This window comes from Streptomyces gottesmaniae (genome assembly GCF_031845845.1).
Lineage (GTDB): Bacteria > Actinomycetota > Actinomycetes > Streptomycetales > Streptomycetaceae > Streptomyces > Streptomyces akebiae.
This window is the reverse complement of the sequence record NZ_JAVRFJ010000003.1, coordinates 1-228,902: the sequence shown is the minus strand read 5'-3', so window position 1 is coordinate 228,902 and position 228,902 is coordinate 1. Positions and strand designations below refer to the sequence as shown.

Below are 228,902 nucleotides of genomic sequence, written 5' to 3'. Positions count from 1 at the left end.
TGCGGACGAAGTCGGCGATGACGGGGATGCCGAGGACGACCGAGACGAGGGCGAGGAGTCCCGCGACGACGGCGTGGACGAGCGAAGGCCGCTCGCGCCGGGCGAGATCGAGGATGACCCGCAGGATGCGCCAGCCGTCCCGGAAGGTGTGCAGCTTGCTCTCACTCCCGGCGGGCCTGACCCGGTAGTCCACCTCCACCTCGGCCGTGGGGAGCCGGAGGTGGAGCGCGTGGACGGTCATCTCGGTCTCGGTCTCGAACTGGCGGGCCAGTGCCGGGAAGGACTTGACGAAGCGGCGCGAGAAGACGCGGTAACCGCTCAGCATGTCGCTCACGTCGTTGCCGAACAGGAACCGCACCGCGCCCGTGAGCAGCCTGTTGCCGGTCGCGTGCCCCGCCCGGTAGGCGGCGCTGACCGTCTCGCGGCGGGCGCCGACCACCTGGTCGTACGGCCCTTCGAAGAGCAGGTTGACCAGGTCGCGCGCCCGGGACGCGTCGTAGGTGTCGTCACCGTCGATGAGGAGCAGGGCGTCGGCGTCGACGTCGGCGAAGGCACGCCGGATGACGTTGCCCTTTCCCTTGCGCGGTTCCTCCCGGACGATCGCGCCCGCCGCACGGGCGACCTCGACCGTGCGGTCGGTCGAGGCGTTGTCGTACACGTAGATGTCGGCCTCGGGCAGTGCCATCCTCAGGTCGCGCACCACCTTGCCGACGGCGGCCTCCTCGTTGTGGCACGGCACGACACACGCGATCGTCGGTTGCACGGCCGCTCCTTACCTGACCCGGCGTCGGATTACGATACGAAATAATGCGTTATGGGCGCGTCCGGGCGGTCGGGGCGCGCCGGGTCGTTACTCTCGCCGGGTGCTGGTCCTCGTATCCATGGCGCTGCGTGTGCGTGACGCCGTCCGGGGCGTCTGGCGCGAGGCCGCCAAGTTCGGAGTCGTCGGGGCGCTGGCCTTCGTGGTGGACAACGGCGGCTACAACCTGTTGGTGTTCGGTCTTCCCGGCGGCACGCAGGGCGGGGTGATGCGGTCCGCGCCCGTGCGGGCCTCCGTCGTCGCGACGGCTGCCGCGGCGCTCTTCAGTTGGGCGGGGAACCGCTACTGGACCTACCGCCACCAACATCGCGAGAACATGACGCGGGAACTGGCCCTGTTCCTGTCCGTGAACGTGGTCGGTGTCGCCATCACCGCGGGCACGGTCTTCGCCTCGCGCCATCTGCTCGGGCTGGAATCGATGGGCAGCGACAACGCCGCCCGCGTCCTCGGCTGGGCCCTCGCCACGCTGTTCCGCTTCTTCACCTACCGGCGCTACGTCTTCGTCGCGCCCTGATCCGTGCGGTCCGGTCGGCGCTGTTAGCATCCGCCACATGGGACAAAACACCCGCATTCCGGGCGAAAGGCGCTGGAACTGGTGGCTGGCCGCTGTCGCCGCGGCGTGTTGCGTGACCACGATCGTCGTCTTCGTCCCCGGGTACATGAGTCCCGACAGCATCGACCAGCTCCGGCAGGCCATGGGCAGGACACCCCTGACCGACTGGCATCCGCCCGTGCTGAGCCTGGTGTGGCGCGCGCTCATCGCCGTCACCGGCACGCCCGCGGCCATGGCCGCTCTCCAGTCCGTCGTCCTGTGGGGCGCGCTGTGGGTGCTCGCCCGGTGCGTCTGGGAGCTGACCACGAGCCGTGCCGGTTCGCTGGCCGTTCTCGGCCTCGGGCTGACTCCCCCCGTGCTGACGTTCGTCGGCGTGGTGTGGAAGGACGTCCACGCGGCCTGCGCGCTGCTGGCGGCCTGTGCGGTGGCGTTCGTCGGCCTGCGGCTGCGGGACCGCGGCCTCTCCGCCGGGGCGCGCCGGGGTCTGCTCTGGCTGGGGGTGCTCTTCCTCGCCTACGCGGTGCTCGTGCGCAAGAACGCCTTCCTCGCCGCGATCCCGATGTTCGTCCTGCTCGTCCTCGCGCTGTGGCGCTCCCCGGGACGCCGCACCTGGGCCGCGTGCACGGCGGCGCTCGTGGCCGCCGTCGTCCTGCCCACCGCCGGGATCTCGTTGATCGCACGGCCCGTACAGACGGACCAGGGCGCGCAGATCATGCTCGACGACCTCCTCCACGTCCTGACCGTGGAGGACCTGCGGTCGGCCGATGTCCGGCCGGACCTGCGGGACCGCCTGGTGGCCGCCGCCGAGGAATGCCGGCGCGTCGGCGCACTGTCGGACACCTACTGGGCCTGCTACCGACGTCCGGCGGACGGATTGACCGGGGACGCGGACGAGCTCACGTCGCTGTGGCTGCGCGAGATGCGCGGACACGCCTCCGGCTATCTCCAGTACCGGCTGCGGGTGTTCACCGCCCTGCTCTTCGAGACCGGCTACCCGTACCAGCCCGGGGTCTTCGCCAACGACCTCGGCATCGAGGTGGCCCGTCCCCGGCTGGAGGCCATCCTCGCCTCGTACGTCAACGGCGCGGCCACCGATCTGAAGCCGCTGTTCCGGGGATGGTTCTGGGTCGCCGTCGCGCTCGTGCTCGCCGTCCGTCCGGGCCGGGGGACGTTCTCCCTGCCGATCCGGGCCCTGGGCATCAGCTCGTTGGCCTATGTGCTCGGCTACCTGCCCATCGTGCCGGCGACGAACTACCGCTACGTCTACTGGCCCGCGCTCGCCTGCACGCTCGGTCTCGTCCTGCTCTGGCTGGACCGCGGCAGACCGGGCCGGGCCACCGCCGGCTCCGGCGTCCAGCGCGGCAGCGCCGCCGTCACCGTCCCCAGCGCCGTGACGGCACATCAGCCGACTCCCCCCGGGGACCGGCCTCCGGCGTGATGACCTCTCAACCGCGTGTGCGGGTGTCGACGCCGTCCGCACGGGCCTTCTCGCCGTGCTGTTCCGGTACCCGAGTCGGGCCCCGGTACCGGAACAGCACGGTCGGAGCAGGAGTGCGCGCCGCCCACCTCAGCCGGTGAACAACTGCGTCGCCTTCCGTACGAGTTCGTACAGGCCGTAGACGAGCGGTACGCCCACCCAGATCCACGCGAAGACGATCAGGGGGCGCCGGTCAGGCGGATTCGGACTGCTGTCGCTGGACGACATCGGCGGCCTCCCTCGGGGCGGGGATGTGGAAGCGGGGGTGGACGGGCCGGACCAGCTCGTTGGCGACGAAGCCGACGACGAGCAGCCCGATCATGATGAAGAAGGACATGCCGTAGAGGTCGGAGCCGGACTTGCCCGCCTCCTCCTGCCGGTCGGCGATCCAGTTGACGATCAGTGGTCCGAGGACACCGGCCGTGGACCAGGCGGTGAGCAGCCGGCCGTGGATGGCGCCGACCTGGTAGGTGCCGAAGAGGTCCTTCAGATAGGCGGGGATGGTGGCGAAGCCACCGCCGTAGAAGGACAGGATCACCAGGGCGCAGACGACGAACAGCGGCTTGGAGGTGTCGCCGAACTGAGCGATCATCAGATACATCAGAGCGCCGACGCCGAGGTAGACGCGGTAGATGTTCTTGCGTCCGATGAGGTCGGACGTCGAGGACCAGACGATACGGCCGGTCATGTTGGCCGCGGAGAGCAGCGCCACGAACCCGGCGGCCGCGGTGACGGTGACCGGGGTGGAGGAGTCGGCGAAGAAGTCCGTGATCATCGGGGCGGCCTTCTCCAGGATGCCGATGCCCGCGGACACGTTCATGCAGAGGATGACCCACAGGCACCAGAACTGCGGTGTGCGGATGGCGTTGCGGGCCGAGACCTGCGGGCCCGCGAGGGCGCTCGGTCCGCTGTCGACCGGCCTCTCCGTGCGCGGCACCCGGACCAGCAGCACACCGAGCAGCATGAACACGGCGTACGACAGGCCGTGCACCAGGAAGGCGAGGGCGATGCCGGAGGAGTCGGAGCCGAAGGACTCCAGCATCTGGGCGGACCAGGGCGAGGCGATCAGCGCGCCGCCGCCGAAGCCCATGATCGCGATGCCGGTGGCCATGCCGGGCCGGTCCGGGAACCATTTGATCAGGGTGGAGACGGGCGAGATGTAGCCGATGCCGAGGCCGATGCCGCCGACGAAGCCGTAGCCGAAGACGATCAGCCAGTACTGCTCGGTCGCCGCGCCGAGGGAGGCGAGCAGGAAGCCGGAGGAGAAGCAGATCAGCGCCACCGTCATCGCCCAGCGCGGCCCGTTGCGCTCGACGAGGGTGCCGCCGAACGCGGCGGACAGGCCCAGCATGACGATGCCCAGCTGGAAGGGCAGGGCGCTCTGGGTGCCGCTGAGGCCCAGCGCTGTTTCGAGCGGCGGCTTGAAGACGCTCCAGGCGTAGGCCTGCCCGATGGAGAGATGTACGGAGAGTGCGGCCGGGGGGACGAGCCAGCGGCTCCAGCCCGGAGGTGCGACGGGGGGACTCATGATCCCGGACGGTAGGCAGTGGCACGGGAGTTGAGAAGGCGGCACGTCGACCGTATGCGATGAACGGTATCCACCGCGCGCCGAACGGTCGCTTCCCGGCCGGGGTCGTCTTCGCGTACCGGCCACCTTCATGTCCGAGTAATGCCTTGCCCGGTCGTTGCGCGAAGTCTTGTCGACCCAACTTCCATACTGTAGACAATATTTCGTCGACAGAGTTCGAACAGAGTGTCATCTCCGCGGTATCCCTCGACCGAACGGAGCTCCCTCACCATGAAAGTCGCAGTTCTCGGCGCCGGTGCGATCGGCGCCTACGTCGGCGCCGCGCTCCACCGCGCCGGCGCGGACACGCATCTCGTCGCCCGTGGACCGCATCTCGCGGCCATGAGGCGGGACGGGGTGCGCGTGCTCAGCTCGCGCGGGGACTTCACCGCCCGCGCCCACGCCACCGACGACCCGGCCGAGATCGGTCCCGTCGACTTCGTGTTCCTGGGCCTCAAGGCCAACTCGTACGCGGCGTGCGGGCCGCTGATCGATCCCCTGCTGCACAGCACCACGGCGGTGATCGCCGCCCAGAACGGCATCCCCTGGTGGTACTTCCACCGGCACGGCGGCCCACACGACGGCCACCGCGTCGAGAGCGTGGACCCCGGCGGCGCGGTCAGTGCGGTGCTCGCGCCGGAACGGGCCATCGGCTGTGTCGTCTACGCGGCCACCGAACTCGAAGGACCGGGCGTCGTACGGCACCTGGAAGGCACCCGATTCTCCATCGGCGAACCCGACCGTACGGTCTCGGCGCGCTGTCGGGCGTTCAGCGAGGCCATGGTGGCGGGCGGCCTGAAGTGTCCGGTGGAGCCCGACATCCGGGGAGACGTCTGGATCAAGCTGCTCGGCAACATCTCGTTCAACCCGATCAGCGCCCTGGCCCGCGCGACCATGCGGCAGATGTGCCTGCACGGCGGCACCCGCAAGGTCATCGAGACGATGATGGCCGAGACGCTGGCCGTCGCCGAGGCCCTCGGCTGCGAGGTCGGGGTCTCCATCGAACGGCGGATGGCCGGCGCGGAGCGCGTCGGCGACCACCGCACCTCCACGCTCCAGGACCTGGAGCGCGGCAAACCGCTGGAACTCGACGTCCTGCTGGCCGCCGTCGTCGAACTGGCGGACATCACGGGTGTCGACGTGCCCACACTCCGCACCGTCCACGCCATCTCCGACCTGCTCGCGCTGAGGAGCGCCGCGTGAAGAACCGGCAGAACCGGCAACCGAGGACCTACACCCGGCTCACCCATCCCCTCGTCCGCGACTCCCGCGACGAGCCCTTCCGGCAGGCGAGTTGGGAGGAGGCACTGGACCGGGCCGCCCGCGGCATCGAGCGCAACCGCGGCGCGTTCGGCATGTTCTCCTGCGCCCGCGCCACCAACGAGATGAACTACGTGGCGCAGAAGTTCGCCCGCGTGGTCATGGGCACCAACAACGTCGACTCCTGCAACCGCACCTGTCACGCGCCGAGCGTGGCCGGCCTGTCGGCCGCCTTCGGCTCCGGCGGCGGCACGTCGTCCTACGAGGAGATCGAGCACACCGACGTCATCGTGATGTGGGGCTCCAACGCCCGCTTCGCCCACCCGATCTTCTTCCAGCACGTGCTGAAGGGCATCCGGGCCGGTGCCCGGATGTACGCCGTCGACCCCAGGCGCACGTCCACCGCCGAGTGGGCGGAGAGCTGGCTGGGCCTGAACGTCGGGACCGACATCCCGATGGCCCACGCGATCGGCCGCGAGATCATCCGCGCGGGCCTCGCCAACGAGGCGTTCATCGAGCGGGCCACCACCGGCTTCGAGGAGTACCGGGCGCTCGTCGAACCCTGGACGCTCTCCCTCGCGGAGAAGGTCACGGGCGTACCGGCCGCCGCGATACAGGAGTTGGCGCACGCCTACGCCCGCGCCGAGCGTGCCCAGCTGTGCTGGACGCTCGGCATCACCGAGCACCACAACGGCACGGACAACGTCCGCGCGCTGATCAACCTCTCGCTGCTGACCGGGCATGTGGGCCGCTACGCCTCCGGGTTGCAGCCCCTGCGCGGCCAGAACAACGTGCAGGGCGGCGGCGACATGGGCGCCATCCCCAACCGGCTGCCCGGCTTCCAGGACATCCTCGACACCGAGTCCCGACTGAAGTTCGAGTCGGCGTGGGACACCGTCATCCAGCCGCACTACGGGCTGAACCTGACGGAGATGTTCGAGGCCATGGAGGAGGGCTCGCTGAAGGCCGTGTACTGCATCGGGGAGAACCCTGCGCAGTCCGAGGCCGACAGCGAGCAGGCCGTACGGCGCCTGGGGGAGCTGGACTTCCTCGTCGTCCAGGACATCTTCCTCACGAGGACGGCCGAGCTGGCCGACGTCGTGCTGCCCGCGACCGCCGGGTGGGCGGAGACGGACGGCACGACCACCAACAGCGAACGCCGGGTCCAGCGGGTGCGCCGGGCGATCACCCCGCCCGGGGAGGCCCGGGAGGACATCGACATCATCTGCGACCTCGCCGCACGGCTGGGGCACGAGTGGAAGTACGCCGACGCGGAGGCCGTCTGGAACGAGCTGCGGTCGGTGTCGCCGGACCACTACGGCATGACGTACGAGCGGCTGGCGGAGCACCAGGGCATCCAGTGGCCCTGTCCGGACACCGACGGGCTCGAACGGAGCTATCTGCACGGGCGGTTGTGGGATCCGGACCCGGCGAAACGGGGCAGGCGCGCGCCGTTCGGGATCGTGCGGCACGATCCGCCCGTCGACCTGACGGATGACCGGTTCCCCATCCGGCTCACCACCGGGCGGCGACTCGACTCGTACAACACCGGAGTGCAGAGCGGCGGTTACGCCTCCCCGTTGCGGCGCGGCGAGTACATCGAGCTGTGCCCGGAGGACGCCGAGCGCTACGGGGTCGTGGTGGGCGAGGAGGTCCAGGTCACCTCGCGGCGCGGTTCGGTGGTGGCGCCGGTGTGGATCGACCTCGGGCTGCGGCCGGGCCTCGCCTTCATGACCATGCACTTTCCCGATGAGGTGGACACCAACCAGCTGACGATCGAGGCCAACTGCCCGATCGCGGGGACGGCGGAGTTCAAGGCGTCGGCGATCCGGATCGAGAAGCTGCCCGTCGCGACCATCGTGAGGTGACACAAGTGGACCTGCGCTTCGGTGACAGCAAGCCCACGGACGAGGAGAAGGCGGCGGTCGACGCGCTGCTCGGGCCGCCGGAGTCCTCCTGGGAGGGCGCGGCCCGCGACGAGATGCGAGCCGCCGACCTCCGGTGGGCCCGCGGCGGCCGGGAGGCCCGGGAGCGCCGTGACCTGCTGTTGCCGGGGCTGCACGCCGTCAACGACCGGATCGGCTGGATCAGCGGGGGCGCGCTGGACTACCTCTGCCGACGGCTGACCGTGCCACCCGCGGAGGCGTACGGCGTGGCCACGTTCTACGCGATGTTCTCGGTCGAGCCACGCCCGGCGACCGTGCTGCACGTCTGCACGGACCTGGCGTGCGCGGCGGCCGGGGCCGCGGAGCTGTGTGCCGGGGCCGAGGCCCGCCTCGGCCCCGGCAGCGGGGTGAGCGTGGAGCGGAGCCCGTGCCTCGGGCTGTGCGAGCGCGCGCCGGCCGCCCTCGCGATCAGGGCCGGGGACCCGGTGCGTACCGCCGTGGCGGCGCCGGCGACCGTCGAGGCGGCCGTCCTCGCGGCGAGCGCGCCCGACTCGGCGGACGAGGAGCCACCGGCGGCCATGGCGGTTCCCCAGGCCGGGGACCCGTCGTTGACCCTGCTGGGCCGGGTCGGCGTCGTCGACCCGTCCTCGCTCGACGACTACCGGGCCCACGGCGGCTACACGGCCCTGCGCCGGGCCTTCGAGCTCGGGCCCGCCGGGGTCATCCGCGAGGTCACCGACTCGGGCCTGGTCGGGCGGGGCGGCGCCGCCTTCCCCACCGGCCGGAAGTGGCAGGCCACGGCGTCGCAGCCCGACCGTCCGCACTACCTCGTCTGCAACGCGGACGAATCCGAGCCGGGCACCTTCAAGGACCGGGTGCTCATGGAGGGCGATCCCTTCTCCCTGATCGAGGCGATGACGATCGCGGGGTACGCGACGGGCGCGCACCGGGGCTACCTGTATCTGCGGGGCGAGTACCCCCGGGCCCTGCGCCGACTGGAGCACGCCCTCGCCCAGGCCCGCGCCCGGGGCCTGCTCGGCGACGACGTGCTCGGGCAGGGCTACGCCTTCGACATCGAGATCCGCCGGGGCGCGGGCGCCTACATCTGCGGCGAGGAGACGGCGCTGTTCAACTCCATCGAGGGGTACCGGGGCGAGCCGCGCTCCAAGCCGCCGTTCCCGGTGGAGAAGGGCCTGTTCGGCAAGCCGACGGTGGAGAACAACGTCGAGACCCTCGTCAACGTGCTGCCGATCCTTGACCTGGGCGCCCCGGCGTACGCGGCGATCGGCACCGGCCGCTCCACCGGGCCGAAGCTGTTCTGCGTCTCCGGCAGCGTGGACCGGCCCGGCATCTACGAACTGCCCTTCGGGGCCACCCTCGGCGACCTGCTGACGCTCGCCGGGGTACGGGACCGCCTCAGGGCCGTCCTCCTCGGCGGCGCGGCCGGTGGTTTCGTACGCCCCGACGAGCTGGACATCCCGCTCACCTTCGAGGGGACGCGGGAGGCGGGCACCACGCTCGGCTCGGGGGTGGTGATGGCCTTCGACGACACGGTCCCGCTGCCCCGGCTGCTGCTGCGGATCGCGGAGTTCTTCCGCGACGAGTCCTGCGGGCAGTGCGTGCCGTGCCGGGTCGGGACCGTACGACAGGAGGAGGCGCTGCACCGGATCGCCGAGCGGACCGGGGCGGCCGCGGCCGACGACATCGCCCTGCTCAGGGAGGTCGGCCGCGCCATGCGGGACGCCTCCATCTGCGGTCTCGGGCAGACCGCCTGGAACGCCGTGGAATCCGCCATCGACCGTCTGGGGGCCTACGAATGACCGTGATCCCGCTGGGAGTGCCGCGTCGGCTGTTGGAGTTCACCCTCGACGGGGAGCCGGTGCGGGCGCCCGAGGGCTCGACGATCCTGGACGCCTGCCGGGCCGCAGGCAAGGACGTGCCCACCCTGTGCGAGGGCGACACCCTCACACCGAAGAACGCCTGCCGGGTCTGTGTCGTCGAGGTCGAGGGCGCCAGGACCCTCGTCCCGGCCTGCTCCCGCAAGGCCGAGCCCGGCATGGAGGTGCGGACGGACACCGAACGTGCCCGGCACAGCCGCAAGATCGTGCTGGAACTCCTCGCGTCGTCGGTCGATCTCTCGACGACCCCGAAGGTCGCGGGATGGATCAAGGAGTACGAGGCGAAACCGGACCGCTTCGGCCCGGACGCGGCCCGGCTGAACGAGGAGCCGAAGGTCGACAACGAGCTGTACGTCCGGGACTACGACAAATGCATCCTGTGTTACAAGTGCGTGGACGCCTGTGGGGAGCAGTGGCAGAACACGTTCGCGATCTCCGTCGCGGGCCGGGGCTTCGACGCCCGGATCGCCGTGGAGCACGACGCCCCGCTCACCGACTCGGCCTGTGTGTACTGCGGCAACTGCATCGAGGTGTGCCCGACGGGCGCGCTGTCCTTCAAGTCGGAGTTCGACATGCGGGCGGCGGGCACCTGGGACGAGGCGGCGCAGACGGAGACGACCACGGTGTGCGCGTACTGCGGTGTGGGCTGCAACCTCACACTCCATGTGCAGGACAATGAGATCGTGAAGGTCACCTCGCCGCACGACAACCCGGTGACCCACGGCAACCTCTGCATCAAGGGCCGTTTCGGCTACCAGCACGTACAGAACCGGGACTGAGACACGACATGGGACGAGTCACGGAACGACGCAAGGTGATCCGCATCCGGGACGGCGCGGTCTCCACCCGCCCGGACACGCTCGTCGCCGAGGAACCGATGGAGATCCGGCTGAACGGCAAGCCGCTCGCGATCACCATGCGCACCCCGGGCGACGACTTCGCCCTGGCGGCGGGGTTCCTGGTCAGCGAGGGGGTGCTCGCCGAGCGGTCGGACCTCCAGAACATCGTGTACTGCGCGGGGGCGACGGCGGACGGGGCGAACACGTACAACGTGGTGGACGTGAGGACCGCGCCCGGGGTCGTCGTCCCCGACATCACCCTCGAACGCAACGTGTACACGACCTCGTCCTGCGGGCTGTGCGGCAAGGCGTCGCTGGACGCCGTCCGGACGACCGCCCGGTGGGCCGTCGACGACACCCACGGCGGCGACGCTCCCCCGGTCCGGCTCGACCCGGAACTCCTCGCGGGCCTCCCCGACCGGCTCCGCGCGGCGCAGCGGGTCTTCGACCGGACCGGGGGTCTGCACGCGGCGGCCCTGTTCAGCGAGGCCGGCGAGCTGCTCGACATACGGGAGGACGTCGGGCGGCACAACGCGGTGGACAAGCTGGTGGGGCGGGCCCTGCAGAGCGGTGAGCTGCCGTTGTCCCGGGCGGTGCTGCTGGTGTCGGGGCGGGCCTCGTTCGAGCTGGCGCAGAAGGCGGTGATGGCCGGGATCCCGGTGCTGGCCGCGGTGTCGGCGCCGTCGTCGCTCGCGGTGGACCTGGCGGTGGAGTCCGGGTTGACGCTGGTGGGCTTCCTGCGGGGCGCCTCCATGAACGTGTACGCGGGCGAGCACCGTATCGCTCTGCGGGCCGCGGCCGGGGCCGACCAGGGCTGAGCGGCGCTCCCGCTACACGGCGGCGGGGCCCCTTGCGGCGGGGAGCGCCCCCTGCGCCCTCGGGGCCCCGTCTTTCACCGCGCTTTCGGCAGCGTGGGGCGCCCCCAGGGCTGTTCAGGGGCGCGGGGAACTGCGCGAGAAGCCCCACCCCCACCCACCCGCACCCGTCGACGCATCCAACCCCCCATCCCCTCCAGCGAAAACACGCCCATCCCCCGCACGGTTCTTGTGAGCCCCAGCACCCCCACGTACGGTCGTGGCCGCACATCGGACGTGGGACGTCCGATGTCCCATCCCCCCAGACGGATGAAGGGCTGGCCGCACCGTGCCGTCGATTCTTCGCGCACGTCTCAGATCCCCGCTCAGATCACCTCTCCGCTCCCCCCGCGTCTCCCCCCGCATCTCCTCCCTCACCACGTCCCTCGCCTCGTCCCTCACGGCGTTGCTCACCACCACCGCCCTCCTCGCCCTCTCCCACCCCGCCGGGGCCGCGCCCCAACCCACCCCCGCCGCGCCCGAATTCGAGCAGCAGATCCTCTTCAAGGCCTCCCAGGACCCCGGCTACGCCTGCTTCCGCATCCCGGCGATCGTCCGGACGACCGCCGGAACCCTGCTCGCCTTCGCCGAGGGCCGCGTCCTGAACTGCGGGGACGCGGCGGACATCGACCTCGTCGTGAAGCGGTCCACCGACGGGGGCCGCACCTGGGGCCCGCTGCGGGTCGTCAACGAGGGCCGGGGCGACACCCACGGCAACCCCGCACCGGTGGTCGACCGCGAGACCGGCCGGATCGTGCTGGCGGAGACGTACAACACGGGCCGCCTGGACAGCGCCGGCTGCGACGTCCCGTGCGACCGCACACCGCATCTGCAGTACAGCGACGACGACGGGCTGACCTGGTCCGAGCCACGCGGTCTGAGCGACCAGATCCGCCCGGCCGACTGGAACTCCTGGTACGCCACCGGTCCCGTGCACGGCATCCAGCTCACCCGGGGGCGGCACGCGGGCCGGCTCGTGCTCGGCGTCAACGCCGAGACGTGGGCCGACGGCCGCGTCACCGCCAATCACGCGGCGCTCGTGACCAGCGACGACGGCGGGGAGAACTGGCGGATCGGTGCCACGGACAGCTGGCCGGTCGCGGACGACGGAACCTTCCGCCAGAAGCCGTCGGAGCTGACACTCACCGAGCGCGGCGACGGCTCGGTACTGGTCAGCGGACGCGAGCAGGACGGCACCGACCTCGGCCATCGCAGCCAGACGGTCAGCCGGGACGGCGGCACCACCTTCGCCGCCCCCTTCCGGGCGCTCCCGGACCTCTACACGCCCCAGGTGCAGGGTTCCCTGCTGCGCCTCGGCGACCGCATGCTGCTGGCCGGTCCGGCCGACCCCGACCGCCGCCGCACGATGGCGATCCGCTCCTCGTACGACGGCGGACGCACCTGGGAGAGCGTGGACCGGGGCACGGTCGTCACCACGGACTGGTCCGGCTACTCGGACCTGGTCCGCGTCGACGGCGGCCGGGCCGGCAACGATGTCGTCGGGCTGCTGTACGAGGGCGGCGCGGCCGACGCCCGGGACGAGATCCGCTTCGCCCGGTTCACGGAGGACTGGCTGAAGCCCCGCCGGGGCCCCGACCCGACGACGCCGGACACAGCGCCCGGCGGCAGACCGGCCGCCGTGCTCGGCGGCGCCCGGCCCACGGACGGTGTGGTCGGCGGCGCGCTCGAGTTCGACGGCGCCGACGACGCCGTACGGCTGCCGTACCGGTCGCGACTCCCGCTCGGAGACGGGGACTTCACCGCCTCGCTCTGGTTCCGGTACTCGGCGACCACCGGGGAACAGCCGATGCTGTGGATGGGCGGTGTGGGGACCACACAGCCCCAGGTGTGGCTGCGCGGCGAGCCGGCGTCCGGGCGGCTGACGGGGCTCATCACCGTGCGGGACGGGGCCTCGCCGCCCCGGACCGCCTCCGTGCGGTCCACGGGCGCGTACAACGACGGGGCGTGGCACCGGCTCGTGCTGCGGCGCGACGGAGGTACCTCCCGCGCGAGCGCAGCCGAGCGTGAGGGAGGGCAGCTCACCCTCTTCGTCGACGGCACCGCGTTCAGCACCGCCGACGTCCCCGGATCGGTCAGCCGGAACTCGCCGTTCGGGGTGCACATCGGACAACGGGTCGACAGCCGGGCCCACTTCACCGGCGCGATCGACGACGTGCGCCTGTACGGGCGGGCGTTGAGCGACACGGAAGTGGCCCGTCTCGCCCCGACGGATACCGCGACGCGCGGCGAGATCCTGCGACTGCCCATGGACCGGGTGGACGCGGGCAACTAACGTCCCTCCCGTGCCCGACGACGCGGCAGCACGACAGCGCACGGGGGCCGGACCGGTCCTGATCCTGGCCCTGGTCCTGGCCCTCGCCGCCGTGCTGCTCACCGCCCTCCCGGACGACGACCGGGAGGGCGGCATCGCCTGCACGGCCCGAACGGTCCGGGACTGGACCCCGGACACCGCCCTGACCGGCGAGTTCACCCGGTACGGCGACGACGCGACGCGCGCCGACGACTGGACCGGCGGCGACGGCACCCACTCCGTGCGGCTCCCGGACGGGCGGGTGCTGTGGCTGTTCTCGGACACCTATCTGGGCCAGGTCCACCCGCCGCCCAACCCGGCCGGCGAATCGGTCACCTGGCGGGACGTGTCGACGCCCCTGGTGCGCAACTCGGCCGTGGTGATGTCCCCTGCGGGCCGTCTCGAGGCGACGCTCCCGGCGCCCGTCTTCCCGGACCCGTCCCCGCAGCAGTGGCGCTGGCCGGTGGCCGCCCGGGTCGAGCCCCGCTCCCCCGGCTCGGACGAGAAGGTCGTCCGGGTGCTGTTGTGGACCCGTACGGCGGGACGGTCGCCGTGGATCTACGGGGTGCCGACCGCGACCGAGGTCGCCACCCTGTCGCTGCCCGGGCTGCGGCTGGAGGGGATCACGACGGTGCTGGACCAGGGGGCGGTCACCGACCCGGCCCGGCGGGTGCTGTTCGGGACGACGGCCGTGGACGCGGGCGACTGGACGTACGTCTTCGGCGGCACCGACGCCCAGGCCGCCTCCCGGCCGACCTCCCACGCGTACGTGGCGCGGGTGCCGCGCGGCAGGCTCGGGGAGCCGGGGGCGTGGGAGTACTGGGACGGCTCGCGGTGGGCGGTGCGGGGGCGGCCCGCCGCGGTGCTCGGGAACGGGGAGGACAAGGGGGTCGGCAGCGCCTTCACGGTCGTCCGGGACGGGCGCACCTATGTGCTGTTCACCATGGCTGCCGGGACGGCGGGGTTGACGACCGTGACCGCGTACTGGGCGTGCTCCCCCACCGGGCCCTGGCACGGGCCCACCGAGGGGTTCAGTCCCCCGCTGCCGAAGAGCGGTGTCGCGGCGTACAACCCGCAGGCGCACCGGGCGGTCGGCGACGACGGGCGGCTGGTGCTCAGCTACGACGTCAACTGGCTGGACGCCGACGCGGCGGCGGCGCAGCTGAACATCACCCGGAACGCGTCCCTGTACCGACCGAGGTTCGTATCGCTTCGTCTTGCTGCTCCGTGACCTCCTGCTCCTCCACCGGGTCGTGGGCGCGGCGCTTGGCGATGACCGCGCAGACCATGAGCTGCATCTGGTGGAAGAGCATCAGCGGCAGGACGGCGAGGGAGGCCTCCGGGCCGAACAGGACGCTCGCCATGGGCAGTCCGGAGGCGAGGGACTTCTTGGAGCCGGCGAACTGGATGGCGATCCGGTCCGCCCGGCCGAACCGCAGGGCCTTGGCGCCGTACCAGGTCAGCAGCAGCATCACCGCCAGCAGGACCGCCTCGACGACGAGGAGACCGGCGAGTCGCAGCGGGCTGACCTGGCTCCAGATTCCGCGCACCATGCCCTCGCTGAAGGCGACGTAGACGACGAGGAGGATGGAGCCCCGGTCGACGAGGCCGAGGATCCGCTTGTGCCGGGTGACGAAGCCGCCGATCCAGCGGCGGGCGAGCTGTCCCGCGACGAACGGCACCAGCAACTGGAGCACGATCTTCAGCAGCGAGTCGGCGGAGAAGCCTCCCGCGCTGCCGCCCAGCAGGCTCGCCGCGAGGAGCGGGGTGATGACGATGCCCGCGAGGGAGGAGAAGGAGCCCGCGCAGATCGCGGCGGGCACGTTGCCCCGGGCCATCGAGGTGAAGGCGATCGAGGACTGGATGGTCGACGGGACGAGGGTGAGGAAGAGCAGCCCGGTGGAGAGGGAGGGGCTCAGGAACACCGGTTCGAGGCCGCGGGCCGCCAGGCCCAGCAGGGGGAAGACGACGAACGTGCAGGCCAGGACGGTGAGGTGGAGCCGCCAGTGCTTGAGGCCGTCGAGCGCCTCGCGGGTGGAGAGCCGGGCGCCGTAGAGGAAGAAGAGAAAGGCGATCGCGGCCGTGGACGCCCCCGAGGCGACGTCGGCGGCCGTACCCCGCGCCGGGAGGAGCGCCGCGACGCCCACCGTCCCGAGCAACAGCAGGATGTACGGGTCGATCGGCATCCAACTCGGCCACTTCAGGCGTTTCACGGTGCTCCACGTGCTGTCGATGCGGGTGTATCGGGGGCCGGAAGGCCCCTCTCCATCGTCCTCTCCCGGCCCTTGATCGGGAATCCTTCATACCGCTCTGACTGTCATCGCGTTCTGCGATAAGCGGGTAGGGTGGCGGTCGTGTACGACCCCTCCCATCTGCGCACCTTCCTCGCCGTGGCCCAGACCCTGAGCTTCACCCAGGCCGCCCGGCGGCTGGGGCTGCGGCAGTCCACGGTCAGCCAGCACGTACGCCGGCTGGAGGACGCGGCCGGGCGGCAGTTGTTCTCCCGGGACACGCACTCCGTGGAGCTGACGGAGGACGGCGAGGCGATGCTCGGCTTCGCCCGGCGGCTGCTGGAGGTGCACGAGCAGGCGACGGCGTTCTTCACCGGGACCCGGCTGCGCGGACGGCTGCGTTTCGGCGCCTCGGAGGACTTCGTGCTGACCCGGCTCCCGGAGATCCTGGAGGCCTTCCGGCACGACCATCCCGAGGTGGACCTGGAACTGACCGTCGAGCTGTCGGGCACGCTGCACGAGCGGCTCACGGCGGGCAAGCTCGATCTGGTGCTGGCGAAGCGCCGCCCCGAGGACCCCCGCGGCGAACCCGTCTGGACGGACCGGCTCGTGTGGATCGGCGCGGAGCGGCTCCGCCTCGACGCCGACCGCCCGGTCCCGCTGATCGTCTATCCGCCGCCGGGCATCACCCGGGCCCTGGCCATGGAGGCGCTGGAGCGCGAGGGCCGCGCCTGGCGCGTCGCCTGCACCAGCGGCAGCCTCAACGGGCTCATCGCCGCCGCCCGCGCGGGCCTCGGCGTGATGGCGCATTCCCGTCGTCTGGTGCCTCCCGGTCTGGTCCGCGTTCCGGAGCGGGCCGGGCTGCCGGAACTCGGCGAGGTCGACTTCGTCCTCGTCCACGGCCGGCGTCCGGGAGCGGCGACGAGCGCGGCCGACGCCCTCGCGGCGGCCATCCTCGCCGGCGGCGACCGGCTCCACGGCCGCGCGCGGGCAGTGTGACGGGCGCGGCGACGGCCGACCTGGCGGACGCGGCGAACCTGAACGGTCCTCGCGTCTACCCAGGTCGAACCGTGTCCTCGTGGACACGCACCGTCATCGGAGCGTGCGGGTTCGGTGGAGATTACGGTACCGAAACTTACTGATGCGTCAGGAATTGCGCCGGAGACCTCCCCATCTGCGTGTGTATTCCGGTGCCGCCGCCTGTCGCACCTCCCAATGCGCCCCCTCCACAACCCTCCCGCCCGTTCCCCCGGTGAGGTAGCTTTCACGCGCTGTGCGGAGCGCCACGAGGAGCGGGTTTGCGCGAGTTCACCAACCCCCCGTTGGCGTCGGCGCCGCCGGTGGGCGGTCTGGCCGACGTCGTCTTCGAGTACGCCCAGGAGGACCCGACGTACATCGCGCTCGGCCGCAAGGACGAGCGGGGCGAGTGGCGCGACGTGACCTCCGCCGAGTTCCGCGACGAGGTCCTCGCACTGGCGAAGGGTCTGCTGGCGCAGGGCATCCGGTTCGGCGACCGGGTCGCCATCATGTGCCGTACGCGCTACGAGTGGACTCTCTTCGACTACGCGCTGTGGACCGTCGGCGCCCAGGTCGTCCCCGTCTACCCGACCTCCTCCGCCGAGCAGGTCTTCTGGATGCTCTACGACTCCCAGTGCACGGCGGCCATGGTCGAGCACGAGGACCACGCGATGACGATCGCCACGGTCATCGACCGGCTCCCGCAGCTGCGCAGGCTCTGGCAGCTGGACGTCGGCGCGGTCCAGGAACTGTACGAGTCGGGGGCGCACCTCGACGACGAGATGGTGCACCGGCACCGCCGCGCGGTGACACCCGAGTCCGTCGCGACGATCATCTACACCTCCGGCACGACGGGCCGCCCCAAGGGCTGTGTCATCTCGCACGCCAACTTCATGGTCGAGGCGGACACGGTCATCGAGCGGTGGGCGCCGCTGTTCAAGTCCCGCAAGGGTGACGAGGCGGCGACGCTGCTGTTCCTGCCGCTCGCGCACGTCTTCGGGCGGATGGTGCAGGTCGCGGGCATCCGGGGGAAGGTGAAGTTCGGTCATCAGCCGCAGCTCAACGCGGCCGTCCTGCTGCCCGACCTGGCCGCCTTCCGGCCGACGTTCTTCCTCGCGGTGCCGTACATCTTCGAGAAGGTCTTCAACGCGAGCCGGCGCAAGGCCGAACGCGAGGGCAGGGCCGGCCCGTTCGAGAAGGCCGTCGAGGTCGCCGTGAAGTACGCCGACGCGATGGAGGCACGGGCCTGGGGCATCGGCCCCGGCCCGTCGGCGGGGCTGCGGATGCAGCACCAGTTCTTCGACAAGGTCGTCTACGGCAAGATCCGTGAGGCCATGGGCGGCCGGATCAAGTACGCGATGTCCGGCGGTTCGGCGATGGACCGCCGGCTCGGCCTGTTCTTCGCGGGCGCGGGCGTCCACATCTTCGAGGGGTACGGCCTGACGGAGTGCACGGCCGCCGCCACCGCCAACCCGCCCGAGCGCACCCGGTACGGCACCGTGGGCCAGGCCATCCCCGGCATGACCGTGCACATCGCGGACGACGGCGAGATCTGGCTGCGCGGCCCCAACGTCTTCCAGGGCTACCTCAACAACCAGAAGGCCACCGACGAGACCCTGCACGACGGCTGGCTCGCCACCGGCGACCTGGGCTCCCTCGACGAGGACGGTTATCTCACCATCACCGGGCGCAAGAAGGAGATCCTGGTGACCTCGGGCGGCAAGAGCGTCTCCCCCGCGATCCTGGAGGAGCGGGTGCGCGACCATCCGCTGGTCGCCCAGTGCATCGTCGTCGGCAACGACCGCCCGTACATCGCCGCCCTGGTCACCCTGGACGGGGAGGCCGTCGAGCACTGGCTGCAGATGCACCACAAGGCGAAGCTGTCGCCGGCCGAGCTGGTGCGCGACCCGGAGCTGGAGACCGAGGTGCGGCGGGCGGTGGTCGCCGCCAACACCCTGGTCTCGCAGGCCGAGTCGATCCGTACGTTCCGGATCCTCGCCCACCAGTTCACCGAGGAGCACGGTCTGTTGACGCCTTCGCTGAAGCTGAAGCGGAAGGCGATCGAGAAGGCGTACGCGACCGAGGTCGAGGCGCTGTACCGGGCGTGATCCCGATCGCCCCCCCCGCGCCGCTCAGACCAGCTGGTAGCCCCGCATGTTCCGCAGCAGCAGGTGACAGTTCCGCAGTGAACCCGAACTGTCGCCCAGGGAGCGGTAGATGCCCCACTTGGGGCGCAGCCGGTCCGCCAGGAAGGTGTCGACGCCGGCGCGGGAGGCGTCGATGAGGGTGGTCGAGCCCTTCTTGAGCATCCAGCGCACCGAGCCGGCCGAGCCGTTGCCGACCTTGACCTGGAAGTCGACGTCGACCCAGGAGTCGTGCAGGGGCGCCAGATCGGTGCGGCCGACGAGGATGTCGTCGATCGGCAGTTTCAACTCGATGGTCTGCGCCCCGTTCACCCGTCGCAGGGACTGCACGACGAGCGGCGAGGTGCCGGCGCCGGGCTGTTTCATCTGCATGATGTGCGTGAAGCTGGTGGTCGCCTGCAGCGAGGCCGGGATGTACATCTGGTAGGTGACCCGCCAGGTCTGGCCCTCGGTCCAGCGCAGAAAGCCGCTGCCGGTCCGCAGCCCGGTGACCTCGTGGCGCTGGCGGTCGGTGGAGGTGTCCCGGTCGACGGTGTGCATGTCGAACCGCCAGGTGTCGCCGGTGGCGCGGATGTGCGGCGCGGCCGAGGTGTGGGAGTCGGCGCGGTCGTCCTCCAGGGTCTCGAAGGCGCGCAGCCCGTCGGCGCTCGCCGAGGCGGACCACTTCAACTGCCAGGAGGCGGCGTGCGCGGCGGGGGCCGGCAGCCCGACGGCGGCCGCCGCGGCACCGCCGAGCGCGGCGCCCAGAACGTTCCTTCGTGTGGGGGTCATGAGCCATCCATTCACGTACGTGATTGATATTCACCGACGTGCGTCGCGGCAAGGGACAGACTCCACGTGTGACCGTGTCCGGTCAATGGTCCAGACCGATACGCTGGAACCGCCGGATCCATTTCCGGCCATTCTGCGATTCGGCGTGCGAGCGAGCCGCTCAGGAATGCATCGCGCGCCGTGATCGTTGACGATGGGAAGTACCACCCGACGACTTAAAGGATCGAGAGCTCGTGAGCAGCAAGGTCCCCCCGATCATCCTGAACAACGGCGTCGAGATGCCCCAGCTGGGCTTCGGCGTGTGGCAGGTGCCGGACGACGAGGCCGAGCAGGCGGTCACCACCGCCCTGGAGGCCGGCTACCGGAGCATCGACACCGCCGCGATCTACGGCAACGAGGAGGGCACCGGCAAGGCCCTCGCCAAGGCCGGCGTCGCCCGCAAGGACCTCTTCGTCACCACCAAGCTCTGGAACAGCGACCAGGGCTACGACTCGACCCTGCGCGCCTTCGACGAGTCCCTGGACAAGCTCGGCCTGGAGTACGTGGATCTGTATCTGATCCACTGGCCGCTGCCGGCCCGGGGCACCTTCGTCGACACGTTCAAGGCGTTCGAGAAGCTCTACGCCGACGGCCGCGCGAAGGCCATCGGCGTCTCCAACTTCCTTCCGGAGCACCTGGAGACGCTGATCGAGGCCACGAACGTCATCCCGGCCGTCAACCAGATCGAGCTGCACCCGCACCTCCAGCAGCTCGCCGCCCGCGAGTACCACGCGGAGCAGGGCATCGCCACCGAGGCCTGGTCGCCGCTCGGCCAGGGCAAGGGGCTCCTGGAGGTCCCGGCGATCATCGCGATCGCGCAGAAGCACGGCCGCACCCCCGCCCAGGTGGTGCTGCGCTGGCACCTCCAGCTGGGCAACGTGGTCATCCCCAAGTCCGTGACCCCGTCCCGCATCAAGGAGAACATCGAGGTCTTCGACTTCTCCCTGGACACCGAGGACATCGCCGCGATCAGCGCGCTGAACGAGGACCGTCGCATCGGCCCGGACCCGGCCACGTTCAACCAGGCCTGATCCAGGGGCCGCCGGCCGGCACGCGCCGGCCGGCATCCCTCGGCCGACGCCCGCTCGCCGGGACGCCACGAGACCGCCCGTCGGAATCCGTCCGAGGGGCGGTCTCGTCCGTCCGGCGTGGTGGGCCGTGGCGGGGCGCGGCGCCCGCGCTCAGACCGGCTGGCCGATGGGCCGTACGACCACGGTGTTGATGTCGACCCCGGCCGGCTGGCGGATCGCCCAGACCACGGAGTCGGCGATCTGGTCGGCGGTGAGGAGATGCCCGGGCGGGAGAGCGCCGTAGCTGTCCCAGAACGGGGTCTCCACCCGGCCGGGCGCGATCAGCGTCACCCCCACCCCCCACTCGGTGACCTGACGCCGGGTGTTCTCGGCGAGCCCGGTGACGGCCCACTTCGTCGCCCCGTAGATGTTCCCCGGCCCGTGGATGAACCCGGCGACGCTGCCGACCAGCATGATCCGCCCCCGGGTCTCCTTGAGGGCGTCGATGGACGCCCGGACGAGCAGGGCGGGGCCGAGCACATTGGTCAGCACCATCTCCGGCCACCCGGCCGGATCACCCTCGGCGACCGTGTCGTGGGTGCCGAAGCCGGCGTTCGCGATGACCGTGTCGATCCGCCCGAACTCCTTCAGCGTGGCGTCCACCGCCGCCTGTACGTCCGCGTATTCGGCCGCGTGCCCCGGGACGGTCAACAGCCCCTCGGGCTCGCCGAGTTCGACGGCGAACGCCCGCAACCGCTCGGCCCTGCGCCCGGTGACGGCCACCCGGTGGCCGAGGTCGAGCAACTGCCGGGCGACGGCGGCCCCGATGCCGCTGGATCCGCCGGTGATGAGCGCCACTGGTGCGTCGGTCATGGAAATCCCCCTGTGGTTCCGGCCGACCGGGTGAGCCCCGGCCGACCTGCGGAGTCCATCACTTGGAGCACTCTCGAAGTCAAGTACCGCCGGAGCCCAGGGACTTCACGGGGCGAGCGGCTCGTCACCGCCGAGCGACATGGACCGTGTGGGCCGCGAGGACGAAGAGGTCCGTGCGGTGGTGCACGCCGGCCTTGTCGTCGGGGTCGAGGAGGCGGTCGACCGTGGAGAGGTCGTCGGCGTCGAGGAAGTCCGCGAGCGTTCCACGGGCGCGCTGGAACTGGCTCACGGCGTACGCGCGGGCGGCCTCGTCGACCGGGGCCGGCAGGTCCAGCAGGAAGGTGCGGGACGTGGCGTCGCGCAGACCCACGGCGGTGAGCAGCCCCGGCCAGTCCTCGGTCTCCGGGACGCTGCCGGGCACCGAGGCGCGCATCTCGGTGAACCACCGGTCCTCCGCCGCGTCGATCCGGGACTGCAGTCCGGGGCGGCCGATGCCGATGTCACGCGGCAGGAACCGGCTGGGCAGTCCGCCCTCGACGACGGCCAACGTGCCGCCGGGCGCGAGGCGTTCGGCGAAGGCGGCGAGGGCGGCGCGCTGGTCGCCGAGGTGGTGCAGACTGCGGCTGGCCCACATCAGGTCGGCCGGGTAGTCCAAGTCCTCCACGCCGCCCGGGAGTTGCACCTCAAGGGTGCCGAACCGGTCGGCGAGGCCCAGCTCCCGCGCACGAGTCCGCGCCCGTTCCAGCAGGGGCCCGGAGCCGTCCAGCGCGACGACCCGGGCACCGGGGAACGTCTCGGCCAGCAGACAGCTCATGACCCCCGGGCCGCTGCCGAGGTCGACGACCAGCCCCGGCTCGGGCTGCCGCGTGGCGACCCACGCGGCGGCCTGCCGGTTCAGCGGCGCGAACAGTTCCGCCTGCCCCACCAGATACTCGGCCAGCTCGGCCCAGTCGAGGTCGGTGTGGGCGGGGCCGTGCTCGTGGCCGTGGCCGTGGCCCTGCGCGCACTGGCGTGCGGGCCGGTGCGGATCCTGGCCGTGGTGATGCTGTCCCATGACGGTGAGCCTCTCTTCCGGGTGCCGTCAGCCTGCTCCGACACACCGGAGAAGCGCCAGCTCTCTTGCCGTATCGGCAATTCGCCTGTGCCGATCCAGCGCGGTCAGCCCTGCTCCGCCACCCGGTACACACAGACGTTCGCGCCCGTGCCGCTGGTGGTCGTGGAGACCAGTTCCAGGGTGTGCTTGGCGCCGTCACCGGGGAAGATCGTCTTTCCGCCGCCGAGGAGGACCGGCATGACGATCAGGACGAGCTCGTCGGCGAGCCCCTCCTGGAGCAGGGTGCGGGCGAGGGTCGGGCTGCCCATGACGAGCAGGTCGCCCCCCTCGGTCTCGCGCAGCCTGCGGATCTCGGCGACCGCCTCCGCGCCCGGGACGAGCGTGGTGTTCGCCCAGGTCAGTTCGGCGTCGGTGAGCGTCGAGGACACGACGTACTTGCGGATGGAGTTCATCCGGTCGGCGAAGGGGTCGCCCGCGCGGCCGGGCCACGCCCCGGCCATGGCCTGCCAGGTGCGACGGCCGTACAGCAGCGCGTCGGCCTTCTCCAGCGCGGCGTCCCAGGCACCGCCCACGACCTCCGGGTCGAAGAAGGGGTGGGTCCAGCCGCCATGGGTGAACCCGCCCTCGGTGTCCTCGTCGGGACCGCCGGGCGCCTGCACGACACCGTCCAGGCTCATGAACTCGCAGATCACGACGCGCATGGGGTTCTCTTTTCTCGTACCGTCACGGGCTTACGGCGATGCAGACCGCCGCGCCGCCCGGAACTCATCGCACCCGCCCACCTCCCTCATCGTGACGTGGCCCACACGGACATGCCACCGGTCCGCCAGGGGTGGGGGAAGCGTGACTGACCCCTGGCGGACCGGTTCATGCGAGTGGACTCAGAGCGCGGGGTACGCGTTCTGCATCAGCTGCTGGAACTGGGCGGAGAACCAGTGCCCGGAGAGCGGCGAGTTCGGCAGCGCGCCGGACAGGTTGTTGCCGTTGCGCGGGTTGCCCGTGTACGTCGGGTCGCACATGCGGTCGAAGCCCTTGCCCTCGTCGTTCGGGATGGCGGAGCTGGACCCGTCGGACTCACCCGGCGGCTTCATCCACACGTAGGCGTCGATACCCGGCTCGGGGGAGGCCTTCGGCCGCTCGCCGAGGCCGGCCCCGGACTGGTTGCACCAGTTGCCGATGTGGATGCGGCGGTCGTAGCGGCCGCCGTTGACGAAGGTGTCCACGTTGGTCGTGGCGCCGGGACCGCTGGGCCGTGCGCTGCCGCCCCAGCCGTTCCTGGAGGTGTCGATCAGCATGCCGATGTTCGAGTTGAACCCGACCGAGACCAGCTGGTTGCGGAAGGCCTGGGCGAAGGACAGCTCGTCGACGTAGCGGTTCCAGTCGACCCACTTCGACTCACGGACGGAGGTGCCGCCCACGGTCGAGTTGATGGTGAAGTTGTTCTCCTTCAGGGCGCTGTAGTTCGCCGTGTTGGTGATGAAGCCGTGGACGTCGTTGACCGTCGCGCCCTCGGCCGTGGCCGCCTCCTTGAAGGTGTTCGCGGAGGCGCCGAAGTTGTCGTCCCACCCGATCCAGCCGTGGTGGCCGGCGTCGACGTAGTTGTAGACGTTCGGCACGTCACCGAGCTTGTTGAGCGCGTAGCCGACGCCCTTGACGTAGTTGCCGTTGGCCTTCATGACATCGCACTGGGGGGTGGCCGTCGGGCGGCTGCCGGTGTTGGTGACCAGGTTCGGCAGCGAGTCGATCTCGACCGTGGTGACGATCCGCAGGCCGGCGTACTTCGAGTCGGCGAGGATGGCCGCGATCGGGTCGATGTACTGCGTCTTGTACTTGTCGATCTCCGTCGGGCCGAGCTCGCCGTTGGAGGCGAGGGCGGCGCAGTCACGGCCGGGCAGGTTGTAGATCACCAGCTGGATGGTCAGCTCGCCCGAGCCCTTCTGGCGCAGCGCCTCGTCGAGGTGGTCGCGCAGGCCCATGCCGCTGCCCACGCCCTCGATGGCGGCGATCCGGTCCAGCCACACACCGGTGGGCTGGTTGGAGATCCGGCTGCCGCCCGGCTCGGCGGCGGCCTTCGCGGACCACTCCGGGTTCACATACACCTTGGCGCCGGTGTACGGGTTGTCGACCTTCGCGCCCGGTGTGCCCGGGCCCGGGTCGGTGCCGCCTCCGCCGCCGTCGTCGACGTTGCAGGTCACGCCGTCGAGCGTGAAGGTCGTCGGGAGGGCGTTGGTGCCGCTGTAGGAGCCCTGGAAGCCGAAGCTGACCGAACCGCCGGTGGCCAGCGTGCCGTTGTAGGACTCGTTGGCCGCGGTCACGGAGGTGCCGCTCTGGGTGATCCGGGAGTTCCAGCCGCTGGTGACCTGCTGGTTGCCCGCGTACGACCACTTCACGGCCCACGAGGACTTGGCGGCGCTGTTGTTGGTGACCGTGACGGCGGCGGTGAAGCCGGTGGACCACTGGTTCTGCACCTTGTAGTCGACCGTGCAGGGGATCGCCTGGGCGCCGACGTCGTCGGGCACCGCGGCCACGGCGGTCCCGGCGGCGCCGGCGACCAGCGCCATCGCCGCGAGGAGTGCTGTTCTGATACGGCTCATGAGTGCGGGTTCCTCTTCCGTAGTGGGGTGTACGAGGAGGAGTCGTCGCGCTGTCGCCGAGGCGAGTAAAAGAACTGAACGCTGGGGGTGTGCGCGGAGCGTTCCTCGCAGCTCGGACACGCCTGGGACGAGCGCGTCGACTGATGGAACCGCTCCCACTGGTGCTGGTGAAGGTAGCGCCAAGTGACGGTAAAAGACAGAGGTGTTGCGTTATTGCGCTCGACGAATCTTTTCTGCGTGATCGAATCTTTTCGACTCTTCAAACACCTTGACCCCTAGGGCCCTCCTCCTCAATATGGGAGCGCTCCCACTGGTTCAAGGCTTGTTGTTGCTGCTCCGCCCCCACCTTCGCAAGAGCCGCACGGAAGGAACCAGAGCATGCACCCCAGACGGAGACGCCATGCCTCGCGGCGCCTGTGGACGGCCGTGGTCGCGGCCCTCACCCTCCCCTTGACGATGCTCGGTACGGGCTCGACTCCCGCCAGCGCGGCGGCAGTCGCCTGCAACGTCGACTACAAGACCAACGACTGGGGCTCCGGTTTCACCGCGGAGCTCACCCTCTCCAACCGTGGCACCGAGGCCATCAGCGGCTGGACCCTGACCTATGACTACACGGGCAACCAGACGCTCACCAGCGGCTGGAGCGGCACCTGGTCACAGTCCGGGAAGACGGTGACCGCGCGCAACGCCTCCTGGAACGGCACCATCGCCGTCGGGGCCGCGGTGACCACCGGCGCCCAGTTCACGTACAGCGGCACGAACGCGGCGCCGACCAACTTCGCGATCAACGGCACCACGTGCGTGGGCGCGCACCAGCCGCCGATCACGGTCCTGACCAGCCCGGCGCCGGGCGCGGTGTACTCGCAGGGCACGGCCGTCCCGATGGCGGCCACCGCCGCCGCCGCGGACAGCGCGACGATCACGAAGGTCGAGTTCTACGACGACACCACGCTGCTGGGCACCGACACGAGCTCGCCGTACACGTACTCCGCCACCGGGTTGGGCGTGGGCAGTCACTCGCTGGTGGCCAAGGCGTACGACAGCCTGGGCGCGTCGGCGAACTCCACGCCGGTCGGCATCACGGTCGCCTCGGGTCCCGCCGTGGTGGTCTCGCCGACCCAACTGGGCGTCCGCCAGGGCCAGTCGGGCACGTACGACGTGAAACTTTCGACCCAGCCGTCCGGCAACGTGACGGTGACGACCGCGCGGGCGTCCGGCAACACCGGACTGTCGGTGACGGGCGGCGGGTCGCTGACCTTCACGCCGTCGAACTGGAGCACCGCCCAGAAGGTGACGGTGACCGCGAACGCCTCGGGCACCGGCTCGGCCGTCTTCGACTCGACGGCCACCGGCCACGCCAAGGCCTCGGTGACCGTGACCCAGCTGGCCGCGTCGAGCGAGTACGACGAGCGGTTCCTGGAGCTCTACGGCAAGATCACCAACCCGGCCAACGGCTACTTCTCTCCCGAGGGCATCCCGTACCACTCGGTGGAGACGCTGATGGTCGAGGCGCCGGACCACGGTCATGAGACCACCTCGGAGGCGTACAGCTACCTCCTGTGGCTCCAGGCCATGTACGGCAAGGTGACGGGCGACTGGTCCAAGTTCAACGGGGCCTGGGAGATCATGGAGAAGTACATGATCCCGACCAAGCCCGACCAGCCCACCAACTCCTTCTACAACGCCTCCAAGCCGGCGACGTACGCCCCCGAACACGACACACCCAACGAGTATCCGGCGCAGCTCAACACCGGTGTCTCGGTCGGTCCGGACCCCATCGCCGCCGAGCTGAAGAGCGCGTACGGCACGGACGACGTGTACGGCATGCACTGGCTGCAGGACGTCGACAACGTCTACGGCTACGGCAACTCGCCCGGCAAGTGCGAGGCGGGGCCGACGGACACCGGCCCGTCGTACATCAACACCTTCCAGCGCGGGCCGCAGGAGTCGGTGTGGGAGACCGTCCCGCAGCCCACCTGCGACCAGTTCAAGTACGGCGGCCCGAACGGGTACCTGGACCTGTTCACCGGTGACGCGCAGTACGCCAAGCAGTGGAAGTTCACCAACGCGCCGGACGCCGACGCGCGGGCCGTGCAGGCCGCGTACTGGGCGGACATCTGGGCCAAGCAGCAGGGCAAGGGCGCGGACGTCTCCGCGACCATCGGCAAGGCCGCGAAGATGGGCGACTATCTGCGCTACTCGATGTACGACAAGTACTTCAAGAAGATCGGGAACTGTGTGGGGGCCACGTCCTGCCCGGCCGGCACCGGCAAGGACGCCTCGCACTACCTGATGTCCTGGTACTACGCGTGGGGCGGCGCCACCGACACGGCGGCCGGCTGGGCCTGGCGCATCGGCTCCAGCCACACGCACGGCGGCTACCAGAACCCGCTGGCCGCCCATGCCCTCGCCAACTACGCCCCGCTGAAGCCCAAGTCGTCGACCGGGCAGGCGGACTGGGCCAAGTCCCTCGACCGGCAGATCGAGTTCTACCGCTGGCTGCAGTCGAACGAGGGCGGCATCGCGGGCGGCGCCACCAACAGCTGGGCGGGGCGGTACGCCACTCCCCCGGCCGGGACGCCGACCTTCTACGGCATGTTCTACGACTCGAAGCCGGTGTACCACGACCCGCCGTCGAACCAGTGGTTCGGCTTCCAGGCGTGGTCCATGGAGCGGGTCGCCGAGTACTACCAGCAGACGGGGAACGCCGCCGCGAAGACGGTCCTGGACAAGTGGGTCGACTGGGCGCTCTCCAAGACGACGATCAATCCGGACGGTACCTACCGGATCCCGTCGACGCTGCAGTGGTCGGGCGCGCCGGACACCTGGAACGCGTCGAGTCCCGGTGCGAACGCGGGGCTCCACGTGACCGTGGCCGACTACACCGACGACGTGGGTGTGGCCGCCGCGTACGCCAAGACGCTCACGTACTACGCGGACCGCTCCGGTGACGCGGACGCGGCCCGGGTCGCCAAGGCGCTGCTCGACGGCATGTGGGACCACCACCAGGACGGGCTGGGGATCGCGGTCCCCGAGACCCGGGCGGACTACAACCGGTTCGACGACCGGGTGTACGTGCCGAGCGGGTGGACCGGGAAGATGCCGAACGGCGACACCATCGACTCGAACTCGACCTTCGCCTCCATCCGGTCGTTCTACGAGGACGATCCGGCCTGGTCGAAGATCGAGGCGTATCTGGCCGGTGGGGCCGCGCCCTCGTTCACGTATCACCGGTTCTGGGCCCAGGCGGACATCGCCCTGGCCATGGGTTCGTACGCGGAGCTTCTGGAGTAGCACCGCGGAGGACGTATGACAGCCGCGGACCGTTCGTGGCTGGTCGCGCAGTTCCCCGCGCCCCTTCGGGGGCGCGGGGATCTTTCCCCCCACAGTCAGGAGAGGACCCCCGCTGTGCGAAGAACCCGCATCCTCACCACCGTCCTGGCCCTCGCGGCCGGCCTTCTCGCCGGATCCCCACCCGCGTTGGCCGCCGACAGGGCCGAGAAGCCGGCGGCTCTCGCCGCCGACACCTATACCTGGAAGAACGCCCGGATCGACGGCGGCGGCTTCGTCCCCGGCATCGTCTTCAACCGCAAGGAACGCGACCTGGCGTACGCCCGCACCGACATCGGCGGCGCCTATCGCTGGGTGGAGTCGTCGAAGACCTGGACCCCGTTGCTCGACTCCGTCGGCTGGGACGACTGGGGGCACACCGGTGTCGTGAGCCTCGCCTCCGACCCGGTCGATCCGGACAAGGTGTACGTGGCGGCCGGGACGTACACCAACAGCTGGGACCCGGGGAACGGGGCGATCCTGCGGTCGTCGAACCGGGGAGCCAGCTGGCAGAAGACCGGCCTGCCGTTCAAGCTGGGCGGGAACATGCCGGGGCGGGGCATGGGCGAACGGCTGGCCGTGGACCCCCACCGCAACAGCGTGCTCTACCTGGGCGCGCCCAGCGGCAAGGGGCTGTGGCGGTCCACGGACTCGGGGGTCACCTGGTCGCAGGTGACCAACTTCCCGAACGTCGGCAACTACGTGGCCGATCCGTCCGACACCAGCGGCTACTCCAGCGACAACCAGGGCATCGTCTGGGTCACCTTCGACGAGTCGACGGGCACCGCCGGGAACGCCACGCGGACCCTCTACGTCGGGGTCGCCGACAAGGACAACGCGGTGTACCGGTCCACGGACGCGGGGGCCACCTGGTCGCGGTTGGCCGGACAGCCGACCGGCCATCTGGCCCACAAGGGCGTCCTCGACACCGTGAACGGCCATCTGTACCTGTCCTACAGCGACAAGGGCGGACCGTACGACGGCGGCAAGGGACAGCTGTGGCGGTACGCGACCGCCACGGGCACCTGGACGAACGTCAGCCCGGTGGCGGAGGCCGACACCTACTACGGCTTCAGCGGGCTGACCGTCGACCGGCAGGACCCGGGCACGGTCATGGCGACGGCGTACAGCTCCTGGTGGCCGGACACGCAGATCTTCCGCTCCACGGACAGCGGCGCCACCTGGACCAGGGCCTGGGACTACACGTCGTATCCCAACCGCTCGAACCGCTACACCATGGACGTGTCCTCGTCCCCGTGGCTGACCTGGGGCGCCAACCCGTCGCCGCCCGAGCAGTCACCCAAACTCGGCTGGATGACCGAGGCGCTGGAGATCGACCCGTTCGACTCCGACCGGATGATGTACGGGACCGGCGCGACGATCTACGGCACGGAGAACCTGGGGAACTGGGACGACGGCAGCCAGTTCACCATCAAGCCGATGGTGCGGGGGCTGGAGGAGACGGCCGTCCTCGATCTGGCCTCTCCCCCGTCCGGCGCGCCGCTGCTCAGCGCGCTCGGGGACATCGGTGGCTTCCGGCACACGGATCTGACGAAGGTCCCGTCGATGATGTTCACCCAGCCGAACTTCACGACGACGACCAGTCTGGACTACGCCGAGTCCAACCCGAACACGGTGGTGCGGGTGGGCAATCTGGACTCCGGCCCGCACATCGCGTTCTCCACGGACAACGGCGCCAACTGGTTCGCGGGGACCGATCCGTCGGGCGTGAGCGGCGGCGGCACGGTGGCCGCGGCCTCGGACGGCAGCCGGTTCGTGTGGAGTCCGGCGGGCACGGGTGTGCAGTACACGACCGGCTTCGGCACCGCGTGGTCGGCGTCGAGCGGCATCCCGGCCGACGCGATCGTGGAGTCCGACCGGGTGGACCCGAAGACCTTCTACGGCTTCAAGTCCGGGAAGTTCTACGTCAGTACGGACGGCGGGGCGACCTTCACCGCGTCGAACGCGACCAACCTGCCCAGCGGGGACAGCGTCCGGTTCAAGGCGCTGCCCGGGGTGAAGGGCGACGTCTGGCTGGCCGGTGGCGCGACGGACGGGGCCTACGGGCTGTGGCACTCGACGGACGCCGGCGCGACCTGGACGAAGCTCTCCGGTGTCGAGCAGGCCGACACGATCGGCTTCGGCAAGGCGGCGACGGGAGCCTCGTACCAGACCCTCTACACCAGCGCCAAGATCGGTGGCGTACGCGGCATCTTCCGGTCGACGGACAAGGGCGCGACCTGGACCCGCATCAACGACGACGCCCACCAGTGGGGTTGGACGGGTGCGGCGATCACGGGTGACCCGAGGGTGTACGGGCGGGTCTACATCGCGACGAACGGGCGCGGGGTCGTCTACGGCGACTCCTCCGACACGGGAGGCGGCGGGGGTGGGGGCGGCGGTACGGACCCGGACCCCGAGCCGACGGGCGCGTGTGCGGTGACGTACACGATCACCAACCAGTGGTCGGGCGGCTTCCAGGCGGACGTGCGGCTCGCCAACACGGGCGCGAGCGCCTGGTCCGGCTGGGCGCTCGGCTGGACCTTCCCCGACGGCCAGAGCGTCTCCCAGCTCTGGAACGCCACCCATACGCAGACGGGGTCGGCGGTCACGGCCCGGAACATCGGCTGGAACGGCACGGTGGCGGCGGGTTCGTCGGTGAGCTTCGGCTTCACCGGAAGCTGGTCGGGGACGAACGGCGAGCCGACCGCGTTCAAGCTCGGTGACCAGTCCTGCGCGGTGACCTGACACCCCGCACAGGACGAGGAGAGGGCGCGCGTCCGGGTCGGCGCGCGCCCTCTTCGTACCATGGGCACCCGGTATGTCGAACCGAGTACACCCTCCCCTATCGACATGTTCATGGCGGGCACAGAAGGGCATCCCAGAGTGTGTACGCACGGCTCGCCCGGAGACCTTCACAGAAGGAGCCCCTGTGCCGAACCACAGCCGCGTCACTCGCCGACTGGGCATGAAGACCGCCCTCGCCGCAGCGGTTCTGCTGCCGTTGTCCCGCACCACCCGACTGTCGGGCGAGCCCGCCGTCGCGGAGGAGAAGAAGGAGGAGGCCACCGCGGCCCCGCCTCTGGCGACCATGTCCTTCAACCTGCGCTACGCGAGCACGGTGCAGCCCAACAGCTGGGCGGTGCGCAGGCCGGTGATGCGGGCACTGCTGCGGCAGGAGGCACCTCATGTCATCGGCACCCAGGAAGGCCTCCACCAGCAACTTCTCGACATCGAGGCCGACCTCGGCACGGACTACCGCTGGATCGGCACGGGCCGCGCGGGCGGCAACCGCGACGAGTTCATGGCCGTCTTCTACGACACCCGCCGGCTCGCGCCCGTCGAGTACCGGCACTTCTGGCTCTCCGACACCCCGGAGGTGCCGGGGTCGAACACCTGGGGCGGCGGCTCCATCCGGATGGTCACCTGGGTGCGCTTCCGCGACCTGCAGGACGGTGGCAGACAGTTCTACGTCCTCAACACCCATCTCGACAACGTCAGCCAGTACGCCCGCGACCGCGCCGCGACCCTGATCACCCAGCGCATCGCCGGGCTCGACCGGTCGCTCCCCCTCGTCGTCACCGGCGACTTCAACGTGGCGGCCCACCGGAACACGGTGTACGACACGATGCTGGGCGCCGGGCTCGTCGACACCTGGGACGCGGCGCCCGAGCGCAACGACCTCTACGCGACGTTCCACGGCTACCGCCCGCTGACCCCGGGCGGCGACCGCATCGACTGGATCCTGACCACCCCGGGCATCACGGTGCACCGGGCGGCCATCAACACGTTCGCGTCCGGCGGCCAGTTCCCCAGCGACCATCTGCCCGTCCAGGCGTCCCTGACGCTGGGCTGAGGAGCTCGGCGGATTCCGTGGGCGGGCCGGTGCACCGGCCCGCCCACGGACCGTCACGCTACGGCGTGTACAGCCGTCGCCCTGGGCGCGGTGACGGCTCCGCTCCGGATGGCAGGCATGGCGCGCCCCCGCGACAGCTCCGCGCAGGACCAGACTACGACCTCACACCGAAACCTACATATCGGGCAAATCGCCTGAATGGTGACAGCGGGCGTGGGCACTCCAACCAGGGACCCCACAGAACGGAGCACACCATGGTCATCAAGAAACTGCACGACATGGGCATCCGCAGCGAACACGCCTACCTCGCCGCCTTCACCTCCATCGGCCTCTCCATCGCCACCTGGGCGACCAGCCTCAAAGCCGAACCCGTCGGCGGCCTCGCCCGCGCCGACCGCTGGGGCATCTTCGTCGGCGAATGGGCACCCACCTTCTTCGGCCTCGGCGTCGCCCTCTCCCACTACGAGCAGCAAGACGGCACCCTCACCGCCAGCGTTCACGAACTGCGCGAGCGGAAGGAACACCAAGCCGTCTGACAAGGCGCCACACGACTCCCGGGCCCCCACCCCTTGCCGGATGACCCCGGGAGTCGCCACGGATAGTCACAGAACAGTCACTACTGACCCACCCGGCGCACCAGGGCACTACCGTCATGCCACCCGAAACACCCCAGGGGGGACGACATGACCAGCCCGTACGCCACACCGCCCATGCCGCGGCCCGTCAGACCCGCACCCAGATGGGCCCGCAAGCGGTACGTGCTCCCCGCGCTCGGCTTCGCCTTCTTCCTCGGCATCGGCGCCGGCGCCGGCGACCCGCAGACAGCCGACGCGAAGAACACCGCCGCCAAGCCCGGCCCCACCACCACGGTCACAGCGACAACGACCGCGGAGGCCAAAGCGAAAGCCGCGCCGACCGTGACCGCCACCGAGACGGTGAAGGTGAAGGTGAAGGTCACCGAGACCGTGACCGCCCAGCCCGCCGCGGACGACGACTCCGGCAGCGACACCGGCGGCGGCAGCGCCTCGTACTCGAACTGCTCGGAGGCCCGCGCGGCCGGAGCCGCCCCCGTCCACCGCGGCGAACCCGGCTACGGCAGCCACCTCGACCGTGATGGTGACGGCGTCGGCTGCGACAGCTGACATGCGTGCGCCTGCCACGACGGGGGGCGAGCAGCAGTTCACGTGCCCCGTTCTGCGGGCTGCCGCAGGAGCGGGTCTTGACGTGGGAGCAGGACTGGGTGGTGCTGGAGGCGGGCGGGACGGTGGCCGCGCGTCTGGTGCCGGCAGAGCAGTGGTGGATCGAGCACAGACTGGCGTGCGTGGGGGGCTGCCGGACGCCGGATAGGCAACCGCACACGGGCATGGGCCCCGCACCGGACCAATCGGTGCGAGGCCCGTGCCGTTTCGGCCCAGGTAGTCCCTACGGCGTGTACACCGTCGGCCTGGGCGCCGTCGGCATGTTGGCGCCGATGAAGAAACTGGTGTGCGGGGGCTGGTTGTAGGCGGTGTTCTGCCAGGCCAGGCCGGTGCGGTACATCGGGTCGTGGAGCAGGGTCGTGATCTTCGTGCCGGTCTCGATCGGGGTCGAGTAGATCCGCAGCGCCGTGTTGCCGCTGGTGCGCCAGACGACCTCCTCGCGCCAGTCGCCGAGGATGTCGCCGGAGAGGGCCGGAGTGGCCTTCGTCCCGTTGTTCGAGGAGACCCCGGATCCGGTCAGCAACCGGGTCTCGCCGGAGGTGCCGTACTTGTCGATCCGGGTGCCGTCGAGGAGTTCACGGACCGGGTCGCCGTCCCACCAGGAGAGGAAGTTGACGGACGAGGGCTCGCGGCCCTTCGTCGCGCCGGCCTCGTCACGGATGGAGGTGTCGGAGGCCGACCACATCTCGGGACCGTCGTTGCCGGCGTAGATGTCCCCGGCGACGCCCCGGCCGTTGTCGCAGCAGGCGGCGAGCTGCCAGCGGACCGCGCCGTTCGCGGGGTTGATGTACAGCTCGGCGGGCTGCGAGGTGGACTCGGAGACCTTGAAGTACTCCAGGCCCGAGGTGGACGCGTCGAGGTCGCCCAGGTGCTGGGCGTCGCCGTGGCCCGTCCGCGTGGTCCACAGAGCGCTCCCGTTGTCGTCCACGGCCATCGCGCCGTACACGATCTCGTCCCGGCCGTCGTTGTCGACGTCCCCGACGGAGAGGCTGTGCGAGCCCTGGCCGTCGTAGCCCCGGCCGGCGTTGGAGGAGGAGTTGGTGTCGAAGGTCCAGCGGCGGGTGAAGGAGCCGTTCCGCCAGTCCCAGGCCGCGATCACCGAACGGGTGTAGTAGCCGCGCGCCATGATCAGGGAGGGGCGCGCGCCGTCCAGGTACGCCGTGCCCGCGAGGAAGCGGTCCGCCCGGTTGCCGTACGAGTCGCCCCACGACGAGACCGTGCCCCGGGCCGGGACGTAGTCCACCGTCTGCATCGCCCTGCCGGTCTGCCCGTTGAACATGGTCAGGTACTCGGGCCCGGAGAGGATGTAGCCGCTGGAGTTGCGGTGGTCGGCGGAGGAGCTGCCGATCACCGTCCCCGCCCCGTCGACCGTGCCGTCCGCCGTCTTGGCGGCGATCTCCGCCTTGCCGTCGCCGTCGTAGTCGTACACCTGGAACTGGGTGTAGTGCGCGCCCGAGCGGATGTTGCGGCCCAGGTCGATGCGCCACAGCCGGGTACCGTCGAGCTTGACGCCGTCGATGATCGTGTTGCCGGTGTAGCCGGACTGGGAGTTGTCCTTGGCGTTCGTCGGCTGCCACTTCAGGACGAACTCCAGGGCCCCGTCGCCGTCGAGGTCGCCCACGGAGGCGTCGTTGGACTCGTAGGTGTAGGCGACGCCGTCCGGGGTGGTGCCGCCGGCGGGCGCGCTGATCGGCACGTCCTTGTAACCGGTGCGCAGTTGGACGGCGTGCACCGAGTCGCCCTGCTCCACACCGTTCACGATCGCGCGGACCGTGTAGTCGGCCTGGGCGGGGGCGCCGGAGTGGAAGTAGTTCGTCGAGCCGGTGATCGGTGTCGCGTTGACCTTCGTTCCGGCCCGGTAGACGTTGAACGACACGTCGTTCGGGTCGGTGCCCAGCCAGCGCCAGCTGACCAGGTTGCCGCTGTCGACGTGCACGCTGACCACGCCCCGGTCGAGGCGCTCGACCTGGCGGGCGGTCGCGGCCTCGGCGGGCGTGCCGGTGAACGTGGTGAGTCCGGCGGCGACCAGGGCCGCTGTCACCAGCGAGCGCAGGGCTCGGCGTCTGTGGTGCCTGTGCGGGTGCTGCACGTGACGAACCTCCAGAAAGGACGGACGGGTTCCGCTCCTTCAGTCGCCGCCGTTCCCGGCCACGTTGCCGTACCTTTCGGCCAGTTCGGCCACGGTCCGGGCGATGCTCCGGCGCAGTTCGGCCGGCTCCAGCACCTCGATGTCCGTGCCCAGCCGCAGGAACTCGCCGTGCGCGTGCTCGACCGACTCGACGGCCACCCTCGCCGTGGTCCAGCCGTCCTCCCCCGGGCTCCGGCCGACCGGCACGGCCCTGGGCAGGGTCACGCCCGGCGCCAGCCGGACCAGCGCCTCCACCTGGTGCAGCCGGGCGTGGAAGTCGCGCTGGTACGCGGTCCAGTACGCGGCCAGGTCGAAGCCGTCCGGCCGGGTGAACTCCTCGCCGAGGGAGCCAGGGGAGCCGGGGGCGTCCGAGGTATCGGAGGTAGCAGAGATATCAGAGGTTTCGGCCGCGTCGGGTTCGAGGACGTCGAGGATCTGGTCCACCCGGAAGGTACGGGGTCCCGGGCCCGCGACGACGTACCAGCGGCCCGCCTTGAGGACCAGGCCGTACGGTTCGAGGCGGCGCCGTACGTCCGTCGGCTCGGCCCAGCGGCGGTACAGGACGTGCAGCACCCGGCCGCTCCAGACCGCGTCGGCGACGGCGGGCAGGAACGGGGTGGCGTCGGCCTCCGCGTACCAGCCGGGGGCGTCCAGGTGGAAGCGGCCGGCGACCCGGTCGGCGTGGGCCCGCAGCTCGGCGGGGAGGGCCGCGCGGACCTTCAGCTGTGCGGCGGCCAGCACCGCGCCCAGGCCCAGGTCGTCGACGGCGGGGCCGGGGACGCCCGCGAGGAACAGGGCCTCGGCCTCGCCCCTTGTCAGCCCGGTGAGGCGGGTGCGGTAGCCGTCCAGGAGGCGGTAGCCCCCTGCGTGGCCCGCGTCGCCGTAGAGCGGGACCCCGGCCGCGCCCAGCGCCTCCACGTCCCGGTAGACCGTGCGGACGGAGACCTCCAGCTCCTCGGCGAGCTCGGCGGCGGTCATCCGTCCCCGGGTCTGGAGCAGCAGGAGGATCGAGACGAGTCGGCTGGACTTCACTGACACAGGATGTCAGTGAAGCGGTCCTAACGTGCCGCCATGCCCTTCACCGAGAAACTGCTGACCGTGCCGCCGCCCGTCGAGGCGGCCGGTCGGCGGATCAAGCGCTACCACGTCACCGCCGATCCGGCCGGCCTCGCGCCCGACGTCGCGGAGGCGGCGTACGCGCTCCTCCCGGACCTGCTGCCGGAGCCGGACGGGACCACCCCGCCCGCGAGCTTCGTCGTGCTGCACCGGGGCGGCGACACCGGCGCCTACCTCAACGTCTACAGCTGGGTGTGGGACAACGTCCTGCACTTCGCCGGCGCGGCGGCGGGCCAGCCGGTGCTCGGCTGCCCGGACACCGACCCCACCCACTTCACCGTCACCAACCGCCCCTGGATCGGCTGCGTCTGGGAGCTGCCTCCGATCCAGCATGAACGCGACGCCTGGGTACGGCACGTCCTCGCGCCCGAACTCCCCGACCTCGACGCCTACTTGGCCGACTCTCTGCCCGAGGGGACGACTGGGACCGCCGGCACCACCGAACCCACCGAACCCACCGAAACCGCCGGAACGGCCGCGATCACCGGAGAGCGCTCATGAGCAGCCCGCACGACTTCGACTTCCTCCACGGCGACTGGGAGGTCCACCACCGCCGCCGGACCGACTTCCTCGCCCCGGACAGCGGTTGGGAGGAGTTCCCGTCCACGACCCGGTGCTTCCCGCTGTTCGACGGGGCAGCGAACGTCGACGAGATCGACATGCCGCACCTCGGCTCGAAGGGGCTGACCCTGCGGCTGTTCGACACCGAGGCCCGGACCTGGTCGCTGAACTGGTCCTCCAGCCGCAGCGGCCGCCTGTTCCCGCCGGTCGTGGGTCAGTTCACCGGCGGCCGGGGCGAGTTCCACGGCGACGACGTCCACGACGGCGAGGATGTACGGGTGCGTTTCGTGTGGTCGGACACCACGGCGACCTCGGCCCGCTGGGAGCAGGCGTTCTCACTGGACGACGGGGCGAGCTGGCTGACCAACTGGGTCATGGAGTTCAGCCGGCCGCAGGGCCCGGCGGCTTCCGGAACGCCCGCAGGCTGAACGTCGGCTCCGGGCGGTCGCGGTCCTGGTCGGGCAGGGCCGCCAGATGGACGGCGAACCGCTCGGTGAGCGGGTCGCCGGGCGGCAGGGTGACGAACCAGCCGCGCCGCAGGTCGGTGAGCGCGCGCCGGGGGCTGCGTCCCTGTCCCCGGCCCGTGAAGGTCGCCCGGCCGGCCGGTTCGAGACCGTGCCCGTCGGCGTACGTCTCGATGTCGGCCGGGGCGTCGGTCGCCGGGCGCCTCGGGCGCGCGGCGAGCACCGCGTCGATGTCGCTGCCGACGTTGTGGGAGGCTCCCTTGTCGACGGTGGTGACATAGACACCGCCGGGGCGGAGCACCCGGGCGCACTCCCCGACGACGGCCCGTACGTCCTCGGGGCCGCCCAGCAGATGCAGCAGCCACACACTGGTGACGGCGTCGAACTGCCCGTCACGGAACGGGAGTCGGCGCCCGTCGCCGATCACGACGGAGCCGGGCAGCCGGGCGGCGGCCCGGCTCGCCATGGCGTGGGTGAGGTCGACCCCCGAGACCTGGGTCCCGGGCCGGGCGGCCGCGATCCGCCGGGTCACGATCCCGGTGCCGCAGGCGAGGTCGAGCAGGCGGCGAGCACCCTCGGGGACGAGGCCGAGCACGGCGCGGGCGGCGGCCTCGGCGCGGGGTTCGCCGCCCCGCAGGGCGTCGTAGTCGCCGGCCTCCCTGTCGTAGTCCAGCACCCGCCTCAGCTCGCCCCGTGACCGGGGGCGAGCGCCTCCACCCTGCGGGCCAGCTCGAAGTCCTTCTCGGTGACGGCGCCGCCCGCGCTGTGGGTGTGGATGGTCAGCGACACCGTGTCGTAGCCGAGCGTGAGGTCGGAGTGGTGGTCGAGCTCCTCCTGGGTCTGGGCGATGTGCACGACCATCGCGGTCGCCGCGAAGTGCGAGGCCAGCCGGTAGGAGCGGGCGATCCGGTCCCCGTCCAGCGACCAGCCGGGCAGCTCCGCCAGCCGGTCCTCGATCTCCTTCTGCGACAAGGGTTCGACGGGCATGGCCCACTCCTTCCGGGACGTCCCCTCCGTGACGTGCGGTCCCTTCCAGCGTGCCACAGACGGACCGCCGAGTCCCTGGTCAGGAGCCCGGACGCGCCATACCTCGATCGGCTCGGCTACGTTCTCCGCATGACCAGTGTCCCGACCGGTGCCCCGGGCCGTCCCACCGCACCCGCCGACCAGGGCGTGGGCCCGCTGCTGCGGGCCTGGAGAGAACAACGACGGGTCAGTCAGCTGGAGTTGGCACTGCGTGCGGGTTCCTCGGCGCGGCACATCAGCTTCGTCGAGACGGGCCGCTCCCGCCCGAGCGAGGAGATGGTGCTGCGGCTCGCCGAGCACCTGGACGTACCCGTACGGGAGCGCAACGCGCTGCTGCTCGCGGCCGGTTACGCCCCGCGTTACCCGGAGACCCCGCTCGACGATCCGTCGATGGGCGCGCTGCGGGAGGGCATGGAACGGCTGATCCAGGGCTACGAGCCGTATCCGGCGCTGGTGATGAACGCGACGTACGACGTCCTGGCCGCCAACCGGGGCATCGTCATGCTCCTCGACGGGATCCCCGAGTCGCTGCTCGTCCCTCCGCTCAACGCGATGCGGTTGACGCTGCATCCCGAGGGCATGGCGCCGCGCATCCGGAATCTGCGAGCCTGGCGCGGGCACCTGCTGGAGCAGATGGAGCGGCAGATGGCGCTGCACCGTTCGGAGCCGCTGCGGGCGCTGTACGAGGAGGTGGCGGCGTATCCGCTGCCGCCGGGCACCGCCGAGGCCGATACCGGCGAGGACGCGGGGGCGGGGCCCGGCGCGGAACGGAGTGCCTACTTCGCGCTGCCGATGCGGATCGAGCACGAGGGCCGGGTGCTGTCCTTCGTCTCCTCGGTGTCCACCTTCAACACCCCCATGGACGTGACCGTGGCCGAGCTGGCCATCGAGACGTTCCTCCCGGCCGACCCGGCGACGGTCAAGTACCTGCACGAGCTGATGTCCTGACGCTCAGCCGGCGTCCCTCCGGTCGCGGGCCGCGCGGAGGGCGAGGTGCTGGACCGCCGCGAACCCGGCCACGGTGACCGCCTGGAGCAGCGTCCACACCGCGCCGGCCGTGCTCGGCGTCAGCCACAGCACCAGGGCGACGAGGCTGAGGGCCGCCCAGGCGAGGTTGGCCTCGATCACGACCCGTACGGGCGGCGTCGGCGGACGCTCACGCGTGGCCAGCAGGGCGACACCCGCCGCGTACACCGAGAGGAACGCGCCGAGCCCGACGAGCAGCCCGGGGTCGACGCCGAGGAAGCGGCCGAGGGGGGCGGAGGCCAGGAGGTAGGCGAGCCCGTTCGCTCCGGTCACCGCCGCGTCGGTGGCCAGGAAGCGGCGCAGCATGGTGCGGGGATCGGCGGTCCGGGCGAGGACGGCGAGCCGGTCCGTCGGGATGGTCATGGACATGGCACATCACGCTCCGTCGAAGTGGTGGGCGGGAAACGGAAGGGTCCGGAAGGCCCGGGACCCCGAGGGGTACCCGGTGGGCCCCGGTGCCCTCACCTTGCCGCGCGGGGCGTACGGCGGTCGATTACCTCCGAGGTCATGGCTCCCCGTATCCTGCGGCGGCGCCGGGACCGGAGGCCGGCGGAGCATCGGGTTCCGGCTGCCTCTGTGAGATGTCCACCTGGTCATGACAGACTGGTCAGGGATCTCGGCGCGTGGGGAGGCGTGGCGTGAGTGAGCGGCGGCCCGCGCCCACCGTGGGTCAGGTGGTGCTCGGAAGACGGCTCCAGGAACTGCGGGAGTCCGCCGGGCTGAAGCGCGAGGAGGCGGCACGCGTCCTCCGGGTCGCCCCGGCGACCGTACGGCGCATGGAGACCGCCGATGTCGCGCTCAAGATCCCGTACGTCCAGGTGCTGCTGACGACGTACGGTGTCGCCGAGCACGAGGTCGCCGCCTTCGTGACGCTGGCCGAGGAGGCGAACAAGCCGGGGTGGTGGCAGCGGTTCCACGATGTGCTGCCCGACTGGTTCAGCGTGTACGTCAGCCTGGAGGGCGCGGCACACCTGATCCGGCAGTACGAGCCGCACTTCGTGCCGGGGATGCTGCAGACGGAGGAGTACGCGCGGGCCGTGATGGAGGCCGGGACGGTCGGGCAGACCGGTCCCGAGGCGATCGAACGGCATGTGTCGCTACGGATGGCGAGACAGAAGCTCCTCACGCAGGAGAAGCCGCCGCACCTGTGGGTGATCATGGACGAGACGGCCCTCGCGCGTCCGGTGAGCATCCGCTCCCAGGTCATGCGCGACCAGCTCGACCGTCTCCTCGAAGTCACCGAGAGGGACCATGTGATCCTCCAGGTCTGCGAGTTCGCCAGCGGCCCCCACCCGGGCACCTACGCCCCCTTCTCCCTCTTCCGCTTCGCCGAACCCGAACTCCCCGACATGGTCTACACCGAGTACCTCACGGGCGCCCTCTACCTCGACTCCCGCACCGAGGTCGCCCTGCACCTCGAAGTCCTCGACCACATGGCCGCGCACGCGGCCTCCGCCGAGACGACGAGACAGATCCTCAAGCGGTACCGCGACAGGTACTGAGCGGCTCGCCCACGGCCCGCGCGCGGCCGGCCCGGCCCGGTCCGGTCCCCGCGGAAGGCTCACGCCGCCCCTCCCTTCGGCCCCCTCTCCTCGTCCACGATCTCCGCGTCGACCACGGTCTCGTCCTCGCTGGGGTCCGGTGGCGGTGGGTCGGCCTGGGCGCGGGAGGAGGCCGCGTACATGGACTGGCCCATGCGCTGGCTGACGGTGGACAGGTGGTCGACGGCGGTGCGCAGGGGCGCGGTGTCCTCGGGGTGCTCCAGGAGCCGTTTCACCTCCGCCACCGCGGCCTCCATCTCGGCCCTGCTGTCGGCGGGGACCCGTTCCTCGTTGTCGCGGAGGAACTTCTCCGTCTGGTAGGTGAGTTGCTCGGCGTGGTTGCGTGTCTCGGCCGCCTCACGGCGCCGGCGGTCGTCGTCGGCGTACTGCTCGGCCTCCCGCATCATGCGGTCGATGTCGTCCTTGGGGAGCGCGGAGCCGCCGGTCACCGTCATCTTCTGTTCGCGGCCGGTGGCGAGATCCTTCGCCGAGACATGCATGATGCCGTTCGCGTCGATGTCGAAGGCCACCTCGATCTGCGGGACGCCACGCGGCGCGGGCGGCAGCCCGGTGAGGTCGAAGACACCCAGCTTCTTGTTGTACGCGGCGATCTCCCGCTCACCCTGGTACACCTGGATGCCGACCGAGGGCTGGTTGTCCGCCGCCGTCGTGAAGATCTCCGAACGGCGCGTGGGAATCGTCGTGTTGCGCTCGATGAGCTTGGTCATGATGCCGCCCTTGGTCTCGATGCCCAGGGACAACGGGGTGACGTCGAGCAGCAGCACGTCCTTCACGTCACCGCGGATGACGCCCGCCTGCAGCGCGGCGCCGACCGCCACCACCTCGTCGGGGTTCACCCCCTTGTGCGGGTCCTTGCCGGTGAGTTCCCGCACCAGGTCGCTCACGGCGGGCATCCGTGTCGAACCGCCCACGAGGATGACGTGGTCGATCGCGGCGAGCTTCACCCCCGCGTCCTTGACGGCCTGGTGGAAGGGCGTCCTGCACCGGTCGAGCAGATCCGCGGTCAGCTCCTGGAACTGGGCGCGCGTCAGCCCCTCCTCCAAGTGGAGGGGTCCCTCGGCGGAGGCGGTGATGTACGGGAGGTTGATGGACGTCTCGGAGGAGCTGGACAGCTCGATCTTGGCCCGCTCCGCCCCCTCGCGCAGCCGCTGCAACGCCATCTTGTCGCGGCCGAGATCGACGCCGTACTGCCCCTGGAAGCGTTTGACGAGATGTTCGACCACCCGCTGGTCCCAGTCGTCGCCCCCGAGCCGGGTGTCGCCGTTGGTGGCCTCCACCTCGATGACCCCCTCACCGATCTCCAGGAGGGAGACGTCGAAGGTGCCGCCGCCGAGGTCGAAGACGAGGACGGTCTGCTCCTCGCCCCGGTCCAGGCCGTACGCGAGGGCCGCGGCCGTGGGCTCGTTGATGATCCGCAGGACCTTCAGGCCCGCGATCTCCCCCGCCTCCTTGGTCGCCTGCCGCTGCGCGTCGTCGAAGTACGCGGGCACGGTGATGACGGCGTCGGTGACGTCCTCGCCGAGATACGACTCCGCGTCCCGCTTCAGCTTCTGCAGGACGCGCGCGGACAGTTCCTGGGCCCGGTAGCGGGTACCGTCCACGGAGCCCTGCGCGGGGAAGCGCCAACTCGCGTCCCCCATGTGGCGTTTGACGGAGCGCGCGGTGCGCTCCACGTTCGTCACGGCCTGCCGCTTGGCGACCTCGCCGACGAGCACCTCGCCGTTCTTGGCGAAGGCCACCACCGACGGTGTGGTCCGCTGCCCCTCCGCGTTGACGACGACGGTCGGCTCGCCGCCCTCCAGGACCGCCACCACCGAGTTCGTCGTACCGAGATCGATCCCGACCGCACGCCCCATCGCCGTCCCCTTCCAGCGGAGTTCCGCAAGGATCCGCAAGGTCCGCCAAGTGTTCCCACCACCAGCACAAAACTTGAGTGGGTTCTTGTCAACGGGGCGGAGACGGGGCGCACGAAGCAGGCGGTCAGACCAGTTCGGCCGTGAGCGTGATCGTCGTGCCGGTCAGGGCCTGGCTGACCGGGCAGTTCTTCTTTGCGCCCTCGGCCGCCTCCTGGAAGCCGGCCGCGTCCAGGCCGGGGACCTCGCCGCGGACGGTGAGGTGGATACCGGTGATGCCCTCACCGGGCTGGAAGGTCACGTCGGCCTTGGTCTCCAGGCGGGTGGGCGGGTTGCCCGCGCCGGTGAGGCCGTGGGAGAGCGCCATGGAGAAGCAGCTGGAGTGGGCGGCCGCGATCAGCTCCTCGGGGCTGGTCTTGCCGTTCGCCTGCTCCGCGCGCGACGGCCACGACACCGGCTGCGAGCCGATGCCGGAGGAGTCGAAGGTGACGGTGCCGGTGCCCTTGAGCAGCTCGCCTTCCCAGACGGTGTGTGCGGTGCGCGTGGTGGCCACGATGAGTCCTTTCTATGGGTCACGATGCCGGAGCCCCGCGTAGTGGGGGTCCCGTTGCGGAAGTTCCGTCGCGGGGATCCCGTTGCCGGGGTTCCGTGCCCCCATCCGATCACACTCCGGCGGATGGGAGGCTCATCTCACCCTGAACACCGGCCCCTGCGCGGTGAACGGCAGGCGAGCACCCTGGGGAATCAGATAGGCGTGCTCCCGCCGCACCCGCAGCACGTCGCACCAGCCGTCCGTGATGACGAGGACGGGCGCGCCCGGCGGGAAGTCGTCGGCGCGGTGCAGCAGATCGACGCCCGGCTGCAACTCCGTACCGCCGCGCCCGCGCACCCGCACCCGCCCCGCGATCTCGGTGACCGGCAGGAATCCCGCGTCGTGCGGGGCCGCGTCGCAGAAGACGACCCGGGCGGCCGGTACGTCACGGGCCGCGGCGTACGAGGCGATCGCGCCCAGTGCCTTGCCGAGCAGCGTCCGGTCCATGGAGCCGGAGGTGTCGAGGACGACGCCGAAGGTGCAGCGGGCGATCTCCTCGGGTGGGAAGTACCGCCCGGCGCGCGGGATGTCGGGGGTGGCGGACTGCCGACGCGAGGGGCGCGCGTAGGTCCGTACGGCCCGGGGGCTGGGCACGAACTCGTCGAACCAGCGCGCCAGTCGCGCGTCCCAGGGCAGGGGCGGATGGCTGAGGGCACGGATCTCCTCGACCAGGCCGGCCGGCAGGAGGCCGCGTTCCTGCCGCTCGTGCAGATCGAAGCCCCGGGCGAGGCCCCGGCGGTAGAACTCGTCGAGGTCCACGTAGTCGCGCGGCGCGCCGAGCGGACCGCCGAGGATGTCGCCGACGCCCTTGCCGCGCGGGGTGGCGAGCCGGCGCATCCGGCGCAGGTCGCCGGCGATCCGGTCGTAGACCTCCTCGGCCGACAGTCCGGCCAGCCCGGGGTCGTACAGCAGTCCGTCGGGCATGGTGCCGACCTGCATCTCGCGCAACCAGTCGTTGATGACGTAGTCGGCGGCGACGTTGAACAGATACGGGTCGCGGGTGCCGCAGCGGTCGCCGTGGCGCAGGGCGGCGTGCAGCATCTCGTGGGCGAGGACGAACCGCCACTCCTCGTCGTCGAACTGGCGGAGCGGGTTGATGTAGATCTCACCCGCCTCCGCGTCGACGGCCGCGACGGAGATGCCGTGGGCGTGGGCGAGTTCGACGTCGGCGACGATCCGGATGCCGGCCGCGATGCCGCCGAGCAGCGGGTAGGAGGAGATGAACCAGCTCAGCGCCTTCTCCCAGGGCCGCATGCGGACCGGCTCGTCGTCCAGGGTCGCGCGGCGGCCGCCGGCCATGTCCATCGCGGCGGACATCGTGCGGGTCAGGGCGTGCGCGAAGGCGAGCTGCCAGTCCGTGGGCGTGCCGCGCCACTTGGGCCAGGTCAGCAGCAGCTGGTCGGGCTCGTCACCGGCCGTACCGCAGTGCGCGTACACCGCCGGGAGCCCGTCCTGGCGCCAGCGGGCGGCCAGGCGCTCCTCGTCGCCGTCCGGGTAGCGGTCGGGCAGGTTCTCGGGTGTCAGGCCGACGGGGAAGGTGAGCAGGAACCGGTTGACGGCGACGCAGCGGGCGGCGAGGTCGAAGCGGTCTGGCTGGGCACGCACGCCCTGCGCCGCCGGGACGTGCCCGAAGCCCAGGTGGATGGCGGCGTGGGCGATGGCCCAGGCCCAGGCCTCGGGGGCGGCGAGCCGGTCGGGGTGCGCGTGCAGCACGCCTTCGGAGTCGACCCGGACGAGACCTCGGCGGGGCGCGAGATCGCACTTCTCCTTGCGGCAGACGGTGAACCCGACCGCCCGCAGCGCGGAGTTGCTCCGCGCCGCCTCCAGCCCCGCCTCGAACGCCTCACCGGCGAGGTCGCGCTTCGTCTTCCGTTTGCCCTGCCCCTTGCCGCCGGCCGTGCTCACCGGCGTGCCTCCACCAGCCGGGGCATGTCACGGGCCGCCTCGACCAGGAACCAGGCAGGCAGCACGGGATTGCCGTCGGCGTCGTCGGCGATGACGGTCTGGGCGACCTCGACGGAGATCTCCGCGAGCCGCACCAGCAGGGACTTGGCGCGGTACGCGGTCTGCCGTCCGTTCGCCGACATGTGCTGCTTGCTGACCGGCAGTTCCTTGATCAGCCGGCCGCGGAAGGAGTCGGCGAGGTAGTACAGCAGGTCGCGGTCCTCCAGGCGGTGGGGCCAGCCGGCCTCGCCCTTGAGGATCGCCTCGATGCCGAACCGGCTGCGCACGATCTTGACGTAACCGCAGAAGGCCACCGCGTGCGCGGGCGTCAGCGTGCCGTGCGCGAGGACCTTCAGGGTCTCCTCGTCGAGGTCGCGCCCGAAGGAGTGCAGCGCGTCGGAGAGCATGTGCCACGAGCGGGGTGTCGAGAACGGCTCCTCGGTCTTCGGCGGCTTGGACCACAGGTGGTCCGGGCGGTCGGTGAGGTGGTCCAGGATCCAGGGGTGGATGCCGTTGCCCTCGGCCCAGACCAGCCAGTCCTTCGCCGAGGCCTGGAGGTGGACGTGGGTGAGGCGGTTGACCAGGGCGGAGGCGATGGGGCGGGCCAGGGCGTTGTCGGTGGCGCGGTTGCCGGCGCCGATGACGATCGAGCCCTTCGGCAGCTCGTAGTTTCCGATACGGCGGTCCAGGATCAACGAGTAGAAGGCCTTCTGCACATCCGGGGTGGCCGCGTTCAGCTCGTCCAGGAACAGACAGTAGGGCTCGTCCCGGGCGATCGCCTCCGGCGGGCAGAACACGGAGCGGCCGTCGCGGATCTGCGGGACGCCCATCAGGTCCTCCGGCGCGAGCTGCGTACCGAGGAGGCTCACGCACTCCAGGCCCAGCGACTCGGCGAAGTCCCGCACCAGGGAGGACTTGCCGATGCCGGGGGCGCCCCAGACGAAGACGGGCCGCACGGTGGCGAGGCCGAGCAGCAGTTCGGGGATACGGGAGGGGGTGACGGTCACGGCTGCCTGCAAGGCGTGTGCTCCAGGGATCGGTCCTGCGGACGTTGCGGACAGTCTGGGTGACCGCTTCGCGGGAGCGCAGCCGAATTTTTGCCGCGCTCCGGCTCTCGTCCGGCTCGGCCCCCGTCAGTGCGAGGCACACGTAGTGGGCCCGCCAGGCCGGGGGGTCGAGGGCGTCCGTACGGGCGAGCTCGGCAAGCGGGCCGAGCCGCAACTCCGGCACTCCCCCCGGCCCCTCACCTCCTCGGTGGCGCTCGGCGAGAGCGGCCTCCAGTCACCCGTACGCGGTCGGATACAGCGCGGGGTCACGCCCGACGTCGGCACGCGTGGCCCGGACCAGGTCGTTGGCGCCGCGCAGGGCGTCGAGTTGCCCGGCCGGCTCACCTGGGCCGGGTGCCTATGCGTCTGCCGGGTTCGATCGGGGGGCGGGTGCGGGTTCGCCGCGGCCGGTCGCGCAGTTCCCCGCGCCCCTGACGGGCGCGCTGCCGTGGGCCAGGGGGATCTGGGGGCCGTCCGCCTCCCGGAGCCATCGTCGCAGGACCCGGTGGACGTGCTCCGCGCCGACCAGGTCCTCGCCTTCCTCCACGGGCTCGGAGAGGACCAGCGGGGACATCAGGAAAGGGCGGGACTGACAGCCGCCCAGACCGCCGTGGGAGCCGATCTGTTCCTCGAAGGCGAGGACTTCGCCGTCGGTCGGCTCGTACCAGGAGTTGACCATGATGTCGGCGGTGTGGGGGAAGCCGTGCGTGCGGCGTACGGCGTCGGCGGCCCCGGGACCGAAGTCGGCCAGCGGGCCCGGGTGTTCGTCGCTCAGTTCGTCGATCGGGATCTCCGCGCCGTGCGCCCCGAGGACGACGCCGCCGTGTTCCTCGCTGCGGACGAGGACGAAGCCGATGCCGGGGTGGTTGGCGAGGGTGGAGAGCAGGGCGGGGTGGCGGGCGTCGATCTCCTCGCGGCTCATCCGGTGGGAGACGTCGGGGAAGGAGACGAGGCCGAGGTTGCCCGAGGCCAGGGTGATCGGCTCGGAGCGGCGGGTGGGGCGGTACTCCTCGACACCCTCCTCGACCGGGATGCGCAGCGCGGCCCGTACGGCGGCGCGTGCCTCGGCGCCGCTGTGGGTGCGCTGGGCGCGGCGTGGGACGGGCAGGCCGCAGCCGGCGCGGACCAGGTCGCCGAGGGTGAGGCCGTAACGGGCGAGGAAGGTCTCGCCGGGGCTCTGGCCGTGGTCGGAGAGGAGGACGATCCGGTAGGCGCGCGGGGCGTGTTCGGCGACCTGGGCGATCAGCGCGAGGGAACGGTCCAGGCGCTGGAGGATCTTCGCGGCGTCCCGGCTGTGCGGGCCGGAGTGGTGCGCGACCTCGTCGTAGGCCACCAGGTCCGCGTAGATCGCCGCGCGGCCCGCGAACATGTCCCCGATCACCGCGGCGACGACGACGTCGCGCTCGACGACGGTCGCGAAGGCCCTGATGAACGGGTAGAGCCCGCCACGCTTGACGCGGGGGCGCTGCTCGGTGAACCGGGCCCGGCTGGACTGGCCGATCTCCCGCAGGACGTCGGCGACGAAGGACATGGCGGTGCGGACGGCGTTGGCGGGGTCGGAGAAGTACGCGAAATAGCCGGCGCGGGAGCGGTTCCGCCTCCCCCGGCGGGCGGCGATCGACAGCACCAGCGCGAGCTGCTCGGCGCCGCCGCTGAAGAGATTGCCGCGGCTGGCGCCGTCGACGGTCAGCAGACCGCCGTCGCCGGTGCGGTCGACGGCCCGGCGCTGGAGCTCCGCGGCGCTGGAGGGCCGGTTGCAGACCATCACCTCCCGGGTGTCCTTCTCGTACCAGCGGAAGGCCGGCACGTCGTGGTTGGTGCCGTGCAGGATGCCGAGCTGGCTGGCGCCGGTCTGGCTGGACCAGTCGGTGCGCCACGGGGTGAGCCGGTGCGTGGGCCGGGGGCGGACGGCGCCGGCCGACGCGGGCGGCGCGAGGCCCAGCCACTCGGCCACGGTCGGCATCAGCCCGTCCCGCGTCGCCGACTCCAGCACGTCGTGGCCGACACCGTCGAGTTGGAGGAAGACGGTGCCGGGTCCGGCGGGCCCCGGACGGCCTGCCGCGTGTCTGCGGCGGCGGTCGGCCAGGCGGTAGAGGCGGCGCCGGTAGGCGTCGTCGTCCCGTACGGCGAGGGCGCCGCCGGTGGCGGAGGCGACGGCGGACATCACCGCGGCGACGACCACGGCGGTCTCGGGCGCGGCCGCCCCCTGGCCGGAGGGGTTGAGCCAGAGGGCGAGGAGGAGCAGGGAGCCGTTGAGGAAGAAGACGAGCAGGCCGAGGACGAGCGCCGGTACCAGCAGCATGGCCCGCACCAGCAGCGGCCACACCAGCGAGGACAGCAGACCGAACGCGCCGGCGCCGAACGCCGCGGTCACGGCGATCTGGGTGGCGCTCTCACCGCTCTCGGCCTGGAGCCGGAAGTCGGGCAGCGCGCCCGCGAGCACGAGCATGGTCAGCGTGGACACCGCCCATACGGCGAGCATCCGCCAGATCCCGCTCAGCACCCTCCGCCAACGACCACCGCCCACGTTCGGCCATCCTCACGTCCTGTTTCGTGGGCCCAGACTGTCATACGGGGTGGGGGCGCCGGGGTGGCGTTCCGGGGTGGCACGGGGGCACGGTCCGGGCAGGGGGCAGGCAGGGGTCGGGCAGGGGTCCTGACCTCCGGCCGTACGTCGCGGGCCGTGGGACGTGACGGCCGGTGGCGCGGTCCCCCGCGCCCTCGAAGAGCTTCCCGGCACCGGAAGTGGCGCCCCGTTCCGCCTCAGCGGCCGTCGTAACCCGCCGTCGGCATCGACAGGCGGCGGTGGACGCGGGCCTTCATCTGGGCGTCGTAGGCGGGTTCGGCGTGGCCGACGGTCTCGACGCGGATGCCGCGTCGGGCGCACTCGGCGGTGAAGTCGTCGACGGAGGCCAGGGCGCGTTCCAGCACGCGGTGGCTGGGGGCGACGAAGAGATCGACCAGGCCGGCGTCGACGTCGGTCCAGAGGGCGCCGTGATCGGGGCGCAGACCGCGTACGAGCAGCTCGCGCGTCACCACATAGCCGCGCTCGGCCGCCCAGCGGGCGCACATGGCGTGCTGGCTGCGGGAGTCGACCAGGAAGGGATCCGCCTCCAGTTCCTCCAGCGGCGTCAGGCTCGCTATGGCCGCGACGCGCACCACGGGGCCACGTCCGGCGGTGCCGCGGCCGGCGGTGCCCCGTCCGGCCGTGCCGCGTCCGTGAGCCGCGTCCTGGCACGCCACGCCGCAGACGCCGCTCCTGTCTCCTTTGTCTCCCATGCTGTTCCCCCTCCCCAGGGGCCGGGCCCCCGTCCCGCGGAGCGAACCGCGGACGCCGGAACCGGCATGCCCGCCCACGGCATGATCCGCCGGACGGGCTCAGGCCGCAGACCCTACTCCAGCCCGTAGGCTCGGGGGAGTAGCGCGAAGGAGGCGAACGGAGTGCCGGTGCAGATCACCTGGTGGGGTCACGCGACCTGCACCGTGGAGGACTCGGGAACGAGGGTGCTGACCGACCCCCTGTTCACGCGCCGGCTCGCGCATCTGCGCAGGCGCCGGGGCGCGCTCCCGCCGCCGGAGGCCGCGGTCGCGGACGTGGCGCTGGTGTCGCATCTCCACGCCGATCATCTGCACGTTCCTTCCCTGGCCCGGCTCGCCCCGGGGACCCGGCTGGTGGTGCCGAGGGGCGCGCCTCGCCAGGTGCCGGGGCTGCGCAGGCTGGCGCATCTGCGGCTCTGTGAAGCGGCGCCCGGGGACGAGGTCAGGGTCGGTGACCTGGTCGTACGCGCTGTTTCCGCGCGGCACGACGGGCGGCGGCTGCCGGTCGGGCCGCATCGTTCGCCCGCGCTCGGCTTCGTCGTGGAGGGCGAGGCGCGCACCTATTTCGCCGGCGACACCGGGCTGTTCGAGACCATGTCCAAGGAAGTCGGGCCGGTCGACGTGGCGTTGCTGCCGGTCGGTGGATGGGGCCCGTACCTCGGTGAGGGCCATCTGGACGCGGGGCGCGCGGCGGAGGCGCTTGCGCTGCTCGCGCCCCGGAGCGCGGTTCCGGTGCACTACGGCACGTACTGGCCGATCGGCATGGACGCCGTGCGCCCCCATGAATTCCACGCCCCCGGCGAGGAGTTCGTACGCCTCGCCGCCGTACGCGCTCCCGAGGTGGCCGTGCACCGGCTGGGGCACGGAGAGAGCGTACGGCCGGGGGTGGCGCGATGAGACGCCCGCCGACAGCGGTCACAGAGGTCGTGGAGGAGGCTCGGTGATCGTCCTGGCCGCGGTGAGCACTCCCGTGCCGTACGCGTCCACCCAGCAGGCGCTCGGCTATCCCACGCTGTTCCTGCTGGTGCTGATCGGAGCGCTGGTACCGGTGGTGCCGACCGGGGCGCTGGTCAGTTCGGCGGCCGTGGTGGCGTTCCATCAGACGGCGCCGCTCTCCCTGCTGATGGTGTTCGTGGTGGCGTCGGTCGCCGCGTTCCTCGGAGACATCGCCCTGTACTGGCTGGGCCGGCGCGGAATGGGGTCCAAGAACGGCTCGCGCTGGCTGGAGGCGATCCGCCGCAGGGCCCCGGAGGACCGGCTGGCCCAGGCGCAGGCGAAGCTCGACGACCACGGCGTGACCGTGCTGGTGCTGTCCCGGCTGATGCCGGCCGGGCGTCTGCCGGTGATGCTGGCCTGTCTGCTGTCGAAGATGCCGTTGCGGCGGTTCGCCCGGGGGAATCTGCCGGCGTGCCTCGCGTGGGCCGTGACGTACCAGTTGATCGGCATCCTGGGCGGGTCCTTGTTCAAGGAGCCGTGGGAAGGGGTGTTGGCGGCGGTCGTGTTGACGTTGCTGATCAGTGTGGTGCCGAGTGTGTGGCGGCGGGTCGTCCGCTGAGCGCCTGTCGTGGTGGTCGGCGCTGTTCCCCGCGCCCCTGAGGGACGGGCGGCGCCCCCTTCAGCGACACGGGTGCGCTCCGTCGGTCAGTCCAGCACGCGGGAGCCGCCGATCGGCAGGTCCCACAGGTTCTCGCGCGACAGTCCGGCCGCCTGCCATGCCGTCCTCACCCGCCGCAGGGGTTCCAGGACCGGTTCGGCCGACAGGACGAAGGTGGCCCAGTGCATGGGGGCCATGTGGCGGGCGCCGAGGTCCAGGAAGGCGCGGACCGCTTCCTCCGGGTCGCAGTGCACGTCGCTCAGCCACCAGCGGGGGTCGTAGGCGCCGATGGGCAGGAGCGCGACGTCGATGCCGGGGTGACGGCGGCCGATCAGGGAGAACCAGTGGCCGTAGCCGGTGTCACCCGCGAAGTAGAGGCGCTTGCCGTCGGGAGCCGTGAGAACCCAACCGCCCCACAGGGAGCGGCAGGTGTCGGTGAGGGTGCGCTTGGACCAGTGGTGGGCCGGTACGAAGTCGAAGCGGACACCGTCGAGTTCCGCCGCCTCCCACCAGTCGAGCTCGGTGACCCGCTCGAACCGGCGCCGCCGGAACCAGCGGCCGAGGCCGGCGGGCACGAACACCGGGGTGGAGCGCGGGAGTCTGGCCAAGGTGGGGGCGTCGAGGTGGTCGTAGTGGTTGTGGCTGATGACGACCGCGTCCACCCGGGGCAGCGCGTCCCAGTCGATGCCCACGGGGGTGATCCGTGCCGGCGTGCCCAGGATGCGGCGGGACCAGACGGGGTCGGTGAGGACGGTCAGCCCGCCGATCCGCACCACCCAACTCGCGTGTCCCGCCCAGGAGACGGCGACGGTACGGGCGTCCGCCCTCGGCAACGGGCCGGGCTCGTACGGCAGTCGCGGGATGTCGACGAGCCCGTCGGCGCCGGGCCGTACCGCGCCCTCGCGGGCGAACCGGGCGAAGGCCTTCAGCCCGGGGAGCGGCGCGGTGAGCCGGTCGGCGAAGGACCTCGGCCAGCGGCGCGGCTCACCGAGCGGCCGGGGCTCGGCGAGCGGTGGGAGGAGGGGTGTCCCGGGCGCCGGATCGCCGGTGTGCCCGGTTGCCGACGTGGAGGACGGAGTCGCCGAGGTGGTCGGCACGGGTGTGGTCGGCGTGGGGGCGGTCGCCCCTGGCGGGGTCGTCGTGGAGGTGGTCGACTCGGACTGCTGCGTCATCGAGGAGGCTCCCGTCGCTGAGAGTCGTCACGAAGGATCGTCGTCGCTGAAGGCCGCTGAAGGTCGCCGGGAGCCGCCGGCGTCGGTCACCGGGGTCTCCCGGATCGCCGAGGAGCGTCATCGCAGGTCCTCGAAGGCCGTCCCGAGAAGCGCCAACGCCCGTTCCACATGGGGTAGTTCCAGGGGATCGGGCACGGTGAGGACCTGGGCGCGCTCCGCGTCGGTGGTGCCGAGGAACGCGTCGGTGGACAGCCGGACGCGCAGGGCGGCGAGGTCGTCCCCGAACCGGTGACCGCCGGGCGCGGGCATCCCGAGCCGGTCGGTGAGGAAGTCCTCCAGCTCCTGGGCGTCACCGACGCCGTACCCGGCGAGGGCCGGGCGCAGCGGGTCGAGGTCGGCGTACAGATGCCGTCCGGCGCGCGGCGGCAGGGCGAGCGCCCCGGCGGCGACCACGGCCCGGTGCGCGGTGTCGGCGAGGCGCGCGTGCAGGCGTACGGCGGCGGCGAGCCGTTCGGTCACGGGCTCCGGCTCGTCGAGCGCGAGGGCGGCGGCCGCGGCGACGGGGGTGGCGACCCGGGCGCCCAGCGCGGTCAGCACGTCCAGGACCCGGTCGCGCAGCCCCGCCCCGTCCTCGTTCGCCGGGAAGCGGGCGACGGCGGCCGGCCAGCCGGCCGGCAGGAAGGCGCCGGCGAGGTCGCTGACGACGGTGACCCGGTCGGGCAGCATCTCGGCGGGGCTGAGCAGCACGGTGTCGTGCGGGTCGTGGACGGTGTCGCGCCAGGTCTCGTCGCTGACCAGGTGCAGCCCCTCTCCCAGGGCCGCCTCCATGGTCTCGTGCACCAGTTCGGGCGGGGCCACGGTCGCGGTCGGGTCGTCGGCGACGCACAGCACGAGCAGCCGGGGATCACCCCCCTCGGCGCGGATCCTGCGGACGGTCTCCAGCAGCGCGTACGGGTCCGGAACGCCCCCGCACTCGGCGGGCGTGGCCACGTGGAAGACGGATCTCCCCAAGGCACGTGCCTGTGGCTCCCACCAGGCGGCGCACGGCCGAGGGAGCAGTACGTCGCCCCCGATCGCGGCGGTCAGGGCGAGGAGCAGGGAGGGGGCGCCGGGAGCGGCCAGTGCCCGGTCCCTGGTGGTGGCCAGTCCGCGCCGCTCCCAGTAGCCGCAGGCGGCGTCCAGGAGGGCGGGATCACCGCCGAGCGGGACGGGGTGGGGGCGGCCCGCCGCGGCGGAGAGCACGGCGGCCAGTTCGGGCAGGACGGGCAGTCCCTGGGCGGGAAGGGGCGGGCCGTAGCGGACCGGACCGTGCCCTTCCGGATCCGTCCGCCGCATGTGTGCCTCCGCCCGCTCTGGTGCGTTGCCCGGCGCTCACCCCCGCGGGATCGCTCCGGGACGTCGATAGGTGCTCCGTCGTGCGTACGGGGTGCGTCGGCGTGCCGTGTGCGAACCCGGCAGGCGTCGCGCGCGCCCTCGGCCTGTCAGTACCCAGGCTCACGCGCCTCATGGGCCCCGCTGCGGGTTGCGCCGGTCACACCCCCGCTCATGGCGTCCACCGGTCCCGGCGGCGCAGCCGGTGCACGGCCGCGCCGAGCGCTCCCGCGATCAGGAGGCCACCGGCGACCATGGCCGGGACCGAGTCGGTGAAGGCACCGCCTTCGCCCGCGTGGACGCCGCGCTGGACCGGGGCCGGCTGGTGGGTGGACTGGTGGGAAGGCTGGTGCGTGGAGTGGTGGGAGGGCTGGTGCGTGGGCTGTCGGGTCGGTTGGTGCGTCGGCTCGTCGGTGGGCCCGTACTGATCGCCCTGATCGCCGCCGAGGGAGACGTCGAAGGCGGCGCTCCACTCTTTGCCCTCACCGCCGGGGGTCCCGGGGCACGTGCCGTCGACGCCCCACTCGGTGGCCGGGTCCGCCTCGTCGACGGCGGCCTCGAAGTCCGCGGCGGGCGCGATCTTCGCCGTGCCCTGGTACGACGGGCCGGCGGCGGAGTCGCCGTCGCCGGGCAGGCGTTGCAGCGTGACCGTGCCCTGTTCGAACGCCTCTGAGCTGGCGTCGATGGTCTCGGGGGCGGTGCCGTCGGTCGGGTCGCAGGCGACGGAGAACGTGAGTGTGCCGCCCGGTTCGACGGACTGCGGGTTCACCTCGGCCGCGGGATCCGCGTACGAGGGTGGGGCGGCGCCGCCCAGGACGACGCCGATCAGGGCGGTGGCGGACAGGACACGGGCTCTGCGGCGCATGGGCGGACGCGTGGGCGGGGACATGGAGGGGACTCCTTCGGGCGGCTCCGGCGGGCGGGGGGCACGACCGCCGTGCCCCGCGTCCATCAGAGCGCCGTGCCCGGCGGGGCGCGCGCCGCCGGGCACCATTCGCGGGACGCGAAGGGCCGACCGGGTGACGGTCGGGGCGGTCGGGGCGCTCCGGCTCGGCTCAGCCGGAGAGCGAGACCAGTTCCCGCTCCAGGCCCCTGCCCCTCTTGTCCACCACGGCCGACGCGACGTCCGACAGCTTGCGGTTGGTGCCCTGGGAGATGCGGCGCAGCACGTCGAACGCGGCGTCCGCGTCGCAGCCGAGGACGTGCATGACCATCCCGCAGGCCTGGTCGACGACGGGCCGGGAGCGCAGGGCGGCGCCGAGCTGGTCGAGTTCGGTGAGGGCGGCCCGGTAGGAGCGGTCGCGGACGATACAGGTCGCGGCGAGGTCGCCGAGGGCACGGGCGGCGCCGTGCGGGGCGTCCTCCAGGGTGTGGGGGCGGAAGCTGTAGAGGCTGAGTGTCACGGTGAGACCGGAGCGCCTGAAGGGGAGCGTGACGCTGGACCGGACGCCCGCGTCGAGGGCCGCCGCCCGGAACTCCGGCCAGCGTTCCTCTCGCAGCAGATCGGCGGAGTCCACGGGCTCACCGCGCTCCAGCGCGGCCGGCAAGGGTCCGTCGCCCGAGCGCAGTTGGACGGCGACGAGTCCGGCGAGGTCGGGGTGGGTGACCGCGGCGGGCCGCTCGGTGCCGCTGTCGGACACCATGCCGCTGGCACCGCAGCAGTCGTTGGTGCAGCGGGCGGCCTGTTCGACGAGTTCGGAGAGCCTTCTGCCCGGATGTGCGGATTCCGCCGATTCCCGCCCCACGCGGTCGAGTTGTTCGCTTTCCGGCATGATGCACGCCTCCTCCTCCGATCGCCTTCCCGCGCACCTGCACGGAAAACGAACCTTCGGCTTTCGTTGCGGCCGTGCCCCCGCGCCCCTCCAGGCGCTACGTTCGTCGCATGGCCCAGACGGACGAATTCGGTGAGGAACTCGCGGATTTCGTCCGCCGTGTCGCGGAGCTCAAGGCGGCCCGCTCGGTCCCGTCGGGAGATCTCCCGACGGTCCTGGACGCGGCCATCTTCGAACTCGACCACGCCGCCGACCGGTTGTGGCCGTGGTACGAGCGGCTGACCGCCTCGGGTCCGGTCGGTGGCACCTCGTCCGCCGCGCAGGAACACCAGTTGTTGAAGACCGTGTTCCAGACCCTGCCGCTGCCGGTGGTGCTGGTGGACCGCGAGACGGTGGTGCGGCGCCTCAACCAGGCCGCGACCGCCTTCACCGGCGTACGGTCCGGTTATGCCACGGGCCGTCCGCTCAGCGGTTTCCTCACTCATGCCGACCGGGGCGCGTTCCGTTCCCAGGCGGCCGCCGTGGCCCGTGGCGAGGGCGACCGCAGCCTCAACGTCCATCTGCAGCAGCGCCCGTCGTTCCCGGTCCGCGCCACGCTCACACAGCTGCGCCCCGGCAGCGGCGAGCCGCGCAACACCGTCCTGGTCGTCCTCCAGCCGGCCGGGCACCGGATGCCGACCGTCGAGCCGCTGCGTCCGTTGCCCAACCTCACCGAGACCACACGTCACGCGGCCCTGATGGACCTCGTCGACACGATGGCCACGGCCCTGCTGACGGCCCCCGCCGGCGCGGCCCTCGACCGCGCGGCCCGTGTGTTGCACGGCCGCTTCGCGGATTGGGTGATCGCCGACACGACGACCCCCGGCCTCGCGCGCTCGACGGTGCTCGCCCCCTCGGAGGAGGAGGCGAAGCTGCTGGCGGCACAGGACCCCGCCGGCTGCCCCCTCGTCGTCACCGCCGCCCGGGGCGGCACCCCCGCCCTCCAGATCCGTCCCGCCGACCCGGCCGCCTTCGGCCACGACGGCTCCGGAGCCCCGGTCCTCGTGAAGGCCGACGTGACCTCCCTGCTGACGGTGCCCCTGGCACCCCCGGAAGGCCCGGTCAAAGGCGTCCTGACCCTCTTCCGCTCAGGCGCCCGTCTGGCCTTCTCGATGGCCGAGGCCCAGGCGATGGACATGATGTCCCGCCACATGGCCCTGGCCATGGAACGCGCCGGGTAGGGCAGCTGCCCCGAGGGCGCCCCGGCTCGCCCTCGGCCTCACCCGGCTGAGCTATACCGCATCCTTCATCACCTGGTCCCGCAGCCGGTCACAGCACCGGCTGATCAAGCGCGACACGTGCATCTGGGAGATCCCCAACTGCTCGGCGATCCGGCTCTGCGTCATGTCGCCGAAGAACCGCATGTACAGGATCGCCCGCTCCCGCTCCGGCAACGCGGCCAGGCGGGGCTTCACGGCCTCCCTGTCCACCACCGTGTCCAGCGCGGGATCCAGCGCCCCGAGGGCGTCGCTCAGCGAGTACCCGTCCTCGCTCCCCGGCAGCTCCGCGTCCAGCGACAGCGCCGTGAAACTCTCCAGGGCCTCCAGCCCGACCTGGACGTCCTCCTCGCTCATGTTCGCGTGCTCCGCGATCTCCGCGACGGTGGGGCGCCGCCCGGAGATCGTCTGGGACAGGTCCTGACTGGCGAACCGCACGCGGTTGCGCAGGTCCTGGACCCGGCGCGGCACGTGCAGGGTCCACATGTGGTCCCGGAAGTGCCGCTTGATCTCGCCGGTGACGGTGGGTACGGCGTAGCTCTCGAAGGCGTTGCCCCGCTCGGGGTCGTAGCGGTCGACGGCCTTGACGAGGCCGAGGTACGCGACCTGGCGCAGGTCCTCGTAGCTCTCGCCACGGCTGCGGAACCTGCCCGCGAGCCGTTCGGCCATGGGGAGCCACGCTTCGATGATCTGGTCACGCAGGGTGTCCCGCTGCTGACCTGGGGGAAGCGCGGCCAGTTGACGGAAGGCCTCCGCGGTGTCGGGGGCGTCGTCGTGCGGGTGGTGCTTGGCCTGAGTACGCATGGTGCGTCGCAACTCCCTGGATGGCGCTCTGGGATGGACGGTCACCGTGGGGGCGTGGACGTGCGCACGAAACAGCACATCCGGGATGGAATGATCGCCTCTTCCACGGACGTGCCTCCTGTCCGAAGCACTGTTATGCGCCTGCCCCGGATCATGCACGGCAAACACATTCGAAGTTTTCCATTCCGCCCGCGGGTGACTCGCTCGGGAGATCACACCCCGGGAGGTCCAGTATGAGCACCACCGTCGCCGATCACATCTTGCGGAGGCTGCGCACATGGGAAGTCGAACAGGTATTCGGCTATCCGGGGGACGGCATCAACGGGCTGCTGGCGGCCTGGGGCCGGGCCGAGGACCAGCCACGGTTCATCCAGTCCCGGCACGAGGAGATGTCCGCGTTCCAGGCGGTCGGGTACGCCAAGTTCTCCGGTCGGCTGGGGGTGTGCGCGGCGACGTCGGGTCCGGGCGCGATCCATCTGCTCAACGGCCTGTACGACGCAAAGCTGGACCATGTGCCGGTGCTGGCGATCGTCGGCCAGACGCACCGCAGCGCGATGGGCGGCTCCTACCAGCAGGAGGTCGACCTGCACACCCTGTTCAAGGACGTGGCCTCGGACTTCGTCGAGACGGTGACCGTGCCCGAGCAGCTGCCGAACGTCCTCGACCGGGCGATCCGCACCGCCTACGCCCGCCGCGCGCCGACGGCCGTCATCGTCCCCGGTGACGTGCAGGAACTGGAGTACTCGGCGCCGACCCACGAGTTCAAGATGGTCCCCTCCAGCCTGGGCGGCGGCGCCTGGACGACGGTGCCGTCCACCGAGTCGGTGGAGCGGGCCGCCGAGATCCTGAACGCCGGGGACAAGGTCGCGATCCTCATCGGGCAGGGCGCCGCCGGGGCCCGTGCCGAGGTGACCCGGATCGCCGAGCTGCTCGGTGCGGGGGTCGCCAAGGCGCTCCTCGGCAAGGACGCGCTGAGCGACGAACTGCCCTACGTCACCGGCTCGATCGGGCTGCTGGGCACGCGCCCCTCGTACGAGCTGATGCGGGACTGCGACACGCTGCTGACGATCGGCTCGTCCTTCCCGTACTCGCAGTTCCTGCCGGACTTCGGCAAGGCACGGGCCGTGCAGATCGACATCGACCCGCACATGGTCGGGATGCGCTACCCGTACGAGGTGAACCTCGTCGGGGACGCCAAGGCGACGCTGGAGCGGCTGATCCCGCTGATCGATCCGGAGCGGGGCCGCGAGTGGTACGACGAGGTGTGCGCGGGGGTGGCGCGCTGGCGCGAGGTGACGGCCCGCCGCGCGCAGCTGTCGGCCGATCCGATCAACCCGGAGCTGGTGGCCCACGCCCTCGATCCGCTGCTGCCGGACGACGCGATCATCTCCTCGGACTCCGGTTCCGCGGCGAACTGGTACGCCCGGCACATCACCATGCGCGGACGTATGCGCGGTTCGCTGTCGGGCACGCTGGCGACGATGGGCTGCGGGGTGCCGTACGCGATCGGCGCGAAGTTCGCGCACCCGGACCGTCCGGCGATCGCCCTGGTCGGGGACGGGGCGATGCAGATGAACGGCATGGCGGAGCTGATCACGGCGGCCAAGTACCAGGACCGCTGGGAGGATCCGCGGCTGGTGGTTGCCGTCTGGAACAACCACGACCTCAACCAGGTGACGTGGGAGCTGCGGGCGATGGGCGGCGAGCCCTCCTTCCTGCCCTCGCAGGAGCTGCCGGACGTCCAGTACGCCGCCTTCGCGCGCTCGCTCGGGCTGACCGGGATCCGCGTGGAGAAGCCCGAGGACGTCGAGGCGGGCTGGCGCGCGGCCCTCGCGGCGGACGGTCCGGCGGTGGTGGAGTTCCTCACCGACCCGGCGGTGCCCCCGATCCCGCCGCACGCGACCTGGGAGCAGATGGAGTCCACGGCCGCCTCGATCCTCAAGGGCGACGCCGACCGGGCGTCCATGGTCAAGCAGGGCTTCAAGGCGAAGCTGCAGGAGTTCCTGCCGGGCACGAGGTCGAAGGGCGACGACGCGTCGTGAGCCGCCGCCCGGCCCCCGATCCCTGGCCAGGCCTCCGTGTCGGTGCCGGGGGTTCGGGTACGCGGGGGGCCACCAACCCATCTGGAGGGGAGTCATGCAGCGAGGCAGCGACCGGCTGAGCGCCCACCGCGACGACGAGATGAAGCACGAACTGCAGGGGTTGCTCCGTTCGGGGCATCCCACCCGGACGGAGGAGTGGAACGACCCCGAGCCCTACGCCGAGGACGACCCGGAGGTGGCGTACGGGCCGGTGACGCCGAGCCGGGCGCCCGCCCGGGTGGAGGCGCTGCGGCTCGACCTGGCCCGGATCCTGGGCCGTACCTCGTTCCCGGCGGGCCCCGCCGAGCTGATCCGGACCCTGCGGGGCCGGCACGCCCCGGACGGGCTCGTGGCGCCCCTGGAGCGGCTGCCGCGGAAGGCGCGCTACGACTCGGCCCACCAGCTCGCGGAGGCCGTGGTCCAGGTCCAGGACGAGAGCGGTGCGTCCGGGGAGACCGGGGGCGGTGCCGCGCGGCCTCCGGCGGACGCCACGGAATCCGCACACGACGGGGACACATAGGCCCCCACCTCGCGGGTACTGCGGGCAAGGTCACGCCGATGCGGGCGTGCCCCCCGGCCGGGGCGGAGCGACGAAAGGCCCGGAGACCATGGCCGAGTTCGTGAGGGAAGTCATGACCCCAGGAGCGGTGGCGGTCCGCCCGGACGCCTCGCTCGTGGAGGCGGCCCAGCTGATGCGCGCCCAGAACATCGGGGATGTGCTCGTGGCGGCCGACGGGCAGGTGATCGGGGTCCTGACCGACCGCGACATCACCCTGCGGGCCGTCGCCGACGGCGCGGACCCGTTGACGGTGAGCGCCCAGGCCGTCTGCACCCCGAACCCGGTCGTGGTCGGCCCGGACGACGCGGTGGCCGCCGCGGTCGAGCTGATGCGCGACCACGCGATACGCCGGCTGCCCGTCGTGGAGGACGGGCACCCGGTGGGCATGGTCAGCCTCGGCGACCTGGCCGTCGCCCAGGACCCCGGCTCGGCGCTCGCCCACATCAGCCGGGCGGAACCGGAGCCCTGGCCGGGGACGGACCCGGCCTCCGGGAACGGTCCCGGGACCGGCCGGCGGGCGGCCCCGGGACCGGGAGTCGGCCGCGGAGCGGATCCGGCCCCCGGAATCGGCCCGGGTCCGGTCCCGGCCTGACCGAGCGGCCCGGCCCCGGTCCGACGGACCGGGGCCGGGCTCCGCCCCCCTCCCGCCGCACCGGCTCGCGGCCGCCCGGCCGCCGCCCACGGCACGCCCCGACCACCGCCGCCCCCGACGGCACCACCCGCTCGGACAGCGACCCCCGACCCCGGCACCACCCGCTCGGACAGCGACCGGCACGGAGACCATGGACCACGACAGCGTGAGCACCGATCAGCGGCCCGACCACTCCCGTACCCCCGTCCTGGAGGCCCTGGAGCGCTACCGGCGCACCGGCCGTCGGCCCTTCTCGCCGCCCGGCCACAAGGGCGGTACGGGTGTGGACGCCCGGGTCGCCCTGACGCTCGGCCCCGATGTGTTCGCCTCGGACGTACTCGCCCTCAACGGGCTCGACGACCGGCGGATGTCGGGCCGGATCCTGGAGCGGGCCGAGGAGCTGATGGCGGACGCGGTGGACGCGGACCGGGCCTACTTCTCGACCTGCGGCAGTTCCCTGTCGGTGAAGGCGTCGATGCTGGCGGTCGCCGGGCCGGGCGAGAAGCTGCTGGTCGCGCGCAACGCCCACAAATCGGTGATCGCGGGCGTGATCCTGGCCGGCATCGAACCGGTGTGGGTGCGCCCGCGCTGGGACGCAGAGCACCGGCTGTCGCATCCGCCGGGCCCCGAGGAGGTCGCCGAGGCCTTCGAGCGGGCGCCCGACGCGAAGGGCATGCTGCTGGTCACGCCCACGGCGTACGGCACCTGCGCGGACATCGCCGCGATCGCGGAGGTCTGTCACACGCGGGGCAGGCCGTTGATCGTCGACGAGGCGTGGGGCGCCCATCTGCCGTTCCACGAGTCCCTGCCGAGCTGGGCGATGGACGCGGGTGCCGACCTGTGTGTGACATCGGTGCACAAGATGGGGGCGGGCCTGGAGCAGGGCTCGGTGTTCCATCTGCGGGGCGATCTGGTCGATCCGGCCGTGCTCAGGCTCCGGGGCGATCTGCTCAACACCACCAGTCCGTCGGTCCTGATGTGGGCGGCGCTGGACGGCTGGCGGCGGCAGATGGTGGAGCGCGGCCATGAACTCCTCGACCGCGCGATGCGGTTGGCGGCCCACCTGCGTACGGAGGTGGCCGCGCTGCCGGGACTCCTCCCGCTCGCCGACGCCGAACTCGCCGGGCCCGGGCGGGCGTTCGCGTACGACCCGTTGATGGTCGTGATCGACGTCTCCGGCCTCGGCACGAGCGGCTACGCGGCCGTCGAGTGGCTGCGCGAGCACCACCAGGTCGATCTCGGGCTCGGCGACCACCGGCGCGTCGTCGCCCAACTCACCCACGCCGACACCGAGGAGAGTGGCGCGGCACTGCTGGACGCCCTGACGGACCTCGTCAAGCGGCGCGAGTCGCTGCCGCCGCGGCCGGCCGTGCGGCTGCCCGAGCCGGAGGAACTGGAGCTGCAGAGCGTGATGCTCCCCCGCGACGCCTTCTTCGGACCGGTGGAGCAGGTGCCGCTGGAGGAGGCCGTGGGCCGGGTGGCCGCGGAACCCGCCAGCCCCTATCCGCCCGGAGTGCCGGTGATCTGTCCGGGCGAACGGATCAACCGGGCGGTCGTGGAGTACCTCGGATCCGGGGTGGAGCACGGCATGTACGTACCCGATCCGTCGGACCCGGAGCTGCGCACCCTGCGCGTGGTGGCCCGGTGAGCGACGGCCCAGCCAGTCACGGAACAAGGCACGGAACAAGGCAAGGAGAGGAGACCGAGCAGCCATGCGTATCGCATTCCTGACAGCACCCGAGGGTGTCGAGCAGATCGAGCTGACCGAGCCCTGGCAGGCGGCGGAGAACGCCGGTCACGAACCCGTACTGGTGTCGACGAAGTCCGGGCGGATCCAGGCCTTCGACCATCTCGACAAGGCGGACACGTTCCCCGTGGACGCCGTGGTGGGCGAGGCTCAGGCCGAGTCGTTCGACGCCCTGGTCCTGCCCGGCGGGGTGGCCAACCCGGACTTCCTGCGCATGGACGACCAGGCCGTGTCGTTCGTCCGCTCCTTCTTCGAGCGGGGCCGTCCCGTCGCGGCGATCTGTCACGCGCCGTGGACGCTGGTGGAGGCGGACGTGGTGCGCGGCCGGGTCCTGACGTCGTGGCCGAGTCTGCGCACGGACATCCGCAACGCGGGCGGCACCTGGGTGGACGAGCAGGTGAAGATCTGCGACCACGGCTCGAACAAGCTGGTCACCAGCCGCAAGCCGGACGACCTCAAGGCGTTCTGTGAGGCGTTCCTCGACGTGTTCTCCCAGGAGGCCGCCTGATGAGCTCACCCATGGACCGCAAGCAGGAGCAGCGCGAGGCGGCCCACCCGGTCGACCCGGCCTCGGGCCCCCTCACCACCGACCAGGGCGTGGCCGTCGACCACACCGACGACTCACTGACCGTCGGTGAGCGCGGGCCGACCCTGATGGAGGACTTCCACTTCCGGGAGAAGCTCACCCACTTCGACCACGAGCGGATCCCGGAGCGGGTGGTCCACGCCCGGGGCGCGGGCGCCTACGGGTACTTCGAACCGTACGAGTCCTGCGCGGAGTTCACCCGCGCCGCGTTCCTCCAGGACCCCTCGGTGCGCACCCCGGTCTTCGTACGGTTCTCGACCGTGCAGGGCCCGCGCGGCTCGGCGGACACCGTGCGGGACGTACGCGGCTTCGCGACCAAGTTCTATACGTCGGAGGGCAATTACGACCTGGTCGGGAACAACTTCCCGGTCTTCTTCATCCAGGACGGGATCAAGTTCCCCGACTTCGTGCACGCGGTGAAGCCGGAGCCGCACAACGACATACCGACGGGCGCGTCCGCGCACGACACGCTCTGGGACTTCGTGTCCCTCCAGCCTGAGACGCTGCACGCGATCATGTGGCTGATGTCCGACCGGGCGATCCCGCGCAGCTACCGCATGATGCAGGGCTTCGGCGTGCACACCTTCCGCTTCGTGACCGCCGACGGGCGGGGTACGTTCGTGAAGTTCCACTGGAAGCCGAAGCTGGGCACGCATTCGCTGGTGTGGGACGAGGCGCAGGAGTGCCAGGGCCGGGACCCGGACTTCAACCGCCGGGACCTGTGGGACGCCATCGAGGCCGGCGAGTTCCCCGAGTGGGAGCTGGGCGTCCAACTGGTGCCGGAGGAGGACGAGTTCGCCTTCGACTTCGATCTGCTCGACCCGACGAAGATCATCCCGGAGGAGCAGGTGCCGGTGCGGCCGATCGGCCGCATGGTGCTGGACCGCAACCCCGAGAACTTCTTCGCGGAGACGGAACAGGTCGCCTTCCACACCGCGAACGTCGTCCCGGGCATCGACTTCACCAATGACCCGCTGCTCCAGGCTCGCAACTTCTCCTACCTGGACACCCAGTTGATCCGCCTCGGCGGCCCCAACTTCAGCCAGCTGCCGGTGAACCGCCCCGTGGCCCCCGTGCGCACCAACCACCGCGACGGCTATCACCAGTCGGCGATCCACCGCGGCACGAACTACTTCCCGAACTCCCTCGGAGGGGGCTGCCCGGCCCACGCGGGCGTCGACCCGCACGCCTACACGCACCTCGCCGAGCGCGTCGACGGGGCCAAGATCCGCCGCCGCAGCGAGAGTTTCAAGGATCACCACAGCCAGCCCGCCATGTTCTGGAACAGCATGGCCCCCTGGGAGAAGCAGCACATCGTGGCCGCCTTCCGTTTCGAACTGGGCAAGGTCGGCGCCCTCTCCGTCCGCGCCCGCACGGTGGAGCAACTGGCCAAGGTGGACCCGGAGTTGGCGGCCGAAGTGGCGAAGGGCATCGGTGTACCCGTCCCGTCGGACGCCGAGCCGGTGGCGTACAAGCTCACCTCCCCGGCCCTCAGCCTGGAGGCGCAGCGCGGCCCCGGTTCCATCCGCACCCGGCAGATCGCCGTGCTGGTCGCCGACGGTGTGGACGCCGACCAGGTGACCGGAGTGCGGGAGGCGCTGGCGGCCGAGGGGGCGATCGTGGAGGCGCTGGCCGCCCAGGACGGCACCGTGCGCGGTGCGGACGGCGCGGAGTACACCGTGGACCGGGCCCTGCCGACGGTGGCGTCCGTCCTGTACGACGCCGTACTCCTCCCCGGTGGTCCCGTCGGCACCCCGCCCCAGTCGACCGACCCCGACGCCATGCGCTTCGTCCGCGACGCCTACCGGCACGGCAAGCCGATCGGCGCCCTGGGCTCCGGCGTCGGTCTCGTCGCCGCCCTCCGGCCCGAGGGGGTCCGGCTCTCCTCCGAGTTCCACCATGTGGTGGTGGACCGGGGCGTGGTGACGGACACGGCCCAGGGCACCGCGAGCGAGGAATTCACCAGGGAGTTCGTGTCGGCGATCGCGGCCCACCGCCACTGGGACCGCCCACCGACCCGCTGCTGACGGCGACGACACGCACCTGGGGCGCTCCTCGAAGAGGGGCGCCCCGGTGCTTCCGTCTTTCAGGGGCGCGGGGAACCGCGCGAGCGACCACGACGCACCCGAGCCCCGCGACGCACGATCGGCCCACCCCCTGGATCGGCTCTAAGGCCTCCGCCCGAGCAGACACAGCAACCTGGTCTGCGCATCGGCTCCCGCGGGCGGCGTCACCGGCGCCCCGAACAGTCCGCTCTTCTCCAGGTCACCGGCGTACGGGGCGATCTCGTCCACCGAGAACCGCACCAACTCCCCCGGCAGCCGCTCGTCCGCCCCGATCGCCCGTGACAGGTCCCACGCGTGCACGACGAGGTCGGCGACCATCTGCGCGCAGTACGCGGTCGCCGGGGTGTCGCCGTAGGACAGGTGGACCGTGCGGTCGAGCGCACCGGGCGCCGTGAACGCCTCGCGCGCGGAGTGTGCGGCGGTGTCCCAGGAGGCCGCGGGGTCGGGCCCCAGCAGATCCCCGTCGAACGTGTCGCCGACCTCTTCGATCATGCAGCCGTCCCGTACCAACGAGGGCACCCACAGCTGCTCGGAGACGAGGTGGTTGACGAGGTCACGGACCGACCACTCGGCGCAGGGCGTGTCCGCCCCCCACTGGTCGTCCCGGACGGCGTGGACCCGCGCGCCGAAGAGGTCCTGCGCCTCGGCGTGCCGGTCGAGCAGAGCACGCGTCCCCGCATTCGCCCCGGGTCTCATGTCGCCGCCGGCCCTCGATCCCGCGCGCCGTCGCGGGTACGGCCCGGGACGACCGGCCGGCGCGGATGGCGGCGCAGATACTCGCCCTCCAGTTGGGCCATCCGTTCGTTGTGGGTGCGCAACGCCTCGCTCGACCCGTGCAGCAGCGTGTCGTGCCGCGTGCGGTGGATCGACTCCAGTTCCTTCATCAACTGCTGATCGTCCAGTTGGTCCGGGTGCACTCCGGTCATGGTGGTACCCCGATCTCGGTGGTCCTCCATCCACTGTACGAAGATCCTGGGTCCCGGGCTCCCGCGCGGGAGCCCGGGACCCAGGGCCTAGCGGGCGCGCTCCACGCGTCGCTCGTCCCAGACCGGCTCCGGGGTCTCCCGGACCCGGCCGTCGGAGCCGAAGACCAGATAGCGGTCGAACGAACGAGCGAACCAGCGGTCGTGGGTGACGGCGAGGACCGTCCCGTCGAAGGCCTCCAGGCCCTCCTGGAGCGCCTCGGCCGACTCCAGGTCGAGGTTGTCCGTGGGTTCGTCGAGCAGCAGTGCGGTGACGCCCTGGAGCTCCAGGAGCAGGATCTGGAAGCGGGCCTGCTGGCCCCCGGAGAGCCGGTCGAAGGGCTGCTCGGCCTGTCTGGTGAGCTCGTAGCGGCGCAGCCGGGACATGGCGGCACCCCGGTCCTGCGCGTGCTCCTTCCACAGGATGTCGAGCAGTGTCCGCCCCTCCAGCTCGGGATGGGCGTGCGTCTGCGCGAAGTGCCCGGGAACGACCCTGGCGCCGAGCCTCCACACCCCCGTGTGGGCCACGTCGTCACCGGCGAGCAGCCGCAGGAAGTGGGACTTGCCCGAGCCGTTGGAGCCGAGGACGGCGACCCGTTCGCCGTAGAAGACCTCCAAGTCGAAGGGTTTCATCAGGCCCTTCAGCTCCAGCCCCTCGCAGGTCACGGCCCGCACGCCCGTACGGCCACCCTTGAGCCGCATGGTGATGTCCTGCTCGCGCGGCGGCTCCGGCGGCGGCCCGGCCTCCTCGAACTTGCGCAGTCTGGTCTGGGCGGCGGCGTACCGCGAGGCCATCTCATGGCTGACCGCCGCCGCTTGACGGAGTGTCAGCACCAGTTTCTTCAGCTGGGCGTGCTTCTCGTCCCAGCGGCGCCGCAGTTCCTCGAAGCGCTCGAAGCGCTGCCGCCGGGCCTCGTGGTAGGTGTCGAACCCGCCGCCGTGCACCCACGCGTCCGCGCCCGCCGGACCCGGCTCCACGCTGACGATCTTCTCGGCGGCGCGGGAGAGCAGTTCCCGGTCGTGGGAGACGAAGAGCACGGTCTTGCGGGTCTCCTTCAGCCGCTCCTCCAGCCAGCGCTTGCCGGGGACGTCGAGGTAGTTGTCGGGCTCGTCGAGGAGGAGCACCTGGTCGGTGCCGCGCAGCAGCGCCTCCAGGACGAGCCGCTTCTGCTCACCGCCGGAGAGTGTCCGCACCTGCCGAAACTGCGCCTTCTCGTACGGCACGCCGAGCGCGGCCATGGTGCAGATGTCCCACAGGGTCTCGGCCTCGTAGCCGCGCACCTCGGCCCAGTCGGAGAGTGCCTGCGCGTACGCCAGCTGGGCCGCCTCGTCGTCCACGGTCATGATCCCGTGCTCGGCGGCGTCGACCGCCTTCGCGGCTTCCCTGATCCCCGGCTGCGCGACCGACACCAGCAGGTCCCGCACGGTCGTCTCGTCCCGCACGGACCCCACGAACTGCCGCATCACCCCGAGGCCCCCGCTGACGGTGACCGATCCGCCGTGCGGCTTCAGCTCCCCGGAGATCAGCCGCAGCAACGTCGTCTTCCCGGCCCCGTTGGGCCCGACGAGCGCGACGACCGCCCCCTCCCCCACCCGGAAGGACACGTCCCCGAGCAGCGCCCTCCCGTCCGGCAGGTAGTACTCCAGATGAGCGGCTTCGAGATGTCCCATGGGGCGCATTGTCCGAGGCGGACCGACGCCCGGGCAAATCCGTTTTCCCACCTCGGCGCCCCGCCGGACCCGCCCGCCGTCGCCGCGGGTCGCCCGGGCGGGAGAACAGCGGCTCAGGGGCTGTTCCGCGGTGGTCGGCGGCCGCCCCTGAGCTAGTTGCTAGTCCCGGGTGAGCAGATAGGCGCGGTCCGGATCGAAGGTGACGTCGACGTTGGTGCCCTCGGTCAGGGCGTGACGGGGGTCGACGCCCGCCTCGGTGACCGTGACGGTGCCGCCGGTCGTCTCCACCTCGTAGTCGATCGTCGCGCCGTGGAAGGTGGAACGCAGGACAGCGCCGATGCCGGTGCCGCCGTCGGTGACGGCGGACAGCCGTGCCGTCTCCGGCCGCACCATCAGGTAGGCGCCGTCCACCTTGGCGGACACCTTGGGGTGCGCGGCGACGGTGAGCCGTCGGCCGAGGACGGTCACGGTGCCCCGTCCGTCGACGACCCGCTCGGGCACCGCCTCCAGGAAGTTCGCCCGGCCGATGAAGTCGGCGACGAACACGCTGGCCGGCCGGGCGTAGATCTCGCCCGGCGTGGCGGCCTGCTCCACCCGGCCCTTGTTCATGACCACGATCCGGTCGGACATGCTCATCGCCTCGTCCTGGTCGTGGGTGACATAGAGGCTGGTGATGCCGAACATCTTCTGGATGCGCCGGATCTCGGCCCGCATCGCGTCCCGCAGCTTGGCGTCCAGGTTGGACAGCGGTTCGTCGAAGAGCAGCACCTTCGGCTGGACGACCAGGGCGCGGGCGAGCGCGACCCGCTGCTGCTGGCCGCCGGACAGCTCGTGCGGACTGCGGTCCTCCAGGCCGACCAGGTTCATGCTGGTGAGGGCCATCCGCATGCTGGTGTCGATGTCGTCGCGGGTACGCCGCTGAAGGCGCATGCCGTAGGCGATGTTCTCCGAGACCGTCATGTGCGGGAAGAGGGCGTAGCTCTGGAACACCATCGCCATGGGCCGGCGCTGCGGCGGCATCGCGTCGATGGCCCGGCCGTCCAGGAGGATGCTGCCGCTGGAGGCGTCCTCGAAGCCGGCGGCCATGCGCAGGGTGGTGGTCTTGCCGCAGCCGGAGGGGCCGAGCAGGGTGATGAACTCGCCGGGTCGGATGTCGAGCGTGACGCTGTCGACGGCCGTGACGGTGCCGGAGCGGCCGGTGAACCGCTTGGTCAGGGCGTCGAACCGCAGATGCCCGCTGTCGGTCTCGCGCGTCGGCGCGACGGTGATCTCAGGCGCGGCGGCGGTCATGACTTCTGCCTTTCGGAGGTGGCGGTGCGCTGAAGGGCGGCGCCCGTGCCGACGAGGAGACGGATGAGGGCGAAGCCCGCCAGTACCAGCACGGTCAGCACGGTGCAGTAGGCGAAGGCGACGCCGTAGCGGCCGGTGCCCGCGGCGCTGAGGATTTGGGAGGTGATGATCTTCGTCTGGGGGGTGACCAGCAGGACGATCGTCGAGACGGACGTCATGCTGCGGGCGAAGCTGTAGCTCAGCCCCGTGAGCAGTGCCGGGCGGATGAGGGGGAGGGTCACCCGGCGGAACGTCTGGAGAGGGCTGGCGCCCAGGTCCGTGGACGCCTGCTCGATATAGGGGTGCAGCTGGGTGAGCGAGCCGACGGCGGTGCGCTGGCCCGCGGGGATGCTGCGCACGACGTAGGCCAGGACGATGGCGACCGCGCCTCCGGCGACGGCGCTGCCGCCGACCAGACTGGGCAGGGCGTGGACGGGGCCGATCCAGCGGTCGGGCCGGTAGGCGAGGACGAAGCCGATGCCGAGCACGGTGCCGGGGACGGCGACGCCCAGGGTGCCGCCGAGGTCGAGCAGCCAGGCCGTGCGGTCCAGGTGCCGTACCACCAGCCAGGCGATGACCAGGCCGACGAGGCCGGCGACGGGGGTGGCGATGGCGGCGAACCGGAGGGTGTCCAGTACGGCTTCCACGCCCACTCCGGCGACGACCTCCTCGAGGTAGTCGAGGGTGAAGGTGTTGTCGACGCCGAAGACCCGGGTCACCGAGCCGACGACGACGGTTCCGTAGAGGCTGAGGATCACCGCGACGGCCAGCAGGGCCAGCGAGTAGAAGGGCCAGCGTGCCCAGCCGGTGATCAGATGGACGCTGCCGGAGGGGCGGCCGGTGATGGTCGTGCGGACCTTGCGGCTCATCCAGTGCCGCTGCCCGAAGTACATCACCAGCGACGGCACCAGCAGGATCACGCAGTAGACGGCGGCGCCGGTGATGTCGTACTCGCCGGTCACCGCGAGGTAGGCGCGGCTCGCGAGGACCGTGTAGTCGCCGCCGAGCACCAGGGGGTTGGCGAGGTCGGCGATGGCCTCCACGAACAGCAGCAGGAACGGCGCGACCAACCCCGGCGCCACCAGCGGCAGGATCAGCGTCCGCAGGATCCGCCACCGCGAGGCGCCCATGTTCATGGCGGCCTCCTCCAGTGCCGGGTCCAGCCCGCGCAGCATGCCGAGCAGACCCAGGTACGCCACCGGGAAGAGGGACAGCGACAGGACGAACACGAGCCCGTCCAGACCGTAGACGTCGTACTCCATCCCGAAGACGCCGTTGCTGATCACACCGCGCCGGCCGTACAGCACGACCGTGGCGGTGGCGATCGCGAAGGGCGGGCTGACGATCGGCATCAGGGCGATGACGTGCAGGATCTTCTTGCCGGGCACATCGAGCCGGGTCTGCACGAAGGCGAACAGGAAGCCGAGTGCCGTACCGCAGAGGCCGACGAGGGCGCCGAGGACGAGGGTGTTGCGCAGGACGACGAGGTTGACCCGGGAGGTGAAGAACTCGGCGTAGCGGGGCAGCGCGTCGGGGGCGAAGGCGGTGGCGAGCACCGCGGCCAGCGGCACCACCGCGCCGACCACCACGAGCAGGGCGACCACAGCGATCAGGGCCCGGACGCCCAGGTCGGCCCGGCGGCGCCGGCGCGGAGCCGCCACCCGCGCGGGGGTGGTCGGCTCACGGTCGAAGAGGATCGCGGTCATGACTTGGGCGCCTGCGCGACTTCTTCGTCGAACCACTTGGTCAGCGCCGACTTCCGCGCCCCGGCCTCGGCGGCGTCGTAGTCCACGACCTTGATGCTCGCCAGGTCGACGACCTTGTCCGACACCTTGGCGTCGGGGTTGGTCGGGAACTGGTACGCCTTGACGCTCGGGCCGATCTCCTGGGCCTCGGGCGTCAGCGCCCAGTCGACGAACTTCTTCGCGCTGTCGGGGTTCTTCGCGCCCTCGACCAGCGCGACCCCGCCGGTCTCGTAGCCGGTGCCCTCGGACGGGAAGGTCACTTCGAGGTCGGGGAAGCCGGCCTCCTGGGTGGCTATGCAGTCGTGGGAGAAGATCACCCCGATGGCGACCTCGCCGCGGGCCGTCATCTGCGCGGGGGCCGCGCCGGACTTGGTGTACTGGAGCACGTTGGGGTGCAGGTCGCGCATGTAGTCGAGCGCCTTGGGCTCGTCGCCGCCGGCCAGCCGCACCTGCGTCCACAGGGCCGTGTACGCGGTGCCCGACGTGGAGGGGTGCGCGATGCCGATGTCCTTCTTGAGCTTCGGGTCGAGGAGGTCGGCCCAGGACCGCGGGGCGTCGAGACCCTTCTCCCTCAGCAGTTCCTTGTTGCTGCAGAAGCCGAGCGCGCCGACGTAGACGCCGGTCCACAGCCCGGAGACGTCCTTGTACTTCGCGGGGATGGCCGCGGCGTTCTCCGACACATAGGGCTCCAGCAGGCCTTGGTCGCCGGCTGCCGCGTATCCGTCGGCGGGGCCGCCGTACCAGACGTCGAACTCGGCGTTGCCCTTGCCGGCCTGGATGCGGGCGAGGGCCTCGCCGCTGGAGAGCCGGACGAAGTCGGCCTGCACACCCGTGGTCTCGGCGAACCGCTCCGTGGTGGCGGCGCACCACTCCTCGGTCGCGCCACAGGCCACGTGCACGACGCCGCCGTCCTGTCCGGAGCCGGCCTGGACGGTGTCGCGGGCGCAGCCGCTCGCGACGGCGACGGCCAGGGCCGTGAGGGCCGTCGTCCATGCCGCGCCACGGCGCGCGCGTCTTCCCTTGGTCACGAGTGTCACGGCGTTGACCTCCGCATTCTCAGGCCTGGTACGGCTCGGCCGGGTGATGTTTCGGCCAGATTAGGAGCGGGTGAACGGGGCCCCGGTGACGGCGGAGTGAGCCCCGGTGACAGCGCCGTCACCGAGCACGTCATGTGCGCCGTCGCGGACGGTCACCCCGCGGGCGGCCCGTCGGGTGCGGCGGTGGGGACGCCCTCCGCGTCCGTGTCGTCCGCGGGCAGATCCGGCATCAGATAGCCGACCCCGCGCAGCGTGCGGATGTACGCCGAGCCGCCCGGCACCCCGGCCAGCCGCGAGCGCAGCCGGTACACCGTGGACTTGACCACGTCCCGGCCGCCCAGCAGGTCCGAGGTGCCCCACACCTCCCGGAGCAGTTCCTGCCAGGACTGCGGCGCGCCCCGCCGGGACGCGAGATGGGTCAGCAGTTTGAACTCCGTGAACGGCAGGTCGAGCCGGTGGTGGCCGAGGCTCGCCGACTGCGCCACCGGGTCGATCACCAGCCGGCCCACGCGCAGCGCGGCGCCGCTGCCCCGGCGGTGCCGTCGTACCAGGGCCTCGGCGCGCAGGGCCACCTCACGCGGGTGGAACGGCTTGGTCACGTAGTCGTCCGCGCCGTGCTCCAGACCGGCGATCACGTCCTCGTGGCGGGACAGCGCGGTGAGCAGCATGACCGGTGCGTCCGAGCGGGCCCGGATCCGCCCGCACAGGGTGAGCCCGTCCATCGCCGGCATCATCACGTCCAGGACGACCAGGTCGACGGCGCGGGTGCGCAACAGATTGAGGGCGGTCGCCCCGTCGTGCGCGGTGAGCACCGTGAAGCCCTGCGTCTGCAGGGCGAACTCGATGATGATCGTCATCTGCGGCTCGTCGTCGACCACCAGCACGGTGGGCCCCGCCGCCGTCCTCGTCTCCACCGTCATGACGCGTCCGGCAGGGTCAGCAGGAACGTCGTCCCCCGGGACGACGCGGTGTGCACCATGATCTCGCCTCCGTGCAGTTCCACCACCGTCTTCGTGATCACGAGGCCGAGGCCGGTCCCGTCGGCGAGGGGGCGCCCGGTCGCGAAGCGGTGGAACAGCCGGTGCCGTTCGTCCCGTGTCATCCCGGCGCCGTCGTCGGTGACGTACACGGCGACACCGGTGTCGATCAGCGCGACCCGGACGTCGATGCTGCCGCCCGTGGTGGTGAACCGGCTGGCGTTCGACAGCAGGTTCGTCAGCGCCTGTGTCAGGAGCATCGGGTCCGCCGGGATCCTCGGCATCACCTGCGGCACGTCCAGACCGACCCGCTGCCCGCGCTGGGCGCACAGCGGTCGCATCGCGGTCACGACGTCGCGCACCACCACCGACACGTCCACCTTCTCCATCCGCGGGGTGAAGAGACCGGCCTCGATCTTCGCCTGGATCAGCAGGCTCTCGCACAGGCTGATGACCTGCGTGGACTGGTGGTCGGCGACCTGCAACAGCCGCTCCTGCGCCGCCGTCAGCGGGCCCGGCGTCCTCTCGCGCAGCAGGTCCACCGAGCCCTTGATCATGCTGAGCGGTGTGCGCAGCTCATGGCTGAGCGCGGTCACCTGTTCCGCCCGTCGCTCCACGAGCCGCTCCAGCTGTCGCAGTTCCGCGATCCGGGCCGCGGCGGCCCCTCTCATCCGCAGGAACGTCGACAGGGCGGCCGCGGCCGCGCCACCGAGCGCGGCCACCGACAACCACCAGACGGCGACCATGGCCCGTCCTCCTCGAAACCGCCCTCACGCGCGGGGCGAGGGCGGTCCCGTGCATTCTGCACGGCCACCACCGGTACGACAATCAGTTCCCTACCCGACATATCAGGGACGGCTCCCACCCCGCCCGACACGCTTGCGACGTCATGGGGTACCCGTGGACACATGACCCCAGACGTCGACCTCACCGTCCGCCCCCCGGGCCACCACATCCTCCGCGACCGTTTCCTCGCCGCCGACAGCCGTCTCTTCAACGCGGTGGCGACGCGCGACTGGCCGGGTGCCCATCCCCTCCTGCCGAAGCTGAGCCGCGCCGCGAACCACGGGGTGCTGTGGTTCGCCACGGCGGCGGCGATCGCGGCGACCCGGAGCCCGAGGGCCCGCAAGGCGGCCGTCCGGGGCGTCGCCTCGCTCGCACTCGCCTCGGCGACCATCAACACCCTCGGCAAGCGTTCGATCCGCCGCCCCCGTCCGGTCCTGGACAATGTGCCGCTGACCCGTCAGCTGAAGCGGCAGCCGATCACCACGTCGTTCCCGTCGGGCCACTCCGCCTCCGCCGCCGCCTTCGCCGCCGGGGTCGCCCTGGAGTCGCGCGGCTGGGGCGCCGCGGTCGCCCCGCTGGCCGCCGCCGTGGCGCTGTCCCGGGTGTACACGGGCGTGCACTTCCCGAGCGACGTCCTGGTGGGCGCCGCCCTGGGTGTGGGCGCCGCCTACGCCGTACGGGGCATCGTGCCGACCCGCGACCAACTGCCACCGCCCGGCCGCCCCTACGTGGACGCGCCCGCGCTGCCGGACGGCGACGGGCTGGTCGTGGTCGCCAACCGGGCCTCCGGCACGTCGGACCGGGTGCGCGCCCTGCGGGACGTACTGCCCGGGGCCGAGACAGTGGAGTGCGAGCCGGAGGACATGCGCGCCGAACTGGAGAAGGCCGCCGCCCATGCCCGGGTGCTCGGCGTGTGCGGCGGCGACGGCACGGTGAACGCCGCCGCCGAGGTGGCCCTGCGTCACGGTCTTCCCCTCGCCGTACTCCCCGGCGGCACGCTCAACCACTTCGCGTACGACCTCGGTGTGGAGGACGTACGCGACCTGGGCCGCGCGGTGCGCCAGGGCGAGGCCGTCCGGGTGGACCTCGGGCACTTCAGCACCGGCGACACCGAGGGCCACTTCCTCAACACGTTCAGCCTCGGCGTCTACCCCGAGCTGGTCCGGGAGCGCGAGCGCTGGGAGAAGATGGTCGGCGGCTGGCCGGCGGGTGTCTTCGCGGCCCTGCGGGTCCTGCGTTCCGACCGGCATCCGCTCCAGGCCACCTTCGAGGGCCGGCCCCGGCCGATCTGGCTGCTCTTCGCGGGCAACGGCACCTATCACCGGCTGGGCTTCGCCCCCGCCCGGCGCTTCGACCTGGCCGACGGGCTGCTGGACGTCCGTGTCGTGCACGGCGGCCGCCGCCCGGCCCTACGGCTGCTGGCCGCGGCCGCCGCGGGCCCGCTGACCAGGACCCCGGTCCACGCGGCGGTCCGTGTGCGGCGGCTCCGGGTGGACGGCATCGCACCGGGCACCCTCCTCGCGTACGACGGCGAAGTCACCGAGGTGCAGGGCGATCTGACGCTCCGGAAGATCCCGGAGGCGCTGACGGTGTACCGGCCCGTGCCGATGCGCTGACCCAACCCGCCGCCCCACGCGGCTGCGTCCACAATTCAAGACGGCGGTCTCATCATTCGACATGGTCGCGTACGGTTCGAGGACGAACCCGCGGTTGTCGCGGTCCTCGTGGAAGGGGAACGGCCATGCCGAAGGCACAGGAGACCGCCGTCTACACGCACGGGCACCACGAGTCGGTGCTGCGCTCGCACACCTGGCGCACCGCCGCCAACTCGGCGGCCTACCTCCTCGGTTCACTGAAGCCCCCCATGAAAGTCCTGGACATCGGCTGCGGGCCGGGCACCATCACCGCCGACCTGGCCGCCCTCGTCCCGGACGGCCACGTCACCGGCGTCGACCACGCGCCCGGCATCCTGGACCAGGCACGGGCCACGGCCGCCGAACGCGGCCTGGAGAACGTGGACTTCGCCGTCGCGGACGTCCACGCCCTGGACTTCCCGGACGCCACCTTCGACGTGGTCCACGCGCACCAGGTGCTCCAGCACGTCGGCGACCCGGTGCAGGCGCTGCGCGAGATGCGCCGGGTGACCAGGCCCGGCGGGATCGTCGCCGCCCGTGACTCCGACTACGCCGCGATGACCTGGTTCCCGGAGTCGGCGGGCCTGGACGACTGGCTCGACCTGTACCGCCGGGTGGCCCGCGCCAACGGCGGTGAGCCCGACGCGGGACGCCGGCTGAAGTCCTGGGCGCTGCGTGCCGGGCTCACCGACATCACGGCCACCTCCGCCACCTGGACCTACGCCACAGCCCAGGAGCGGGCCTGGTGGAGCGGCCTGTGGGCGGACCGGACGGTCGCCTCCTCCTACGCCGAGCGGGCCACCGAGGGTGGTCACGCCACGGCCGGGCACCTGCGGGCGATCGCGGAGTCCTGGCGGGAATGGGGACGGCAGGAGGACGGCTGGTTCGCCGTACTGCACGGAGAAATTCTGTGCCGCAAGGCGGCCTGAACGCGGGAATTCTGGAAACACGGACCATCAGGAGGTTCGCATAATGGTTCCCATCCTTTTGGTCCTGCTTCTGGTGCTGATTCTCTTCGGCGCCGGATTCGCGGTCAAGGTTCTCTGGTACATCGCATTGGCCGTCCTGGTGCTGTGGCTCCTCGGCTTCCTGGTGCGCGGCACGTCCGCCTCCGGAGGAAGGAGCCGCTGGTACAGGTGGTGACGTCACTCCCGCGGTAGCAACGGTCCGAGCGGCCCGAGGTCCAGATTCAGGTCCTCGGGCCGCAGGCCGTAGCGCTCACGCAGCTCGGTCATGCGGTCGTCCAGCAGCATCAGCGTGAGCCCGATGCGCTCCTCCTGGTCCTCCGAGAGCTCTCCGGTGTCGAAGCGGCGCAGCGCCTGCCGCTCCATGAGCTGACGGAGCAGCTCGACCACGGTCAGGACCAGTTTGACCAGGTCCCTCTCGACCGTGTCGGGCTCCAGTTCGAGACGGTTCCGGCCGGTCACTCGATACCTCCCCAAGGTGACGGGACCTGTGCGTTCACGGAGCTGATCAGCGCGTTCAGATCGATACGGACGAGGTCGACGTCCGCGATGCGCAGGGTGAGGTCCCCGGTGATGACGACCCCGCCGGCCAGCAGCCGGTCGAGGAGATCGACGAGGGCGACCTCACGACGTTCGATCACGGTCACCGGCCGTCCACCCCGCCCTCTGCGGCGCCTGTCGCGGCACCCCCGCTTTCTCCGTCCTCTCCGCCTTCCCCGATTCCTCCGCCTTCTCCGCCTTCTCCACTGAAGGAATAGGCGGCCCACGGTCCGGTGAGTTCCACTCGCAATCCCGGTTCCTCGCCCTTGGTGCGGTCCACCAGTTCCACGAATTCCTCGGAATGGGCGCGCGGCACCAGATAGGCCGCGTTGAGCACATTGCGTCCGGGAACGCCGGAGAGGGCGGAATTCTGCGGCGCGTGCAGCCGGGTGTCCTCGGCGAATTCCGCGAGGGTCTCGTGCAACCGGCGGGCGAACCGGTCGGCGTTCTCCCACATCTCCTCGTGGGCCCTGTGGCTGCGCCTGCGCTGCCGCAGATAGTCACGCCCGCTGGAGACCTTCGCGGGCGCCTGCGACGGCTCCCGCTCCTCGGACTCGGCGTAGATCTTGACGCCCCACTCCACCCGGCCCGCGAGCCGGTCCAGGGTGCGCCGGAAGCCCTCCTCGCGGGCCTCCAGCATGACCCGCACGCCGCTGTCGTCGCGGAAGACGGTGCCGAGTCGCAGCGGCAGCGGCGTGGTGACGACGGTGAGGGCGTCGATCACGCTCTGGTGGGCCCGGGCCGTCTCGGTCAGCCAGTCCAGGTCCTCCAGGTGGGCACGGAGCGGTTGCTCCGCGAAGTCGCGCTCCGGCACCTCGCTGACCACGGCGATCAGGTCGTGGTGGCGCAGTTGCCGGGGCGGCGCCCCCGCGACGCCCTTGAGCTGGGACTGGAGCGCGGCGTCGAAGGGGCGACAGACGGCGTACACGTACCGCAGTCCGGTCATGAGGGCTCCTCTCTGGCGCGGCCGCGTTCGATGGCGGGCTCCGGCTCCCGCCGGAGCCCGCCGTCGTCCAGCTCCGCGAGCCGGGCGCGCAACTCGGCATTCTCACGGGAGAGTTCGTCACGGCGTGCGTTGGACGACAACGCCGGGTCGGTCTCCCACCAGTCGATCCCCATCTCCTTGGCCTTGTCGACGGAGGCGACGATCAGGCGCAACTTGATGGTGAGCAGTTCGATGTCGAGCAGGTTGATGCGGATGTCACCCGCGATCACCAGGCCCTTGTCGAGGACACGCTCCAGGATGTCGGCCAGGTTGGCACTCCCGTTCTGCCCGTACGGCTCGGGGACTCGGCTCGGGAACGTCATCGGCGACTCCCGCCGGCGGCGGCCCGCTCCTCTTCCTCATCCTCGTACGGTTCCTCGTCGATGTCCTCCCCGGCATCGCCCTGGGCCTCGGGAGCGTCCTCGTACTCGCCCTCCGGTACCTCGTCCGGGTCCTCCAGGTCGCCTTCCTCGTCCTCGTCGACGTACCCTTCGGCCTCTTCGTCCTCGTCGGAGTCCTCGGCCTCGTCCGCCTCGTCGGCGTCACGCGGCTCCTCGTCCGACTCGGCCTCGTCGGCGTCCTCGTCCTCCTCGTACTCGCCCTCGGCCTCGCCGTCCTCCGACGCCTCACCCTCGGGCAGCTCCTCCTGTTCCTCGTCCTCCCGCTCCTCCTCGGCGACGGCGTCCTCGTGGCTGACGGCGACCTCGCCGTCGCGGATCTCGCCGCGCCAGCCGTCCTCGGCCTCGCCCTTGAGGGTGATGAAGCGGGCGAAGTTCTTGAGGTCGAGCCGGGCCCGGCGGCCCTGGGCGCGCCAGATGTTGCCGGTCTTCTCGAAGAGGCCCTGCGGGTAGTACTCGATGACCAGCAGGACCCGGGTGAGGTCGTCGGCGAGGGAGTGGAAGGTGACCGCGCCCTTCGTGGTGCCCTTGGCGCCCTCCGACGTCCAGGCGATCCGCTGGTCGGGCACCTGTTCGGTGGTCTGCGCCTTCCAGCCGCGGCTGGACCAGAAGATCTTCATCTGCCAGTCGGAGTGGGTGTCGTCGGCCCGGTTGGCGCTCTTCACCCCCTTGGCGAAGGTGCTGAAGCTCTGGTACTGGGTCCACTGGTCGTACGCGGTCCGCACCGGCACCCCGACGTCGATGGACTCGATGATCACCGTGGGCTTGTTGCCCGAGCTTCCCTTGCGTTTGCCCTTGCCGCCGCCGAGCTTCTTGAACGCGCCGACCACGTTGTCCTTGGCACGGCCGGCGCCCACCTCCAGGGCGGTGCGCAGCGGCCCCTTGCCCTCGGCGAGCTTGCGGCCGCCGTCGAGGGCCAGCTTGGCGAAGCCGGGGCTGTTGCCGTCGGCGATGTCGTTGAGCTTGCCGGTCGTCTCGCCGAGTTTGCGGCCGGCGCCGACAAGCAGCCGCTGGGCCTGCGCGGCCACGTATTCCCGGGCCTCGGCCTTGAGATGGTCGACGGCCTCGCTGTGGGCGACGTCGGAGAGCGGATTGCTCTTCGTCGCGTCCTTCGCCCGGTCCGTCACCTCGCCGGTCGCGCGGCCGGTCGCTGTTCCAAGGGTCTCAGTCATCACCGCCGCCTCCCCTCGTCGTCCGTGACCGCGTGGCCTTGCGAGCAGCCTTCTTGGCCGGTGCGGTCCTCTTCGTCTGAGCCGCCTTCTTCGCCGGGGCGGTCTTCCTGGCGGCCGTCTTCTTGGCGGCGGCCTTCTTGGGCGGGGGCTTCTTCGCCGCCTGCCCGCGCGAGGACCGTCGCGACTCCTCGGGCCCGTCGTGGCCGGGCTCCGGCTCCTCCTCGTCCTCGTCGCGTCCGGACACGTCGGGCGTCACCCCGGCGAGTTGGTCGCGCACCTGCGAGGTACGCCCGTGCAGCCGGTCGGCGAGCCCTTCGATCTGCCGCTCGACCAGCGCCCCGGTGGCCGCCTTGCCCGCGCCGCGCAGGTCCTCGCGGAGCTGGTCCCCGAGCTCCTTGAACTGCGGGTTGTTCTGCAGCTGCTGTGACACCAGGTCCGCGAGCGCCCGTGGGCTGAGCTGCATCCGCTTGCCGGCCACCATGGTGCCGACGGCGAACGCGAGTTTCATCTTCTTGGTACGTCCGAGGACGTATCCGGCCCCTATCGCGAGGCCCAGTCCGATTCGATTCATTGTGTCGTCCCGTCGCCGGTTCCTGTGCTCCTCCGTGCGCTGATCTCCAGCCGCTCCAGGAGCTCGTCCTCCAGGCGGTCGAACTCGTCCTCATCGATCTCGCCCGCTTCGAGCCGCTGCTCGAGGCGGGCGAGATCGGCGCGGACGGCCGCCGGGTCGTAGTACTGGCGCTCGGCCTCGGTGACCACCTGTCTCACCGCCCAGAGGCTGCCGCGCACCGGTGCGAACGGCAGCAGCAGCACCTCGGTGATCAGTCCCATCACGTGCCTCCTCGGCCGTCACGCGCTGTCAGTGCGTCGTCTCGGCGGGCTGCGCGGGCCCTGGTTCGACGAAGCTGTACGGCGGCAGCGGCCCGTTCACCCGCACCTCGATGTGCGGATGGCTCTTGCGGACCTCCTCCACGGCGTCGAGGAAGACCGCGGCCGACTGCCGGTCCACGAGGAACGACAGATTGGCCAGCCAGCCGGTCGACTCGGGGCCCGCGCTGACGGCCTCGGCGGCGGGCTCCAGCGCCCGCTGCAACTCCGCCGCGTCGTCGGCCTCCCGGGCCTGCACGGCGGCGACGACCATCTCGCCGAGCCGCAGCCGGTCCTCGTAGGTACCGCCACCCGCCTGCCGGTTTGCCTCCGTCATGGCCCGCAGCTCGGGGTTCTCCCCCATCACGCGATGCAGCACGGCCTCTTCGTCGTGGCTGGCCTTCACGTTGTACTCGACCTTGCCGTCGAGGGCGCCGAGCCGTTCCGTGTAGTGCTCCGCGCGTTCGGCGAGCACCCCGGTGACGGACGCGTCGTCCGGAGCGACACTGCCGAAGCGCATGGGCAGCAGGGGGCCGCCCGCGCCCGCCTCGCTCAGGACGTTCTGGTGGGCGAGCAGATCCTTGCGCTTGGGGCGCAGCCCCTCGGGGGCCTCGCTGACGATCGCCGCCAGCTGCCCCTCCTTGAGGATGCGCACCGGGCGGGCCGGATCTCCCACACCGCCCATGCCCTCGGGGAGAGCGGGGTGCGAGCTCGCGGTGATGCCGTAGACGTACGTGCTCACTCCTGTTCCTCCCTCTTGCGCGAGCTCGTGGTCTTGCGGGCCCGCGGCCGCGACTCGGACTGACCCTCCTCGCGGGCCTGCTTGAAGGCGTCGGAGATCGTCTCGGCGGCGCCGGACAGCGCCCCCTTGGACTTGCCGCGCGCGCCGGACTCGGTGATCTCACCGACGAGGTCCGGCAGGCCGGGGTTCTTGCGCGGCCCGGCCTCCAGGTCGAGCCGGTTGCACGCCTCGGCGAAGCGCAGATAGGTGTCGACGCTGGCCACGACGACCCGGACGTCGATCTTCAGGATCTCGATGCCGACCAGGGAGACTCGCACGAAGGCGTCGATGACGAGCCCCCTGTCGAGAATGAGTTCCAGGACGTCGTACAGGCCGCTGCTGCCGCCTCCGCCGCCGGACTGCTGTGCCGGGACTACGGTCATGCCGGCTGATCCTCCTTGTCTGTGGGTGCTGGAGCGGGACGCGGCCTATCGGCCACCGGGGCGATGTGGGTCAGCCCTCCCGCGCTCGTAACGGCGGACGCGCCGGTAGCCGGTGAGCTCGCCCTCGGGGTCGAGTTCCACCCGGTAGCTCCCGAGCAGGCTCATCGTGTCGGGGACCCTGGCGATCTCCAGGACCTCGACCTCCAAGATCCAGCCGTCCTCGGTCTGTTCGAACGACGACACGGACTCGGGCGCCATGCCGGTCAGCTCCGCGAGCTGGGTCCGCGCATGACGCAGCACCTGCATGGGGCTGGGGCGCTCGTCCGTCGATGCCTGTGCCTCTTCGCTTTCGTCCGACTCGTCCGACTTGTGCGCCGTACGTGAATTCTGTGTTTTTGATGTATTCGATGTGTTCGACATGGCCACCTCGAACACCGAGTGGCCCCCCGGCCGTTGGCCAAACCTGTCGGTGTCAGCCGCGCCGCGCCGCGAGCCTGCGCCGCGCCGGGCCCAGCGCCCGGCCCCGGCGCATCGCCCCGGCCCAGGGATCGGTGCGGGCCTGGTCGACGGCGTCCGCCAGGGTCCAGCGGCGGGCGTCGACGGCCGGATCGTCGAGCTGGTCCCAGGTCAGGGGCGTGGCCACGGGCGCGCCGGGCCGGGCGCGCACGGTGTAGGGGGCGACGGCGGTCTGGGCGTAGGCGTTGCGCTGGATGTCGAGGTAGAGCCGGTCGCCCCGGTCCTTCTTTCGGGGCTCGACGGTGAGCCGTTCGGGATGGGCGCGGACGAGTTCCTCGGCGATCTCCCGGGCGAAACCGCGCACGGTGTCGAAGTCGTCGTGCCCGTTCAGCGGCACGACGACATGGACGCCCCGGGAACCGGTGGTCATCGGCACGGACGGCAGTTTCAGCTCGTCGAGCAGTTCCCGTACGTCCCGGGCCGCCTCCCGGACCTGCGCGAAGTCGTCCACGGCGGGATCGAGGTCGAGGACCAGCCGGTCGGGCCGGTCGACGTCGCCGGTCCGGGAGAGCCAGCGGTGCAGGGTGAGACAGGCCTGGTCGGCGAGGTAGACGAGGGTGGCCGCGTCGTCACAGACCGGGTGGACGACCGTGCCGCCCTCCTTGGGCACCTCGACGCGTTCGATCCACTCCGGGTAGTGCTCGGGGGTGTTCTTCTGCATGAACATGGGCCCGTCGAGCCCGTCGGGGTGCCGTTCCAGCATCAGCGGGCGTCCGCGCAGGTGGGGCAGCATGAAGGGGGCGACGGCACGGTGGTAGGCGACGAGATCGCCCTTGGTGTACTCCTTGCCGCCGCCCTCGCCGTCGGCGGGGAACAGCACCTTGTCCGGCCGGTGGATCTCGACGGTACGGCGGCCGACGCGCATCGTGTGCGTGTCCCCCATCGCCTGCTCCTTCCGGATCGCGATCGTTCAGAACGTTCAGGGCGTGATCGCGTGCTCCACCAGCAGCCGTCCGGCCACCGTGATCGCCTCCGCGTCGATGCCCGCTTCGCGCAGCTGCTCCTCGGGGGAGGCCGAGCCCGGCATCGTACGGACGGCGAGGCGCACCAGGCGGGGCACCGGGCGGCCGTCGAGGAAGGCGTCGAGGACCGCGTCGCCGAGGCCGCCCTCCTCGTGGTGGTCCTCGACGGTGAGGATGCAGCCGGTGCGTTCGGCGGCCTCGCGCAGGGTGCGGCGGTCGACGGGCTTGACCGAGTAGAGGTCGATCACCCGGACCTGGATGCCCTCGCGGTCCAGCGCGTCGGCGGCCTTGAGGGCCTCGTGGACGGTGACCCCGGCCGCGACGACCGTCAGCCGGTCGGTGTCCGAGGCCCGCAGCACCTTGCTGCCACCGACCGGGAACTCCTCGGTCGGGCTGTAGAGGACGGGCGACCCGCCCCTGGACGTCCGGAGGTAGCGGACGCCTTCGAGGCCGGCCATGGTGCCGACGAGCTTGGCGGTCTGGTTGGCGTCGCAGGGGTAGAGCACGGTGGAGCCGTGCACCGAGCGCATCATCGCCAGGTCCTCCAGGCCCATCTGCGAGGGCCCGTCCTGGCCGATGGCGACACCCGCGTGGGAGCCGACGAGATTGATGCCGGACCCGCTGATCGACGCCATGCGGATGAAGTCGTGGGCGCGGGTGAGGAACGCCGCGAACGTGGCGGCGTACGGCACCCAGCCGCGTGCCGCGAGGCCGACCGAGGCGGCGACGAGCTGCTGTTCGGCGATGTAGCACTCGAAGTAGCGGTCGGGATGCTCCTTGGCGAAGTACTCGGAGCGGGTGGAGTCGCCGACCTCGCCGTCGAGGGCGACGACGTCGCCGCGCGCGGAGCCGAGCGCGGCGAGGGCCTGCCCGTAGGCGTCCCGGGTGGCGGTCTGCTCACCGAGCTCGTAGCGCGGCAGTTCCAGGTGCCCGGTGCGTACGGCGTGCAGCATCCTGGCGGCGGGCGGCTGCCGGACCTCGACACGGAGGTCGCGCACGCCGCCGAGTTCCGCGATCGACTCGTCGGCGTCCTTGAGCGGCTTGCCGTGCAGGCCCTCGCGGTCCTGGACGGCCTCGACACCCTTGCCCTTGAGGGTGCGGGCGAGGATCACGGTGGGCTGGCCCTTGGTGGACTCGGCCTCGCCGTAGGCGCGGTCGACGGCGTCCACGTCGTGTCCGTCGATCTCGATCGTGTGCCAGCCGAAGGCGGCGAAGCGGCGGGCGTAGGCGTCCAGGTCGTGTCCGTGCCGGGTGGGCCCGCGCTGGCCGAGCCGGTTGACGTCGACGATCGCCGTCAGATTGTCCAGATGCTCGTAGGCGGCGTGCTCGGCGGCCTCCCACACCGAGCCCTCGGCGAGCTCGCTGTCGCCGCACAGCACCCACACCCGGTAGCCGGTGCGGTCCAGCCGCTTCCCGGCCAGTGCGATGCCGACGCCGACGGGCAGTCCCTGGCCGAGCGACCCGGTGGCCGTCTCCACCCACGGCAGCCGCCGCGGCGTGGGGTGCCCCTCGAGCCGGCTGCCCAGCTTCCGGAACGTCATCAGCTCGGTCTCGCTGATCGCGCCCACCGCCTTGTACGCGGAGTACATCAGGGGGGAGGCGTGTCCCTTGGACAGCACGAAGCGGTCGTTGCCGGGGTGCTGGGGGCGTTCGAAGTCGTACCGCAGATGTCCCGCGAGCAGCACCGCCATCAGCTCGGCGGCGGACATGGACGACGTCGGATGCCCGGACCCGGCGGCGTCCGACGCGCGCACGCTGTCGACCCGCAACTGCTGGGCCAGCTCGGTCAGTTGACGGCTGTTCATGACTCTCCTCCCGAACCCTCGACGGGCTCGTGCGGGTCTTCGGACGGGCCGCGCTCCCGGCCCGGTGACGTGGTCGGCGACTTCTCCGCGTCCGCCTTCGTCTTCGCCTTCTCCTTCACCTTCTCCGGCGCGCCCGGCATCCGGGCCAGCTCCGGTGACGCCGTGTCCAGGGGGACCGACCAGGACCGTACGAGGCCCAACTGGACGCCCTGGCGGGGAAGTACGGCGTCGAGGAGCCAGTCGGCGGCGACCCGGACGCGGTTGCCGGGCATGGCGGCCAGGTGGTAGCCGCGCGTGACGGCTCCGGCGACCGGCCCGGACAGCGGTACGCCGAGCGGGTTGGCGGCGGCCTTGACTCCGCCGAGGTCCACGACGAAGCCGAGGTCGCTGTGGCGGTAGGGCTCGGGCGCGCCCCGGCCGAGGGAGGCGGCGACGTTGTACGCGGCCACCTTGCCCTGCCGCCAGGCGTGTTGGGCGGTCATCGGGGTGTACTGGCCGGGCTTGGTGAGATCGGGTACGGCGGCCGCGTCGCCGCAGGCGAACACGTCGGGCCGGCCCGGCACCTGGAGCGTGGGCTCGACGAGGAGCCGGCCGCGTTCCATCGGCAGCCCCAGCGACTCGGCGAGCGGATCGGGCCGTACGCCCACGCACCACACCAGGGTGCGGGTGTCGACGAACTCCCCGTCGCTCAGCAGTACTCCGTTCGGTGTGGCCTCCTTCACCGAGGTCCCCATCCGCACGTCGACACCGCGCTGGCGCAGCACCTTGTCGGCGGTCCGCGACAGCCGCTCGTCCATCTCGGGCAGCACCCGTTCCGCGATGTCGAGCAGTATCCAGCGCGGCCGCATGCCCTCCCGCAGCGGTTGTTTCCGTACCAGCGCGTCCGTGAACAGCTGCCCGTGGGCGGCGACCTCGGTCCCGGTGTATCCGGCGCCGACCACGACGAACGTGCACCGCGCGTCGCAGCTCTTGGGGTCCTCGCTGCCGGCGGCCAGCTCGACCTGCCGGGTCACGTGGTCCCTGAGGTACAGCGCCTCGGGCAGCCCCCTGAAGCCGTGGGCGTGCTCGGCGACGCCCGGGATGGGCAGCAGCTTGTTGACGCTGCCGGCGGCGAGCACCAGCCGGTCGTAGGTGAGGGTGCCGACGCCGCCCTCGGGGTCCGCGTAGCGCACGGTGCGCGCGTCGAGGTCGATGTCGTCGGCCTCCCCCAGCACCAACCGCACATGGGGCAGGGTGCCGGTGAGGGAGACGGTGACCCGGCGTGGTTCCAGGATGCCGGCGGCGACCTGGGGCAGCAGGGGGAGATACAGGAAGTAGTCGGTCGGGTTCAGCAGGGTGATGTCGGCCTTGTTGCGGGTCAGCCGCGCGAGTGTGCGGGCCGTCCGGTAGCCGGCGAAGCCGGCACCGACGATCACGATGCGGGGTCGACTCACGGTTCGCCTCCGGCGGGGTCGCGTGCGTACGAACCTTCCGCGTCCCCCTGGCCGACGTGCCCAAACCGGCGGGCCATCCGACGGTGAGCGGGTTTCCGCCGTGATCGGCGGGTACTCGGACCGCGTTCCGGCCCCGCCCCGTTCGCACCCGTCGCGGAGGTAACCCCCCATGCCCGAGTACGGATACTTCCTGGCGACCGAGGAGTTCGGTCCCGCCGAGCTGATCGAGCAGGCGAGGATGGCCGAGCAGGCCGGATTCGACTGTCTGTGGATCTCGGACCACTTCCACCCGTGGAACGACGCCCAGGGCCAGAGCCCGTTCGTGTGGTCGGTGATCGGCGCGCTCTCCGAGGCCGTGTCGTTGCCGATCGAGACGGCAGTGACCTGTCCGACCGTCCGGATCCACCCGGCGGTGGTCGCCCAGGCCGCGGCGACGAGTTCGGTGATGACCGGCGGTCGTTTCCGGCTCGGCATCGGCTCGGGCGAGGCGCTCAACGAGCATGTCCTCGGCACCCGTTGGCCTCCGGCGGACGTCCGTCTGGAGATGCTGGAGGAGTCGGTCCAGGTGATGCGGCGCCTGTTCACGGGCGAGGAGGTCACCCACCGCGGCACGCACTACACGGTGGAGAACGCCCGCCTCTACACGCTTCCCGAAGCGCCGGTCCCCATCGACATCTCCGGCTTCGGTCCCAAGGCCACCTCCCTCGCGGCCCGCGTCGGCGACGGTTTCATCACCATGAGCCCCGACGAGGAACTGGTGACCCAGTACCGCAAGGGCGGCGGGGGCACGAACCCCGTCAGCGGCGGTACGAAGGTGTGCTGGGGCCCCGACCGGGACGCCGCCGTCCGGCTCGTCCGCCATCTGTGGTCGAGCCAGCTGCTGCCCGGCGAGATGGGGCAGATCCTGCCCACGCCCCGCCACTTCGAGCAGTTGGAGCCGCTGGTCACCGAGCAGATGGTCGGCGAGAACACGGTCTGCGGCGACGACGTCGACGAGCACGTCGCGGAGCTGACCGCCTTCGCCGACGCGGGCTTCGACCGCGTCTACGTCAGCCAGATCGGCCCCGACCAGCGCGGCTTCTTCGACTTCTACCGCACGAAGGTGCTGCCGCAGCTCCAGCAGGGTCCCCGCTGACCCGCACCGCCCCCGAGTTCTCGGCCCAGATGGTGTTTCCCTCTCCCCATCGTCTGGGCCGAGTGCACGTGCCCCGCCCGGACCACCGAGCGCGGGCACACCGGAGCGGGGCCCGGACGTCCTTGCCGTCCGGGCCCCGCTCCCTCTGCGCTTCCTCTGCCTCTTCTCCGTCCTGCTCTGCCTCTTCTCTGTTTCTCTGTCCTGCGTCCTCTGTCTCCGTCGTCTGCTGCGCTCGGCCCGTCATCGGCCCCGCTGGTGCGGGTCCTCGGGGTCGACGCCGGCCGGGGGCGGGGCACCGGTCGCGCCGCCGGGTGCGACGGGCGGCACCGGCGGATATCCGGCCGGCCCCGTGCCACCCGGGGGCATCCCGGGTGCCGTGCCGCCGACGACCCGGTCACGGCCCGCGGGGAGTTCGCCCTCGTGCTCGGCCGTCGGCCGCGACGCCGAGGGACGCGCCGCGCTCCTCAGCACATACGCCGCCACACCGAGCACCACGGCCGTGATGAGCGCGGCGGCCCAGTCCGGCAGGCCCAACGACAGAGCCAGCCCGAGGGCCAGCGCGAGCGCGGCACCCGCGTACAGGGCGAGCGCCCCGGACGCGGCGTACAGCGCGGCCTTGCGGCGCTGCTTGCGGGTCTGCTGCCGCAGCTCGTCGCGGATGGTCTCGCGGGCCACCAGCGCCAGCTCGTCGACCAGGTGCTTGTCCAGATGTTCGAGATGATCCAAGCGGTCCATTGCGCCCGAGTACCCGTGCACCGTGTCCCCGTAACGCGGCATGCGCCGGGGGCACGTCCCCAACTAGGCTCTTCCCCATGGAGATTCTCGGCACCACGCTCCGCATCTGCGTCGACGACCTGGAAGCCGCGGTCCCGTTCTACGAGAGACTCTCGGGCGGACCGGCGATGCGCTTCGAACGCGGTGGCGTCCAAGTGGCCGCCGTCGGCTGCTTCCTGTTGATGAGCGGACCGGAGTCGGAACTGGAGGTCCTGCGGAAGGTCGCCGCGACCATCGCCGTCGAGGACGTCGACGAGGCGAACCGCGTCCTCACCGACTCCGGCGCCCACGTGCTGGCCGGCCCCATCCCCACCCCCGTCGGCCGCAACCTGATCGCGGTCCACCCCGACGGCTCGGTCTACGAGTACGCGGACCGCCGGACGACCGCGTGAGGTTCAGGGGACGAACGCGTCCACGACGAGGTCCGTGAGCAGCGCGCCCGCCGTGCCGTCGGGGTCCAGATCCGGGTCGTAGATGGTGACGTTGAGGCCCACGCAGTGCGGTGAGCGGACCAACGGGCGCAGCAGTGCGAGCAGTTCGTCGGGGAGGAGCCCGTCGGGGTCGGGGCTGTCGACGGCGGGCATGACGGACGGGTCGAGGACATCGGCGTCCAGGTGGACCCAGAAACCGGCCAGTTCGGGCGTCTCGAAGCTCAGCGCGGTGACCTGGGCGAGATCGTCCGCGCCCCAGGTGCGCAGCTCGCCGACGGTGACGACGGGGATCTTCAGGGCGGCCAGCTCGGCGCGCTCGTCCTCGAACTGGTCCCGGATGCCGAAGAGGCGTATGTCCTCGTCCCGCAGGTAGGGCCGCAGCCCCTCCAGATCGGTCAGGTCCCGCTGTCCCCGCCCGGTGGCGAGCGCCAGTTCCTCGCCGCCGGCCGCCCCGACCCGGTCGGAGTTCCCCGGATGGCGGAAGTCGGCGGAGGCGTCGACGGCGACCAGCCCGTACCGCCCGATCCGCCGCAGCGCGAGCGAGGCGCCGAGCTGGATCGAACAGTCCCCGCCCAGGACGACGGGCAGCTCACCGGCCCGGACGTGCCGCTCGATCCGGTCGGCGAGCCTGCGGGTGTACGAGGCGATCGCGCCGGCGTTGAAGACGCCGTCGCCCTCCTGCCAGTCGCCCCGGTCGTAGCGCGGCGGCACCACCACCCCGCCCTCCAGCGCGCCGAGCCGCCGGACGATGCCCTGTTCCCGCAGGGCGCCGGCGAGCTTGTGGCAGCCGGGCACGGTCCCCGGGGCGGGCGGCCGCAGGCCGAGGTTGGAGGGGGCGTCCACGACGACGATGTTCCGCATGGGTCCCATCCTGCGCGACGGGGCTGCACGCCGGGACGGGAACGGATCATTCCGGCAGACGGCTCCCGCCCGGGACCGGGCGCTTCATCTCCGTGGTGAGCGCCCACCGCTGATGGTCCCGCCAGGCCCCGTCGATGAACAGGAAGTCCGGCGAGAACCCCTCCAGCCGGAACCCGCACCGCCGGGCGAGCGCGATGGAGGCGGCGTTGCCGGGCTGCACGTTGATCTCCAGGCGGTGCAGCCCCATGAAGGTGAACGCATATTCGACGACCAGTGCGAGCCCCTCCCCCATCAGACCGCGCCCGGCGGCATGGGCGAAGGCCCCGTAGCCGAGGGCGCCGCTCTGGAAGCCGCCCTCCACGATGTTGTTGATGTTGATGAAGCCGGCGATGCCTCCGCCGTCCTTCTCGCACACCAGGAACCCGGCCTTGGTCGGATCCTCGATGAGCCGTCCCGCGTACGCGGCATAGGCCGCGGGTGTGGCCGGGGGGAACAGCCACGGCCGGTGCAGCTCCCGGCTCTCCCGCACCCGGGCGACGAACTCGGGCCCGTCCTCGGGGGTGAACCGCCGGACCGCGACGCGGGGGCCTTCGATGAGGTGATGAACGTTCTCGGACACCCCGCCACGGTACGTCGGAGCGGGTGTCACCTGCGCCGTCTCATGAAGAACGCCCCGCACACCGCTCCGACCAGCCCCGTCCCGAGGAGCGCCAGCCACAGGGGCATGGAGACCTCGGAGACCAGCAGCTGGATGTCGGTGCTCTGGGTGTTCTGGAAGACGAAGACGAGCGCGAGGACGGCGAGCAGGCCCACGACGACCCTGCCGGGAGTCAGTGTGTGGCTCCATCGCTTCCGCCCGTGCGTCCCGACTCGTTCCGATGTCTTCGGGCTCATGCCTCCAGGATGACGCGAGCGACCGGGACGCGCCTGGTGGGAGGCGTCCCGGAAAGCCGGGCGGTCGGCCCGCGGGCCGCTGGTGGCTCGGGGAGGGGCCGTCAGATCAGCGCCGGCTCGTCCAGCGTCAGCGTCCCCGCCCGGGCGTCCAGCTCCGCCGTCACCCCGAAGGGGATCGTCAGCGCTCCTTCCCCGTGCCCGAATCCGAACTCCTCCACCACCGGCACCCCGAGCCCGCCGACCCGGTCGACGAGCAGCGCCCGCACCTTCTCGTACGGGTCGCACTCCGCCCAGGAGCCGAGGACGATGCCGGCGACCCCGTCCAGCCAGCCCGCGCGCAGGAGCTGGGTGAGGTAGCGGTCGAGGCGGTAGGTCTCCTCGCCCACGTCCTCCAGGCAGAGCAGGGCGCCCCGGGCGGAGGGCCGGGCGTGGGGGTTGCCCAGCTCGGCGGCGAGCAGACAGAGGCAACCACCGAGCAGAACCCCCCGCGCGCGACCCGGTACGAGGGCGGTGCTTCCCTCGGCGGCCCGGATCGTGCGTACCGTCTCGGGGGAGAACAGCGTGGCGCGCAGATGCTCCTGGGCCCGGACATTCTTGAGGAAGTCGACGCCCGCGGCCATGGGCCCGTGCAGGGTGACCAGTCCGGCCCGGGTGGCGAACGCCTCGTGCAGGGCGGTGATGTCACTGAACCCGACCAGTGTCTTGGGGCCCGCCGCCCGTATCGCGTCCCAGTCGAGCAGGTCGACCATCCGCTGGACGCCGTAGCCGCCGCGGGCGCACAGCACGGCGGACACGGAGGGGTCGCACCAGGCGCTCTGGAAGTCGGCGGCACGGTCGGCGTCCGTGCCCGCGAGATAGGGGAACTCGGAGTGCCGGTCCAGCGTGTGGGGTGCGACGACGGGATCGAGGTCCCAGCCGCGCAGCAGGTCCAGTCCGGCGCTGAGCCGTTCCTCGGCCACCGGTCCGCTGGGCGCGACGACGGCCACCCGGGCGCCGGGGACGAGGCGAGCGGGTCTGGTCAGTTGGGTCACGGGTGTCACTGGTGTCACTTGGCGAGCTCCAGAGTAGGGATACCCGGAGGATTCAACCCGAAGACCCGCGCGTACAGCGACAGCTCCGCCTCCAGGACCCGCACCATCGTCTCCGCCCGCCGGAAACCGTGTCCCTCCCCCTCGAAGGCGATGTAGGCGTGCGGCACCCGCCGCCCGTCGATCCGGGCCAGGAACCGCTCGCACTGCGCGGGCGGACAGATCACGTCGTCGAGGCCCTGAAGCAGCAGGAACGGCGCCGTGATCCGGTCCGCGTGCTCGGCGGGCGACCGCTCCGCGTACCGCATCGGCTCCTCGGCCAGGGGCCCGACCAGGCTCTCCAGGTACTGGGACTCGAAGTCGTGCGTGTCCCCCGACCCCCAGTTCGCGAGGTCGAGGACGGGGTACAGGATCGTTCCGCAGGCGTACACGTCGGTCGCGGTCAGGGACACGGCGGCGGTCCAGCCGCCCGCGCTGCCACCCCTGATGGCGAGCCGGGTCCGGTCGGCGGTGCCCTCGTCGGCCAGGGCGAGCGCGACGGCCGCGCAGTCCTCGACGTCGACGACGCCCCACTGCTCGCGCAGCCGGTTGCGGTACTCCCGTCCGTATCCGGTGGACCCGCCGTAGTTGACCTCGGCGACGCCGATGCCGCGTGAGGTGAAGTAGGCGATCGCGAGGTCCAGGACCAGCGGCGCGCGGCTGGTGGGCCCGCCGTGCGCCCAGACGACGTAGGGCGGCAGCTCGGTGCTGAAGGCGACGACGCCGGGGTTGTGGGGCGGGTAGACGTGTGCGTGGATCTCGCGCCCGGCGGGGCCGAAGAAACTGCGGATCTGGGGTTCGGGGTAGTAGGAGGGGTCCACCGGGTCGTCGTGCGCGGCACCGATCACCCGGGCGTCGCCGGTGACGGAGTCCAGCTCGACCACCTCGTACGCGCTGCGGGGGCTGGCCCCGATGCCGAGGACCCGGCCGCCGTGCACGGCGAGCGAGGGGGCGAACTCGGTCCATGGCCCGGCCGCGTCCACGACCTGGCCGGTCTCCAGGTCGAGGACACCGAGCGCGGTGGCGCCCCGCCCGTGGATCACGGCGACGAGCCCGTCGTCCAGCAGCGCGAACCAGCGCCAGCCGACCTTCCACAGCGGGCCGCCGAACTCCTCCTCACGGGCGCACAGGGCCGTGCGGTCGCCTCCGTCGGGGTCGAGGCGGTAGAGGTTCCAGTAGCCGGTGGTGTCGCTGGAGTACACGAGGGTGCCGTCGGCGGCCCAGTCGACCTGGGCGACCGACTCCTCCGGGCCGCCCGCGACGGACCGGGGCGCGCCGAGCCGGCCGTCCTCGGTCACCTCGGCGACCAGCAGCGACGTGCCGTCCCACGGCATCCGGGGGTGGTCCCAGGCGAGCCAGGCGGCACGACGGCCGTCCGGTGAGAGACGGGGGCAGGTGACGAACCGCCTGCTGTCGTCGGTCAGCTCCCGTACGGCGCCGCGGTCCTGCGCCGCCGAGCCGTCCAGCGGTACCGCGGCGACGACCCGCCGTACGTCGGTGGGTCCCTCCCCGGTGAACTCCTCCAGGACGCACCACACCTCGTCCCGCTCCGGGTGCGGGCGTGGGTCCACCCAGCGCAGTCCGCCGCCGACCGGCGACACGGGGGTGAGCGGGCGGGGCTCGCCGCCCGGCTCGAATGCGTAGAGACGCTGATCGGCGAAGTTCGCGAAGACCACGAGGGGGCCGGTGTCCCGCGGGACCCCGGTCCAGGGCTGCCCGCCGTACTCCATGACCCGGCTGCGCACGTTCCACGGGGCCGGCAGGACCGACTCCTCCGTGCCGTCGGCCGTGCGCCGCACCAGGGTGCGTCTGCCGCCCTCGGTGGGCCGGGGCTCCGTCCACCAGGCCTCGTCGCCGACGAAGCCGACGAACTCGGGATGCCCGTCGTGCGCGGCGGCGAGCGCCGCGTCGATCGGCGAAGGCCACGAACCGTACGCCAGGGTCTGCACCTTGTCCCCCATGTCCTCAGTCCTTCAATCCTTCAGTCCCTCAGTCCCTCGGTCCGTGGTCCCGCATGCTCCCGCGTCCCGTCGGTCAGGCCGTGCGCAGGAAGCGGTCGAGCACACGGACGCCGAAGTGGAGCGCCTCCACCGGGACACGCTCGTCGACACCGTGGAACAGCGCCGCGTAGTCGAAGCCCTCGGGGAGCTTCAGCGGCGAGAAGCCGTAGCCGGTGATGCCGAGCCGCGAGAACTGTTTGGCGTCCGTGCCGCCCGGCATGCAGTACGGCACCACGTGCCCCTCGGGCGCGAACTCCTCGACGGCGGCCCGCATCCGCGCGTACGTCGCCGAGTCCACCGGCGACTGCAGTGCCACCTCCCTGTGCTCGTACTCCCACTCCACATCGGGTCCGGTGAGCCGGTCGAGGGTCTCCCGGAACTCGTCCTCGCCGCCGGGCAGATACCGTCCGTCCACGTGGGCGACGGCCTCCCCCGGGATCACGTTGATCTTGTAACCGGCGTCCAGCATGGTCGGGTTGGCGCTGTTGCGGACGGTCGCCTCGACCAGGGCCGCGGCCGTGCCGAGCTTGTCGAGCAGCCGGTCGACGCCGCCGGGGTCGTCGAGGTCCGCCTCGACGCCGTACAGCGCGGCGAGTTCGGTGAGGGCCGCGCGGACGGTCGGGGTGAGCCGCAGGGGCCACTCGTGCGCGCCGATCCGGGCGACGGCCGCCGCCAGCCGGGTCACCGCGTTGGCCCGGTTCACCTTGGAGCCGTGGCCGGCCCGGCCGCGCGCGGTGAGCTTCAGCCAGCCGGTGCCGCGCTCGCCCGCGGCGATCGGATAGATCTGCCGGCCGCCGCCGTCGTGGAAGGTGAAGGCCCCCGATTCGCTGATGCCCTCGGTGCAGCCCTCGAAGAGACCGGCGTGCCGGTCGGCGAGGAACCCGGAGCCGTCCTCGGCGCTCGCCTCCTCGTCGGCGGTGAACGCGATCACGAGGTCCCGGCGGGGGCGTACGCCGGTGCGCGCCCACTGCCGTACGACGGCGAGGATCATCGCGTCCATGTTCTTCATGTCGACCGCGCCCCGGCCCCAGACCACGCCGTCGCGGATCTCCCCGGAGAAGGGGTGCACGGTCCAGTCGGCGGCCTGGGCGGGCACGACGTCCAGATGACCGTGGACGAGCAGGGCGTCCGCCGAGGGGTCGGTGCCCTCGATCCGCGCCACCACGTTGGTCCGGCCCGCGGTCCGCTCCAGCAGTGTGGGCTCCAGGCCCGCCTCGGCCAGCAGCGCGGCGGCGTACTCGGCGGCCGGCCGCTCACGGCAGTCCCCGCCGCCGCGGTTGGTGGTGTCGACGCGGATGAGGTCGGAGGTGAACCGGACGACCTCGTCCAGCGCCCGCTGGTCCACGGGTGCCGTCTGCTCAGCCATATGTCTCCTCCACCGCGGCCGAGACGATCGTGGTGACCGCCTTGAAGGTGCGGATTCCCTCGTACATGGTCGGGCTGGTGTACGCGACCTTGCGTTCACCGGTACGGGCCACCCCGGGCACCACGGTCGCGGCCATCGCCAGGTGCTCGGCGTCGAACTCCAGCGCCACGGTGAACGGGCCGCCCCTGACCGGTGCGTGCCGTACCGCGAGCGCCGCGGCCTCCTTCGCCGCCGCGCGGATGTCGGCGGCCGTCCTCGCCGGGGTCCGGCACACCGCCGCGTACCGCGACACATGGTCCTTGACCGCCACTTTGAGCGCCTCGGGCGCATAGCCCAGGGCGTCCTCGCACGCCACGTCGTCGCCGGTCACCAGCACCACCGGTACCCCGTACTCGGCCACCACATGCGAGTTGAGCAGCCCCTCGCTGGCCCGCTCGTCGTTCACCCACACCCCCGTGATGGAGTTCGCCAGGTAGGTGTGGGCGAGGACGCCCTCCATCCCGGCGCCCGCGTGGTAGCCGACGAACGCGATCCCGTCCACGTCGCCGTGCTGCACGCCCTCCACCATGGACAGCGCCTTGTGCCGGCCGGTGAGCATCTGCGCGCGCTCGTCCAGCTCCTCCAGCAGGAGATTGCGCATCGTCCAGTGCGCCTCGTTGATCAGCACCTCGTCGGCCCCGCCGTCGAGAAAGCCGAGCACGGCGGCGTTCACGTCCGAGGTGAACATCGAACGGCACCGCTCCCACTGCGGTGTCCCCGGCAGCACGTCGGCCGGCCAGGTGACACCGGTGGCGCCCTCCATGTCGGCGCTGATGAGGATCTTCATGGCTCGAACCGTACGCGTTCACGACGATCCGTGGCAGACCTGTGGATAACTCTCACCGGCCCGGCCCACCGTGGTGGGACCCGACAGTGCCTAGGCCCTGCGCCCCGCCACGTACCACCTCGACGGCAGTTCGATCCGGGTCCCCTCGGCCGTGTGTTCCGTGGTGACCAGGGGAAGTTCGCCGCTGGTGACCACGGTGAGGCCGGCGGCGCCCAGGTACTCCGGGATCGCCGCGTCGCTGACGTCGCCGGGGGCGATGCCGTGCCGGAAGACCGGGGCGAGCTTGGCCGGTGGGCCGGCCGGATCGGCCGCGAGGCCCATGAGGACGCCCTTCGCGGCCTCGGCGAGTTCGACGAGACAGACCCGGCCGCGTTCGCCCAGCAGCGTGGCGACGGTGTCGACGAGGCGCTGGCGGTCGTCGGGCTCGCACTGGTGGAGGACGCCGCGCACATAGACGTTGGCGTCGCCGAGCTCGGCGTGGAGGGCTTCGGCGTCCGTCTTGTCGACCGCGTCGAGCACACGGTAGGCGGCCCGGCCGTCCGGGTCGGCTCGGCGGGCCAGGTCGACGGCGGCGGTGGAGAGGTCGGCGCCGAGCACGCGGGGGAAGCGGTCGGCCAGGAAGCGGGTCTGGGTGCCGTTGCCGCAGCCGAGGTCGACGAGCGGGAGGTCGGCGGAGGTCAGATACGGCTCGAAGAGCGCCAGATGGACGGCCGCGGTCCGTTCGGGTCCGGCGTCCCAGAAGACGGCGCCCGGTTCGTCGGACGCCTCCCGCCAGAACCCCTCCCAGGCCTCCCGGTACCGACTCGTCACGCTCATGCCCCACACCCCCGGATCAGCGACGCGGCCGCCGCTCCGGCGGCCCAGATCGGTCTACCGTGCTCGGCGGCCGCAGACAAGCACCGTGCGCGTCCCTGCACCCCTCGTCCGGATCACACGCTCCCCCGAGCGCCCCGCACGCCCCCTGGACCCAGCCGGTGCGTGCACGCCCCCGTCGGTGTCTCAGCGCCGCCGCGGCAGGGTCAGTTCGAACCACACGGTCTTGCCCGCGCCCGTCCGGCTGGTCCCCCACTCGCGGGCCAGGGTGGTCAGGACGCGCAGTCCACGGCCGGACTCGTCCGTCGGCGCCGCGCTGAGCAGGTTCGGCAGGGTGGGGTCGTCGTCGTAGACCTCGCACAGCAGGGTGTCGCCACGGACCAGACGCAGTTCGACGCGGCTCCCGCGCGCGTGCCGTACGGCGTTGGTGACGAGTTCGCCGACCAGGAGTTCGGTGGTGTCCGTGAGGGTGTCGAGGCCCCAGACGCAGAGTTGTTCGCGGACGGCGGCGCGGGCGCGCGCCGCCTCGATCGGGTCGCGGGCGAGACGCCACTCGGCGACGTCCTCGGGCTCGATGCCATTGAGCCGGGCCATCAGCAGGGCCACGTCGTCCTTGCGGCCGCCGCGTGTGTTGAGGGCGCGGATGATGGTGTCGCAGGCGTCGTCCATGGAGGCGGCCGGGTGGGCGGCGGACTCGCAGAGCGTCGCGAGCCCCACTCCGATGTCCTCGCCACGCATCTCGACCAGCCCGTCGGTGCACATCACGAGTCGGTCGCCCGGCTCCACGCGCACGCGTACGGCCTCGAACGCCACTCCGCCGACGCCGATCGGCGCACCCGTGGGCAGGTCGAGGAGTTCGCTGCGGCCGTCCACCGCGCGGACCAGCACCGGCGGGATGTGCCCGGCGTTGGCGAGGTGGAGTTCGCCGGCGATGGGGTCGTAGACGGCGTAGAGGCAGGTCGCGAGATAGTGCTCGCCGAGCCGCTGGGCGAGGTCGTCGAGGTTGCGCAGGAGTTGTGCGGGCGGCAGGTCGAGGGCGGCCATGGTCTGCACGGCCGTGCGCAACTGGCCCATCATCGCGGCGGAGTTGAGGCCGTGCCCCATGACGTCGCCGACGACCAGGGCGGTGCGGGCGCCCGGCAGCTTCACCGAGTCGAACCAGTCGCCGCCGACCCGTCCGAGCAGGGTGCCCGGGAGATAGCGGGTGGCGATGTCGCAGCCCGCCATGTGGGCCTCGATCTGCGGGAGCATGCTGTCCTGGAGCGTCTCGGCGACGTTCTCCTGGTAGGTGTACATGCGGGCGTTGTCGAGGACGAGGCCCGCCCGGGCGGCGAGTTCGGCGCCGGTGACGCGGTCCATGTCGTCGAAGACCTCGCGCTCCGGGTGGCGCAGCAGGATCATGAAGCCGAGCACGACGTTGCGGGCCTTCAGGGGCACGACCAGCATGGAGCGGCCCGTGATCAGTGGCCGGATGTCGCGCTTCTCGAACTGCGCGGCGATCGCGTGCCCCATCTGCTCGCTGATGCGCGGCACGAGGACGGGCTCGCCGGTGGTCATGCACTGGAAGAACGGGGTGTGCGCCGGGAACGGCATGGCCTCGCCGACGGGTACGACGTCGTCCCAGCGGCCCGGCTCGTCCGTGTGCTCCACGGCCACCCGGTGCCACATGGTCGTCGTGTCGGGCACCCCGTCCGGGAACCCCTCACCGGCGACGACCTGTTCGCGCAGGTACGTGCCGGCGACGTCGGTGAAGCGGGGCACGACCGCCCTGCTGACCTCGACGATGGTCCGGGAGAGGTCGAGGGAGGTGCCGATGCGCCCACTGACCTCGTTGAGGAACTCCAGGCGCTCGCGTACGGCTGCGTGTTCGAGGTCCTCGCCCTCGTCCGGCGCGTCCTGCGGTACCGGCAGCCCCTCCGCGACGGCGCGCGCGGCCCGTTCACGGCGGGCCTGTCGCTCCGCACGCCGGGGCACGCCCCAGTCGGGTGTCACGGGCACCCGGTCGTTCTGGCTGAACTCCAGGACCGGATAGCCCAGTTCGAGGACCTGGGCGACGATGCGGGCACCCTCGCCGACGCTCATGCTGGGCAGGATCTCGGGGAGCCTGCGGGCGAGCTCCTCGGCACCGGGGAAGTCGGTGTGCAGGGCGAAGCCGGGGGCGATGCGTTCGACGGCGACGTCCGCCCCGTCGTCCCGCCGCAGTGTCCCGGCGTCGGCGGCCAGCACCAGGAGGCGTTCCCTGCCGGGGCCGACCAGGGGGTACGCCCACCACAGCACGTCGATCCGGTCACGGCCGGGCACGGTGAGACGGGCGCGGCCGGCCGCCGGGTAGGACAGCTGTCCGTCGAGCGAGGTCTCCAGGTCGTGGCCGAGGGCGTCGTACGCGCCGTAGGCCGCGTGCGGCGGGGGGTCGTCCTCGTCCGGGAGGGCGCCGGAGACGGGCAGCAGGTCCAGGGCGGGGTGGCCCACCGCGTCGTCCTTGGTCGTGCCGAAGAGGCGGCGTGCGCCGGAGCTCCAGTGCGACACGAGCCCGGCGCGGTCGACGACGACCACGGCCAGGGGGATGCGGCCGGCCGCGGCGTGCTCCGGCGTCTCGTCACCGGCTCCGGGGCCGGTAGTCGCGCCCGTGTCGGTGCCACGGTCCATGGCCAAGGCCCTTTCTCCCCACGGCTCGCAAGATCTGCGCCGCCCTCACTACCGTACGGCTGCGTAGCGTCGCGATGTGTGGCAATACGCGAATTCCCCCATAGGAGCCTCCGGCGCACGCGCAGGACACACGGGCGGCGCACGATCACTCGCACGCCCCCTAGGGACTGTGCCGAGTTGAGAGCTTCATGTGAGGCTGCGGAGCCAGATGACCGCGCCGCGTAGGTGGCGTCCGGCGAGGTAGCTGGTCGGGGTACCGTCCCAGCCCGGTCCGGACAGCGAAACAGCCAAACCCGTGATCTCGACTCGGCACAGTCCCTAACGCACCAGAGGCAGGCCGGCCGCAGTGGCCGCCACCATGCGCTTCAGTGTCGGGCGGAACGGCGGGAACGCCCCCGCGATTTCCGGCTCGCGCGCGTACAGTTCACGCAGCGCCTCAGGCGGGCGGGTGATGGGAAACAGCTTCGCCACGAAAGCACTGGCTGTCATCACCAGGGCAGCACCATCGGCAGGGGTCAGCTCCGGGCAGGCGACGGAGATGCGCTGGCCGATCGCCCAGTAGGTGTCGATGGCCCACCTCTTGAAGACCTTCAGCACCTCCACGGACACATTGTGCTCGAGCATCGTCTCCGCGTGCGTGGTCAAATCACAGTAGAGCGGCCGGTCCACGAAGGCATCCGCGAGAACGCCCGCCGTCGCCTCCGTCCCACTCACCTCCTGCAACCGGGCACTTACCGCGCTCGCCCACTCAGCTCCCGCGCTCATCAGCAGATGCAGGTAGATCTCCTCACGCGTACCGAAGTAGCGCAACACGTTGGACTTGGCGAGTCCGACCGCGGTGGCGATGTCCTGCAGGCTGACCCTGGCCACGCCGGAACGCTCGGCGAGCTCCCGAGCAACGGTGAGGATGGCCTCACGGCGCTGGTCCTTCTGATCAGGGCGTCGAGCCCGCTGGAATGGCGCTGACATGACCGTTCATCCTAGTTCAGAGCTAACGGAACACCCGTCTCTTGTTAACGGATGGGCGTTCTGTTAACGTCCCGACATCCGCCAACCCCATCGCGCTCCAGGAGTGAAAGACATCTCCGCCACCCCGACCGACCTCAGCCAGACCATTGACGACTTCGTTGCCGCCTTCAACGAGCCGAGCCCCGATCTCGACAAGGTCATGTCCTTCTTCACCGACGACGCCGTGTACCTGCCCGGCCACCTCCCGGAGCGACGTGGCATCGCGGCGATCCGCAAAGAATTCGAACCGCACTTCGCGGGACGCTACGGCGCCATGCACTTCGCCGTGTACGACAAGATCATCGACGAGCCGAACCGCCGCGCCACGATCCGCTGGGCCTGCCGGCTCGACATGAGCGGAGAGTCCGGCCGTCATGTGCCGTTGCCACTGCGCCTGTTCGCCCGTGCACGCTACGGCGGCCGTATGCAATGGCACGGCGTGGACGTGTTCCACTTCGACACCGCAGGACGTATCAGCGGCAAGTTCACCTACGCCATGTTCCGGTTGCCACTGTGGGAGCGAGGCTGACATCGCTCCCCGACGGCCCGAACACCCGAGACACCCCACGCGACGGTGCCCGTCGCACCTCCCCACGGGGAAAGCTCGGGCCCGCCCGCAAGCCGTCCCGTGGAGCATGTCCACGGTGGCCAAACTGCTGATCGGAGTCACCCTGGCCGGCACAACCCTCGGCCTCGCTCTGCTCGCCGTGATCGCACGCTGGTCGCGCAGGCGCGGTGGCTTCGGTCCCCGCGCGAGCGTCTGGGTACGGACCGTGACCGTCGTCCCGCTCGGTCTTGGCGGATGGCTGCTGGGGGTTCTGCTGATCTGGACGGTAGGTCCCGATGACTTCGTGGCCAGCGCGAGCGTGATCGTGCCCGGACGGGCCTGATGGTAGGCCTCGGCGCCTACCTGGCCTGGACCCGTGACGAGCGCTCATCCCGGATCCGGCGCGCTGGGTTGGTCGCCGCGGTCTGCGGGGCGTTCCTCGGGGCATGGCTCGGCTGTTACGCGCTTTCCGGCCTTCTGGCGCCTGCCGCAGCCATAGCCGGTGCAGGCGCGGCAGCGAATCTTGGGCTGCTGTGCGTCGAGCACTTCCGTAGGTGGCCGGACCGCGCTTGGCGCACACCGGCGACCCGTAAGAGCTCTTGAGTCCGCAGGAGAACACCATGGGGCGGGCGGGCGCCGCAGGGACCTGCGACGTCAGGCCCGCCAAGTCGTTTTCTGCCGATCGGCTCTTTGTACTCGCTACGTCGTCGCCGGCATCCGGGGTGCCGCTCGACAAACCAGCCGCACCCTTCGCGTGATCGTCCAGCCTCGATCTTTCGTGACGGTCCGCCGACGGAGTCGGTGGACCGTTCTCGTGCCGTGGGCTGGGGGTGGGGCGGGCTGAGGGCCCGAGTGTCGTCTCGGGGTGGCGCCGGGTTCCACTGCTCCGGTGTCGGGCTGTTGTCGTAGGGACGGGAAAGCTGCTGGTCATCTGAGGCCGGCGTCGGCCTCAGCCCCGCTGAAGTTCGCCCTGCCCCCTCTCAGGGTCGGGGCACGGGGGGCGGTCGGTCAGGCGGCGTCGCAAACGATGGACAGCTTCGGCCTCGCGTCAGGCCGGCGGCTACCGCCCCGTGTGTGTCGGCGTGGTCCTTCAGAAGGTGGCTGTACGTTCGCCGAAGCTCCTCGACTGCCGGGGTGTGGCGATCGGCGTGCGTCGCGGGACGTGCGACGACGCGCCGCCTATTCGGTGAATGCGGTGAAGGAGAGTGCCTTGTCGAACCGACCGGCGCTGAGGTCGTCATGGCGGATCAGGAAACGCGCGTGGTAGACCTCGTCCCCCGGCTCGAACTGAACAAGCGGCACCCACTCGCGCATCACCCGAAGAGCCTCCTCCTCCAGGCGCAGATGCCACTCGTCCGGCGGGACGACTAGTTCGCCGGCCTTTTCGCGTGCCTCAAGGATGTTCTCCGCCATCCTGGTCTCCGGAGTGGTGTACATGTTGTCGGTGGCAAGCTCGCCGATGCCCATGGAGTACCCGCCGAGACAGACATCGGCACCGTTTCCTTCTGGCCAGAGGTCTCTGACCAGAGCGCAGAGTTCCTTTCTGTGGGCCAGGTTGCGAGCCAGGTGCTCCTGGCCGTCGGACTGCGAAGCCTCATCGTCGTCCTCGAACCAGCTGGGCAGTTCCGCGTTGACCGTGGCGAAGAGGTCGTACTCCCGCCCGACGAAGTCGAGCGTCAAATTGCAGAACATCTCCTCGTCGTGGTCGGGCTCCTCCGCTGTTGCGGTGTCGGTGCCGGCCGGCACATACACAATCCGCGCGAACTTCTGCTCATCGGCGATGGAACAGGTGTCGTAGGCCCACTCGTGGTGCAAGAAGAGGAGCAGCGAGCCGTCCGCCGGCAGGGCGAGGCCGTCCACTCTCGGAAGCGCCGCACAGTCTAAGGAGGCGACGAACGGCAGCGGCCCGTACTCGGAGGACGGCCACCCCATGCCCACCGGCAGCCGAGGCAACCCGCCGCTTCGCCCGACCGGAACGCCGTTGGCGCGCCCACTTGCCCAGATCGCGAATCGCAGGAACTCGGCGAACTTGCTGACCTCATCCCCCGGGATGCCCCGTTCGATCGCCGCGCGACGGAAGTGCTGGTGATAGTCCATGGCGGGGCATGGTACTTACCCGCAGGTGGCATACACCGCCAGCCCGCACAGGCTCGGCCACTCACGCCTCCAGCGGTCGGAACGGACGTCACCGCACATCCAACCGCCACGACCACCAACCCGGCGAACCAATACGGTCAGAGCCCTAGTACTCCAGCCCCCTCAGTCCGCGTAGCCCAGTTGGAGGTCCTGTTCCGTCCTGGAGCCGGAGGGGACCTGGAGCACCGTCGCGACGGGCGGATACCCGGTGGCGATGACCGTGTACTCGCCTGCGGCGAGGTCGACGAACCGGAAGGTCCCGTCGATGCCGGTGGTGATCGTGTCGACGACGTTCCCGGCGGCGTCGAGGAGTGTCACGCGCGCGTCCTCCACCGGTCGGCCTCCCCCGGCGCGGACCGTGCCCCGCAGGACGGCGCCCCCGGCGAGCTCGATGTCCTGGCGCGTCTCGCGGGCGGCCCGCACGGTGACGGGCAGCGCGGCGGGCCGGAAGGAGTGGGCGCCGGCGGCGAGGGTGTACTCCCCGGCGACCAACTCGGTGATCAGGTACTCGCCCTCCTCCCCGCTGCGGGTGGTCACGACGACCTCGCCGTGCACGTCGGTGAGCGTGACGGTCGCGTCGCTCACCGCCCGACCGTCCGCCGTCCGTACCACCCCGGCCAGGCGTCCCGCGCCGCCGAGCACGATGTCGACCTCGACGGGCCGGTCCCCGACGGTCACGCTCACGGCCTGCGGCTGGTGGCCGCCGGCGGTGGCGATCAGCACGTACGCCCCCGGCCCGGGCGTGGACAGCGCGAACCGCCCGTCGTCGCCGCTCCCGCCGCGCCCGGTCTGCCGGCCCCCGGCGTCGATGAGGGTGAGCGCGGCCCGGCACACGACGGTGCCGTCGGGGTGCTGGACCGTGCCGCGGACGGGGACGCCGGGGACGTACGGCGAACGCGCCTGCGGGATCTGGACGGAAGGCGTGGCCGAGGGCGCGGGCTCGGGCGTGGGGTCGGCGGCAACCTCGTCGAGGGGCACCGGTGTCCTCTCCTTGAGGAAGCAGGCGATGAGGAGCCCGAGGACGAGCACCGGCGTGAGGTACAGGAAGATCCTCGGCATGGCCTCCGCGTAGGCCTGGGCGTAGGCGTCGCGCAGCGGGTGCGGCAGGGTGTGGACGAGGTCCGGGGTGAGGGAGCCGGGGTCGGGGAGGACGGCGTCGGCGCGCTGCGGGAGGCGGTCGGTCAGCCGGGCCGCCAGGAGCGCGCCGAAGGCGGCCGTGCCCACGCTGCCGCCGATCTGCCGGAGGTAGTTGCCGGCCGCGGTGGCGGGCCCGACGTCGGCGGGGCGCACGGAGTTCTGCACGGCGAGGATCAGGACCGGCATCACCATGCCGATGCCGGCGCCGAGGACGGCGGTCCAGACGCCGAACTGGAGCCGGGGCGTGTCCGTCTCCAGCCGGGACAGCAGCCACACGCCGAGTGCGGTCAGGGCGCTGCCGAGGACCGGGTACGTCCGGTAGTGCCCGGTGCCGCCGATGAGCCGGCCGGAGATCACGGACGCGCCGACGATGCCGGCCATCATCGGCAGCATGAGCAGCCCGGACTCGGTGGCGGAGATCCCCCCGGTCATCCGCAACTGGGTCGGCAGGTAACTGGCCGTGCAGAAGAGGGCGGTGCCGATGGCGATCCCGACCAGGCCGGTGACGACGAAGACGGGGTCCTTGAACAGCCGCAGCGGGACGAGGGGGTGGGGCGCGAACCGCTCGGCGACGAGGAAGACGATGGTCGCGACGACCGTGCCGGCGGCGAGGCCGAGGACGGGCCGCGAGGTCCAGGCGTACGTGGTGCCGCCCCAACTCGCCAGCAGGACCACGCAGGTCGAGGCGGTGGCGAGCAGCAGGGCCCCCAGGACGTCGAGGCGCCCCTCGGTCGTCGGCCTCGGCAGGCGCAGCGCGAAGGTGACGACGGCCAGCGCGAGAAGCCCGGCGGGGACGTTGAGGTGGAAGCACCACCGCCAGCTGAGGTGGTCCGTGAGCAGGCCGCCCAGGAGCGGGCCCGCGACGGAGGCGAGGCCGAACGTGGCGCCGACCAGGCCCAGATAGCGGCCTCGGTTCCTGGTCGGCAGGATGTCGGCCATGATCGCCTGAACACCGATCATGAGGCCGCCCGCGCCGACGCCCTGGAGCGCGCGGAACGCGATGAGCTGGTCCATGTTCCGGGAGAACCCGGCGAGAGCGGAGCCGGTCACGAAGACCGTGAGGGCGAACTGCAGGACGCCCTTGCGGCCGTGGAGCTCGCCGAGTCTGCCGTAGACGGGAAGGGTGACGGTGGCGGTGAGCAGATAGGCCGTGATCGGCCAGGACATGCGGTCCGCGCCGTGCAGCTCACCGACGATCTCGGGGAGCGCGGTGGCGACGACCATCTGCTCCAGCGCGGCGAGGAGCAGGACGAGCAGGAGTGCGGAGAAGACCAGCAGGGCCCGGTGCGGGCCGAGTCGGGGAGGTCCGTCCGCCGGTGGCGGTGGGGCGGGTGTGGTGGTCGGCTCGTTCTTCACCAGTGTGGTCGCGCCCATGCCTACCGCTCCCCTCGTCGCACTTACCGCACAATTCCCGCGTTAAGCGGCAACTGTCGGCAAGTGCGGCGAGTTACGGCATTCCGGGGAGCGTCACGGAGATCCACTCGATCCGGTGAGGACGGCAACGCGCCCCGGATGATCGCCCGTTGGACCGGGCACCCTTCTCGCTCCGGGTTACTTCTCGACCTCGGCGGCCAGGTTGGCGAGCAGGGCGTCGTAGATGCGGGCGAGGCCCTTGGGGGCGAAGGTCTTCTCGAAGAAGCCGCCGATGCCGCCGGCCCCCTGCCAGGTGGTGGTGACGACGACGCGGGAGCTGCCCTCGCCCGCCGGGGTGACCCGCCAGACGGTGACCATGGTGGAGTTGCGGTCCTTCTCGACGAGTTCGCCGTCGGAGGGCTCGGTGACCTCCAGGAGGCAGTCACGGACGCGCTTGCTGGTTGCCTGGAGCTTCCAGTGGACGAGGGTGCCCTCGCCGTCGCCGCCCTCGCGCACCTCGTACTCGCTGAAGTGCTGCGGCATCAGCTTCTCGCGCGCGCCGCTGTACTCGGCCAGAGTGTCGAACACCGTCTCCGCGTCCGCCGCGACGACTCGTTCAGTCGTGGCCTCGACCTGCGCCATTGCACTTCCTCCAGCACTTGGTAACTCGGGGATGTGCGGAAAGCCAACCACCCCCCGCCCGGAGGGCCCAAATCGGGGTGCCCCAAGGGCCCGGAGCGGACGGCCCCGAGGACCCCCGACAAGACCTCCACACGATGCTCGAAACCCCGTTCGCACGATCAAGGGAACATGTGTTCTATTCTGGGGCCGAGAGCAACCGAGGAGGCGTCCATGCGCTGGGACCATCTGGCCGAGAACCCCGCCACGGCCCGGGACGCCGCGCTGTTCGGCGCGGACGTGGTGACGACCCGCACCTTCGACACCCCCGAGTTCCGCGGCATGACCTTCCACGAGGTCCGGGCGAAAACGATCGTGAACCGGGTGCCGGGAGCCTCCCGGATGCCGTTCGAATGGACGGTGAACCCCTACCGGGGCTGCTCGCACGCGTGCGTCTACTGCTTCGCCCGCAGGACCCACAGCTATCTGGACCTCGACACGGGCCTGGACTTCGACTCACAGATCGTGGTGAAGATCAACGCACCCGACCTGCTGCGCCGACAGCTCGCCTCACCGCGCTGGCACGGCGAGCACATCGCCATGGGCACCAACGTGGACTGCTATCAGCGCGCCGAGGGACGCTACCGCCTGATGCCGGGCATCATCGCTGCCCTGCGCGATCACGCGAACCCCTTCTCGATCCTGACCAAGGGCACCTTGATCCTGCGCGACCTGGACCTGATCCGGCAGGCCGCGGAGGTCACCGAGGTCGGCATCTCGGTCTCCGTCGGCTTCACCGACCCCGAGCTGTGGCGCACCGTCGAGCCGGGCACGCCCGCCCCGGAGCGCCGGCTCGACGTGGTGCGGGCCTTCACCGACCTCGGTATCGGCTGCGGAGTGCTGATGGCGCCCGTGCTGCCCTTCCTCAGCGACCACCCCGACCGACTGCGCGCCACCGTGCGGGCGATCGCCGCCTCCGGCGCCACCTCGGTGACCCCGCTGGTCCTGCATCTGCGGCCCGGCGCCCGCGAGTGGTACATGGCCTGGCTGGAACGCCACCATCCCCATCTCGTACGGCGTTACGAGCTGCTGTACGCGGAGGGCGCCTACGCGCCCAAGTGGTACCAGCGGCAGATCACCCGTCAGGTGCACGAGCTGGCCCAGGAGTACGGCATGGGCCCCCGGCGCGCGGAGCTGCCGCGGCGGACACCGGCACGCGAGCCGGTCGCGCCGGAGCCGGTCCGGGACACGACGCCGACGCAGCTGACGCTGCTCTGACCTCCCTCGGGGCATCCGGGCGCTTCTCGCGCCCCCGATTGGGTCAACTCTCGCTGGAACGAGTTCCTTCGCGGGCCTGCTCCGGGACGATGCGACGAAGGCCGTGATGTGCACGGCCCGAAATCCTCCGTCCTGGGAGGCCTGACGAATGAAGAAACGCGCAGCTGCTCTGTGCGGTGCCGTGGCCGTGTTGGCCGGAATGGTCACGGCGGTCCCGGCCGGCGCGAGCGGCGCTCTCGCCGCCGCGCCGGCGGCGAAGCTCGCCTGGAAGAAGTGCGCCACCGGCGACTACCCGACGCTCCAGTGCACCACCCTGAAAGTGCCGTTGAACCACGACGAGCCGGACGGCAGGAAGATCACGCTCGCCCTGTCCCGCGTCCCGCACACCGCGAAGAAGTACCAGGGCCCCCTGGTGGTCAATCCGGGCGGGCCCGGCGGCAGCGGCCGAACCCTGGCCGGGTTCGTCGCGTCCTCGCTGCCGAAGAAGGTGGCGGCGCAGTACGACGTCATCGGCTTCGACCCACGCGGCGTCGGCGCCAGCAAGCCCGCGCTCACCTGCCGGCCCGGCCATTTCTCGCCGGTGCGCCCCGACTCCCTGCCGGTCGACGCGCGGGCCGAACGGGCCAATCTCAAGCGCGCCGAGGCCTTCGCCGCCGCCTGCGCGAAGAAGTACGCGGACGTGCTGCCGTTCATCGACACGATCAGCTCCGTCAGGGACATGGACGCCATCCGCGCGGCCCTCGGCGCCAAGAAGATCAACTACTTCGGCTACTCGTACGGCACGTACCTGGGCGCCGTGTACGCCAAGCTCTTCCCCCACCGGGTACGCCGCGCGGTGCTGGACTCCGTCGTCGACCCCTCGGGCGTCTGGTACGACGACAACCTCCAGCAGGACCTGGCGTTCAACGACCGCCACCGGGCGCTGATGGCCTGGATCGCCAAGAACCACAGGACGTACCGGCTCGGCACCGATCCGGAGAAGATCGAGGCCAAGTGGTACGCGATGCGGGCGGCGCTGGCCCGGAAGCCCGCGGACGGCAAGGTGGGCCCCTCCGAGCTGGAGGACACCTTCCTGCCCGGCGGCTACTACGACGGCTACTGGCCCCATCTCGCCGAGGCGTTCGCCGCCTACGCGAACAAGAAGAACGACGACCCGCTGGTCGAGGCCTACGAGAACTTCGGTGCCGTGGACGCCGCCGGTGACAACGGCTACAGCGTCTACACCTCGGTGCAGTGTCGCGACGCCCGCTGGCCGCGCGACTGGGCCGAGTGGCGCGACGACAACTGGACGGTGTACGCGAAGGCACCCTTCATGACCTGGAACAACGCCTGGTACAACGCGCCCTGCGCGTTCTGGCCGACCGAGGCACTGAACCCGGTGGACGTCTCGAACACCGCGCTGCCGCCGGTCCTGATCCTCCAGGCGACGGACGACGCGGCCACCCCGTACGAGGGCGGAGTCGTCACGCACCAGCTGCTGCGGGGCTCCAGTCTGGTGGTCGAGCAGGGCGGTGGGAACCACGGCATCTCGCTGAGCGGCAACGCCTGCCTGGACAAGCACCTGGTGGCGTACCTGACCGACGGCAGCGTGCCGCGCGGCACGGGCGAGGCCGACGCCGTCTGTGCCAAGCTCCCCGACCCGAAGCCCCTGAGCACCAAGGCCGCCTCCGCCTCGTCCCGGGGCTCGACGCTGCACGGCCTGCTCGGCTTCCGCCGCTGAGACCCGGCCGTGGGGCCCGCCGAAAATCGCGGGACTCCCACGGCCGCCCCGCCTAGGGTGCCGTCATGGACGACTCCCCCCATGAGCTCCGCATCCGCGAGATGACGCCGACCGACTGCCGTCCCGTGGCGGAGATCCGGGTGGCGGGCTGGCAGACCGCCTACGCCGGGCTCCTCCCTCAGTCCTACCTCGACGCGATGCGGGTGACCGAGGACGCGGAGCGGCGGCGCGAACTGCTGTCGAAGCCCGGCAACCCGGTGGTGAACCTGGTCGCCGAGCGGGCCGGCGAGATCATCGGCTGGGCGGCCTACGGGCCGTACCGCGACGGCGAAGTCCGCACCGAGGACGCCGAGTTGTACGCGCTCTACGTGCGGCCGGGACACTGGGGCGGCGGGGTCGGCGAAGCGCTTCTACGCACCTCCACCGCACGCTGCGAGGCCGCCGGCCACGGCCGCGTGCTCCTGTGGGTGCTGAAGGAGAACGCCAGGGCCCGTCGCTTCTACGAACGTCACGGCTTCACCCCTGACGGCGCCGTGGAACCGTTCGAGGTCGACGGAGTCGAGGTCCCCGAGGTTCGTTACGCACGACAGCGCTGAGGGGCGCGGGGAACCCCGCGACCGGCCCCCACCGGCCCGCGACCGGAGAACGGCCCCGCGAGCGGAGCGCTATCTCTGCCGGGGGATCCGCGTCAGCGCCCGCACCGCCGCCTCCGCGAGGCTCGGATGGGCAAGGGCGTCGTTCAGCACGGGCTCGGCCCTGGTGTCACCCAGCACCCCCAGCCCCTCCACACAGGCGAGCGCCACCCGGCGGTAGGGGTCGTGCGGCCGCAGTCGGCGCTGGAGCGTGGTGATCAGCGCGGGCACGGCCTCGGGCGCCCGGAGTTCGACGAGCAACCGCACGGGGTGCAGGGCGTAGGCGACGCGCAGTTCGTTCGTGGCGAGGGCGGCGGCCGCCCGGGCGGTGCGCGGGTCACCGAGCCGGGCCAGCGCGTACGCGGCGGAGGCGCAGCGCGGCGGGTCCCGGTGGTTGAGGAGCAGGACCAGCGACTCGAAGGCCCGGCGGTCCCCCGCCAACCCCAGCCGGAACGCCGCCAACTCCCGTGCCCACAGAGGCTGCCCCGGCTCGGTGAGCACCGCCGCCAACTCGTCCGTGGACTCGGTCGTGACGAGCCGCTCGTATCCCGCCGCGCCCCCCGACTCGCTCCGCACACGCTCCGTGAGTGATCGCAACTCCTCGTCCATGCCACCGAGCGTACGGGCGTGAACGCGATTGAGGGACGTACCTCACAAAGACGAGGGCTGGCGCGCTCGTTACCCACCGGTTAAGCTCAGACGAGCGAGTTACCCACTCGTGTTCGCTCCCGACGGTTTGGTGACGCAGCCGTCGTGAGCACAGTCGGTTCGGTACCTGGAGTACCAGTACGGCTCGGCCTCGGGACAGGGCCGGTCGGTTCAGCCGTTCCCCTGGGCGTGTGCACGCCCCGCGGCGACGGCACCGGGCGTGTGCGTTCATCAGCCCGGCACCACCCACACCCGCGCCCCACGCGCCGCTCGCGCGCTCTTCGCGCATCCGCGGCGCTTCCCTCAGTCGTCACCCTCATTCCTGGAGTCCCGCGATGGCCACTCCCCTTTCCGACTCGTCGCTGTCCCCGCAGTCCCCGTTCAAGACGATCGCCGTGGTCGGTCTCGGCACCATGGGCACCGGTATCGCCGAGGTCCTGGCCCGGGCCGGCCGTGAGGTCGTTGGCATCGACATCAGCGAGGCCGCCGGCGCGCGTGCCGTCGCCGCGCTGGAGGCCGCGACCGAGCGCGCCGTGACCCGTGGGCGGATCACCGAGCAGGAGCGTGGTGACGCCCTCGCCCGCTTCCGCACCTTCACCGACCTCCAGGCCGCGGCCGACGCCGACCTGGTGATCGAGGTGGTCCCGGAGTCGTACGAGATCAAGCAGCAGGTCTTCCGTGAACTCGACGCGGTCGTGCGGCCGGAGGCCGTTCTCGCCACCGGCACCAACGCCCTGTCGGTGACGCGGCTGGCGGCGGAGTCGGCGCGTCCGGAGCGGGTCCTCGGTCTGCACTTCTTCAACCCGGCGCCCGCGATGAAGCTGGTCGAGGTCGTCTCCTCGGTGCTGACCGCGCCCCAGGCCGTCGCGGCCGTCACGGATCTCGCCCTCGACCTGGGCAAGGAACCCGTCGCGGTCGGCGACCGGCCCGGTTTCGTCGCCGACGGGCTGCTGTTCGGCTACCTCAACCAGGCCGCCGCGATGTACGAGGCCAAGTACGCCTCCCGCGAGGACATCGACGCGGCCATGCGGCTCGGCTGCGGCCTGCCGATGGGCCCGCTGGCCCTGTTGGACCTCATCGGCGTCGACACCGCCCGCACGGTCCTGGAGGCCATGTACGCGGCCTCGCACGACCGGCTGCACGCGCCGGCGCCCATCCTCCGCCAGCTCAGCGAGGCGGGCCTGACCGGACGCAAGTCGGGGCGCGGCTTCTACTCCTACGAGGCGCCCGGCTCCGCCATCGTCGTGCGGGACGCGCTGACGCCGCTGGACGGGGCCGCCACGGTTCCCGGGCGCACCGTCCGGTCCGTGGGTGTCGCGGGCTCCGGGACCATGGCGTCCGGGATCGCCGAGGTGTTCGCGAAGGCCGGTTTCGAGGTCGTGCTGGCCGCACGCAGCGAGGAGAAGGCCCAGGCCGCGAAGGCCCGGATCGGCAAGTCGCTCTCCCGCTCCGTCGACAAGGGGCGGATGACCGTGGAGGCCGCCGCCGAGACGCTGGACCGGATCACTCCGGCGGGCACGTACGACGCCTTCGCCGACGTCGATCTGGCGTTGGAGGCCGTGGCCGAGGACCTGGAGGTCAAGCGGCAGCTGTTCGCGACCTTCGACAAGGTCTGCAAACCGGGCGCGATCCTCGCCACCACCACCTCCTCGCTGCCCGTCGTCGCCTGCGCCCGCGCCACCTCGCGCCCGCAGGACGTGATCGGGATGCACTTCTTCAACCCGGCGCCGGCGATGAAGCTGGTCGAGGTGGTCCGCACGGTGCTGACCGCCGACGACGTCCACGCCACGGTCCGCGAGCTGTGCGCGAAGGTCCGCAAGCACCCGGTGGACTGCGGCGACCGGGCCGGGTTCATCGTGAACGCGCTGCTGTTCCCGTATCTGAACAACGCGATCAAGATGGTGCAGGAGCACTACGCGACGCTGGACGACATCGACGCGGCCATGAAGCTGGGCGGCGGCTACCCGATGGGCCCGTTCGAGCTGTTGGACGTGGTCGGACTCGATGTCTCGCTGGCCATCGAGAAGGTGCTGCACCGCGAGTTCCGCGACCCGGGGCTGGCCCCGGCGCCGCTGCTGGAGCACCTGGTCGCCGCGGGGTGCCTCGGCCGCAAGACGGGCCGTGGCTTCCGCGAATATGCCAAGCGCTGAGCGGACGGGCCGGGCGTCCCCATCGGCGCCCGGCGACCCGCCGGACGGGCCGACGGCGCGGACCGGCCCGGCGCACCGCCCGGTCGAGCCCCAGCCGGCGGACCGGCCGGCGGACCGCCCGGCGGTCGGCGGGGGCCGTCCCGGCGGGCCGGCGGCCGACGCGGGCTGGGGCGGTCTGCTCGGCCCGGACAGCCGCCCCTCGCCGGCCCGTTCCGCCGTCTCCGCGCCCGGCGGGTCCCCTGCCGACCCGACCCCCGACCCGGCCGCCGACCCGGTCCGGCCCCTGTCCCGGCGGGGCGGGGAGAGGGCCGGACACGCGCACTCTCCTGCACGGATGCAGTACGTTCGGGGCATGTCCCAGCCCGCCAAGTCCTCACGTACACCAGCTGCGCCCGACGCTCCGGAGAGCGCCGCGGGAAGTCGTGCCGCCGCCCAACGCCTCAAGATGCGCCGGGAACTGGCGGCCGCGGCCATGGAGCTGTTCTCGACCAAGGGGTACGAGGCGACCACCGTCGACGAGATCGCGGCGGCGGCCGGGGTCGCCCGCCGCACCTTCTTCCGCCACTTCCGTTCCAAGGAAGAGGCGATCTTCCCGGACCACGACGACACCCTGATCCGCGCCGAGGCGGTGCTCAACGCGGCGCCCCCGCACGAGCATCCGCTCGACACGGTGTGCCGTGGGATCAAGGAGGTCATGAAGATGTACGCGGCCCGCCCCGAGATCTCGGTCGCCCGCTACAAACTGACCCGTGAGGTCCCCACCCTCCGCGAGGCGGAGATCGCCTCCGTGGCCCGCTACGAGCGCCTCTTCACCCGTTATCTGCTGGGCCACTTCGACGAGCACGCCCACCACGACGCCGGCAACGACGACCCGCTGCTCGCCGAGGTGGCCGCGTCCGCGGTGGTCACCGCGCACAACCACGTGCTGCGGCGGTGGCTCAGATCCGGCGGGCAGGGCGACGTCGAGACCCAGCTCGACCACGCCTTCGCCATCGTCCGCAAGACGTTCGGCACGGGCATCGGCGCGGGTCGCACCCTGGCACCCGAGCCGGCCGCCGCGACGGCCTCCACGCACGGCGAGGTCCTGGTGACCGTCGCCCGCACCGACGCCCCCCTCGACGAGGTCATGCGGACCATCGAAGAGGCGCTCCGCGACCGCTGACACCCCTCGAAACCCCGATCTACTCAACGGTAACTGTGAGAACGGCCACCCCACCGGGTGGCCGTTTTGGCACGTCAGGGGCCCTTTTTCACCCCCGTCTGATCGATCATCGCTCAGGTGTTACGTAAAGATTTCACCTGAGCGAACTTTCTGGCACTCGGTGCCTTGCGGGGTGACACGGCGTGCCATACGTTGAAGGAGTCCGGGCGGCCGGCGTGCAGCGAACTCTCGTACGCCGGCTGTCCCCGCAGACCACGGTCCGCGCGCCCGGACGCCTGCGTCACAGGCAACCCTCCGCGCCACACACAGCGCCGCCGAAGCACCACCTCCGCCGAACCGACGGCATCAGCACCCAGCTCTGCAGCACCCGACGTAACCCTCAACAGCGTCTTCCCGCGAGGACGCTCGTCGCCGGAGGCACCACCGTGAAGGACATCCTGGACGCCATCCAGTCGCCGGACTCCACGTCCGCCGACTTCGCCGCTCTGCCGCTCCCCGAGTCGTACCGCGCGATCACCGTGCACAAGGACGAGACGGAGATGTTCGCGGGCATGGCGACCCGCGAGAAGGACCCGCGCAAGTCGATCCACCTGGACGAGGTCCCGCTGCCCGAGCTCGGCCCGGGCGAGGCCCTGGTGGCCGTCATGGCCTCCTCGGTCAACTACAACTCGGTGTGGACCTCGATCTTCGAGCCGCTGTCCACCTTCGGATTCCTGGAGCGCTACGGCCGCACCAGCGAGCTGGCCAAGCGCCACGACCTGCCGTACCACATCATCGGCTCCGACCTCGCGGGCGTCGTCCTGCGCACCGGCCCCGGCGTCAACGCCTGGAAGCCCGGTGACGAGGTCGTCGCGCACTGCCTCTCCGTCGAGCTGGAGTCGTCCGACGGCCACAACGACACGATGCTCGACCCCGAGCAGCGGATCTGGGGCTTCGAGACCAACTTCGGCGGGCTCGCCGAGGTCGCGCTCGTCAAGTCCAACCAGCTGATGCCGAAGCCGGACCACCTCAGCTGGGAGGAGGCCGCCGCGCCGGGTCTGGTGAACTCCACCGCGTACCGGCAGCTGGTCTCGCGCAACGGCGCCGCCATGAAGCAGGGCGACAACGTGCTGATCTGGGGCGCCAGCGGCGGACTCGGCTCGTACGCAACGCAGTTCGCGCTGGCCGGTGGCGCCAACCCGATCTGTGTGGTCTCCAGCGAGCAGAAGGCCGACATCTGCCGGGCCATGGGCGCCGACGCGATCATCGACCGCAACGCCGAGGGCTACAAGTTCTGGAAGGACGAGAACACCCAGGACCCCAAGGAGTGGAAGCGCTTCGGCAAGCGCATCCGCGAGCTCACCGGCGGCGAGGACATCGACATCGTCTTCGAGCACCCGGGCCGCGAGACCTTCGGCGCGAGCGTCTTCGTCACCCGCAAGGGCGGCACCATCACCACCTGCGCCTCGACCTCGGGCTACATGCACGAGTACGACAACCGCTACCTGTGGATGTCGCTGAAGCGGATCATCGGCTCGCACTTCGCGAACTACCGCGAGGCCTGGGAGGCGAACCGCCTCATCGCCAAGGGCAAGATCCACCCGACGCTGTCGAAGGTCTACTCGCTGGAGGAGACCGGGCAGGCCGCGTACGACGTGCACCGCAACCTCCACCAGGGCAAGGTCGGCGTCCTCGCGCTGGCCCCCGAGGAGGGCCTCGGCGTCCGCGACCACGACAAGCGCGCCCAGCACATCGACGCCATCAACCGCTTCCGGAACATCTGAGGTCCACGATGAGCGAGCGTCAGCCCGCCGAGGGCAGGCAAGCCAAGGACCGGCCGTGGCTCATGCGCACGTACGCCGGTCACTCCACGGCCGAGGCGTCCAACGAGCTGTACCGGCGCAACCTCGCCAAGGGGCAGACGGGTCTGTCGGTCGCCTTCGACCTGCCGACCCAGACCGGCTACGACTCCGACCACATCCTCGCCCGCGGCGAGGTCGGCCGGGTCGGCGTCCCGGTGGCCCATCTCGGTGACATGCGCAGGCTGTTCCAGGACATCCCCCTGGAGCAGATGAACACCTCGATGACCATCAACGCCACCGCCATGTGGCTGCTGGCGCTCTATCAGGTCGTCGCCGAGGAGCAGGGTGCGGACATCACCCGGCTCCAGGGCACGACCCAGAACGACATCGTCAAGGAGTACCTGTCGCGGGGCACCCATGTGTTCCCGCCGGGGCCCTCGCTCCGGCTGACGACGGACATGATCGCGTACACGGTCTCCCACCTGCCGAAGTGGAACCCGATCAACATCTGCAGCTACCACCTGCAGGAGGCCGGGGCCACGCCGGTGCAGGAGATCGCGTACGCGATGTCCACGGCGATCGCGGTCCTCGACGCCGTGCGCGACTCCGGCCAGGTGCCGCAGGAGCGCATGGGCGATGTCGTCGCCCGGATCTCGTTCTTCGTGAACGCGGGCGTCCGCTTCGTCGAGGAGATGTGCAAGATGCGGGCGTTCGGCCGCATCTGGGACCGCATCACCCGCGAGCGGTACGGCATCGAGAACCCCAAGCAGCGGCGCTTCCGGTACGGCGTCCAGGTCAACTCCCTCGGGCTGACCGAGGCGCAGCCGGAGAACAACGTCCAGCGGATCGTCCTGGAGATGCTGGCCGTGACGCTCTCCAAGGACGCGCGGGCCAGGGCGGTGCAGCTGCCGGCCTGGAACGAGGCCCTGGGCCTGCCCCGGCCGTGGGACCAGCAGTGGTCGCTGCGGATCCAGCAGGTGCTGGCGCACGAGAGCGACCTGCTGGAGTACGAGGACATCTTCGAGGGCTCGCACGTCATCGAGGCGAAGGTGAGCGAACTGGTCGAGGCGTCCTTCGCCGAGATCGAGCGGATCCAGGAGATGGGCGGCGCGATGGCGGCCGTCGAGTCCGGCTACCTCAAGTCGCAGCTGGTCTCCTCGCACGCCGAGCGCCGGGCCCGGATCGAGTCCGGCGAGGAGAAGATCGTCGGCGTCAACATCTACGAGTCGACCGAGCCGAACCCGCTGACCGCCGACCTGGACGCGGCGATCCAGACCGTCGACCCGGCGGTCGAGGCCCGGGTGATCAAGTCGCTCCAGCACTGGCGCGACACCCGTTACCAGCCGCCCTTCAACCACCCGCGCCCGTGCAAGGCGCTGGAGCGGCTGAAGGAGGCGGCGAAGGGCACGGACAACCTCATGGAGGCCACCCTGGAGTGCGCCCGCGCCGGGGTCACGACCGGCGAGTGGGCCGGGGCCCTGCGTGAGGTGTTCGGCGAGTTCCGGGCACCGACCGGTGTCTCGTCGGCGCCGGTGGCCGTCTCCGCCGAGGAGGGCTCGGCCATGGCGGAGGTCCGCCGCAAGGTGGACCTGACGGCGCGGGACCTGGGCGTCGGCAAGCTCCGCTTCCTGGTCGGCAAGCCGGGCCTGGACGGGCACTCCAACGGGGCCGAGCAGATCGCCGTGCGGGCCCGTGACGCCGGCTTCGAGGTGGTCTACCAGGGCATCCGGCTCACCCCGGAGCAGATCGTGGACGCCGCCCTCGCCGAGGACGTGCACGCGGTCGGGCTCTCCATCCTCTCCGGCTCGCACGCCCAGCTCGTCCCGGACGTGCTGGAGCGGCTGCGCGAGGCGGGCGCCGGCGACATCCCGGTGATCGCCGGCGGGATCATCCCGAACGCGGACGCCGACCGGCTCAGGGCCGCCGGAGTGGCCGCCGTGTTCACCCCGAAGGACTTCGACATCACCGGGATCATCGGCCGTATCGTCGACGAGATCCGCAAGGCCAACAAGCTCAGCCCCCTCATCAGCACGGAGGTCCCCGCATGACCAGCCCTGTTCCTCAGGTGAACCGCCTTCGCCCGCGGCGCTCCTGCCTCGCGGTGCCGGGGAGCAACCCCCGCTTCCTGGAGAAGGCCCAGGGCCTCCCGGCGGACCAGGTCTTCCTCGACCTGGAGGACGCCTGCGCCCCGCTTGCCAAGCCCGAGGCGCGGCACACCATCGTGAAGTTCCTCAACGAGGGCGACTGGACCGGCAAGACGCGGGTCGTGCGCGTCAACGACTGGACGACGGAGTGGACGTACCGCGATGTCGTGACCGTCGTCGAGGGCGCCGGCCAGAACCTCGACTGCATCATGCTGCCGAAGGTGCAGACGGCTCAGCAGGTCGTCGCCCTCGATCTCCTCCTCACCCAGATCGAGAAGACGATGGGCTTCGAGGTCGGCAAGATCGGCATCGAGGCGCAGATCGAGAACGCGCAGGGCCTGAACAACGTCAACGAGATCGCGACGGCCTCCCAGCGCGTCGAGACGATCATCTTCGGCCCGGCCGACTTCATGGCCTCCATCAACATGAAGTCGCTGGTCGTGGGCGAGCAGCCGCCCGGCTACCCGGCGGACGCCTACCACTACATCCTGATGAAGATCCTGATGGCCGCCCGCGCCAACAACCTCCAGGCGATCGACGGCCCCTACCTGCAGATCCGCAACATCGACGGCTACCGCGAGGTCGCCCGGCGCGCCGCCGCGCTCGGCTTCGACGGCAAGTGGGTGCTGCACCCCGGCCAGGTCGAGGCGTCCAACGAGATCTTCTCGCCCTCGCAGGAGGACTACGACCACGCCGAGCTGATCCTGGACGCGTACGACTACTACACCTCCGAGGCGGGCGGCAAGAAGGGCTCGGCGATGCTCGGCGACGAGATGATCGACGAAGCCAGCCGCAAGATGGCCCTGGTCATCTCCGGCAAGGGGCGGGCGGCGGGGATGTCCCGTACGTCGAAGTTCGAGATCCCCGAGAGCTGAGGAGCCTGAGCGCGATGCAGTTCGGACGCACCTACGAGGAGTTCGAGGTCGGGGCGGTCTACAAGCACTGGCCCGGCAAGACGGTCACGGAGTACGACGACCACCTCTTCTGTCTCCTCACCATGAACCACCACCCGCTCCACATGGACGTCAACTACGCCGAGAAGACGACGGACTTCGGCAAGAACGTCGTGGTCGGGAACTACATCTACTCGCTGCTGCTCGGCATGTCCGTGCCGGACGTCTCGGGCAAGGCGATCGCCAACCTGGAGATCGAGTCGCTGCGGCACGTGGCGCCGACCTTCCACGGCGACACGATCTACGGCCAGACGACCGTGCTCGACAAGTGGCCATCGAAGTCGAAGAACGACCGCGGCATCGTGTACGTGGAGACCAAGGGCTACAAGCAGGACGGCACGCTGGTGTGCGTGTTCCGCCGCAAGGTCATGGTGCCCACCGAGACCTACATCAAGGAGCGCGGCGGCGAGCAGCCGGGCCGCCCCGAGCTCAGGGAGCAGGAGAAGTAGCCATGGCACGACTCGCCCAGACCCACGGTCTCACGGACGTCCAGCAGGAGATCCTGTCCACCGTCCGTGACTTCGTGGACAAGGAGATCATCCCGGTCGCGACCGAGCTGGAGCACCGCGACGAGTACCCGCAAGCGATCGTCGACGGGCTCAAGGAGCTGGGCCTGTTCGGTCTGATGATCCCCGAGGAGTACGGCGGTCTGGGCGAGTCCCTCCTCACGTACGCGCTGTGCGTGGAGGAGATCGCCCGGGGCTGGATGTCCGTGTCCGGGATCATCAACACGCACTTCATCGTGGCGTACATGCTGAAGCAGCACGGCACGCAGGAACAGAAGGACCACTTCCTGCCGCGGATGGCGGCCGGGGACGTCCGGGGCGCCTTCTCGATGTCGGAGCCGGGGCTCGGCTCGGATGTGTCGGCGATCACATCGAAGGCGGTCAAGGACGGCGACGAGTACGTCCTGAACGGTCAGAAGATGTGGCTGACGAACGGCGGAACGTCAACGCTCGTCGCCGTTCTCGTCCGAAGTGACGAAGGACACCCCGAGGGCACGGCGCCCCACAAGTCGATGACGACCTTCTTGATCGAGAAGGAGCCCGGCTTCGGAGAGGTCCTCCCCGGCCTCACCATTCCGGGGAAGATCGACAAGATGGGCTACAAGGGCGTCGACACGACCGAGCTCATCATGGACGACCTGCGCATTCCGGCCAATCGTGTACTCGGCGGCACGACGGGTCGAGGGTTTTACCAAATGATGGACGGCGTCGAGGTCGGCCGGGTGAATGTGGCCGCCCGTGGTTGCGGCGTCGCTCAGCGTGCGTTCGAGCTCGGTGTCCGGTACGCCCAGCAGCGTCACACTTTCGGCAAGCAGATCGCTCAGCACCAGGCGATCCAGTTCAAGCTGGCCGAGATGGCTACCAAGGTCGAGGCCGCGCATGCGATGATGGTCAACGCGGCTCGCAAAAAGGACTCGGGCGAACGAAACGACCTCGAAGCAGGGATGGCGAAGTACCTCGCCTCTGAATACTGCAAAGAGGTCGTCGAGGACGCTTTCCGGATCCACGGCGGTTACGGCTTCTCCAAGGAGTACGAGATCGAGCGCCTCTACCGTGAGGCGCCGATGCTGCTGATCGGTGAAGGTACCGCCGAAATCCAGAAAATGATCATCGGTCGCCGGCTGCTCGAAGAGTATCGATTCCAGGGCTAGTACGCGGTTGGTCCAGGGACGGATGTCTGGTTCGGGGTGTTTTCTTCGAGAAGAAGATCACACCCCGTCAGAACTCTTCGGCCGTCGACTCGGCTTCCTGGCTTGCCCAGTTGCGGTCCGCGACCGGTACGATCCCGGAAAGCCGCCGTCCCCAGTCACCGCGCGGCATCATCCGCTACGAAGGTCATCCATGCCCCACAGCCAAACCTCTGCACCACGCGACAGCCTGGCCGGCGTACGGCTCGCGCGCGGAGCATCGCCGTGGCTTCTCCCGACCGTCGCCACCGCAGCACTCAGCCTCGCCCGTTCGCGCCGCTCCGGCGCCGCCCGGGCCGTGGCCGTACCCGCCACCGCGCTGGCGGCGGGCATGCTGTGGTTCTTCCGCGACCCCGAGCGTGAGATCGCCCAGGGCCGGGTCATCTCGCCCGCCGACGGAGTGGTGCAGAGCATCATGCCGTGGAAGGACGGCCGCACCCGCGTCGCGATCTTCATGAGCCCGCTCAACGTCCACGTCAACCGCGCGCCGCTCTCCGGCACCGTGACGTCCGTGGAGCACATCCCGGGTGGGTTCGTACCGGCGTTCAACAAGGAGAGCGAGCACAACGAGCGCGTCGTCTGGCACTTCGACACCGAACTCGGTGACATCGAGATGATCCAGATCGCCGGCGCCGTGGCTCGCCGCATCGTTCCGTACATCCCCGAGGGCACCAAGGTCGAGCAGGGTGACCGGATCGGGCTGATCCGCTTCGGCTCTCGCGTCGACATCTACCTGCCCGAGGGTGTGGAGATCGACGTCGAGGTGGGCCAGAAGACCGTGGCTGGGGTGACTCGCATTGACCGTGACTGATCCGGAGACCCAACCCGGCCAGACCGGGGCGGGCTGGGTGCCCGACGTGGACGAGGTGGAGGACGACGCGGAGGAGATGCCGCTGTCGCTCCGCCTGTCGATAGCGGACACGCTCACCCTGGGCAACGCCACGTGCGGCTTCATGGCCGTGTACTTCACCACCACGGGCATCCTGATCCCGCACCTCACCGGCAGCCAGGAGTCGGGCATGGCCCGGCACAGCGCGGCCACCGCGGTGATCCTGATGCTGTGCGCGGCGATCTTCGACCTGTTCGACGGGCTGGTGGCGCGCAAGCTCCGCTCCTCGCCGATGGGCGCGGAGCTGGACAACCTCTCCGACCTGATCAGCTTCGGCCTCGCGCCGGCGTACTTCGTCCTCGTCTACGGCATGGTCGCGGACGACGCCCACCAGCGGGTGGCGGCGGTGGGGGCGATCGTCGTGCTGCTGGCCGTGGTGCTGAGGCTCGCGAGATTCTCCTGCGTGACGGTGAAGGACGGCACCTTCCAGGGCATGCCGTCGCCGTTCGGGGCGCTGACGGTCATCTCGATCGTGCTTCTCGAGCTGCCCTTCGTGGCGACGCTGCTGGCCATCGTCGGCGTCGCGTGGCTGATGGTGAGCCGTGTCGAGTACCCGAAGCCGCGGGGTCCCCTCGCGGGCGCGGTGCTCACCTGGATCGTCCTCGCGATGGGTCTCCTGGCGGCCTGGGCCTTCGACGCCCCCGGCGGTCAGCTCCTGCTCCAGACCGGTTGCGCCCTGCAGCTCGTCATGGGCGCGGTCATCCCGCTCTTCGCCACGGCACGCCGCGTGAACAACTTCCGCGACAACCGGCGCGAGGCGCGGGCGGCGCAGCTGCCCTGACGCTCCGCTCCAGCACTGACGGGTGTGGCCCGAGCCGATTCGGCTCGGGCCACACCCGTTTCGCGTTCAAGGGCGTCGCTGTTTGCCCTTGAGGGGTCAACTACCTCGTGTGGGGCTCCAGTTGCTGGGGGTGAGGAAGAGGTGGACGGTGGAAAGGGGTGGATTTCACATCAGTTGATCCCTTTCGACCGTCAGGAGAAGAGCATGACCTCGTACACACTCAAAGAACACAAGGTGAAGCACGTTTCTCAGGTCCCGGCGAACGAGGGCATCGAGGTGGAGCTGCCCGTCCGGGAGTACAACGGCACCCAAGGCGACGACCGCCAGCCGGTGCTGATGCTGCACGGCAGAAGCGTGCCGGCGCTCCCGGGCTTCGACCTCGCACCGGTGCCCGGCGAGAACCCGACCCGGTACAGCTGGGCACAGGAACTGGCGAAGGCCGGCTTCGACGTCTTCATCATGGACCTTCAGGGCTCCGGACGGTCACCCCGCCCGATGATGGACGTGCCGTGCAACGCCAACCCCGCCCAGCAGGCGCCGGTGCTCGTCCCCAACCCTCTGCCGGAACCGTGCACTCCCCCGCCCCCGTACCCCTACCAGCTGGGCAACTCACAGAGCGAGTGGGCAGAGGTGAAGTCGGTCGTCAAGCACATCAGGAGCCTTGCCGACGCGAACAAGCCGATCCACTTCGTGGGCTGGTCCGCGGCCGCGTTCGTGATGGGCCCCTACGCACTCCAGCACCCCGAGGACGTCAGGAGCCTTTTCCTCCTCGCCCCGATGTTCCCGCCGAAGGGGCGGTGGTCGGAGAAGCCCGACGATCCCTTCGGGCTTCCGGAGGAAGCGGTCGACAATCTGCCCCTGCCCGGTTTCCCGATGCATGTCTCCAGCAAGACAGGGTTCCAGGCCGCGCTCACCGGCCCCGCCGCCCTGTGGGAGCCCGGCATCGCCGAGCTGGCGTGGGAGGCCTGCATGCAGAACGACCACGAGGGCAGCAAGTGGGGCCCCAGGGTGAACGGAGGCGAGCCCGAAGGGGTCCTGCGCTACCGGAACACCTACTGGTGGGGCTGGAACAACCACACCGTGCCGCTCATGCGCGAGAACAAGTACGTGCTCGGTGGCCGCGTTCCCGTGCTCATCCTCTACGGGCAGAACGACCGGACCGCCAACACCACGACGCCGATGCCCGACAACCTCAACTTCTCCGTACCGGCCCTCTACAAGGCCATCGCGGGATCGAAGAAACTGATGTTCTGCTTCGAGGAGTCGGGCCACTCCCTCGTCTGGGAGACCGTCGCCGAGGCCATCCACCACTTCTCGAAGCACTGGCTCAAGAACGGCAAGGTGGAAGGCCTCGGCAGCGGTAGCTACTTCAGGGAACTGGACGGCAATCTGATCCACCTGCCGTAGAGGTCAGGTGAGGAAGTCCCTGGCGATCCCCTCGGCCACCCGCTCCAGGATCGGCCCCGGGTCGGCGAGGCAGCGTGCCACGTCCGGTTCGGCATCCGTCAGGGGGTACGCCCGACGGATGCCGGCCCGGCCCAGGGCCTTCGGCGGCAGGGCCAGACGGCCGCAGACGGCCACGACCTCCTTGCCGGCGGCGCGGGCGGCCGCGGCGACCCCGGCCGGGGCCTTGCCGTGCAGGGTCTGCTCGTCGAGGGAGCCCTCGCCGGTGATCACCAGCGTGGCCTTCTCCAGCGCCGGCGCGAAGCCGAGGACGTCGAGCATGACCTCGATGCCGGGGCGGAAACGGGCTCCGAGGACGAGGGCGCCGTAGCCGATACCGCCCGCGGCGCCCGCGCCGGGGGCGAGGGCGTGCTCGGCGGCGCGCGGCCCGGCCGTCTTCTCCAGGACGGCCGCGAAGTGCGTCAGGGCCGCGTCCAGCGTCGCCACGTCCGCGGGGCTCGCGCCCTTCTGCGGGCCGTACACGGCCGGAGCGCCCTTCGGACCCGTCAGCGGGTTGTCGACGTCGCTCGCCAGCACGAGGTCGACCGCCGTGAGCCTCTCGTCGAGGCCCGACAGGTCCGCCGTCACCAGGTCGCGCAGGCCTCCGCCGCCGGGCCCGACGGGCTCCCCCGCCGCGTCCAGGAAGCGCGCGCCGAGCGCGGCGAGCATGCCCGCGCCGCCGTCCGTCGTGGCGCTGCCGCCGACGCCGAACACGATCGTGCGGGCGCCCGCGTCGAGCGCGGCGCGCAACAGCTCTCCGGAGCCGTACGTGGAGGCCGTGAGCGGTGCGAAGACCCCGGCGGGCAGTCGCTGCAGCCCGCTCGCCTCGGCCATCTCCACGACGGCCGTGTCACCGCGCAGCGCGTAGGCGGCGGTGACGGGCTCACCGAGCGGGCCGGCGACCCGCACCTCGCGCCGTTCGAAACCGGCCGCGACCGCCGCGGCCACCGTGCCGTCACCACCGTCGGCGACCGGCAGCGCCTCGACCTCCAGGTCGGGCAGGACCCGGCGCAGGCCCGCCGTGACCCGCTCGGCGACCTGGACGGCCGTCAACGTGCCCTTGAACTTGTCCGCGGCGATCAGCACCCGCGGCTCGGCCGTGTCCGTGTCGATCCCGTCCACTGCGGCGTTCGCCACCTTGCGTTCCCCTCGCTCATCGGGCCTTGCGCACGTCAAGGCAGTCGCGCCGCTGCGACCCTAACCGCCCCGGCCCCGGTACGTCATGCCCCGTCCCGCCCAGCGAACACCCCCCACCGGACAGCAGGCACGGGACACCCGACGGTCCTAGTGCCGCGACAGACAACGTTCACCCCGTCGCGACGCCCGGCACGCCCTCTCGCCGCACCGGCCGAAAGCCCGAGTACGTCCAGTACGAGGGCTTCCGGCCGGCACACCGAGAGCACGCACCGGACGCCGCTCCTTGACGGGCGAACGTTGCCCGCCGCGGCACTAACCGGGCGACCGTGCGCGGAATCGGGCGGAATCAGGTAGACCTTCGGACATGACGCCCACGACCACGACCCCCCTCGCGCCACCGGTCGGTGCCGAGCTCGCCGACCGGGTGCTCGGGGGCTGGCTGGGCCGGATCGCGGGGAACATGCTCGGCAAGCCGGTCGAGCATGGGCTGGTGTGGTCGCGGGAGCGGATCGACCGCTATCTGCGGCAGGCGGGGGCTCTGCCGCTCACCGACTACCTCCCGGAGCCGGCCACCGAGAGCGACGGGCTCGCGCTGCGGCCGGAGTGGCGCGCCTGCGTACGCGGCCGGATCCACGGCAGCTGCCGCGACGACGACGTGGACTACGCGATCCTCGGGCTGCACCTGCTGGAGACGCACGGCTTCGCGTTCAGTACCGAGCAGGTCGGTGACCTGTGGCTGCTGCGGCTGCCGTACCTCCAGACCTTCACGGCGGAGCGGGCGGCGTACCGCAACCTCGCGAGCGGGCTGAAGCCGCCGCTGACGGCCACCTACGACAACCCCTACCAGGAGTGGATCGGCGCCCTGATCCGTGCCGATGTCTTCGGCTGGACCTCCCCGGGCCTGCCCCGGCGCGCGGCCTCGCTGGCCCGGCGCGACGCGGTGCTGTCGCACACCGGCAACGGTGTGTACGGGGCGATGTGGGCGGCGGCACTGATTTCGGCGGCGTTCACCGCACCGGGGGCGAGGGCGGCCCTGGACGAGGCGCTGGCGGTGGTCCCGGCGAGCAGCCGGCTGGCCCGGACCGTGCGGCGGGTCGTGTCGCTGTACGACGCGGGACTCCCCTGGGAGGAGACGCTCACGACGGTGGACGAGGAGACGGCCGGGCTCGGCTGGATCCACGTCGTGCCGAACGCGGCCGTGCTCACGGCCGGGCTGTTGTACGGCGAGGGCGACTTCACCCGCACCCTCGCGCTGACCGTCCGGGGCGGCCTGGACACCGACTCGAACGGTGCCACCGCCGGTTCGGTGGCGGGTGTGCTGTGCGGGGCGGCGGCGATCCCGGACCGGTGGAAGGACCCGTTGGAGGACACCGTGCGCAGCGCCGTCTTCGGTTTCGACGGGGTGCGCATCAGCGAACTCGCGGAGCGCACGGTGCGGTTGGCGGAGGACTTCGGCTCCTGAGCGCCGGTCCTTCCGCTCCCCGAGCGCCGATCTCCCGCCTTCGCGGGCCGTCTACGCTGGGCGGATGACGACTCCGGACTACGCCGCATACATCGCGAGCCTGCCCCGTGTCCTCTCCGGCGCCGCCGCGATCTTCCGGGACGCCGAGGGCCGTGTGCTCCTCGTCGAGCCCAACTACCGTGCGGGATGGGCCCTTCCGGGCGGGACGATCGAGTCGGACGACGGCGAGACCCCGAGGCAGGGGGCCCGGCGCGAGACGCTGGAGGAGATCGGGCTGGACGTCGAGCCGGGTCGGCTGCTCGCCGTGGACTGGGTGCAGGGCGTGGGGCGGCCGCCGCTGGTGGCGTACGTGTACGACGGCGGGGTGCTCGACGAGGAGGATCTGAAGCGGATCCGGCTGCAGGAGGAGGAGTTGCTGTCGTGGCGGCTCGTCCCGCGCGCCGAACTCTCCGGGTATCTCCTCGGACCGCTCGGCTCCCGGGTCCTCGCCGCCCTCGACGCGCTGGCGGAGGGCACGGGGCCGGTCGAATTGGAGAACGGCGAGCGGGTCGTCTGAACGGGCGAGGACCGGCCACCGCGGTGCCGTCCGGCTGCGGCCCGCCGTTGACAGGAGTCAGCTGACCTCTCGTCAACTGGCCCTGCACAGAACGTTAAATGAATGAACCTTCCACTTAATGGAAGTTTAAAGCGGTGGCTGAAAACGCTGCCCGTTCGTCACTTCAGCATCTAGGCTGACGTCACCCCCGTCCGAGCGATCGCGCCCCGTTGCCTCGCTCGGGAACCGGGGCAGCACTTGGGACACCCGTGACCGGCGGCCCGGGGGCGGGCCGTGGCACCGGGAGATCCGGAGCCCCAGGGGGAACGGTCACCGGGAGCCGCCCGGAGCAGTCGGTCTCTCCCCCCCACCTGCGGGCCGTTTCCCGCCCGTCATCACCGAACAGGCAGCTGAGGTCATGGAACCACTGGGCTCAGACGATCCCGAGGAGCTAGGTCCCTACCGTCTCGTGGCGCGGCTCGGCGCAGGAGGGATGGGACGGGTCTATCTGGCGCGCTCTCCGCAGGGGCGGACCCTCGCGGTCAAGGCCATCCGTCCCGAGCTGATGGGGGACAAGAACTTCCGCGTCCGCTTCCGCCGTGAGGTGGAGGCCGCCGGGGCGGTCGGCGGCAGGTACACCGCGCCCGTCGTCGACGCCGACCCCGAGGCCCCCATCCCCTGGCTGGCCACCGACTACATCGCCGGCCCCACCGTGGCCGAGGCGGTCGCCGCGCACGGCCCGCTGCCGGTGGAGTCGGTGCTCGTGCTGGGCGCCGGCGTCGCCGAGGCGCTCATCTCGGTGCAGGCGGCCGGGCTGGTGCACCGCGACCTGAAGCCCTCCAACGTGCTGCTCGCCGCCGACGGCCCGCGCGTCATCGACTTCGGCATCGTCCGGGCGAGCGACGGCTACGATCTCACCCGCTCCGGCGCGCTCTTCGGCTCCTTCGAGTACATGTGTCCCGAGCAGGCCACGGGCGAGCCGCTGGGCCCCGAGGGGGACATCTTCTCGCTGGGCTCGGTGCTCACCTTCGCCGCGTCCGGGCACGCTCCGTTCAGCGGCAGCGCGGCGGCCACGCTCCTGTACCAGGTGGTGCACAGCACGCCCGACCTGACAGGTGTGCCCGAACCGCTCGACAAGATCATCAACCTCTGTCTCACCAAGGACCCCCGGCTGCGGATCACTCCGGACAAGCTGGCCGCCGCCTGCGCGCCCGGCGGTGTGGAGCACCTGACGGCGGACGGCTGGCTGCCCCCGTCGGTGGCCTCCTCGGTCGCCCTCCGCGCGGCGGCGGTCAAGAGCCTCGACACCGGGCCGGACGGCCCGGTCGTCCTCCGCTCCACCGAGGCCGACCGGGAGCGGGAGGCGTACGACTTCCAGCAGGAACGTCTCGCCTACGCGCCCCGGCCGGACCGGGCCGCGTACGACGCGCCGGGGGGCCGAGCCGCCTACGACTTCGAACGGACGGGGGCGCCCCGCGTCACGGACAGTCCGTCGGCGAGCGACTCCGGCGGCCCGTACGACGTCCCGTACAACGTCCCGTACGAAAGCCCCTACGACGGCTCGGGCCGGACCGGCGGCGATTCGTCGGCCGGAGCGGCGCCCTCCGCGGGCGCCGAGCCCCGTCCCGCTCCCGAGGAGCCGGAGCCGTACCGCGCCTCCGGGCACCGTCGTGCCGTACCGCGGCCCGGTCCGTCGCGGCGTACGGTCCTCACCGTGTCGGCGGGTTCCGCCGCGGCCGCGGTCGGTGCCGGCCTGGTGCTCAGCCGCCGGAAGAAGCCGGCCGTGCGTTCCACCGAGCCCGCGGGCCCGGCTCCGAAGCCGCTGTGGACCTATCGCGGCGGTCCGCTGCTCCAGGCGCCCGCCGTCTTCAACGACGGCACGGCCCTGGTGAAGACCCGCCCGGGTGACCTGGTCTGTCTCGACCTCAAGGACGGTACCCGGCCCAGATGGGTCTACGAGGGCATCAGCCAGTCGCCCACCCCGGCCGTGCTGGCCTTCGACGCGGCGATCGCGCTCGGCGAGGGGTCGACGGTGATCGGGGTCGATCCGATCGACGGAACGGAACGTTTCACCATCGACTTCGGGCCGGACTTCCGCTTCATCACCCTGCTCGGCGGTGTCGACGACCGGGCCATCTCCGTCATCGGTGTCCGGCTCCGGCGCGAGTCCGAGGAGCAGGGCGTGGCGACGTCCACGGACACGGTGTTCGGCGTCGACCTCGCGGCCCGCCGCGCCGAGGTCATCCCCATCAGCCCGGAGGACGTGGGCGTCAAGCTGGCGCCGGTCATCATCCCCGGCTACTTCGTCTACGCCGACGGACTGCGCAACGTCACGGTCCGGGACACCACCAGCTCCGGCGTCCTGTGGAAGCACCCGGTCGGCTACGACCTGCGGCCGGGGCTCGCCGTCGTCAACCGCTCGGTGTTCGCCATCGGCCAGGAGCTCAAGGCCCTGGACCTCACCACCGGCGAGGTCCGCTGGCGGGTGAAGCCCGAGCGCGGCATGTTCGCCTCCCTCGGCGGTTACGGCAACACCGTCTACGTCACCGGAACCGACCCCGCCGGCGTGTACGCGTTCAACGCCGGCACCGGCGCCCGCCGCTGGTTCTGCCCCACCCCGCGCCTCAACATCGACCAGCCGATCACGGCGGGGCCCGAGGCGGTCTACGTCCCCGCCTACAAGAACAAGGACGGCTTCTACGCGATCGGCGCCGCCAAGGGCAGACTCCTGTGGAACTTCACCGACGGCCTGGAGACCGGCTTCAACGACTGGCAGCTCGCCTGCGACCACAGCGGCGTCCTGGTCGCCCAGCACTACGACCGCACGTACGGCCTGCCCGCCTCCTGACCGCGCCACTCCGTTATCCGCTCGCCCCGGCCGGACAGCCGACCTACCCTCGCCCCATGAACAAGCCCCTCGTCGCCCTCCTCAGTGGCGCAGGCATCTCCACCGACTCCGGCATCCCCGACTACCGGGGCCCGAACGGCCTGTGGCGGCGGGATCCGGAGGCCGAGAAGCTGGTGACGTACGAGTACTACATGGGTGATCCGGAGATCCGCCGACGCTCCTGGCAGATGCGGCGGCAGAACCGGACGCTGCAAGCCGAGCCGAACGTGGCGCACCGGGCGGTGGCCGAGCTGGAGCGGTCCGGGGTGCCGGTGCGGGTGATCACGCAGAACGTGGACGGGCTGCACCAGCTGGCCGGGATGCCGGCCCGCAAGGTTCTGGAGCTGCACGGCTCGGCCCGGTCCGTGGTGTGCGTCGGGTGCCACGCCCGGATGCCGATGGAGGACGCGCTCGCCCGGGTCGAGGCCGGTGAGGCGGACCCGCCCTGTCTGGAGTGCGGGGGCGTGCTGAAGTCGGCCACCGTCATGTTCGGCGAGCGCCTCGACCCGGTGGTCCTCGGCGAGGCCGTGGCGATCACCAAGGCCTGCCAGATCTTCATCGCCGTCGGCAGCAGCCTCCAGGTGCAGCCCGCCGCCGGGCTCGCCGGCGTCGCCGCCGACCACGGGGCCCGCCTGATCATCGTCAACGCCGAGCCGACCCCGTACGACGAGCGGGCGGACGAGGTCGTACGGGAGCCGATCGGAACGGCGTTGCCCGAGGTGCTGCGGGGGATCCGCGCGGCGAGCGACTGAGAGACCCGCGGGCCGGGCCGCTCAGAAGAGTGCCGTGCCCCGCTCGAAGTCCAGCAGGCGCTGCTTGCGCTCCGTGCCGCCGCCGTATCCGGTGAGGCTGCCGTCGGAGCCGACCACGCGGTGGCAGGGGACGATGATGCCGACGGGGTTCCTGCCGTTGGCCATGCCGACCGCGCGGGACGCCTTGGGGTTGCCCAGGGCGCCCGCGAGTTCGCCGTACGAGCGGGTTTCGCCGTAGGGGATCCGGACGAGTTGTTCCCAGACCTGACGCTGGAACGGGGTGCCCCGCAGCCTCAGTTCGAGGGTGAACACCCGCAACTCGCCCGTGAAGTAGGCGTCCAGCTGTTCGCGGGGCTCGGCGAAGGCGGAGTCGTCGCGTACGCCGAAGTTCTCCTCCGGCGGGCGGTGGCGCTGCTCGGTCATGTAGAGGCCGCACAGGACACCGTCGTCGGCGACGAGGGTGAGGGGGCCGTAGGGGCTGTCGACGACGGTGTGCCGCTTCTGCTGGTTCATGGGGTGGTCCTCGCAAGGTCGGTCGGCCGGCGCCTCCGGCGGACGGGCCGACACGGCAACTGGCTCATACGGGAAGAAAGTTGATGGGGTGGCTGTCCGTCGCCCAGAGGTACTGGACCGCGTACGCCCGCCACGGCCGCCAGGCCTCGGCCCGAGCCGCGAGGGCGGCCGGGGTGGCGGGCAGGCCCAACTCCCGTGCCGCACGCCGGATCCCGAGGTCTCCGGCGAGGAAGGCGTCCGGATCACCGAGGGCGCGCATGGCGATGACGTCGACGGTCCAGGGGCCGAACCCGGGCAGGGCGAGGAGCCGGGCACGAGTTTCGGCCCAGTCGCTGTCGACGCCCAGGTGCAGCGTCCCTTCGGCGAGTTGTCCTACCAAGGTCGTGAACGTGGTCCGGCGGGTGCGTGGCATCGCGAGGGTTTCGGGATCGACGTCCGCCAGCTGCCCGGGGGACGGGAAGAGATGGGTGAGCCCCCCTTCCGGATCGTCGACCGGTTCGCCGTGCGCGACGACCAGCCGGGCCGCGTGGGTCCGGGCGGCGGCCGTGGAGACCTGCTGGCCGAGCACCGCCCGTACGGCGAACTCGGCCTCGTCGACGGTCCGCGGCACCCGGCGCCCCGGCGCCTTGTCCACCAACGGAGCGAGCACGGGGTCGGTGCGCAGTTGCTCGTCGACGGCGACCGGGTCGGCGTCCAGATCGAGCATGCGGCGGCAGCGGCTGATGGCGACGGGCAGGTCACGCAGATCGCCGAGGGTGAGCCGACAGGCGATGTGGTCGGTCTCCGGCGTGAGGGCGACGATGCCGTGACCGTACGGCAACCGGAGCGTGCGCCGGTACGCGCCGTCGCGCCACTCCTCCACCCCGGGTACGGCGGTCGCGGCGAGGTGACCGAAGAGGTTGTCGGGGTTGAGCGGGGCCCGGAACGGCAGCCGGAGGCTCAACACCCCTGATGTGCCCGGGGATTCGGTCCGACGGCGGGCCGACCGTGCGGCCCGCTCGCGCAGTGCGCTGGGCGACAGCGCGAAGACCTCCCGCACGGTGTCGTTGAACGTCCGGATCGACCCGAACCCGGCGGCGAACGCGATCTCCGCCATCGGCAGCGCGGTGGTCTCGATCAGCAGCCGCGCGGTCTGCGCCCGCTGCGCCCGGGCGAGTGCCAGGGGGCCGGCGCCCAGCTCGGCCAGCAGTTGCCGCTCGACCTGCCGGGCGCTGTAGCCGAGCCGCCTGGCCAGCCCCGGCACGCCCTCCCGGTCCACGACCCCGTCCCCCACCAGCCGCATCGCCCGCGCCACGAGGTCGGCCCGCTGGTCCCACTCCGGTGACCCCGGACTCGTGTCCGGCCGGCACCGCTTGCAGGCCCGGAAACCGGCCTGCTGGCAGGCGGCCGCACTCGGGTAGAACGTCATGTTCTCCGCCTTGGGCGGCACCACCGGGCAGCTGGGCCGACAGTAGATCCGTGTGGTCAGCACGGCCGTGAAGAACCACCCGTCGAACCGCGCGTCCTTCGACCGCACGGCCCGCACACACCGTTCCGTGTCCGCGTACATCCCGTTCCGCATGACTCAAGCATCGGGGAGGGGAGGAGAGAGGGCTGGCGGAAATCCGACATCAGCATGGAGGTGACCTGCGCCTGCGCCCCTGGAAGGGGCCTCAGGCGCCCAAGGCCCCCTCAGGCACGCGCGGCCCTCCGCCAGGCGGCCTCCCGCAACAACCGCAGCCCGTTCAACCCGACCACGACCGTCGACCCCTCGTGCCCCGCCACCCCGAGAGGCAGCGGCAGGTGCCCCGCCAGGTCCCACACCACCAGTACCGCGATGCACACCCCCGCGATCACCAGGTTCTGCACCACCAACCGCCGGGCCGCCCGCGACAGCCGCACCACCGCCGGAATCGCGCGCAGCTCGTCGCGCACCACCACCGCGTCCGCGGTCTCCAACGCGAGATCGGAGCCGGCCCGGCCCATGGCCACCCCGGCGTGCGCGGCGGCGAGGGCGGGCGCGTCGTTGACCCCGTCCCCGACGAACAGGACCTTCGCGCCCCCGTTCTGCAGCTCCCGCACCGCCTCCACCTTGCCCTCCGGCAAGAGCTCGGCCCGCACGTCGTCGATGCCGGTGTCGGCCGCCACCCGGGCGGCGGCTCGCGCGTTGTCCCCGGTCAGCAGGACCGGCGACGCACCGGTCAGGGCGGTGAGGGCGGCCACCGCGGCGGGCGCGTCATGACGCGTCCGGTCGGCCAGGGCGAGCGTCCCGACGGCGACCCCGTCCCGCTCGACGAGAACGGTCGTCCCTTCGGCGACCGCCCCGGGGCCGGCAGCCTCGTCACCGATGCCGTCGTGCTGCCCCACCCGCCCCACAGCCACCACGTGCCCCTCGACCGTCGCCCGCACCCCTCGGCCCGGCATGGCCACGAAGTCCTCGGCGACGGCCGGCCGCAATCCCCGCGCCCCGGCGGCGGCCACCACCGCCCGGGCCAGCGGATGTTCGCTCGGGTACTCGGCGGCCGCCGCCAGCGCCAGCAGCCCGTCCTCGTCGAGCCCGGAGCCCGGCAGCGGTCGTACGGCGACGACCTCGGGCGTGCCCTCGGTGAGTGTGCCGGTCTTGTCGAGCGCGGCGGCGTCGATCTCGCCCAGCCGCTCCATCGCGACGGCCGACTTCACGAGGACACCGTGGCGGCCGGCGTTGGCGATGGCGGAGAGCAGCGGCGGCATGGTGGCGAGGACCACCGCGCAGGGTGAGGCGACGATCATGAAGGTCATGGCGCGGAGCAGCGCGGACGTGAGGTCCTCGCCGAAGGCCAGGGGGACGCCGAAGACGGCGAGGGTGGCGACGACGACACCGACGGCGTACCGCTGTTCGACCTTCTCGATGAAGAGCTGGGTCGGCGCCTTGGTGCGGGAGGCCTCCTCGACGAGGCTCACGATGCGGGCGATCACGGAGTCGGCCGGGTCCCGTGCGACACGGACGCGCAGCGCTCCCGTGCCGTTGAGGGTGCCCGCGAAGACCTCGTCGCCCGGGGCCTTGGGGACGGGCAGCGGTTCGCCGGTGATGGTGGCCTGGTCGGCCTCGCTCCGCCCCTCCAGGACTCGGCCGTCGGCGCCGATGCGCTCGCCGGGGCGGACCAGCACCACGTCACCGACGGCGAGCCGGTCGGTCGGCACGGTCTCCTCCGCCGTGCCGTCCGGCGACAACCGGGTGGCCGTGGTGGGAGCGAGGTCGAGCAGACCCCGTACGGAGTCCGCGGTGCGGGCGGTGGCGAGGGCCTCCAGGGCGCCGGAGGTGGCGAAGATGACGATCAGCAGGGCGCCGTCGAGGACCTGGCCGATCGCGGCCGCGCCCAGCGCCGCGACGATCATCAGCAGGTCGACGTCGAGGCTCTTCTCGCGCAGGGCCCGCAGCCCTTCGAGGGCGGGCTCCCAGCCGCCTGCCGCGTAGGCGAGCACGTAGAGCGGGCCGTAGAGCCAGGCGGAGGCTCCGGCCAGGTCCAGGGGGAAGGCGAGCAGGAAGGCGAGGGTGGACGTCAGCGCCCAGCGGGCCTCGGGGAGGGCCAGGACGCGGGTGCGGCGGCGGGGGGCCGTGGGCGCGGACGTACGGCGGGCCGGGGTGGGGGTGAGGGTGACAGACACGCGGGCCACCATACAGGAACACATGAAGACTCATTCATGCCTTCATATGCGATGAGTAAGATACTCGCCATGGGTCATGGAGCCGTCACCTCAGCGCAGGACGCCGCCCCACGTGTGCGTCTGGACGCGGCCAACGTCGCCAAGGTGGCCACCACCCTCCAGGCTCTCTCCACCCCGTCCCGCCTGCTGATCCTGGCCAGGCTGCGCGAAGGGCCGCTCCCGGCGACCGAGTTGGCCGCCGAGGTCGGGATGGAACAGTCCGCCTGCTCCCACCAGCTGCGCCTGCTGCGCAACCTCGGCCTGGTCGTGGGCGAGCGCCGGGGCCGTTCGGTGGTGTACGCGCTGCACGACCACCATGTCGCCGAGCTGCTGGACCAGGCCGTCTATCACGTCGAGCACCTGCGACTGGGGCTCAGCGACGCGCCGGACGGGGACTGAGGCACCGGGTGGACAGCACAGCGCCCCGGCCGATGGCCGGGGCGGGTGCCTGATGCGGAGGTCCGGGGCAGGTCTCCCGGTGTGCGGTCCGCCGGGGTGGGGTCACGCCGCGGGAACCGCCGGCAGCGTCGAGGGGGTCAGGCCGCCGAGCAGTCCTCCGAGCAGACCGGTGACCAGGCCGAGCACCGGCTGCAGGAGGCCGGTGACGACACCGAGGACCGGGGCGAGCAGACCGGTCACCGCGCCCAGGACCGCACCCAGGTCGAGCGAGGTCAGCGCCTTCAGCAGCGCGTCGACCGCGGCCTGGAGCGCGGCCAGCAGATCCGTGACCGGGTCGGCCGCCGCCGCGGCGCGGTCGGAGCCGGCCGGGGCCGCCGCGTCGAGCTTCTGCAACCGCTGCTGAACGGTGGCGTTGGCGGTCCGCAGGGCCGCGATGTGCCGGGCCGCCTCGGCGGTGTCCAGCTCGTCGGCGTCCAGCTTGGCGATGGTGGTCATCTCGTCCAGCAGCGGGGCGAGCACGTCGTTCCGGTCCATGCGGTCGAGCATGTCCAGCTGGCCGAGCAGCTCGTCCACGTCGGTGCCGACGGCGTCGGTCCCCGTGGCCGTGCCGGTCGCCGTCTCCGCGGCCGTGCCGGTCGCCGTCTCTGCGGCCGCGTCGGTGTCGGCGTCGAGGCCCGCCAGCAGCGCGTCCATGTCGCTTTCGAGCTGCGCGAAGAGCGCCTCCATGTCGGCGATCTCCTTGTCGACGATGGCGTCCGCCTCCGCCTCCTCGTTCGCCACGAGCGCGTCGATCTCCTTCTCCAACGAGTCGAAGAAGGCGTCCAGATCGGGTTCGGGCACCGCGGCGGCCCGGGTCGCGGCACGGTCGGCGGCGGTCCGGCCCGCGTCGACCGCCGCGGTGGCGGTACCGACCGGTCCGAGGACCAGTGCCCCGCAGACCAGAGGTGACAGGAGAAGAGCACGGGAGACGAGGGCGCGCATGCACGTTCCTTTCGAAGCAGCTGTCCTTGCGCTCACGGTGGGAGGCGTCACGACGCGCCGCAACACGAGCGCGGCGCCCCGGGCAGGCACGCCGCCCCACGACATCGCCGACCCTGACCAGCGTGTTTCCCGCGGCGGGCAGCTCCGTACGCCTCCGTTCGACTCGCTCTCGTCGTTCGCCCGTCAGAGTGCGGGAGGGCGGCACCGGGCCGCGTCCCGCCCTCGGTGCCGGTGTCAGCCCGCCTGTTCGGCGAACGCCTGGTACGCCTCGTCGTCGAAGAGGACGAACCTGACCTCCTCGACCGAGGTCTCGGTGGAGCGGACCGTCTCCACGGCGATACGGGCGGCGTCCGCCATGGGCCAGCCGTAGACACCGGCGGAGACGGCCGGGAAGGCGACCGTCCGGGCTCCCAACTCGTCGGCGACACGGAGGGATTCGCGGTAGCAGGAGGCGAGGAGCGCGGAGCGGTCGAGGCTCTGGCTGTGGACGGGTCCGACCGTGTGGATGACCCAGCGCGCGTCCAGGTCCCCCGCCGTCGTGGCCACGGCCTGGCCGGTGGGCAGGCCCTTGCCGTAGTACGAGGCGCGGAGTTTGCGGCAGTCGGCCAGGATGGCGGGGCCGCCGCGCCGGTGAATGGCGCCGTCCACTCCTCCCCCGCCCAGGAGGGAGGAGTTGGCCGCGTTGACGATGGCGTCGACGGACTGTTGGGTGATGTCGCCCCGGACGAGGGTGATGGTGACCATGCCCGCCTCTATACCAGCCGACGGGACGGGCGAGCCTCCGATTTCGACCGGCTCCGTGAACGGGCGCGACGGGCGACGGTGACCGTGCGGAGCCGCCCTCGGCGGCGGTCGGGACCGGCCCGCGCGACAGGCCTCGCAGCGCCCGCGGGCGGGGGCCGATCCCGTACGGCCTACCAGCCCACCGGCAGCGACCGCACCCCGTGGACCGTGGTCATCGTCAGCGTGAAGTCCTCCGGCGGTACGGTCAGACGCAGTCCCGGCAGGCGGTCGAAGAGGGCGGGCAGGCCGACCTGGAGTTCCGCGCGGGCGAGGGACTGGCCGATGCACTGGTGCAGTCCGTGGCCGAAGGCCAGGTGGCCGGCGGCGTCGCGGCGGACGTCCAGGGTGTCGGGGTCGGTGAAGGCGGACGGGTCACGGTTGGCCGCCTGGAGGGCGACGAGGACGCCCTCGCCCGCGCGGACACGGACGCCCGCCACCTCCACGTCCTCGGTGGCGATCCGGCGCAGTCCCGAGTGCGCGACGGTCAGATGACGCAGGAGTTCCTCGACGGCACCGGGCCACAGACCGGGCTCCGCGCGCAGGGCGGCCAGTTGCGCCGGGTGGCGCAGCAGGGCCACGACCGCCAGCGGAAACATGTTCGCGGTCGTCTCGTGTCCTGCCACCAGCAACAGCGAGGCGATGCCGACGGCCTCGGGCACGCTCACCTCGCCGGTCGCCACCCGGTCCCGCGCGAGACGGGAGAGGAGATCGTCGGCGGGCTCCCGGGCGCGCCGGTCGAGCAGTTCCCCCAGGTAGGTGTGGAGGGCCTTGCGGGCGGCCATCATCTCCTTCGGCCCCGACGAGAGACTGCTGAACGCGTTCGCCTGCCGCTGGAAGAAGTCGTGGTCCTCGTACGGCACGCCGAGCAGCTCGCAGATGGCGAGCGAGGGCAGCGGCAGGGCGTACGCCTTCACCAGGTCGGCGGTCGTGGCGCCGTCCGCCGTCATCGCGCCGAGCAGTTCGCCGCAGATCCGGGCGAGCGCCGGCCTCAGCTGTTCGATGCGGCGGAAGGTGAAGTCGGGGATCAGGACGCGGCGCAGGCGGGTGTGGTCGGGCGGGTCCATCATGAAGAACTGCCCCGGCGCGCGGGGCGGCGACTGCGGGCGGAAGCCGGGGAAGCCGTCGTGGGTCGCGTCGGCGCTGAAGCGGGGGTCGGCGAGGACCGCGCGGGCGTCCTCGTGCCGGGTGATCAGCCACGGGCTGTTGTCACCCCAGATCGTCACCCGCCGGATCGGCTCCTCGGAGCGCCACTTGGCGTACTCCGGCGACGGGTCGAGCAGCGGGCGCAGGGTGGGAAGAGGAGGGTGGGGAGGGTGGGTGGTCATGCGTGCGGCTCCTCTCGCGTCAGCCCCGCGAGGCCCAGCAGCAGGGACTTGATCTCGGTGGCGGCGTACGCCTCGCGGGCCGGCTCGCTCGTGGAGCACAGCAGGACGGGACCGTCGTCGGGGTCGGCGGGGAGGCGGCCGTGGCTGCCGCGGACGCCGGCGGGGTTGAGCGGGACCGTGCTGATGCGGTAGCGGAAGCCGAGCTTCTTGCGGGCGACCTGGCCGATGGCGCGCAGCTTCACCGCGGGGACGGTCTCGTCGTAGAGCAGCTCGGCGGGGTCGTAGCCGGGCTTGCGGTGGATCTCGACCTGGCGGGCGAAGTCGGGGGCACGCTCGTCGTCGAGCCAGTAGTAGTAGGTGAACCAGGCGTCGGGGTCGGCGACGGCGACGAGTTCGCCGGAGCGTTCGTGGTCCAGGCCGTGCGCGGCCTTGCCCTCGGCGTCCAACACCTCGTCCACGCCGTCGAGTTCGGCCAGGAGCTTGGCGACCTCCGCCGTGTCGGCCGGGTCCCGTACGTACACGTGGGCCACTTGGTGGTCGGCGACCGCGAAGGCCCGTGAGGTCCAGGGGTCGAGGTACTCCATGCCGTCCTGGGTGTGCACCTGGAGCAGTCCGGCCCGGCGCAGGGCCCGGTTGATGTCGACGGGGCGGGACACGGGCGTGATGCCGTACTCGCTGAGGGCGACCACCGTGGCGCCCTCGCGCCGGAAGTGGTCGAGCAACGGGCGCAGCGCGTCGTCGAGTTGGCGGGCGGCACGGATCGTGGCGGGTGAGTCCGGGCCGGATCGCTGCGGCTCGTAGTCGAGTTGGGGGAGGTAGACGAGGGTGAGGTCCGGGTCGTGCTCGTCGAAGACCTGGCGGGCGGCGCCCAGGATCCACTGGGTGGAGGGCATGCCGGCGTTGGGGCCCCAGTAGGTGAACAGAGGGAACGGGCCCAGGCGATCGGTGAGTTCGTCGTGCAGGCTCGGCGGCCAGGTGTAGCAGTCGGGTTCCTTGCGGCCGTCGGAGTAGTACACCGGACGCGGGGTGACCGTGAGGTCGACGTCCGCGCCCATCGCGTACCACCAGCAGATGTTGGCGACCTTGTACCCGGGATCGGTCCTGCGGGCCGTCTCCCAGATCTTCTCGCCGCCCACGAGCGCGTTGTGCTGGCGCCACAGCAGCACCTCGCCGAGGTCCCGGAAGTACCAGCCGTTGCCGACCGCGCCGTGCCCGGCGGGCGGTTCGCCGGTGAGGAACGTCGACTGGACCGTGCAGGTCACGGCGGGCAGGACGGGGTCGAGCCGCGCCTGGAAGCCACGCTCGCCGAGGGCGGCCACGGCGGGCATGTGCGCCAGCAGTTTCGGGGTGAGTCCGACGATGTCGAGAACGACGAGCCGGCGGGGTCGGGTGCTCATCGCCGGTGCTCCTCGGTGCTGGGCCAAAGACTCATCGATGGTTCTCCTTGGGGGTGGGCCGGGAGCCCGGTCAGGGGCTTCCCCGCGGGACGGTGTCGCGGACTCATCGCTGGTCGTCCTTGAGGCCGAGGCCGGTCAACCGGTCGCGGGTCCAGGCGAGTTCGGCGGCGATGCCGCCGGGCAGGTCGGTGGGCGGTTCGGGCAGGACGGACCAGGTGTAGGTCTCGACCTCGATGTGGTCGCAGTCGGCCGAGGGCCCACCGAGGAGTCCGGCCAGGACCTGCCCCAACTGGTCGGCGGTGGTGCGCAGCGGCGGTTCGGGGTCGGCGTGCAGCGGGGCGTGGAAGTGGACGCGCCAGGGGCCGGTGTCCGTGGGCAGGCCCCCGTCCAGCGCGTCCGGCAGATCGTCGACGCCCCGCACCTGCGGATCCCCCCGCTCGGCCGGCGTGTGCTTCTCCGGGTCCGTCCACCGTGCCGCCGTGCGCTGCTCCCGGCCCGTCCGCCTGGCCATCGTGCGCGTCTGGTGCAGGAAGCGTGGTTCCGCGAGGCGCCGCAGGGCCGCGCGGGCGGCGGGGTCGGCCGGGTCGGCGGCCTCCACCGCGCAGGACGCCTGGAGCTTGACGACCGGCAGCCCGGCCTCGGCCAGGCGGCGCAGGGCCTCGCCGGGTTCCTCGAACTGCACGGCGAGGTGGCAGGCGTCGAGGCAGACACCGAGCCGTTCCGGGTCGAGGCCGCGCAGTTCCCGTACGGCCTGGGCGGTGGTCTCCACGACGCAGCCGGGCTCGGGTTCGAAGCCGACGCGGACGCGGCGGCCGGTGTCCGACTCGATCGTGGCGAGCCCGGCGGCGAGGCGGTCCAGAGCGCGGCGGGCGGTGTCGGCGCGGTCCGGCGGCCAGGGTGTGCGCCAGGCCAGCGGCAGGGTCGAGACGCTGCCGCGCTCCGCGTCGTCGGGCAGCAGCGCGGCGAGGACACGGGCGCAGTCGAGGGTGTGGCTCAGGCGGGCCTCGTCCGCCCAGTCGGGGAGGTAGACGTCCTTCTTGACCACTTCGCGGTGGAACCCGGCGTAGGGGAAGGCGTTCAGGGTGACGGTCTCCAGGCCCCGGGCCCGGAGTTCGTCCTTGAGTCGCCGCAACTCGCCCGGTTCCGAGATCAGTCGGGCGACCACGTCACGGGCGAGCCAGAGGCCGATGCCCAGCCGGTCGACGCCCAGCCGCTCCCGCACCGGTTCCGCGTGGTCGGCGAGTTGCGCGAGGACGCCGTCGACGTCCTCCGCCTGATGGACGTTGCTGCAATAGGCGAGGTGGACGGCGGTGTCGTCGGGATGCCGGAAGCGCATGGGGGTCCCCTCACTCCCCGCCGCGCCGGACGGAGTTGCCCCGGAAGCTCGACTCCTCGTCCGGCTTGGGCTCGTCGAGGTCCAGCCGTCCGCTCTGGCCGTAGAAGGCGACCGGGTTGCGCCACAGCACCCGGTCCACGGTGTCGTCGTCGAACCCGGCGGCGAGCATGGCGTCCGCGGTCCTCCGGGTCTTGAGCGGATCCGAACGGCCCCAGTCGGCGGCCGAGTTGACGAGGACGCGCTCGGTGCCGTGCTCCTGGAGGATGGTCACCATGCGGTCCTCGCTCATCTTGGTCCTGGGGTAGATCGAGAATCCGGCCCAGCAGCCGCTGTCGAGGACCATGCCCACGGTCAGCTCATTGAGGTGGTCCAGGACGACGAGTTCGGGGGCGATGCCCGACTCCCGTACGACGTCCAGGGTCCGACGGGTCCCGGTGGCCTTGTCGCGGTGCGGGGTGTGCACGAGGGCGGGCAGTTCGTGCTCGATCGCGAACTGGAGCTGGAGCGCCAGGGCCTCGTCCTCCTCCGGCGTCATGGAGTCGTAGCCGATCTCGCCGACCGCGACCACCCGGTCCTTGGCGAGGTAGCGGGGCAGTTCGTCCAGGACGGGCCGGCACCGCGGATCGTTGGCCTCCTTGGGGTTGAGGGCGATCGTGCAGAAGTGCTGGATGCCGAACTGGGCGGCCCGGTAGGGCTCCCAGCCGAGCAGCGCGTCGAAGTAGTCGTAGAAGCTCTCGGGCGAGGTGCGGGGCTGGCCCAGCCAGAACGCCGGCTCGACGACGGCGCGCACTCCGGCCGCGTGCATCGCCTCGTAGTCGTCGGTGGTGCGGGAGGTCATGTGGATGTGGGGGTCGAAGATGCGCACGGGCAGGCCTTTTCCTCGGGTGATCCGGTGAACCGCGCCGGCGGTGGCCGCGGCGGTGACGACGTGGGGAGGTGGCCGGACGGACACGGTGACCATGCGGAGGCCGTGGCCGTGCGGGAGCGGTGGCTGCGGTGTGGCGGTGGCTGCGGTTGCGGTTGCGGTTGGGGCGGTTGCTGCGGTTGCAGTTGCTGCGTTGGGGTTGCTGCGGTTGCGGTTGCTGCGGCAAGGCACTGACTACGGGAGGCCGTGGCCACGAGGAGGCAGTCGCAAGGGAAAGAGGCGAGGTCCGGGGAAGGCCGTGGCTAGGGGAAGGCCGTGGCTAGGGGAAGGCCGTGGCTAGGGGAAGGCCGTGGCTAGGGGAAGGCCGTGGCTAGGGGAAGGCCGTGGCCCGGTGGAGTGCCTCCAGGGCGTGCTCGGCGGCCTCTCGGCGCTCGGGCGCGGCGGCCCGTGTCTCGACGGTGAGTCGGTCGGTGAGCCGGTCGGCCGCGGGGAAGGGCCGGACGACGGGCCAGATGTCCGCCGGTACGGCGCGCCCGGCGGCGACCCGCTCGTGCGCGAAGTCGGCCAGCATCCGGGCGAGTTCGGCGTCGGCACGGGCGGGAAGCCCGTCGATCCGGTCCAGGGGGATCTCCTGGAACACGCACTTCAGCACGGCCTGCCGGTATTCGGCGTCAGGCAGCCGGGCCGCGCCGTACGGGCCGAGGGCGGCCTCGATGATGCCGCTGTCGTTGCCCCGCAGGGCTTCACGGACGAGCGGCAGGGCGAGGTCGCCGAGGGGCTCCCGGGCCGCGTCGCCTCCGTCCGGGGCGGCGAGCAGCGGCAGGGTCCGCAGGACCGCCCGCTGTTCGGCCGGGTCGCCGTGGCGGTGCAGGCCGGCCAGTTCGTCGGCCAGCGGCCGTCCGCCCAGCGGCAACGCGGTCAGCAGGACGGCGCGGGCCGCCTCGTCGACGGTCCAGCGCGCGTCCAGCCGGGCACGCCCGCAACGTCTTCGGACGGCGGGGAACAGGGTGCGTACGGCGGCGGGGCGTGCGGTGACACGGGCCACGGACTCGTCGAGCCAGGCGCGGGCTGCCGGGTCCAGCGGGTGGTGGGCGAGGAGGGGTCGGGGATCGGAGTGTTCGGCCGTCTCGGAGGGCGGCATTCGGGTGGATACCATGACGGAACAACCTCCTGTGGGGGTGGAGGACCCGGAGTGCGGGGGAAGGGGGGCACCACGTGACGGGTGCCGGGTGAGGTCGTCGGGCAGGGCCGGGTCAGGTCGTCGCCGCGCGCAGGAAGTCGAGGGAGCGGCGGGCGACTTCGGGGGCGTCGAGGGAACCGCCCTGGATCTCCACGGAGACCAGTCCGCGGTGGTCGAGGTCCTGGAGGGCGGCGAGCACGGGTGGGAAGTCGATCTCGCCGGTGCCGAGTTCGAGATGCCGGTGGACACCCCTGCGCATGTCCTCGATCTGCACGTTCAGCAGTCGCGGCGCGGCGAGGCGGACGCACTCCAGCACGGTCAGGTCCTCCACGCAGTGCGCGTGCCCGACGTCGAGGGTGATGCCGAACAGCTCGTGCCCACCGACCAGGTCGGCGAGTTCGAGGCACCGCTCCACGGTGTCGACGAACATGTACGGCTCGGGTTCGAAGGCCAGCGAGACGCCGAACTCCTCCGCCGTCTCCAGGACGCTCTCGACGCCCGCCGCGAGCCGTTTCCACGCGTCCCGCTCCGGCAGCCCGTCGTCGGGCGCCGGGCCGCTGCACAGGTGGACGGTGGGCGAGCCGAGGTCGGCGGCGATGCGTACGGCCCGTCGCAGCAGGTCGATCCTGCGCTCGGCCCCGTCCACCATGAGGGTCGGGTGGTGCTTGCCCCAGGGGTCGAGGAGGTAGCGCGCGCCGGTCTCCACGGTGACGTCCAGTCCGTGCCGGGCCAGGTCCCGGGCGATCGCGGCCACCCGCCGGGGCAGATCGTCCGCGTACGGGTCGAGGTGGCCGTGGTCGAGGGTGAGGGCGACACCGTCGTAGCCGAGGTCGGCGAGGACCGCGAGGACGTCGCCCAGCCGGTGGTTGGTGAAGCCGTTGGTGCCGTAGCCGAATCTGAGGGGGGTGGGGGGCGGGGTCATTCCGGCTTTCCTCCTGCGGAGGTCCGTGCTGTTCAGGTGGGGGAGATGCGCCGGGCGAGCCGCCGCGCGAGGGGGTGTAGGACGCCGAGTGCCGCCGCCGCTGCCGTGGCTCCGCTCCGTGCGGTCAACGCCGCCTGCAGGGGCATCAGCCCGAGGATCCCGGCCCCGACGGCCCGTCGTACGTTCTCGCCCGACGGTGCCCCCACGGCACGGGCCTGAGCCGTGCCGTAGCTGCCGAGGTAGGCGAGGGCGCCCGCGGTCACCACGACGGCCCGGGCGGCCGCGGTGGTGCCGGCGCGCCCCTGAAGTCGCCCGGCACGCCAGGCCGCGGCCGTGCGTGCGGCCGGGAGTGCCGTGGCGAGGGCGGTGGTCGTGGAGGCGGCGAGGGTCGCGGCCGGCAGCCGGGCGGGGGCGCCCGAGATCTCGTGGCGGCTGAGGGCGGTCAGGGTGTAGGTGTGGGCGCCGACCAGCGCGGCGGGGACGGTGCCGCGCAGCAGGGCGGCACCGGTTCCGGCGGTGCGGTGCGGTCCGCGCCCGGCGGCCAACGCACCCGCGAGCACGTCGAGGGCGCGCGCGGAGGCCATGGCGGCCGGGCCGGCCGGGGTGGACTTGAGTTTCAGGTCGTAGGCCCACACGGCGGCTGCCAGCGGAAGCGCTCCCATGAGGCTCCGGCGGCCCCCCGAGGCGGCGGCGAGGGCGAGGCCTCCGGCGGTCAGGGTGCCCGCGACGGCGAGGGCGGTGCGGCGCGGGACACGGCCGGACGGGACGGGGCGTTCGGGGCGCTCGACCGCGTCGATCGTGGCGTCGGCGTAGTCGTTGAGGGCCATGCCGGCCCAGTAGAGGCAGACGGACGACCCCATCACGCCGACCGTCCGCAGGCCCAGCGGGTGCCCCGCGGCGGCGGCGCCCGCGAGCACGTCGCCCGGGACGCTCAACGCGGCGGGGGCGCGGACGAGTTGTGCGAGGTCGGCGAGGCCCGGTCGGGGCCGTGAGCCGGAGCCCGGTACCGCTCTCCGATCTTTCATGGCGGCAACTTACCCACGCCACTTGAGCATTCGCATGGAGAAAGTGTGAAGACCTTTGTCTGTTCGTTATGTTGTCCGAGATGTTGCTGGGCATGTTGTCCGAGATGTTGCTCGGCGCACGGGTGAACTCAGGGTTCCTGCCGCAGCCTGCGCCACACCGCCTTGGCCGCGTTGTGGCCCGACATCCCGTGCACCCCGGGTCCCGGCGGGGTCGCGGAGGAGCAGATGAAGACGGCCGGGTGCGGGGTGGCGTACGGGCGGAGCGAAAGCTTGGGGCGGAGCAGCAGTTGGAGGCCGGAGGCGGCGCCGCAGGCGATGTCGCCGCCCACGTAGTTCGCGTTGTGCGCGGCGAGCTCGGGCGGGCCGGCGGTGGCTCGGGCCAGGACACGGTCGCGGAACCCCGGGGCGAACCGCTCCAGTTGGCGCTCGACGGCGTCCGTCAGGTCGCCCGTCCAGCCGTTCGGGACGTGGCCGTACGCCCAGAAGACGTGCTTGCCCTCGGGGGCTCTGCCGGGGTCCACCAGGGTGGGCTGCACGGTGATCAGGAACGGCGGGTCGGGCGCGCGGCCCTGTCGGGAGGCCGCGTCGAGTGCCGCGCCGATCTCGGCCCTGCTCGCGCCGACCTGGACGGTGCCGGCGCGGCGCGCCTGCTCGGCGGTCCACGGCACGGGGCCGTCCAGCGCGTAGTCGAGCTTGAAGACGCTCGCGCCGTAGCGATAGGCGTCGTAGTGGCCGCCGAAGCCCGCGATCCGGGCCAGCGCGGTGGGTGAGGTGTCGAAGACGTAGGCGCGGGCCGGCGGCAGGTCGTCGAGGCGCTTGACCTCGTAGTCGGTGTGGACGGTGCCGCCGAGGTCCTTCAGATAGGCGGCGAGCGCGTCGGAGATGGCCTGCGAGCCTCCCCTGGCGACCGGCCAGCCCGCGGCGTGCGCGGCCAGGGCGAAGACCAGACCGACGGCGCCGGTGGCGAGGCCGCCGAGCGGGGCGATGACATGGGCGACGAGTCCGGCGAACAGTGCCTTGGCCCGCTCGTCCTTGAAGCGGCGCATCAGCCAGGTCGAGGGCGGCAGTCCGACGAGGCCGAAGCGGGCGAGGGTGACCGGATCACGGGGCAGGGCGGACAGCGGCAGCGACATGAAGTCCCGCACCAGCGTGTCCCACCGGGGCAAGAAGGGCTCGACCAGCCTGCGGTACGCGCCCGCGTCACGCGGCCCGAACGAGGCGGCCGTCTCCCCCACCGAGCGCGACAGCACGGCCGCCGACCCGTCGAGGAAGGGGTGCGCCATCGGGAGGTCCGCGTGCAGCCATTCCAGGCCGTAGCGGTGGAGCGGCATCGCCTTGAACGCGGGCGAGTTGACGCCGAGCGGGTGGGCCGCCGAGCAGGGGTCGTGGTGGAAGCCGGGCAGGGTCAGCTCCGCGGTGCGGGCGCCCCCTCCCACGGTGTCCTTCGCCTCGAACACGGCCACGGAGAACCCGCGGCGGGCCAGCTCCACGGCGGCCGTCAGGCCGTTCGGCCCCGCCCCCACCACCACCGCGTCGAGCATCGACGGCACGTCCGGACCCCTTCGTCGTCGTCAGCCGATGACCACCAGGCCTCGCCACCGGGCTCCCGCCGTGGGCGAGACCTGCGCTCAGGATATGCCGCGGCGCCGACAGCGCCCGTCACGGGTGGCCCGCGCCGGAGGTCTCGCGCCCTGGGCCGCGCGCGCCGGTGCGTGCCGTCGCTCGCGTCGCCGTCCGTGCACGCCGCGCCGCGTTCCTTCTCCGCTCAGGCCCTGCCCGCCAGCAGCTCCACCACCCGGCGGGCCGTGGCCGCGTCCCGGGACGCGGTGAAGGGCAGGGCGTTGCCGCCCGTGATGCGGAAGGGCTCGCCGGACAGGGTGAGGTGGGCGCCGCCCGCCTCCTCGACCAGGAGGAGGCCGGCCGCGTGGTCCCAGGCCGCTTCCCAACTGAAGGCGACCGCGTCCAGGTTGCCCTCGGCGATGGCGAGATACTCCAGCCCGGCCGAGCCGCAGGCGCGCGGGGACACCCCGTCGGTCCACAGGCCGAGCAGGGCCCGCTTCTGCTCCTCCGTGGTGTAGTCCGGGTGGGAGGTGGCTATGACGAGGTCGCGGCCGGGGTCGGGCGACCCGGCACGCAGCGGCTCGCCGTCGAGCGTGGCCCCCTGACCGCGGATCGCCACGGCGAGCCGGTCGAGGGCGGGCGCGTACGTCCAGGAGACGAGCAGGACGCCGCCCCGGGCGAGGGTGACGAGGGTGCAGAAGCCCGGCTCGCCGCGCACGAACGGCCGGGTGCCGTCCACCGGGTCGACGATCCAGACCGGCGCCTCCTCCTGGAGCGCCTCGTACGACGCGGGAGCGGCGTGCACCGCCTCCTCGCCGACCACGACCGAGCCGGGCAGCAGCGCGGGGAGCACCTCGGTCAGATACAGCTCGGCCTTGCGGTCGGCGTCGGTCACCAGGTCGTGCGGGCCGCTCTTCTGGTCGATCTCGTGCGCGGCGAGCTGCCGGAAGCGCGGCATGATCTCCGTGGCGGCGGCCTTGCGGATCGCTTCCTCGACGTCCGAGGCGTGGCGGGCGAGAAACTCGTCGATGGTTTCGTTGTCTTCGATCATGCCTCCATGACAGCACGCGGCACTGACAATCCCCACCCGTTCGGTGTATTCGGGAGGGAATCGCCGTGAACACCGGGCTCCGAGAGGCTGCCCGCGCTCAGCGCCCGACCGCGTACCCCTGCATGCCGCGCGGATTCGCCGCCGCCGACAGCACGCCGGTCTCCGGGTCGCGTGCGACCGCGCACAGCCGGCCCTCGGACCAGGCCTCGCCGACTACGACGTCATGGCCGCGTCGGCGCAGTTCCTCGACGACCCGCGGGGGCATCCGGGACTCGACGGTGAGGCTGCCGGGACGCATGCCGCGCGGGTAGAACGAGCCGGGGAAGCTGTCGTTGTGCCAGTTGGGGGCGTCGATCGCCCCTTGGAGGTCGAGGCCGCCGCGCACCCTCGGACGGAGGGCGACGGCGAGGAAGAAGTGCAGCTGCCACTGGTCCTGCTGGTCGCCGCCGGGCGTGCCGAAGGCCATGACGGGCACACCGTCGCGCAGCGCCAGCGACGGGGTGAGCGTGGTGCGCGGGCGGCGGCCCGGGGTGAGGGAGTTGGGCAGACCCTCGTCCAGCCAGGCCATCTGCAGCCGGGTGCCGAGCGGGAAGCCCAGCTCGGGCACCACCGGGTTGGACTGCAGCCAGCCGCCGCTGGGCGTGGCCGCGACCATGTTGCCCCAGCGGTCGACGACGTCGAGGTGGCAGGTGTCGCCCCGGGTGGCACCGTCCGCCGCGACCTCCGGCTCCCCCGGCACCGGCGACCGGGGGCTCTTCGCCACGGTGGGCTCGCCGACTCCCCCGAGGCCCTTGGCGACCGTGGGCTCGCCGACGCCCAGCGCGCTGGAGCCCGGTTCGTCGGTGGCCACCACGCGCGCGTACGAGCTCAGTCGCGGGGTACGGCCGCCCGGGGCCCCCGGCAGCAGTTCGCGGGAGGCCGTGTCGCCGACGAGGGCCCGCCGCGCGGCGTTGTACTCGTCGGACAGCAGTTCGGCGAGCGGCACCGGCGCCGCGTCCCCGTACCAGGCCTCCCGGTCCGCCATGGCGAGCTTGCAGCCCTCGACGAGGAGGTGCACGTACGCGGCGGACCCGTACGGGGGCGGCTCGGCCGGCAGCAGGGCCAGTTGCTGGAGCAGGACCGGGCCCTGGCTCCAGGGGCCCGCCTTGCACACGGTCCAGCCGTTCCAGTCGTACGTCGCCGGTGCCTCGTACGTCGCGGACCAGGCGGCCAGGTCGGCCATGGTGAGGGTGCCGGTGTGGCGTTCGCCGCTGGTGTCCAGGGTGGGCCGGCCGGCCTGCCGGACGAGGGCCTCGGCGACGAAGCCGGAGCGCCACACCGCGCGCGCCGCCTCGATCCGGGCCTCCCGGTCCCCGGCCCCCTCGACCTCGGCGAGCAGCCGCCGCCAGGTGGCGGCCAGGGCCGGGTTGCGGAACAGCTCGCCGGGTCGGGGCGCGTGCCCGTCCGGCAGGTACACCTCCGCCGACGACAGCCACTCCTTCTCGAAGAGGTCCCGCACGGACTCGACGGTCGCCCCCACGTTCTCCACGGGCGCGTGTCCGTCCTCCGCGTACCCGATCGCGTACTTCAGGACGTCGGCCAGGTCCTTGGTGCCGTGATCGCGCAGGAGGAGCATCCACGCGTCGAACGCGCCCGGCACGGCGGCGGCCAACGGGCCCGTGCCGGGGACGAGTCGGAGACCCAGCCCGCGGTAGTGCGCGGCGGACGCCCCGGCGGGTGCCACGCCCTGTCCGCACAGCACCCGGACCTCGCCACCGGCCGGGGCGAGGATGATGGGCACCTCGCCCGCCGGGCCGTTGAGGTGCGGTTCGACGACGTGCAGGACGAAGCCGGCCGCCACGGCCGCGTCGAAGGCGTTGCCGCCGTCCTCCAGGACCGCCATCGCCGACTGCGAGGCGAGCCAGTGCGTGGAGGACACCATGCCGAAGGTCCCCTGGAGCGTCGGTCGAGTGGTGAACACGGGCGGACTCCTCACTGCGCGACGGGCGTTCCGTGATCGTACGCAGCGCGCGGCTGACCACGGCTCAGCCGAGGCGGCCCTCCAACTCCTCTCCCGGCCTCCGCCCCACCGTCAGCACATGTCCGCTCGCCCCGAGCAGCGTGGGCTCCGACTCGATACGTCGGGTCGCCGCCAGCACGGCCTCCCGGCGCTCCGGGTCGTCCAGCCACTCCTCCACCCCGCCCATCAGCCAGGCGACGCCCTCGACGCCGTACTGCCCGTCGGGCGCGAGCCCGGCCTCGGCGAACTCGCCCGGTACGTCGGCCGGATCGGCGAAGTAGGCGGTGGTGAAGTGCGGGTCCGCCGACGAGTACCGGTGCCTGCCGTGGGCCGACACGGCGTCGGTGCGCTCGCGGCGCTCCGGGATGAAGTAGTTCCCCTGCATGAGGGTGTCGTTGAGCCCCGCGAAGCGGTTGATCGTGGCCGCGACGACCACGCCACCCGGCCGCACCGCCCGCCGGGCCTCCGCCAACGCCCGTATCCGGTCCGCGCGTTCGGGCAGATGGTAAAGCGGTCCGAGGACAAGCACGACGTCGTATGCGGCGGTGTCGGCGGGCAGTGCACGGGCGTCGCCGAGCCGGGCGGTGACCCCGGGCAGCCGCCCGGACCGCTCCACGTGCAGCGGAACGGGATCGACGACCTCGACCTCGTACCCGTCCTCGGCCAGCCATTCGGCGTGGATCCCGGTGCCGCCACCGACGTCCAGCACCCGCGCGGGCGCCTCGGGCAGCAGTCGGCGAAGGAGGTCCTGGGTGCGCCAGAACTCCAGCCGACCGGCGCCCTGCCTGAGGCGGGTGAGCTCCCCTCCGCGCTCGTAGTAGGCGAGTATCTCCTCGGGCAGGGAGGGGAGTTGGGGCCCGGTGTCGTACGGTGACCGGCTCATGGATCCAGGGTGCTGATCACCACGACGGACCCGCAACCGGTTAAGAGCGCGGGCGGGTCAGAAATCCGGGGCCGGCTTCGTCCATGCCGTCGTGCCGAGGCGGCCCGTGTTGCCGAGGTCGAGGCCGCCGTCGGGGGTGAGGACCTCGGCGGGGCGGCCGGGGAGCGGGGCGATGCGCAGGCCGGGGGCGTTGACGGCCGGTACGTCGACCTCGGTGACCGTGTTGCGCCAGACCAGCGAGGTCGCCGCGGACTCGCCGGGTTTCAGGGTGACTTGGTGCGGACCGAGGTCGGGCACGCCCGTGGTGATGTCCTGGGGGCCCTGGAGGACGCGTACGTCGTCGTAGGCCTCGCCGTCCGCGTCGAGCAGTTGGATCGAGGGGTAGCCCTTGACGGTGTACGTCTTCTCGCCGCAGTTGGTGAGGGTCACGCTCATCGCCCGCAGGCCCATCGCCGCCTCCACGAGGCCGGGCAGCATGCGCACTCCGGAGGTCGGACAGGCGGCCGTGGCGTCGGGTGAGGCGGCCTCGGCGGGCCCCGCGCCGGGTTCCGTCTCCGGGGCCACGGGCGGTTCCGAGACCCGCAGCCCCTCCGGCACGTGCGGGGGCGTCGGCGAGGCCGATCGCGGCGGTGCCGCGCGGTCGGGATCGAGTTCGCGGTCCACTTCGTCCGAGAGTCCGCAGGCACCGACGGCCAGGGTCAGCGCCGCCCCCAGGAGCGCGCGGAAGGCCGTACGGCCGCGTATCGGGATCATGGGCCGATCCTCACACGAACGCTGCGCGGACGCCCTGCTTCCGCCCGGGACGCCACCACTTCGCACGTGGGAGACCCAGTCACCGTGTATGCACGGAGCGAGTTCGCACTTTCGTCCCACAGGCAGTCGTGTGACACTGGCGTACCCCACCGCCCGGCGGTACCGCCGCCTCGACCCCGAGAAGTGCGCTGTGCGTGATCTCCCTCTGCCGCTCGCCCTCACCGCGCGACTGATGCCGGTCGCCGTACTCGCCGTCGCGGGCTGGGCGTTGTCGTCCGGTCCGCTGTCCGCGAGCCCGGCCGGGGAGGACTCCGCGCAGGACACGGCGTCGGGACCCGTCTCGACCGACACGTCCGCGCCGTCGACGACGACCGTGACCAAGACGTACGAGAAGGCGCCCTCGCCCTGCTCCGGCGTCACGAAGAAAACGGTCACCTCACTTGTTCCCGGCGCGAAGACGGCCGGCAAGGAGATCGCGTCGACCAACGAGTCCGTCCGCCGCACCTGCTCGTGGAACGCGCTCAAGGGCTTCGACTACCGCTGGCTCGACGTCTCGTACGAGATCCAGCAGTCGGACGACAAGGCCGCGAGCGCCTACAAGACGCGCACCACGGAGAAGAGCGGCGGCGGCGCCGTGCCCGGTCTCGGTGACGAGGCCTATTCCGTCGTGAACCTCACCACGGAGGACAAGCAGCAGACCCGTGAGGGCGTGGTGTACGTCCGGATGTCCAACGCCCTGGTGGTCGTCACCTACAACGGCAGCGACTTCGAGTCACAGAAGGCGCCCGGCACGGACGAGATCAACAAGGGCGCCATCAAGGCCGCGAAGGAAGCGGCGGCCGTGCTGGAGAACACCGCGTAGGGGCGTCTTCCAGCACGGCCGCCGCCGCGCTCACGGGCCCGTCAGACGGTCACCCGCTCCTTCTCGGTCCGGATCTTCGCCCGTTCGCCGGCCATCAGCACCACGTACAGCAGCATCGACGCGCCCAGGCCCACCGCCCAGCCGTAGTCGGCGAGCGGCTTGAGGAAGGGGATCAGGCCGTCGTGCGGGAACGGTCCCGACGACACACCGTCCTCGGAGACGGTCGAGTACGAACCGCCGACCGCGAGCAGACCGCCGACCACGAAGGCCGCGATCGCCCGCCAGTTCCAGCCGGAGGCGTACCAGTAGCGCCCGCCGGGCGTGTAGAGGTCCGCCAGGTGCAGGACGGTACGGCGGACGATCCAGTAGTCGGCGATGAGGATGCCGGCCACGGTGCCGAGCAGACCGCCGACGACGCCGAGCCAGGTGAAGATGTAGAACTCGGGCGTGGAGATCAGCTTCCACGGGAAGATCAGGATGCCGACGACACCCGTGATGAGCGCGCCCGTACGGAAGTTGATGAGCTTCGGGGCGAGGTTCGCCAGGTCGTAGGCCGGTGAGACCACGTTCGCCGCGATGTTCACGGAGATGGTGGCGACCAGCACGGTGATCAGGGCGAAGAGGAGTCCGAAGACGTTGTCGGCCTTGGCGGCCAGCGTGACCGGGTCCCAGATGGCCTCGCCGTAGACGACCTCGGAGCCGGAGGTGACCAGCACGGCGAGGATCGCGAAGAGCGTCATCGTGGTGGGCAGACCGAGGGACTGACCCCAGGTCTGCGCCTTCTGGCTGGCGCCGAAGCGGGTGAAGTCAGGGATGTTCAGGGACAAAGTGGCCCAGAAGCCGATCATTCCCATCAATGACGGGAAGAACACCGGCCAGAAGTCGGCGCCCCAGCCGAGCTTGGACGGCTGGTCGAGCAGTGCGCCGAAGCCGTCGGCCTCGACCGCGATCCAGACCAGCAGCACGAGCGCGCCGACGATCACGAACGGCGCGGCCCAGTTCTCGAAGTGCCGCAGGAAGTCCATGCCGCGGTAGATGATCGCTATCTGCAACGCCCAGAAGAGGATGAAGCAGAGCCACAGCGGCCAGGGGTTGCCCGCGATCTTCCCCGCGCTCTCCCACTCACCTCCGGTGAGCTTGGAGCCGAGCGCGAATATGCCGGAGCCGCCGATCCAGGTCTGGATGCCGAACCAGCCGCAGGCCACGGCCGCCCGGATCATCGCCGGTATGTTGGCGCCCCGCAGACCGAAGGAGGCGCGGGCCAGCACCGGGAAGGGGATGCCGTACTTGGGTCCGGCGTGCCCGGTGGCCAGCATCGGCAGCAGCACGATGACGTTGGCCAGGGCGATGGTGAAGACGGCCTGCTTCCAGTCCATGCCGAGGGCGACCAGGCCGGAGGCGAGGGTCCAGCTGGGGATGCAGTGGGCCATGGAGATCCACAGCGCCGCGAAGTTGTACGTCGTCCACTTGCGCTCGGAGACGGGTACGGGGCGCAGGTCCTCGTTGGCGAAGGGGCTGTCGGCGGGGAAGGCCCCGGGGGCGAGCTCGATCCGGCCGGAGGGGTCGGCGGACTGGGCTGTCGGCGCCCCCGGGGGAGCTATGTCGGTCATGGGCAGGCCAATCAGGGGAGGCGGGACGGGAAGAAAGGCCGTGCGGAGGCCTTGGGCCCTTCCCCTCCGGGACGGCGGAGGGGAAGGAGACAAGGTGTGGGGGGTCTTGAGGGGTCTTGAGGACCGGTTCGCAGCGGTTGGTTCCGGTTCGGGGTGGCCGGATTGTCGCAGCCGCGGAGCCGTTCGGGGAAGCCCGGTCAGCCGTTGAGCGCCGGGATGACCGTCGAGCCGTACGCGTCGATCACCCTCTCCTGGGCGTCGTGCATGTCGTAGACGGCGAACTGGTCCACGCCGAGAGCCCGCAGCGCGTTCAGCTTCTCGATGTGCGCCTCCGGGGTACCGATGACGCAGAACCGGTCGACGATCTCGTCGGGCACGAACTGGGTGTCGGGGTTGTCGGCCCGCCCGTGGTGGGAGTAGTCGTACCCCTCGCGCGCCTTGATGTAGTCCGTCAGCTCCTCCGGTACGGCCGCCGAGTGCTCCCCGTACTTGGACACCAGATCGGCGACGTGGTTGCCGACCATCCCGCCGAACCAGCGGCACTGCTCGCGCGCGTGGGCCAGCGCCTCGGGCGAGTCGTCCTCGGTGACGTACGCGGGGGCGGCCACGCAGATCTTCACCTCGGACGGGTCGCGCCCGGCGGCCACGGCCGCGTCCTTGACCGCCTTGACCATGTACTCGGTGAGGTAGAGGTCGGAAAGCTGGAGGATGAAGCCGTCGGCCTCCTCACCGGTCATCTTCAGGGCCTTGGGGCCGTACGCGGCCATCCAGACCGGGAGTTCGGCGCCCTCCTTGATCCAGGGGAACCGGATGACCGTGCCGCCGAGGTCGGCCTCTCCCCCGCTGCCCAGCGAGCGGATGACCTTCATCGCCTCGCTGATCCGGGCCAGCGTGTTGGGCTTGCGGCCGGCGACCCGCATCGCCGAGTCACCGCGGCCGATGCCGCAGACCGTGCGGTTGCCGAACATGTCGTTGAGCGTGGCGAAGGTCGAGGCGGTGACCTCCCAGGTGCGGGTGCCCGGGTTGGTGACCATCGGGCCGACCGTCAGTCTCGTCGTGCTGGAGAGGATCTGGCTGTAGATGACGAACGGCTCCTGCCAGAGCACGGCGGAGTCGAAGGTCCAGCCGTACGTGAAGCCGTTGTCCTCGGCGCGTTTCATCAGCTCGATGACACGCGAGGCCGGCGGGTCGGTCTGCAGGACGAGTCCGAAGTCCATGTGCTCCACTCCTAGTTGAGGTACTGACAGGTGGAGCGGGGCGTGTAGGCACCGTGCCCGGCGTGCCCGGTGTACTCCCGCTCGGTGATGACGAGTTCGCCGCGCGAGAGGACCGTCTCGACCCGGCCGGTGGTGCGCTTGCCCTCGTACGCCGAGTAGTCGACGTTCATGTGGTGCGTCCGGGCGGACATGACCTGCTCGGCGTGCGGGTCGTAGATCACGATGTCGGCGTCCGCGCCCGGCGCGATCGTGCCCTTCTTCGGGTACATGCCGAACATCCGGGCCGGGGTCGCGCAGGCGATCTCGATCCAGCGGCGGCGCGAGATGTGCCCGTCCACGACCGCCTGGTGCAGGAGGTCCATCCGGTTCTCGACGCCCGGGAGACCGTTGGGGATCTTGGAGAAGTCCCCGCGGCCGAGTTCCTTCTGCCCGACGAAGCAGAAGGGGCAGTGGTCGGTGGAGACCACCTGGAGGTCGTTGGTGCGCAGACCCTGCCACAGCTTGGCCTGGTGTTCGCGCGGCCTCAGAGGCGTGCTGCACACGTACTTGGAGCCCTCGAAGTCCGGCTCGGCGAGGTTGTCCGTGGAGAGGAACAGATACTGCGGGCAGGTCTCGCCGAAGACGTTGAGCCCCTCGTCGCGGGCCCGTGCCAGCTCGGCGACTGCCTCCATCGCCGAGACGTGCACGACGTACAGGGGGGCGCCCGCGACCTGGGCGAGCTTGATGGCGCGGTGGGTGGCCTCGGCTTCGAGCAGGGCCTTGCGGACCTCGCCGTGGTAGCGGGGGTCGGTCTCGCCGCGCGCCAGGGCCTGTTCGACCAGGACGTCGATCGCGATGCCGTTCTCCGCGTGCATCATGATCAGCCCGCCGTTGTCGGCGGAGCGCTGCATGGCCCGCAGGATCTGGCCGTCGTCGCTGTAGAAGACGCCCGGGTAGGCCATGAACTGCTTGAAGGAGGTCACGCCCTCCTGCACCAGCAGGTCCATCTCCTTGAGCGTGTCCTGGTTGACGTCCGACACGATCATGTGGAAGCCGTAGTCGATCGCGCAGTTGCCCTCCGCCTTGGCGTGCCAGGCGTCGAGCCCCTCGCGGAGGCTGTGGCCGACGCTCTGCACGGCGAAGTCGACGATCGTCGTCGTACCGCCCCAGGCGGCGGCGCGGGTGCCGGTCTCGAAGGTGTCGGAGGCGAAGGTGCCGCCGAAGGGGAGCTCCATGTGGGTGTGGGCGTCGACGCCGCCCGGGATGACGTACTTGCCGGTGGCGTCGAGGACGCGGTCGGCGGTCCAGGCGTCGGCGGTGGTGGTGCCGCCGGCGGCGAGGGCGACTACACGGCCGTCCTCGATCAGGACATCGGCGTGGATCTCATCCGAGGCTGTGATGACGAGACCGCCGCGGATGACTGTACGGCCGCTCATTCGGTCACGCTCCGTTCGGTTGTCGGGACAGTGCCGGTCGTCTGTGGCTGGTCGCGCAGTTCCCCGCGCCCCTTGAAGGCCCCTGCGGGACCCCAAGGGCGCGGGGGGGCGTTGCTACGGCGCCGTCAGCGGGCCGTACGCGTCCGGGCGGCGGTCGCGGAAGAACTGCCAGCGGTCGCGGACCTCGCGGAGCTTGGCCAGGTCCAGGTCGCGGACGACGAGTTCGGTCTCCTTGTCGCTGGCCACCTCGCCGACGAACTGGGCCTCGGGGTCCACGAAGTAGGAGGTGCCGTAGAAGTCGTTGTCGCCGAGTTCCTCGACGCCGACCCGGTTGATGGCGCCGATGAAGTACTCGTTGGCGACGGCCGACGCCGGCTGCTCCAGCTGCCAGAGGTAGCGGGACAGGCCGCGCGAGGTGGCCGACGGGTTGAACACGATCTCGGCGCCGCCGAGGCCCAGTGCCCGCCAGCCCTCCGGGAAGTGCCGGTCGTAGCAGATGTAGACGCCGATCCTCCCCACCGCCGTGTCGAAGACGGGCCAGCCCGCGTTGCCGGGGCGGAAGTAGAACTTCTCCCAGAATCCGGGGACTTGGGGAATGTGGTGCTTGCGGTACTTGCCGAGGTACTTGCCGTCCGCGTCGAGCACGGCGGCGGTGTTGTAGAGGACGCCCGGCTGCTCCTCCTCGTACATCGGCAGCACGAGGACGAGGCCGAGTTCCTTGGCGAGCGCCTGGAAGCGCTTGACGATGGGGCCGTCGGGGATCGCTTCCGCGTACTCGTAGAACGCCTTGTCCTGGACCTGGCAGAAGTAGGGCCCGTAGAACAGCTCCTGGAAGCACAGCACTTGAGCACCCTGGGCGGCCGCGTCGCGGGCCGCCTGCTCGTGGACCTGGATCATCGACTCCTTGTCGCCGGTCCAGGCCGTCTGGAAGATGGCTGCGCGGATGACTCTGCTCATCGGGACCTCCGGTCACTCGGTGTGCAGCGAGAGTAGGAAGTCCGGGAAGCCGGTTTGAGTTGCACGGTGTCACGTCTGCGGGCCTTCTCCGTTCCACCGTGTCACCCCTTCCTGGGCGCATGTTTCACCGCCGTTTTCGCAGGTCCCGGCATGTTTCAGGCCTGTTGCGCGTCGTGGGCGAGGAGGGCGATGTGGACGGAGGCGGCCTGTTCGAAGTCGTCGAGGTCCACCCCCAGGCGGGCCTCTATGGCCTCCAGCCGGCGGTACAGCGCGGGCCGGCTCACATGGTGCAGCTGAGCGGTGTGCGACTTGTTGCGGCCGGTCGCCAGATAGGTCCGCAGGACGGGCAGCAGATCCTGCTCGGTGTGTCCGTCGCCGCACAGCAGCCCGTCCAACTCCCGCTCGGCGAAGGCCTGGACGTGCGGGTCGTCGCGCAACAGCCGGATCAGACCGCGCAGATGGACATCACGGAGGCGTACGACGACGGGGAGGTCCAGCCCGGTCGTGGCGGACTGGGCGACCGCGTCCGCCACATGACGCGCCTCCCGCAGCCCGCCCGGCACGTCCTCCCAGGTGGTCCGCGCCTCGGCGGCGGCCACGACCGTCCGGCCCACCCCCGACTCGGACCGCAGCCGCGTCGCGAAGTGCGCGGTGAGCGCCGGCGCGTCCTGGTCCCGGGCGAGACTGAGGAGTACGGCGGTGGCCCCCTCCGCCAGTTCGGCGACGAGGCCCGGAAGGCCCAACATCCGCAAGACGCGGTCGAGTTGGGCGGGATCGCCGTCGCGTACGACGAGGGGCACGAAGGTGCGGCGGTTGACCGGCAGCCCCGCCGCCCGCGCCCTGGGCAGCAGTTGCCGGGCCGGGACGACCCCGGAGACGAGGTCCGTCAGCAGGCTCTGGGCGGACTGTTCCTCCCAGGAGTGCGCCGCGCCGCCGAGCATGCGGTGCAGGACGAGCGCCTCGGCGGCCCGGTCGGCGAGCAGCCGCCCGGTGGCGGTGTCGCCCCGGTAGCCGCACAGCACGATCTGCCCCCAGCGCTCCCCGCGTCCGCCCAGCTCGGCCCGGATCCAGCCGTCGCCCTGGGTGCCGCCCGCCTGGCGGGAGATGCGTTCCCAGTCGCGCAGCACGTCGTCGACCGCCGACCGCTCCCCCGCCGTGGCGAGCACACGGTGGGCGAGGTTGGTGACGACGAGCGGACAGCCCGCGTGCTGGGCGATCTCGTCGAGCAGCCGTTGCAGCGGGGCACCCGCGGTGATCAGCCCGGTCAGGGCCGTGCGGACGGCCTCGGACAGGCTCACGGCCGCGAACTTCCGCCGTACGAGCCGGGACTGCACCTCCTCGGTCAGTTCGGCGAAGGGGAACGGCCGGTGCAGCACCACCATGGGCAGACCGCACCGCTCCGCCGCCCGTCGCATCACGTCGGGCGGCGTCGGGAAGGCCCGGCCGAGGCCGAGGACGACCGCCGCGGCCTCGGCCCGGTACAGCGAGCGGATGTACTCGGCCTGTGCCTCCTCGTCGCCGGCGAGCAGGACCCCGGTGGTGAGGACCATCTCGCCGCCGCTGAGCATCACGCCGACGTCGGGCGCCTCGGCCACGTGCACCCAGCGCACGGGCCGGTCGAGCTGACCGGCCCCGGCCACCACCTCGGGCTCCCCGGCGAGGACCCGGTCCAGGGCGAGGACCTGGCGTACCGACAGGGCGGGTTCCAAGGCGGTGGTCATGGCGCGGGGTTCCTTACATCTGTCGCATCACATCTGCTGCGTCCGGCGTTACTGGATGCTCCTCAGAGCGCGTTCGAGGGCGTCGGCGCCCTCCTCCGCCTCGGCGACGGTCAGCGACAGCGGGGGCGCGATACGCAGCGCGCTGGTGTTGTGACCACCGCCCTTGCCGATCAGCAGGCCCTCCCGGCGGGCGGCTTCGAGGACGGCTGACGCGGCCTCGGGGTTGGCCTCGTCGGTACCGGGCTTCACCAGCTCGATGCCGATCATGAGTCCCCGGCCGCGCACTTCCTTGACCGCGGGGATCTGCGCGGTGATCGCCCGCAGCCGCTCGATGAGCAGCCCGCCGACGCGCCGCGCGTTGCCCTGGAGGTCGTGCTCGACCAGGTAGTTCAGGTTGGCGAGTCCCGCGGCCATGGTGATCTGGGTGCCGCCGAAGGTCGAGATCGAGTTGCTGTCCAGGCAGTTCATGACCTCGGAACGGGCGACGACACCGCCGATGGACATGCCGTTGCCGATGCCCTTGGCGAAGGTGAGGATGTCCGGCGGCCCGTTCTGCCCGTGCGCCTGCCAGCCCCAGAAGTTGTCGCCGGTGCGGCCCCAGCCGGTCTGCACCTCGTCGGCGATCCACAGCACGCCGTGCCGCTGCAGCACCTCACGGAAAGCCGCGTACAGCCCGTCGGGCGGTGAGGTGAAGCCGCCGACGCCCTGGATCGGTTCGGCGATCAGCGCGGCCGGTGGGCGGCCGTGGCCGAGCAGGTCCTCCAGGTCGGCGACACAGGCGGTGATGAAGTCGGCGTCGTCGAGGTCCGCGTACGGGCCTCGGGTGCGGACACCGCCGTGCACGTACAGCGTCTGGAGGGGGGACAGCGAGGTCGGGGACCACCCCTTGTTTCCGGTGATGCCGACCGCGCTGAAGGAGCGGCCGTGGTAGCTGTTGCGCATCGCCAGGATCTGGTTGCTGCGCCGGTACGTCGTGGCCAGCATCAGCGCGGTGTCGTTGGCCTCGGTGCCGGAGGTGGTGAAGAAGACGCGGGCGTCCGGGATGCCGGACATCTGCGCGACGCGCTCGGCGAGCTCGACCATCGGCCGGTTGAGGTAGAGCGTCGAGGAGTGGACGATCCGCCCGGCCTGCTCGCTCACCGCCTTGGTGACCTCGGGGAGCGCGTGCGCCGTCATCGTGGTGAGGATGCCGCCGAAGAAGTCGAGGTACTTCTCGCCGGCGGCGTCCCAGACATGACGGCCCTCGCCGTGGGTGATCTCCAGCGGGTCCGCGTAGTAGAGCGCGAGCCAGTCGGGCAGTACGGCCTTGTGGCGCCCGAGCAGTTCGTCGGTCACGGCTGCACCACTCCTTTCACTGCGGTACGAATTCTGCGTGGGTCACGGCTGTACGTGCCCACGTCAGGGCTGTACGAGTCCTTCGTACGCGTCGGGCCGGCGGTCCCGGTAGAACGCCCACTGCTGTCGTACGTCCTCGATGAGGTCGAAGTCGAGGTCCCGGACGACGAGTTCCTCGCCCTGGTCGCTCGCGACCTCGCCCACGAACTTGCCGCGCGGGTCCACGAAGTAGGAGGTGCCGTAGAAGTCGTTGTCCCCGTACTCCTCGCGCCCGACCCGGTTGATCGCGGCGACGAAGTACTCGTTGGCCACGGCCGCCGCCGGCTGCTCCAGCTGCCAGAGGTGCGCGGAGAGACCGCGGTGGGTGGCGGACGGGTTGTAGACGAGCTGGGCGCCGTTCAGCCCGAGCTGGCGCCAGCCCTCCGGGAAGTGGCGGTCATAGCAGATGTAGACGCCGACCTTGCCGACGGCCGTCTCGAAGACCGGCCAGCCGAGGTTCCCGGGCTTGAAGTAGTACTTCTCCCAGAACCCCTTGACCTGGGGGATGTGGTGTTTGCGGTACTTGCCGAGGTAGGTGCCGTCGGCGTCGATGACCGCCGCGGTGTTGTAGTAGAACCCGGACTGCTCGACCTCGAAGACCGGGACGACGATCACCATGCCGGTCTCGCGGGCGACCTCCCGCATGCGCGTGACGGTGGGGCCGTCGGGCACGGGTTCCGCCCAGGCGTAGTGCTCCGGTTCCTGGACCTGGCAGAAGTAGGGCGCGTTGAAGACTTCCTGGAAGCCGATCACCTTCGCGCCCTGCCTGGCCGCCTCGCGGGCGTGCTCGATGTGCTTGTCGACCATGGACGCGGTGTCACCGGTCCAGGTCGCCTGGACCAGGGCGGCGCGTACGACGTTGGCCATGTCAGCTGCTCCTTCGACAGGGACGTCAGAGAGCCTCTACGCCCGTAGACGCAGGCCGTAGAGGCTTGAAACTAAGCCCCGTCGACGGGCTGGGCAAGACCATCGTCGTCAACCGGCCGAGTCGATCACGTTTCGCACTCCAGTGGGCGATTACGCCTGCGTTTCGCTCATCGAACCGGTCGTACCGCCGACCGCACGGCCGGGCTGCCTCCGGGCGGGGCGGGTGGGGCCGGGGGTGCCGGGCGGAGTCAGGTGATGCCCTGGACGCGCAGGGCGTGTGCCACGTCTCGGTGGCGTTCCTCCGAGACACCGCGCGCCGTCGCCAGGACCAGGGGCGCGAGCCGCCGGGGATCGGCCTCCGCGCTGCGTGCCGCCTCCTCCGGCGTACGTACGCGCACATAGACGTCGAGCAGCGCACGCGCCTCCCGTTCACGCCCCTCCGCGACCAGCCCGAGCACCGCCTCGCCGATCTCCTCGGCGGGCCGCGTGACTCCCTGCCGCAGCATCTGCTCCCCGTCCGCGGCGCGACCGACCGCGTTCAGGGCGTCCGCGACCGCGACCAGCCGGTCGGCGGGCAACGAGCCGGCCTCCCACAGCAGGGTCGCCCAGTCGGCGCCCAGCCCGGCGCGGTGCAACTCGGCCGCGAGCAACGGGAAACGAGCGGCGGGCCAGTGCGCGACCTCCACGAGGAGGGCGTGCGCCTCCCCACTGCGGCTCTCCTGGCGCAGCCGCACCAGCCGTTCCACGGCCCCGGCGATCTCCCGCCGCGCCTCGTCGTCCAGCGCCTGCCGCGCCTGCGGCTGCTTCGGCGCCACCGCCTCGGCCGGCTCCGCGACCCCGGCGTACCGGGCGCCCCGGGGAGCACGCCCCTTGCGGCCCCCACTCGGCACGGCCTTGGGCACGGCCACGGAGGGAGCCTCCTCGGTCTGCGCCGCCCCGGCGAAACGGGCACCGCCTCGGGGGCGGCGCTTGCCGCGCTGTTTGGTCGGTGCGGGGGCGGGGGCGGCGGTCTCCGGGGCCTGGTCCCGGGCGTCGGCTTCGAGGGTGGGCGTGGGAGCGGAGGTTGAGGTCGAGGTGGATGGCGCTGCGGGGCGACGGTCGTCGACTCCCCCACCGGTGGTGCCGGGATGGCCGTCCCAGGTCGGCGCGGGCGCGACGGGGGCTCGCTCGGGTTCGCCGGGTGCCGGGAAGGCGCCCGCGGAGCTGTCGCGCCGGGCGTCGCGCGGGGACGTCCTCTCGGGTCCACGGCCCTCCGAGGCACGGCCGTCGGGAGCGCTGCCGTCGGAGGTCCAGGCGTCCGGGATCCGGCCGTCGTTCATCCGGCCGTCGTTCATCCGGCCGTCGACGGCGGTGTTCCCCGCGACGCGCGACGCGCCCCGCACGGGGTCGTGCGGGGCGCGTCGGTCGGCGTCCTCGATGCGGGTGCGCAGTTCCGTGCAGCGGGCGGTGGCGCGTTCGTGGTCGTCGTGGGCCCAGGCCAGGTCCAGACGGAGGGAGTCGGCCTCTTCCCGGGTGCCGGCGGCCTGGAGCCTGCGGGTCAGTTCGGCGGTGCGGTCGGCGGCGTAGCGTTGTTCGCGGAGCATGACGTCGAGCCGGTCGCCGAGGGCCTCGCGGCCACCGGGCCGGGAGTCGTACGCGGCGAGCGAGGCGCGGTGCAGTGCGCGGGCCCGCTCGGTCTCCTGGGCCGCGGCGGCGGGTCCGTACGCGGTGTCGAGGTCGTGCATGAGCGCTTCCACGACGTCCCAGGGCGGCACCTCCAGACCGTCCAGGCAGGCGCGCATGCCCTCGGGATCACGCTGCCAGAAGACGGCGCACCAACCGGCGCCCTGGTCGAGCTTGGACATCAGCTTGTTCAGGTATCCCGCGAACTCCCGAACCTGACCCGGGAGTTGATCCACAGCCATCGCATACTCCCCGGCAGACTGGAGTGGTCCGGTCCGAAAGAAAACACCAGTTGTGTTACGGAAGGGCTACGTGAAGTTTTCAGAGCGGACGCAGTGTGCTGTGTGCGCCGACCCGGCGGCTGTGCGTGAGCGGTTCGAGCCAGGGCGGCGAACGACTTCGGCCAGGGCGGCGGCCCGCCTCACGCCACCGCCGCCGTCGGCACCACGACGGCCGGTCCGCACCGCGTCACGAGGTCGTCCATCGACAGGCCCAGCGTGCGGGCGAGGGCGGCGACCGTGAAGAAGGCGGGGGTGGGGGCCCGGCCGGTCTCGATCTTCCGGAGGGTCTCCGCGGAGATGCCCGCGCCGGCGGCGATCTCCGCCATACTGCGGCCGCCACGGGCGTCACGCAGCAACCGGCCGAGCCGCTCGCCGCGTTCGCGCTCTTCGGGGGTCAGAGGGGTGCGCACCATGGCCCCATTCTAATACCGATCCTCGCCGATGGACCGGTATTAGAATTGGACGTCCAGCGGTATAGTAATTGGCATGGTGGAACTGAAGACGGATGAGTCGATCGACGCGATGTACGAGGCCGGGCAGGTCGTGGGCCAGGCGCTCACGGCCGTGCGGGACGCCGCCGACGTGGGGGTCTCGCTGCTCGAACTGGACGAGCTGGCCCACGAGGTGCTCCGGAAGGCCGGTGCCACCTCACCCTTCCTGGGCTACCACCCCTCGTTCGCGCCCACGCCCTTCCCCGCGGTGCTCTGCGCCTCCGTGAACGACGCGATCGTGCACGGCATCCCCACGTCGTACCGGCTGCGCGACGGGGACCTCGTGTCCCTCGACTTCGGCGCACAGCTGGGCGGCTGGGCCGGGGACTCGGCGATCAGCTTCGTGGTGGGAGCGCCGCGCGCGGCCGACCTCCGGCTCGTCGAGACAGCCGAACGCGCCCTCGCGGCGGGCATCGAGGCGGCCGTCGTGGGCAACCGCATCGGCGACATCGCACACGCGATCGGCACCGTGTGCCGGGCCGCCGGATACGGCATCCCCGACGGGTTCGGCGGGCACGGCATCGGGCGCAAGATGCACGAGGACCCGGGGGTCCCGAACGAGGGGCGCCCCGGGCGAGGGATGAAGCTGCGGCACGGGATGGTCCTGGCGATCGAACCGATGCTGATCGGCGGGGGCACGGACGGGTACCACGCGGCTCCGGACGGCTGGACGCTGTGCACGAACGACGGGTCCCGGGCGGCGCACGTGGAGCACACGGTGGCCATCACGGAGGCGGGGCCGCGTGTGCTGACCGCGCGGTGAGGGTGCCCTTCGAACACCGCTGAGCTGCCGTCGGTTGTCCGGCCGCGGGTGGGTGGGGGTTGCTCGCGCAGGTCCCCGCGCCCCTGAGAAGCACGGGGCCCGATGCCTGAGGACGCGAACCGAAACCCCCACCGACCCCCGGTGTAGCCCCCCGACACACGGGAACCCGGGGGCGAATGAACAGCGGATTCCCGGGGCCGGAGGGCTACGGTCCGGACCCCTTCACTGAGTTCTTCGCCCGATTCTTCGGCGGCCCGCGCCCGCAGCGGATCGAGATCGGCCGGCTGATGAGCGGCCAGGCCCGCCAGTTGGTGGCCGACGCGGCGGCGTACGCGGCACGGCACGGCAGCACCGACCTGGACACCCAGCATCTGCTGCGCGCCGCGCTGACCGCCGAGCCGACCCGGAGTCTGGTGGCCCGCGCGGGCGCCGATCCCGACGCGCTGGCCGGCGCGATCGACGAGCGGTCGGGTCCGGAGCGGCACAAACCCGGCCAGGGCCCGGCGCCCGCGTCGCTCGCGCTGACCCCGGCGGTCAAGCGTGCGCTGTTGGACGCGCACGAGCTGGCCCGGGTCACCGGCTCCGGCCACATCGGCCCCGAACACGTCCTCAGCGCCCTCGCCGCCAACCCGGACTCGGCCGCCGGACACATCCTCGGCGCCGCGCGCCTGTCGGCCGGCGCGCTGCCCCCGGACGCGGCGGACCCGTCGGCACCGACCCCGCCCGTGGGGATCCCCCTGTCCGGGTTCCCGCGCTCCGACCTGCCGCGCCGCTCCGCCACCGCCACCCCGACGCTCGACAAGTACGGCCGCGACCTGACCGACCTCGCCCTCCAGGGCCGTATCGACCCGGTCATCGGGCGGGAGGCCGAGATCGAGCAGACCGTCGAGGTGCTGTCCCGGCGCGGCAAGAACAACCCGGTGCTGATCGGTGAGGCGGGCGTCGGCAAGACCGCGATCGTGGAGGGCCTGGCCCAGCGCGTCGCCGAGGGGGACGTGCCCGATGTGCTGGCCGGGCGCCGGGTGGTCGCCCTGGATCTGTCCGGCGTGGTCGCCGGGACCCGTTACCGGGGCGACTTCGAGGAGCGGCTCACCAACATCGTCGACGAGATCCGCGCGCACTCCGCCGAACTGGTCGTCTTCATCGACGAGTTGCACACCGTCGTGGGCGCCGGCTCGGGCGAGGGCAGCACGATGGACGCCGGCAACATCCTCAAGCCGGCCCTGGCGCGCGGCGAGCTGAACATCGTCGGGGCCACGACGCTGGAGGAGTACCGGCGGATCGAGAGGGACGCGGCGCTGGCCCGCCGGTTCCAGCCGGTGCTGGTCCCCGAACCGGACAGCGACGACGCCCTGGAGATCCTGCGCGGGCTGCGCGACCGCTACGAGGCCCACCACCAGGTCCGCTACACGGACGAGGCACTGGCGGCCGCCGTGGAGCTGTCCAACCGCTATCTCACCGACCGCCGGTTGCCCGACAAGGCCATCGACCTGATGGACCAGGCCGGGGCCCGGGTCCGGCTGCGGGCCCGGACGAAGGGCACGGACGTACGGGCGTTGGAGCGGGAGATCGAGCAGTTGACCCGGGACAAGGACCAGGCGGTCACGGGTGAGCGGTACGAGCAGGCGACGCGGCTGCGGGACCGCATCGGGGAGTTGCGGGAGCGGATCGACGCGGGGCGCGATCGGGCGCGGGCCGACGACGGGCAGAGCCTGGAGATCGGTCCCGAGGACATCGCCGAGGTCGTCTCCCGCCAGACCGGCATCCCTGTCAGCAGCCTCACCCAGGAGGAACGGGAACGGCTGCTGGGGCTCGCGGAGCGGCTGCGTGGGCGGGTCGTCGGGCAGGACGAGGCGGTGAACGTGGTGGCGGACGCCGTGCTGCGTTCACGCGCCGGGCTCGCCAGTCCCGAACGGCCGATCGGGAGCTTCCTGTTCCTGGGCCCGACCGGCGTCGGCAAGACCGAGCTGGCCCGGGCTCTGGCGGAGGCCCTCTTCGGCAGCGAGGACCGTATGGTGCGGCTCGACATGAGCGAGTACCAGGAACGGCACACGGTCAGCCGGCTGGTCGGGGCCCCGCCCGGTTACGTCGGCCACGAGGAGGCCGGCCAGCTGACCGAGACCGTACGACGCCATCCGTACTCGCTGTTGTTGCTGGACGAGGTGGAGAAGGCCCACCCGGACGTCTTCAACCTGCTGCTCCAGGTCCTCGACGACGGCCGGCTCACCGACGCCCAGGGCCGCACGGTCGACTTCACCAACGCCGTGATCGTCATGACGAGCAACCTGGGCTCGGAGGCCATCGGCCGGGGTGGGTCGGGGCTGGGCTTCTCGGCGGGCGGCGCGGAGGCGGACGAGGAGGACCGCCGGGAGCGGATCCTGCGGCCGCTCAGGGAGCACTTCCGGCCCGAGTTCCTCAACCGCATCGACGAGATCGTCGTCTTCCGCCGGCTCGACGACGACCAACTGCGCCGGATCACCGACCTGTTGCTGGAGGGGACGCGGCTGCGGCTGCACGCGCGGGGCATCCGGATCGAGTTCGACGAGGAGGCCGTCGACCATCTCGCCCGTCACGGCCACCAACCCGAGTACGGCGCCCGGCCGTTGCGCCGCACGATCCAGCGGGAGGTCGACAACCCCCTGTCCCGGCTGCTGCTCGACGGGCGACTGCCGTCCGGCAGCCGGGTGGCGGCGGAGGTGGAGGACGGGCGGCTGGCGTTCCGTACGACGCCACCGCCCGCCTCCGAGGGCACTACCTGACGGGGTGCACGACCATCGCCGCGCCGCCCCCGCGTCGTACGGTCTCCGCGGCGGCCAGCCACGTGCCGTTCGACAGACGCTGGACGGCCGTGGCCGCGCCGATCTCCGGGTTCTGCCGGAAGCCGTGTCCGATGGCTTCGAGTTGGGCCTTCAACGGGCTGTTCCACAGGCCCGGTTCGAGTTCGGTGGTGGTCTGATTGCGCTGACTGGCGCGCGGCGCGGCGATCGCGTCGACCAGCGGCATACCCCGGTCGAGGAAGCCGGTCAGGGTCTGCAGCACGGTCGTGATGATGGTCGCGCCGCCGGGTGAGCCGAGCGCCACCACGGGCTTGCCGTGCTTGTCGAGCACGATCGTCGGCGACATCGACGAGCGCGGCCGCTTGCCCGGCCCCGGCAGGTTGGGGTCGTGCACGGCCGGGTTGGCCGGGGTGAAGGAGAAGTCCGTCAGCTCGTTGTTGAGCAGGAAGCCCCGGCCCGGCACGGTGATGCCGCTGCCACCGGTCTGCTCGATGGTGAGGGTGTAGGAGACGACGTTGCCCCACCTGTCCGCGACGGTGAGATGGGTCGTGCTGTCACCCTCGTACGTCGTCGGCGCGGCCGTACCGCCGGTCGCGCAGGGCGTCGGGTTGCGCGGATCGCCCGGTGCGACGGGGCTGGTGAGGACCGCGTCGTCCTTGATCAGGCACTCACGGGAGTCGGCGAACCGCTGCGAGAGCAGTTCCTTGGTCGGTACGTCCTCGAAGGCGGGGTCACCGACCCAGCGGCCCCGGTCGGCGAACGCGATCCGGCTGGCCTCGATGTAGCGGTGCAGGTACTGGACGTCGCTCGCCCGGGAGAGGTCGGTCCGCTCCAGGATGTTGAGCGCCTCGGCGACCGTGGTGCCGCCGGAGGAGGAGGGCGCCATCCCGTAGACGCCGAGACCGCGGTACGACGTCCTGGTGGGAGCCTGGCGCTTGGCGCGGTACTGGGCGAGGTCGGCCGTCGTCAGGTCGCCGGGGCGGGCGTTGTAGCCCGAACTCGGGTCCACCGGCGGCTTGTTGACCGTGTCGACGATATCTTGGGCGAGGTCGCCCCGGTAGAGGGCGCCGACGCCCTTGCGGCCCAACTCCGCGTAGGTGCGCGCCAGGTCGGGGTTCTTGAGGGTCGAGCCGACCACCGGGAGCCGGCCGCCGGGGAGGTACAGGTCGACCGTGGCGGGGAAGTTGCGGAACCGGGCCTCGTTGGCGGCGGTCTGGGAGCGGAAGGTCGCGTCGACGGTGAAGCCGTCGCGGGCGAGCTTCTCGGCGGGCTTCAGCAGGGTGCCGAGCGGCCTGCTGCCCCAACTCCGCAGTGCCGTCTGCCAGGTCGCCGGGGTGCCGGGCGTGCCGACGCTCAGCCCGCTGGTGACGGCCTCCGCGAACGGGATCGGCTGCCCGTTCTCCAGGAAGAGGTCCTCGTCGGCGCTCAGGGGCGCCGTCTCGCGGCCGTCGATGGTGTGCACGGACCGGGACCCGGCGTCGTAGTAGACGAAGTAGCCGCCACCGCCGATGCCCGCCGAGTAGGGCTCGGTGACACCGAGCGCGGCGGCCGTGGCGACCGCCGCGTCCACCGCGTTGCCGCCCTTGCGGAGCACCTCGATCCCGGCGGCGGAGGCGTCCGGGTCGACACTGGACACGGCGCCTCCGTAGCCGACGGCGACCGGGACCTTCGGGACGGTGTCCGTCGCGGCGGAGGTCGGCGGGGCCGCCCCCACCGTCACCACGGCGGACGTCGCCGCCAGTACAGCCAGTTTCCGCGCGACAGGGCGACGCAGACGCATCCGTACCTCCAGTCAAGGACCGTCCGCGCAGACTAACGCGGTTGCCATGGTCCCGTCAGGAGGCGCTCCGGAGCCCCGAACCGGACATGGATTCGAGCAGTGTTCGACGACGCCCGCTACCATGCGCGGCCATGAATGACGACGTGCGCAATATCGTCCTCGGCGTGATCGCGGCGGGGCTCAGTGCCTCGCTGGGGTGGTTCGTCCGGACGTATCTGTGGAGGCGGAAGCTCCGACGCAAGCAGGCGTTCTTCGGGCTGCCGGACAACTCCGAGTCCCTGCTGGTGGTCAGCCGTGATCCGTCGAGCGCGAATCTGGCGGTGCACCGCTTCGACGTGTTCGCGCTACTGGAGCTCTCCGCGTTGATCAAGGACTGTGGAGCGCACGCCCAGATCATCACCCAGGACGCCGCCCAGCAGGGGTTCGGCGAGCGGACAGAGTTCTGCGTGGGCGGGCCCGGCTCCAACCGGCGCATGGCCGCTCATATCACGGCGATGCTGCCGGGCATCCATTTCAACCTCGACCCTGAACCCGGCCCCGACCGGGCGGCCCTGCACATCGGCAGCGAGCGCTACCGCCTGGACCCCGGCGTCACCGAGCACGTGATCCTGGCCCGCCTCACCACCGGCCAGCCGGACCAGGCCAGGCCCGTCTTTCTCTTCTGCGGGCAGCGGGCGATCACCAACCAGGCCGCCACGCGCTATCTGGCCCGCAACCACGAGCGCCTGCACCGCAAGTACGGCACCGGTTCGTTCGTCCTCCTGCTGAAGGTCGTCAACTCCCAGGCATACGGCCCCGATGTGGTCGAGCTCGTGTCGGATGTCACCCGAGCGGCCCAGACTCCGGCACCGACCGCCCCCGCCCAGATCTCGCACCGCGCCTCATAGTTCACCGCCGAACGTTACCGTCACGTAACTTACCGAGGAGTTACTTCCGGTAAGGGTGTCCGGTTACCGTCGGGTCACTTTGCACTTACACGAGTGAGGAGCGACCCGTGAGACACCCGCACGTCACCACATCGCGTACGACCAGGGCTCTGCGGACGAGCGCCGTGGGCGCCGTCTCGGCCACCCTGGTCGCCGGCACGGCCCTCGGCCTCGCCCCCGCCGCCCAGGCGGCGTCCAGCTCCGCAGCGGCTCCCACCACCCGTTTCGTCGACATCGAGGGCGAGGGCGGGACCGTCCTCAAGGCCAATGTCGTCGCACCCGCCGACACCTCGCGCGCCTACCCGCTCCTCGTCCTGCCCACGAGCTGGGGCCTGCCTCAGATCGAGTATCTGGCCCAGGCCCGGAAGCTGGCCGACTCGGGCTACGTCGTGGTCAGTTACAACGTGCGCGGCTTCTGGGAATCCGGTGGATACATAGAGGTCGCGGGGCCACCCGACACCGCCGACGCCTCCAAGGTGATCGACTGGGCGCTCGCCAACACCCCGGCCGACGCCGCGCACATCGGCATGGCGGGGCTGTCGTACGGGGCGGGCATCAGTCTGCTCACCGCCGCGCAGGACAAGCGCGTCAAGGCGGTCGCCGCGCTGAGCGGCTGGGCGGACCTGATCGACTCCATCTACGGCGGACGCACCCAGCACCTCCAGGCGGCCGCCCTGCTGGACGGCGCGGGGCGGGTCACCGGCCGCCAGGGACCCGAGATCCAGCAGATCTTCAAGAACTTCTACGCCTCCGACCTGACGAAGGAGGAAGAGATGATCGCCTGGGGGAAGAAACGTTCCCCCGAGACGTACCTGGACCAGCTCAACACGCACGGCACGGCCGTCATGCTCGCCAACGCCTGGGGCGACTCGATCTTCCCGCCCAACCAGTACGCCGACTTCTACGAGAAGCTCACCGGCCCCAAGCGGCTGGAGCTGCGCCCCGGCGACCACGCCACCACGGAACTCACCGGCCTGTTCGGCCTCCCCAACGACGTGTGGACGGACACCCGACGCTGGTTCGACCGCTACCTGAAGGGCACCGCCAACGGCATCGACCGTGAGCAGCCCGTCCAGCTCAAGTCCCGTACGGGCGGCGCCTTCGAGGGCTACCCGGACTGGAAGTCGGTCACCGCCACCCGGAAGAAGATCGCCCTGGCGAGCGGCACCACGATCCGCGCGAACGTCGACTCGGGCGCGAACGGCGGGGTCGTCTTCCTCTCCAGCATCCTGGACCAGGTGGCCCAACTCCCGCCCGTGGCCTCGATACCGCTGCTGCCGCGTCGCTGGGCGGCCGTGTGGCAGTCGGAGAAGTACCCGACGCCGCAGGCCGTGCGCGGCACCGCGAAGCTGCACACCACGGTGACGGCCACCAAGGAGAGCGGCACCCTCGTCGCGTACCTGTACGACGTGGGTCCGCTCGGCCTCGGCAAGCTGGTCAGCCACGCGCCGTACACCTTCCACGGCGAGACACCCGGCCGTCCGTTCGGCGTGGACCTGGAGTTGCTCTCCACGGCCTACGACGTTCCGGCGGGCCACCGTCTCGCCCTGGTCGTCGACACGGTCGACCCGCTCTACATCGAGCACAACCCGACCGGCGCGCAGCTGACCTTCTCCTCGCCGCCGGACGACCCGTCGTACGTGTCGATCCCGCTGCGCGAGCAGTGATCTCCGGCTGCCGCCGGGCGGGCCTGGCCCCTGGCCGCTGCGCGCCCGGCAGCAGCGTCCCTCTTTCGGCCGGGGTGGCGTCCACGGCCTCGCTCACCCCAAGTGGATGAACCGCTCATCGTAGTCGAGGCCCGCGGCCGGTCCGGCGCCGGTGGTCAGTGCTTGAGGATCTTGGAGAGAAAGTCCTTGGCACGGTCGCTCTCCGGGCTGGTGAAGAAGCCGTCCGGAGTGCGGTCCTCGACGATGCGGCCGTCCGCCATGAAGACGACGCGATTGGCGGCCGAGCGGGCGAATCCCATCTCGTGGGTGACGACGACCATGGTCATGCCCTCGCGCGCCAACTGCTGCATGACTTCGAGGACTTCGTTGATCATCTCGGGGTCCAGGGCCGATGTCGGCTCGTCGAACAGCATGACCTTGGGGTCCATGGCGAGGGCGCGGGCGATGGCCACCCGCTGCTGCTGGCCGCCGGAGAGCTGGGCCGGGTACTTCGACGCCTGGTCGGCGAGACCGACCCGGTCCAGGAGTTCGCGCGAGCGCCGGTCGGCCGCCTCCTTCTTCCGTTTGCGGACCTTGACCTGACCGAGCGACACGTTCTGCAGGACCGTCTTGTGCGCGAAGAGGTTGAAGGACTGGAAGACCATGCCGACGTCCGCGCGGAGCGCCGCGAGGGCCTTGCCCTCGCTCGGCAGCGGCTGCCCGTCGATCCGGATCGTGCCGGAGCGGATGGGCTCCAGCCGGTTGATCGCCCGGCACAGTGTCGATTTCCCCGACCCCGACGGGCCGATGACGACGACCACCTCCCCCTTGGCGACGGTGAGGTCGATGTCCTGGAGGACATGCAGCTCGCCGAAGTACTTGTTCACGTCCTGCATCTCGATCAGCGGATCGACCGCCATGCCCAGCCCGCCCTACTCGCCCTCGACCGTGTGGTGTCGCAGGTGCCGCAAACTATCCGGACGGAGGGGGCCTCCGTCCGCGACACGCACTCGCGGGGATTAGCCGTATTGTCGGGAATCGGCCGCGTCAGGGAGCGCGCACGGGGCCTTCAATGCTCGGCGACCTCGGCGTAGAGCTGGGAGAGTTCCGGCGCACCGCTGGCGGCCCACGCCTGGCCGGCCTCGACCACGTCGATCTCACGGCCGGAGTCCAGCCGCACCACGGGCTGGCCGTTGGGCCAGATCTCCCAGCGGGCGCCCGGCACGGTCCGCACGACGACCGTGCCCAGGTAGAGCCCCGCGTCGTTCCCGAGCCAGGCCACGGTCTCCTCGTCGTCGCGCCAGCGCGGGACCAACTGGTCGATCGCCTCCAACGAGGCGGCGGAGTCGTCGAGTTCGACGCCGGACCGCGCGGCCTGCGCGCGCAGCAGTTCGCATTCGGAGAGGAGTTCGGCGAGTCCCTCGTGACCGTCGTCGTCACCGTCGCCGCCGGTGAACACCGCGACCCCGAAGGCGGGGTCACGCCTCTTGCGCCAGTTGCCCAGGAAAGAGATGTTCATGCGCTCAGCGTGTCATCCGCCTCACCCTTCGCACCACAGGCGCGCGGAAACCGCTTGTTCGCCGGGAGTTCGGCCGTGGTTCCCGCCGGCCTCATTGACGGGCCTCCGACACCTCTTTAGCTTCATGGCGCATCCGTCGTCATGACACCTCTGGCGTCATGACACATCTGTCGTCTCGTCGTTGTAGCGGTGTCGCACCCGTCGGCATCGTCGCCCTCGTGGTGTTCAGCGAGCAGAAGGGACCGCGCGTGCGCCGACGCGTCTGGAGAACGGCCGTCGTCCTGGCATTTCTGGCGGCGGTCGCACCCGTCGCCACCGCCCGAGCCGCCGGCCCCACGGCCGAGCCGGCGCCATTGGAACACCTCTTCGACAACAGAGCCGTCAGCGACGACGCGCGGCCCACCGAGGCCGACTTCGACGGTTCCGGCGGCTCCCTCTCCGCCGCCGACCTGACCGCCGCCGGATGGACTCCCGGGCGCACGCTGACCGTTCAGGGCGCCCGCCTGACCTGGCCGCGCCGCGCGGCGGGCGAGCCCGACAACGTACGCGCCGCCGGCCAGTCCGTGCGCGTACGGGGCCGGGGTGACGCCCTCGCCTTCCTCGTCGCCGCCACGGGCGGCACCGACGCCGCGGGCACCGGGGTGATCCACTACCGGGGAGGCTCCCGCTCCCCCTACGAGCTGACCGCCCCGGACTGGCGCACCGGCCCGCTCGCCACCAAGGCCGTGGCCCTCCCCCACGTCAACACCCCCGACGGCCAACTCACCGAGAAGGCGCGGCTCTACGTCGTCACCGTGCCGCTCGTCCGGGGCCGAGAGGTCACCTCGGTGACCCTGCCGCGCGACCCGGACCTCCATGTGTTCGCCCTGTCGGTGCGCCCGGACTCGGCGGCGTGGACCGGCAGTTGGGCCGCCTCCACCTCCGGCTACTCGGCCCTCGGCCCCTGGACGGACCGGACCCTGCGGCTCGTCGTGCACACCTCGGCCGGCGGGCCCCGGGTGCGGATCCGGCTCGACAACACCTTCGCCTCGGCGCCGGTACGGGTGGGGAGCGCGACGGTGGCGCTGCGGGCGACCGGGGCGACCGCCAGGAGCACGCCGGTGCCCCTGTCCTTCCGGGGCGCGGCCGGGACAGACATCCCGGCCGGCGCGCAGGCGTTCAGTGATCCGCTGGGCTTCGAGGTGCCGCCCGACACGGATCTGCTGGTGAGCTTCCACCTGCCCGGCACGGTGACGGCCGCCCCCGTGCACCGGCTGGCCCGGCAGACGTCGTACGTCAGTGAGCCGGGGGACCACGCGAGGGACGGCTCGGCCACGGCGTACACCTCCACGATCTCGTCCTGGCCGCTGCTGACCGGCGTGGACGTGGGCGGCGGGCCGGGCTCCGTCGTGCTCCTCGGGGACTCGATCACCGACGGGGAGGCGACGACGGTCGGCGCGAACCGGCGGTGGCCGGACGCGCTGGCCCGGCGGCTGCTGAGCCAGGACGAGGTCCCGCGCTACGGGGTCCTCAATCAGGGGATCTCGGCCAACCGGGTGGTCACCGACCGCTACCCCGGTGACGGTGTCTCCACCGACACCGGCGGCGTGAGCGCCCTGCACCGCCTCGACCGGGACGTCCTCGCCCAGACCTCCGCCCGTACCGTGGTCGTCTTCCAGGGCGTCAACGACGTCCGCTGGGGTGCCACGGCGGGCGAGGTCGTCGCCGGGCTGCGGGAGATCGCGGCGCGGGCACACGCACGGGGGCTGCGCGTGCTCGTGGCGACCGTGGCGCCCTGCGAGGGCGAGGCACGCTGCACGGCGGCCGTCGACGCCCAGCGGGTCGCGGTGAACGAGTGGATCCGGGGCGGCGAGGCGTTCGACGCGGTCCTCGACTTCGACGAGGTGCTGCGCGACCCGGACCACCCGGCGCGGCTGCTCCCCGCCTACGACACCGGGGACCATCTGCACCCGAACGAGGCGGGGCTCGCGGCACTCGCCGATTCGGTGGAACTCGGCCTGCTGTGACGGCTCACGGAGCCCAGGGGTGCGAGGGCGGCGCAGTGGCGGCGGCGGTGGTTCGACAGCCCTGTGCGGGGCTGTCGAACCATCGCCCCTAGACCTCCAGGTCCACCACGACGGGCGCGTGGTCCGAGGCGCCCTTGCCCTTGCGCTCCTCCCGGTCCACGTACGAGTCGGTGACCGCCTTGGCGAACGCCTCGTTGCCGTAGACGAGGTCGATGCGCATGCCCCGGTTCTTCGGGAAGCAGAGCTGGCGGTAGTCCCAGTACGTGAACGGGTGCTCGTACTTGAGGGGCCGGGGGACGACGTCGGAGAGGCCCGCCTCGCGCAGCGAGGCCAGGGCGGCGCGCTCGGCGGGGGTGACATGGGTGAGGCCCTCGAAGGCGGCGACGTCGTACACGTCGTCGTCCGTCGGTGCCACGTTGTAGTCGCCCATGACGGCGAAGGGACGGCTGCCCGCCGCGTCACCGGCGACGGCGGCCTTGAGGGCCTCGAACCACTGGAGCTTGTACGCGTAGTGCGGGTGGTCGACCTCGCGGCCGTTCGGCACGTACACCGACCAGACGCGGACCGGGCCGCAGGTCGCGGAGATCGCGCGGGGCTCCACGGAGCCGTCGTAGCCGGGATCGCCGGGCAGTCCCTTGACGACGTCCTCGATGCCGACGCGGGAGATCACCGCCACGCCGTTCCACCGCCCCGTCGCGTGCACGGCGGCCTCGTAGCCCGCCTCGCGCAGGGCGTCGAACGGGAAGCCCGCCTCGGCGATCTTGGCCTCCTGGAGGCAGAGCACGTCCGTGCCGCTGCTCTCCAGCCAGGCGAGGAGCCTCGGGAGGCGGGCGGTGATCGAGTTCACGTTCCAGGTGGCGATGCGCATGCCCCACAACCTACCGGGCGGGTCTGACAACGCCGGTCCCGCCCGGGGAGCGGCCGTTCTCAGACGTCCGCCGAGGTGCCGGGGGCCAGGCGCAGGTGTTCCGCGCCGCCCAGGGCGCCGATCTGGCGGTCGTAGATGGGGCGGGCGAGGTCGGTGAGGAGGGCGTCGTGGATGTCGTACGCCCGCTGCGGCCCGACCTCGCGGACGTAGTCGATGACCTCGGAGATCTTGCTCCAGGGGGCCATGACGGGGAGCATCAGCGTCTCGACGGGGTGGTCGGGGACGGTGAGGGCGTCGCCGGGGTGGAAGACGCGGCCGCCGTCGACGAGGTAGCCGACGTTGGTGATGCGCGGGATGTCCGGGTGGATCACGGCGTGCAGTTCGCCGTGGACCTGCACGTCGAAGCCGGCGGCGGTGAAGGTGTCGCCGTGGCCGACCGTGTGCACCCGGCCCGGGAAGGCGGCGGAGATCTTCTCGGCGACCGAGCGCAGGGTCCAGATCTCGGCACCCGGATTGCCGTCCAGGGCCGCCCGCAGCCGTCCCTCGTCGAAGTGGTCGGGGTGCTCGTGGGTGACCAGCACGGCGTCCGCGCCGATCGCGGCGTCCTCCTCGCTGAATCCGCCCGGGTCGATGACGAGCGTGCGCCCGTCCTTCTCCAGCCGGACGCAGGCGTGCGACTTCTTGGTGAGCTTCATGGTCATGATTCCATCCTGCCCCGGGCGGGCGGCCGGCGGTGGCTCACTCCTCGGGGGTGGTCTCCTCGCGGATGACCTGCTGGGCCACGCGGAACGCGCTGTTCGCGGACGGTACCCCGCAGTAGACGGCCGCCTGGAGGAGGACTTCCTTGATCTCGTTCGGGGTGAGCCCGTTGCGCAGGGCGGCGCGGGTGTGGAAGGCGAGCTCGTCCAGGTGCCCGCCGGCGACGAGCGCGGTCAGGGTGACACAGCTGCGGGAGCGGCGGTCGAGGCCGGGCCGGTCCCAGATCTCGCCCCAGGCGTAGCGGGTGATGAACTCCTGGAAGTCGCCGGAGAAGTCGTCCGCCGACGCCAGCGCCCGGTCCACGTGCGCGTCGCCGAGCACCTCACGGCGGACCTTCAGCCCGGCGTCGTACGGGTCGGGTCTGCCCGTCGCCTCCGGCTGCACGGCGGCCGGGGCGATCTCGGCGACCGGACCGGTCTGCGGCTGGACGGCGGCGAGGGCCGGCTTGACCGGGGCCGCCGGGATGGCGACCTGGCCGGTGGCCGAGTCGTAGGCGGGCTGCCAGGCGGTGGAGAAGTGGCGGACGAGCAGGTCGGTGACGGCGGCGGGCTGTTCGACCGGGACGAGGTGGGAGGCGCCGGGGACGACCGCGAGCCGGGCGTCCGGGATGCCCGCGACGAGCGTACGGGCCTCGGCGGGGCCGGTGACCTGGTCGTCGGAGCCGACGAGGACGAGCGTGGGGACGCCGATCCGACCGAGTTCGGCGCGTACGTCGAACGAGGCGAGCGCCTCGCAGGCGGCGATGTAGCAGCCGGGGTCGGTGGTGCGGACCATCTGCACGGCCCACTCGGTGATCGCGGGCTGCGCCGCCGCGAACCCCGCGGTGAACCAGCGGTCCGGGGACGTCCGGGCGATGGGGTCGAGGCCGTTGGTCCGCACGATGACACCGCGCTGGCGGAACTCGTCGGCCGTGCCGAACCGGGGCGAGGCGGCGATCAGCGCGAGCGAGGCGAGGCGTTCGGGGTGGCGCAGCGCGAGTTCGGCCCCGATGGCGCCGCCGAACGCGCAGCCGGCGTAGCCGAAGCGCTGCACCCCGACGGCGTCGAGCGTGGCCAGCAGGCGGGCGGCCAGTTCGGTGACCGAGCCGCCGGGGTACGCCGGCGCGCCGCCGTGGCCCGGCAGGTCGAAGCGGAAGATCCGCCACTGCTTGGTCAGTTCCGGGATCTGACGGTCCCACATGTGCCAGGTGGTGCCCAGGGAGGGAGCCAGGATCAGGACGGGAGCCTCTTCCGGCCCGTCAAAGCGATATTGCAGGGTGTTCGACGGTGTCTCACTCACGCCTCAGACCCTCTCACGTATCACGCGAGCCCCTATAACGGGGGCTTGCGGGACGGTGGGCGGCGTGACGGCACGAGAGCCGGACCTTCCTGTTCACGTCAGGTCCGGGGCTCACGTCGTGTTCAGGGCGGCACTCTCAGGCGTGGCAGGTCGGGAGTCCGTCGTGGTACTCGACCATCTCGCGGAAGACGCCGACGACGTCCAGGGGACGAGCGAGTTCGGTGTCGTCCAGTTCCAGCCAGGCGCGGTGCAGGTTGCCGACGAGCCGTTCGGTGTCGAGCAGCCCGGCGTACGGTCCGAGGTCGCACTCCCTGGCCGTCTGCAACGGGGTGAGGCCCGCCTCGGCCCCGTCGGCGGCCAGCCGCTGGAGCCAGCGCAGATAGGCCTCCGTGGCGTCGAAGGCCTCCGGACCGGCGACCGGTCCGTGCCCGCCGACCACCGTGGCGGCTCCCAGTGCGCGCAGCCGTTCCAGGGTGGCCAGTGACCCCTCGACCGTCCCCATCAGCACGAACGGTGTGCATCCGGGCATCACGATGTCGCCGGTGAACAGGACCTTCTCCTGCGGGAGCCACACCACTGTGTCGCTGCGAGTGTGTGCGGGGCCGAAGTGGAGCAGTTCCACACGCCGGCCGCCCGCGTGCAGGGTCATGGCGCCGGAGTACGTGACGTCGGGGAGGACGACCCGTACGTCCCCCCACTCCACGTCAGGCCACAGCGCGGTGAGCCCCAGTCCGGTCTCCGCCATCTCGGTGCGGGTGCCGGCATGACTCACCACGGTGGCGGTGGGTCCGAAGACGGCGTTGCCGAAGGTGTGGTCCCCGTGGAAGTGGGTGTTGACCACGGTTCTCACGGGTCCGGCGGCGAGGGAGTCGACGGCCTCCTTCAGCCGCAGCGCCCGCCGCTCGGTGGCCGCCGTGTCGACCACGACCACCGAGTCTCCCGCTCGAATCACGCCCGCGTTGTTCAGGCACCATCCGCCGTCGGGCTGCACGTACGCGTACACCCCGTCGCCGACCTCCTCCAGCCGCGGTGTTCCCGGCCCGTGTGCGACGCCCACGGCAGGTTCACCCACGGTCGGTCGCCTTGACGACCACGGCGGAGTTGAAGCCCCAGCGGCCCCGCGCGAGCACCAGGGCGGCACGCGCCGTCGTCTCCCGCGGTACCGCGCGCACCAGGTCGAGGCCGTACGCCGCGGGAGTCTCCCCGGTGTAGGGGACGGCCGGGATGAGGCCGTCCCGCAGGGCGAGCAGCGCCGACACGACGTCCAGGGGCCCACCACCCGCCAACAGGCGGCCGGTCAGCGCCTTGGGGGCCGAGACCGGCACCCCGTGCGGCCCGAAGATCTGGGTGAGGGCCGCTGCCTCCGCGCGGTCCAGTTCCGGCGTTCCGGCGGCGTCCGCGAAGACGACTCCGATGTCCGACGGGGCGAGACCCGCGTCCGCCAGCGCCAGTTCGGCGGCACGGCGCAGCGCCGGGGGGCGGCCCGAACCGGGCGGTGGATCGAAGGTCGCGGCGTACCCGGCGAGTTCGCCGTAGGCGGTGCTCTCTCCCCGGCGCAGGTACGCCTGCTCGTCCTCGATGACGAGGAACGCGCCGCCCTCGCCCGGCACATGGCCCCGGGCCTCGCCGTCGAAGGGCAGGTACGCCCGCTCCGGGTCGTCGCTGTCGCTGGTCAGACCACTGGACAGGTGTGCCGCCCAGCCCCAGGGGTCGAAGGCCGAGTCGACTCCGCCGGCCACCACCAGGGGGGTGCCGAGGCGGACGGTCCGGCGGGCGTGCCCGAGCGCGTCCAGGCCACCGGCCTGCTCCGCCACCAGCGCCGCGCCCGGTCCCCGCAGCTTGTGCCGGATCGACACCTGGCCGGTACCGACCGCGTAGAACCAGGCGAAGGACTCGTAGACACTGACGAATTCCGGCCCCTTGGACCAGAGGTTCGCGAACTCCCGGTGGGTGAAGTCGAAACCGCCCGCGGCATTGGAGGTGATCACGCCGATGTCGTAGTCGACCATGCCGGCCGGGTCCACCCCGCCGTCGGTCAGGGCCCAGTCGGCCGCCGCCAGCGCCAGCCTGGTGGAGACGTCGGTCTGCGGGAGCAGCCTGTTGGGCAGATGCTCCGCCGGGTCGAAGTCCAGGATCTGACCGGCCAGGTTCGACGGGTAGCGGGAGGAGTCGAACCTGGTGAGCGGCGCGATACCGCCGCGGCCCTCCAGGGTGGAGTTCCAGTACTCCTTCACACCCAGCCCGTTGGGGGCCGCCACGCCGATGCCGGTGACCAGCACTCTGCGGCTCATACCGCTGCCTCCTGGGGTCGTCGAAGCACCATGGCGCTCTGGAACCCTCCGAAACCGCTCCCCACGGTCAGCACGTTGCGCAGCCGCGCCTCGCGGGCGGTCAGCGGTACGTAGTCCAGATCGCATTCGGGGTCCGTGGTGTGCAGATTCGCCGTGGGCGGGATCACCTGGTGCTTGAGTGCCAGGACGCTCGCGGCTATCTCGATCGAGCCGATGGCGCCGAGCGAGTGACCCACCATGGACTTGATGGAGCTGACGGGCACGTCGTACGCGTGATCGCCGAGGCTGCGCTTGAACGCCGCCGTCTCGTGGCGGTCGTTCTGTCTGGTGCCCGAGCCGTGGGCGTTCACGTAGTCGACGTCCTTCGGGTCGATTCGGGAATCGTCCAGTGCGACCCGGATCGCCTCGGCCATCTCCCTGCCGTCGGTCTTGAGTCCGGTCATGTGGTAGGCGTTCAGGCGGGTGGCGTAGCCGGTCACCTCGGCGTAGATCGGCGCGCCTCGGCGGACGGCGCTCTCGTACTCCTCCAGGACGAACATGGCCGCCCCCTCGGCGAGGACGAATCCGTTACGGGTGAGGTCGAAGGGGCGGGAGGCGTGCGCGGCGTCGTCGTTGCGGGGTGTGGTCGCCTTGATGGCGTCGAAGCAGGCCGCGACGATCGGCGTCAGGGGCGTGTCCGTGGCGCCGGTCAGCATGACGTCGACGGTGCCCTCCTGGATCAGCCGGCAGGCGTAGCCGACGGAGTCCAGCCCGGAGGTGCAGCCGTCGGAGATCAACGACACCGGTCCTTCGGCACCGACGGTCCAGGCGACTTCCGCCGCCAGGACGCTGGGCACCATGTGGTCGAACATATGAGGGCTCAGATAGGACGGGTCGACCTCCCACTCGCGTCCCCGGTCGGAGAGGACCAGGTACTCGTTCTCCAGGGATGTCGCCGCCGCGACGGCGCTGCCGACGCTGACGCCCACGCGTTCGGGACGCAGGTTCTCGATGGACAGCCCGCTGTCCGCCACCGCGTCGCGCGCGCAGACCACGGCGAACTGGGCGGCCCGGTCCATACGGCGGATCTCGCGGGGCGTCAGTCCCTCGGCCACGGGATCGAAGTCGATCTCGCCGGCCACCTGTGACCGGTAGGCCGAGGCGTCGAAGAAGGTGATGTTGCGGGTGGCGGTGCGGCCGGAGCTGAGCAGGTCCCAGAGCGCGTCCGTTCCCGAGCCGCCCGGTGCCCGCACCCCCAGCCCTGTGATCGCTACACGGCGGGTCATCGCGGCCCTCCCTCCGTGTGCGCGGACGGGGCGCGGCCCGGGGAGGCGACCGACATGCGGTGGATGCACGGCATGGAGTGCGTTTCCTTCCTCGTACTTCGTACGGACTCGTTCACGGGGCGTCGATGACACGCGACTCACGGACCAGCGCGGTCGCGCCGGAAGGGAACTGGAGGCCGCTGTGGCCCGCTCCGGCGTTGACGTCCCGCCAGAAGCGCTGGAGGTCCTCGGAGTCGGACTGCCCCCGGCTTCCGGAGGAGCGCAGCAGCCGGTCGACGGCGCCGGCGAGCGTCTCCGCGGCCAGCGCGCAGTCCCTGCCGTTGCGGGCGGTCAGCAACGGGTCCACCGGTCCCCGGTCGACGACGGCGGCCACCCGCTCCAGAAGGAGTGCCGCCGTGTCGATCTCCCCGTCCGAGCGGGCGAGCGTCAGTTCGTACGGTGTCCGGTCGGCCGTGCCGGTGATGGCGGCGCCGGGGCCCTGGAGCTTCGCACGGACCAGGGCGGACCAGTGGCGCAGGGCACCCCGTGCGGCGCCGAGGAGGGGGGCCGCGAGGGTCAGTCCGTTGGCCGCCTTCATCGGTACGCGGTGACAGGCCGCCTCCGCCTCGGGGGCCTCACCGCCGAGGAGGTCCGCCAAGGCGACGGAGTGGGTGTCGGGCACGGTGGTCTCGTCGAGTGTGAGGGTGTTGCTGCCGGTGGCGCGCAGGCCGACGTTGAACCAGGAGTCCGTCACGCCGTACGCCTCGCGCGGCACGGCGAAGAAGCGCGGGTGCTGCCGGTCGCCGTCCGTCGCGCGGGCGCAGACCAGCGCCCAGGTGGAGGAGCCGACTCCGCTGACGTACGGCCACTGTCCGCGGACCCGCCAGCCCCCGGGCACGCGTTCGGCGGAGCCGGACGCCGCGAGGGCCCCCACGATCAGGGTGTCGGGGCCGTCCCGCCAGATGTCGCGCTGTCCTTCCGGTGGCAGATAGGCGGCGAGGCGGCCGACACCGGCGGCGAGCGAGGCGAACCAGGCCGTTGAGGCGCAGCTCTCGCCCAGCAGCGCCACCGAAGGGAGCAGCGTGCCGAACGTGCCCGCGGTGCCGCCCCATCGAGCCGGTACGAAGTGCCGGGCGAATCCGGCCGCCACGACCAGGTCGACGACGTCCGGCGACAGCCGTCGGTCGGCCTCGGCCTCGGCGGCGTGCTTGGCGGCCGAGGCGACGGCCTCGCGCACGGCGTCCGAGGGCGAGGGTGTCAGGTGGGGGGTCGGTGACATCGGGGCTCCTGGGATGCTGGTGGCGGATGGCGGCCGGTCAGTAGTTGCCGAGGCCTCCGCAGACGTTGAGGGCCTGGGCGGTGACCGCCGCGGCCCCGTCGCCGAGGAGGTACTCGACCATGGCCGCGACCTCGGAGGGCTCGACATAGCGGCCGATCGGCACGCGGGCGGTCACCCGCTCGAACGCCTCCTCTTCCGTGGTGCCCCAGATGCCCGCGTAGTGGGCCCGGACCTTCTCCGCCATGGGTGTCTCGACGAATCCGGGGCAGACGGCGTTGACGGTGATGCCGGTCTTCGCCAGCTCCAGGCCCCATGCCTTGGTGAGGCCGACGACGCCGTGCTTGGAGGCGGAGTAGGGGGCGCCGTGCAGCACTCCCTGCTTCCCGCCGGTGGAGGCGATGTTGATGATGCGTCCGCGCTTCTTCTCCCGCATGCCACCGGTGGTGAGGACGGCCTTGGTCATCCGGAAGACGCTGGTGAGGTTGGTGTTGACGACGTCGAGCCAGAGCTCGTCGGTGACCTCGGCGGTGATGCCGCCGCCGCTGCGCCCCGCGTTGTTGACCAGGATGTCGACCGGCCCGTAGCGAGCGACGGCGGCGGACACGAAGGCGGTGATCTGATCGGGGTCGGAGACGTCGCAGGTGCTGCCGTCGACGTCCAGGCCACGGTCCTGAAGCTCCTTCACCGTCTCCGCGAGGCCCTCCGCTGAGCGGGCACAGAGGTAGACACGGTGGCCGGTCTCCGCGAGACGGCCGGCGATCTCCCGTCCGATGCCGCTCGTCGCGCCGGTGACCACGGCCACGCGGCCGGTCGCCTCAGTCATGGAGCCTCCAGGGGTGTGATCTCTGCTCGGACTCGGCCGACCGTCGCTCCTCGGCCTCGAACAGCGATCGAGGCCCGCTCGAAAGCGGCTGGCGCCGGGTGCGCTGAGCGGAGGTTCGAGTTCCGTCCGACCTGACGTCGAAGACGGTTCGAGCGACGTGGCGATGCTTTCAGTCACACCGGTAACACCGTTCTCCCTGCTCCGTGTTGCGGGGTACGGGCGTCACCACACCGCAGCGAGAGAGGCAGTACGAAGAGTGAAGAAAGTAGTGAAGAAGACGAAGAAGAAGGCCACCGCCGCGACGGCCGCGGCCGTGAGTCTGTCGGCCGCCACCGCGCTCCTTGCCTTCGCGGCTCCGGCGAGCGCCGCCGAGGACAGCGTGAGCACCTCGTCGACCGTCGGCTATGTGTGCCAGAGCCGCTTCGACGGCAGTTGGTTCCCGATCAACGGGTACTCCCGGGGCTTCACCACGACCGCCCCGTCGAAGGTGTCCGCCGGCGCCGGCTTCAACGTGGCGTTCGACCCGGCTCCCATCGTCGCGCTCGGCGAGTACAACAAGGAGCTCACCGACATCGAGGTCGCCTACAAGGTGTCCCCCGAAGCCCGGGTCCTCGGCTACAAGCTGGTCGGGGGCAAGAACCTGGGCAGCGCGGTCTTCCATGTCGAGCGCCGTGGCGCCGAGTTCGTCGTCACCTCGCCCGACAGCATCCCCGGCGGGGTCGAGTTCGACCTGCCCAGCCTGGTCGTCACCCTGCGCGCCCCCGGCCAGGGCGCTGTCACCACCGGTCCCGGCGGGTCTAGCTTCGAGCAGCGTTCCTTCGGCTGGAACCGTCTGCACCCGGCGAACGACCAGTGGGACCCGTTCCAGTGCTACGCCGACCCCGCGAAGCCCGTGGTGTTCAGCACGACGGCCGTCGGCTGATCACAACCGGCCCGCAGGTGAGAACAGCCGGGGCGGCCACGGGAGTTCCCGTGGCCGCCCCGGCCGTCGTGTGCCTGCCTCTCAACGGGTGGCGAGCGTCTCCAGGACGCCGACCACCTCCGCCGGCCCGGGCAGGGTGGCCATCTCCGCCGCGAGCGCACGGGCCGCCTCCCGGTGCCCGGGATCCTCCAGCAACTCGTGACAGGCCTTGAGAAGGGCCTCGCTGTCGGCGTCCTCGGGAAAGAGGACTCGCGCGGCACCGTACTCGGCCGTCCGGCGCATCGAAGCGGCGAAGATGTCCCAGCGGGGAAGCAGCAGTTGCGGCACCCCCGCGTTCATCGCGGTCAGGCCCGTGACACCACCGCCGTGGTGGACGACGAGATCGCAGGTGGGGGCCACGACGTCGAGCGGCATCCACCCGACGCGCACCCGGTCCGTGACGCCGCGCAGCCCTGAGACGGCCTCCTCGGGTGCCGCGACCAGGATCTCCGCGTCGAAGGTGGCCAGGTCCTCGACCAGCCTGCGCAGGAAGTCCTGGTTGGCCGCCGTCTCCCGGCTGCCCGAGGTCACGCACACCCGGGGCCGGTCACCACGGGTGTACATCCACGGCTCAAGCGGCTCCTGGCGGTTCCCCGGGATCCACCGCATCGACTGCGCCGGGGCGGCGTCGGGCAGCCGGAGGCTCGGCGGGCAGACGTCGACGAACAGCTGTGGCACGGGCAGCTCCGACATTCCCAGGCGCTCCAGTTCGGGGGCCAGTTCCCGCGCCGCGTACCCGTCCACCCCCCGGGTGTCGTACGTGTCCCAGGCCTGGAGCACGTGCGGGACACCGAGGTGCGTGGCGAGCAGCGGGGCCGCGTAGGACATGCTGCCGCCGACCACCAGGTCCGGGCGCCAGCGCGCGGAGACCTCCAGCAGTGCGGGCAGGCACTCCGCGGCCAGTCGGCCGAACCAGCCACCGTGGTGCAGGCGTTCGGTCTCCACCCCCCTGGTCATCCGCGGCACCGGCCGCCCGGCGCGGTCCGTGCCGATCAGGCTCTGCCAGGTGCGGCCGGTGACCGTCACCGTGGGCAGGCCGATTCCGGTGACGTGGGGCGCCAGTTCCTCGGTCGCCGCCATCATCACGTGGTGTCCCGCGTTGCGCACGGCGCCGGCCAGCGACGCCAGTCCGAAGACGGTCGCGGGGCTGGGCCCCGCGACGAACAGCACCCTCATGCGTTCTCCTCCCCCGCGGCTCGCGACGCGCGGCCGGTGAGCAGGACGAGACGTCCGATGTGCGCTCGGCTCTCGACGATCTCGTGGGCCTTGGCGACGTCCTCCAGAGGCAGCGTCATGTGCACGGTGTGCCGGACGGTGCCGGCGAGCAGTCGGGCGGTGAGGCTCTCGTGGTCCGCGCGGTACCGCTCGGGTCGTGCGGTCCGCCAGGCGGACAGGGCGAAGCCGGTGACGAACTTGAGGCCGATGAGGTCCATGGGGGATACGGAGGGGATGGCCGTGCCGCCGCCGGCCGAGCCGTAGAAGACCAGTCGGCCGAGCGGGGCGAGCAGACCCACTCCCTGCCGCAGTACCGCGCCGCCGACACCGTCGAGGATCACGTCGACGCCCCGGCCGTCGGTCGCCTCCCGCACGGTCCGCGACCAGTCGGGCCGGCTGTAGTCGACGACCACGTCGGCGCCGAGGGAGCGTACGTAGGCGCACTTCTCGGCCGTGCCGGCCGTGGCGATCACCTGCCCGGCCCCCGCCGACCGGGCCAACTGGACGGCGAGATGGCCGATACCGCCCGCCCCCGCGTGCACCAGGACGCTCTCGCCCTGCGCGAGCGCCGCCGTCCCCATCGTGCCCATGGCGATCGGTCCGGGGGCGGGCAGCGCCGTCGCCTGGGCCGCGTCGAGTTCGGCGGGTACGGGCAGCAGCGTGGCCGCGTCCACGACGACGTATTCCGCGTAGGCGCCGTGGAGGGTGAACGCGCCGACCCTGTCGCCGGTCGCTACACCGGTCGTCCCCGGGCCTAGGGCGACCACTTCGCCGATGACGTCACCACCGAGGGTGATCGGGAATTCGGGACGCCACATCGGGGCCGGGAAGATGTTCCGTCTCATCTGGGTCTGGGCGAAGCCCACCGAGATCGCCTCGACGGCGATCAGGACCTGACCGGGTCCCGGTTCCGGTATCGGAACCTCTTCGGTGTGCAGGACGTCCGGCCTGCCGTACTCATGGATTCGGACAGCGCGCATGGCATTCCTCCGCTGACGATCGGGCTGGGACAAGGGGTGAGTGGCGCGAGGCCCGGGTGGGGCTCACGACGGCGGCAGATGATCGTGGTCGACCCGGCGGGAGCGGGTGAGCAGACGGCCGTTCTCGACGACCAGGACATCGCGGACCAGGCAGCTGGGCGCGATCTCGGGCACGCGCTCTCCGAGGCGGCTCAGAATGGCCAGCACGTAGAAGGTGGCGTGGATCGTGCCGTCGGGCTGTTCCTGGACGTTGAGCATGTTGAACCAGTGCCTTCGCTGCACAGGTTCACCCGCGAAGCGTTCCCGGTGGAATTCCTTCAGTTCCTTCGCGATGCCGGCCCGGGTGTGTGCGGCGGGCCGTCCGGGCGAGTGCCGGAATTCCCCGTCCTCCGTGAAGGTGTTCGCGTACCTGTCGAACTCACCGCTGTCGAGGGCCTGCATCTGTTCCGCGTGGAACTGCTGCACCCTGGCGTAGAGATCAGTCGCGGTCGTGGTGTCGGGCATTTCTCTCCTTCGAAAGGACGGGGTCAGGCGGCCCGTCCGGACCGCGTGACCGGGTTCAGCACCTCGTGGTGCAGCCGCTGCACCTCGGGGGACGGTTCGATCCCCAGTTCGTCGGCGAGCGAGCGCCACAGGTCGCGGTAGGCCTTGAGGGCCTCGGCGCGGCGGCCGCAGGTGCTGAGGGACTCGATGAGCTGGGCGTGGAACCACTCGTTGAGCGGGTACTGCTGGACGAGCGCGCGCAGTTCGGGGATGAGGTCGCGCTCGTTCCCCAGGAGCTTGAGGGTCTCGATGCGCCTTTCCACGGCGCGGACCCGCAGTTCTTCCAGATAGGTCCGCTGACCCGCGAGGAGCCTGCCCGTCGAGATGTTGGCCAGGGCGGGCCCGCTCCACATGTCCAGGGCGTCACCCAGGATGCGGGCAGCGGCCTCCAGCGATCCCTGGTCCGCCGCTCTCCGCCCGGACTTGACCATTTCCTCGAACTCCCGGGTGTCCAGCCGATGACCCGTCAGGTCGATGAGATAGCCGGGGTTGCGGGTGAGCAGAATCTTCTCCTCGGGCCCCGCGAGAGCCTCGGTGACGAGGGTTTTCCGGGCGTGGTAGATGTAGGTCTGCAGGGTGGTCAGGGAACTTCGCGGCGGATTGTCGCCCCACAGTTCCTCGATGAACGAGTCCACCGGAACTATTTCTTTCGGGCGGGTCAGCAGCAGTGCGAGGACCTGGCACACCTTCGGGGTCGGCGGAGTGTACGACCGACCGTCTTCCGTGATGATCTCGAATGGGCCGAGCAGATTGAATTTCACGTCTTTGACCTCGGCGTCTCGTTTTCCGGTGGGGCGGGGTTGATGTCACTGCGGGTCGCTCATCCCGTGGTGCCGGGATGAGAAGGGTGCGTCGGTCTCCCTGCGTCGTTCCGGTCGAGTACGCCTCGAGCGCGGGTCGAGCACCCGCCGAGCACGACGGCGCAGCATGCCCGCATGCGGGATCCCATGAAGGAAGACGAGAACGGGAGAACGAGAGCGATGAGCGGAACCGGCCGGCCCACCGTGGTCGTGATCGGCGCGGGGACCATCGGCCTCGGATGGATCACCCTGTTCCTGGGGCACGGGCTGAACGTGCGGGTCAACAGCCGTGCCCCCGACGCGCGGAGCGTGGTCGCCCAAGGGCTGCGCACGTTCGCCCCCACGCTCCTCGGCGGCCCGAGGGACCCCGAGGAACTCATGGAGCGCGTCAGCTTCGAACCGGATGTGGCGCGCGCGGTCGAGGATGCCGACATCGTTCAGGAGAACGCGCCGGAAGACCTGTCACTCAAGCAGGAGTTGTTCGCGACCATCGGAGCGTCCGCCCCCGACAAGGCTCTGCTGCTGTCGTCCACCTCCACGCTGCTCCCCGACGCGATGGGGGCCAGGATGGCCGACGCCGGCCGGCTGGTGGTCGGGCATCCCTTCAACTCCCCGCACATCGTCCCGCTGGTGGAGGTGGTCGGCGGTGCGGGGACGGCCGCCGAGGCGGTGGACGAGGCCGTCGGGTTCTACCGCTCGGTGGGCAAGGTCCCCGTCGTCCTGCGCAAGCCGATCGCCCGCTTCGTCGCCAACCGGCTTCAGTCGGCGCTGCTCCAGGAGAGCATCCATCTGGTCCGGGAGGGGGTGGTCACGATGGAGGAACTGGACACCGTCGTCACCCAGTCGATCGGCCTGCGGTGGTCCACGATCGGTCCCTTCCACTCGTTCCACCTCGGTGGCGGCGAGGGCGGTCTGCTGAAGTGGCTGAGCCATCTCGGCGTCGGTCTGGAGGCGAGCTGGGCCGAACTCGGGCGGCCGCGGATGACGGAGGAGACCATCGCCTCGCTCGGTGGTGAGGCCGAAGCGCTGTTCGGCGCGAAGAGCTACGCGGAGCTGGCGCAGGAGCGCGACCGCAGGCACGTCGCGGTTCTCCAGGCGCTCGATGCGGCGGCCGGGCCCTCCGGCACAGCCCGATGAACGGGCGATCGGTTCCGTGCGCGGACCGAGGAGAGGGCGCATCGTGACCGGACCGGCAGGCATCAAGCCCGTACTCGACGACCAGACGTTCAAGAACGCCCTGTCGATGCTCGCGGCGCCGTTGACGGTGGTGACGACACGGGACGAGAAGGGACGCCGGTGGGGACTCACCGCCAGCTCCGTCACTTCCGCCTCGCTCACCCCACCGTTGATCATCGTCGGCATCGCCCGTACCTCCAGTTGCTCCGCCGCGTTCGCCGAGGCGCCCGAATTCGTCATCAACGTGCTGGCCGAGCAGCACCGGGGGCTCGCCCGCAGGTTCGCCGCCAGCCGCATCGACCGGTTCCACGGTCAGGACTTCGCCGTCTGGCCCGGGTCCCGGCTGCCCTTCGTCGCGGACGCGCACGTCGCGTTCCGCTGCGAGGCGGCGGACCGGATCAGGGTCGGCGATCACGATCTGCTGGTGGGGCGGCCGACGGAGGTCTGTACGGACGGCAGCACGGCTCCCCTGTTCTGGTACCGAAGGAACTTCGGCACCCCGGCGTGACCGGGGCGTCGGCCAGGGAAGGGCACCCCTGGCCGACGCCCGCTCAGGGACTCACCGCCGAGAGCGGCACGGTGAGACGTACGGCGTCGAGCCCTGGGGCCAGGGCGGCCGCCGCGTCGGCCCCGTAGGTCTCACGCAGCCGGGCGAGGAGGTCATCGCCGGTCGCCCGGTAGTGCGGGCCCACGGACTCCAGGGCCATGGTGGCCAGCGCGGCTCCGAGCCGCGCCGCGTGCTCCCGGTCGCCGGTCCAGGCCAGGGCGGCGAGGAACCCGGCGCGGAAGGCGTCCCCGGCTCCGGTCGGCTCCCGGGGGGCGGTGGCCGGAACGGCCGCCACGTCGAGGGGGGTCAGGTCCCGGGTCAGGATCCGCGCTCCCCGCTCTCCTCGGGTGATCACCCAGGTTCCCACCTGTGCCAGCACCTGGTTCTCGGCCCATCCGGTCTTCTCCTGGACGAGATGGGCCTCGTACTCGTTGGTGAACAGATACCGCGGGCCCCTCAGCAGCGCCCGGACGTCGTCCCGGCCCATGCGGGCGAGTTGCTGGGAGGGGTCGGCGCAGAAGGGCACGCCGAGGGCGACCGCCTCACGGGTGTGGCGCAGCATCGCCGCCGGATCGTTCGGTGACACGAGGAGCAGGTCCACTCCCCCGGCCCTGGACAGCACCTGATCCAGGGCGATGTGGCGGGCCTCGCTCATGGCACCCGCGTAGAAGGTGCCGATCTGGTTGAGGTCGTCGTCGGTCGTACAGATGAACCGGGCGGTGTGCAGGGTCTCGCTGACGCGTACGGAGCCGGTGTCGACGCCGTGCGCTTCCAGCCAGCGCCCGTACTCGGCGAAGTCCTGTCCCACGGCTCCCACCAGTACGGGGCTCAGACCGAGAACGCCGAGCCCGAAGGCGATGTTCGCCGCAACACCACCTCTGCGCACGTCCAGTTCGTCCGCGAGGAAGGAGAGGGAGACCCTGTCGAGCTGTCCCTCGACGAGCTGGTCCCTGAACCTGCCGGGAAACGTCAGCAGGTGGTCGGTGGCGATGGACCCTGTCACGGCGATACGCACGCGCACTCCAGATGGTCGGGGGAAGTGGTGACTGCGGCGGCGCTCTCACACGGCACGGTCGCGAACGTCCCTCCAGTAGGACCTGACCGACTCCTCCAGGCTCCGCCTCGGCCTCCACCCCAGGAGCTCGCGGGCTGCGCCGAGGTCCACCCGGATCCAGTCCGGTTCCGTCGGGGCACCGGTCTCCAGCGGCTGCTCCACGATGCGCGCCGGCACCCCGCTCACCTCGACGAGCAGGTCCACGAGACGACGCACGGGCACCGCCTCGCCGCGGCCGATGTCGACGGCCGTGCCACTCGCCGTCGACCGGGCGGCGGCGAGGACGGCGTCGGACACGTCGCGTACGTCGACGTAGTCGCGGTGTGCCCGCAAGGGTGCGAGTTCCACGACCACCGGCTCCGCTCCGGCAGCGCCGTGCAGCAGACGCGCGGCGACCCTGCCCAGGAGGCTCACGTCCGGCGTACCGACACCCGCCACATTGGCGACGCGCAGCACGAGCCCGTCGACCGAACCCCTCGCCACCGCCTCCAGGACCGCGCGGGAGGCGGCCAGCTTCGCCTTGCCGTAGGCGGACGTCGGCTCCGGTGCCCACCGCGCGCCCACGGTGGCGCCGGGCGGGATCGGACCGTATTCCAGTACGGACCCGAGGTGGACGAGCCGGGGCCTGCGGCTCATCGAATCCGCTGCCTTGAGGAGCCGCAGGGTGGGCAGCGTGCAGATCCGTTCCATCGCGGCGTCGTCCCGGCTCCAGATGCTGCCGGTGGCGTTGACGACCACGTCGGGACGCTGTGCGTCCAGCAGGTCGGCGAGCGCCCCGGCGGGAGTCTCGGTCAGGTCCAGGGGCAGGAACCGGGTCCCGTCCGGCTCGGCCGGCGCGCGCCGCGCCACCGCCGTGACCTCCCAGCCCGTCGCACGGAAGTCGGCGCAGACCCGGCGTCCCACGAAACCGGTGCCACCCAGCACGACGACCCGCCCCTGTCCGCCCTCCACCGACGGTACGGGCGTCATATGCGTACTCCTACGAGAAAGCCGCGGGCGGAGAAGGAGCTGTCCGTCCGTTCCATGGCGAAACCGGCGCGGGTGAAGGCGGCCTCGTACCGTTCCTGGCTGAACAGCCGGCACACATGGTCCTCGGAGAACGTGCGCACCCCGCCGTCGGGGTGTGCGACGACGTAGTGGACCTGCATGCGCGAGGCCTCCTTGGACGGGGCGGCGAGCGAGGCGTGCGAAACACGCGCGACGGTGGTGTCGTCGATGGTGAACACGTCTCCGGCGACATGCCCGGGGGTGAAGGTCTCCGGACTCCACCACGGTTCCACGACCAGCACGCCGCCGGGTGTCAGATGACGGGCGAAGCAGTGCAGCGTGGCGTCGAGTTCGTCGGCCGAGTCCACGTATCCGATGGAGCCGAACAGGCAGACGGCGGCGTCGAAGCGGCGCCCGAGGTCGAAGTCGCGCATGTCGCCCCGTGTGAAGGGGACGGCGGGCAACCGTGACCGGGCGATGGTGAGCATGGCGTCCGACAGTTCCAGACCCTCGACGTGGTCGTAGCGCTCACGGAAGGCGGCGAGATGCGCTCCGGTGCCGCAGGCGATGTCGAGCAGGGAGGAGGCTCCGGGCAGCCGGTCGTCGATCAGCCGGACGACCTCGGCGGCCTCGGCTCCGAAGTCCTTGCCGCGGGCCCGGTGGAGCAGTTCGTACACCTCGGACGAGTCGTTCCCGTACATGGATGTCCTTCGCGAAGGGGGCATGGAGAAGGCTTGCGGTGAGGGAGGCGGGGCTGGACGCGCCGGTCACAGGCCCGGGACGGCGCCGGCGTTGAGGCAGGCCAGCAGGGTGCGGGCCTGGACGTTGACGTACCGCGCGTGGCCGGCCAGAGCGCCCAGTTGACCTGGGGTGATCCAGAGGTAGCCCTCGGGGGGATCCGGCGGACTGTCCGGGTCGGCCTCGACGATCAGATAGCGGCTCTCGGCGTTGAGGAACCTGCCGCCCTCCTCGGAGTGGACCGCCGCGTAGCGCGTGCGCCGCGGGTCGGCGGCCAGAATCTCGTCGAGGAACAACGGGCGGTCCGCGGCAGCGAGGTGGGCGTAGTTCTCCGGTGTGTACTGGACGGTCGGAGCGAGCTCCAGGACGTCGAGCAGACCGGCCTCCACGCGCGCGTGGACCAGCAGATGGGGCACTCCGCCTATCCGCCGGGTGAGGAAGGCGGTCACGCCCCGGCCCGTCGGCTCGATCAGTGGTTGGGTCCAGCCGGTGACCTCACGGCTCCCGGCCTCGACCGCGACGGCCACGACCCGGAAGTAGCGGCCGTCCTCCCGTTCGACGGCCCGGGGGCCACGGTGCCAGTCCCGGACCTCGTCGAGGGGCATCCGCTCGACGCGCACCTCGTGCCGGGCGCGTTGGGCGGTGATCCAGGACAGCAGTTCGAGGTCGGTATGCAGCGCCGGGGCCCGGGAGTCGTCGGAGCGTGGTGTCGGCAGACCCGCCAGAACCGTGCGCGCGTCCATGTTGACGACGTTGTCGGCGTGCAGCAGCTCGCCGATCTGTCCGAGGGTCAGCCAGCGGAAGTCGTCGTGCGGCTGCACCTCCTCGTCGGTCTCCACCAGCATGTTCCGGTTGGCCTTGCGCAGGAACCAGGAGCCGTGTTCGGACTGGAGCACATCGGCGAGTACCTGCCCGGGGCGCGCCTGGGTGAAGTACCGCAGGTACCGCACGTTCGCGCCCTTGTGCACCCCGGTGTAGTTGCTGCGGGTGGCCTGAACGGTCGGGGACAGCTGGAGGAGGTTGCGGTTGCCCGGCTCCATCTTGGCCTGCATCAGGAAGTGCAGGACGCCGTCGATCTCCTTGGCCAGGATGCCCAGGATGCCGACCTCGTTCTGGTGGATGATCGGCTGCTGCCACTGCCGGAGGGGGTCGTGGCCGACGGCGACCCGCAGACCCTCGACCGTGAAGAAGCGGCCGCTGCGGTGGACGAGGTTTCCGGTGCTCCGCTCGAACGACCAGCCGTCCAGGTCGGCGAAGGGGATCCTCTCCACGCGGAAGCTGTGCGCCCGTCGGCGGGCGGCCAGCCAGGCGGACACCTCCGACGTACGCAGTCGGGCGCCGTCCCGGGCGGCGGCGGACCGGGCAAGCCGTGTCGGCAGGTCCGCGTCCGTGCGACGGCGCAGCGGGGTGCCGGCGGCCGTGGTCGCGGCCCTGCCCGTGCGTACGCTCATGTGGTCATCGCCCGGCCCGGACCGGACTGCGAACGGTGCTTGACCGGCTTCCACCACTGTGGGTTCTCGCGATACCAGGCGACCGTCTCGGCCAGGCCCCGGTCGAAGGGGACCCGGGGCTCGTACCCGAGCTGATCCCGGATCTTGGTGTCGTCCAGGGCGTAGCGCAGGTCGTGTCCCTTGCGGTCGGCCACCGGACGGATCATCGACTCGTCGGCCCCGCACAGTTCGAGGATCCGGTGCGTGAGCGAGAGATTGGTGATCTCGTTCCCACCACCGACGTTGTAGGTCTCACCGGCGCCGCCGCCGGTGAGCACCAGCTGCACGGCCCGGCAGTGGTCGTCGACGTGCAGCCATTCACGGACGTTCCGTCCGTCGCCGTACAGCGGAAGGGGGATCCCCTCCAGCAGGTTGGTGACGAACAGCGGGACGAGCTTCTCGGGGTGCTGGTAGGCGCCGTAATTGTTCGAGCACCGGGTGATGGACACGTCGAGCCGGTGGGTGCGCCAGTACGAGCGGGCCACCAGGTCGGCGCCCGCCTTCGACGCCGCGTAGGGAGAGTTCGGCCGCAGCGGCCAGTCCTCCGTCCAGGAACCCACGTCGATGGAGCCGTAGACCTCGTCGGTCGAGACGTGCACGGCCCTGCCGACGCCGCTCTCCACACAGGCGTCGAGAACGGTCTGGGTGCCGCCCACGTTCGTGCGGACGAACTCGGCGGCGGACTCCACTGAGCGGTCCACATGCGACTCGGCGGCGAAGTGGACCAGGGCGTCGTGTCCGGGGAACACATCGAGCAGCAGCGGGAGATCGCATATGTCGCCGTGCACGAAGTCGAGGCGCGGATGGTCCGCCGGGAGGCTGTCGCGGTTGCCGGCGTAGCTGAGCTTGTCGACGACGGTGACCCGTGCGTCCTCGAAGCCCTGGTAGCGGCCCGCCAGCAGCGAACGCACATAGTGCGATCCGATGAATCCGGCGCCGCCGGTCACCAGCACTCTCATGCCGCCACCTCGACACGGGTGTGGTCGCCGACGACGAGCCGGTGCCCTTCGCCCTCGGCTCCGGTGTCGACTACGGCGTTGCGGCCGATGAGGGAGCCGCGCAGCCCCGTGACGGCGGTGATCGAGGCGCCGTCCATCACGATGGAGTCCATGAGTGTGGTGCGGCGCAGGGTGCAGTCGCGGCCGACGGAGGTGTTGGGGCCGATGGCGCTGTCCTCGACCAGCGTTCCGGCTCCTATGACAGCGGGGCCGGCGATCCGGGAGCGCACGACCCGCGCTCCGGCCTCGACCACGACCCGGCCCGTGAGTTCGCTGGCCCCGTCGAGCGTTCCGTCGGCCCGTGCGCTCAGCGCGCCCAGCAACTGCCGGTTGCAGTCCAGCACTTCCTCGGCACGGCCGGTGTCCCTCCAGTAGCCGTCGTACTCGCTGGCCGTGACCCGGGCCCGGTGGGTGACGAGCCACTGGACCGCGTCGGTGATCTCCAACTCGCCGCGTTCCCCGGGCTCGATGGCGGCCACGGCCCGGTGGATGGCCGCGGTGAAGAAGTACACCCCGATGAGGGCGAGGTCGCTCTGTGGCTGGAGGGGTTTCTCCACCAGCCGCCGCACGACCCCGTCGGGCGCCAGCTCGGCTACACCGAAGGCCCGTGGATCGCTGACCTTGTGCACCACGATGTGGGCCTCGGGACGCCGGGCGGCGAAGTCGGCCGCGATGTCGACGACACCGCCGGGCAGCATGTTGTCCCCGAGGTACATGACGAAGTCGTCGTCTCCCAGGAAGGGCCGCGCGATGGCCACGCAGTGGGCGAGGCCGAGCGGCTTGTCCTGCGGGATCAGCGTGACGCGCAGTCCGAAGCGCGAACCGTCGCCGATCGCCTCGGAGATCTCCTGCGCCCAGTCGCCGACGATGACGCCGACCTCGGTCACGCCCACGTCCCGGATGTTCTCCAGGACGTGTTCGAGCACGGGTTTGTTCGCGATCGGTATCAGTTGCTTGGGCATCGAATAGCTGAAGGGGCGCAGGCGGGTACCTGCCCCGCCGGCCAGAACCAGAGCCTTCATGCGGAGTCCTCTCTCACATCGGTGCGTGGCTCGTGGGTGTCAGATCGTGGCGAGGACGTCCCTCAGAGCGGAGATCACCTTGTCCTGGAGGTCTTGGGGAAGCGAGGGGTACATCGGCAGGGAGAAGATCTCCCCGGCCAGCCTCTCGGTGACGGGCAGCGAACCCTTGCCGTACCCCAGGTGCCGGAATCCGGTCATCGTGTGCACCGGCCACGGGTAGCTGATGTTCAGTGCGATGCCGTAGGCCTTGAGCCGCTCGATGATCTCGTCGCGGCGCGGATGCCGTACGACGTAGACGTAGTGGACGTGCTCGTTGCCATCGTTGGTGGACGGCAGGAGCAGGCCGCCGGGTGCGACGAGGTCCCGCAGCCCTTCCTCGTAGCGCCGGGCCACGGTGCGCCGGGCCGCGATGTAGGCGTCGAGCCGTCGGAGTTTGCGGCGGAGGATCTCGGCCTGCACCTCGTCGAGCCGGGAGTTGTGCCCGGGCGTCTGGACGACGTAGTAGACGTCCTCCATGCCGTAGTAGCGAAGCCGCCGCAGATCCGCGTCGACGGCGGCGTCCCCGGTGACGACCGCACCGCCGTCGCCGTACGCGCCCAGGACCTTGGTGGGGTAGAAGGAGAAGGCGGCGGCATCGCCCATGGTGCCCGCCATGCTGCCGTGGTGCCGGGCACCGTGCGCCTGGGCGCAGTCTTCGACGATCTTCAGCCCGTGGCGCTCGGCGAGGTCCTTCAGCGGAGCCATGTCGACGCACTGCCCGTACAGATGCACCGGCAGCAGGGCCTTGGTCCGTGGGGTGATCGCGGCTGCCACCTGGGCGGTGTCCATGAGGAAGTCCTCCTCACGGATGTCCACGAAGACGGGGGTCGCGCCGGCCCCGTCGATCGCCACGACGGTGGGCGCCGCGGTGTTGGACACGGTGACGACCTCGTCACCGGGGCCGACCCCGACCGCCTGGAGAGCGAGTTTCACGGCGTTGGTGCCGTTGTCGACGCCCACGCAGTGGGGGAGCCCGTGGTATCCGGCGAACTCCTCCTCGAAGCCCTGGACGGACGCCCCCAGAACCAGCCGGCCGGAGCGGAAGACCGTCTCCACCGCGTCGGCGATGTCCTCGCGCTCGGCCTCGTACTCCGGGAGGTAGTCCCAGACGTAGGTGGTCATAGTGCTCCTTCTGCAGTACCGAATCCGAATACGGGTGGTGCCGCCGTCCGCCGCAGGGGCGCGTCAGCGGCGTGCCGCGGCGTACTTCCGGGCGTGGTCGAGGGTGGCCAGGCTGTTGGCGCCCAGGGCCTCGCGCAGGAAGCGGCGCGCCTCGGGCAGGCCGGAGCCCTTTCCGAGCGCCGAGGCGATGTTGCGCGGCTCGACCTCGGCCGAGTGCCGTGCGGTGACGACGGTGGCGCCGGTCCCGTCCTCCTCGAACCGCCACTCACCGGTGTGCATGGACATGAGCGGCGGCAGGGTGGTCTGTTTGTAGACGATCCGCTGGTACGGGAAGCAGACGCGCACGGACTCCGTGGTGTGCGGGCTGCCGTCCTTGGTGAGCGTGTCCATGGCCAGGATCTGCACCCCGGGGCCGACGTCCGTCAGCGACACGGCGGTGACGTGCGGAAGCCGGTCGGCCCAGTGCTGGGCCTCGTTGATGAAGTCGTAGACGTCCTTCGCCGGTCCGTCGACGCGCACGGTGTCCTCGAAGGTGATGAACGTGTCAGCGGTCGCGGTCCCGAGTTCGGCATGGCGTTTGAGAGCCGCGAGTTCCGAACGGCTGTTGGCGTCCACGGCGCGCTCGATCCAGCGCAGGGTCTCGACGTCCTCGTCGACGGCCCTGAAGTCGTGCAGGAGCCGTACCCGGCACTCCTGCGGCCCCGTGGGCTCGATGATCCAGGCCCCGCCCATCGCCGCGAACGGAGGGCTGGGGATCTCCTGCCGGAAATCGACGCGCAGCGCGCCACGGTCGAGTGTGCGTCTGGATGTCCACTGCTTCACCTGCCCGTCGACCGTGGCCCAGACGCGGATGCGCTCCTCGGTCCCGCCTCGCTCGACGTGGTCGACGTGGACGGAGGGCGGGAAGATCGAAGGCCAGTTGCCGACCTCGACGATCAGGTCGTAGAGCCGTTCGGCCGTGGCGAGCACGGTGATCTCGTGCGAGGTCGCCCGGCTGGTGTGCGGGGTCATGCTCACTCCCTTGTTGGGCGTTCGACGTTCGGCGTGCCGGGCGTCACTCGGCGGGGGCCTCCTCGTGCAGGAAGGACGCGGAACGCTCACGCAGTTCCACCGGACCGATCTCCTCCGACCGGACCGCCACCGCGGCCGCGTACGCCCTGTCCCCGGCCAGGTCCAGATCGATGACGGTCCATCCCCTGGGCCGGCCGGGGGCGCCGACGCCGAGGTAGTCGGCCGCCGCCCCGTGGACGAGACCCGCTCCCGTTCCCTTGAGATACGCCTCCTTGCGCGCCCACAGACGTACGAAGGCGTTCGGCCGCGCGCTCTCGGGAAGCCCCTGGAGTTCCGCCCGTTCGGTGGGATGAACGGCGGGCAGGCAGGCATCGACGGTGTCGCCGCCGGACGCCCGCTGGACATCGGCACCCACCGCGGTGGAGGCGACGGCGATGACGACCAGCCCATGCCTGTGCGAGAGGGAGAAACGCACGGGCGGTGGATAGTCGGCGAGTTCGGGTCTCCCGTGGGGGCCGCCGCAGCGAGTGCACGGCACACGCCTGAACCGGACGCGGCCGGGGGTCGTGCCGGTGTGGCGTGCGAGGACCCGCCGGAGCGCGATGCGGGCCGAGAGATAGCGGAGCCGGTCGCCCAGGTGGACGAACCGGTCCGCCTGCCGGCGTTCCGCGTGATCCAGTTCCGCGAGGGCGAGCGGTGTGTCACCGGGCCCCGGCATCTGTGGCCGTACCAGCCACACTTCCAGGCGTGTCCGGGTCACGAGGCGTCGCCCGTCGCGGCCGGGAGGAGCACCACCCCGCCGCGGCACCGCGGCTGCGCGGGGCGGCCGCGGCGGCGTGCGGGCGCGGTGGGGGCGCACCGCGTCGAGGCCACCGACGCCCTCAGCCGGTCGGCGTGGAACGCAGTTGGGCGTTCACGGCCTCGATCAGCGCGCGAGGGGTGGCGACCTCGGTGAGTGTCTCGTCGGCGAGTTTGATCCGGAACTCGCGTTCTATACGGCCACCGGTCTCCAACCTCGCCAGCGAGTCGTACCCGAGGTCCTCGAAGTCGAGATCGAGTATGTTCCCCTCGAGGTCGACGTTTTCGTCCGCACCGGCCCCTTCTCGCAGAATTCTCCTCAGGTCACCCACGTCGAAGGTTTTGACTTCGGAAGACATATTCGTCCTTTCACGGGTTCGGATGGGGCTGCTTTTCCCCGGGGGGTCGCCTCTCCCCGGCGCACGTCCTCCTGCGGCGCCCGTACTGCCGACGGAGCCGCACCGCACTTCTCTGAACTGGGGATACGCCGGAACCGAGAGGCCTACGCCTCGCGCCGCCCGCATCGGCTCACCGAGGGGCCGGGGGCTGGGCACATTCCTGTGGAACGTAGCCAACAGCTTCTTCGCCGCACCGCCCCGACGTCAAGCCATCACTTAAAAGTTACCAACAAGAGCATGTCAAGCGAATGTTAAGTCGACAGAATCACGACAATAAGGGGACGCCGACGGATCCACGGCACCGGAATCCTCTTGCCCCTTCCACCCATGCCTTTTAGGCTTCCAGCGCCGGCCAAGTGGAACGAGCGGAATCCATACGGGAGGAAAGCGGACATGAATTCCGGCGGGGGTCGCACAACCCGGTCACCTCATCCTTGCGCGGGCCCCGGGTGCCGGCGGCGACAGGGCGCAGCACCCGGACGAAGGAGAAGAGCGGCGGACGGGTCCGTCCTCTGCGCGGACTGCCGCGAGGAGTTCCTCGCCGACCTCCGCCGGCTTCCGTCGCTCTACCGGGCTTGCGGGCACGCCCTCGACGGCAGCGGGACGGTGAGCGGTCCACGCGAGCGCACCTCAGGGGGGTCATCGCCCGGCATACCCCTCAACACCGCCGCGGCGGAGGTGCGTTCGGAGATTCTCGCGCTTCTCGGTTCATGGGCCGGCCTGGTCGCCGAGAGCCGCCGGCTGCCGCCTCCCCCGCGCACGGTGGAGGGCCTGACGGCTTTCCTGCTGCGGCACGCGGGGTGGCTCATCACCCACGGCGCCGTCCGGGACGCCTCGCACGAGATCGCGCGGCTGACTCGTCGTGCCGCCCGGGTGTCGGAGCCGGCGGGCCGTCGCCTGATCACCGTCGGCAGGTGCCCGGAACCCGGATGCGCGGGGGCGTTGCAGGCGCCGATCCGTCCGGACGCCGATGAGCCCCCGGTGGAGGTGCGCTGCCGCACGGAGTCGGCTCATCGCTGGGCCGGACACGAACTGATACTGCTCAAGAGCCGGATGCGGTCGGACCACACCGTTGTTCCCGCCCCCTCGGGATCGCCCCCGCCGACGGCGCGGCGCGGCGCGTACGCGGCTTCGACCGTGTGGCTCACGGCCTCCGACATCACCCGGCTGTGGGGTGTGCCGTCGGGCAGCGTCTACCGGCTCGCCAGTCAGCGCGACTGGCGGCGCCGCAGCCATGGTGGCCGTACGCGCTATCACGAGACCGATGTGGTCAGGGCGTTGGGCGGGCTGGAGCCCCGCTCCGCCTGAGCGTCGGGCCCCCGGGCCGTGGGCTCACTGCCCGGGGGCGTGCTCCCAGCGCTCGGCGAGCAGATCGGCACCGGGCACCCGCCCCGGCAGCGGTGGGTGCCCCGCCCGCAGGCCGTCGAGGGCGATGGCGATGGTGCGGTCGCGGGCGTTCGCGGCTTCGCCGGCCAGACCCTCGGCGCCCCGCTCCTCGAACTGGTCCACCAGCGAGGACCTGCCGAGTTGCTCGATGAGGAGCGAGATGTCCACCGCCATGGCGTCCGCGCGGAGCACGCCCGCCTCGTGCGCGCGGGCCACCAGCGCCTGCATCAATTGGTCGGACCTGGTGAACTTCTCCGCCATCTCGTCGGTGACGGAGATCGTGCCGGCCAGTGGCCCGAGCGCGCCGCCGCCGAACTCGATGGTCGCGGTGACGTAGTGGACGAGCCCTTCCCAGGGGTCGTCGTGCTCCAGGCCTCGTTCCGCCGCCTCGATCCACCGCCCGAGCGAGAGCACGCACAGGTGCTGGAAGAGCTCCTCCTTGGTGCGGTAACGCCGGTAGAGGCTGGCGATACCCACTCCCGCGCGAGCGGCGATCGACGCCACCGAGGCATGGACACCGTCCCTGGCGAGCACCTTCCTGGCGGCTTCCAGCAGGGCGCGGTCGTTGCGTTCGGCTTCTGCGTGCCGGGGTGCTTTTCGAGCCATGCGGCCCACCCTAACCGCTTGCGAAGCGAATCGCTCCGTTATAGTTTTCAAACGAAGCGAAACTATCCGTTTGGAGGAACCGTGCTGTCCGTGGTGATGGAGGAGTTCGGAGGACCTGAAGTCCTGCGCGTCCAGCAGGTCGAGGATCCCGTCCCCGGCCCCGGGCAGGTACTCGTCGAGGTCGCGTACGCGAGTGTCACGTTCGTCGAGACCCAGGTCCGTTCCGGCAACGGCCCCTTCGGCAAGCCGCCGTTGCCCCGGGTACCGGGCAACGGCGTGGGCGGCCGTGTCGTCGCCGTCGGTCCCGATGTGGACCCGGCCCTGACGGGCACCGTCGTGGTCACCACCACGGGCGGCGAGGGCGGGTACGCCGAACTCGCCCTGGCGCGGGCCGAGGAGGCGGTCCCGGTCCCCCCGGGCGTGGACCTCAAGGACGCGGTCGCGCTGCTGGCCGACGGACGCACAGCGCTGCTGCTGTTCAAGCAGGCGGAGATCAAACCGGGTGAGCGCGTCCTGGTCGAGGCGGCCGCCGGCGGCGTGGGAAGTCTTCTCCTCCAGCTGACGGTCGGCGCGGGCGCGCGGGTGATCGGTGCGGCCCGGGGAGCCCACAAGGCCGAGCTCATCACCTCGCTGGGCGCTGCCTTCGTCGACTACTCCGAGCCCGACTGGCTCCAGCGGGTCCGGGACTCGGCCGACGGCAGTCTCGACGTCGTGTTCGACGGTGTCGGCGGTGCGATCGGCACCGACGCCGCCGGGGCTCTGGGGCCCGGTGGCCGGATCAGCGTGTACGGGATGGCCAGCGGCGCGGACGCCGACCTCGACACCCAGCAGTTGGACGAGCGGTCGATCCGGGTCCTCGGACTGTTCTCGGCACCGAGCCCGGCCGAGACCCACGCCCTCATCGGAGAGGCGCTGCGCCTCGCGGCGGACGGCGCACTGCGGCCGATCGTGGGCCAGACCTACGCACTCTCCGAGGTCGCTGCGGCCCACGCGGCGATCGAGAGCCGCTCCACCGTCGGCAAGACGCTGCTCGTCGCCGGTCCGAACGGCGGCACCCGATGAGTTCCCGGGCGCTTGAGCCACCGGAGCGGGCCGGCGCCCGCGAGTGGATCGCACTCGCCGTCCTGGGTGTTCCGGCCGTTCTGGTCATGATGAACATGTCGGTGCTCTACCTGGCGCTGCCGACCCTCAGCAAGGATCTGGATCCCAGCGCGAGCCAACTGCTGTGGATCACCGACATCTACGGGTTCATGGTCGCGGGCTCCCTGATCACCATGGGCACGCTGGGCGACCGGCTCGGGCACCGGCGGATCCTGCTGATCGGCGCCGTGGCCTTCACCGCCGCTTCGGTGCTCGCCGCGTACTCCACCAGCGCCGGCATGCTCATCGCCGCGCGCGCCGTCCAGGGCGTCGCCGCCGCCTCGCTGGCGCCGTCCTCGCTCTCGGTCATTCGGAACATGTTCCGGGATCCGGGACAGCGCACGCTCGCCATCACGATCTGGATGATGAGCTTCATGGGCGGCGGGGCGCTCGGCCCCCTCGTCGGCGGGGCACTGCTCCACTTCTTCTGGTGGGGGGCGGTCTTCCTCGTCGCCGTCCCCACCATGGCCCTGCTGCTCGCCACGGGCCCGTTCCTCATGCCCGAGTTCCGCTCCGGGGACTCCGGCCGGCTGGACCTGACCAGTGTGGCGATGTCCCTGTTGACGCCGCTCGCGATCGTGTACGGGATCAAGAGCCTGGCCGTCGACGGCTTCGGACCGACCTCCCTGGGCTGTATCGCCGTCGGACTGGTGGTCGGCGCGGCGTTCGTGCGCCGCCAGCGACGGCTCACCTCACCGCTGCTCGATCTGGGCCTCTTCCGCATCCCCTCCTTCGCGGTCTCGGCCGGAGGCATGGTGGTGGTCGGTGTGCTGCTCTTCGGCACCAGCCTGCTCACCTCGCAGTACCTCCAACTGGTGCTGGGGCTGAGCCCCTTGGAGGCGGGGCTGTGGCAGCTGCCCAGCGCGGTGAGCGGGACCGTCGTGGCACTGTGGGTGTCCGGTCTGGCCGCCCGGTTCCATCCGGCGGTGCTCATGAGCGCGGGAGCGGCCTTCGCCGTCCTCGGGCCGGTCATGCTCACCCAGGTGGACCGGAGTCCGGGCGTCCTGGTGGCCGGGTCGGTGCTGCTGTTCGCCGGTCTGACGCCGTTCATGGCCCTGGGCACCGGCCTGGTCGTGGGGGCCGCACCGCCGGAGCGCGCCGGGGCCGCGTCCGCCATATCCGAGACGGGCGCGGAGCTCGGCGGTGCCCTGGGCATCGCGATCCTGGGCAGCGTCGCCACCGCCGTCTACGGCGGCTACATGGCCGACCACACGCCCAAGGGCATACCGTCCGACCTCGCCGGATCCGCCCACGAGACGCTGGCCGGGGCGCTGGAGGCCGCCCAGCGGCTTCCCGGAGAGCAGGGAGCCGCGCTGGCGGAGACCGCACGAGACGCGTTCACCCAGAGCGTCCATGTGCACGGTTTCATCCTGATCCCGCTCCTCGTGGCCCTGGCGCTCCTGACTCTGACACTCCGCCGCCGCCACCAGCCGGAGGAGGCCGTCCGGACCGATCAGGCAGCGGCCCCCGCCCCGGTCACTGACTGAAAGGAACGACTCCTCATGCGCGTCGAGGTGTACTTCGACATCCTGTGCCCCTGGTGCTACATCGGGAAGCGACGACTGACGACGGCCCTCGCGGACCGGGGCGACGTGGAGGTCGTCTGGCGCAGTCTGGAACTCGACCCCGACGGCAGCGCCGTGGCCGGTCCGACCGCGGCGGAAGTGATCGCCCAGTACCAGAGCAGCCCGGAGCGGGCAGCCGCTCGCGTGGAGCACATCCAGGCTCTCGGGGCGGCGGAGGGGCTGGAACTGAACCTCCACAAGGCGCGGCCGGTCAACTCCTTCGACGCCCATCGGCTGGTGCGTCTGGGCGCCTCCCACGACCTGGCCGACCAGACCCTCGAAGCGTTGCTGCACGGCTATCACACCGAAGGCCTCGACATCGCCGCCCCCGACGTCCTCGCGGCGCTCGGCGTCTCGGCGGGCCTCGATCCCACCGAGGTCCGCCGGACGCTGGCCGGAGACGCGTTCACCCAGCACGTGCGCGCCGATGAGCGCAGTGCCGTCGAGCGCGGGATCCGAGGCGTGCCCACACTCGTCACCGGCGAAGGTCCACCGGTCTCCCTCATCCAGGATCCCGCTGTCCTCGCCGGCCTGCTGGAGGGCACGCCACGAGCCTGAAGGCGCCGCCCGACACCGGCTGTCCACGACCGGTGCGGGGCGTCGGTCCGGTCAGTTCGGCCGGAACCGGAAGCCCACGCCTCGCACCGTGATGATCCAGTCGGGGTCGCGCAGTTTGCCGCGCAGAGAACTGACATGCGTGTCGATGGTCCGGCTGGCCTGCGCACCCAACTCGACCTGCGAAGGGTGGCCCCACACGTCGACCATCAGCCGCTGCCGGGAGACCACCACATCGGGCCGACTGGCGAGATAGTGCAGCAGGTCGAATTCCCTGCGAGTCGCCTCGACGAGTTTCCCGTCGAGCCTGACTTCCCGGGCATCGCTGTCGATCAATAGTCCACCACGGACGACTGCGGCCATCCGTCGCGTTCTACTTCTTCGCATGACAGCATCGATTCGAGCCATCAGCTCACGAAAGACATAAGGGCGGTCGAGACAGTCGTCAGAGCCCGCTTGGAGCCCTAGAATTTTATCGACCGCAGCCGACCGGTCGGTGAAGGATATGATGGGTGTATCGCTCGCGGATCGTATACGTCGGCAAACTTCAAGACCGTCCATATCAGACAGACCCAAATCGAGAAGTACCAGATCGACACTCGGGTGCTCGGCGAGCGCTTCCGCTCCCGATCTGACGGCCGTGATGTCGTGGCCGTGTCGCTGCAACCCTTTGACCAGCGACTTCGATTCCTCTTCCTGATCTTCGACCACTAGGACACGCATCCCAGTTCCCCCTTCGAATCCCTCTTCGGCCGGTCACGCGAAGAGGAACAGTAAGCGCTTCCACGGCAGGCAGAAACGATCCCCAGCCGGTTAGTCAGAAGCTTAACAAAGCCTGCGTGGCCGCTCCACGGAACTTGAGCAAAATTTGCCCGGAAGTAGCTGCAAAGAAGCTTGGCCCCGCCGTCTTTTATCGCGGATTCGGGATGGTTCACGCCATATCGGAGTGCGAATCAAGCCCTTTTCGGACCGCAACTTCCGTTCCTTTAGACACCCGAAAACCTGAGGTGCTGAAGAGCCGCACCATGCCCGCGCCTGTACTTCCCCAAACCATGGTCGCCCATTAACGGGAGCCCTGCGGCAGGATCTCGCCACGCTCGTCGCGCCCCGCCGCCTCGGCTCGGCGGAGCCGACGGCGGCCGATTCAGCCACGGACGCGTCCTCGCGGACGGCGACGGGTGGCGGCACGCCGGCGGACCGTGCGGCCGACCCCGGGACGACGCGCACTGGCGCAGCGACGAGCACGGGACTCGCGCAGCCGGCACCCCCCGCTTCGCCCACCCGCTTTCCGGTCTCCGTCCCGGTGCGCATCGACCGTACGACCGCAGGCGGGAGGCGGGGTGCCGGAGCGCCGGAGTGCCGGGGAGGGCAACGGTGCCCTCGCCGGACACTGCCCGCCGTGGTACGACGGGCGCTCCTCGTCAGTCGTCGGGGGTGCCCAGGCCGGTCAGGGCGCCCACCGGGTCGAGGTCCGGGGTGCCTCTCGGCCACCAGTCGTCGCGGCCCGGTTCGGACTCGTACGCGTACCACAGGCCGTCGTGGCCGAGGCGGAGTTGCATATGGCCGTGGGGATGGGTGAGGTGGTTGCGCCAGGGGCGGAAGGCCGGGAGGTCCGCGGCGAGCAGCAGGGGGCGGGCGCGGTCGAAGCGGCCGGCCGGCGGGTCCCAGGGTTCCTCCAGGACCGCCAGCCCTTCCAAGCCCCCCTGGCGCCAGGCGGCGACCGCGCGGGCCAGGTCGGCCGGGGTGCGACCGGTGGCCGCGGCGAGTGAGGAGTAGAGGGCGCGGGTGGTGGCGGTGAGACCGGAGCCGGGGCGTGCGGCGGCGAGTCGCACCGCGTCCTGCCACAGCGTCAGTTCGGCTACCGGGTCTCGTCCCGTGGTGAGCAACGCGTGCGCGCGAGCCGCCGCGTCGGTCGCCAACTGGTCCAACGCGAACGGGTCGGGGCCCCCGGGCGCGCCCGGGTAGACCGGCGGCTGTTCCGGGTGCGGCGGCGGGGGCGCCGGAGCGGGCAACGGCGGGAGGGTGCGCGGCGCGAGGGCGTCACGGGCCCGCACACCCGGAAGCGGCGCGGGCTCCTGCTCCAGCGCGGCGCGCGCCGCACGGGCCGCGTTCCGCCGCGACAACGCGTCGAGCAGCTCCCGCTCACCCCGGCCCCGCAGCAGCAACAGCACGAAGGGGTCCTCGTCCAGCAGCCGCGCCGTCTGGTAGCAGAGCGCCGCCGCGTGCTTGCAGGGGTGCCCGAAGTCGGGGCAGCTGCACCGGGGTTCGAGCTCCCCCGCGCCGGGCAGCAGGCTCACGCCCCCGCCGGCTCCGGGTCGGTGGCCCGGCCCTGCCAGGGTGTGGGGCAGCTCCTTGTCCAGCAACGCGGCGATGTGGCCCGGTTGTTCCGCCGCCGCGTCCAGGAAGCGGTCCCATTCGGCGTCGTCCAGCGTCCGCAGGCGCAGCTGCACCCGGTACGGCCGGGGCCTGCTGCCGTGCACATACGCCAGCACCAGCCCCGGCGTGACGGTGATCGCGTCGACGTTCCCCTTGTCGGCGTACGCCCGTCCGCGCGCCAGCCGTGCCGCGTCCAACGCGCCCTCTTCCAACGCCGTCACCCACGCGTTGCCCCACCAACTCTCCGCGAACGCCTCCCCGGCGGAGGCTCGCGGCGCGAACGGGCGGAAGGTGCGCCGCAGTTCACCGTCCCGAGAGGGCGCGGCCATCGTGCGGGGGACGCGGGGCGTGGTGGGGGCGTCCGGAAGGTGTGCTGCGGAGGAGGCGGGGTCCTGGCGTGGGGTGCCGGGCAGGTCGGGTCCGGATCCCGGTTCCGGGTCGGCCTGGGCGGCCTGGGCGGCCTGGGCACGTGACGCGCGGTCGCCGGGCGTGTTCGCGTGAGACGGCGACGGCTCACCGGCCTGCTCGTCCCACCCGGTGTCGGTGTACGGCTCCACGGCGGAGGTCTCCCCGAGTTCGGGCTCCTCGGCCGGCAACTCGAACGCACCCGCGAGCAGTTCGCGTAGGTCGCGCGCCCGGTTGCGTAGGGGCCGGTCTCCGGCGGCGTCTCCCGAGCGGCGCTCCTCGTGGGCCCCTCCGGCGGCCCGGCGGCGCGGGGCGTCCCCCGGGGCCCGGCGTCCCGTCGCCTCGCCACCCTCGCCACCCTCGCCGCTGGCAGCGCTGCCAGCGCTGAATGGCGTTTCCCGCTCGGTCCGCAGCCGGGCCGACGACGGGGCGCCCCGCCGCCCAGTCCGGCCGCCCCTGCCCGCACCCCCGGCACGGGTGCCTGCTGCCTCCGCCTCGGCCCGGGCCCGCTCAGCGGCATCGCGCGCCGCCCGCAAGGCCTCCCTGGCGACGTCACCGGGCCGCCCGCCGACCCTGCTCGCCCCACCGGGCCGCCCCTCCGACGTGACACCCTCACCGGAAGGCGAGGCGTCCCTGCTCGCGCCACCCGGGCGAGCCTCCGAGGCGACACCCTCCCCCGGACGCACAGGGTCCCCGCTCGCCTCACCCGGACGAGCCTTCGAAGCAACGCCCTCCGCTGAACGAGCGCCGGAAGCACTCGCCGCCCCGGCGTGAGCACCAGAGGTACTCGCTGCACCGGAAGGCGCATCCGACGCGTGGGCCCCACCGGAGCGAGCGCTGGACGTATCTGCCGCGCCGGAGCGACCGTCCGACGCGTCGGACGGTCGCGTGTGAGCGCCGGAGACATCTGCCTCGGACGCTCGCGCGTGAGCGCCGGAGACATCTGCCTCGGACGCACGTGCGTGAGCGCCGGAGGCATCTGCCGCGCCGGCGTGAAAGCCCGAGGGAGTGCCCGCGCCGGAACGAGAACCAGAGGCAGTGCCCGTGCCGGAGCGAAGACCCGAAGCAGCAGCCTCACCAAAGTGCGCACCCGAAGCAGCAGCCTCACCGAAGTGCGCACCCGAGGCACTGGCCGCCCCCGGGCCACCCCTCGGCGTATCCTCCGAACCGGGGTGTGCGCCGACGACACGTGCCGCCCCGGACTCAGCGCCGGACGTACCGCCCCCCTCACCGGCGGTGAGAGCGTCCGACGGGCGCCCCCGCGCCGCAGCGTCCTCGGCTGCCCGTGCCCCGGAAGCGCTGCGTGCGCCCGCCTCGGCCTCGGCCGCGCCCGCCCCCGCCGTCCCGGCGGCGCCCCGCTCCCCCGTCGGCTCTTGCTCCTCCTCCTGACCCGCCGACCTCGCCCGGGCCTCCGCGGCCCTCCGCAGGGCCTCCCGTGCCACGTCTCCAGGGCGGGCGGCGGACTGCGCTGCCGCCCGGACCCCGGCCGCCCTTTTCGGCCCGGCCGCAGCGGTACCCGACACGGAGCCCGAGCCCCGACGCTCACCGGCCTCCGCCCCATGGCCGTCACGGTCGCGTGCCGCCCGCAACGCCCGGCGAGCCGCGTCGGCGGGTCGGGCCCCGGCGCCGGACGCGGGCCCGCCCGCACCCGACGTCCCTTCCGCGTCCGCCTCGTCGGACGGCCCGGCCCCGCCGGTCTCCGCCGGAACACCCCCCGCCCCCTCGGGCTCCTCCACCGCAGGCTCTCCGGCTTTCGGCGCCGTCGGTACCGCCTCCGCTCCCGCAGACTCGCCCGACACAGCCTTCACCTCGGCCTCGTCCCCGGTCCACGCCCGCGCACCGCCCGGCGTCCCCGCGCCCCCGCTCATGTCGACCTCCGCAGCGAGACCAGGTCGGTCAGTTCGCGGTCGGTCAGTTCCGTGAGGGCCGCCTCGCCGGAGCCGAGGATGGCGTCGGAGAGGGCGCGCTTGGATTCCAGCATCTCGGCGATGCGGTCCTCGATGGTGCCCTCGGTGATCAGACGGTGGACCTGGACGGGCTGGGTCTGGCCGATGCGGTAGGCGCGGTCGGTGGCCTGCTCCTCGACGGCGGGGTTCCACCAGCGGTCGAAGTGGACGACATGGCCCGCGCGGGTCAGGTTCAGACCGGTTCCGGCGGCCTTGAGGGACAGGACCAGGACCGGTGTCGCTCCGCTCTGGAAGCGGTCCACCATGTGTTCGCGCTCCTTGACCGGCGTACCGCCGTGGAGCAGTTCGACCGGGACCGCGCGGGCGGCGAGATGGGCGGTGATCAGCCGGGCCATGCCGACATACTGGGTGAAGACCAGCGCCGAGCCGTCCTCGGCGAGCAGCGTGTCCAACAGTTCGTCCAGCAGGGCCAGTTTGCCGGAGCGGGCGGCGAGTCGGTCCGCGGCGGCCTGGCCCACCTCCTCCTTGAGATAGAGCGCCGGGTGGTCGCAGATCTGCTTCAGGGCGCCGAGGAGCTTCAGGACGAGGCCCCGGCGGGCGATGCCCTCCGCCGTCTCGATGGCGAGCAGCGACTCGCGGACGACGGCCTCGTACAGGGCGGCCTGCTCGCGGGTGAGGGGGACGGGGTGGTCCGTCTCGGTCTTGGGCGGGAGTTCGGGCACGATGCCCGGGTCCGACTTCTTGCGGCGGAGGAGGAAGGGGCGGACCAGACGGGCGAGACGGGTGACCGCCTCCTGGTCCTCTCCGTTCTCCACGGCGCGGGCGTGCCGGGCCCGGAAGGACTTGAGCGGGCCGAGGAGCCCGGGGGTCGTCCAGTCGAGAAGCGCCCAGAGCTCGGAGAGGTTGTTCTCGACGGGGGTGCCGGTGAGGGCCACGCGTGCGGGCGTCGGGATCGTGCGCAGGGCCTTCGCGGTCGCCGAGTAGGGGTTCTTGACGTGCTGGGCCTCGTCGGCGACGACCATGCCCCAGTGCTGGGCGGCCAGGTGCGGGGCGGCCGAGCGCATGGTGCCGTAGGTGGTGAGGACGAAGCCGCCGCCGAGGTCGTCCAGGGAGCGGTCGGTGCCGTGGAAGCGGCGGACGGGGACGCCGGGGGCGAAACGGGTGATCTCCCGCTGCCAGTTGCCCAGCAGGGAGGCGGGGCAGACGACCAGCGTGGGTTCCGTGCGGTCCCGGCGCAGATGCAGGGCGATGACCGTGATCGTCTTGCCGAGGCCCATGTCGTCGGCGAGGCAGCCGCCGAGGCCGAGGGAGGTCATGAGGTCCAGCCAGGCCAGGCCCCGGAGTTGGTAGTCGCGGAGGGTGGCCGAGAGGCCCGGCGGCGGCTCGACCGGGCCGAGGCCGGCCGTCAGGCGGTCGCGGAGAGCCGCCAGTGCCCCGACCGGCACCGCTTCCACCACCTCGCCGTCGACCTCCGCCTGGCCGGTGAGGGCCACGGAGAGGGCGTCCACCGGGTCGAGGAGGCCCAGTTCGCGTTTGCGGGCCTTGCGGACGAGGGCCGGGTCGACGAGGACCCACTGGTCGCGCAGGCGGACGATCGGGCGGTGGGCCTCGGCGAGGGTGTCCATCTCGGTCTCGGTGAGCGGGTCGCCGCCGAGCGCCAACTGCCAGCGGAACCGCAGCAGTTCCTCACTCTCGAAGAAGCCGGTGCCGTCCGTGGCGGAGCCGGGCGCGGGGCGCACCTCGGCGCGGGCACTGAGGTCGTGGGCCAGGTCCCGGGGCCAGTGCACCGCGACGCCGGCCGCGCCGAGCCGGGTCGCGGCGACGCCCAGCAGGTCGGACAGTTCGTCCTCGGAGAGGGCGAGGACGTCGGGGACGTCCTGTTCGGAGAGGCGGTCCAGGGGCGGCCAGACACGGGCGGCGCGGCGGACGGCGAGGGCGGCGTCCACGCGCGCTCGGGGCCCGAAGGCCGCGTCCGCGTCGCCCGCCCACAGCGCCGCCGCGTCGACGACGAGGGTGGGGTCGGCGAGGCTGTGCACCTGGACGACGGCCGCGCCCGCCCGGGGGGCCCGTTCGGCGTCGTCGAAGAGGTCGTACGCCGACAGGTCCAGGCGCAGGGAGATCCGTACGCCCGCGTCCATGCCCGCGGCGACCTCGGCGGCCCAGTCGCGCGCGTGGGGCAGCCGCTGTCCGGCGTACGCCGCGAACGGTTTCCCGGAGACGTACGGCGCCGCCGGGCCGCGCGGGAGCGTGTCGGCGACCGCGTCCAGGAAGGACCGCATCAGGGCTTCCGGCTCGGGCAGCCGGAGCGGTCCCTTGCCGGGCAGCGGCACGGCATGGCCCTCGTACGGCAGGGCCGCCGCGATGGCTCTGAGGTGGGCGATGTCGTCCGGATCCAGGGGGCCCGCCCGCCACGCGTCGTACCCGTCGGCGGTCAGTCCGGGCAGCAGCCGCCCCCGGGCGATCAGGCGCACCGCGTGCAGCGCGGCCGCGCCCCAGCAGGCCGTGGCGGGGTGGGCGGCGGGGTCGCGGCGGGCCCGGGTGAGCAGGGGAAGGGCCTCGCCGACCGGCAGGCACCGGGCGGGGACGGTGCCCCTGCGGGCACCGGAGCCGTGGGGCCGTACGACGGTGAGGTCCTCCACGGCGCCCGGCGGCGGCTCCGCGCCCGCCGGGTCCCAGAAGGCGAACCTGCCGTGCCGGGGCAGCGGGGCGGGAAGGAACACGGCGGGCAGCCGGACGGGGACCTGCGTCCGCGCGGGGACGTCCGTGTCCGCCTCGGGAACAGCCGTGTCCCACATGCGTCCGGTCACCTCCCGTCCCCCGTCGGATGAGCCGTCTCCGGTCCGGCTCCGATCGCCGCCTTCGACTCGATCAGTTGTCTCCGACTCTACGGGCGGGGTCTGACAATCGGCCGCGGCGAGCGGGCGAAGGTCTGTCCACGTCGGTGTCCGGGCAGGTCAGGGCACGGTTCGCGACACCACGTACACCATCGGATGGTCCGGGTTGGACCGGTTCACGACGATGTCGTGGGTGGGCGCGGGGTTCTTCTGGTCGTTGACGAGGCCGTACCAGGGGCCGGGGCCGGTGAAGTCCCAGCCGACGATCCCCCGGTCGCGGGAGTTGATCGCGGCCCTGTCCTCGACCAGGTCGCCCGTGCCGGCGCCGATCTGGTTGAGGAAGCTCTCCAGGCCCTCGTTGCTCGTATAGAACTGCACGTAGAGGCGGCTGGTCTTCCAGTTGTTCGTCTCGTAGTACGCGACGTGCTTGGAGTACGGCGGGATCGGCACCTGGTAGAGGCGTTGCTGGACCCGGGAGGGCCAGTGGGCGGTGAGGCCGGTCGCCGAGTACTTCTTCTCCTTGTCCTTGCCGCTGTCGCGGCTCTGGTTGGCGGAGATCACCAGATAGCCGGCCGGAACGCCGATGAGCAGCACGATGATCGCCAGCGTGATCGCCCGGCGGCGGATCATGTGGCGGCGGTCCTCGGCGGGCCGCTCCGGTTCCTCGGGGGAAGAGCCCTGGTGGGGCACCGCGGCGGTCACGCGGTGTCCTGGGTGGTGCGACGGGCCTCCACGTACCGCGCGTAGCGCTCGTACCGCTCGACCCGGCGCCGGTTGGCGCGGCGGAAGCGGCGGGCGACGAGTCTGGCGAGGTCGGCGGCGCCCACCATGCCGGCCTCGGGCCCGAGCTGGGCGCGCGCGATGCGGGCCTCGGGGCGGTAGCCGCGTCCGGTGAGGTGGCGGCGGAAGGCGTCCCGGGCGGGGCCGATCAGCAGGTCGTCGGCGGCCGAGACGCCGCCGCCGATCACGAAGCACGACGGGTCGAGGGCGGCGGCCAGGTTGGCGATGCCGACGCCGAGCCACTGGCCGATGTCCTGGAGCAGTTCGATGCACATCGCGTCGCCCTCGCGGGCCAGCTCGGTGATCATCGGGCCGGTGATGTCGGCGATGTTGCCCTTGACGTGCTCGATGATCCCGTACGCCACCGGGGAGTCGGCCGCCGCGAGTTCGCGGGCCTCTCTGACCAGGGCGTTCCCCGAGCTGTACTGCTCCCAGCAGCCGCGGTTGCCGCACGGGCAGCGGTGGCCGCCGGGCACGACCTGCATATGGCCGAACTCGCCCGCGACGCCGAACTTGCCGCGCTTGACCTGGCCGTCCTCCAGGATCGCCCCGCCGATGCCGGTACCGAGCGTGATCATGACCAGGTGGTCCTCGTCACGGCCGGCGCCGAAGCGCCACTCGGCCCAGGCGGCGGCGTTGGCGTCGTTGTCGACCAGGACGGGCACCGCGAGCCGGCCGGCCAGACGGTCGCGCAGGGGTTCGTTGCGCCAGGACAGGTGCGGCGCGAACAGTACGCGGTTGCGCTCCGCGTCCACCCAGCCGGCGGCGCCGATGCCGACGGCGTGCACGTCGTGCCGGTCCGAGAGGTCCAGGACCAGTTCCGTGATGGTGTCCTCGACGACCTGGGGGCTCTTCGACTTGTCCGGGGTCTCGGTGCGGAGCTTCTCCAGGATGTTGCCGTCGGCGTCCACGACGCCCGCCATCACCTTCGTGCCGCCGATGTCGATGCCGACGGTGGGGACGCGGGGCGCCGTCAGATGGGAGCGGCGTTCGCGCGTTCCCACGGTTCGCAGGACGGTGGCCCGCGCGGAGCCGCGGTGGGTGAAGTCGCGGTAAGTGCTCATCGGGCCGATTCTGCCTTAGCGCTCCGCTTGGTGCGGCGTGGGGGCCGGGGGTGCCATGGGTTGTTTTTCGGGTGCGGGTCCGGTGGGGGCTGGTCGCGCAGTTCCCCGCGCCCCCGGAAAGCGGGGGCTGCGCCCCCGGGCTTTCCAGGAGCGCGGCACGGAGATCTCCTATGCCCTCACCAGGAGCTGGAAGTCGAACGAATAGCGGGAGGCGCGGTAGATGTGGGTGCCGTACTCGACCGCCCTGCCCGTGTCGTCGAAGGTGGTGCGCTGCATGGTGAGCAGCGGGGCGTTCTCCGGTTCTCCCAGGCGGTCGGCCTCGTCCGGGGTCGCCGTTCTCGCGCCGATGGTCTGGCGGGCGCTGTGGAGGGTGATGCCGGCGGTCCGCATGAGGCGGTAGAGGCCGGTGGCTTCGAGTTGCGGGGTGTCGAGGTCGAGCAGGTCGGTGGGGAGGTAGTTGCAGAGGTAGGCCATGGGTTCGCCGTGGGCCAGACGGAGTCGCTCGATGCGGTGGACTTCGCTGCCCTCGGCGACGGCCAGGGCGGCGGCGACCTCGGCGGAGGCGGTGACGGTGGCGTTGACCAGGACCCGGGTGGCCGGGCGCTGGCCGGCGGCCTCCAGGTCGTCGTAGAGGCTGCTGAGTTCCAGGGGGCGTTTGACCTGGCTGTGGACGACCTGGGTGCCCACGCCGCGGCGGCGTACGAGCAGGCCCTTGTCGACCAGGGACTGGATGGCCTGGCGGACGGTCGGGCGGGACAGGCCCAGGCGGGCGGCCAGCTCGATCTCGTTGCCCAGCAGACTGCCCGGGGTCAGCTCGCCGTGCTCGATCGCGGCCTCCAGCTGCTGGGACAGCTGGAAGTAGAGCGGGACCGGGCTGCTGCGGTCGACGCTGAGCTGGAGCGACACGGTCGGATCCACTTCTGGTTTCGGCACGGGCCGAGCGTAGCCCCGGTGCTGGGAGACGGGAAGCCGCGTAGTTCGGTTGTCCGGACAAACCATTGACACGGCGGCAGGTACGCCCCCACTTTGTTTCCCATGCGCATCGGACTCATCGGGGCGGGTCGTATCGGGACGTTCCACGCGACCACCCTCAGCCGCCACCGTGATGTCGGCTCTCTGATCATCACCGACGTCGACCCTGCTCGGGCCCATGACCTCGCGGATCGCCTCGGCGAGACGGCGGCGCCGGGCGTGGACGAGATCTTCACCTGGGGCGTGGACGCCGTGGTGATAACGGCCGCGACGTCCGCCCACGGCGAACTGATCGGTCGGGCAGCCCGCTCGGGCCTGCCGGTCTTCTGCGAGAAACCCGTCGCGGTGGACCTGCCGGGCACGTTAGGCGCGCTGGCCGAGGTCGACGCGGCCGGGACGGTGCTGCAGATGGGTTTCCAGCGGCGATTCGACTCGGGCTATGTCACGGCGCGGGAGGCGGTCCGGGCGGGCCGGCTCGGGCGGCTGCACACCGTACGGGCGCTGACGGCCGATCAGACGCCGCCGCCGGCCGGATACCTGCCGATCTCGGGAGGCATCTACCGGGACACCCTGATCCACGACTTCGACATCGTGCGGTGGGTGACCGGGCGCGAGGTCGCGTCCGTGTACGCCACCGGGTCGGACGCCGGGCATCCGATGTTCCGGGAGGCGCGCGATTTCGACACGGCGGCGGCGCTGCTCACCCTGGAGGACGGCACGCTCGTGACGGCCACCGCGGCGCGGGTGAACGGCGCCGGGTACGACGTACGGCTGGAGCTGGCCGGGGAGCTGGACACGGTGGTGGTCGGTCTGGACGACCGTACGCCGGTCGCGTCCACGGAGCCGAGCGGGCCGCCGCCGGCGGACAAGCCGTGGACCGGCTTCCTGGAGCGGTTCGCCGCCGCGTACGAGGCCGAGATCGCCGCGTTCGTCGAGGTGGTGCGCGGCGAGCGGGCGAACCCGTGCGACGGCCGCGAGGCGCTGCAGGCGCTGCGCGTGGCCGAGGCGTGCGAGCTGTCCCGGCTGGAGCACCGTCCGGTCAACCTGGGCGAGATCCCGGGCGGCCGGGAGTAGGTGTTCAGTCGCGGCTGCGGCCCCCTGAAGGGCGGAAGGCCCCTTCAGGGGCGCGGGTTCAGGGGCGCGGGGAACCGCGCGAGAAGCCCCACTCGGCCGCACAGGGCACAGGGGCGGCGTGGGCGAGAAGACGTCTCACCACCGCAGTGGCAGACTCCGCACCCCTCGTATCAGCATGCCCGGCAGCCACTCCCCCGGCGGACCGTCCGACGCGAGATCCGGGCAGCGCCGCAGCAGGGACCGGAGGGCGACACCGGCCTCCAGACGCGCGAGGGGCGCGCCCAGGCAGAAGTGGATGCCATGGCCGAAGGCGAGGTGGCCTCGGGTGTCACGGTGGATGTCGAAGCGGTCGGGGTCGGGATAGCGGGCACCGTCGCGGTCGGCGGCGGACAGGCCGATCAGCACCGAGTCGCCCGCCGGGATGACCGTGCCGCCTATCTCCAGCGCCTCGGCGGCGAATCGGAACGTCGCGTTCTCCACGGGGCCCTCGTGGCGCAGGGTCTCCTCCACGACCGCGTCCACGAGGCTCATGTCGGCCCGTACCTCGACGAGTTGCCCGGGGTGGGTGAGGAGCGCGTGGACGGCGCCGGTGATGAGGTTGACGGTGGTCTCGTGGCCGGCGATCAGCAGGATGTAGGCCATGCCGCGCAGCTCGGCGGGTGACAGGCGGTCGCCGTCCTCGTCGGTCGTCCGGATCAGCGCGCTCAGCAGGTCGTCGGCGGGCGGCGAGCATCGCTTGTCCTCGACCAACTCCTCCAGGTAGGCGGCGAGTTGGACGAAGGTCGCGTGCTCGCTCTCCCCACTGGTGGGTGCCACCGCCTCCGTCGACAGCTTGCGGAAGGCCGCACGGTCGAACTCGGGTACGCCGAGCAGTTCGCAGATGACGGTGAGGGGCAGCGGGTACGCGAACGACTCGACCAGGTCGGCGCGGCCGCGCGGCACCATCTCGTCCAGCAGCGAGTCGGTGATCTCCTGGATCCTCGGCCGCAGCCGCTCGACGCGTCGCCCGGTGAACTCCCGGGTGATCAGTCCGCGCAACCGGGTGTGCTGGGGCGGGTCGGCGGCCAGCAGGTACTTGCCGATCAGCTCCTCGTCGAGGAACGTCACGCCGACCTTCGAGCCGTCCTTCGACAGCCGGGGGTCGGCGAGCGCCGCCCGCGCCTCCTCGTGTCCGACGACGAGCCAGACCTCGTGGTGCGCGTCGTGCTGGGGCAGCCGGACCCGGTGGACGGGGCCGCGCGCCCGCAGTTCGGCGTAGACGGGATGGGGGTTCTCGGTGAACCCCGGTCCGTACTCCCCGAGATCGATCACATGCTCATCGCCCATGACTCCCCCTTCACCCGTCCAACGCCCCGAGTCGCTCACGAGTGCCCGTCGTCCTCCAGCAACCCCGCGTCATAGGTCAACAGGGCGATCTGCACACGGTTGTTGAGGCCGAGCTTGGCGAGGACGCGGGAGACATGGGTCTTGACGGTGGCGACACTCATGAAGAGTTCGGCGGCGATCTCGGCGTTGGAGGCGCCGCGGCCGACGGCGACGGCCACCTCGCGTTCCCGGTCGTTGAGGGCGGCGACCCGGGAACGGGCGGTGGTGCGGCGGGTGTCGGCGGCGCTGCCCGCGGCGTGCGCCATGAGCTGGCGGGTGACGGCGGGCGAGAGCACGGGGTCGCCGGCCGCGACCCGCCGTACCGCCTCGACGATCTCGGCGGGCGAGGTGTCCTTGAGGACGAAGCCGGCCGCGCCGGCCCGCAGGGCCCGCAGCACCTGGTCGTCGGCGTGGAAGGTGGTGAGGACGACGACCTCGGGCGCGTCCGGGCGGGCCCGGAGCCGTTCGGTGGCGGCGAGACCGTCGACGGTCGGCATCCGGATGTCCATGAGGACGACGTCGGGGCGCGTACGGTCGACGAGGGCCTCCACCTCGTGGCCGTCGGCGCCCTCGCCCACGATCTCGATGTCGTCGGCGCCGCCCAGCATGAGGGAGAGGCCGGTACGCACGAGGGGATCGTCGTCGACGAGGAGCAGTCGGATCGCGGTCATCGGCCCACCGTTCGGATGTCGGTCATGGAGCACTACCGTAGGGCGCTTCGCCCGGACCGCCGCGTCGCCGCGGCCGACCCGTTAGTGTCGGCCGGTACGGCATTCAACTGACGGAGGTTTCGGGTGCGTTACCGACTCCTGGGCCGCACGGGGCTGCGTGTCTCCGAGCTGTTCCTGGGCGCCATGACGTTCGGGGAGCAGGGCGGGGTGGGGGCGCCCGCGCAGGAGTGCGCGCGGATCCTCGACGTGTACGCGGAGGCCGGCGGCAATGTGATCGACACGGCGGTCAACTACCGGGGCGGGGAGAGCGAGCGGATCGTCGGCGAGCTGCTCAAGGGGCGGCGCGACCGGTTCGTGCTGTCCACCAAGTACACCGTGTCCCGGGACGGTGCCGACCCCAACGCCGCGGGCAACCACCGCAAGAACCTCGCGCTGTCGCTGGAGACGAGTCTGCGGCGCCTCGGGACGGACTACATCGACCTCTACTGGGTGCACATCTGGGACCGCAACACCCCGGTCGAGGAGACGATGCGCGCCCTCGACGACGCCGTACGGTCCGGGAAGGTGCTGTACGTCGGCATCTCGGACGCCCCGGCGTGGGTGGTGGCGCGCGCCAACACCCTGGCCGAATGGCGCGGTTGGTCGCCGCTGTCGGCCCTGCAGGTGCCCTACAGCCTGCTCAACCGGGACATCGAGCGGGAGCTGCTGCCGATGGCGGAGGCGTTCGGCATGTCGGTCGCGGCGTGGAGCCCGCTGCAGAACGGCGTGCTGTCGGGCAAGTACACCCGCCCGGGCGGGGTGGCGCCGGGCACCGCGACCCGGCTGTCCGCGGAGGCGATCGGCGCGCGCGAGCGCGCGGTGGCGGAGGCCGTGCAGAGCGCCGCGGACGAACTCGGCGCCACCCCGGCCCAGGTGGCGATCGCCTGGACCATGGCCCACTCCCCCGCCGTGCACCCTGTGCTGGGTGCCCGCCGCGTCGAACAGCTGATGGACAACCTGGGCGCCGCCCGGCTGGTCCTCCCGGAGGAGATCCTGGCCCGGCTGGAGGAGACCACCGACTTCCGCCTGGGCTTCCCCGGGGACTTCATCGACGAGGCGTCGGCGTGGGTGTACGGGTCGGTGGGGCAGCGCGTGGTGCCGCGTACGGCCTGACCGGGGCCGGGCCGGGGCGGGCCGGGTGCCAGGCCGGGGGCGTCCGTCAGGCGCGCAGCCGTACGCCGTGGCGGACGCGCAGCCGGTGAATCTCCCACCACGCGACGGCCGTGACCGAGGCCGGGCCGCCGACGAGGGCGGCGAGCTGGACCAGGGGCGGGCCCGGCGGCAGTCCGCCGACGGCCAGGTTGATGGCGGAGAACTCCCACACCAGGGCGCCGGTGAGCAGCGCGGGGAGCGCGGGGTGCACATCGACGGTGTTGAAGGCGCTGCGTACGGCGGGCCCGGTGGCGAAGACGATGAAGAGCAGCACCCAGAGCAGGGGGACGAGCAGGGCGAGGGGCGCCCACAGGCTCATGTCCCTCTCCAGATGGGTGCGTGTGTAGTAGACCGCCCCGCCGAGGAGCGGGACCGCCGTGAAGGCGCCGACGTACCACAGGGCTGATTTCCCGGAGGTGCGCAGGGGGGCGCGCATGGCCCGGCGCGCGTCCGGTGACGACCAGCGGAACAGCGCCGCGACGACCACCGGCGCGCTCAGGAGCAGCAGCCAGGGGGTGACGGTCAGCCGCATCATGAACTGCTGCTGCGCCTGGTCGACGTCCTCGGGCTTGCCGTAGACCGCCAGGATCAGCAGCGACATGAGGGTGGCCGTCCAGGCGCGCCTGCGCTGTACCCGCGTCACGTCGTCGTCCAGGGGGCGGTGGCGGGAGCGGGAGGGGAAGATCCGCCGGGCCGGGCGGCGGGCCGAGCGGGCCAGTGGGTAGCCCACCAGCAGACCGACCACCATCGGCCACGCGCACATCGCGGCCATCGCCCAGAGGCAGCCGTGCAGCCGGAGCCCGCTGAGGAACTCCCTGAGCGGCGGCCATTCGTCCTCCCGCATCCGCCGCACGAGGGTGGGTGGCGGGACATAGGGGGGCGGCGGCCCGTAGGGGGAATACGGCGGGACGCGCGGGGGCTGCGGCGGGTACGGTCCTCCGTCCGGTGGCGGCCAGGGTGGCTGATACGGATCGCGTCCCCCGAAACTCACTCCGCTGTCCCCTCCCGAGACGCGCCAGGCGTTCTTCAACTGGCCATCATGGGGGACGAGATGGCGGGGCGCACGCCGATATCGGTGTTCCGGTCGAAGGCGGTGCCCGGGGTCAGTCCCAGGGCAGCCAGGCCCGCACCGCGAAGCCGCCGCCCTCTTCGGGGCCGTGGTCCAGGCGACCCCCGGCCAGCGTGGCGCGTTCGGTGAGGCCGATGAGGCCCTGGCCGGAGCCGGGTACCGGCGGGACCTCTCCCGGGGGCGCGGGATTGCGTACGCGGACGGTGAGTCCGTCGCCCGGGGCGCCCGTGACGGTGACGGTGACCTCGGCGCCGGGGGCGTGCTTGCGGGCGTTGGTCAGGCACTCCTGGGCGATGCGGTAGACGGTGCGGCCGACGGAGGTCGGGACGGCGGCGCGGTCGGTGACGTGCTGGTCGAGGACGACCTTCATCCCGGCCTCGCGGCACTCGGAGACGAGGGTGTCGAGCGCTGCCAGGGTCGGCTGGGGGCGCCCCGCGTCCTCGGGCTCGCCCGCCCGGAGCACCCCGATGATCTCCCGCAGGTCCTGCAGCGCCTCGTGGGCGCTCTCCCGGATGACGCCCGCCGCGCGGACGATCTCGGCCCGTGGTGCGTCGGGCCGGAACTCCAGTGCGCCCGCGTGCACGCTCAGCAGTGTCAGCCGATGCGCCAGGACGTCGTGCATCTCCCGTGCGATGGCCTCCCGGGCGAGCCGTTGCGCCTGTTCGGCGCGGAGGGCCGCCTCGGTCTCGGCGCGTCGGGCGCGGTCGCGGAAGCTCAGCATGAGCTGCCGTTTGGAGCGCACGAACATGCCCCAGCCGACGGTCGCGGCGGTGAGGAGCACGGCGGCGAAGAGTGCCCAGGGGTAGGAGATGTCGGGGTCGGGGCGCAGCCAGAAGAACAGCGGGGTCAGCAGGAGGGACGCGCCGCCGATCCAGGCCACGTACCGGAAGGGCCGGTGCACGGTGAGGGTGAAGAAGGCGACCAGGCCGGCGCCGCCCGCGGTGGTCGACACGAAGCAGACGGGGACCATCGCCACGGCGAGGCCGACCGGCCGGCGTCTGCGCAGCCAGACGGCGGCGCAGGCGAGCGCGCCCAGCACCTGGTCGACGACGGCGAGGGTCTGCGGCAGGTCCGGCTCGTTCCTGACGGTGTCCACGCCCAGGAGGCCGATGAGCACGGCCAGCAGGAAGCAGGTGAAGTCGACGGCCCAGTCCCGTGCGGTGCGCCGGGGCGGCCGTCCGGGGCGGCCGTTCCCGGAGTCGTCGTCGGAGTCGAGGAGGGCCGACGGCAGGAGCCAGCTCCGCCCCGGGAAGGTCGGGGACTCCGGTACCGGCTTGTCAGCACTCACGGTCGACAAATCTATGCAGAGCCGGCCGCCGCCACCTCCCTCCGGCGGGAATCGCGACCAAAGTCGTGGCGCCGTCGACCTTCGGCTGCCCGCCGCGCGACGGATCGGTACTCCCGTCGCACGGCCCTCGCCCCGCGGCCGATGAACGCGCGAGGACCACCCGGCGAGGATCCTCACCATGAAGCAGCTGTTGGAGTTTCTCGGGTTCATCGCCCTGCTGCAGGGCACCGGCGGTCTGGTGTACGAACTCACCGGCAAGCTGAAGTGGGGGGTGACGCAGCGGTGGAGCGCCCTGGACGGCTACGAGATCTACGCGAGCATCGCGCTGGTCGTGCTGGCGATCGCCCTGTTCGCGGCGGCGGAGAGCCGTAGGTCCGGGTGACCGTCCCGGGAGCGTCCGCAACGGCCGGCACCCGCCCGGCCGACCGTCCGGTGGGGGGAGGACGGTCGGTCGGGCGGGTGCGGCCCGCCCTGGTCAGCAGTCGTGGTCGACCAGGTCGAAGGACGCGTAGTGGTCGGCGGTGTAGTAGTCCTCCTCGTAGTCCTGGCCGGTGACGATGCGGCGGGCGCCGCGGGTGGAGGAGCCGGGGGTCTTCACCGTGTACTCGTGGTAGTAGCCGGTGGACCGCGTCGGCAGGATGCGCTCCCGGTTCTGGAAGACGCTGCCGTCCTGCGTGTACGGGTAGGGGCCGCCCCGCGCGATCAGGTCGAGCGTGGTGTGCGCCTGCGACGGCAGGTCGCTGTAGCAGATGCTGCCGACCGCCGCGGCCGCCGGGGTGGCGGTGACGGTGCCGCCGATGAGAAGGGCGGACAGCAGGGCGGCCGCCGCTCCGATGCGTGGTGCTCGTGGGGGGAATCTCATGGCCACATGATGACGCGCGTAGACGGTGACATGTCAATGACAAGTTCCATGATTTTCCGGGCACGTCCGGTAAGTTTTCCGGGAGTTAACCGGAGTCGGCGGGGCTGCCCGCGAATCTTCACAGCGTCGACCGCGGGCGGGCCCGCCGCAGGTCAGGCGTCCGCCGGGAGTTCGTACGAGCCGTACTCGGGCCGCCCCACCCGGTCGTAGCTCTGGATCGAGACGCCGGTGCTCGTGATGCTGCCCCCGGCATGGCGGAACGCGGTCGGCAGGGCGCCCTCGGCGAACAGTCGGCGGCCGGATCCGAGGACGACGGGGAACGTCAGCAGGTGCACGGTGTCGACCAGGTCGAGTGCGAACAGCGACTGGGCGAGACGTCCACTGCCGTGGACCTGGACCTCGCCGTCGGTGGCCTCCTTGAGCGCGGTGACCTCCTTGGCGAGGTCGCCGGCGAGCACGGTCGTACCGTGCCATTCCGGGTGGGTGACGGTGTTCGACACGAGGTACTTGGGCAGGGAGTTGAGCTTCGCCGCGACCGGATCGCCCGGGTCGGTGACCCTCGGCCAGTGGGCGGCGAAGATCTCGTACGTCCGGCGGCCCAGCAGGAAGGCGCCGACGCGGCCGAAGACCCCGTCGACGAACCGTCCGAAGTCCTCGTCCCCGAACGGCACGCTCCAGCCTCCGTGCTCGAAGCCGTCGCTGCGGTCCTCGTCGGGGCCGCCGGGGGCCTGGTGGACGCCGTCGAGGGTGACGAACGAGGTGAGGGTGAGCTTGCCCATGGCGGTACCTGCTTTCGTACGGGTCTCTTGTCATCAGGGCAGACCCTGCCGGGGGCCGCAACTCATCGGTGGGACGGGACATCGGGGCCGTGGGGGACCCGGAGAGGTCGGCGTCGTTTCACCGCGAGCTTCCGGAGCGGGTGGGCGGTGGGATGAGGGCATGACATTTTCGAACAGTGACTTGAGCGGCAAGGTCGCCCTCGTGACCGGTGGCAGTCGTGGCATCGGGGCCGCCACGGCGGTACGGCTGGCCCGGGGAGGCGCGGACGTGGCCGTCACCTATGTGCGCGGCAAGGAGGGGGCGGAGGAGGTCGTAGGGACCGTGCGGGCGCTCGGGCGGCGGGCGGTGGCCCTGCGGGCGGACTCGGGTGATCCCGAGGAGGCGGCGGGCGCGGTCGGACTGGCGGCCGAGGCGCTGGGCGGGCGGCTGGACGTGCTTGTGAACAACGCCGGTGTGGGAGTGCTGGGGCCGCTGGAGAGCCTGCCGCTCGCCGAGGTGGACCGGGTGCTGGCCGTGAATGTGCGGGGTGTCTTCCTGGCGTCCCAGGCCGCCGCGGCCCGGATGGAGAGCGGCGGCCGGATCATCACGGTGGGGACGTGTCTGACGCAGCGGGTGCCGGGGCCCGGCGGGACGCTCTACGCCATGAGCAAGTCGGCGCTGGTCGGGCTGACCAAGGCGCTGGCCAGGGAGTTGGGCGCACGGGGGATCACGGCGAACGTGGTGCACCCGGGGCCGACGGACACGGACATGAACCCGGCGGACGGGCCGTACGCCGCGGGGCAGGCGGAACTGACCGCGTTGGGGAGGTTCGGCACGGCCGCGGAGGTGGCGTCCACGGTGGCGTATCTGGCGGGGGCGGACTACGTGACCGGGGCGGAGTTCGTCGTGGACGGGGGGCACGCGGCCTGAGGGGTGCCCTTCACCCCCGGCGGTCGTCCGGGGGTGAAGGGGTGGCTCGCGTGGATGCGTACCTGACGGGGCGTCGGGGCCGGTCGCACGGTTCCCCGCGTCCCTGAAGAACCCTGGCTAGCCGCCCAGTTCCTGGTGGCGGGTCGACAAGTGGGTGCTGCCCTGTTCCGTCAGGGAGCCGAAGAGGCGGAGGCGGGAGATGCCGCCGTCGGGGTAGATGTCGACGCGGGCGTGGGTGGCCACGACCGGGGCCGGGAGGACGAAGCGGTGGTTGGTGTCGGGCTGGAGGCGGGTGCGGGGGAGGACTTCCGTCCACCCTCCGTCCCCTCCGTCCCCGCCGTCCTCCGCGTCCTTCACCGAGACCGTGGCCCAGCCGGCCGCGTTGCCCTTGAGGTACGCCGTGTCGATCTCCAGGGCGCGGATCTCGCACTGGGCGGCCAGGCGGTAGCGGATCCAGTCGTTGCCCTGGTCGCGGCGGCGCCGTGTCTCCCAGCACTCGTGCATCACCCGGGCGCGGCCGGGCTGGATGGTGTTGGTGGCCGGTGAGTAGAAGAGGTTGGAGGCGTCCTCGGCCCGGCCGCCGTTCTCCAGGGCGACCACGTCGAAGGTGCCGAGGGCGGCCAGCCAGGCCGGGTCCGGCACGACCTCGCCGTGCACCCGGAGGCGGGCGATCCCGCCGTCGGGGTGCTGGTTCAGGCGGAGGTGGGTGAAGCGCTGCTCGACGGAGACCGCGAAGCCGTTGGCGGCGTGCCCGCCGACCGGCGTGCGCGGGACGAGCGTCGTCCACTTCACGTCGTCGGCGAGCAGTTCCTCCGGCGACGGGGAACCGGCCACGCGGGCGCCCTCGACGGACACCGCCTGCGGGTAGTTGCCGCGGAAGTGGGCCGTGTCGACGACGATCCCCCGGATCACGCCGGGCGCGCCGAGGCGGATCAGCGCCCAGTCGTGGTCCTCGGCCGTCGGCCAGGGGTGATCGGCCGAGGCACCCCGGCGGCGGCGTGTCTCCCAGCCGTCCATGACCTTGCCCTTGTGCCCGAAGTGCTCGGGGTCGAACTCGGCGCGCTCGGGCACCAGCAGGTTCTCACGGTGGGCGAAGAACTCGTCGTTGGCGGCGATCACACCGGCGCCGAGCCTGCGGTCGGCGAGGTCGGCGTACCGGGTGAAGGGGAAGTCGGCGGTGCGGTAGTCCGCGTACGGGTCGCCGCCGACGTAGGGCTTCGCGTCGCCGGTGAAGCCGGCGGGCGGGAAGTGGTGCTGCGCCGTCACGATGATCAGGTCTGCCTTTCGGTTGTCCGGCCGCCGCGGGTGCGCGGTGATCAGGGGATGCGGGTGAGGAGTTGTCCCTTCGGTGCGGTGAACTCGCCGTCCGCGACGATGCGTCGGCCGCGCAGCCAGGTGGACCGGACCACGCCGTACAGGGTCTTCCCGGCGTACGCGGTGACGTGGTTGCGGTGCTGGAGTGCGGCCGGGTCGACGGTGAAGGTCTCGTCGGGGGCGAGGACGGCGAAGTCGGCGTCGCGGCCCGGCTCGATGGCCCCCTTCCGGTCCAGCCCGACGAGGGCCGCCGTGCGGGTGGACATCCAGCGGACCACGTCCTCCAGGCCGTGGCCGCGCCCGCGGGCCTCCGTCCAGACGGCCGCGAGGCTCAGTTGCAGGCCGGAGATGCCGCCCCAGGCGGTGGCGAAGTCGTCGGTCTTGAGGTCGGCGGTCGACGGGGAGTGGTCGGTGACCACACAGTCGATCGTGCCGTCCGCGAGAGCCTGCCACAGGAAGTCCTGGTTGGCGGACTCCCGGATGGGCGGGCAGCACTTGAACTCGCTCGCCCCGTCCGGGACTTCCTCGGCGGTGAGGGTGAGGTAGTGCGGGCAGGTCTCGACGGTGATCCGTACGCCCTCCCGCTTGGCCTCGGCGATCAGCGGGAGGGCGTCGCTGGAGGAGAGGTGGAGCACGTGGACGCGCGCGTCGAACCGCCGGGCCTGGGCCACGAGGGCCGCGATGGCGGTGTCCTCGGCGTCACGCGGGCGGGAGGCGAGGAAGTCGGCGTACCTGGGGCCGCCCTGCCGGGGAGCCGCGTCGAGGTGGTGGGGGTCCTCGGCGTGCACGATCAGCAGTCCGCCGAAGCCCGCGATCTCGGCCAGGGAGCGGGCGAGGCCGTCCTGGTCGAGGTGCGGGAACTCGTCGACACCGGACGGCGACAGGAACGCCTTGAAGCCGAAGACCCCGCTGTCGTGCAGCGGCCTCAGGTCCTTGACGTTGTCGGGCAGGGCGCCGCCCCAGAATCCGACGTCGACGTGGGCCTTGTCGGCGGCGACCTCGCGCTTCGTGCGGAGGTGGTCGACCGTGGTGGTCGGCGGGAGGGAGTTGAGGGGCATGTCGACGAGGGTGGTGATGCCTCCGGCCGCCGCCGCGCGGGTCGCGGTCCAGAAGCCCTCCCAGTGGGTGCGCCCGGGGTCGTTCACGTGGACGTGGGTGTCGACGAGGCCGGGCAGCAGGACGTCGTCGCCGAGGTCCTCCAGGCGCGCGCCGGACGGTACGGCCGCGTCGTACGGGAGGACGGCCGTGATCCGGCCGTCGGCGACGGCGACCGCGGCGGGGCGCGATCCGTCGGGGGTGATGACGCGCGTCGAGCGCAACACCAGTTCAGCCTCGGACACCGGGACCCCTCTCGCCGTACCGCTCTTCACTTCCGCGTAACGGTATTTACTTCCACGTAACGGAATTCAACGTTCTGTTGAAGGAGTTTTCACCCCTCCTCCCACTCCGTCAAGAGCACACCCTCCACTCTGCCTCCCGCGCGCCCGTCCTGGATGTTTTCACAAGACGGAATTATTATTCCACCCAGCAGAACGTAGTGACGTACGAGCGAGTAGTCAACGAACCGCCCGGTAGGCTGCGACCTCGCCCGCCATCTCGAAAGGACCGCGCCCGTGCCGACGTCCAGCGCCAGCGCCCACATGACCGACTCCGCCAAGTCGTCCTCCGGTGGTGTCCAGTCCCTCGAGCGCGCCTTCGACCTGCTGGAGCGGATGGCGGACGCCGGCGGCGAGGTGGGGCTCAGCGAGCTGTCCGTGAGCAGCGGGCTGCCCCTGCCGACCATCCACCGGCTGATGCGGACCCTGGTCGTCTGCGGCTACGTACGCCAGCAGTCCAACCGGCGCTACGCCCTCGGCCCGCGCCTGATCCGCCTCGGCGAGTCCGCGTCCCGGCTGCTCGGCACCTGGGCGCGCCCGTACCTCGCGCGACTCGTCGAGGAGACCGGCGAGACGGCGAACATGGCCCTGCTGGACGGCGACGAGATCGTCTACGTCGCCCAGGTGCCGTCCAAGCACTCGATGCGGATGTTCACCGAGGTGGGCCGCCGCGTACTCCCCCACTCCACCGGCGTCGGCAAGGCGCTCCTGGCCGATTTCCCGGCCGACGAGGTGCGCGCGCTGCTGGCCCGTACGGGCATGCCGGCCGCCACGGACAAGACGATCACCACACCCGAGGGCTTCCTGAGCGCCCTGGCGGACGTCCGCCGCCTCGGGTACGCCGTCGACGACAACGAGCAGGAGATCGGCGTCCGCTGCCTCGCCGTCTCCGTCCCGAACTCCCCCACCGCCGCGGCCATTTCGATCTCCGGCCCGGCCGGGCGCGTCACCGAGGCGGCGACCGAGCGGATCGTGCCGGTGCTGCAGCACGTGGCGGTGGAACTGTCGGAGGCCCTCGCGAGTTCGGGCACGGGCGGCTGACGCACCGGACGAACTCGCGAAATCGATCGAGGGAATTACCGCCCCCCAGGCAGAGGGAAAGTCCAGTCCATTCCCCCAATGATCGATCGTGACATGTTTCAGTCAATCAACAGCCGGAAATACCCTGCCTCGCCATCATTGGATCAATTAGCGTTTCCTGCGCTCGGGAATTCCCGGAGCTTCGTGACCGAAGGGAAACAGATCCCATGCGCACGAGAACCAAGATCGGCGTCACCATCGCCGCCGGCGCCCTGGCCGCGCTCGGAATGGCGGCACCGTCCGCCGCGTCGACCGAACTCCAGCGCACCATCGCCACCCAGGCCCAGCAAGCGGATCTGAGCAGGAGCGAAGTCGCCGATCTGCAACGGCAGATCGACAAACAGATGGCCCTCACCCCCGGCGGCGAGCAGATCGGCGTCAACCAGGTCTCCTGGCGGGACGGCAAGGCCGTGATGACCTTCCCCCTGCCCGGCGAGAAGAAGGCCCGGGCCGTCAACGAGCCCATGGGCACGCTCGGCACACCCAACTGCAGCTACCTGTGGACGTGCCTCTACCAGCACTCCAACTTCGACGGGCGCCGCCTGACCTGGTCGGACTGCGACTTCCAGAACCTCGCCGACTGGGGCTTCAACGACCAGACGACGTCCTGGCACAACAACCAGAGCCGTGGGACCCAGACCCACGTGTACAACTGGACGGGCTCGTCCTGGGCCCTGCTGTGGACGTCCACGGCTCCGTCGTCCAGCTCCAACGTCGGCAGCGCCAACAATGACAAGGCCGACGGCCTCTGGGTGTGCTGACCGGCGCACCGACCGCCGGCCCGTTCGCCGACTTCCGGACGAAATGATCCGGCGTTTCCTTCCTCATCGGCCCGAGTATTTCTGTCCCCGCACACCGCGACTTCTGGTGCGGACTTGAGGAAATGGAATTCGGGTCGACGAGGGGCGGAATTCATGGGGTGGGGGGGCGGCGGGGCC

201 protein-coding genes and 2 pseudogenes (1 of these 203 running past the window's edge) are annotated in these 228,902 nt (G+C 71.6%); 75 read left to right on the top strand and 128 right to left on the bottom strand.

Annotated features, from left to right (window positions below):
• On the bottom strand, window positions 1-763 hold the 5' portion of the coding sequence (locus RM704_RS05215) for a glycosyltransferase family 2 protein (protein WP_033529735.1). Its footprint begins 230 nt before the window's first position; the window shows 763 of its 993 coding nt (coding positions 1-763); its start codon is at window positions 761-763; its stop codon lies beyond the left edge, outside the window.
• Between the two features lie 100 nt (window positions 764-863).
• Here RM704_RS05215 and RM704_RS05210 point away from each other — a divergent pair, with 100 nt between their 5' ends.
• Together RM704_RS05210 and RM704_RS05205 are read left to right on the top strand one after the other, a co-directional pair.
• Entirely contained in the window at window positions 864-1,334 is a 471-nt protein-coding gene (locus RM704_RS05210; RefSeq protein WP_033529736.1) for a GtrA family protein, read from the top strand.
• A gap of 37 nt (window positions 1,335-1,371) precedes the next feature.
• On the top strand, window positions 1,372-2,811 hold the full coding sequence (locus RM704_RS05205) for a hypothetical protein (protein WP_033529737.1): 1,440 nt from the start codon (window positions 1,372-1,374) through the stop codon (window positions 2,809-2,811).
• 129 nt (window positions 2,812-2,940) lie between these two features.
• On the opposite strand, the gene RM704_RS05200 is transcribed toward RM704_RS05205, so the two are convergent.
• Complete coding sequence (locus RM704_RS05200; protein ID WP_192829759.1) at window positions 2,941-3,078, bottom strand: MFS transporter small subunit; 138 nt, start codon at window positions 3,076-3,078, stop codon at window positions 2,941-2,943.
• A complete protein-coding gene (locus RM704_RS05195) occupies window positions 3,044-4,378 on the bottom strand; it encodes an OFA family MFS transporter (RefSeq protein WP_033529738.1) in 1,335 nt (444 codons plus the stop codon). Before RM704_RS05195 ends, RM704_RS05200 begins: the two co-directional genes overlap by 35 nt.
• A gap of 270 nt (window positions 4,379-4,648) precedes the next feature.
• Between RM704_RS05195 and RM704_RS05190 the strand changes: the two genes are divergently transcribed.
• From RM704_RS05190 to RM704_RS05160, 7 genes are all read left to right on the top strand, one after another.
• On the top strand, window positions 4,649-5,620 hold the full coding sequence (locus RM704_RS05190; RefSeq protein ID WP_033529739.1) for a 2-dehydropantoate 2-reductase: 972 nt from the start codon (window positions 4,649-4,651) through the stop codon (window positions 5,618-5,620).
• On the top strand, window positions 5,617-7,545 hold the full coding sequence (locus tag RM704_RS05185; protein ID WP_033529740.1) for a molybdopterin oxidoreductase family protein: 1,929 nt from the start codon (window positions 5,617-5,619) through the stop codon (window positions 7,543-7,545). The genes RM704_RS05190 and RM704_RS05185 overlap by 4 nt, the downstream gene beginning before the upstream one ends.
• 5 nt (window positions 7,546-7,550) lie before the next feature.
• The gene (locus RM704_RS05180) at window positions 7,551-9,383 is read left to right on the top strand and encodes an NADH-ubiquinone oxidoreductase-F iron-sulfur binding region domain-containing protein (protein ID WP_033529741.1); all 1,833 of its coding nucleotides are present in this window, start codon (window positions 7,551-7,553) and stop codon (window positions 9,381-9,383) included.
• The gene (locus RM704_RS05175; RefSeq protein WP_033529742.1) at window positions 9,380-10,240 is read left to right on the top strand and encodes a 2Fe-2S iron-sulfur cluster-binding protein; all 861 of its coding nucleotides are present in this window, start codon (window positions 9,380-9,382) and stop codon (window positions 10,238-10,240) included. Before RM704_RS05180 ends, RM704_RS05175 begins: the two co-directional genes overlap by 4 nt.
• 8 nt (window positions 10,241-10,248) lie before the next feature.
• The gene (gene fdhD, locus RM704_RS05170) at window positions 10,249-11,118 is read left to right on the top strand and encodes a formate dehydrogenase accessory sulfurtransferase FdhD (RefSeq protein WP_033529743.1); all 870 of its coding nucleotides are present in this window, start codon (window positions 10,249-10,251) and stop codon (window positions 11,116-11,118) included.
• Window positions 11,119-11,518: 400 nt separating this feature from the next.
• A complete protein-coding gene (locus RM704_RS05165; RefSeq protein ID WP_033530004.1) occupies window positions 11,519-13,447 on the top strand; it encodes an exo-alpha-sialidase in 1,929 nt (642 codons plus the stop codon).
• Window positions 13,448-13,457: 10 nt separating this feature from the next.
• Window positions 13,458-14,696, top strand: a complete 1,239-nt coding sequence (locus tag RM704_RS05160) for a DUF5005 domain-containing protein (protein WP_033529744.1) — start codon at window positions 13,458-13,460, stop codon at window positions 14,694-14,696.
• Here the strand turns inward: RM704_RS05160 and RM704_RS05155 are convergent.
• On the bottom strand, window positions 14,635-15,678 hold the full coding sequence (locus RM704_RS05155) for a bile acid:sodium symporter family protein (RefSeq protein ID WP_078937280.1): 1,044 nt from the start codon (window positions 15,676-15,678) through the stop codon (window positions 14,635-14,637). The two genes, RM704_RS05160 and RM704_RS05155, sit on opposite strands and share 62 nt — an antisense overlap.
• 141 nt (window positions 15,679-15,819) lie before the next feature.
• Here RM704_RS05155 and RM704_RS05150 point away from each other — a divergent pair, with 141 nt between their 5' ends.
• Both RM704_RS05150 and RM704_RS05145 read left to right on the top strand, forming a co-directional pair.
• On the top strand, window positions 15,820-16,695 hold the full coding sequence (locus RM704_RS05150) for a LysR substrate-binding domain-containing protein (protein WP_033529746.1): 876 nt from the start codon (window positions 15,820-15,822) through the stop codon (window positions 16,693-16,695).
• Between the two features lie 299 nt (window positions 16,696-16,994).
• Entirely contained in the window at window positions 16,995-18,821 is a 1,827-nt protein-coding gene (locus RM704_RS05145) for an AMP-dependent synthetase/ligase (RefSeq protein ID WP_033529747.1), read from the top strand.
• Between the two features lie 24 nt (window positions 18,822-18,845).
• On the opposite strand, the gene RM704_RS05140 is transcribed toward RM704_RS05145, so the two are convergent.
• The gene (locus tag RM704_RS05140; protein ID WP_033529748.1) at window positions 18,846-19,628 is read right to left on the bottom strand and encodes a hypothetical protein; all 783 of its coding nucleotides are present in this window, start codon (window positions 19,626-19,628) and stop codon (window positions 18,846-18,848) included.
• 233 nt (window positions 19,629-19,861) lie between these two features.
• Between RM704_RS05140 and RM704_RS05135 the strand changes: the two genes are divergently transcribed.
• A complete protein-coding gene (locus tag RM704_RS05135) occupies window positions 19,862-20,698 on the top strand; it encodes an aldo/keto reductase (RefSeq protein ID WP_033529749.1) in 837 nt (278 codons plus the stop codon).
• A 150-nt stretch (window positions 20,699-20,848) separates the two neighbouring features.
• Here RM704_RS05135 and RM704_RS05130 read toward each other — a convergent pair whose 3' ends face one another.
• The 4 genes from RM704_RS05130 to RM704_RS05115 form a co-directional block, all read right to left on the bottom strand.
• Window positions 20,849-21,550: an SDR family oxidoreductase gene (locus RM704_RS05130; RefSeq protein ID WP_033529750.1), complete on the bottom strand. Its 702-nt coding sequence runs from the start codon at window positions 21,548-21,550 to the stop codon at window positions 20,849-20,851.
• A gap of 124 nt (window positions 21,551-21,674) precedes the next feature.
• Window positions 21,675-22,604 carry a class I SAM-dependent methyltransferase gene (locus RM704_RS05125; protein WP_033529751.1) on the bottom strand — a complete coding sequence of 310 codons (930 nt, stop codon included), beginning with the start codon at window positions 22,602-22,604 and terminating at the stop codon, window positions 21,675-21,677.
• Between the two features lie 104 nt (window positions 22,605-22,708).
• Entirely contained in the window at window positions 22,709-23,305 is a 597-nt protein-coding gene (locus RM704_RS05120) for a dihydrofolate reductase family protein (protein ID WP_033529752.1), read from the bottom strand.
• A 180-nt stretch (window positions 23,306-23,485) separates the two neighbouring features.
• Window positions 23,486-25,198, bottom strand: coding sequence for a glycoside hydrolase family 6 protein (locus RM704_RS05115; RefSeq protein WP_311589724.1), 1,713 nt, complete (start codon window positions 25,196-25,198; stop codon window positions 23,486-23,488).
• Between the two features lie 378 nt (window positions 25,199-25,576).
• On the opposite strand from RM704_RS05115, the gene RM704_RS05110 reads away from it, so the two are divergent.
• From RM704_RS05110 to RM704_RS45685, 6 genes are all read left to right on the top strand, one after another.
• Window positions 25,577-28,492, top strand: coding sequence for a glycoside hydrolase family 48 protein (locus RM704_RS05110; RefSeq protein ID WP_033529754.1), 2,916 nt, complete (start codon window positions 25,577-25,579; stop codon window positions 28,490-28,492).
• A 114-nt stretch (window positions 28,493-28,606) separates the two neighbouring features.
• Window positions 28,607-31,276: a cellulose binding domain-containing protein gene (locus tag RM704_RS05105; protein WP_033529755.1), complete on the top strand. Its 2,670-nt coding sequence runs from the start codon at window positions 28,607-28,609 to the stop codon at window positions 31,274-31,276.
• 184 nt (window positions 31,277-31,460) lie between these two features.
• Window positions 31,461-32,384 carry an endonuclease/exonuclease/phosphatase family protein gene (locus tag RM704_RS05100; RefSeq protein ID WP_033529756.1) on the top strand — a complete coding sequence of 308 codons (924 nt, stop codon included), beginning with the start codon at window positions 31,461-31,463 and terminating at the stop codon, window positions 32,382-32,384.
• 254 nt (window positions 32,385-32,638) lie between these two features.
• Complete coding sequence (locus RM704_RS05095) at window positions 32,639-32,920, top strand: hypothetical protein (protein WP_033529757.1); 282 nt, start codon at window positions 32,639-32,641, stop codon at window positions 32,918-32,920.
• Between the two features lie 147 nt (window positions 32,921-33,067).
• On the top strand, window positions 33,068-33,526 hold the full coding sequence (locus RM704_RS05090) for an excalibur calcium-binding domain-containing protein (protein WP_033529758.1): 459 nt from the start codon (window positions 33,068-33,070) through the stop codon (window positions 33,524-33,526).
• Window positions 33,527-33,531: 5 nt separating this feature from the next.
• Entirely contained in the window at window positions 33,532-33,888 is a 357-nt protein-coding gene (locus tag RM704_RS45685; protein ID WP_498076428.1) for a DUF6083 domain-containing protein, read from the top strand.
• Here RM704_RS45685 and RM704_RS05085 read toward each other — a convergent pair.
• Window positions 33,807-35,672, bottom strand: a complete 1,866-nt coding sequence (locus RM704_RS05085; RefSeq protein WP_033529759.1) for a rhamnogalacturonan lyase — start codon at window positions 35,670-35,672, stop codon at window positions 33,807-33,809. The genes RM704_RS45685 and RM704_RS05085 overlap by 82 nt on opposite strands.
• A 39-nt stretch (window positions 35,673-35,711) precedes the next feature.
• Complete coding sequence (locus RM704_RS05080) at window positions 35,712-36,743, bottom strand: helix-turn-helix transcriptional regulator (RefSeq protein ID WP_033529760.1); 1,032 nt, start codon at window positions 36,741-36,743, stop codon at window positions 35,712-35,714.
• Between the two features lie 39 nt (window positions 36,744-36,782).
• Here RM704_RS05080 and RM704_RS05075 point away from each other — a divergent pair, with 39 nt between their 5' ends.
• Together RM704_RS05075 and RM704_RS05070 are read left to right on the top strand one after the other, a co-directional pair.
• Window positions 36,783-37,328, top strand: a complete 546-nt coding sequence (locus tag RM704_RS05075; protein WP_311589712.1) for a hypothetical protein — start codon at window positions 36,783-36,785, stop codon at window positions 37,326-37,328.
• Complete coding sequence (locus RM704_RS05070) at window positions 37,325-37,816, top strand: hypothetical protein (RefSeq protein ID WP_033529761.1); 492 nt, start codon at window positions 37,325-37,327, stop codon at window positions 37,814-37,816. The genes RM704_RS05075 and RM704_RS05070 overlap by 4 nt, the downstream gene beginning before the upstream one ends.
• Here the strand turns inward: RM704_RS05070 and RM704_RS05065 are convergent.
• Together RM704_RS05065 and RM704_RS05060 are read right to left on the bottom strand one after the other, a co-directional pair.
• Window positions 37,770-38,528 (bottom strand): class I SAM-dependent methyltransferase, encoded by a 759-nt coding sequence (locus RM704_RS05065; RefSeq protein ID WP_033529762.1) that lies wholly within the window; start codon window positions 38,526-38,528, stop codon window positions 37,770-37,772. The two genes, RM704_RS05070 and RM704_RS05065, sit on opposite strands and share 47 nt — an antisense overlap.
• A 5-nt stretch (window positions 38,529-38,533) precedes the next feature.
• Window positions 38,534-38,839 carry a 4a-hydroxytetrahydrobiopterin dehydratase gene (locus tag RM704_RS05060; protein ID WP_033529763.1) on the bottom strand — a complete coding sequence of 102 codons (306 nt, stop codon included), beginning with the start codon at window positions 38,837-38,839 and terminating at the stop codon, window positions 38,534-38,536.
• Window positions 38,840-38,968: 129 nt separating this feature from the next.
• Between RM704_RS05060 and RM704_RS05055 the strand changes: the two genes are divergently transcribed.
• Window positions 38,969-39,826, top strand: coding sequence for a helix-turn-helix domain-containing protein (locus RM704_RS05055; RefSeq protein WP_033529764.1), 858 nt, complete (start codon window positions 38,969-38,971; stop codon window positions 39,824-39,826).
• 3 nt (window positions 39,827-39,829) lie between these two features.
• On the opposite strand, the gene RM704_RS05050 is transcribed toward RM704_RS05055, so the two are convergent.
• Window positions 39,830-40,273 (bottom strand): hypothetical protein, encoded by a 444-nt coding sequence (locus RM704_RS05050; RefSeq protein WP_438828888.1) that lies wholly within the window; start codon window positions 40,271-40,273, stop codon window positions 39,830-39,832.
• 269 nt (window positions 40,274-40,542) lie between these two features.
• Between RM704_RS05050 and RM704_RS05045 the strand changes: the two genes are divergently transcribed.
• Window positions 40,543-41,406: a Sco1979 family transcriptional regulator gene (locus RM704_RS05045; RefSeq protein ID WP_033529765.1), complete on the top strand. Its 864-nt coding sequence runs from the start codon at window positions 40,543-40,545 to the stop codon at window positions 41,404-41,406.
• 59 nt (window positions 41,407-41,465) lie between these two features.
• Here RM704_RS05045 and dnaK read toward each other — a convergent pair whose 3' ends face one another.
• From dnaK to RM704_RS05015, 6 genes are all read right to left on the bottom strand, one after another.
• On the bottom strand, window positions 41,466-43,322 hold the full coding sequence (gene dnaK, locus RM704_RS05040) for a molecular chaperone DnaK (protein ID WP_033529766.1): 1,857 nt from the start codon (window positions 43,320-43,322) through the stop codon (window positions 41,466-41,468).
• A gap of 124 nt (window positions 43,323-43,446) precedes the next feature.
• Window positions 43,447-43,872, bottom strand: coding sequence for an OsmC family protein (locus tag RM704_RS05035; RefSeq protein WP_033529767.1), 426 nt, complete (start codon window positions 43,870-43,872; stop codon window positions 43,447-43,449).
• A 132-nt stretch (window positions 43,873-44,004) separates the two neighbouring features.
• On the bottom strand, window positions 44,005-45,816 hold the full coding sequence (locus RM704_RS05030; protein WP_033529768.1) for a vWA domain-containing protein: 1,812 nt from the start codon (window positions 45,814-45,816) through the stop codon (window positions 44,005-44,007).
• Complete coding sequence (locus tag RM704_RS05025) at window positions 45,813-46,874, bottom strand: ATP-binding protein (protein ID WP_033529769.1); 1,062 nt, start codon at window positions 46,872-46,874, stop codon at window positions 45,813-45,815. Before RM704_RS05025 ends, RM704_RS05030 begins: the two co-directional genes overlap by 4 nt.
• Window positions 46,875-47,259: 385 nt before the next feature.
• Window positions 47,260-49,428, bottom strand: coding sequence for a phage holin family protein (locus tag RM704_RS05020; protein ID WP_311589702.1), 2,169 nt, complete (start codon window positions 49,426-49,428; stop codon window positions 47,260-47,262).
• A gap of 236 nt (window positions 49,429-49,664) precedes the next feature.
• Complete coding sequence (locus RM704_RS05015; protein WP_033529770.1) at window positions 49,665-50,180, bottom strand: hypothetical protein; 516 nt, start codon at window positions 50,178-50,180, stop codon at window positions 49,665-49,667.
• A 162-nt stretch (window positions 50,181-50,342) separates the two neighbouring features.
• Here RM704_RS05015 and RM704_RS05010 point away from each other — a divergent pair, with 162 nt between their 5' ends.
• Window positions 50,343-51,116 carry an MBL fold metallo-hydrolase gene (locus RM704_RS05010; RefSeq protein ID WP_033529771.1) on the top strand — a complete coding sequence of 258 codons (774 nt, stop codon included), beginning with the start codon at window positions 50,343-50,345 and terminating at the stop codon, window positions 51,114-51,116.
• Between the two features lie 43 nt (window positions 51,117-51,159).
• Window positions 51,160-51,774, top strand: a complete 615-nt coding sequence (locus tag RM704_RS05005) for a DedA family protein (protein WP_033529772.1) — start codon at window positions 51,160-51,162, stop codon at window positions 51,772-51,774.
• Between the two features lie 86 nt (window positions 51,775-51,860).
• Here RM704_RS05005 and RM704_RS05000 read toward each other — a convergent pair whose 3' ends face one another.
• The 4 genes from RM704_RS05000 to RM704_RS04985 all read right to left on the bottom strand — a co-directional run bounded on the left by RM704_RS05000 (window position 51,861) and on the right by RM704_RS04985 (window position 56,128).
• Window positions 51,861-52,985, bottom strand: a complete 1,125-nt coding sequence (locus RM704_RS05000; RefSeq protein WP_033529773.1) for an MBL fold metallo-hydrolase — start codon at window positions 52,983-52,985, stop codon at window positions 51,861-51,863.
• A gap of 117 nt (window positions 52,986-53,102) precedes the next feature.
• Complete coding sequence (locus RM704_RS04995; RefSeq protein ID WP_033529774.1) at window positions 53,103-54,320, bottom strand: aminotransferase class I/II-fold pyridoxal phosphate-dependent enzyme; 1,218 nt, start codon at window positions 54,318-54,320, stop codon at window positions 53,103-53,105.
• Between the two features lie 208 nt (window positions 54,321-54,528).
• Entirely contained in the window at window positions 54,529-55,245 is a 717-nt protein-coding gene (locus tag RM704_RS04990) for a PT domain-containing protein (protein ID WP_311589697.1), read from the bottom strand.
• A gap of 166 nt (window positions 55,246-55,411) precedes the next feature.
• Window positions 55,412-56,128 carry an ANTAR domain-containing response regulator gene (locus RM704_RS04985; protein ID WP_033529776.1) on the bottom strand — a complete coding sequence of 239 codons (717 nt, stop codon included), beginning with the start codon at window positions 56,126-56,128 and terminating at the stop codon, window positions 55,412-55,414.
• A 110-nt stretch (window positions 56,129-56,238) separates the two neighbouring features.
• Between RM704_RS04985 and RM704_RS04980 the strand changes: the two genes are divergently transcribed.
• Window positions 56,239-57,348: a PAS domain-containing protein gene (locus RM704_RS04980; protein WP_033529777.1), complete on the top strand. Its 1,110-nt coding sequence runs from the start codon at window positions 56,239-56,241 to the stop codon at window positions 57,346-57,348.
• Between the two features lie 51 nt (window positions 57,349-57,399).
• Here RM704_RS04980 and RM704_RS04975 read toward each other — a convergent pair whose 3' ends face one another.
• Window positions 57,400-58,188: an RNA polymerase sigma factor SigF gene (locus tag RM704_RS04975; RefSeq protein ID WP_033529778.1), complete on the bottom strand. Its 789-nt coding sequence runs from the start codon at window positions 58,186-58,188 to the stop codon at window positions 57,400-57,402.
• A 233-nt stretch (window positions 58,189-58,421) separates the two neighbouring features.
• Between RM704_RS04975 and RM704_RS04970 the strand changes: the two genes are divergently transcribed.
• From RM704_RS04970 to RM704_RS04945, 6 genes and pseudogenes are all read left to right on the top strand, one after another.
• A complete protein-coding gene (locus RM704_RS04970; protein ID WP_033529779.1) occupies window positions 58,422-60,230 on the top strand; it encodes a thiamine pyrophosphate-requiring protein in 1,809 nt (602 codons plus the stop codon).
• 94 nt (window positions 60,231-60,324) lie between these two features.
• The gene (locus RM704_RS04965) at window positions 60,325-60,789 is read left to right on the top strand and encodes a DUF2795 domain-containing protein (RefSeq protein WP_033529780.1); all 465 of its coding nucleotides are present in this window, start codon (window positions 60,325-60,327) and stop codon (window positions 60,787-60,789) included.
• Window positions 60,790-60,877: 88 nt separating this feature from the next.
• Window positions 60,878-61,300, top strand: a pseudogene (locus RM704_RS04960) (CBS domain-containing protein); the annotation flags it as partial.
• A 310-nt stretch (window positions 61,301-61,610) separates the two neighbouring features.
• On the top strand, window positions 61,611-63,107 hold the full coding sequence (locus RM704_RS04955; RefSeq protein WP_052146257.1) for an aminotransferase class I/II-fold pyridoxal phosphate-dependent enzyme: 1,497 nt from the start codon (window positions 61,611-61,613) through the stop codon (window positions 63,105-63,107).
• Between the two features lie 64 nt (window positions 63,108-63,171).
• Window positions 63,172-63,714 carry a type 1 glutamine amidotransferase domain-containing protein gene (locus RM704_RS04950; RefSeq protein ID WP_033529781.1) on the top strand — a complete coding sequence of 181 codons (543 nt, stop codon included), beginning with the start codon at window positions 63,172-63,174 and terminating at the stop codon, window positions 63,712-63,714.
• On the top strand, window positions 63,714-65,819 hold the full coding sequence (locus RM704_RS04945) for a catalase (RefSeq protein ID WP_033529782.1): 2,106 nt from the start codon (window positions 63,714-63,716) through the stop codon (window positions 65,817-65,819). Before RM704_RS04950 ends, RM704_RS04945 begins: the two co-directional genes overlap by 1 nt.
• Window positions 65,820-65,960: 141 nt before the next feature.
• Here the strand turns inward: RM704_RS04945 and RM704_RS04940 are convergent, their stop codons facing one another.
• From RM704_RS04940 to RM704_RS04905, 8 genes are all read right to left on the bottom strand, one after another.
• Window positions 65,961-66,554: a TIGR03086 family metal-binding protein gene (locus RM704_RS04940; RefSeq protein ID WP_033529783.1), complete on the bottom strand. Its 594-nt coding sequence runs from the start codon at window positions 66,552-66,554 to the stop codon at window positions 65,961-65,963.
• Entirely contained in the window at window positions 66,551-66,814 is a 264-nt protein-coding gene (locus tag RM704_RS04935) for a DUF6158 family protein (RefSeq protein WP_033529784.1), read from the bottom strand. Before RM704_RS04935 ends, RM704_RS04940 begins: the two co-directional genes overlap by 4 nt.
• Before the next feature lie 57 nt (window positions 66,815-66,871).
• The gene (locus RM704_RS04930; protein WP_033530010.1) at window positions 66,872-68,491 is read right to left on the bottom strand and encodes an ABC-F family ATP-binding cassette domain-containing protein; all 1,620 of its coding nucleotides are present in this window, start codon (window positions 68,489-68,491) and stop codon (window positions 66,872-66,874) included.
• Between the two features lie 159 nt (window positions 68,492-68,650).
• Window positions 68,651-69,781, bottom strand: a complete 1,131-nt coding sequence (locus RM704_RS04925) for an ABC transporter ATP-binding protein (protein WP_033529785.1) — start codon at window positions 69,779-69,781, stop codon at window positions 68,651-68,653.
• Window positions 69,778-71,526 carry an ABC transporter permease gene (locus RM704_RS04920; protein WP_052146258.1) on the bottom strand — a complete coding sequence of 583 codons (1,749 nt, stop codon included), beginning with the start codon at window positions 71,524-71,526 and terminating at the stop codon, window positions 69,778-69,780. Before RM704_RS04920 ends, RM704_RS04925 begins: the two co-directional genes overlap by 4 nt.
• Window positions 71,523-72,593 (bottom strand): ABC transporter substrate-binding protein, encoded by a 1,071-nt coding sequence (locus RM704_RS04915; protein WP_033530012.1) that lies wholly within the window; start codon window positions 72,591-72,593, stop codon window positions 71,523-71,525. Before RM704_RS04915 ends, RM704_RS04920 begins: the two co-directional genes overlap by 4 nt.
• Before the next feature lie 161 nt (window positions 72,594-72,754).
• Window positions 72,755-73,522, bottom strand: coding sequence for a response regulator transcription factor (locus RM704_RS04910; RefSeq protein WP_052146259.1), 768 nt, complete (start codon window positions 73,520-73,522; stop codon window positions 72,755-72,757).
• Entirely contained in the window at window positions 73,519-74,325 is an 807-nt protein-coding gene (locus RM704_RS04905) for a sensor histidine kinase (protein WP_033529786.1), read from the bottom strand. Before RM704_RS04905 ends, RM704_RS04910 begins: the two co-directional genes overlap by 4 nt.
• Before the next feature lie 162 nt (window positions 74,326-74,487).
• Between RM704_RS04905 and RM704_RS04900 the strand changes: the two genes are divergently transcribed.
• From RM704_RS04900 to RM704_RS04890, 3 genes are all read left to right on the top strand, one after another.
• On the top strand, window positions 74,488-75,981 hold the full coding sequence (locus RM704_RS04900; protein WP_033529787.1) for a bifunctional phosphatase PAP2/diacylglycerol kinase family protein: 1,494 nt from the start codon (window positions 74,488-74,490) through the stop codon (window positions 75,979-75,981).
• Between the two features lie 125 nt (window positions 75,982-76,106).
• Complete coding sequence (locus tag RM704_RS04895) at window positions 76,107-76,928, top strand: class I SAM-dependent methyltransferase (protein WP_033529788.1); 822 nt, start codon at window positions 76,107-76,109, stop codon at window positions 76,926-76,928.
• Between the two features lie 43 nt (window positions 76,929-76,971).
• Window positions 76,972-77,142, top strand: a complete 171-nt coding sequence (locus tag RM704_RS04890; protein ID WP_033529789.1) for a hypothetical protein — start codon at window positions 76,972-76,974, stop codon at window positions 77,140-77,142.
• A 2-nt stretch (window positions 77,143-77,144) separates the two neighbouring features.
• Here RM704_RS04890 and RM704_RS04885 read toward each other — a convergent pair whose 3' ends face one another.
• Genes RM704_RS04885 through RM704_RS04825 form a run of 13 tightly spaced genes read right to left on the bottom strand, consistent with a single transcriptional unit; the run spans window position 77,145 to window position 86,806 of the window.
• Window positions 77,145-77,426 carry a gas vesicle protein K gene (locus RM704_RS04885; protein ID WP_033529790.1) on the bottom strand — a complete coding sequence of 94 codons (282 nt, stop codon included), beginning with the start codon at window positions 77,424-77,426 and terminating at the stop codon, window positions 77,145-77,147.
• Window positions 77,423-77,611, bottom strand: a complete 189-nt coding sequence (locus RM704_RS04880) for a gas vesicle protein (protein ID WP_033529791.1) — start codon at window positions 77,609-77,611, stop codon at window positions 77,423-77,425. Before RM704_RS04880 ends, RM704_RS04885 begins: the two co-directional genes overlap by 4 nt.
• A complete protein-coding gene (locus RM704_RS04875; RefSeq protein WP_311589677.1) occupies window positions 77,608-78,450 on the bottom strand; it encodes a GvpL/GvpF family gas vesicle protein in 843 nt (280 codons plus the stop codon). The genes RM704_RS04880 and RM704_RS04875 overlap by 4 nt, the downstream gene beginning before the upstream one ends.
• Window positions 78,447-78,812, bottom strand: a complete 366-nt coding sequence (locus RM704_RS04870; RefSeq protein ID WP_033529792.1) for a gas vesicle protein — start codon at window positions 78,810-78,812, stop codon at window positions 78,447-78,449. The genes RM704_RS04875 and RM704_RS04870 overlap by 4 nt, the downstream gene beginning before the upstream one ends.
• Complete coding sequence (locus tag RM704_RS04865; RefSeq protein ID WP_033529793.1) at window positions 78,809-80,059, bottom strand: SRPBCC family protein; 1,251 nt, start codon at window positions 80,057-80,059, stop codon at window positions 78,809-78,811. The genes RM704_RS04870 and RM704_RS04865 overlap by 4 nt, the downstream gene beginning before the upstream one ends.
• Window positions 80,052-80,630: a hypothetical protein gene (locus RM704_RS04860; protein ID WP_033529794.1), complete on the bottom strand. Its 579-nt coding sequence runs from the start codon at window positions 80,628-80,630 to the stop codon at window positions 80,052-80,054. Before RM704_RS04860 ends, RM704_RS04865 begins: the two co-directional genes overlap by 8 nt.
• Window positions 80,627-80,890: a gas vesicle protein GvpG gene (locus tag RM704_RS04855; protein WP_033529795.1), complete on the bottom strand. Its 264-nt coding sequence runs from the start codon at window positions 80,888-80,890 to the stop codon at window positions 80,627-80,629. Before RM704_RS04855 ends, RM704_RS04860 begins: the two co-directional genes overlap by 4 nt.
• 28 nt (window positions 80,891-80,918) lie before the next feature.
• On the bottom strand, window positions 80,919-81,668 hold the full coding sequence (locus RM704_RS04850; RefSeq protein ID WP_033529796.1) for a GvpL/GvpF family gas vesicle protein: 750 nt from the start codon (window positions 81,666-81,668) through the stop codon (window positions 80,919-80,921).
• Entirely contained in the window at window positions 81,665-82,090 is a 426-nt protein-coding gene (locus RM704_RS04845; RefSeq protein WP_033529797.1) for a gas vesicle structural protein GvpA, read from the bottom strand. The genes RM704_RS04850 and RM704_RS04845 overlap by 4 nt, the downstream gene beginning before the upstream one ends.
• A 45-nt stretch (window positions 82,091-82,135) precedes the next feature.
• The gene (locus RM704_RS04840) at window positions 82,136-82,510 is read right to left on the bottom strand and encodes a gas vesicle protein GvpO (RefSeq protein WP_078937292.1); all 375 of its coding nucleotides are present in this window, start codon (window positions 82,508-82,510) and stop codon (window positions 82,136-82,138) included.
• Window positions 82,511-82,562: 52 nt separating this feature from the next.
• Complete coding sequence (ligD, locus tag RM704_RS04835; RefSeq protein ID WP_033529799.1) at window positions 82,563-83,489, bottom strand: non-homologous end-joining DNA ligase; 927 nt, start codon at window positions 83,487-83,489, stop codon at window positions 82,563-82,565.
• Window positions 83,490-83,525: 36 nt separating this feature from the next.
• Window positions 83,526-85,373: a transketolase gene (locus tag RM704_RS04830; protein ID WP_033529800.1), complete on the bottom strand. Its 1,848-nt coding sequence runs from the start codon at window positions 85,371-85,373 to the stop codon at window positions 83,526-83,528.
• On the bottom strand, window positions 85,370-86,806 hold the full coding sequence (locus tag RM704_RS04825; protein ID WP_107072373.1) for an NAD(P)/FAD-dependent oxidoreductase: 1,437 nt from the start codon (window positions 86,804-86,806) through the stop codon (window positions 85,370-85,372). The genes RM704_RS04830 and RM704_RS04825 overlap by 4 nt, the downstream gene beginning before the upstream one ends.
• Before the next feature lie 169 nt (window positions 86,807-86,975).
• Here RM704_RS04825 and RM704_RS04820 point away from each other — a divergent pair, with 169 nt between their 5' ends.
• Entirely contained in the window at window positions 86,976-87,941 is a 966-nt protein-coding gene (locus RM704_RS04820) for an LLM class F420-dependent oxidoreductase (protein ID WP_033529801.1), read from the top strand.
• A 240-nt stretch (window positions 87,942-88,181) separates the two neighbouring features.
• Here the strand turns inward: RM704_RS04820 and RM704_RS04815 are convergent, their stop codons facing one another.
• Entirely contained in the window at window positions 88,182-88,676 is a 495-nt protein-coding gene (locus tag RM704_RS04815; RefSeq protein WP_311589664.1) for a phage holin family protein, read from the bottom strand.
• Between the two features lie 77 nt (window positions 88,677-88,753).
• Between RM704_RS04815 and RM704_RS04810 the strand changes: the two genes are divergently transcribed.
• Window positions 88,754-89,107 carry a VOC family protein gene (locus RM704_RS04810; protein ID WP_033529802.1) on the top strand — a complete coding sequence of 118 codons (354 nt, stop codon included), beginning with the start codon at window positions 88,754-88,756 and terminating at the stop codon, window positions 89,105-89,107.
• Window positions 89,108-89,110: 3 nt separating this feature from the next.
• Here the strand turns inward: RM704_RS04810 and RM704_RS04805 are convergent, their stop codons facing one another.
• The 10 genes from RM704_RS04805 to RM704_RS04760 form a co-directional block, all read right to left on the bottom strand.
• On the bottom strand, window positions 89,111-90,007 hold the full coding sequence (locus RM704_RS04805) for an arginase family protein (protein WP_033529803.1): 897 nt from the start codon (window positions 90,005-90,007) through the stop codon (window positions 89,111-89,113).
• A gap of 46 nt (window positions 90,008-90,053) precedes the next feature.
• Complete coding sequence (locus RM704_RS04800) at window positions 90,054-90,626, bottom strand: GNAT family N-acetyltransferase (RefSeq protein WP_033530016.1); 573 nt, start codon at window positions 90,624-90,626, stop codon at window positions 90,054-90,056.
• A 26-nt stretch (window positions 90,627-90,652) separates the two neighbouring features.
• Window positions 90,653-90,901 (bottom strand): lipopolysaccharide assembly protein LapA domain-containing protein, encoded by a 249-nt coding sequence (locus RM704_RS04795; protein ID WP_033529804.1) that lies wholly within the window; start codon window positions 90,899-90,901, stop codon window positions 90,653-90,655.
• A 101-nt stretch (window positions 90,902-91,002) separates the two neighbouring features.
• Window positions 91,003-91,932 carry a S66 peptidase family protein gene (locus tag RM704_RS04790; protein ID WP_033529805.1) on the bottom strand — a complete coding sequence of 310 codons (930 nt, stop codon included), beginning with the start codon at window positions 91,930-91,932 and terminating at the stop codon, window positions 91,003-91,005.
• Window positions 91,933-91,946: 14 nt separating this feature from the next.
• Complete coding sequence (locus tag RM704_RS04785; protein ID WP_033529806.1) at window positions 91,947-93,929, bottom strand: dipeptidyl-peptidase 5; 1,983 nt, start codon at window positions 93,927-93,929, stop codon at window positions 91,947-91,949.
• 73 nt (window positions 93,930-94,002) lie between these two features.
• A complete protein-coding gene (locus tag RM704_RS04780) occupies window positions 94,003-95,334 on the bottom strand; it encodes a M20/M25/M40 family metallo-hydrolase (RefSeq protein WP_033529807.1) in 1,332 nt (443 codons plus the stop codon).
• A complete protein-coding gene (locus tag RM704_RS04775) occupies window positions 95,327-96,160 on the bottom strand; it encodes a M55 family metallopeptidase (RefSeq protein ID WP_033529808.1) in 834 nt (277 codons plus the stop codon). Before RM704_RS04775 ends, RM704_RS04780 begins: the two co-directional genes overlap by 8 nt.
• A gap of 90 nt (window positions 96,161-96,250) precedes the next feature.
• Complete coding sequence (locus RM704_RS04770) at window positions 96,251-96,976, bottom strand: class I SAM-dependent methyltransferase (RefSeq protein WP_033529809.1); 726 nt, start codon at window positions 96,974-96,976, stop codon at window positions 96,251-96,253.
• A 183-nt stretch (window positions 96,977-97,159) separates the two neighbouring features.
• On the bottom strand, window positions 97,160-99,619 hold the full coding sequence (locus tag RM704_RS04765; RefSeq protein ID WP_033529810.1) for a SpoIIE family protein phosphatase: 2,460 nt from the start codon (window positions 99,617-99,619) through the stop codon (window positions 97,160-97,162).
• Between the two features lie 318 nt (window positions 99,620-99,937).
• A complete protein-coding gene (locus tag RM704_RS04760) occupies window positions 99,938-100,588 on the bottom strand; it encodes a TetR/AcrR family transcriptional regulator (RefSeq protein ID WP_033529811.1) in 651 nt (216 codons plus the stop codon).
• 103 nt (window positions 100,589-100,691) lie between these two features.
• On the opposite strand from RM704_RS04760, the gene RM704_RS04755 reads away from it, so the two are divergent.
• Window positions 100,692-101,156 (top strand): YybH family protein, encoded by a 465-nt coding sequence (locus tag RM704_RS04755; protein WP_052146260.1) that lies wholly within the window; start codon window positions 100,692-100,694, stop codon window positions 101,154-101,156.
• A 106-nt stretch (window positions 101,157-101,262) separates the two neighbouring features.
• A complete protein-coding gene (locus tag RM704_RS04750) occupies window positions 101,263-101,517 on the top strand; it encodes a hypothetical protein (RefSeq protein WP_033529812.1) in 255 nt (84 codons plus the stop codon).
• 836 nt (window positions 101,518-102,353) lie between these two features.
• On the opposite strand, the gene RM704_RS04745 is transcribed toward RM704_RS04750, so the two are convergent.
• The 3 genes from RM704_RS04745 to RM704_RS04735 all read right to left on the bottom strand — a co-directional run bounded on the left by RM704_RS04745 (window position 102,354) and on the right by RM704_RS04735 (window position 106,442).
• Window positions 102,354-103,271 carry a DUF1963 domain-containing protein gene (locus RM704_RS04745; protein ID WP_033529813.1) on the bottom strand — a complete coding sequence of 306 codons (918 nt, stop codon included), beginning with the start codon at window positions 103,269-103,271 and terminating at the stop codon, window positions 102,354-102,356.
• A 162-nt stretch (window positions 103,272-103,433) separates the two neighbouring features.
• Window positions 103,434-105,821 (bottom strand): MFS transporter, encoded by a 2,388-nt coding sequence (locus RM704_RS04740; protein ID WP_033529814.1) that lies wholly within the window; start codon window positions 105,819-105,821, stop codon window positions 103,434-103,436.
• A 177-nt stretch (window positions 105,822-105,998) separates the two neighbouring features.
• A complete protein-coding gene (locus tag RM704_RS04735) occupies window positions 105,999-106,442 on the bottom strand; it encodes an SRPBCC family protein (protein ID WP_033529815.1) in 444 nt (147 codons plus the stop codon).
• A gap of 210 nt (window positions 106,443-106,652) precedes the next feature.
• On the opposite strand from RM704_RS04735, the gene RM704_RS04730 reads away from it, so the two are divergent.
• From RM704_RS04730 to RM704_RS04720, 3 genes are all read left to right on the top strand, one after another.
• Complete coding sequence (locus RM704_RS04730) at window positions 106,653-107,696, top strand: Rv2578c family radical SAM protein (protein WP_033529816.1); 1,044 nt, start codon at window positions 106,653-106,655, stop codon at window positions 107,694-107,696.
• 148 nt (window positions 107,697-107,844) lie between these two features.
• Window positions 107,845-109,416 (top strand): alpha/beta hydrolase, encoded by a 1,572-nt coding sequence (locus RM704_RS04725; protein WP_033529817.1) that lies wholly within the window; start codon window positions 107,845-107,847, stop codon window positions 109,414-109,416.
• A 65-nt stretch (window positions 109,417-109,481) separates the two neighbouring features.
• The gene (locus tag RM704_RS04720) at window positions 109,482-110,012 is read left to right on the top strand and encodes a GNAT family N-acetyltransferase (RefSeq protein ID WP_033529818.1); all 531 of its coding nucleotides are present in this window, start codon (window positions 109,482-109,484) and stop codon (window positions 110,010-110,012) included.
• Between the two features lie 69 nt (window positions 110,013-110,081).
• Here the strand turns inward: RM704_RS04720 and RM704_RS04715 are convergent, their stop codons facing one another.
• Entirely contained in the window at window positions 110,082-110,657 is a 576-nt protein-coding gene (locus RM704_RS04715) for an adenylosuccinate lyase (RefSeq protein WP_033529819.1), read from the bottom strand.
• A 374-nt stretch (window positions 110,658-111,031) separates the two neighbouring features.
• On the opposite strand from RM704_RS04715, the gene RM704_RS04710 reads away from it, so the two are divergent.
• The 10 genes from RM704_RS04710 (at window position 111,032) to RM704_RS04665 (ending at window position 123,656) form a co-directional block, all read left to right on the top strand.
• Window positions 111,032-112,846: a 3-hydroxyacyl-CoA dehydrogenase family protein gene (locus RM704_RS04710; protein WP_033529820.1), complete on the top strand. Its 1,815-nt coding sequence runs from the start codon at window positions 111,032-111,034 to the stop codon at window positions 112,844-112,846.
• Between the two features lie 352 nt (window positions 112,847-113,198).
• Complete coding sequence (locus RM704_RS04705) at window positions 113,199-114,008, top strand: TetR family transcriptional regulator (protein WP_311589642.1); 810 nt, start codon at window positions 113,199-113,201, stop codon at window positions 114,006-114,008.
• A 425-nt stretch (window positions 114,009-114,433) separates the two neighbouring features.
• Complete coding sequence (gene ccrA / locus RM704_RS04700; protein WP_033529822.1) at window positions 114,434-115,771, top strand: crotonyl-CoA carboxylase/reductase; 1,338 nt, start codon at window positions 114,434-114,436, stop codon at window positions 115,769-115,771.
• Between the two features lie 8 nt (window positions 115,772-115,779).
• Window positions 115,780-117,837: a protein meaA gene (locus tag RM704_RS04695; protein WP_033529823.1), complete on the top strand. Its 2,058-nt coding sequence runs from the start codon at window positions 115,780-115,782 to the stop codon at window positions 117,835-117,837.
• Window positions 117,834-118,808 carry an HpcH/HpaI aldolase/citrate lyase family protein gene (locus tag RM704_RS04690; protein ID WP_033529824.1) on the top strand — a complete coding sequence of 325 codons (975 nt, stop codon included), beginning with the start codon at window positions 117,834-117,836 and terminating at the stop codon, window positions 118,806-118,808. The genes RM704_RS04695 and RM704_RS04690 overlap by 4 nt, the downstream gene beginning before the upstream one ends.
• Before the next feature lie 14 nt (window positions 118,809-118,822).
• Complete coding sequence (locus RM704_RS04685; protein ID WP_033529825.1) at window positions 118,823-119,335, top strand: MaoC family dehydratase; 513 nt, start codon at window positions 118,823-118,825, stop codon at window positions 119,333-119,335.
• A 2-nt stretch (window positions 119,336-119,337) separates the two neighbouring features.
• On the top strand, window positions 119,338-120,543 hold the full coding sequence (locus RM704_RS04680; protein WP_033529826.1) for an acyl-CoA dehydrogenase family protein: 1,206 nt from the start codon (window positions 119,338-119,340) through the stop codon (window positions 120,541-120,543).
• Window positions 120,544-120,733: 190 nt separating this feature from the next.
• Entirely contained in the window at window positions 120,734-121,390 is a 657-nt protein-coding gene (locus RM704_RS04675; protein WP_033529827.1) for a phosphatidylserine decarboxylase, read from the top strand.
• 37 nt (window positions 121,391-121,427) lie between these two features.
• Window positions 121,428-122,249, top strand: a complete 822-nt coding sequence (gene pssA / locus RM704_RS04670; protein WP_033529828.1) for a CDP-diacylglycerol--serine O-phosphatidyltransferase — start codon at window positions 121,428-121,430, stop codon at window positions 122,247-122,249.
• A gap of 204 nt (window positions 122,250-122,453) precedes the next feature.
• A complete protein-coding gene (locus RM704_RS04665) occupies window positions 122,454-123,656 on the top strand; it encodes an alpha/beta hydrolase (RefSeq protein WP_052146261.1) in 1,203 nt (400 codons plus the stop codon).
• A gap of 3 nt (window positions 123,657-123,659) precedes the next feature.
• On the opposite strand, the gene RM704_RS04660 is transcribed toward RM704_RS04665, so the two are convergent.
• Window positions 123,660-124,829 (bottom strand): glycerate kinase, encoded by a 1,170-nt coding sequence (locus RM704_RS04660; RefSeq protein ID WP_192829761.1) that lies wholly within the window; start codon window positions 124,827-124,829, stop codon window positions 123,660-123,662.
• A 364-nt stretch (window positions 124,830-125,193) separates the two neighbouring features.
• Here RM704_RS04660 and RM704_RS04655 point away from each other — a divergent pair, with 364 nt between their 5' ends.
• From RM704_RS04655 to RM704_RS04640, 4 genes are all read left to right on the top strand, one after another.
• Window positions 125,194-126,291: an ADP-ribosylglycohydrolase family protein gene (locus RM704_RS04655; protein WP_052146262.1), complete on the top strand. Its 1,098-nt coding sequence runs from the start codon at window positions 125,194-125,196 to the stop codon at window positions 126,289-126,291.
• Between the two features lie 64 nt (window positions 126,292-126,355).
• Window positions 126,356-126,847 (top strand): NUDIX domain-containing protein, encoded by a 492-nt coding sequence (locus RM704_RS04650; RefSeq protein WP_033529829.1) that lies wholly within the window; start codon window positions 126,356-126,358, stop codon window positions 126,845-126,847.
• A 472-nt stretch (window positions 126,848-127,319) separates the two neighbouring features.
• Window positions 127,320-129,674: a serine/threonine-protein kinase gene (locus RM704_RS04645; RefSeq protein WP_438828887.1), complete on the top strand. Its 2,355-nt coding sequence runs from the start codon at window positions 127,320-127,322 to the stop codon at window positions 129,672-129,674.
• Between the two features lie 56 nt (window positions 129,675-129,730).
• Window positions 129,731-130,465 carry an SIR2 family NAD-dependent protein deacylase gene (locus tag RM704_RS04640; RefSeq protein WP_033529831.1) on the top strand — a complete coding sequence of 245 codons (735 nt, stop codon included), beginning with the start codon at window positions 129,731-129,733 and terminating at the stop codon, window positions 130,463-130,465.
• A gap of 21 nt (window positions 130,466-130,486) precedes the next feature.
• Here the strand turns inward: RM704_RS04640 and RM704_RS04635 are convergent, their stop codons facing one another.
• From RM704_RS04635 to RM704_RS04625, 3 genes are all read right to left on the bottom strand, one after another.
• Window positions 130,487-130,978: a methylated-DNA--[protein]-cysteine S-methyltransferase gene (locus RM704_RS04635; RefSeq protein ID WP_033529832.1), complete on the bottom strand. Its 492-nt coding sequence runs from the start codon at window positions 130,976-130,978 to the stop codon at window positions 130,487-130,489.
• Between the two features lie 64 nt (window positions 130,979-131,042).
• Window positions 131,043-132,539, bottom strand: a complete 1,497-nt coding sequence (locus RM704_RS04630; protein ID WP_078937282.1) for a DNA-3-methyladenine glycosylase 2 family protein — start codon at window positions 132,537-132,539, stop codon at window positions 131,043-131,045.
• A 110-nt stretch (window positions 132,540-132,649) separates the two neighbouring features.
• Window positions 132,650-134,614, bottom strand: coding sequence for a heavy metal translocating P-type ATPase (locus RM704_RS04625; RefSeq protein ID WP_107072376.1), 1,965 nt, complete (start codon window positions 134,612-134,614; stop codon window positions 132,650-132,652).
• 57 nt (window positions 134,615-134,671) lie between these two features.
• Between RM704_RS04625 and RM704_RS04620 the strand changes: the two genes are divergently transcribed.
• The gene (locus RM704_RS04620) at window positions 134,672-135,040 is read left to right on the top strand and encodes an ArsR/SmtB family transcription factor (RefSeq protein WP_033529834.1); all 369 of its coding nucleotides are present in this window, start codon (window positions 134,672-134,674) and stop codon (window positions 135,038-135,040) included.
• Window positions 135,041-135,142: 102 nt separating this feature from the next.
• Here the strand turns inward: RM704_RS04620 and RM704_RS04615 are convergent, their stop codons facing one another.
• The 14 genes from RM704_RS04615 to RM704_RS04550 all read right to left on the bottom strand — a co-directional run bounded on the left by RM704_RS04615 (window position 135,143) and on the right by RM704_RS04550 (window position 151,100).
• A complete protein-coding gene (locus tag RM704_RS04615; RefSeq protein WP_033529835.1) occupies window positions 135,143-136,021 on the bottom strand; it encodes a hypothetical protein in 879 nt (292 codons plus the stop codon).
• Between the two features lie 234 nt (window positions 136,022-136,255).
• Complete coding sequence (locus RM704_RS04610) at window positions 136,256-136,765, bottom strand: O-acetyl-ADP-ribose deacetylase (protein ID WP_033529836.1); 510 nt, start codon at window positions 136,763-136,765, stop codon at window positions 136,256-136,258.
• Window positions 136,766-136,935: 170 nt separating this feature from the next.
• Window positions 136,936-138,129, bottom strand: a complete 1,194-nt coding sequence (locus RM704_RS04605) for a cytochrome P450 (RefSeq protein WP_033529837.1) — start codon at window positions 138,127-138,129, stop codon at window positions 136,936-136,938.
• Complete coding sequence (locus RM704_RS04600) at window positions 138,126-139,526, bottom strand: alkaline phosphatase family protein (protein ID WP_033529838.1); 1,401 nt, start codon at window positions 139,524-139,526, stop codon at window positions 138,126-138,128. The genes RM704_RS04605 and RM704_RS04600 overlap by 4 nt, the downstream gene beginning before the upstream one ends.
• Before the next feature lie 103 nt (window positions 139,527-139,629).
• Entirely contained in the window at window positions 139,630-140,862 is a 1,233-nt protein-coding gene (gene eboE / locus RM704_RS04595; protein ID WP_033529839.1) for a metabolite traffic protein EboE, read from the bottom strand.
• Window positions 140,863-140,872: 10 nt separating this feature from the next.
• A complete protein-coding gene (locus RM704_RS04590; RefSeq protein WP_033529840.1) occupies window positions 140,873-141,727 on the bottom strand; it encodes a TatD family hydrolase in 855 nt (284 codons plus the stop codon).
• A gap of 370 nt (window positions 141,728-142,097) precedes the next feature.
• The gene (locus RM704_RS04585) at window positions 142,098-142,883 is read right to left on the bottom strand and encodes an EboA domain-containing protein (protein ID WP_033529841.1); all 786 of its coding nucleotides are present in this window, start codon (window positions 142,881-142,883) and stop codon (window positions 142,098-142,100) included.
• A gap of 97 nt (window positions 142,884-142,980) precedes the next feature.
• The gene (locus tag RM704_RS04580) at window positions 142,981-143,829 is read right to left on the bottom strand and encodes a sugar phosphate isomerase/epimerase family protein (protein ID WP_033529842.1); all 849 of its coding nucleotides are present in this window, start codon (window positions 143,827-143,829) and stop codon (window positions 142,981-142,983) included.
• A 32-nt stretch (window positions 143,830-143,861) separates the two neighbouring features.
• Entirely contained in the window at window positions 143,862-144,854 is a 993-nt protein-coding gene (locus RM704_RS04575; RefSeq protein WP_033529843.1) for an SCO3242 family prenyltransferase, read from the bottom strand.
• A gap of 128 nt (window positions 144,855-144,982) precedes the next feature.
• Entirely contained in the window at window positions 144,983-146,395 is a 1,413-nt protein-coding gene (locus tag RM704_RS04570) for a phytoene desaturase family protein (protein ID WP_033529844.1), read from the bottom strand.
• A 224-nt stretch (window positions 146,396-146,619) separates the two neighbouring features.
• Window positions 146,620-147,465: an inositol monophosphatase family protein gene (locus RM704_RS04565; protein WP_033529845.1), complete on the bottom strand. Its 846-nt coding sequence runs from the start codon at window positions 147,463-147,465 to the stop codon at window positions 146,620-146,622.
• Between the two features lie 97 nt (window positions 147,466-147,562).
• A complete protein-coding gene (locus tag RM704_RS04560) occupies window positions 147,563-149,425 on the bottom strand; it encodes a gamma-glutamyltransferase family protein (protein WP_033529846.1) in 1,863 nt (620 codons plus the stop codon).
• 64 nt (window positions 149,426-149,489) lie between these two features.
• Window positions 149,490-150,347: a class I SAM-dependent methyltransferase gene (locus RM704_RS04555; RefSeq protein ID WP_033529847.1), complete on the bottom strand. Its 858-nt coding sequence runs from the start codon at window positions 150,345-150,347 to the stop codon at window positions 149,490-149,492.
• A gap of 57 nt (window positions 150,348-150,404) precedes the next feature.
• On the bottom strand, window positions 150,405-151,100 hold the full coding sequence (locus tag RM704_RS04550) for a DUF4232 domain-containing protein (RefSeq protein WP_052146263.1): 696 nt from the start codon (window positions 151,098-151,100) through the stop codon (window positions 150,405-150,407).
• Between the two features lie 190 nt (window positions 151,101-151,290).
• On the opposite strand from RM704_RS04550, the gene RM704_RS04545 reads away from it, so the two are divergent.
• Window positions 151,291-151,962 (top strand): hypothetical protein, encoded by a 672-nt coding sequence (locus RM704_RS04545; protein WP_033530023.1) that lies wholly within the window; start codon window positions 151,291-151,293, stop codon window positions 151,960-151,962.
• 41 nt (window positions 151,963-152,003) lie between these two features.
• Here the strand turns inward: RM704_RS04545 and RM704_RS04540 are convergent, their stop codons facing one another.
• From RM704_RS04540 to RM704_RS04500, 9 genes are all read right to left on the bottom strand, one after another.
• Window positions 152,004-153,572 carry an NCS1 family nucleobase:cation symporter-1 gene (locus RM704_RS04540; protein ID WP_033529848.1) on the bottom strand — a complete coding sequence of 523 codons (1,569 nt, stop codon included), beginning with the start codon at window positions 153,570-153,572 and terminating at the stop codon, window positions 152,004-152,006.
• 197 nt (window positions 153,573-153,769) lie between these two features.
• Window positions 153,770-154,789 carry a TIGR03842 family LLM class F420-dependent oxidoreductase gene (locus tag RM704_RS04535; RefSeq protein WP_033529849.1) on the bottom strand — a complete coding sequence of 340 codons (1,020 nt, stop codon included), beginning with the start codon at window positions 154,787-154,789 and terminating at the stop codon, window positions 153,770-153,772.
• Between the two features lie 11 nt (window positions 154,790-154,800).
• Window positions 154,801-156,204 (bottom strand): dihydropyrimidinase, encoded by a 1,404-nt coding sequence (gene hydA, locus RM704_RS04530; RefSeq protein WP_033529850.1) that lies wholly within the window; start codon window positions 156,202-156,204, stop codon window positions 154,801-154,803.
• A gap of 114 nt (window positions 156,205-156,318) precedes the next feature.
• Complete coding sequence (locus tag RM704_RS04525; RefSeq protein ID WP_033529851.1) at window positions 156,319-157,161, bottom strand: nitrilase-related carbon-nitrogen hydrolase; 843 nt, start codon at window positions 157,159-157,161, stop codon at window positions 156,319-156,321.
• 155 nt (window positions 157,162-157,316) lie between these two features.
• Window positions 157,317-158,882: a PucR family transcriptional regulator gene (locus tag RM704_RS04520; RefSeq protein WP_033529852.1), complete on the bottom strand. Its 1,566-nt coding sequence runs from the start codon at window positions 158,880-158,882 to the stop codon at window positions 157,317-157,319.
• Between the two features lie 48 nt (window positions 158,883-158,930).
• Complete coding sequence (locus RM704_RS04515) at window positions 158,931-160,217, bottom strand: aspartate aminotransferase family protein (RefSeq protein ID WP_033529853.1); 1,287 nt, start codon at window positions 160,215-160,217, stop codon at window positions 158,931-158,933.
• Window positions 160,218-160,280: 63 nt separating this feature from the next.
• Entirely contained in the window at window positions 160,281-161,123 is an 843-nt protein-coding gene (locus tag RM704_RS04510) for a nitrilase-related carbon-nitrogen hydrolase (protein ID WP_033529854.1), read from the bottom strand.
• Window positions 161,124-161,371: 248 nt separating this feature from the next.
• Window positions 161,372-163,027: a hypothetical protein gene (locus RM704_RS04505; protein WP_033529855.1), complete on the bottom strand. Its 1,656-nt coding sequence runs from the start codon at window positions 163,025-163,027 to the stop codon at window positions 161,372-161,374.
• A gap of 179 nt (window positions 163,028-163,206) precedes the next feature.
• Complete coding sequence (locus RM704_RS04500; protein WP_033529856.1) at window positions 163,207-163,479, bottom strand: helix-turn-helix domain-containing protein; 273 nt, start codon at window positions 163,477-163,479, stop codon at window positions 163,207-163,209.
• Between the two features lie 73 nt (window positions 163,480-163,552).
• On the opposite strand from RM704_RS04500, the gene map reads away from it, so the two are divergent.
• Together map and RM704_RS04490 are read left to right on the top strand one after the other, a co-directional pair.
• On the top strand, window positions 163,553-164,320 hold the full coding sequence (gene map, locus RM704_RS04495; protein ID WP_033529857.1) for a type I methionyl aminopeptidase: 768 nt from the start codon (window positions 163,553-163,555) through the stop codon (window positions 164,318-164,320).
• A gap of 176 nt (window positions 164,321-164,496) precedes the next feature.
• Complete coding sequence (locus RM704_RS04490; protein WP_033529858.1) at window positions 164,497-167,079, top strand: ATP-dependent Clp protease ATP-binding subunit; 2,583 nt, start codon at window positions 164,497-164,499, stop codon at window positions 167,077-167,079.
• Here RM704_RS04490 and ggt read toward each other — a convergent pair.
• The gene (gene ggt, locus RM704_RS04485; RefSeq protein ID WP_033529859.1) at window positions 167,072-168,877 is read right to left on the bottom strand and encodes a gamma-glutamyltransferase; all 1,806 of its coding nucleotides are present in this window, start codon (window positions 168,875-168,877) and stop codon (window positions 167,072-167,074) included. The two genes, RM704_RS04490 and ggt, sit on opposite strands and share 8 nt — an antisense overlap.
• A gap of 131 nt (window positions 168,878-169,008) precedes the next feature.
• Here ggt and RM704_RS04480 point away from each other — a divergent pair, with 131 nt between their 5' ends.
• Together RM704_RS04480 and RM704_RS04475 are read left to right on the top strand one after the other, a co-directional pair.
• Window positions 169,009-169,764 carry a hypothetical protein gene (locus tag RM704_RS04480; RefSeq protein ID WP_033529860.1) on the top strand — a complete coding sequence of 252 codons (756 nt, stop codon included), beginning with the start codon at window positions 169,009-169,011 and terminating at the stop codon, window positions 169,762-169,764.
• A 107-nt stretch (window positions 169,765-169,871) separates the two neighbouring features.
• Window positions 169,872-171,470 (top strand): CocE/NonD family hydrolase, encoded by a 1,599-nt coding sequence (locus RM704_RS04475; protein WP_052146264.1) that lies wholly within the window; start codon window positions 169,872-169,874, stop codon window positions 171,468-171,470.
• A 155-nt stretch (window positions 171,471-171,625) separates the two neighbouring features.
• Here RM704_RS04475 and RM704_RS04470 read toward each other — a convergent pair whose 3' ends face one another.
• A complete protein-coding gene (locus RM704_RS04470) occupies window positions 171,626-172,369 on the bottom strand; it encodes an amino acid ABC transporter ATP-binding protein (protein WP_033529861.1) in 744 nt (247 codons plus the stop codon).
• Window positions 172,370-172,518: 149 nt separating this feature from the next.
• Window positions 172,519-172,968, bottom strand: a complete 450-nt coding sequence (locus RM704_RS04465; RefSeq protein ID WP_033529862.1) for a DUF6278 family protein — start codon at window positions 172,966-172,968, stop codon at window positions 172,519-172,521.
• A gap of 158 nt (window positions 172,969-173,126) precedes the next feature.
• Here RM704_RS04465 and RM704_RS04460 point away from each other — a divergent pair, with 158 nt between their 5' ends.
• A complete protein-coding gene (locus tag RM704_RS04460) occupies window positions 173,127-174,974 on the top strand; it encodes an SGNH/GDSL hydrolase family protein (protein ID WP_078937283.1) in 1,848 nt (615 codons plus the stop codon).
• 88 nt (window positions 174,975-175,062) lie between these two features.
• On the opposite strand, the gene RM704_RS04455 is transcribed toward RM704_RS04460, so the two are convergent.
• The 8 genes from RM704_RS04455 to fabG form a co-directional block, all read right to left on the bottom strand.
• Window positions 175,063-175,842, bottom strand: a complete 780-nt coding sequence (locus RM704_RS04455; RefSeq protein ID WP_033529863.1) for an exodeoxyribonuclease III — start codon at window positions 175,840-175,842, stop codon at window positions 175,063-175,065.
• A gap of 59 nt (window positions 175,843-175,901) precedes the next feature.
• Entirely contained in the window at window positions 175,902-176,537 is a 636-nt protein-coding gene (locus tag RM704_RS04450; protein ID WP_033530026.1) for an MBL fold metallo-hydrolase, read from the bottom strand.
• A gap of 43 nt (window positions 176,538-176,580) precedes the next feature.
• Window positions 176,581-177,879, bottom strand: coding sequence for a bifunctional 3-oxoadipate enol-lactonase/4-carboxymuconolactone decarboxylase PcaDC (gene pcaDC, locus RM704_RS04445; RefSeq protein ID WP_033529864.1), 1,299 nt, complete (start codon window positions 177,877-177,879; stop codon window positions 176,581-176,583).
• Window positions 177,880-178,015: 136 nt separating this feature from the next.
• On the bottom strand, window positions 178,016-178,951 hold the full coding sequence (locus tag RM704_RS04440) for an MBL fold metallo-hydrolase (RefSeq protein WP_311589585.1): 936 nt from the start codon (window positions 178,949-178,951) through the stop codon (window positions 178,016-178,018).
• On the bottom strand, window positions 178,944-180,170 hold the full coding sequence (locus tag RM704_RS04435; protein WP_033529866.1) for a ketosynthase chain-length factor: 1,227 nt from the start codon (window positions 180,168-180,170) through the stop codon (window positions 178,944-178,946). The genes RM704_RS04440 and RM704_RS04435 overlap by 8 nt, the downstream gene beginning before the upstream one ends.
• On the bottom strand, window positions 180,167-181,435 hold the full coding sequence (locus RM704_RS04430; RefSeq protein WP_033529867.1) for a beta-ketoacyl-[acyl-carrier-protein] synthase family protein: 1,269 nt from the start codon (window positions 181,433-181,435) through the stop codon (window positions 180,167-180,169). Before RM704_RS04430 ends, RM704_RS04435 begins: the two co-directional genes overlap by 4 nt.
• Before the next feature lie 112 nt (window positions 181,436-181,547).
• Window positions 181,548-182,693, bottom strand: coding sequence for an acyl-CoA dehydrogenase family protein (locus RM704_RS04425; protein WP_052146266.1), 1,146 nt, complete (start codon window positions 182,691-182,693; stop codon window positions 181,548-181,550).
• 37 nt (window positions 182,694-182,730) lie between these two features.
• Window positions 182,731-183,516, bottom strand: a complete 786-nt coding sequence (gene fabG, locus RM704_RS04420) for a 3-oxoacyl-ACP reductase FabG (protein WP_033529868.1) — start codon at window positions 183,514-183,516, stop codon at window positions 182,731-182,733.
• Window positions 183,517-183,772: 256 nt separating this feature from the next.
• Between fabG and RM704_RS04415 the strand changes: the two genes are divergently transcribed.
• A complete protein-coding gene (locus RM704_RS04415; protein WP_157856738.1) occupies window positions 183,773-184,438 on the top strand; it encodes a hypothetical protein in 666 nt (221 codons plus the stop codon).
• 81 nt (window positions 184,439-184,519) lie between these two features.
• On the opposite strand, the gene RM704_RS04410 is transcribed toward RM704_RS04415, so the two are convergent.
• From RM704_RS04410 to RM704_RS04395, 4 genes are all read right to left on the bottom strand, one after another.
• A complete protein-coding gene (locus RM704_RS04410; RefSeq protein ID WP_033529869.1) occupies window positions 184,520-185,653 on the bottom strand; it encodes a nucleotide disphospho-sugar-binding domain-containing protein in 1,134 nt (377 codons plus the stop codon).
• Window positions 185,650-186,672: a quinone oxidoreductase family protein gene (locus tag RM704_RS04405; RefSeq protein ID WP_052146268.1), complete on the bottom strand. Its 1,023-nt coding sequence runs from the start codon at window positions 186,670-186,672 to the stop codon at window positions 185,650-185,652. Before RM704_RS04405 ends, RM704_RS04410 begins: the two co-directional genes overlap by 4 nt.
• Before the next feature lie 63 nt (window positions 186,673-186,735).
• Window positions 186,736-187,176, bottom strand: coding sequence for a nuclear transport factor 2 family protein (locus RM704_RS04400; RefSeq protein ID WP_033529870.1), 441 nt, complete (start codon window positions 187,174-187,176; stop codon window positions 186,736-186,738).
• 23 nt (window positions 187,177-187,199) lie between these two features.
• Window positions 187,200-187,976, bottom strand: coding sequence for an AfsR/SARP family transcriptional regulator (locus RM704_RS04395; RefSeq protein ID WP_033529871.1), 777 nt, complete (start codon window positions 187,974-187,976; stop codon window positions 187,200-187,202).
• A gap of 219 nt (window positions 187,977-188,195) precedes the next feature.
• Here RM704_RS04395 and RM704_RS04390 point away from each other — a divergent pair, with 219 nt between their 5' ends.
• Both RM704_RS04390 and RM704_RS04385 read left to right on the top strand, forming a co-directional pair.
• Window positions 188,196-189,152: a 3-hydroxyacyl-CoA dehydrogenase NAD-binding domain-containing protein gene (locus tag RM704_RS04390; RefSeq protein ID WP_033529872.1), complete on the top strand. Its 957-nt coding sequence runs from the start codon at window positions 188,196-188,198 to the stop codon at window positions 189,150-189,152.
• A gap of 43 nt (window positions 189,153-189,195) precedes the next feature.
• Window positions 189,196-189,699 carry a flavin reductase family protein gene (locus RM704_RS04385; protein WP_033529873.1) on the top strand — a complete coding sequence of 168 codons (504 nt, stop codon included), beginning with the start codon at window positions 189,196-189,198 and terminating at the stop codon, window positions 189,697-189,699.
• A 43-nt stretch (window positions 189,700-189,742) separates the two neighbouring features.
• Here RM704_RS04385 and RM704_RS04380 read toward each other — a convergent pair whose 3' ends face one another.
• The 10 genes from RM704_RS04380 to RM704_RS04335 form a co-directional block, all read right to left on the bottom strand.
• Window positions 189,743-190,753 carry a carbohydrate kinase family protein gene (locus RM704_RS04380; protein ID WP_033529874.1) on the bottom strand — a complete coding sequence of 337 codons (1,011 nt, stop codon included), beginning with the start codon at window positions 190,751-190,753 and terminating at the stop codon, window positions 189,743-189,745.
• A gap of 45 nt (window positions 190,754-190,798) precedes the next feature.
• Window positions 190,799-191,761 carry an NAD-dependent epimerase/dehydratase family protein gene (locus tag RM704_RS04375; RefSeq protein WP_033529875.1) on the bottom strand — a complete coding sequence of 321 codons (963 nt, stop codon included), beginning with the start codon at window positions 191,759-191,761 and terminating at the stop codon, window positions 190,799-190,801.
• The gene (locus RM704_RS04370) at window positions 191,758-192,480 is read right to left on the bottom strand and encodes a class I SAM-dependent methyltransferase (protein ID WP_033529876.1); all 723 of its coding nucleotides are present in this window, start codon (window positions 192,478-192,480) and stop codon (window positions 191,758-191,760) included. The genes RM704_RS04375 and RM704_RS04370 overlap by 4 nt, the downstream gene beginning before the upstream one ends.
• Before the next feature lie 66 nt (window positions 192,481-192,546).
• Window positions 192,547-193,968 carry an NDP-hexose 2,3-dehydratase family protein gene (locus RM704_RS04365; protein ID WP_052146269.1) on the bottom strand — a complete coding sequence of 474 codons (1,422 nt, stop codon included), beginning with the start codon at window positions 193,966-193,968 and terminating at the stop codon, window positions 192,547-192,549.
• Window positions 193,965-194,966 (bottom strand): dTDP-glucose 4,6-dehydratase, encoded by a 1,002-nt coding sequence (gene rfbB / locus RM704_RS04360; protein ID WP_033529877.1) that lies wholly within the window; start codon window positions 194,964-194,966, stop codon window positions 193,965-193,967. Before rfbB ends, RM704_RS04365 begins: the two co-directional genes overlap by 4 nt.
• A complete protein-coding gene (locus tag RM704_RS04355) occupies window positions 194,963-196,027 on the bottom strand; it encodes a glucose-1-phosphate thymidylyltransferase (protein ID WP_033529878.1) in 1,065 nt (354 codons plus the stop codon). The genes rfbB and RM704_RS04355 overlap by 4 nt, the downstream gene beginning before the upstream one ends.
• A gap of 39 nt (window positions 196,028-196,066) precedes the next feature.
• Window positions 196,067-197,188: a DegT/DnrJ/EryC1/StrS family aminotransferase gene (locus tag RM704_RS04350; protein WP_033529879.1), complete on the bottom strand. Its 1,122-nt coding sequence runs from the start codon at window positions 197,186-197,188 to the stop codon at window positions 196,067-196,069.
• Between the two features lie 63 nt (window positions 197,189-197,251).
• Window positions 197,252-198,199, bottom strand: coding sequence for an aromatase/cyclase (locus RM704_RS04345; RefSeq protein ID WP_033529880.1), 948 nt, complete (start codon window positions 198,197-198,199; stop codon window positions 197,252-197,254).
• Between the two features lie 43 nt (window positions 198,200-198,242).
• Window positions 198,243-198,959, bottom strand: coding sequence for a 4'-phosphopantetheinyl transferase family protein (locus tag RM704_RS04340; protein WP_157856739.1), 717 nt, complete (start codon window positions 198,957-198,959; stop codon window positions 198,243-198,245).
• Between the two features lie 121 nt (window positions 198,960-199,080).
• A complete protein-coding gene (locus RM704_RS04335) occupies window positions 199,081-199,356 on the bottom strand; it encodes an acyl carrier protein (protein WP_033529881.1) in 276 nt (91 codons plus the stop codon).
• Window positions 199,357-200,073: 717 nt separating this feature from the next.
• On the opposite strand from RM704_RS04335, the gene RM704_RS04330 reads away from it, so the two are divergent.
• A complete protein-coding gene (locus RM704_RS04330; RefSeq protein ID WP_052146270.1) occupies window positions 200,074-200,703 on the top strand; it encodes a helix-turn-helix domain-containing protein in 630 nt (209 codons plus the stop codon).
• 24 nt (window positions 200,704-200,727) lie between these two features.
• Here the strand turns inward: RM704_RS04330 and RM704_RS04325 are convergent, their stop codons facing one another.
• Complete coding sequence (locus tag RM704_RS04325; RefSeq protein WP_033529882.1) at window positions 200,728-201,387, bottom strand: TetR/AcrR family transcriptional regulator; 660 nt, start codon at window positions 201,385-201,387, stop codon at window positions 200,728-200,730.
• An 81-nt stretch (window positions 201,388-201,468) separates the two neighbouring features.
• On the opposite strand from RM704_RS04325, the gene RM704_RS04320 reads away from it, so the two are divergent.
• From RM704_RS04320 to RM704_RS04310, 3 genes are read left to right on the top strand one after another with little or no spacing between them, the layout of a single operon-like run.
• Window positions 201,469-202,449 (top strand): zinc-binding dehydrogenase, encoded by a 981-nt coding sequence (locus RM704_RS04320; RefSeq protein ID WP_033529883.1) that lies wholly within the window; start codon window positions 201,469-201,471, stop codon window positions 202,447-202,449.
• Window positions 202,446-204,014 carry an MFS transporter gene (locus tag RM704_RS04315; RefSeq protein WP_052146271.1) on the top strand — a complete coding sequence of 523 codons (1,569 nt, stop codon included), beginning with the start codon at window positions 202,446-202,448 and terminating at the stop codon, window positions 204,012-204,014. Before RM704_RS04320 ends, RM704_RS04315 begins: the two co-directional genes overlap by 4 nt.
• 15 nt (window positions 204,015-204,029) lie before the next feature.
• A complete protein-coding gene (locus RM704_RS04310) occupies window positions 204,030-204,650 on the top strand; it encodes a DsbA family oxidoreductase (RefSeq protein WP_033529884.1) in 621 nt (206 codons plus the stop codon).
• A 51-nt stretch (window positions 204,651-204,701) separates the two neighbouring features.
• Here the strand turns inward: RM704_RS04310 and RM704_RS04305 are convergent, their stop codons facing one another.
• From RM704_RS04305 to RM704_RS04280, 6 genes and pseudogenes are all read right to left on the bottom strand, one after another.
• Entirely contained in the window at window positions 204,702-205,370 is a 669-nt protein-coding gene (locus RM704_RS04305) for a response regulator transcription factor (RefSeq protein ID WP_033529885.1), read from the bottom strand.
• A gap of 698 nt (window positions 205,371-206,068) precedes the next feature.
• A pseudogene (locus tag RM704_RS04300) lies at window positions 206,069-208,306 on the bottom strand (SWIM zinc finger family protein); the annotation flags it as partial.
• A gap of 986 nt (window positions 208,307-209,292) precedes the next feature.
• Window positions 209,293-212,130 (bottom strand): SCO1167/SCO6262 family helicase, encoded by a 2,838-nt coding sequence (locus RM704_RS04295; protein ID WP_033529886.1) that lies wholly within the window; start codon window positions 212,128-212,130, stop codon window positions 209,293-209,295.
• A gap of 159 nt (window positions 212,131-212,289) precedes the next feature.
• Entirely contained in the window at window positions 212,290-212,871 is a 582-nt protein-coding gene (locus RM704_RS04290) for a hypothetical protein (protein WP_033529887.1), read from the bottom strand.
• A complete protein-coding gene (locus RM704_RS04285) occupies window positions 212,868-214,013 on the bottom strand; it encodes an ROK family glucokinase (protein WP_033529888.1) in 1,146 nt (381 codons plus the stop codon). Before RM704_RS04285 ends, RM704_RS04290 begins: the two co-directional genes overlap by 4 nt.
• 168 nt (window positions 214,014-214,181) lie before the next feature.
• Entirely contained in the window at window positions 214,182-214,919 is a 738-nt protein-coding gene (locus tag RM704_RS04280; RefSeq protein ID WP_192829772.1) for a GntR family transcriptional regulator, read from the bottom strand.
• Window positions 214,920-215,048: 129 nt separating this feature from the next.
• Between RM704_RS04280 and RM704_RS04275 the strand changes: the two genes are divergently transcribed.
• The gene (locus RM704_RS04275) at window positions 215,049-216,059 is read left to right on the top strand and encodes a Gfo/Idh/MocA family protein (protein WP_033529890.1); all 1,011 of its coding nucleotides are present in this window, start codon (window positions 215,049-215,051) and stop codon (window positions 216,057-216,059) included.
• 135 nt (window positions 216,060-216,194) lie between these two features.
• Here RM704_RS04275 and RM704_RS04270 read toward each other — a convergent pair whose 3' ends face one another.
• Entirely contained in the window at window positions 216,195-217,385 is a 1,191-nt protein-coding gene (locus RM704_RS04270; protein ID WP_033529891.1) for a cytochrome P450 family protein, read from the bottom strand.
• Window positions 217,386-217,420: 35 nt separating this feature from the next.
• Window positions 217,421-218,095, bottom strand: coding sequence for a response regulator (locus RM704_RS04265; RefSeq protein ID WP_033529892.1), 675 nt, complete (start codon window positions 218,093-218,095; stop codon window positions 217,421-217,423).
• Window positions 218,096-218,218: 123 nt separating this feature from the next.
• On the opposite strand from RM704_RS04265, the gene RM704_RS04260 reads away from it, so the two are divergent.
• Entirely contained in the window at window positions 218,219-219,247 is a 1,029-nt protein-coding gene (locus RM704_RS04260) for an aldo/keto reductase (RefSeq protein ID WP_033529893.1), read from the top strand.
• Window positions 219,248-219,293: 46 nt separating this feature from the next.
• Here the strand turns inward: RM704_RS04260 and RM704_RS04255 are convergent, their stop codons facing one another.
• Entirely contained in the window at window positions 219,294-220,139 is an 846-nt protein-coding gene (locus RM704_RS04255) for a hypothetical protein (protein WP_033529894.1), read from the bottom strand.
• 250 nt (window positions 220,140-220,389) lie between these two features.
• Complete coding sequence (locus RM704_RS04250; RefSeq protein WP_033530034.1) at window positions 220,390-221,643, bottom strand: sensor histidine kinase; 1,254 nt, start codon at window positions 221,641-221,643, stop codon at window positions 220,390-220,392.
• Between the two features lie 178 nt (window positions 221,644-221,821).
• On the opposite strand from RM704_RS04250, the gene RM704_RS04245 reads away from it, so the two are divergent.
• A complete protein-coding gene (locus RM704_RS04245; protein ID WP_033529895.1) occupies window positions 221,822-222,025 on the top strand; it encodes a hypothetical protein in 204 nt (67 codons plus the stop codon).
• Between the two features lie 93 nt (window positions 222,026-222,118).
• Here the strand turns inward: RM704_RS04245 and RM704_RS04240 are convergent, their stop codons facing one another.
• Entirely contained in the window at window positions 222,119-222,505 is a 387-nt protein-coding gene (locus RM704_RS04240; RefSeq protein ID WP_033529896.1) for a guanyl-specific ribonuclease, read from the bottom strand.
• Window positions 222,506-222,657: 152 nt separating this feature from the next.
• Window positions 222,658-223,284 (bottom strand): dihydrofolate reductase family protein, encoded by a 627-nt coding sequence (locus RM704_RS04235; RefSeq protein WP_033529897.1) that lies wholly within the window; start codon window positions 223,282-223,284, stop codon window positions 222,658-222,660.
• Window positions 223,285-223,444: 160 nt separating this feature from the next.
• Between RM704_RS04235 and RM704_RS04230 the strand changes: the two genes are divergently transcribed.
• Complete coding sequence (locus tag RM704_RS04230; protein ID WP_033529898.1) at window positions 223,445-224,194, top strand: SDR family oxidoreductase; 750 nt, start codon at window positions 223,445-223,447, stop codon at window positions 224,192-224,194.
• A gap of 117 nt (window positions 224,195-224,311) precedes the next feature.
• On the opposite strand, the gene alc is transcribed toward RM704_RS04230, so the two are convergent.
• Window positions 224,312-225,460: an allantoicase gene (gene alc / locus RM704_RS04225; protein WP_033529899.1), complete on the bottom strand. Its 1,149-nt coding sequence runs from the start codon at window positions 225,458-225,460 to the stop codon at window positions 224,312-224,314.
• 50 nt (window positions 225,461-225,510) lie between these two features.
• Entirely contained in the window at window positions 225,511-226,848 is a 1,338-nt protein-coding gene (gene allB, locus RM704_RS04220; protein ID WP_033529900.1) for an allantoinase AllB, read from the bottom strand.
• 273 nt (window positions 226,849-227,121) lie between these two features.
• Between allB and RM704_RS04215 the strand changes: the two genes are divergently transcribed.
• Window positions 227,122-227,925: an IclR family transcriptional regulator gene (locus tag RM704_RS04215; protein ID WP_033529901.1), complete on the top strand. Its 804-nt coding sequence runs from the start codon at window positions 227,122-227,124 to the stop codon at window positions 227,923-227,925.
• Window positions 227,926-228,131: 206 nt separating this feature from the next.
• Complete coding sequence (locus RM704_RS04210) at window positions 228,132-228,725, top strand: peptidase inhibitor family I36 protein (protein WP_033529902.1); 594 nt, start codon at window positions 228,132-228,134, stop codon at window positions 228,723-228,725.
• The last annotated feature ends 177 nt before the right edge of the window (window positions 228,726-228,902 follow it).

What these genes read in the sequence shown, in the direction of transcription:
- RM704_RS04565 (WP_033529845.1), bottom strand. Translation starts at nt 147,465, where the DNA reads ATGATCGAAGACAACGAAACCATCGACGAGTTTCTCGCCCGCCACGCC.
- RM704_RS04780 (WP_033529807.1), bottom strand. Translation starts at nt 95,334, where the DNA reads ATGGCTGAGCAGACGGCACCCGTGGACCAGCGGGCGCTGGACGAGGTC.
- RM704_RS04285 (WP_033529888.1), bottom strand. Translation starts at nt 214,013, where the DNA reads ATGAGCACTTACCGCGACTTCACCCACCGCGGCTCCGCGCGGGCCACC.
- RM704_RS05000 (WP_033529773.1), bottom strand. Translation starts at nt 52,985, where the DNA reads ATGACGCAGCAGTCCGAGTCGACCACCTCCACGACGACCCCGCCAGGG.
- RM704_RS04490 (WP_033529858.1), top strand. Translation starts at nt 164,497, where the DNA reads ATGAACAGCGGATTCCCGGGGCCGGAGGGCTACGGTCCGGACCCCTTC.
- eboE (WP_033529839.1), bottom strand. Translation starts at nt 140,862, where the DNA reads ATGCGCTTCCGGCATCCCGACGACACCGCCGTCCACCTCGCCTATTGC.
- RM704_RS04620 (WP_033529834.1), top strand. Translation starts at nt 134,672, where the DNA reads ATGGGTCATGGAGCCGTCACCTCAGCGCAGGACGCCGCCCCACGTGTG.
- RM704_RS04970 (WP_033529779.1), top strand. Translation starts at nt 58,422, where the DNA reads ATGAGCACCACCGTCGCCGATCACATCTTGCGGAGGCTGCGCACATGG.
- map (WP_033529857.1), top strand. Translation starts at nt 163,553, where the DNA reads ATGGTGGAACTGAAGACGGATGAGTCGATCGACGCGATGTACGAGGCC.
- RM704_RS04505 (WP_033529855.1), bottom strand. Translation starts at nt 163,027, where the DNA reads ATGGCTGTGGATCAACTCCCGGGTCAGGTTCGGGAGTTCGCGGGATAC.
- RM704_RS04900 (WP_033529787.1), top strand. Translation starts at nt 74,488, where the DNA reads ATGACCCCAGACGTCGACCTCACCGTCCGCCCCCCGGGCCACCACATC.
- RM704_RS04720 (WP_033529818.1), top strand. Translation starts at nt 109,482, where the DNA reads ATGGACGACTCCCCCCATGAGCTCCGCATCCGCGAGATGACGCCGACC.
- RM704_RS05205 (WP_033529737.1), top strand. Translation starts at nt 1,372, where the DNA reads ATGGGACAAAACACCCGCATTCCGGGCGAAAGGCGCTGGAACTGGTGG.
- RM704_RS04910 (WP_052146259.1), bottom strand. Translation starts at nt 73,522, where the DNA reads ATGACGGTGGAGACGAGGACGGCGGCGGGGCCCACCGTGCTGGTGGTC.
- RM704_RS04730 (WP_033529816.1), top strand. Translation starts at nt 106,653, where the DNA reads ATGCGCTGGGACCATCTGGCCGAGAACCCCGCCACGGCCCGGGACGCC.
- RM704_RS04520 (WP_033529852.1), bottom strand. Translation starts at nt 158,882, where the DNA reads ATGACCACCGCCTTGGAACCCGCCCTGTCGGTACGCCAGGTCCTCGCC.
- RM704_RS04575 (WP_033529843.1), bottom strand. Translation starts at nt 144,854, where the DNA reads ATGAAAGATCGGAGAGCGGTACCGGGCTCCGGCTCACGGCCCCGACCG.
- RM704_RS04810 (WP_033529802.1), top strand. Translation starts at nt 88,754, where the DNA reads ATGGAGATTCTCGGCACCACGCTCCGCATCTGCGTCGACGACCTGGAA.
- RM704_RS04310 (WP_033529884.1), top strand. Translation starts at nt 204,030, where the DNA reads ATGCGCGTCGAGGTGTACTTCGACATCCTGTGCCCCTGGTGCTACATC.
- RM704_RS05195 (WP_033529738.1), bottom strand. Translation starts at nt 4,378, where the DNA reads ATGAGTCCCCCCGTCGCACCTCCGGGCTGGAGCCGCTGGCTCGTCCCC.
- RM704_RS04425 (WP_052146266.1), bottom strand. Translation starts at nt 182,693, where the DNA reads ATGTCACCGACCCCCCACCTGACACCCTCGCCCTCGGACGCCGTGCGC.
- RM704_RS04890 (WP_033529789.1), top strand. Translation starts at nt 76,972, where the DNA reads ATGGTTCCCATCCTTTTGGTCCTGCTTCTGGTGCTGATTCTCTTCGGC.
- RM704_RS05075 (WP_311589712.1), top strand. Translation starts at nt 36,783, where the DNA reads ATGCCCTTCACCGAGAAACTGCTGACCGTGCCGCCGCCCGTCGAGGCG.
- RM704_RS04735 (WP_033529815.1), bottom strand. Translation starts at nt 106,442, where the DNA reads ATGGCGCAGGTCGAGGCCACGACTGAACGAGTCGTCGCGGCGGACGCG.
- RM704_RS05130 (WP_033529750.1), bottom strand. Translation starts at nt 21,550, where the DNA reads ATGACCGACGCACCAGTGGCGCTCATCACCGGCGGATCCAGCGGCATC.
- RM704_RS04355 (WP_033529878.1), bottom strand. Translation starts at nt 196,027, where the DNA reads ATGAAGGCTCTGGTTCTGGCCGGCGGGGCAGGTACCCGCCTGCGCCCC.
- RM704_RS04640 (WP_033529831.1), top strand. Translation starts at nt 129,731, where the DNA reads ATGAACAAGCCCCTCGTCGCCCTCCTCAGTGGCGCAGGCATCTCCACC.
- RM704_RS05050 (WP_438828888.1), bottom strand. Translation starts at nt 40,273, where the DNA reads ATGTCCATGACCATCCCGACGGACCGGCTCGCCGTCCTCGCCCGGACC.
- RM704_RS05110 (WP_033529754.1), top strand. Translation starts at nt 25,577, where the DNA reads ATGCACCCCAGACGGAGACGCCATGCCTCGCGGCGCCTGTGGACGGCC.
- RM704_RS04370 (WP_033529876.1), bottom strand. Translation starts at nt 192,480, where the DNA reads ATGTACGGGAACGACTCGTCCGAGGTGTACGAACTGCTCCACCGGGCC.
- RM704_RS05055 (WP_033529764.1), top strand. Translation starts at nt 38,969, where the DNA reads ATGACCAGTGTCCCGACCGGTGCCCCGGGCCGTCCCACCGCACCCGCC.
- RM704_RS04990 (WP_311589697.1), bottom strand. Translation starts at nt 55,245, where the DNA reads ATGTCCCCGCCCACGCGTCCGCCCATGCGCCGCAGAGCCCGTGTCCTG.
- RM704_RS04955 (WP_052146257.1), top strand. Translation starts at nt 61,611, where the DNA reads ATGGACCACGACAGCGTGAGCACCGATCAGCGGCCCGACCACTCCCGT.
- RM704_RS04925 (WP_033529785.1), bottom strand. Translation starts at nt 69,781, where the DNA reads ATGACCGCCGCCGCGCCTGAGATCACCGTCGCGCCGACGCGCGAGACC.
- RM704_RS04945 (WP_033529782.1), top strand. Translation starts at nt 63,714, where the DNA reads ATGAGCTCACCCATGGACCGCAAGCAGGAGCAGCGCGAGGCGGCCCAC.
- RM704_RS04555 (WP_033529847.1), bottom strand. Translation starts at nt 150,347, where the DNA reads ATGAGCCGGTCACCGTACGACACCGGGCCCCAACTCCCCTCCCTGCCC.
- RM704_RS04470 (WP_033529861.1), bottom strand. Translation starts at nt 172,369, where the DNA reads ATGGCGGTCGATCCGCTGATCGAGATGCAGGACGTGAACAAGTACTTC.
- RM704_RS04940 (WP_033529783.1), bottom strand. Translation starts at nt 66,554, where the DNA reads ATGAGACCCGGGGCGAATGCGGGGACGCGTGCTCTGCTCGACCGGCAC.
- RM704_RS04635 (WP_033529832.1), bottom strand. Translation starts at nt 130,978, where the DNA reads ATGAACCAGCAGAAGCGGCACACCGTCGTCGACAGCCCCTACGGCCCC.
- RM704_RS04435 (WP_033529866.1), bottom strand. Translation starts at nt 180,170, where the DNA reads ATGAGCCGCAGAGTGCTGGTCACCGGCATCGGCGTGGCGGCCCCCAAC.
- RM704_RS04615 (WP_033529835.1), bottom strand. Translation starts at nt 136,021, where the DNA reads ATGCGCGCCCTCGTCTCCCGTGCTCTTCTCCTGTCACCTCTGGTCTGC.
- RM704_RS04535 (WP_033529849.1), bottom strand. Translation starts at nt 154,789, where the DNA reads ATGGACTTCGGACTCGTCCTGCAGACCGACCCGCCGGCCTCGCGTGTC.
- RM704_RS04625 (WP_107072376.1), bottom strand. Translation starts at nt 134,614, where the DNA reads ATGGTGGCCCGCGTGTCTGTCACCCTCACCCCCACCCCGGCCCGCCGT.
- RM704_RS04210 (WP_033529902.1), top strand. Translation starts at nt 228,132, where the DNA reads ATGCGCACGAGAACCAAGATCGGCGTCACCATCGCCGCCGGCGCCCTG.
- RM704_RS04460 (WP_078937283.1), top strand. Translation starts at nt 173,127, where the DNA reads ATGACACATCTGTCGTCTCGTCGTTGTAGCGGTGTCGCACCCGTCGGC.
- RM704_RS04430 (WP_033529867.1), bottom strand. Translation starts at nt 181,435, where the DNA reads ATGACCCGCCGTGTAGCGATCACAGGGCTGGGGGTGCGGGCACCGGGC.
- RM704_RS05120 (WP_033529752.1), bottom strand. Translation starts at nt 23,305, where the DNA reads ATGCGCGTCGTGATCTGCGAGTTCATGAGCCTGGACGGTGTCGTGCAG.
- RM704_RS04500 (WP_033529856.1), bottom strand. Translation starts at nt 163,479, where the DNA reads ATGGTGCGCACCCCTCTGACCCCCGAAGAGCGCGAACGCGGCGAGCGG.
- rfbB (WP_033529877.1), bottom strand. Translation starts at nt 194,966, where the DNA reads ATGAGAGTGCTGGTGACCGGCGGCGCCGGATTCATCGGATCGCACTAT.
- RM704_RS04805 (WP_033529803.1), bottom strand. Translation starts at nt 90,007, where the DNA reads ATGCGGAACATCGTCGTCGTGGACGCCCCCTCCAACCTCGGCCTGCGG.
- RM704_RS04905 (WP_033529786.1), bottom strand. Translation starts at nt 74,325, where the DNA reads ATGGTCGCCGTCTGGTGGTTGTCGGTGGCCGCGCTCGGTGGCGCGGCC.
- RM704_RS05125 (WP_033529751.1), bottom strand. Translation starts at nt 22,604, where the DNA reads ATGGGACAGCATCACCACGGCCAGGATCCGCACCGGCCCGCACGCCAG.
- RM704_RS05140 (WP_033529748.1), bottom strand. Translation starts at nt 19,628, where the DNA reads ATGACCCCCACACGAAGGAACGTTCTGGGCGCCGCGCTCGGCGGTGCC.
- RM704_RS04600 (WP_033529838.1), bottom strand. Translation starts at nt 139,526, where the DNA reads ATGAGCACCCGACCCCGCCGGCTCGTCGTTCTCGACATCGTCGGACTC.
- RM704_RS04350 (WP_033529879.1), bottom strand. Translation starts at nt 197,188, where the DNA reads ATGACCACCTACGTCTGGGACTACCTCCCGGAGTACGAGGCCGAGCGC.
- RM704_RS05070 (WP_033529761.1), top strand. Translation starts at nt 37,325, where the DNA reads ATGAGCAGCCCGCACGACTTCGACTTCCTCCACGGCGACTGGGAGGTC.
- RM704_RS04845 (WP_033529797.1), bottom strand. Translation starts at nt 82,090, where the DNA reads ATGACCGTAGTCCCGGCACAGCAGTCCGGCGGCGGAGGCGGCAGCAGC.
- RM704_RS04650 (WP_033529829.1), top strand. Translation starts at nt 126,356, where the DNA reads ATGACGACTCCGGACTACGCCGCATACATCGCGAGCCTGCCCCGTGTC.
- RM704_RS04870 (WP_033529792.1), bottom strand. Translation starts at nt 78,812, where the DNA reads ATGACGTTCCCGAGCCGAGTCCCCGAGCCGTACGGGCAGAACGGGAGT.
- RM704_RS04305 (WP_033529885.1), bottom strand. Translation starts at nt 205,370, where the DNA reads ATGCGTGTCCTAGTGGTCGAAGATCAGGAAGAGGAATCGAAGTCGCTG.
- RM704_RS04875 (WP_311589677.1), bottom strand. Translation starts at nt 78,450, where the DNA reads ATGACCGGACTGCGGTACGTGTACGCCGTCTGTCGCCCCTTCGACGCC.
- RM704_RS05095 (WP_033529757.1), top strand. Translation starts at nt 32,639, where the DNA reads ATGGTCATCAAGAAACTGCACGACATGGGCATCCGCAGCGAACACGCC.
- RM704_RS04715 (WP_033529819.1), bottom strand. Translation starts at nt 110,657, where the DNA reads ATGGACGAGGAGTTGCGATCACTCACGGAGCGTGTGCGGAGCGAGTCG.
- RM704_RS04950 (WP_033529781.1), top strand. Translation starts at nt 63,172, where the DNA reads ATGCGTATCGCATTCCTGACAGCACCCGAGGGTGTCGAGCAGATCGAG.
- RM704_RS04795 (WP_033529804.1), bottom strand. Translation starts at nt 90,901, where the DNA reads ATGAGCCCGAAGACATCGGAACGAGTCGGGACGCACGGGCGGAAGCGA.
- RM704_RS04295 (WP_033529886.1), bottom strand. Translation starts at nt 212,130, where the DNA reads ATGTGGGACACGGCTGTTCCCGAGGCGGACACGGACGTCCCCGCGCGG.
- RM704_RS04455 (WP_033529863.1), bottom strand. Translation starts at nt 175,842, where the DNA reads ATGCGCATCGCCACCTGGAACGTGAACTCGATCACCGCCCGCCTCCCG.
- RM704_RS04315 (WP_052146271.1), top strand. Translation starts at nt 202,446, where the DNA reads ATGAGTTCCCGGGCGCTTGAGCCACCGGAGCGGGCCGGCGCCCGCGAG.
- RM704_RS04860 (WP_033529794.1), bottom strand. Translation starts at nt 80,630, where the DNA reads ATGAATCGAATCGGACTGGGCCTCGCGATAGGGGCCGGATACGTCCTC.
- RM704_RS04710 (WP_033529820.1), top strand. Translation starts at nt 111,032, where the DNA reads ATGGCCACTCCCCTTTCCGACTCGTCGCTGTCCCCGCAGTCCCCGTTC.
- RM704_RS04745 (WP_033529813.1), bottom strand. Translation starts at nt 103,271, where the DNA reads ATGGACTATCACCAGCACTTCCGTCGCGCGGCGATCGAACGGGGCATC.
- RM704_RS04540 (WP_033529848.1), bottom strand. Translation starts at nt 153,572, where the DNA reads ATGACCGACATAGCTCCCCCGGGGGCGCCGACAGCCCAGTCCGCCGAC.
- RM704_RS04985 (WP_033529776.1), bottom strand. Translation starts at nt 56,128, where the DNA reads ATGCCGGAAAGCGAACAACTCGACCGCGTGGGGCGGGAATCGGCGGAA.
- RM704_RS04390 (WP_033529872.1), top strand. Translation starts at nt 188,196, where the DNA reads ATGAGCGGAACCGGCCGGCCCACCGTGGTCGTGATCGGCGCGGGGACC.
- RM704_RS04345 (WP_033529880.1), bottom strand. Translation starts at nt 198,199, where the DNA reads ATGACCCCGCACACCAGCCGGGCGACCTCGCACGAGATCACCGTGCTC.
- RM704_RS05115 (WP_311589724.1), bottom strand. Translation starts at nt 25,198, where the DNA reads ATGAGCCGTATCAGAACAGCACTCCTCGCGGCGATGGCGCTGGTCGCC.
- RM704_RS05090 (WP_033529758.1), top strand. Translation starts at nt 33,068, where the DNA reads ATGACCAGCCCGTACGCCACACCGCCCATGCCGCGGCCCGTCAGACCC.
- RM704_RS04895 (WP_033529788.1), top strand. Translation starts at nt 76,107, where the DNA reads ATGCCGAAGGCACAGGAGACCGCCGTCTACACGCACGGGCACCACGAG.
- RM704_RS04605 (WP_033529837.1), bottom strand. Translation starts at nt 138,129, where the DNA reads ATGACCACCCACCCTCCCCACCCTCCTCTTCCCACCCTGCGCCCGCTG.
- RM704_RS04785 (WP_033529806.1), bottom strand. Translation starts at nt 93,929, where the DNA reads ATGGGGGACAAGGTGCAGACCCTGGCGTACGGTTCGTGGCCTTCGCCG.
- RM704_RS04750 (WP_033529812.1), top strand. Translation starts at nt 101,263, where the DNA reads ATGTCCACGGTGGCCAAACTGCTGATCGGAGTCACCCTGGCCGGCACA.
- RM704_RS05190 (WP_033529739.1), top strand. Translation starts at nt 4,649, where the DNA reads ATGAAAGTCGCAGTTCTCGGCGCCGGTGCGATCGGCGCCTACGTCGGC.
- RM704_RS04765 (WP_033529810.1), bottom strand. Translation starts at nt 99,619, where the DNA reads ATGGACCGTGGCACCGACACGGGCGCGACTACCGGCCCCGGAGCCGGT.
- RM704_RS05015 (WP_033529770.1), bottom strand. Translation starts at nt 50,180, where the DNA reads ATGGGAGACAAAGGAGACAGGAGCGGCGTCTGCGGCGTGGCGTGCCAG.
- RM704_RS04585 (WP_033529841.1), bottom strand. Translation starts at nt 142,883, where the DNA reads ATGGTATCCACCCGAATGCCGCCCTCCGAGACGGCCGAACACTCCGAT.
- RM704_RS04465 (WP_033529862.1), bottom strand. Translation starts at nt 172,968, where the DNA reads ATGAACATCTCTTTCCTGGGCAACTGGCGCAAGAGGCGTGACCCCGCC.
- RM704_RS04920 (WP_052146258.1), bottom strand. Translation starts at nt 71,526, where the DNA reads ATGACCGCGATCCTCTTCGACCGTGAGCCGACCACCCCCGCGCGGGTG.
- fdhD (WP_033529743.1), top strand. Translation starts at nt 10,249, where the DNA reads ATGGGACGAGTCACGGAACGACGCAAGGTGATCCGCATCCGGGACGGC.
- ligD (WP_033529799.1), bottom strand. Translation starts at nt 83,489, where the DNA reads ATGGGGGACACGCACACGATGCGCGTCGGCCGCCGTACCGTCGAGATC.
- RM704_RS04450 (WP_033530026.1), bottom strand. Translation starts at nt 176,537, where the DNA reads ATGAAGCTCACCAAGAAGTCGCACGCCTGCGTCCGGCTGGAGAAGGAC.
- RM704_RS05060 (WP_033529763.1), bottom strand. Translation starts at nt 38,839, where the DNA reads ATGCCCGTCGAACCCTTGTCGCAGAAGGAGATCGAGGACCGGCTGGCG.
- RM704_RS04685 (WP_033529825.1), top strand. Translation starts at nt 118,823, where the DNA reads ATGCAGTTCGGACGCACCTACGAGGAGTTCGAGGTCGGGGCGGTCTAC.
- RM704_RS04815 (WP_311589664.1), bottom strand. Translation starts at nt 88,676, where the DNA reads ATGGACCGCTTGGATCATCTCGAACATCTGGACAAGCACCTGGTCGAC.
- RM704_RS04375 (WP_033529875.1), bottom strand. Translation starts at nt 191,761, where the DNA reads ATGACGCCCGTACCGTCGGTGGAGGGCGGACAGGGGCGGGTCGTCGTG.
- RM704_RS04770 (WP_033529809.1), bottom strand. Translation starts at nt 96,976, where the DNA reads ATGAGCGTGACGAGTCGGTACCGGGAGGCCTGGGAGGGGTTCTGGCGG.
- fabG (WP_033529868.1), bottom strand. Translation starts at nt 183,516, where the DNA reads ATGACTGAGGCGACCGGCCGCGTGGCCGTGGTCACCGGCGCGACGAGC.
- RM704_RS04840 (WP_078937292.1), bottom strand. Translation starts at nt 82,510, where the DNA reads ATGTCGAACACATCGAATACATCAAAAACACAGAATTCACGTACGGCG.
- RM704_RS04830 (WP_033529800.1), bottom strand. Translation starts at nt 85,373, where the DNA reads ATGAACAGCCGTCAACTGACCGAGCTGGCCCAGCAGTTGCGGGTCGAC.
- RM704_RS04775 (WP_033529808.1), bottom strand. Translation starts at nt 96,160, where the DNA reads ATGAAGATCCTCATCAGCGCCGACATGGAGGGCGCCACCGGTGTCACC.
- RM704_RS04980 (WP_033529777.1), top strand. Translation starts at nt 56,239, where the DNA reads ATGGCCCAGACGGACGAATTCGGTGAGGAACTCGCGGATTTCGTCCGC.
- RM704_RS04855 (WP_033529795.1), bottom strand. Translation starts at nt 80,890, where the DNA reads ATGGGACTGATCACCGAGGTGCTGCTGCTGCCGTTCGCACCGGTGCGC.
- RM704_RS04740 (WP_033529814.1), bottom strand. Translation starts at nt 105,821, where the DNA reads ATGGGCGCGACCACACTGGTGAAGAACGAGCCGACCACCACACCCGCC.
- RM704_RS04265 (WP_033529892.1), bottom strand. Translation starts at nt 218,095, where the DNA reads ATGACCGCGATCCGACTGCTCCTCGTCGACGACGATCCCCTCGTGCGT.
- RM704_RS04630 (WP_078937282.1), bottom strand. Translation starts at nt 132,539, where the DNA reads ATGCGGAACGGGATGTACGCGGACACGGAACGGTGTGTGCGGGCCGTG.
- RM704_RS04725 (WP_033529817.1), top strand. Translation starts at nt 107,845, where the DNA reads ATGAAGAAACGCGCAGCTGCTCTGTGCGGTGCCGTGGCCGTGTTGGCC.
- RM704_RS04480 (WP_033529860.1), top strand. Translation starts at nt 169,009, where the DNA reads ATGAATGACGACGTGCGCAATATCGTCCTCGGCGTGATCGCGGCGGGG.
- RM704_RS04570 (WP_033529844.1), bottom strand. Translation starts at nt 146,395, where the DNA reads ATGCTCGACGCGGTGGTGGTGGGGGCGGGGCCGAACGGCCTGACGGCC.
- RM704_RS04240 (WP_033529896.1), bottom strand. Translation starts at nt 222,505, where the DNA reads ATGAGATTCCCCCCACGAGCACCACGCATCGGAGCGGCGGCCGCCCTG.
- RM704_RS04525 (WP_033529851.1), bottom strand. Translation starts at nt 157,161, where the DNA reads ATGAGCAGAGTCATCCGCGCAGCCATCTTCCAGACGGCCTGGACCGGC.
- RM704_RS04275 (WP_033529890.1), top strand. Translation starts at nt 215,049, where the DNA reads ATGCGCATCGGACTCATCGGGGCGGGTCGTATCGGGACGTTCCACGCG.
- RM704_RS04610 (WP_033529836.1), bottom strand. Translation starts at nt 136,765, where the DNA reads ATGGTCACCATCACCCTCGTCCGGGGCGACATCACCCAACAGTCCGTC.
- RM704_RS04965 (WP_033529780.1), top strand. Translation starts at nt 60,325, where the DNA reads ATGCAGCGAGGCAGCGACCGGCTGAGCGCCCACCGCGACGACGAGATG.
- RM704_RS04930 (WP_033530010.1), bottom strand. Translation starts at nt 68,491, where the DNA reads ATGGGACATCTCGAAGCCGCTCATCTGGAGTACTACCTGCCGGACGGG.
- RM704_RS04410 (WP_033529869.1), bottom strand. Translation starts at nt 185,653, where the DNA reads ATGAGGGTGCTGTTCGTCGCGGGGCCCAGCCCCGCGACCGTCTTCGGA.
- RM704_RS04995 (WP_033529774.1), bottom strand. Translation starts at nt 54,320, where the DNA reads ATGCGGCGGACGGATCCGGAAGGGCACGGTCCGGTCCGCTACGGCCCG.
- RM704_RS04510 (WP_033529854.1), bottom strand. Translation starts at nt 161,123, where the DNA reads ATGGCCAACGTCGTACGCGCCGCCCTGGTCCAGGCGACCTGGACCGGT.
- RM704_RS05175 (WP_033529742.1), top strand. Translation starts at nt 9,380, where the DNA reads ATGACCGTGATCCCGCTGGGAGTGCCGCGTCGGCTGTTGGAGTTCACC.
- RM704_RS04645 (WP_438828887.1), top strand. Translation starts at nt 127,320, where the DNA reads ATGGGACGGGTCTATCTGGCGCGCTCTCCGCAGGGGCGGACCCTCGCG.
- RM704_RS04975 (WP_033529778.1), bottom strand. Translation starts at nt 58,188, where the DNA reads ATGCGTACTCAGGCCAAGCACCACCCGCACGACGACGCCCCCGACACC.
- RM704_RS04230 (WP_033529898.1), top strand. Translation starts at nt 223,445, where the DNA reads ATGACATTTTCGAACAGTGACTTGAGCGGCAAGGTCGCCCTCGTGACC.
- ggt (WP_033529859.1), bottom strand. Translation starts at nt 168,877, where the DNA reads ATGCGTCTGCGTCGCCCTGTCGCGCGGAAACTGGCTGTACTGGCGGCG.
- RM704_RS04580 (WP_033529842.1), bottom strand. Translation starts at nt 143,829, where the DNA reads ATGACCCCGCCCCCCACCCCCCTCAGATTCGGCTACGGCACCAACGGC.
- RM704_RS04270 (WP_033529891.1), bottom strand. Translation starts at nt 217,385, where the DNA reads ATGGGCGATGAGCATGTGATCGATCTCGGGGAGTACGGACCGGGGTTC.
- RM704_RS04655 (WP_052146262.1), top strand. Translation starts at nt 125,194, where the DNA reads ATGACGCCCACGACCACGACCCCCCTCGCGCCACCGGTCGGTGCCGAG.
- RM704_RS04400 (WP_033529870.1), bottom strand. Translation starts at nt 187,176, where the DNA reads ATGCCCGACACCACGACCGCGACTGATCTCTACGCCAGGGTGCAGCAG.
- RM704_RS04405 (WP_052146268.1), bottom strand. Translation starts at nt 186,672, where the DNA reads ATGCGCGCTGTCCGAATCCATGAGTACGGCAGGCCGGACGTCCTGCAC.
- RM704_RS04235 (WP_033529897.1), bottom strand. Translation starts at nt 223,284, where the DNA reads ATGGGCAAGCTCACCCTCACCTCGTTCGTCACCCTCGACGGCGTCCAC.
- RM704_RS04695 (WP_033529823.1), top strand. Translation starts at nt 115,780, where the DNA reads ATGAGCGAGCGTCAGCCCGCCGAGGGCAGGCAAGCCAAGGACCGGCCG.
- RM704_RS04325 (WP_033529882.1), bottom strand. Translation starts at nt 201,387, where the DNA reads ATGGCTCGAAAAGCACCCCGGCACGCAGAAGCCGAACGCAACGACCGC.
- RM704_RS04365 (WP_052146269.1), bottom strand. Translation starts at nt 193,968, where the DNA reads ATGAGCGTACGCACGGGCAGGGCCGCGACCACGGCCGCCGGCACCCCG.
- RM704_RS04665 (WP_052146261.1), top strand. Translation starts at nt 122,454, where the DNA reads ATGACCTCGTACACACTCAAAGAACACAAGGTGAAGCACGTTTCTCAG.
- RM704_RS04335 (WP_033529881.1), bottom strand. Translation starts at nt 199,356, where the DNA reads ATGTCTTCCGAAGTCAAAACCTTCGACGTGGGTGACCTGAGGAGAATT.
- hydA (WP_033529850.1), bottom strand. Translation starts at nt 156,204, where the DNA reads ATGAGCGGCCGTACAGTCATCCGCGGCGGTCTCGTCATCACAGCCTCG.
- RM704_RS04865 (WP_033529793.1), bottom strand. Translation starts at nt 80,059, where the DNA reads ATGACTGAGACCCTTGGAACAGCGACCGGCCGCGCGACCGGCGAGGTG.
- dnaK (WP_033529766.1), bottom strand. Translation starts at nt 43,322, where the DNA reads ATGGGGCGTGCGGTCGGGATCGATCTCGGTACGACGAACTCGGTGGTG.
- RM704_RS04245 (WP_033529895.1), top strand. Translation starts at nt 221,822, where the DNA reads ATGAAGCAGCTGTTGGAGTTTCTCGGGTTCATCGCCCTGCTGCAGGGC.
- RM704_RS04820 (WP_033529801.1), top strand. Translation starts at nt 86,976, where the DNA reads ATGCCCGAGTACGGATACTTCCTGGCGACCGAGGAGTTCGGTCCCGCC.
- RM704_RS04705 (WP_311589642.1), top strand. Translation starts at nt 113,199, where the DNA reads ATGTCCCAGCCCGCCAAGTCCTCACGTACACCAGCTGCGCCCGACGCT.
- RM704_RS04760 (WP_033529811.1), bottom strand. Translation starts at nt 100,588, where the DNA reads ATGTCAGCGCCATTCCAGCGGGCTCGACGCCCTGATCAGAAGGACCAG.
- RM704_RS04680 (WP_033529826.1), top strand. Translation starts at nt 119,338, where the DNA reads ATGGCACGACTCGCCCAGACCCACGGTCTCACGGACGTCCAGCAGGAG.
- RM704_RS04690 (WP_033529824.1), top strand. Translation starts at nt 117,834, where the DNA reads ATGACCAGCCCTGTTCCTCAGGTGAACCGCCTTCGCCCGCGGCGCTCC.
- RM704_RS05200 (WP_192829759.1), bottom strand. Translation starts at nt 3,078, where the DNA reads ATGTCGTCCAGCGACAGCAGTCCGAATCCGCCTGACCGGCGCCCCCTG.
- RM704_RS04935 (WP_033529784.1), bottom strand. Translation starts at nt 66,814, where the DNA reads ATGGAGGACCACCGAGATCGGGGTACCACCATGACCGGAGTGCACCCG.
- RM704_RS04675 (WP_033529827.1), top strand. Translation starts at nt 120,734, where the DNA reads ATGCCCCACAGCCAAACCTCTGCACCACGCGACAGCCTGGCCGGCGTA.
- RM704_RS04550 (WP_052146263.1), bottom strand. Translation starts at nt 151,100, where the DNA reads ATGATCCCGATACGCGGCCGTACGGCCTTCCGCGCGCTCCTGGGGGCG.